The 227,140-nt window shown below is 63.1% G+C and carries 208 protein-coding genes, 1 tRNA gene and 6 pseudogenes (1 of these 215 cut by a window edge); 52 read left to right on the top strand and 163 right to left on the bottom strand.

The genetic code is table 11. The annotated features are described in order from the left end of the window. From rplX to rpsL, 17 genes are all read right to left on the bottom strand, one after another. On the bottom strand, nt 1-31 hold the 5' end (the start) of the coding sequence (gene rplX / locus AC066Y_RS11120; protein ID WP_173637157.1) for a 50S ribosomal protein L24. Its footprint begins 284 nt before the window's first position; 31 of the gene's 315 nt are visible here — the first part of the coding sequence; it begins with the start codon at nt 29-31; the stop codon falls past the left edge of the window. Then, nucleotides 31-399 (bottom strand): 50S ribosomal protein L14, encoded by a 369-nt coding sequence (gene rplN / locus AC066Y_RS11115; RefSeq protein ID WP_011473865.1) that lies wholly within the window; start codon nt 397-399, stop codon nt 31-33. Before rplN ends, rplX begins: the two co-directional genes overlap by 1 nt. Before the next feature lie 75 nt (nt 400-474). Beyond that, nucleotides 475-723 (bottom strand): 30S ribosomal protein S17, encoded by a 249-nt coding sequence (gene rpsQ / locus AC066Y_RS11110; protein ID WP_092114991.1) that lies wholly within the window; start codon nt 721-723, stop codon nt 475-477. A gap of 10 nt (nt 724-733) precedes the next feature. Continuing rightward, nucleotides 734-940, bottom strand: a complete 207-nt coding sequence (gene rpmC, locus AC066Y_RS11105; RefSeq protein ID WP_021081654.1) for a 50S ribosomal protein L29 — start codon at nt 938-940, stop codon at nt 734-736. Between the two features lie 5 nt (nt 941-945). Further along, entirely contained in the window at nt 946-1,359 is a 414-nt protein-coding gene (rplP, locus tag AC066Y_RS11100) for a 50S ribosomal protein L16 (RefSeq protein WP_016843752.1), read from the bottom strand. Between the two features lie 30 nt (nt 1,360-1,389). Further along, nucleotides 1,390-2,091, bottom strand: coding sequence for a 30S ribosomal protein S3 (rpsC, locus tag AC066Y_RS11095; protein WP_018272135.1), 702 nt, complete (start codon nt 2,089-2,091; stop codon nt 1,390-1,392). Between the two features lie 20 nt (nt 2,092-2,111). Further along, on the bottom strand, nt 2,112-2,498 hold the full coding sequence (gene rplV, locus AC066Y_RS11090; protein ID WP_018272136.1) for a 50S ribosomal protein L22: 387 nt from the start codon (nt 2,496-2,498) through the stop codon (nt 2,112-2,114). Between the two features lie 10 nt (nt 2,499-2,508). After that, complete coding sequence (rpsS, locus tag AC066Y_RS11085) at nt 2,509-2,787, bottom strand: 30S ribosomal protein S19 (RefSeq protein ID WP_018272137.1); 279 nt, start codon at nt 2,785-2,787, stop codon at nt 2,509-2,511. A 12-nt stretch (nt 2,788-2,799) separates the two neighbouring features. Next, the gene (gene rplB, locus AC066Y_RS11080; protein ID WP_021081655.1) at nt 2,800-3,633 is read right to left on the bottom strand and encodes a 50S ribosomal protein L2; all 834 of its coding nucleotides are present in this window, start codon (nt 3,631-3,633) and stop codon (nt 2,800-2,802) included. Between the two features lie 12 nt (nt 3,634-3,645). Continuing rightward, nucleotides 3,646-3,945, bottom strand: a complete 300-nt coding sequence (locus tag AC066Y_RS11075; RefSeq protein ID WP_478273900.1) for a 50S ribosomal protein L23 — start codon at nt 3,943-3,945, stop codon at nt 3,646-3,648. Continuing rightward, complete coding sequence (rplD, locus tag AC066Y_RS11070) at nt 3,942-4,562, bottom strand: 50S ribosomal protein L4 (RefSeq protein ID WP_173637158.1); 621 nt, start codon at nt 4,560-4,562, stop codon at nt 3,942-3,944. The genes AC066Y_RS11075 and rplD overlap by 4 nt, the downstream gene beginning before the upstream one ends. 1 nt (nt 4,563) lies before the next feature. Further along, nucleotides 4,564-5,283, bottom strand: coding sequence for a 50S ribosomal protein L3 (gene rplC / locus AC066Y_RS11065; protein WP_092114994.1), 720 nt, complete (start codon nt 5,281-5,283; stop codon nt 4,564-4,566). Between the two features lie 54 nt (nt 5,284-5,337). Continuing rightward, nucleotides 5,338-5,646 (bottom strand): 30S ribosomal protein S10, encoded by a 309-nt coding sequence (rpsJ, locus tag AC066Y_RS11060; RefSeq protein ID WP_002712302.1) that lies wholly within the window; start codon nt 5,644-5,646, stop codon nt 5,338-5,340. Between the two features lie 94 nt (nt 5,647-5,740). Then, on the bottom strand, nt 5,741-6,931 hold the full coding sequence (gene tuf / locus AC066Y_RS11055; RefSeq protein WP_478273899.1) for an elongation factor Tu: 1,191 nt from the start codon (nt 6,929-6,931) through the stop codon (nt 5,741-5,743). Nucleotides 6,932-6,970: 39 nt separating this feature from the next. After that, a complete protein-coding gene (gene fusA / locus AC066Y_RS11050) occupies nt 6,971-9,043 on the bottom strand; it encodes an elongation factor G (protein ID WP_173637160.1) in 2,073 nt (690 codons plus the stop codon). 30 nt (nt 9,044-9,073) lie between these two features. Continuing rightward, entirely contained in the window at nt 9,074-9,544 is a 471-nt protein-coding gene (rpsG, locus tag AC066Y_RS11045; RefSeq protein WP_021081660.1) for a 30S ribosomal protein S7, read from the bottom strand. Between the two features lie 15 nt (nt 9,545-9,559). Further along, complete coding sequence (gene rpsL, locus AC066Y_RS11040; protein ID WP_028168167.1) at nt 9,560-9,931, bottom strand: 30S ribosomal protein S12; 372 nt, start codon at nt 9,929-9,931, stop codon at nt 9,560-9,562. A gap of 700 nt (nt 9,932-10,631) precedes the next feature. On the opposite strand from rpsL, the gene AC066Y_RS11035 reads away from it, so the two are divergent. After that, the gene (locus AC066Y_RS11035; RefSeq protein WP_478273898.1) at nt 10,632-11,840 is read left to right on the top strand and encodes an FAD-dependent oxidoreductase; all 1,209 of its coding nucleotides are present in this window, start codon (nt 10,632-10,634) and stop codon (nt 11,838-11,840) included. A 111-nt stretch (nt 11,841-11,951) separates the two neighbouring features. Here AC066Y_RS11035 and AC066Y_RS11030 read toward each other — a convergent pair whose 3' ends face one another. The 13 genes from AC066Y_RS11030 to AC066Y_RS10970 all read right to left on the bottom strand — a co-directional run bounded on the left by AC066Y_RS11030 (nt 11,952) and on the right by AC066Y_RS10970 (nt 32,448). Next, a complete protein-coding gene (locus tag AC066Y_RS11030; RefSeq protein ID WP_478273897.1) occupies nt 11,952-13,982 on the bottom strand; it encodes an ABC transporter ATP-binding protein in 2,031 nt (676 codons plus the stop codon). A 229-nt stretch (nt 13,983-14,211) separates the two neighbouring features. Continuing rightward, nucleotides 14,212-16,272, bottom strand: a complete 2,061-nt coding sequence (locus AC066Y_RS11025) for an FAD-dependent oxidoreductase (RefSeq protein ID WP_478273896.1) — start codon at nt 16,270-16,272, stop codon at nt 14,212-14,214. A 181-nt stretch (nt 16,273-16,453) separates the two neighbouring features. Further along, nucleotides 16,454-20,656 (bottom strand): DNA-directed RNA polymerase subunit beta', encoded by a 4,203-nt coding sequence (rpoC, locus tag AC066Y_RS11020; protein WP_478273895.1) that lies wholly within the window; start codon nt 20,654-20,656, stop codon nt 16,454-16,456. A 127-nt stretch (nt 20,657-20,783) separates the two neighbouring features. Continuing rightward, a complete protein-coding gene (rpoB, locus tag AC066Y_RS11015; protein WP_176530639.1) occupies nt 20,784-24,902 on the bottom strand; it encodes a DNA-directed RNA polymerase subunit beta in 4,119 nt (1,372 codons plus the stop codon). 440 nt (nt 24,903-25,342) lie between these two features. Beyond that, entirely contained in the window at nt 25,343-25,720 is a 378-nt protein-coding gene (gene rplL / locus AC066Y_RS11010; protein ID WP_092115002.1) for a 50S ribosomal protein L7/L12, read from the bottom strand. A 54-nt stretch (nt 25,721-25,774) separates the two neighbouring features. Beyond that, nucleotides 25,775-26,293, bottom strand: a complete 519-nt coding sequence (gene rplJ / locus AC066Y_RS11005) for a 50S ribosomal protein L10 (RefSeq protein WP_092115003.1) — start codon at nt 26,291-26,293, stop codon at nt 25,775-25,777. A 579-nt stretch (nt 26,294-26,872) separates the two neighbouring features. Next, nucleotides 26,873-27,826, bottom strand: a complete 954-nt coding sequence (locus AC066Y_RS11000) for a 2-hydroxyacid dehydrogenase (RefSeq protein ID WP_478273894.1) — start codon at nt 27,824-27,826, stop codon at nt 26,873-26,875. Between the two features lie 213 nt (nt 27,827-28,039). Continuing rightward, nucleotides 28,040-28,732, bottom strand: a complete 693-nt coding sequence (rplA, locus tag AC066Y_RS10995; protein WP_029081784.1) for a 50S ribosomal protein L1 — start codon at nt 28,730-28,732, stop codon at nt 28,040-28,042. 6 nt (nt 28,733-28,738) lie between these two features. Beyond that, on the bottom strand, nt 28,739-29,167 hold the full coding sequence (gene rplK / locus AC066Y_RS10990) for a 50S ribosomal protein L11 (protein ID WP_066499365.1): 429 nt from the start codon (nt 29,165-29,167) through the stop codon (nt 28,739-28,741). Between the two features lie 130 nt (nt 29,168-29,297). Beyond that, entirely contained in the window at nt 29,298-29,831 is a 534-nt protein-coding gene (gene nusG / locus AC066Y_RS10985) for a transcription termination/antitermination protein NusG (protein WP_044538613.1), read from the bottom strand. Nucleotides 29,832-29,851: 20 nt separating this feature from the next. Next, complete coding sequence (gene secE / locus AC066Y_RS10980; RefSeq protein ID WP_478273893.1) at nt 29,852-30,043, bottom strand: preprotein translocase subunit SecE; 192 nt, start codon at nt 30,041-30,043, stop codon at nt 29,852-29,854. A 327-nt stretch (nt 30,044-30,370) separates the two neighbouring features. Beyond that, a complete protein-coding gene (locus AC066Y_RS10975; protein WP_478273892.1) occupies nt 30,371-31,702 on the bottom strand; it encodes an ATP-binding protein in 1,332 nt (443 codons plus the stop codon). Continuing rightward, nucleotides 31,702-32,448 (bottom strand): response regulator, encoded by a 747-nt coding sequence (locus tag AC066Y_RS10970; RefSeq protein WP_478273891.1) that lies wholly within the window; start codon nt 32,446-32,448, stop codon nt 31,702-31,704. The genes AC066Y_RS10975 and AC066Y_RS10970 overlap by 1 nt, the downstream gene beginning before the upstream one ends. Before the next feature lie 205 nt (nt 32,449-32,653). On the opposite strand from AC066Y_RS10970, the gene AC066Y_RS10965 reads away from it, so the two are divergent. Next, nucleotides 32,654-33,559, top strand: a complete 906-nt coding sequence (locus AC066Y_RS10965) for a DUF3313 domain-containing protein (protein WP_478273890.1) — start codon at nt 32,654-32,656, stop codon at nt 33,557-33,559. Between the two features lie 5 nt (nt 33,560-33,564). Here AC066Y_RS10965 and AC066Y_RS10960 read toward each other — a convergent pair whose 3' ends face one another. Next, nucleotides 33,565-35,178 (bottom strand): acyl-CoA synthetase, encoded by a 1,614-nt coding sequence (locus AC066Y_RS10960; protein WP_478273889.1) that lies wholly within the window; start codon nt 35,176-35,178, stop codon nt 33,565-33,567. Nucleotides 35,179-35,243: 65 nt separating this feature from the next. Then, nucleotides 35,244-36,008 (bottom strand): FadR/GntR family transcriptional regulator, encoded by a 765-nt coding sequence (locus AC066Y_RS10955; RefSeq protein WP_478273888.1) that lies wholly within the window; start codon nt 36,006-36,008, stop codon nt 35,244-35,246. Nucleotides 36,009-36,196: 188 nt separating this feature from the next. On the opposite strand from AC066Y_RS10955, the gene AC066Y_RS10950 reads away from it, so the two are divergent. After that, on the top strand, nt 36,197-37,402 hold the full coding sequence (locus AC066Y_RS10950) for an ABC transporter substrate-binding protein (protein WP_478273887.1): 1,206 nt from the start codon (nt 36,197-36,199) through the stop codon (nt 37,400-37,402). 64 nt (nt 37,403-37,466) lie between these two features. Here AC066Y_RS10950 and AC066Y_RS10945 read toward each other — a convergent pair. Continuing rightward, a tRNA-Trp gene (locus AC066Y_RS10945) sits at nt 37,467-37,542 on the bottom strand. Between the two features lie 180 nt (nt 37,543-37,722). Between AC066Y_RS10945 and AC066Y_RS10940 the strand changes: the two genes are divergently transcribed. Beyond that, the gene (locus AC066Y_RS10940; RefSeq protein ID WP_478273886.1) at nt 37,723-38,946 is read left to right on the top strand and encodes a serine hydrolase domain-containing protein; all 1,224 of its coding nucleotides are present in this window, start codon (nt 37,723-37,725) and stop codon (nt 38,944-38,946) included. 172 nt (nt 38,947-39,118) lie between these two features. On the opposite strand, the gene AC066Y_RS10935 is transcribed toward AC066Y_RS10940, so the two are convergent. Then, a complete protein-coding gene (locus AC066Y_RS10935; RefSeq protein ID WP_478273885.1) occupies nt 39,119-39,886 on the bottom strand; it encodes an SDR family NAD(P)-dependent oxidoreductase in 768 nt (255 codons plus the stop codon). Between the two features lie 76 nt (nt 39,887-39,962). After that, complete coding sequence (locus AC066Y_RS10930) at nt 39,963-40,670, bottom strand: histidine phosphatase family protein (protein WP_478273884.1); 708 nt, start codon at nt 40,668-40,670, stop codon at nt 39,963-39,965. A 140-nt stretch (nt 40,671-40,810) separates the two neighbouring features. Between AC066Y_RS10930 and AC066Y_RS10925 the strand changes: the two genes are divergently transcribed. The 3 genes from AC066Y_RS10925 (at nt 40,811) to lepB (ending at nt 44,046) form a co-directional block, all read left to right on the top strand. Next, on the top strand, nt 40,811-41,596 hold the full coding sequence (locus tag AC066Y_RS10925; protein ID WP_478273883.1) for an SDR family NAD(P)-dependent oxidoreductase: 786 nt from the start codon (nt 40,811-40,813) through the stop codon (nt 41,594-41,596). A gap of 482 nt (nt 41,597-42,078) precedes the next feature. Then, entirely contained in the window at nt 42,079-43,248 is a 1,170-nt protein-coding gene (gene argE / locus AC066Y_RS10920; protein ID WP_478273882.1) for an acetylornithine deacetylase, read from the top strand. Nucleotides 43,249-43,287: 39 nt separating this feature from the next. Continuing rightward, a complete protein-coding gene (gene lepB / locus AC066Y_RS10915; protein ID WP_478273881.1) occupies nt 43,288-44,046 on the top strand; it encodes a signal peptidase I in 759 nt (252 codons plus the stop codon). Between the two features lie 36 nt (nt 44,047-44,082). On the opposite strand, the gene AC066Y_RS10910 is transcribed toward lepB, so the two are convergent. The 3 genes from AC066Y_RS10910 to AC066Y_RS10900 form a co-directional block, all read right to left on the bottom strand. Next, nucleotides 44,083-44,997 (bottom strand): DMT family transporter, encoded by a 915-nt coding sequence (locus AC066Y_RS10910; RefSeq protein ID WP_478273880.1) that lies wholly within the window; start codon nt 44,995-44,997, stop codon nt 44,083-44,085. Between the two features lie 208 nt (nt 44,998-45,205). Continuing rightward, nucleotides 45,206-46,264 (bottom strand): phosphotransferase family protein, encoded by a 1,059-nt coding sequence (locus AC066Y_RS10905; RefSeq protein ID WP_478273879.1) that lies wholly within the window; start codon nt 46,262-46,264, stop codon nt 45,206-45,208. 135 nt (nt 46,265-46,399) lie between these two features. Continuing rightward, the gene (locus AC066Y_RS10900) at nt 46,400-47,632 is read right to left on the bottom strand and encodes an acyl-CoA dehydrogenase family protein (protein WP_456762452.1); all 1,233 of its coding nucleotides are present in this window, start codon (nt 47,630-47,632) and stop codon (nt 46,400-46,402) included. 296 nt (nt 47,633-47,928) lie between these two features. Between AC066Y_RS10900 and AC066Y_RS10895 the strand changes: the two genes are divergently transcribed. Continuing rightward, complete coding sequence (locus AC066Y_RS10895; protein WP_176530624.1) at nt 47,929-48,618, top strand: TetR/AcrR family transcriptional regulator; 690 nt, start codon at nt 47,929-47,931, stop codon at nt 48,616-48,618. 11 nt (nt 48,619-48,629) lie between these two features. On the opposite strand, the gene AC066Y_RS10890 is transcribed toward AC066Y_RS10895, so the two are convergent. Together AC066Y_RS10890 and AC066Y_RS10885 are read right to left on the bottom strand one after the other, a co-directional pair. Then, the gene (locus AC066Y_RS10890) at nt 48,630-49,025 is read right to left on the bottom strand and encodes a Rid family hydrolase (protein ID WP_478273878.1); all 396 of its coding nucleotides are present in this window, start codon (nt 49,023-49,025) and stop codon (nt 48,630-48,632) included. A gap of 241 nt (nt 49,026-49,266) precedes the next feature. After that, nucleotides 49,267-50,493 (bottom strand): CaiB/BaiF CoA transferase family protein, encoded by a 1,227-nt coding sequence (locus tag AC066Y_RS10885; RefSeq protein ID WP_478273877.1) that lies wholly within the window; start codon nt 50,491-50,493, stop codon nt 49,267-49,269. Between the two features lie 286 nt (nt 50,494-50,779). Here AC066Y_RS10885 and AC066Y_RS10880 point away from each other — a divergent pair, with 286 nt between their 5' ends. Beyond that, nucleotides 50,780-51,025 carry a hypothetical protein gene (locus tag AC066Y_RS10880; protein WP_478273876.1) on the top strand — a complete coding sequence of 82 codons (246 nt, stop codon included), beginning with the start codon at nt 50,780-50,782 and terminating at the stop codon, nt 51,023-51,025. A gap of 30 nt (nt 51,026-51,055) precedes the next feature. Here AC066Y_RS10880 and AC066Y_RS10875 read toward each other — a convergent pair whose 3' ends face one another. From AC066Y_RS10875 to nirB, 3 genes are read right to left on the bottom strand one after another with little or no spacing between them, the layout of a single operon-like run. Beyond that, complete coding sequence (locus tag AC066Y_RS10875; protein WP_478273875.1) at nt 51,056-53,719, bottom strand: nitrate reductase; 2,664 nt, start codon at nt 53,717-53,719, stop codon at nt 51,056-51,058. 21 nt (nt 53,720-53,740) lie between these two features. After that, a complete protein-coding gene (gene nirD, locus AC066Y_RS10870; protein WP_478273874.1) occupies nt 53,741-54,070 on the bottom strand; it encodes a nitrite reductase small subunit NirD in 330 nt (109 codons plus the stop codon). Beyond that, nucleotides 54,067-56,526, bottom strand: a complete 2,460-nt coding sequence (gene nirB, locus AC066Y_RS10865) for a nitrite reductase large subunit NirB (protein ID WP_478273873.1) — start codon at nt 56,524-56,526, stop codon at nt 54,067-54,069. Before nirB ends, nirD begins: the two co-directional genes overlap by 4 nt. Before the next feature lie 113 nt (nt 56,527-56,639). Between nirB and AC066Y_RS10860 the strand changes: the two genes are divergently transcribed. The 3 genes from AC066Y_RS10860 to AC066Y_RS10850 all read left to right on the top strand — a co-directional run bounded on the left by AC066Y_RS10860 (nt 56,640) and on the right by AC066Y_RS10850 (nt 60,159). Continuing rightward, nucleotides 56,640-56,840 carry a hypothetical protein gene (locus AC066Y_RS10860; protein ID WP_478273872.1) on the top strand — a complete coding sequence of 67 codons (201 nt, stop codon included), beginning with the start codon at nt 56,640-56,642 and terminating at the stop codon, nt 56,838-56,840. 321 nt (nt 56,841-57,161) lie between these two features. Then, nucleotides 57,162-58,421, top strand: coding sequence for an MFS transporter (locus tag AC066Y_RS10855; RefSeq protein WP_478273871.1), 1,260 nt, complete (start codon nt 57,162-57,164; stop codon nt 58,419-58,421). Nucleotides 58,422-58,455: 34 nt separating this feature from the next. Further along, nucleotides 58,456-60,159, top strand: coding sequence for a bifunctional protein-serine/threonine kinase/phosphatase (locus AC066Y_RS10850; protein ID WP_478273870.1), 1,704 nt, complete (start codon nt 58,456-58,458; stop codon nt 60,157-60,159). Between the two features lie 20 nt (nt 60,160-60,179). Here the strand turns inward: AC066Y_RS10850 and AC066Y_RS10845 are convergent, their stop codons facing one another. Then, nucleotides 60,180-61,955, bottom strand: a complete 1,776-nt coding sequence (locus tag AC066Y_RS10845; RefSeq protein WP_478273869.1) for an acyl-CoA dehydrogenase family protein — start codon at nt 61,953-61,955, stop codon at nt 60,180-60,182. Between the two features lie 309 nt (nt 61,956-62,264). Here AC066Y_RS10845 and AC066Y_RS10840 point away from each other — a divergent pair, with 309 nt between their 5' ends. Next, on the top strand, nt 62,265-63,203 hold the full coding sequence (locus AC066Y_RS10840; protein ID WP_456722538.1) for an IclR family transcriptional regulator: 939 nt from the start codon (nt 62,265-62,267) through the stop codon (nt 63,201-63,203). 43 nt (nt 63,204-63,246) lie between these two features. Here AC066Y_RS10840 and AC066Y_RS10835 read toward each other — a convergent pair whose 3' ends face one another. The 4 genes from AC066Y_RS10835 to AC066Y_RS10820 form a co-directional block, all read right to left on the bottom strand. Then, nucleotides 63,247-63,873 carry a hypothetical protein gene (locus tag AC066Y_RS10835; RefSeq protein ID WP_478273868.1) on the bottom strand — a complete coding sequence of 209 codons (627 nt, stop codon included), beginning with the start codon at nt 63,871-63,873 and terminating at the stop codon, nt 63,247-63,249. Beyond that, nucleotides 63,870-64,355, bottom strand: a complete 486-nt coding sequence (locus AC066Y_RS10830; RefSeq protein WP_478273867.1) for a c-type cytochrome — start codon at nt 64,353-64,355, stop codon at nt 63,870-63,872. Before AC066Y_RS10830 ends, AC066Y_RS10835 begins: the two co-directional genes overlap by 4 nt. A gap of 128 nt (nt 64,356-64,483) precedes the next feature. Continuing rightward, the gene (locus tag AC066Y_RS10825; RefSeq protein WP_478273866.1) at nt 64,484-66,256 is read right to left on the bottom strand and encodes a PQQ-dependent dehydrogenase, methanol/ethanol family; all 1,773 of its coding nucleotides are present in this window, start codon (nt 66,254-66,256) and stop codon (nt 64,484-64,486) included. Nucleotides 66,257-66,390: 134 nt separating this feature from the next. Then, nucleotides 66,391-66,876 (bottom strand): copper chaperone PCu(A)C, encoded by a 486-nt coding sequence (locus AC066Y_RS10820; RefSeq protein WP_478273865.1) that lies wholly within the window; start codon nt 66,874-66,876, stop codon nt 66,391-66,393. A 130-nt stretch (nt 66,877-67,006) separates the two neighbouring features. On the opposite strand from AC066Y_RS10820, the gene AC066Y_RS10815 reads away from it, so the two are divergent. Beyond that, a complete protein-coding gene (locus tag AC066Y_RS10815; protein ID WP_478273864.1) occupies nt 67,007-67,258 on the top strand; it encodes a hypothetical protein in 252 nt (83 codons plus the stop codon). 128 nt (nt 67,259-67,386) lie between these two features. Here AC066Y_RS10815 and AC066Y_RS10810 read toward each other — a convergent pair whose 3' ends face one another. From AC066Y_RS10810 to AC066Y_RS10800, 3 genes are all read right to left on the bottom strand, one after another. Continuing rightward, the gene (locus AC066Y_RS10810; RefSeq protein WP_478273863.1) at nt 67,387-67,569 is read right to left on the bottom strand and encodes a hypothetical protein; all 183 of its coding nucleotides are present in this window, start codon (nt 67,567-67,569) and stop codon (nt 67,387-67,389) included. 91 nt (nt 67,570-67,660) lie between these two features. Then, the gene (locus AC066Y_RS10805) at nt 67,661-68,116 is read right to left on the bottom strand and encodes a cupin domain-containing protein (protein WP_478273862.1); all 456 of its coding nucleotides are present in this window, start codon (nt 68,114-68,116) and stop codon (nt 67,661-67,663) included. 107 nt (nt 68,117-68,223) lie between these two features. Continuing rightward, the gene (locus tag AC066Y_RS10800) at nt 68,224-68,739 is read right to left on the bottom strand and encodes an N-acetyltransferase family protein (protein ID WP_478273861.1); all 516 of its coding nucleotides are present in this window, start codon (nt 68,737-68,739) and stop codon (nt 68,224-68,226) included. 197 nt (nt 68,740-68,936) lie between these two features. Here AC066Y_RS10800 and plsY point away from each other — a divergent pair, with 197 nt between their 5' ends. Beyond that, the gene (gene plsY / locus AC066Y_RS10795) at nt 68,937-69,623 is read left to right on the top strand and encodes a glycerol-3-phosphate 1-O-acyltransferase PlsY (RefSeq protein ID WP_478273860.1); all 687 of its coding nucleotides are present in this window, start codon (nt 68,937-68,939) and stop codon (nt 69,621-69,623) included. Between the two features lie 91 nt (nt 69,624-69,714). Here the strand turns inward: plsY and AC066Y_RS10790 are convergent, their stop codons facing one another. The 15 genes from AC066Y_RS10790 to AC066Y_RS10720 form a co-directional block, all read right to left on the bottom strand. Beyond that, nucleotides 69,715-70,542: a cysteine hydrolase family protein gene (locus tag AC066Y_RS10790; RefSeq protein ID WP_478273859.1), complete on the bottom strand. Its 828-nt coding sequence runs from the start codon at nt 70,540-70,542 to the stop codon at nt 69,715-69,717. Nucleotides 70,543-70,587: 45 nt separating this feature from the next. Beyond that, on the bottom strand, nt 70,588-71,511 hold the full coding sequence (locus AC066Y_RS10785) for an ABC transporter permease (RefSeq protein WP_478273858.1): 924 nt from the start codon (nt 71,509-71,511) through the stop codon (nt 70,588-70,590). Beyond that, on the bottom strand, nt 71,508-72,617 hold the full coding sequence (locus tag AC066Y_RS10780; protein WP_478273857.1) for an ABC transporter permease: 1,110 nt from the start codon (nt 72,615-72,617) through the stop codon (nt 71,508-71,510). The genes AC066Y_RS10785 and AC066Y_RS10780 overlap by 4 nt, the downstream gene beginning before the upstream one ends. Continuing rightward, nucleotides 72,610-74,163 (bottom strand): ABC transporter ATP-binding protein, encoded by a 1,554-nt coding sequence (locus AC066Y_RS10775; protein WP_478273856.1) that lies wholly within the window; start codon nt 74,161-74,163, stop codon nt 72,610-72,612. Before AC066Y_RS10775 ends, AC066Y_RS10780 begins: the two co-directional genes overlap by 8 nt. Before the next feature lie 2 nt (nt 74,164-74,165). After that, nucleotides 74,166-75,155, bottom strand: a complete 990-nt coding sequence (locus tag AC066Y_RS10770; protein WP_478273855.1) for a BMP family protein — start codon at nt 75,153-75,155, stop codon at nt 74,166-74,168. A gap of 102 nt (nt 75,156-75,257) precedes the next feature. Beyond that, complete coding sequence (locus AC066Y_RS10765; protein WP_478273854.1) at nt 75,258-76,703, bottom strand: YlbE family protein; 1,446 nt, start codon at nt 76,701-76,703, stop codon at nt 75,258-75,260. Next, nucleotides 76,703-78,301, bottom strand: coding sequence for an acyl-CoA synthetase FdrA (gene fdrA / locus AC066Y_RS10760; RefSeq protein WP_478273853.1), 1,599 nt, complete (start codon nt 78,299-78,301; stop codon nt 76,703-76,705). Before fdrA (AC066Y_RS10760) ends, AC066Y_RS10765 begins: the two co-directional genes overlap by 1 nt. Before the next feature lie 205 nt (nt 78,302-78,506). Next, nucleotides 78,507-79,466, bottom strand: a complete 960-nt coding sequence (gene arcC, locus AC066Y_RS10755; RefSeq protein WP_478273852.1) for a carbamate kinase — start codon at nt 79,464-79,466, stop codon at nt 78,507-78,509. Nucleotides 79,467-79,470: 4 nt separating this feature from the next. Next, on the bottom strand, nt 79,471-80,979 hold the full coding sequence (gene fdrA / locus AC066Y_RS10750; RefSeq protein WP_478273851.1) for an acyl-CoA synthetase FdrA: 1,509 nt from the start codon (nt 80,977-80,979) through the stop codon (nt 79,471-79,473). Then, nucleotides 80,976-82,226: a YlbE family protein gene (locus AC066Y_RS10745; protein ID WP_229165398.1), complete on the bottom strand. Its 1,251-nt coding sequence runs from the start codon at nt 82,224-82,226 to the stop codon at nt 80,976-80,978. Before AC066Y_RS10745 ends, fdrA (AC066Y_RS10750) begins: the two co-directional genes overlap by 4 nt. 10 nt (nt 82,227-82,236) lie before the next feature. Continuing rightward, the gene (locus tag AC066Y_RS10740) at nt 82,237-82,425 is read right to left on the bottom strand and encodes a hypothetical protein (RefSeq protein WP_050404632.1); all 189 of its coding nucleotides are present in this window, start codon (nt 82,423-82,425) and stop codon (nt 82,237-82,239) included. Nucleotides 82,426-82,630: 205 nt separating this feature from the next. Next, on the bottom strand, nt 82,631-83,563 hold the full coding sequence (locus AC066Y_RS10735) for an oxamate carbamoyltransferase subunit AllH family protein (protein WP_478273850.1): 933 nt from the start codon (nt 83,561-83,563) through the stop codon (nt 82,631-82,633). Nucleotides 83,564-83,578: 15 nt separating this feature from the next. Continuing rightward, a complete protein-coding gene (locus AC066Y_RS10730; protein WP_478273849.1) occupies nt 83,579-86,113 on the bottom strand; it encodes a branched-chain amino acid ABC transporter ATP-binding protein/permease in 2,535 nt (844 codons plus the stop codon). Next, nucleotides 86,110-86,985, bottom strand: coding sequence for a branched-chain amino acid ABC transporter permease (locus tag AC066Y_RS10725; protein WP_478273848.1), 876 nt, complete (start codon nt 86,983-86,985; stop codon nt 86,110-86,112). The genes AC066Y_RS10730 and AC066Y_RS10725 overlap by 4 nt, the downstream gene beginning before the upstream one ends. Before the next feature lie 40 nt (nt 86,986-87,025). Continuing rightward, entirely contained in the window at nt 87,026-88,228 is a 1,203-nt protein-coding gene (locus AC066Y_RS10720) for an ABC transporter substrate-binding protein (RefSeq protein WP_478273847.1), read from the bottom strand. Between the two features lie 142 nt (nt 88,229-88,370). On the opposite strand from AC066Y_RS10720, the gene AC066Y_RS10715 reads away from it, so the two are divergent. The 3 genes from AC066Y_RS10715 to AC066Y_RS10705 all read left to right on the top strand — a co-directional run bounded on the left by AC066Y_RS10715 (nt 88,371) and on the right by AC066Y_RS10705 (nt 91,472). Further along, nucleotides 88,371-89,354, top strand: coding sequence for a polysaccharide deacetylase family protein (locus tag AC066Y_RS10715; RefSeq protein WP_478273846.1), 984 nt, complete (start codon nt 88,371-88,373; stop codon nt 89,352-89,354). Between the two features lie 17 nt (nt 89,355-89,371). After that, nucleotides 89,372-90,592: an amidohydrolase family protein gene (locus AC066Y_RS10710; RefSeq protein ID WP_478273845.1), complete on the top strand. Its 1,221-nt coding sequence runs from the start codon at nt 89,372-89,374 to the stop codon at nt 90,590-90,592. Between the two features lie 142 nt (nt 90,593-90,734). Then, entirely contained in the window at nt 90,735-91,472 is a 738-nt protein-coding gene (locus tag AC066Y_RS10705; protein ID WP_478273844.1) for a TetR/AcrR family transcriptional regulator, read from the top strand. A gap of 52 nt (nt 91,473-91,524) precedes the next feature. On the opposite strand, the gene AC066Y_RS10700 is transcribed toward AC066Y_RS10705, so the two are convergent. The 5 genes from AC066Y_RS10700 to AC066Y_RS10680 all read right to left on the bottom strand — a co-directional run bounded on the left by AC066Y_RS10700 (nt 91,525) and on the right by AC066Y_RS10680 (nt 97,918). Then, on the bottom strand, nt 91,525-93,117 hold the full coding sequence (locus AC066Y_RS10700; protein WP_478273843.1) for a gamma-glutamyltransferase family protein: 1,593 nt from the start codon (nt 93,115-93,117) through the stop codon (nt 91,525-91,527). 151 nt (nt 93,118-93,268) lie between these two features. Next, nucleotides 93,269-94,156, bottom strand: coding sequence for a 2-hydroxy-3-oxopropionate reductase (locus AC066Y_RS10695; RefSeq protein ID WP_478273842.1), 888 nt, complete (start codon nt 94,154-94,156; stop codon nt 93,269-93,271). 123 nt (nt 94,157-94,279) lie between these two features. Continuing rightward, nucleotides 94,280-95,065 (bottom strand): hydroxypyruvate isomerase, encoded by a 786-nt coding sequence (gene hyi / locus AC066Y_RS10690; protein WP_478273841.1) that lies wholly within the window; start codon nt 95,063-95,065, stop codon nt 94,280-94,282. A gap of 38 nt (nt 95,066-95,103) precedes the next feature. Next, a complete protein-coding gene (gcl, locus tag AC066Y_RS10685) occupies nt 95,104-96,891 on the bottom strand; it encodes a glyoxylate carboligase (protein ID WP_478273840.1) in 1,788 nt (595 codons plus the stop codon). A gap of 184 nt (nt 96,892-97,075) precedes the next feature. Then, nucleotides 97,076-97,918 (bottom strand): IclR family transcriptional regulator, encoded by an 843-nt coding sequence (locus AC066Y_RS10680; RefSeq protein ID WP_478273991.1) that lies wholly within the window; start codon nt 97,916-97,918, stop codon nt 97,076-97,078. Between the two features lie 238 nt (nt 97,919-98,156). On the opposite strand from AC066Y_RS10680, the gene AC066Y_RS10675 reads away from it, so the two are divergent. From AC066Y_RS10675 to pyk, 6 genes are all read left to right on the top strand, one after another. Beyond that, nucleotides 98,157-98,570: a CBS domain-containing protein gene (locus tag AC066Y_RS10675; protein WP_478273839.1), complete on the top strand. Its 414-nt coding sequence runs from the start codon at nt 98,157-98,159 to the stop codon at nt 98,568-98,570. Nucleotides 98,571-98,655: 85 nt separating this feature from the next. After that, entirely contained in the window at nt 98,656-99,672 is a 1,017-nt protein-coding gene (locus tag AC066Y_RS10670) for a 2-dehydropantoate 2-reductase (protein WP_478273838.1), read from the top strand. A gap of 5 nt (nt 99,673-99,677) precedes the next feature. After that, nucleotides 99,678-100,460 (top strand): fumarylacetoacetate hydrolase family protein, encoded by a 783-nt coding sequence (locus AC066Y_RS10665; protein ID WP_478273837.1) that lies wholly within the window; start codon nt 99,678-99,680, stop codon nt 100,458-100,460. A gap of 65 nt (nt 100,461-100,525) precedes the next feature. Beyond that, on the top strand, nt 100,526-101,842 hold the full coding sequence (gene oxlT, locus AC066Y_RS10660; protein WP_478273836.1) for an oxalate/formate MFS antiporter: 1,317 nt from the start codon (nt 100,526-100,528) through the stop codon (nt 101,840-101,842). Next, on the top strand, nt 101,832-103,127 hold the full coding sequence (locus AC066Y_RS10655; RefSeq protein ID WP_478273835.1) for a glycerate kinase type-2 family protein: 1,296 nt from the start codon (nt 101,832-101,834) through the stop codon (nt 103,125-103,127). The genes oxlT and AC066Y_RS10655 overlap by 11 nt, the downstream gene beginning before the upstream one ends. A gap of 3 nt (nt 103,128-103,130) precedes the next feature. Further along, the gene (gene pyk, locus AC066Y_RS10650; protein ID WP_478273834.1) at nt 103,131-104,546 is read left to right on the top strand and encodes a pyruvate kinase; all 1,416 of its coding nucleotides are present in this window, start codon (nt 103,131-103,133) and stop codon (nt 104,544-104,546) included. 501 nt (nt 104,547-105,047) lie between these two features. Here pyk and AC066Y_RS10645 read toward each other — a convergent pair. Further along, the gene (locus AC066Y_RS10645; RefSeq protein ID WP_478273833.1) at nt 105,048-105,197 is read right to left on the bottom strand and encodes a hypothetical protein; all 150 of its coding nucleotides are present in this window, start codon (nt 105,195-105,197) and stop codon (nt 105,048-105,050) included. 743 nt (nt 105,198-105,940) lie between these two features. Between AC066Y_RS10645 and AC066Y_RS10640 the strand changes: the two genes are divergently transcribed. Next, nucleotides 105,941-106,780 carry a site-specific integrase gene (locus tag AC066Y_RS10640; RefSeq protein ID WP_478273832.1) on the top strand — a complete coding sequence of 280 codons (840 nt, stop codon included), beginning with the start codon at nt 105,941-105,943 and terminating at the stop codon, nt 106,778-106,780. Between the two features lie 99 nt (nt 106,781-106,879). Here AC066Y_RS10640 and AC066Y_RS10635 read toward each other — a convergent pair whose 3' ends face one another. From AC066Y_RS10635 to hydA, 6 genes are all read right to left on the bottom strand, one after another. Then, nucleotides 106,880-107,878 carry an ABC transporter ATP-binding protein gene (locus tag AC066Y_RS10635; RefSeq protein ID WP_478273831.1) on the bottom strand — a complete coding sequence of 333 codons (999 nt, stop codon included), beginning with the start codon at nt 107,876-107,878 and terminating at the stop codon, nt 106,880-106,882. Beyond that, nucleotides 107,875-108,864, bottom strand: coding sequence for an ABC transporter ATP-binding protein (locus tag AC066Y_RS10630; RefSeq protein ID WP_106325641.1), 990 nt, complete (start codon nt 108,862-108,864; stop codon nt 107,875-107,877). The genes AC066Y_RS10635 and AC066Y_RS10630 overlap by 4 nt, the downstream gene beginning before the upstream one ends. A 19-nt stretch (nt 108,865-108,883) precedes the next feature. Further along, nucleotides 108,884-109,807, bottom strand: a complete 924-nt coding sequence (locus tag AC066Y_RS10625; protein WP_106325643.1) for an ABC transporter permease — start codon at nt 109,805-109,807, stop codon at nt 108,884-108,886. Beyond that, nucleotides 109,804-110,745, bottom strand: a complete 942-nt coding sequence (locus AC066Y_RS10620; RefSeq protein ID WP_092124209.1) for an ABC transporter permease — start codon at nt 110,743-110,745, stop codon at nt 109,804-109,806. The genes AC066Y_RS10625 and AC066Y_RS10620 overlap by 4 nt, the downstream gene beginning before the upstream one ends. Nucleotides 110,746-110,765: 20 nt before the next feature. Then, nucleotides 110,766-112,370 (bottom strand): ABC transporter substrate-binding protein, encoded by a 1,605-nt coding sequence (locus AC066Y_RS10615; RefSeq protein WP_478273830.1) that lies wholly within the window; start codon nt 112,368-112,370, stop codon nt 110,766-110,768. Nucleotides 112,371-112,680: 310 nt separating this feature from the next. Next, nucleotides 112,681-114,150: a dihydropyrimidinase gene (hydA, locus tag AC066Y_RS10610; protein ID WP_478273829.1), complete on the bottom strand. Its 1,470-nt coding sequence runs from the start codon at nt 114,148-114,150 to the stop codon at nt 112,681-112,683. Nucleotides 114,151-114,305: 155 nt separating this feature from the next. On the opposite strand from hydA, the gene AC066Y_RS10605 reads away from it, so the two are divergent. After that, the gene (locus tag AC066Y_RS10605; protein ID WP_478273828.1) at nt 114,306-114,968 is read left to right on the top strand and encodes an aspartate/glutamate racemase family protein; all 663 of its coding nucleotides are present in this window, start codon (nt 114,306-114,308) and stop codon (nt 114,966-114,968) included. Nucleotides 114,969-115,017: 49 nt separating this feature from the next. Here AC066Y_RS10605 and AC066Y_RS10600 read toward each other — a convergent pair whose 3' ends face one another. Genes AC066Y_RS10600 through AC066Y_RS10590 form a run of 3 tightly spaced genes read right to left on the bottom strand, consistent with a single transcriptional unit; the run spans nt 115,018 to nt 117,357 of the window. Next, nucleotides 115,018-115,950, bottom strand: coding sequence for an N-carbamoyl-D-amino-acid hydrolase (locus AC066Y_RS10600; protein ID WP_478273827.1), 933 nt, complete (start codon nt 115,948-115,950; stop codon nt 115,018-115,020). A 52-nt stretch (nt 115,951-116,002) separates the two neighbouring features. Then, entirely contained in the window at nt 116,003-116,362 is a 360-nt protein-coding gene (locus AC066Y_RS10595; protein ID WP_478273826.1) for an amidohydrolase family protein, read from the bottom strand. Continuing rightward, nucleotides 116,359-117,357 (bottom strand): N-carbamoyl-D-amino-acid hydrolase, encoded by a 999-nt coding sequence (locus AC066Y_RS10590; protein ID WP_478273990.1) that lies wholly within the window; start codon nt 117,355-117,357, stop codon nt 116,359-116,361. Before AC066Y_RS10590 ends, AC066Y_RS10595 begins: the two co-directional genes overlap by 4 nt. A 150-nt stretch (nt 117,358-117,507) precedes the next feature. On the opposite strand from AC066Y_RS10590, the gene AC066Y_RS10585 reads away from it, so the two are divergent. Together AC066Y_RS10585 and AC066Y_RS10580 are read left to right on the top strand one after the other, a co-directional pair. After that, complete coding sequence (locus tag AC066Y_RS10585) at nt 117,508-118,422, top strand: LysR family transcriptional regulator (RefSeq protein WP_478273825.1); 915 nt, start codon at nt 117,508-117,510, stop codon at nt 118,420-118,422. 135 nt (nt 118,423-118,557) lie between these two features. Further along, entirely contained in the window at nt 118,558-119,055 is a 498-nt protein-coding gene (locus AC066Y_RS10580) for a deoxycytidylate deaminase (protein ID WP_478273824.1), read from the top strand. Between the two features lie 34 nt (nt 119,056-119,089). Here the strand turns inward: AC066Y_RS10580 and upp are convergent, their stop codons facing one another. The 3 genes from upp to AC066Y_RS10565 are packed head-to-tail and all read right to left on the bottom strand — an operon-like array spanning nt 119,090 to nt 122,234. Next, complete coding sequence (gene upp / locus AC066Y_RS10575; RefSeq protein WP_092124203.1) at nt 119,090-119,719, bottom strand: uracil phosphoribosyltransferase; 630 nt, start codon at nt 119,717-119,719, stop codon at nt 119,090-119,092. A 14-nt stretch (nt 119,720-119,733) separates the two neighbouring features. Next, nucleotides 119,734-120,978, bottom strand: a complete 1,245-nt coding sequence (locus AC066Y_RS10570; protein WP_478273823.1) for a URC4/urg3 family protein — start codon at nt 120,976-120,978, stop codon at nt 119,734-119,736. Nucleotides 120,979-120,986: 8 nt separating this feature from the next. Beyond that, complete coding sequence (locus tag AC066Y_RS10565; protein ID WP_478273822.1) at nt 120,987-122,234, bottom strand: GTP cyclohydrolase II; 1,248 nt, start codon at nt 122,232-122,234, stop codon at nt 120,987-120,989. Nucleotides 122,235-122,499: 265 nt separating this feature from the next. Here AC066Y_RS10565 and AC066Y_RS10560 point away from each other — a divergent pair. Further along, nucleotides 122,500-122,610, top strand: a pseudogene (locus AC066Y_RS10560) (uracil phosphoribosyltransferase); the annotation flags it as partial. Nucleotides 122,611-122,723: 113 nt separating this feature from the next. Here the strand turns inward: AC066Y_RS10560 and AC066Y_RS10555 are convergent. The 16 genes from AC066Y_RS10555 to AC066Y_RS10480 form a co-directional block, all read right to left on the bottom strand. After that, nucleotides 122,724-123,026 (bottom strand): DUF2274 domain-containing protein, encoded by a 303-nt coding sequence (locus AC066Y_RS10555; protein ID WP_143046845.1) that lies wholly within the window; start codon nt 123,024-123,026, stop codon nt 122,724-122,726. Nucleotides 123,027-123,029: 3 nt separating this feature from the next. Beyond that, entirely contained in the window at nt 123,030-124,307 is a 1,278-nt protein-coding gene (locus AC066Y_RS10550; RefSeq protein WP_478273821.1) for a TraB/TrbI/VirB10 family type IV secretion system protein, read from the bottom strand. After that, nucleotides 124,304-125,329 carry a P-type conjugative transfer protein TrbG gene (gene trbG, locus AC066Y_RS10545; protein ID WP_478273820.1) on the bottom strand — a complete coding sequence of 342 codons (1,026 nt, stop codon included), beginning with the start codon at nt 125,327-125,329 and terminating at the stop codon, nt 124,304-124,306. Before trbG ends, AC066Y_RS10550 begins: the two co-directional genes overlap by 4 nt. Then, nucleotides 125,326-126,030 (bottom strand): conjugal transfer protein TrbF, encoded by a 705-nt coding sequence (gene trbF, locus AC066Y_RS10540; RefSeq protein ID WP_478273819.1) that lies wholly within the window; start codon nt 126,028-126,030, stop codon nt 125,326-125,328. The genes trbG and trbF overlap by 4 nt, the downstream gene beginning before the upstream one ends. A 3-nt stretch (nt 126,031-126,033) precedes the next feature. After that, nucleotides 126,034-127,197 carry a P-type conjugative transfer protein TrbL gene (gene trbL / locus AC066Y_RS10535; protein ID WP_478273818.1) on the bottom strand — a complete coding sequence of 388 codons (1,164 nt, stop codon included), beginning with the start codon at nt 127,195-127,197 and terminating at the stop codon, nt 126,034-126,036. A gap of 11 nt (nt 127,198-127,208) precedes the next feature. Further along, nucleotides 127,209-127,961 carry a P-type conjugative transfer protein TrbJ gene (trbJ, locus tag AC066Y_RS10530; protein ID WP_478273817.1) on the bottom strand — a complete coding sequence of 251 codons (753 nt, stop codon included), beginning with the start codon at nt 127,959-127,961 and terminating at the stop codon, nt 127,209-127,211. A 27-nt stretch (nt 127,962-127,988) separates the two neighbouring features. Next, nucleotides 127,989-130,559 carry a conjugal transfer protein TrbE gene (trbE, locus tag AC066Y_RS10525; RefSeq protein WP_478273816.1) on the bottom strand — a complete coding sequence of 857 codons (2,571 nt, stop codon included), beginning with the start codon at nt 130,557-130,559 and terminating at the stop codon, nt 127,989-127,991. Further along, nucleotides 130,553-130,810: a VirB3 family type IV secretion system protein gene (locus AC066Y_RS10520; protein ID WP_246924998.1), complete on the bottom strand. Its 258-nt coding sequence runs from the start codon at nt 130,808-130,810 to the stop codon at nt 130,553-130,555. The genes trbE and AC066Y_RS10520 overlap by 7 nt, the downstream gene beginning before the upstream one ends. Beyond that, the gene (locus tag AC066Y_RS10515; RefSeq protein WP_478273989.1) at nt 130,810-131,106 is read right to left on the bottom strand and encodes a TrbC/VirB2 family type IV secretion system protein; all 297 of its coding nucleotides are present in this window, start codon (nt 131,104-131,106) and stop codon (nt 130,810-130,812) included. Before AC066Y_RS10515 ends, AC066Y_RS10520 begins: the two co-directional genes overlap by 1 nt. 90 nt (nt 131,107-131,196) lie before the next feature. After that, nucleotides 131,197-132,180 (bottom strand): P-type conjugative transfer ATPase TrbB, encoded by a 984-nt coding sequence (trbB, locus tag AC066Y_RS10510; RefSeq protein ID WP_478273815.1) that lies wholly within the window; start codon nt 132,178-132,180, stop codon nt 131,197-131,199. Continuing rightward, complete coding sequence (locus AC066Y_RS10505; RefSeq protein ID WP_478273814.1) at nt 132,173-132,724, bottom strand: CopG family transcriptional regulator; 552 nt, start codon at nt 132,722-132,724, stop codon at nt 132,173-132,175. The genes trbB and AC066Y_RS10505 overlap by 8 nt, the downstream gene beginning before the upstream one ends. A gap of 12 nt (nt 132,725-132,736) precedes the next feature. Continuing rightward, nucleotides 132,737-134,761: a conjugal transfer protein TraG gene (locus AC066Y_RS10500; RefSeq protein ID WP_478273813.1), complete on the bottom strand. Its 2,025-nt coding sequence runs from the start codon at nt 134,759-134,761 to the stop codon at nt 132,737-132,739. A 350-nt stretch (nt 134,762-135,111) separates the two neighbouring features. Continuing rightward, nucleotides 135,112-135,285 (bottom strand): hypothetical protein, encoded by a 174-nt coding sequence (locus tag AC066Y_RS10495; protein ID WP_478273812.1) that lies wholly within the window; start codon nt 135,283-135,285, stop codon nt 135,112-135,114. 81 nt (nt 135,286-135,366) lie between these two features. Next, nucleotides 135,367-136,506: a nucleotidyltransferase family protein gene (locus AC066Y_RS10490; protein ID WP_478273811.1), complete on the bottom strand. Its 1,140-nt coding sequence runs from the start codon at nt 136,504-136,506 to the stop codon at nt 135,367-135,369. Nucleotides 136,507-136,630: 124 nt separating this feature from the next. Next, nucleotides 136,631-138,859: a relaxase/mobilization nuclease RlxS gene (rlxS, locus tag AC066Y_RS10485; RefSeq protein ID WP_478273810.1), complete on the bottom strand. Its 2,229-nt coding sequence runs from the start codon at nt 138,857-138,859 to the stop codon at nt 136,631-136,633. Nucleotides 138,860-139,176: 317 nt separating this feature from the next. Beyond that, nucleotides 139,177-140,241, bottom strand: coding sequence for an IS110 family RNA-guided transposase (locus AC066Y_RS10480; protein ID WP_478273809.1), 1,065 nt, complete (start codon nt 140,239-140,241; stop codon nt 139,177-139,179). Nucleotides 140,242-140,697: 456 nt separating this feature from the next. On the opposite strand from AC066Y_RS10480, the pseudogene AC066Y_RS10475 reads away from it, so the two are divergent. Then, nucleotides 140,698-141,064: pseudogene (locus tag AC066Y_RS10475) on the top strand (IS66 family transposase); the annotation flags it as partial. Nucleotides 141,065-141,970: 906 nt separating this feature from the next. Here the strand turns inward: AC066Y_RS10475 and AC066Y_RS10470 are convergent. From AC066Y_RS10470 to AC066Y_RS10455, 4 genes are all read right to left on the bottom strand, one after another. Further along, on the bottom strand, nt 141,971-142,282 hold the full coding sequence (locus tag AC066Y_RS10470) for a DUF736 domain-containing protein (RefSeq protein WP_478273988.1): 312 nt from the start codon (nt 142,280-142,282) through the stop codon (nt 141,971-141,973). 671 nt (nt 142,283-142,953) lie between these two features. Next, complete coding sequence (locus AC066Y_RS10465) at nt 142,954-143,493, bottom strand: S26 family signal peptidase (RefSeq protein WP_478273808.1); 540 nt, start codon at nt 143,491-143,493, stop codon at nt 142,954-142,956. After that, nucleotides 143,483-143,701 (bottom strand): helix-turn-helix domain-containing protein, encoded by a 219-nt coding sequence (locus tag AC066Y_RS10460; protein WP_420970826.1) that lies wholly within the window; start codon nt 143,699-143,701, stop codon nt 143,483-143,485. Before AC066Y_RS10460 ends, AC066Y_RS10465 begins: the two co-directional genes overlap by 11 nt. A gap of 159 nt (nt 143,702-143,860) precedes the next feature. Continuing rightward, nucleotides 143,861-144,670 (bottom strand): DNA -binding domain-containing protein, encoded by an 810-nt coding sequence (locus tag AC066Y_RS10455; protein ID WP_478273987.1) that lies wholly within the window; start codon nt 144,668-144,670, stop codon nt 143,861-143,863. 302 nt (nt 144,671-144,972) lie between these two features. Here AC066Y_RS10455 and AC066Y_RS10450 point away from each other — a divergent pair, with 302 nt between their 5' ends. Beyond that, nucleotides 144,973-145,098, top strand: coding sequence for a hypothetical protein (locus tag AC066Y_RS10450; RefSeq protein WP_478273807.1), 126 nt, complete (start codon nt 144,973-144,975; stop codon nt 145,096-145,098). A 106-nt stretch (nt 145,099-145,204) separates the two neighbouring features. Here AC066Y_RS10450 and AC066Y_RS10445 read toward each other — a convergent pair whose 3' ends face one another. The 10 genes from AC066Y_RS10445 to AC066Y_RS10400 form a co-directional block, all read right to left on the bottom strand. After that, nucleotides 145,205-145,621 (bottom strand): thermonuclease family protein, encoded by a 417-nt coding sequence (locus AC066Y_RS10445; protein ID WP_478273986.1) that lies wholly within the window; start codon nt 145,619-145,621, stop codon nt 145,205-145,207. A gap of 23 nt (nt 145,622-145,644) precedes the next feature. Further along, nucleotides 145,645-145,905, bottom strand: a complete 261-nt coding sequence (locus AC066Y_RS10440; RefSeq protein ID WP_478273806.1) for a thermonuclease family protein — start codon at nt 145,903-145,905, stop codon at nt 145,645-145,647. A gap of 72 nt (nt 145,906-145,977) precedes the next feature. Then, nucleotides 145,978-146,124: a hypothetical protein gene (locus AC066Y_RS10435; RefSeq protein WP_478273805.1), complete on the bottom strand. Its 147-nt coding sequence runs from the start codon at nt 146,122-146,124 to the stop codon at nt 145,978-145,980. Nucleotides 146,125-146,486: 362 nt separating this feature from the next. Further along, complete coding sequence (locus AC066Y_RS10430) at nt 146,487-146,933, bottom strand: cysteine hydrolase family protein (RefSeq protein WP_478273804.1); 447 nt, start codon at nt 146,931-146,933, stop codon at nt 146,487-146,489. A 154-nt stretch (nt 146,934-147,087) separates the two neighbouring features. Next, nucleotides 147,088-147,726 (bottom strand): acyl-homoserine-lactone synthase, encoded by a 639-nt coding sequence (locus AC066Y_RS10425; protein ID WP_478273803.1) that lies wholly within the window; start codon nt 147,724-147,726, stop codon nt 147,088-147,090. A gap of 208 nt (nt 147,727-147,934) precedes the next feature. Next, entirely contained in the window at nt 147,935-148,657 is a 723-nt protein-coding gene (locus tag AC066Y_RS10420; RefSeq protein WP_478273802.1) for an autoinducer binding domain-containing protein, read from the bottom strand. A gap of 233 nt (nt 148,658-148,890) precedes the next feature. Then, nucleotides 148,891-150,534: a carbohydrate porin gene (locus AC066Y_RS10415; protein WP_478273801.1), complete on the bottom strand. Its 1,644-nt coding sequence runs from the start codon at nt 150,532-150,534 to the stop codon at nt 148,891-148,893. A 379-nt stretch (nt 150,535-150,913) separates the two neighbouring features. After that, complete coding sequence (locus AC066Y_RS10410) at nt 150,914-151,915, bottom strand: fumarylacetoacetate hydrolase family protein (protein WP_478273800.1); 1,002 nt, start codon at nt 151,913-151,915, stop codon at nt 150,914-150,916. Further along, nucleotides 151,912-152,442 carry a cupin domain-containing protein gene (locus tag AC066Y_RS10405; protein ID WP_478273799.1) on the bottom strand — a complete coding sequence of 177 codons (531 nt, stop codon included), beginning with the start codon at nt 152,440-152,442 and terminating at the stop codon, nt 151,912-151,914. Before AC066Y_RS10405 ends, AC066Y_RS10410 begins: the two co-directional genes overlap by 4 nt. A 278-nt stretch (nt 152,443-152,720) precedes the next feature. Continuing rightward, complete coding sequence (locus AC066Y_RS10400; protein ID WP_478273798.1) at nt 152,721-153,353, bottom strand: TetR/AcrR family transcriptional regulator; 633 nt, start codon at nt 153,351-153,353, stop codon at nt 152,721-152,723. Between the two features lie 126 nt (nt 153,354-153,479). On the opposite strand from AC066Y_RS10400, the gene AC066Y_RS10395 reads away from it, so the two are divergent. Both AC066Y_RS10395 and AC066Y_RS10390 read left to right on the top strand, forming a co-directional pair. Next, a complete protein-coding gene (locus AC066Y_RS10395) occupies nt 153,480-155,039 on the top strand; it encodes a class I adenylate-forming enzyme family protein (RefSeq protein WP_478273797.1) in 1,560 nt (519 codons plus the stop codon). Between the two features lie 11 nt (nt 155,040-155,050). Beyond that, complete coding sequence (locus AC066Y_RS10390; RefSeq protein ID WP_478273796.1) at nt 155,051-156,247, top strand: thiolase C-terminal domain-containing protein; 1,197 nt, start codon at nt 155,051-155,053, stop codon at nt 156,245-156,247. Nucleotides 156,248-156,630: 383 nt separating this feature from the next. Here AC066Y_RS10390 and AC066Y_RS10385 read toward each other — a convergent pair. The 4 genes and pseudogenes from AC066Y_RS10385 to AC066Y_RS10370 all read right to left on the bottom strand — a co-directional run. After that, a pseudogene (locus AC066Y_RS10385) lies at nt 156,631-157,290 on the bottom strand (DUF932 domain-containing protein); the annotation flags it as partial. A 214-nt stretch (nt 157,291-157,504) separates the two neighbouring features. Beyond that, nucleotides 157,505-157,966: a hypothetical protein gene (locus tag AC066Y_RS10380; protein ID WP_456762400.1), complete on the bottom strand. Its 462-nt coding sequence runs from the start codon at nt 157,964-157,966 to the stop codon at nt 157,505-157,507. A 193-nt stretch (nt 157,967-158,159) separates the two neighbouring features. Next, nucleotides 158,160-159,077, bottom strand: a complete 918-nt coding sequence (locus AC066Y_RS10375) for an SDR family NAD(P)-dependent oxidoreductase (RefSeq protein WP_478273795.1) — start codon at nt 159,075-159,077, stop codon at nt 158,160-158,162. A gap of 76 nt (nt 159,078-159,153) precedes the next feature. Beyond that, nucleotides 159,154-159,390, bottom strand: a complete 237-nt coding sequence (locus tag AC066Y_RS10370; protein WP_478273794.1) for a DUF2798 domain-containing protein — start codon at nt 159,388-159,390, stop codon at nt 159,154-159,156. 111 nt (nt 159,391-159,501) lie between these two features. Between AC066Y_RS10370 and AC066Y_RS10365 the strand changes: the two genes are divergently transcribed. Then, a complete protein-coding gene (locus AC066Y_RS10365) occupies nt 159,502-160,014 on the top strand; it encodes a TetR/AcrR family transcriptional regulator (protein ID WP_478273793.1) in 513 nt (170 codons plus the stop codon). Between the two features lie 135 nt (nt 160,015-160,149). On the opposite strand, the gene AC066Y_RS10360 is transcribed toward AC066Y_RS10365, so the two are convergent. From AC066Y_RS10360 to AC066Y_RS10350, 3 genes and pseudogenes are all read right to left on the bottom strand, one after another. Continuing rightward, on the bottom strand, nt 160,150-161,853 hold the full coding sequence (locus AC066Y_RS10360; protein ID WP_478273792.1) for an amidohydrolase: 1,704 nt from the start codon (nt 161,851-161,853) through the stop codon (nt 160,150-160,152). Nucleotides 161,854-162,191: 338 nt separating this feature from the next. Next, on the bottom strand, nt 162,192-163,280 hold the full coding sequence (locus AC066Y_RS10355; protein ID WP_478273791.1) for an ABC transporter substrate-binding protein: 1,089 nt from the start codon (nt 163,278-163,280) through the stop codon (nt 162,192-162,194). Nucleotides 163,281-163,299: 19 nt separating this feature from the next. Next, nucleotides 163,300-164,485 (bottom strand): annotated as a pseudogene (locus tag AC066Y_RS10350) (FAD binding domain-containing protein). Nucleotides 164,486-164,747: 262 nt separating this feature from the next. Between AC066Y_RS10350 and AC066Y_RS10345 the strand changes: the two are divergent. Further along, nucleotides 164,748-165,419 (top strand): TetR/AcrR family transcriptional regulator, encoded by a 672-nt coding sequence (locus AC066Y_RS10345; protein ID WP_478273985.1) that lies wholly within the window; start codon nt 164,748-164,750, stop codon nt 165,417-165,419. Nucleotides 165,420-165,521: 102 nt separating this feature from the next. On the opposite strand, the gene AC066Y_RS10340 is transcribed toward AC066Y_RS10345, so the two are convergent. From AC066Y_RS10340 to AC066Y_RS10325, 4 genes are read right to left on the bottom strand one after another with little or no spacing between them, the layout of a single operon-like run. Then, complete coding sequence (locus AC066Y_RS10340; RefSeq protein WP_478273790.1) at nt 165,522-167,750, bottom strand: xanthine dehydrogenase family protein molybdopterin-binding subunit; 2,229 nt, start codon at nt 167,748-167,750, stop codon at nt 165,522-165,524. After that, entirely contained in the window at nt 167,747-168,235 is a 489-nt protein-coding gene (locus tag AC066Y_RS10335) for a (2Fe-2S)-binding protein (protein ID WP_478273789.1), read from the bottom strand. Before AC066Y_RS10335 ends, AC066Y_RS10340 begins: the two co-directional genes overlap by 4 nt. A gap of 5 nt (nt 168,236-168,240) precedes the next feature. Next, nucleotides 168,241-169,581 (bottom strand): c-type cytochrome, encoded by a 1,341-nt coding sequence (locus AC066Y_RS10330; RefSeq protein WP_478273788.1) that lies wholly within the window; start codon nt 169,579-169,581, stop codon nt 168,241-168,243. A 30-nt stretch (nt 169,582-169,611) separates the two neighbouring features. After that, nucleotides 169,612-169,971: a hypothetical protein gene (locus tag AC066Y_RS10325; RefSeq protein WP_478273787.1), complete on the bottom strand. Its 360-nt coding sequence runs from the start codon at nt 169,969-169,971 to the stop codon at nt 169,612-169,614. On the opposite strand from AC066Y_RS10325, the gene AC066Y_RS10320 reads away from it, so the two are divergent. Further along, entirely contained in the window at nt 169,970-171,178 is a 1,209-nt protein-coding gene (locus AC066Y_RS10320) for an MFS transporter (RefSeq protein WP_478273786.1), read from the top strand. The genes AC066Y_RS10325 and AC066Y_RS10320 overlap by 2 nt on opposite strands. Nucleotides 171,179-171,288: 110 nt before the next feature. After that, nucleotides 171,289-172,413, top strand: coding sequence for an alkene reductase (locus AC066Y_RS10315; RefSeq protein ID WP_478273785.1), 1,125 nt, complete (start codon nt 171,289-171,291; stop codon nt 172,411-172,413). Nucleotides 172,414-172,446: 33 nt separating this feature from the next. Here the strand turns inward: AC066Y_RS10315 and AC066Y_RS10310 are convergent, their stop codons facing one another. Together AC066Y_RS10310 and AC066Y_RS10305 are read right to left on the bottom strand one after the other, a co-directional pair. Next, nucleotides 172,447-173,715, bottom strand: coding sequence for an adenylate/guanylate cyclase domain-containing protein (locus AC066Y_RS10310; protein WP_478273784.1), 1,269 nt, complete (start codon nt 173,713-173,715; stop codon nt 172,447-172,449). Nucleotide 173,716: 1 nt separating this feature from the next. Beyond that, on the bottom strand, nt 173,717-174,622 hold the full coding sequence (locus tag AC066Y_RS10305; RefSeq protein ID WP_478273783.1) for a LysR family transcriptional regulator: 906 nt from the start codon (nt 174,620-174,622) through the stop codon (nt 173,717-173,719). 125 nt (nt 174,623-174,747) lie between these two features. Between AC066Y_RS10305 and AC066Y_RS10300 the strand changes: the two genes are divergently transcribed. Together AC066Y_RS10300 and AC066Y_RS10295 are read left to right on the top strand one after the other, a co-directional pair. Next, complete coding sequence (locus tag AC066Y_RS10300; protein ID WP_478273984.1) at nt 174,748-175,686, top strand: ring-cleaving dioxygenase; 939 nt, start codon at nt 174,748-174,750, stop codon at nt 175,684-175,686. Further along, the gene (locus AC066Y_RS10295; RefSeq protein ID WP_478273782.1) at nt 175,683-176,318 is read left to right on the top strand and encodes an alpha/beta hydrolase; all 636 of its coding nucleotides are present in this window, start codon (nt 175,683-175,685) and stop codon (nt 176,316-176,318) included. The genes AC066Y_RS10300 and AC066Y_RS10295 overlap by 4 nt, the downstream gene beginning before the upstream one ends. A 140-nt stretch (nt 176,319-176,458) precedes the next feature. On the opposite strand, the gene AC066Y_RS10290 is transcribed toward AC066Y_RS10295, so the two are convergent. The 7 genes from AC066Y_RS10290 to AC066Y_RS10260 are packed head-to-tail and all read right to left on the bottom strand — an operon-like array spanning nt 176,459 to nt 182,820. Next, entirely contained in the window at nt 176,459-177,139 is a 681-nt protein-coding gene (locus tag AC066Y_RS10290) for a YoaK family protein (RefSeq protein WP_478273781.1), read from the bottom strand. A gap of 1 nt (nt 177,140) precedes the next feature. Further along, entirely contained in the window at nt 177,141-178,559 is a 1,419-nt protein-coding gene (locus tag AC066Y_RS10285; protein WP_478273780.1) for an alginate export family protein, read from the bottom strand. Between the two features lie 21 nt (nt 178,560-178,580). Continuing rightward, complete coding sequence (locus tag AC066Y_RS10280; RefSeq protein WP_478273779.1) at nt 178,581-179,501, bottom strand: glyoxalase; 921 nt, start codon at nt 179,499-179,501, stop codon at nt 178,581-178,583. A gap of 11 nt (nt 179,502-179,512) precedes the next feature. Beyond that, on the bottom strand, nt 179,513-179,965 hold the full coding sequence (locus AC066Y_RS10275) for a DoxX family protein (RefSeq protein ID WP_478273778.1): 453 nt from the start codon (nt 179,963-179,965) through the stop codon (nt 179,513-179,515). Nucleotide 179,966: 1 nt separating this feature from the next. After that, a complete protein-coding gene (locus AC066Y_RS10270) occupies nt 179,967-181,853 on the bottom strand; it encodes an amidohydrolase (RefSeq protein WP_478273777.1) in 1,887 nt (628 codons plus the stop codon). Further along, a complete protein-coding gene (locus AC066Y_RS10265; protein WP_478273776.1) occupies nt 181,850-182,140 on the bottom strand; it encodes a XapX domain-containing protein in 291 nt (96 codons plus the stop codon). The genes AC066Y_RS10270 and AC066Y_RS10265 overlap by 4 nt, the downstream gene beginning before the upstream one ends. A gap of 29 nt (nt 182,141-182,169) precedes the next feature. Next, the gene (locus AC066Y_RS10260) at nt 182,170-182,820 is read right to left on the bottom strand and encodes a hydrolase (RefSeq protein ID WP_478273775.1); all 651 of its coding nucleotides are present in this window, start codon (nt 182,818-182,820) and stop codon (nt 182,170-182,172) included. 110 nt (nt 182,821-182,930) lie between these two features. On the opposite strand from AC066Y_RS10260, the gene AC066Y_RS10255 reads away from it, so the two are divergent. Continuing rightward, nucleotides 182,931-183,950, top strand: a complete 1,020-nt coding sequence (locus tag AC066Y_RS10255) for an alpha/beta fold hydrolase (protein WP_478273774.1) — start codon at nt 182,931-182,933, stop codon at nt 183,948-183,950. 13 nt (nt 183,951-183,963) lie between these two features. After that, the gene (locus AC066Y_RS10250) at nt 183,964-184,596 is read left to right on the top strand and encodes a hydrolase (protein ID WP_478273773.1); all 633 of its coding nucleotides are present in this window, start codon (nt 183,964-183,966) and stop codon (nt 184,594-184,596) included. Nucleotides 184,597-184,613: 17 nt separating this feature from the next. Here AC066Y_RS10250 and AC066Y_RS10245 read toward each other — a convergent pair whose 3' ends face one another. After that, nucleotides 184,614-185,648, bottom strand: a complete 1,035-nt coding sequence (locus AC066Y_RS10245) for a helix-turn-helix domain-containing protein (RefSeq protein WP_478273772.1) — start codon at nt 185,646-185,648, stop codon at nt 184,614-184,616. Between the two features lie 148 nt (nt 185,649-185,796). Between AC066Y_RS10245 and AC066Y_RS10240 the strand changes: the two genes are divergently transcribed. Next, nucleotides 185,797-186,705 (top strand): LysR family transcriptional regulator, encoded by a 909-nt coding sequence (locus tag AC066Y_RS10240; RefSeq protein WP_478273771.1) that lies wholly within the window; start codon nt 185,797-185,799, stop codon nt 186,703-186,705. Nucleotides 186,706-186,753: 48 nt separating this feature from the next. On the opposite strand, the gene AC066Y_RS10235 is transcribed toward AC066Y_RS10240, so the two are convergent. Continuing rightward, on the bottom strand, nt 186,754-187,692 hold the full coding sequence (locus AC066Y_RS10235; protein WP_478273770.1) for a ring-cleaving dioxygenase: 939 nt from the start codon (nt 187,690-187,692) through the stop codon (nt 186,754-186,756). Nucleotides 187,693-187,978: 286 nt separating this feature from the next. Between AC066Y_RS10235 and AC066Y_RS10230 the strand changes: the two genes are divergently transcribed. The 3 genes from AC066Y_RS10230 (at nt 187,979) to AC066Y_RS10220 (ending at nt 191,638) form a co-directional block, all read left to right on the top strand. Continuing rightward, the gene (locus tag AC066Y_RS10230) at nt 187,979-188,842 is read left to right on the top strand and encodes an alpha/beta fold hydrolase (RefSeq protein WP_478273769.1); all 864 of its coding nucleotides are present in this window, start codon (nt 187,979-187,981) and stop codon (nt 188,840-188,842) included. 39 nt (nt 188,843-188,881) lie between these two features. Further along, on the top strand, nt 188,882-189,898 hold the full coding sequence (locus tag AC066Y_RS10225) for an MBL fold metallo-hydrolase (protein ID WP_478273768.1): 1,017 nt from the start codon (nt 188,882-188,884) through the stop codon (nt 189,896-189,898). Between the two features lie 81 nt (nt 189,899-189,979). Further along, nucleotides 189,980-191,638, top strand: a complete 1,659-nt coding sequence (locus tag AC066Y_RS10220) for an MFS transporter (RefSeq protein ID WP_478273983.1) — start codon at nt 189,980-189,982, stop codon at nt 191,636-191,638. Between the two features lie 1,246 nt (nt 191,639-192,884). Here the strand turns inward: AC066Y_RS10220 and AC066Y_RS10215 are convergent. From AC066Y_RS10215 to AC066Y_RS10180, 8 genes and pseudogenes are all read right to left on the bottom strand, one after another. Then, nucleotides 192,885-192,986: pseudogene (locus AC066Y_RS10215) on the bottom strand (3-hydroxybutyrate dehydrogenase); the annotation flags it as partial. A 64-nt stretch (nt 192,987-193,050) separates the two neighbouring features. Then, complete coding sequence (locus AC066Y_RS10210) at nt 193,051-193,842, bottom strand: acetoacetate decarboxylase (protein ID WP_478273767.1); 792 nt, start codon at nt 193,840-193,842, stop codon at nt 193,051-193,053. Nucleotides 193,843-193,881: 39 nt separating this feature from the next. Next, nucleotides 193,882-194,274 carry a DUF3734 domain-containing protein gene (locus AC066Y_RS10205; RefSeq protein WP_478273982.1) on the bottom strand — a complete coding sequence of 131 codons (393 nt, stop codon included), beginning with the start codon at nt 194,272-194,274 and terminating at the stop codon, nt 193,882-193,884. 147 nt (nt 194,275-194,421) lie between these two features. After that, nucleotides 194,422-195,032, bottom strand: a pseudogene (locus AC066Y_RS10200) (patatin-like phospholipase family protein); the annotation flags it as partial. Between the two features lie 815 nt (nt 195,033-195,847). After that, on the bottom strand, nt 195,848-199,000 hold the full coding sequence (locus tag AC066Y_RS10195) for an efflux RND transporter permease subunit (protein ID WP_478273766.1): 3,153 nt from the start codon (nt 198,998-199,000) through the stop codon (nt 195,848-195,850). Then, nucleotides 198,997-200,073, bottom strand: coding sequence for an efflux RND transporter periplasmic adaptor subunit (locus AC066Y_RS10190; protein ID WP_478273765.1), 1,077 nt, complete (start codon nt 200,071-200,073; stop codon nt 198,997-198,999). Before AC066Y_RS10190 ends, AC066Y_RS10195 begins: the two co-directional genes overlap by 4 nt. Then, a complete protein-coding gene (locus tag AC066Y_RS10185; RefSeq protein ID WP_478273764.1) occupies nt 200,070-201,203 on the bottom strand; it encodes an efflux RND transporter periplasmic adaptor subunit in 1,134 nt (377 codons plus the stop codon). The genes AC066Y_RS10190 and AC066Y_RS10185 overlap by 4 nt, the downstream gene beginning before the upstream one ends. Then, nucleotides 201,200-202,069, bottom strand: a complete 870-nt coding sequence (locus tag AC066Y_RS10180) for a sensor histidine kinase family protein (RefSeq protein WP_478273763.1) — start codon at nt 202,067-202,069, stop codon at nt 201,200-201,202. Before AC066Y_RS10180 ends, AC066Y_RS10185 begins: the two co-directional genes overlap by 4 nt. Before the next feature lie 194 nt (nt 202,070-202,263). On the opposite strand from AC066Y_RS10180, the gene AC066Y_RS10175 reads away from it, so the two are divergent. Beyond that, complete coding sequence (locus AC066Y_RS10175; protein WP_478273981.1) at nt 202,264-202,926, top strand: TetR/AcrR family transcriptional regulator; 663 nt, start codon at nt 202,264-202,266, stop codon at nt 202,924-202,926. Between the two features lie 20 nt (nt 202,927-202,946). Here AC066Y_RS10175 and AC066Y_RS10170 read toward each other — a convergent pair whose 3' ends face one another. Genes AC066Y_RS10170 through AC066Y_RS10160 form a run of 3 tightly spaced genes read right to left on the bottom strand, consistent with a single transcriptional unit; the run spans nt 202,947 to nt 204,392 of the window. Then, entirely contained in the window at nt 202,947-203,585 is a 639-nt protein-coding gene (locus AC066Y_RS10170) for a TetR/AcrR family transcriptional regulator (RefSeq protein WP_478273762.1), read from the bottom strand. A 23-nt stretch (nt 203,586-203,608) separates the two neighbouring features. Next, nucleotides 203,609-204,046 carry a hypothetical protein gene (locus AC066Y_RS10165; RefSeq protein ID WP_478273761.1) on the bottom strand — a complete coding sequence of 146 codons (438 nt, stop codon included), beginning with the start codon at nt 204,044-204,046 and terminating at the stop codon, nt 203,609-203,611. Between the two features lie 4 nt (nt 204,047-204,050). Then, nucleotides 204,051-204,392: a hypothetical protein gene (locus AC066Y_RS10160; RefSeq protein ID WP_478273760.1), complete on the bottom strand. Its 342-nt coding sequence runs from the start codon at nt 204,390-204,392 to the stop codon at nt 204,051-204,053. A 120-nt stretch (nt 204,393-204,512) separates the two neighbouring features. Here AC066Y_RS10160 and AC066Y_RS10155 point away from each other — a divergent pair, with 120 nt between their 5' ends. From AC066Y_RS10155 to AC066Y_RS10145, 3 genes are all read left to right on the top strand, one after another. Beyond that, a complete protein-coding gene (locus AC066Y_RS10155; protein WP_478273759.1) occupies nt 204,513-204,722 on the top strand; it encodes a hypothetical protein in 210 nt (69 codons plus the stop codon). A gap of 650 nt (nt 204,723-205,372) precedes the next feature. After that, on the top strand, nt 205,373-205,975 hold the full coding sequence (locus AC066Y_RS10150) for a PepSY domain-containing protein (RefSeq protein ID WP_478273758.1): 603 nt from the start codon (nt 205,373-205,375) through the stop codon (nt 205,973-205,975). Between the two features lie 927 nt (nt 205,976-206,902). Further along, entirely contained in the window at nt 206,903-207,025 is a 123-nt protein-coding gene (locus AC066Y_RS10145; RefSeq protein ID WP_456655184.1) for a hypothetical protein, read from the top strand. Between the two features lie 32 nt (nt 207,026-207,057). Here the strand turns inward: AC066Y_RS10145 and AC066Y_RS10140 are convergent, their stop codons facing one another. The 10 genes from AC066Y_RS10140 to AC066Y_RS10095 all read right to left on the bottom strand — a co-directional run bounded on the left by AC066Y_RS10140 (nt 207,058) and on the right by AC066Y_RS10095 (nt 216,612). Beyond that, nucleotides 207,058-208,056, bottom strand: coding sequence for a formate dehydrogenase subunit gamma (locus tag AC066Y_RS10140; protein WP_478273757.1), 999 nt, complete (start codon nt 208,054-208,056; stop codon nt 207,058-207,060). 32 nt (nt 208,057-208,088) lie between these two features. Beyond that, nucleotides 208,089-208,685: a formate dehydrogenase FDH3 subunit beta gene (gene fdh3B, locus AC066Y_RS10135; protein WP_207830490.1), complete on the bottom strand. Its 597-nt coding sequence runs from the start codon at nt 208,683-208,685 to the stop codon at nt 208,089-208,091. A gap of 13 nt (nt 208,686-208,698) precedes the next feature. After that, the gene (locus AC066Y_RS10130; protein ID WP_478273756.1) at nt 208,699-211,644 is read right to left on the bottom strand and encodes a formate dehydrogenase subunit alpha; all 2,946 of its coding nucleotides are present in this window, start codon (nt 211,642-211,644) and stop codon (nt 208,699-208,701) included. 11 nt (nt 211,645-211,655) lie between these two features. Continuing rightward, the gene (locus AC066Y_RS10125) at nt 211,656-211,865 is read right to left on the bottom strand and encodes a twin-arginine translocation signal domain-containing protein (RefSeq protein WP_207830496.1); all 210 of its coding nucleotides are present in this window, start codon (nt 211,863-211,865) and stop codon (nt 211,656-211,658) included. A gap of 27 nt (nt 211,866-211,892) precedes the next feature. Continuing rightward, on the bottom strand, nt 211,893-212,669 hold the full coding sequence (locus AC066Y_RS10120; protein ID WP_478273755.1) for a Cro/CI family transcriptional regulator: 777 nt from the start codon (nt 212,667-212,669) through the stop codon (nt 211,893-211,895). 119 nt (nt 212,670-212,788) lie between these two features. Further along, complete coding sequence (locus AC066Y_RS10115; protein WP_478273754.1) at nt 212,789-213,448, bottom strand: DUF3306 domain-containing protein; 660 nt, start codon at nt 213,446-213,448, stop codon at nt 212,789-212,791. Beyond that, nucleotides 213,445-213,960 (bottom strand): DUF3305 domain-containing protein, encoded by a 516-nt coding sequence (locus tag AC066Y_RS10110; RefSeq protein WP_478273753.1) that lies wholly within the window; start codon nt 213,958-213,960, stop codon nt 213,445-213,447. The genes AC066Y_RS10115 and AC066Y_RS10110 overlap by 4 nt, the downstream gene beginning before the upstream one ends. Further along, on the bottom strand, nt 213,957-214,964 hold the full coding sequence (locus tag AC066Y_RS10105) for a DUF6352 family protein (RefSeq protein WP_478273752.1): 1,008 nt from the start codon (nt 214,962-214,964) through the stop codon (nt 213,957-213,959). Before AC066Y_RS10105 ends, AC066Y_RS10110 begins: the two co-directional genes overlap by 4 nt. Continuing rightward, nucleotides 214,961-215,497: a DUF6505 family protein gene (locus tag AC066Y_RS10100; RefSeq protein WP_478273751.1), complete on the bottom strand. Its 537-nt coding sequence runs from the start codon at nt 215,495-215,497 to the stop codon at nt 214,961-214,963. The genes AC066Y_RS10105 and AC066Y_RS10100 overlap by 4 nt, the downstream gene beginning before the upstream one ends. After that, nucleotides 215,494-216,612 carry a biotin/lipoate--protein ligase family protein gene (locus AC066Y_RS10095; RefSeq protein WP_478273750.1) on the bottom strand — a complete coding sequence of 373 codons (1,119 nt, stop codon included), beginning with the start codon at nt 216,610-216,612 and terminating at the stop codon, nt 215,494-215,496. Before AC066Y_RS10095 ends, AC066Y_RS10100 begins: the two co-directional genes overlap by 4 nt. Nucleotides 216,613-216,661: 49 nt before the next feature. Here AC066Y_RS10095 and AC066Y_RS10090 point away from each other — a divergent pair, with 49 nt between their 5' ends. Both AC066Y_RS10090 and AC066Y_RS10085 read left to right on the top strand, forming a co-directional pair. Continuing rightward, complete coding sequence (locus AC066Y_RS10090; RefSeq protein ID WP_478273749.1) at nt 216,662-218,380, top strand: 4Fe-4S binding protein; 1,719 nt, start codon at nt 216,662-216,664, stop codon at nt 218,378-218,380. A gap of 21 nt (nt 218,381-218,401) precedes the next feature. Then, the gene (locus tag AC066Y_RS10085; protein WP_478273748.1) at nt 218,402-218,725 is read left to right on the top strand and encodes a hypothetical protein; all 324 of its coding nucleotides are present in this window, start codon (nt 218,402-218,404) and stop codon (nt 218,723-218,725) included. Between the two features lie 25 nt (nt 218,726-218,750). Here the strand turns inward: AC066Y_RS10085 and AC066Y_RS10080 are convergent, their stop codons facing one another. The 6 genes from AC066Y_RS10080 to AC066Y_RS10055 all read right to left on the bottom strand — a co-directional run bounded on the left by AC066Y_RS10080 (nt 218,751) and on the right by AC066Y_RS10055 (nt 225,177). Beyond that, nucleotides 218,751-220,043, bottom strand: a complete 1,293-nt coding sequence (locus AC066Y_RS10080) for a c-type cytochrome (RefSeq protein ID WP_478273980.1) — start codon at nt 220,041-220,043, stop codon at nt 218,751-218,753. Between the two features lie 543 nt (nt 220,044-220,586). Continuing rightward, nucleotides 220,587-220,799, bottom strand: a complete 213-nt coding sequence (locus AC066Y_RS10075; protein WP_478273747.1) for a hypothetical protein — start codon at nt 220,797-220,799, stop codon at nt 220,587-220,589. A gap of 288 nt (nt 220,800-221,087) precedes the next feature. Next, nucleotides 221,088-221,327 carry a hypothetical protein gene (locus tag AC066Y_RS10070; protein WP_478273746.1) on the bottom strand — a complete coding sequence of 80 codons (240 nt, stop codon included), beginning with the start codon at nt 221,325-221,327 and terminating at the stop codon, nt 221,088-221,090. 995 nt (nt 221,328-222,322) lie between these two features. Further along, nucleotides 222,323-223,099 (bottom strand): substrate-binding periplasmic protein, encoded by a 777-nt coding sequence (locus tag AC066Y_RS10065; protein ID WP_478273745.1) that lies wholly within the window; start codon nt 223,097-223,099, stop codon nt 222,323-222,325. After that, nucleotides 223,096-223,467, bottom strand: a complete 372-nt coding sequence (locus AC066Y_RS10060) for a c-type cytochrome (protein ID WP_478273744.1) — start codon at nt 223,465-223,467, stop codon at nt 223,096-223,098. The genes AC066Y_RS10065 and AC066Y_RS10060 overlap by 4 nt, the downstream gene beginning before the upstream one ends. Before the next feature lie 21 nt (nt 223,468-223,488). Continuing rightward, nucleotides 223,489-225,177, bottom strand: a complete 1,689-nt coding sequence (locus AC066Y_RS10055; RefSeq protein ID WP_478273979.1) for an outer membrane protein assembly factor BamB family protein — start codon at nt 225,175-225,177, stop codon at nt 223,489-223,491. A gap of 829 nt (nt 225,178-226,006) precedes the next feature. On the opposite strand from AC066Y_RS10055, the gene AC066Y_RS10050 reads away from it, so the two are divergent. Beyond that, complete coding sequence (locus AC066Y_RS10050) at nt 226,007-226,885, top strand: SMP-30/gluconolactonase/LRE family protein (protein ID WP_478273978.1); 879 nt, start codon at nt 226,007-226,009, stop codon at nt 226,883-226,885. Nucleotides 226,886-227,140 lie beyond the last annotated feature (255 nt).

Genomic DNA, 227,140 nt, shown 5'->3' with positions numbered 1-227,140 from the left:
CCTTGTCGCCCTTGCGGATCTTGGCAGCCATCACAGCACCTCCGGCGCAAGCGAAATGATCTTCATGTGGTTCTTGGCGCGCAGCTCGCGCGGCACCGGCCCGAAGATACGGGTGCCGACCGGCTCGGATTGATTGTTGATCAGCACGGCGGCGTTGCGGTCGAAGCGGATGACCGAACCGTCGGCGCGGCGGATGTCCTTGCGGACCCGGACCACGACGGCCTTCATCACGTCGCCCTTCTTCACCTTGCCACGCGGAATGGCTTCCTTGATCGACACAACGATAACGTCGCCCACGGTGGCATAGCGGCGCTTGGAACCTCCAAGAACCTTGATGCACATGACACGGCGTGCGCCTGAATTATCGGCCACGTCGAGGTTGGTCTGCATCTGAATCATTGATGCACCTCGTCCTCTTTCTGCGCTTTAGCGCGCCCAAAATTTCCCTGAATGTCTTCGGCCAGGCCGAAGTAATCAGGCCGTTTTCTTGTGTTCGCCCCGGACCACGGTCCAGCGCTTCAGCTTCGAGATCGGCTTCGATTCCTCGATCCAGACCATGTCGCCCGGCTTGAACTGATTGTCCTCGTCGTGCGCGTGGTAGTTCTTGGAACGGCGGATCGTCTTCTTGTAGATCGGGTGGGTGAAGCGGCGATCGACGCGCACCACCACGGTCTTGGCTTGCTTGTCGCTCACGACCACGCCCTGCAGAGTACGTTTCGGCATAGCTGGCCCCTTACTTCTTCTTCGCGCGCAGTTGCGCGGCGATGGTCTTGATACGAGCGATATCGCGGCGGGCTTCCCGCATCCGCGAGGTGTTCTCCAGCTGCCCGGTGGCGCGCTGGAAACGCAGGTTGAAGCGTTCCTTCTTCAGGTTCAGGACCGCGTCTTCCCGCTGGTCGTCGCTCATCGCGCGAATGTCTTCAACTTTCATCTCGGCCATGGCGATTACTCCGCAATGCGCGCAACGAAGCGCGTCTTGATCGGCAGCTTGGCGGCGGCGAGCGACAGCGCCTCCTTGGCGGTCTGCACCGGCACGCCGTCGATTTCGAACATCACGCGGCCCGGCTTGATCCGGACCACCCACAATTCCGGCGCACCCTTGCCGGAGCCCATGCGGACTTCGGCGGGCTTCTTCGACACCGGCACGTCCGGGAACACCCGGATCCAGACGCGGCCGGCGCGCTTCATGTGACGAGTCAGCGCGCGGCGGGCGGCTTCGATCTGACGGGCGGTGACGCGCTCAGGCTCCATCGCCTTCAGGCCGAACTGGCCGAACGCCAACGTCGCGCCAGAGGTCGCAACGCCGTGGATACGGCCCTTATGCGCCTTCCGGAACTTCGTCTTCTTAGGTTGCATCATGGCTTTAAGCCCTCAAATTCCTGCTTTGCCTCAAGCGGCGTCGCGGCGCGAACGCGGCGTGTTGTCGCCCTCGGCCATCTTCTTGTCCTGGGCCATCGGATCGTGCTCGAGGATCTCGCCCTTGAAGATCCAGACCTTGACGCCGCAGGTGCCGAAGGTCGTGAACGCGGTGGCAACGCCGTAGTCGACGTCGGCGCGCAGCGTGTGCAGCGGCACGCGACCTTCGCGATACCACTCCATGCGCGCGATTTCGGCGCCGCCGAGACGGCCCGAGCAGTTGATGCGGATGCCCTCGGCGCCGAGACGCATCGCCGACTGCACGGCGCGCTTCATGGCGCGGCGGAACGCAACGCGGCGCTCCAGCTGCTGGGCGATCGATTCAGCGACCAGGGTCGCGTCGAGCTCCGGCTTGCGGATTTCGACGATGTTGATCACGACGTCCGACGAGGTGATGTCGGCGACCTTCTTGCGCAGCTTGTCGATGTCGGCGCCCTTCTTGCCGATCACGACACCCGGACGGGCCGAGTGGATCGTCACGCGGCACTTCTTGTGCGGGCGCTCGATCACGATGCGGGCGACAGCCGCCTGCTTGAGCTCCTTGTGCAGGATCTCGCGGATCTTGACGTCCTCGTGCAGGAGCTTGCCGTATTCCTGCTTGCCGGCGAACCAACGGGAGTCCCAGGTCCGGTTGATGCCGAGACGCAGCCCGATTGGATTGATCTTTTGACCCATCGTCTTCTCCTGCGCCCTTCTTAGGCGCTTGCCTCGGCCTCGACCTGACGAACCACGATGGTCAGGTGCGAGAACGGTTTGAACACACGGCCCGAACGGCCACGGCCGCGCGGAGCAAAACGCTTCATCACGATGCCATTGCCGACATGCGCCTCGGCAACGACGAGATCGTCGACATCGAGGTCATGGTTGTTCTCGGCGTTCGCGATCGCCGATTCCAGGCACTTCTTGACGTCGACCGCGATCCGCTTGCGCGAGAACTGCAGGTCGGCAAGCGCAGCCGAAGCCTTGCGGCCGCGGATCAGCTGCGCCACCAGGTTGAGCTTCTGCGGGCTGACGCGCAGCATGCGGGCGACGGCCTTGGCCTCATTGTCCGCGAGGCTACGTTCGCGCTTTGGTTTGCTCATCGTCTATTCCTCAAGCCTTCTTGGCTTTCTTGTCGCCCGAGTGGCCGTGGAAGGTCCGGGTCGGCGAGAACTCGCCGAACTTGTGACCCACCATTTCCTCGTTGATCGCCACCGGCACATGCTTCTGGCCGTTGTAGACACCGAAGGTCAGGCCGACGAACTGCGGCAGGATGGTGGAGCGACGGCTCCAGATCTTGATGACGTCGTGACGGCCGGACGCGCGCGCGGCATCTGCCTTCTTGAGCAGAGAACCCTCGACGAACGGGCCTTTCCAGACTGAACGAACCATGTCCGGCGTTCCTTACTTCTTCCGCTTGTGGCGGCTGAGGAGAATGAATTTGTTGGTCGACTTGTTGGTGCGGGTCTTCTTGCCCTTGGTCGGCTTGCCCCACGGAGTAACCGGGTGACGACCGCCCGAGGTACGACCTTCACCACCGCCGTGCGGGTGATCGATCGGGTTCATGACGACGCCGCGGTTGTGCGGACGCCAGCCGAGCCAGCGGGTACGACCGGCCTTGCCGATCGAGATGTTCATGTGATCCGGGTTCGAGACCGCGCCGATCGTGCCGCGGCAACGGCCGTGCACGAGACGCTGCTCGCCCGAGTTCAGGCGGACGATGACGTAGTCCTGGTCGCGCCCGACGATCTGGGCATAGGTGCCGGCGGAGCGTGCCAGCTGGCCGCCCTTGCCGATCTTCAGCTCGATGTTGTGCACGATCGTGCCGACCGGCATGTTGCCGAGCGGCATGACGTTGCCCGGCTTCACGTCGACATAATTGCCGGCGACGACGGTGTCGCCCGCCGCCAGACGCTGCGGCGCCAGGATGTAGGCCAGCTCGCCGTCCTGATACTTGATCAGCGCGATGAACGCGGTGCGGTTCGGATCGTACTCCAGCCGCTCCACGACCGCCGGCATGTCCACCTTGTCGCGGCGGAAGTCGACGGTGCGGTAGGCCTTCTTGTGGCCGCCGCCGCGGAAACGCACGGTGATGCGACCGGTGTTGTTGCGACCGCCATTGCCGAGCTTGCCCTCGGTCAGGGTCTTCACCGGCTTGCCCTTGTAGAGCGCCGAACGATCGACCATGACCAGCTGGCGCTGGCCCGGCGTCGTGGGATTGTAGGTTTTCAATGCCATCGTCGTTGCGCCTTATAGTCCGGTAGTCACGTCGATGCGGTGGCCCTCTTCAAGGGTCACGATCGCGCGCTTGGAGTCCGACTGCGAGCCGAGATTGCCGCGGAACACCTTGGTCTTGCCCTTGCGAACGAGAGTGTTGACGCTCTTCACCTTGACGTCGAACAGCTTCTCGACCGCTTCCTTGATCTGCGGCTTGGTCGCCTTGCTGGCGACCTTGAACAGCACCTTGTTGTGCTCGGAGGCGAGCGTCGCCTTTTCCGTCACGACCGGCGAGATGATGACGTCGTAGTGGCGCGGATCGATGTTCTTCATTTGAAGCGCGCCTCCAGCGCATCAACCGCAGCCTTGGTCAGCACCAGCTTGTGGCGGCGGAGAATGTCGTAGACGTTGATGCCCTGGATCGGCAGCACGTCGATGTTCGGGATGTTGCGGGCCGCGGTCGCGAAACCGTTGTGCAACTCGGCACCGTCGATGATCAGCGCATTGGTCAGGCCGAGGCCCGAGAAGTGACCGAGCAGCGCCTTGGTCTTGGCGGCCTCGAGCTGCGCATTGTCGATCACGATCAGCCCGCCGTCCTTGGCCTTGGCCGACAGCGCATGCTTCAGCGCGAGCGCGCGCACCTTCTTCGGCAGGTCGGTCGCATGGGAGCGAACCACCGGACCGAACGCACGGCCACCGCCGCGGAACTGCGGCACGCGGGCCGAGCCGTGACGGGCGCCGCCGGTGCCCTTCTGCTTGTACATCTTCTTGCCGGTGCGCCAGACGTCGGCGCGGCCCTGGGCCTTGTGGGTGCCGGCCTGGCGCTTGTTGAGCTGCCACTGCACGCAACGCTGGATGATGTCCTTGCGCGGCTCGAGACCAAAGATCTCGTCCGACAGCTGAACCGAGCCGGCGTCCTTGCCTTCAAGGGTGGTGACTTTCAGTTCCATCTCACACGCCCTCCTTCTCGGCTACAGCCTCGGTAGCTTCACCGCCGGCGACCTTGAACTTGCCGGGCTTCGGGGCTTCCTTCGGCAGCGGCTTCTTGACGGCGTCGCGCACCGAGATCCAGCCGCCCTTGGAACCGGGAACGGCGCCTTCGACGAGGATCAGGCCGCGCTCGACGTCGGTCGAAACCACGCGCAGATTGAGCGTGGTGATGCGGTCGACGCCCATGTGACCGGGCATCTTCTTGTTCTTGAAGGTCTTGCCGGGGTCCTGACGGCCACCGGTCGAACCGATCGAGCGGTGCGAGACCGACACACCGTGGGTGGCGCGCAGACCGCCGAAATTCCAGCGCTTCATGCCGCCGGCGAAGCCCTTACCGATCGAGGTGCCAGTCACGTCGACAAACTGGCCGACCACGAAATGGTCCGCCTGGATTTCCGCGCCGACCGGGATCAGCGCGTCCTCGGACACGCGGAACTCGGCGACCTTGCGCTTCGGCTCGACTTTGGCGACCGCGAACTGGCCGCGTTCGGCCTTCGGCATGTACACCGTCTTGCGGGCGCCCGAGCCGAGCTGAAGAGCGACATAGCCGTTCTTCTCGGTCGTGCGGTGGCCCAGCACCTGGCAGTTGCCCAACTTCAGCACGGTCACAGGGATATGCTCGCCGGTCTCCGTAAAGACCCGCGTCATCCCGACCTTTTGTGCGATCACTCCGGAGCGCATCGGCGTGCTTCCTGTCTTTCTGTCCGCAAGCGGCGGACGTAAAAATCCAAAACCTTAGAGCTTGATCTCGACGTCGACACCGGCGGCCAGGTCGAGCTTCATCAGCGCATCGACGGTCTGCGGGGTCGGGTCGACAATGTCGAGGAGGCGCTTGTGAGTGCGCATCTCGAATTGCTCGCGGCTCTTCTTGTCAACGTGCGGCGAACGGTTGACGGTGAACTTCTCGATGCGGGTCGGCAGCGGAATCGGTCCGCGAACCTGCGCACCGGTGCGCTTCGCCGTGTTCACGATCTCACGGGTCGACGTATCGAGGATTCGATGGTCGAACGCCTTGAGACGGATGCGAATGTTTTGGCCGTTCATTGCCGTATCTCTTTCTTCGTCGCTCAATTAGCGAATAGCGAGTGGTGAGCGGCGGGTGGGCGAACCCACCCGCTGCAAACTGACTGATCCACCCTTACTCGATGATGGCGGCGACGACGCCGGCGCCGACGGTGCGGCCGCCTTCGCGGATCGCGAAGCGCAGCTTCTCTTCCATCGCGATCGGCACGATCAGGTGCACTTCCATCGCGATGTTGTCGCCCGGCATCACCATCTCGGTGCCTTCGGGCAGGTGCACGACACCGGTCACGTCGGTGGTGCGGAAGTAGAACTGCGGACGGTAGTTGGTGAAGAACGGGGTGTGACGACCGCCCTCTTCCTTGGTGAGGATGTAAGCCTCAGCCTTGAACTTGGTGTGCGGCTTGACCGAACCGGGCTTGCACAGCACCTGGCCGCGCTCGACTTCCTCGCGCTTGGTGCCGCGGAGCAGCGCACCGATGTTGTCGCCGGCCTGGCCCTGATCGAGCAGCTTGCGGAACATTTCGACGCCGGTGACGATGGTCTTCTGGGTGTCGCGGATACCGACGATTTCGATTTCCTCGCCGACCTTGATCACGCCGCGCTCGACACGGCCGGTGACGACGGTGCCGCGGCCCGAGATCGAGAACACGTCTTCAACCGGCATCAGGAACGGCTGGTCGATCGGACGCTCCGGCTGCGGGATGTATTCGTCGACATTGCGCATCAGCTCGAGGATAGCGTCGTGGCCGAGCGCCTTGTCCTTGTCTTCGAGGGCGGCGAGCGCCGAACCCTTGATGATCGGGATCTTGTCGCCCGGGAATTCGTACTTCGAGAGCAGCTCGCGGACCTCGAGCTCGACGAGCTCGAGCAGCTCCGGATCGTCGACCATGTCGCACTTGTTGAGGAACACGACCAGCGCGGGCACGCCGACCTGGCGGGCGAGCAGGATGTGCTCGCGGGTCTGCGGCATCGGGCCGTCAGCAGCCGACACGACCAGGATCGCGCCGTCCATCTGGGCGGCACCGGTGATCATGTTCTTCACGTAGTCGGCGTGGCCGGGGCAGTCGACGTGAGCGTAGTGGCGGTTCTTCGTCTCGTACTCGACGTGAGCGGTCGAGATCGTGATGCCGCGCGCCTTCTCTTCCGGCGCCTTGTCGATCTGGTCGTAGGCGGTGAACGTCGCGCCGCCGGTTTCTGCGAGCACCTTGGTGATCGCTGCGGTCAGCGAGGTCTTGCCATGGTCGACGTGACCGATGGTGCCGATGTTGCAGTGGGGCTTGTTACGTTCGAATTTAGCTTTGGCCATTTGACTCTCCGTTCAATCGTTGACTGCCATCAACGACAATCAGGCAAACTTCTTCTGGACTTCAGCCGACACGTTTGCCGGAGCTTCGGCGTAGTGATCGAACTGCATGGTGAAGGTCGCGCGACCCTGGCTCATCGAGCGCAGGTTGTTCACGTAACCGAACATGTTCATGAGCGGCACCATCGCATTGATGACGTTGGCGTTGCCACGCATGTCTTGGCCCTGGATCTGGCCGCGCCGGGAATTCAGGTCGCCGATGACCGAACCGGTGTAGTCTTCCGGGGTCACCACCTCGACCTTCATGATCGGCTCGAGCAGAACGGACTTGCCCTTCGTCAGCGCCTCGCGGAACGCAGCCCGCGATGCGATTTCGAACGCCAGCGCCGACGAGTCGACGTCGTGATACTTGCCGTCGACCAGCTGCACCTTGACGTCCACCACCGGGAAGCCGGCAACGACGCCGGAGCCCATCACGCTGTTGAGGCCCTTTTCGACGCCGGGGATGTATTCCTTCGGCACCGCACCACCGACGATCTTCGATTCGAACTCATAGCCCTTGCCGGGCTCGTTCGGCTCGACGACGATCGACACTTCGGCGAACTGACCGGTACCGCCGGTCTGCTTCTTGTGGGTGTACTTGACTTCAGCCTTCTTGGTCACGCGCTCGCGGAACGCCACCTGCGGCGCGCCGATGTTGGCATCGACCTTGTAGGTGCGCTTGAGAATGTCGACCTTGATGTCGAGATGCAGTTCGCCCATGCCCTTGAGGATGGTCTGGCCGGACTCCTGGTCGGTCGACACGCGGAACGACGGATCTTCCGCGGCGAGCTTGGCAAGCGCCACGCCGAGCTTTTCCTGGTCGGCCTTCGACTTCGGCTCGATCGCGATCTCGATCACCGGCTCCGGGAATTCCATCTTCTCGAGGATGACCGGCTTGTCGGGATCGCACAGCGTGTCACCGGTGCGCGCTTCCTTCAGGCCAGCCAGCGCGACGATGTCGCCGGCATAGGCTTCCTTAATGTCTTCGCGGTTGTTCGCATGCATCAGCAGCATGCGGCCGATACGCTCTTTCTTCTCGCGGGTCGAGTTCACCACGCCGGTACCCGACTGCAGGATGCCGGAATAAATGCGGCAGAAGGTGATGGTGCCGACGAAGGGGTCGTCCATGATCTTGAACGCGAGCAGAGCCAGCGGCTCCTTGTCGTCCGCATGACGCACGACTTCGTTGCCGTCCTCATCGGTGCCCTTGATCGCGGGCACGTCGATCGGCGACGGCAAATAGTCGACGACGGCGTCGAGCAGCGGCTGCACGCCCTTGTTCTTGAACGCGGAGCCGCACAGCACGGGATAGAAAGCGCCGGTCAGCACGGCCTTGCGGATCAGGCGCTTGAGGGTCGCCTCGTCCGGCTCCTTGCCGTCGAGGAAGGCAGCCAAAGCATCATCGTCGAGCTCGACGGCGGCTTCCACCATCTTCTCGCGATATTCCTTGGCCTGCTCGACCAGATCTTCCGGGATGTCGACATAGTCGAACTTGGCGCCGAGCGATTCATCGTTCCAGACGATGCCTTTCATCTTCACCAGGTCGACGAGACCCTTGAAGTTGTTCTCGGCACCGATCGGCAGCTGGATCGCGATCGGCTTGGCGCCGAGGCGGTCGACGATATCGGACAGGCACTTGAAGAAGTCGGCACCGGTCTTGTCCATCTTGTTGGCGAAGACGATGCGCGGAACCTTGTACTTGTCGCCCTGGCGCCAGACGGTCTCGGTCTGCGGCTCGACGCCCTGGTTGGAGTCGAGAACGCAAACGGCGCCGTCGAGCACGCGCAGCGAACGCTCGACTTCAATGGTGAAGTCGACGTGGCCGGGGGTGTCGATGATGTTCAGGCGCTTGCCGTTCCAGAACGCGGTGGTCGCGGCCGAAGTGATCGTGATGCCACGCTCCTGCTCCTGCTCCATCCAGTCCATCGTCGCGGCACCTTCGTGCACTTCGCCGATCTTGTGGCTCTTGCCAGTGTAATACAGGATGCGCTCGGTGGTCGTGGTCTTGCCGGCGTCGATATGCGCCATGATACCGAAGTTGCGGTAGTCCTCGATGGCATGTTGGCGGGGCATGAGACTGTTCCTTAAATTCCGTTGATCGCCTTACCAGCGATAGTGCGAGAAGGCGCGGTTGGCTTCCGCCATCCGGTGCACGTCTTCACGCTTCTTGACGGCGTTGCCGCGATTGTTCGAGGCATCGAGCAGCTCCGCCGACAGACGCTCGGTCATGGTCTTCTCGTTGCGCTCACGGGCAGCCGAGATCAGCCAGCGGATGCCGAGCGCCTGACGGCGCACCGAGCGGACTTCCACCGGCACCTGGTAGGTCGCGCCGCCGACGCGGCGGGAACGGACCTCGATGGTCGGCATCACGTTCTCGAGCGCCTGCTCGAACACGCCGAGCGGCGGCTGCTTGGTCTTGGCCTCGATCATGCCGAGCGCACCGTAGACGATGTTTTCGGCGACCGACTTCTTCCCGGCGTACATCACCGAGTTCATGAACTTCGTAATGATGATGTTCCCGAACTTCGGATCCGGAAGAACTTCACGCTTCTCAGCAGAATGGCGACGCGACATCTGATCGTTTCCCGCTTACTTCGGACGCTTCGCGCCGTACTTCGAACGACGCTGCTTACGGTTCTTGACGCCCTGGGTATCCAGCACGCCACGGAGGATGTGGTAGCGCACGCCGGGCAAGTCCTTGACGCGGCCGCCGCGGATCATGACCACCGAGTGCTCCTGCAGGTTATGGCCTTCACCCGGGATGTAGCCGATCACCTCGAAGCCGTTGGTCAGGCGCACCTTGGCGACCTTACGAAGCGCCGAGTTCGGCTTCTTCGGGGTCGTGGTGTAGACGCGCGTGCACACGCCGCGCTTCTGCGGCGACTGCTGCAGCGCCGGCACCTTCTTGCGCGACTTCTGCACTTCACGTGGTTTTGCGATCAGCTGGTTGATCGTCGGCATGCAGCCTTCACCCTTTAGTTCGCGCGAGAACCTTGAATGGCTCCGCAAATTTCTTCTCAGGACTAGCCGTCCCGTACGGCCCGCTCGACGCGGAACAAACACCCGCGCAAAGCGAAATCGCGCCAACCACTCATCGCTGAGCGGAAAGCGCATCGACGCCACAGAGGACCGCGATCCCGAACCGTTCAGCGTTCGCTGTCCGGTCCGCCACCGAGGTCATGCATCCGAATTCACTCTCAAGAGGACGTGCTCAAGAGAACCAAAATCGTCCTGGCATTGCCTAGCTATCATCGACAGCGTCTGAGCGGCATTCGTCGAGGTTGGTGCCCGTCCGGCGCCTGAAAAAGGGCCCTGGGGTGTTCCGTTCCGACGCTGGCGTAGCTCACCGCCTGTCGTTAAGTGAGCGCCTTGTATAATCGAGAGATAGTGAAGTCAAGCAAAACGACAAGCAAAGAAACGCCTCTGGCGCTTGCAGATTTCGCATTTCGCGGCGCTCGTCGGGCGTCGAAATATGACAGCGTCTGCGACTCCCCTCGCCCGAATCCGAATCTCCGGCACGCCAGCGGAATCATATTATATCCGGGTAGAATATGATTGGAAACAACTCTCCCCAACTTGGACCTGAAGGCGAATTTCGAAACTAAGCCTTTATTTGCCATTCTCGGCGCAAAAATTGCGGTCTACGGCCACGGAAAACGTCATGCGGTACACCGACATCGCGATCATCGGCGGAGGTCTTGCGGGCTCGACCGCGGCCGCCATGCTTGGCCGTGCCGGGATACCGACCGTCCTGATCGACCCTCATCAGGTCTATCCGTTCGACTTCCGCGTCGAAAAGATCGGCGGCGACCTCCAGCTCGCGCGATTCGTCCGGACCGGGATTGCCGAATCCGTGCTGCGTTCGGCGACGCTCGACGGCGAGAACTGGATCGCGCGATTCGGCCGTCTGCTCGACCGGCAGCCGAGCCGGCAATACGGCATCATGTACGACGCGCTGATCACGGCGATTCGGGCCGAGATCGCCGGGCCGGCGGAATTCATCCGCGACAAGGTCGTCAATGTCGCGACCAGCTCCGAGCGGCAGCGCTTGGTGCTTTCGGGCGGCGAGGAGATCTCGGCGCGCCTCGTGGTGCTCGCCAACGGCCTGAATGTCGGGCTGCGCCGGATGCTCGGCATCGAGCGGCTGGTGACCAGCTTCTGCCACTCGATCTCGATCGGCTTCGATTTCGTCCCCGTCGGCCGCCCCGCCTTCCCGTTCGCGGCCATGACCTACTTTTCGGAGCGGCCGAGCGACCGCATCCCTTACATCACGCTGTTTCCGGTCGGAAACCGGATGCGCGCCAACCTGTTCACCTACCGCCAGGCCGACGATCCGTGGCTGCGGGCGATGCGGCGCAATCCGGTCGAAACGCTCAACGCTGCGCTGCCGCGGCTGCGCCGGCTCACCGGTGAGTTCGACGTGGCCGGCGACATCAAGATCAGGCCCGCCGACGTCTATGTCAGCACCGGCTATCGGCAGGCCGGCGTCGTGCTGGTCGGCGACGCCTTCGCCAGCACCTGCCCCGTCACCGGCACCGGGACCGACAAGGTCTTCACCGACGTATCCCAGCTCTGCAACGTCCATATCCCGGCCTGGCTTGCGACCGACGGGATGGGCGAGGAGAAGATCACGGCGTTCTACGACGATCCGGTCAAGACGGAGTGCGACGCCTGGTCGAATGCCAAGGCATTCAACTTCCGCGAGGTGTCGATCGGCAGCGGGCCCTACTGGCAGGCCCAGCGCTGGGCGCGCTTCCTCGGCTATCTCGGCCGGGGCACGCTGCGCCGGCTGCACCGCCCGCAGGCAGCGTCAGCAGCACGGTCCGCCAATCACTTCCGGCAACGTCCGCACGCCGCCGACAGGGCGTAGAGGCGCGATCAGCAGGAGCGTTTTCGAGCGAAGTGGATACCGGTTCGCGTAAAGAGAACGCGTCAAAGAAGAATCTAGCGTCCGACCATTGCCGGCGACGCAGCGCGGGACTCACGCCTCGTCTTCGTCCTCATCCTCGTCATCTTCATCATCGTCCGCGTCGTCGTCATCCTCGTCATCAGCGTCGTGATGGACATGCCCCTGGTCGTCCCACAGCCTGCGGTAGACGCCATTCAGGGCCAGCAGTTCCTCGTGCGAGCCGCGTTCGATCGCCCTGCCGCCGGAGATCACGATGATCTCGTCCATCTCGACCACCGAGGCCAGTCGGTGCGTCGACCAGATCATGGTGCGCCCCTCGGCCACCTTGAGCAGCGTGCGGTTGATCGCCGCCTCCGTGGTCTGGTCGAGCGCCGAGGTCGCCTCGTCGAGCAGCAGCACGGACGGGTTGCGGATGATCGCGCGCGCGATCGCGATGCGCTGGCGCTGGCCGCCGGACAAGGTGTCGCCGCGCTCACCGACCGGCGTGTCGTAGCGCTGCGGCAGGCTCATGATGTAGCGATGGATCTCGGCCTTCCTGGCGGCGTCCTCGACCTCCGCGTCGGTGGCCCCCTCCTTGCCGAGCCGGATGTTCTCGCGGATCGACATGTTGAACAGCATGTTCTCCTGGAACACGACCGCCATGCTGGCCCGCAGCGACTCGCGCGTGACCCGGCGGATGTCGACGCCGTCGATGGCAACGCGGCCCTCGTCCGGCACGTAGAGCCGCAGGATCAGGTTGATCAGCGTGCTCTTGCCGGAGCCGCTGGGACCGACGATCGCAATGCTCTTGCCGGCATTGAGCTTGAGGCTGAGATTGTCGAGCACCGGCGTCTGCGCCCCCTCATACTGGAAGGTGACGCGGTCGAAGGAGATGTCGTTGGTGATGCGCGGCAGATCCGGCGCGCCGGGACGGTCGGCGCCGCGGGTCGGCTCGTCGAGCAGCTCCTGGATGTGCCGCACTGCCGCCGCAGACTGGATCGACACCGGGATGAAATGCATGAGATGGGCGATGTTGTACGACACCTCCCAGAATGCGCTCTCGAAGGTCACGAAGGTGCCGACCGTGATCTGCCCCTTGGTGGCGAGATAGGCGCCGATCGCCAGCACCACGAGGTGGAGCAGCAGCACCGAAATGGTGACGGTGCGCTCCACCATGGTGGACAGGAACATGGCTGAGGCGGCCTTGGCCCGGACGTCGCGGTTGCGCAGCGTGAACCAGCCGAGCGCCCGGCGCTGCAGGTTGAACGCCTTGACCACCGCCTGGGCAGCGACGTTCTCCTGCACCATGCCGAGCAGCGCAGCTTCGTTCTGCTTCTGCTCGTAATTGGCCAGCACCGCCTTCGGCGTCAGGATGCGCGGCCCGATCAGCGTGATCGGAAACACCAGCAAGGCGACCACGGCAAGCTGCCAGTTCAGGAACAGCATCAGGATGATGCCGGCGATCAGCTCGAGGCCCGGCAGCGCCGCGCTGTTGGCGAAGGTCTTGATCGAGCCCTCGAAGGCCGACAGATCGATCGAGAAACGCGACAGGATCTCGCCGCGCTTGGTGCGCGCGAAATAGGCCGATGGCAGGTTCTGGACGTGGTCGAAGATGCGGGTCCGGACGTCGGCGATGATGCCCGCACCGAGCCGCGCATCCCAGCGCTCGTACCAGACCGCGATGATCGAGGTGACGATGCCGGCGACCGCGAGCACGCCGAGGATCTTGTAAAGGGCCTGGAAATCCTCCTCGCCGAGCGCGTCGTCGATCAGGAATTTCAGGCTGAGCGGCATGATGACGTTGAACAACGTCTCGACCAGCACGCCGATGGCGACGAAGGCGAGCGGCTTCTTGTAGTTGGTCAGGATCGGCTTGACGAAGCCAAAGATCGTGGAGAGCGCGCCGGCGGCTTCCCTGGCGGTGAAGACGACGAGGTCCTCGTCATCATCGTCGTCGAGCTCGAACTCGTCGTCCTCGTCCTCATCATCATCGGCCGGCGCGGCGGGCTTGGCGGAGGCCGTTGCCGCAGGTGGACCGGCCGCGGCCGCGGGCTTTTTCTTCAGCGCGGGGTCGTCGGCCGCCGATCGATTCGGATCGTCTGATGCAGGAGGTCTTGGCGCCATGAAACCAACCGTTGCTCCACGGCCGGCATGACCGCAAATCGAAACCGCAGCGGCGAATGCTGCTGGTACAATCCTATGCGATCACAATGAATTCGGCAAAGCGTTTGGAACGGCGCGGTGCGCGGTCCCGTGGATTCGGGAATCACGGCACGGCCGCCGTCTGACAGTTGGTTGACGCAGGGCCGCTCGCCTTGCGCAAGACCGCGAGCGGTGCCGTCAGTCGCTGCCGCTAGTCGTCGTGATCCGCCTCGACCTTGTCGAAGAAGGAATAGCGCAGGCTGTCGGAGTCGGCGTACCACTGCCCCGGCCCCTTATTGGCGGCAAGCGTCAACGTCCACAGCGCATCGGTGCAGTCGCGGCGGTGCATCGACAGGTCGAAGCCGTTGCCGAAGAACAATTCCGACCATTCCCACCAGGTGCCGAGCTTCTTCACGCCGCGCAGCAGGTCGTAGCGATCGATCACCGCCGGCGCCATGTCCGAGGTCACCGACGCGAACACGACGCCGGTCTTGACCACGCGGTTGAGCTCGCGCACCCCGCGCACGACCTGCTTCTCGCCGAGATGGCACAGCGAGGTCTCGAACACGAAGTCGAACTCATGGTCCTTGAACGGCATGTCGGCGATCGAGCCGAGCTTGTTGTACTTCTTGAGCGCCTTCGGCGTCTTGCCGTGGATGTAGCGGTTGTTCTCGATACCCCAGGCATCGATGCCCCGCTCGCGCAGCGCGCCGACCAGCTCGCCGCTGGCGGAGCCGGCGACCAACAGCTTGTAGCCCTTCGCCCTGCCCCACACCGTCTTGATCAGGTCGGTCAGATAGGCCGGGTCGGTGAAGTTGCGCCAGACTTCGCTGTAGGGACCGGCGCCGCGATAATTCTCGAAATAGTTGCGGTCGATCTTGTCGGACAGCGCGCCTTCGTCCTGCGCGCGGGCGCGGCGCAGCCGCATCATCTCGGTGACGATGATGTCGGTTGCGGCATCGGAGGAATCGAGCAACCCGTTCAGCGTCGAATCGAACAGATAGTCGCCGACCACCACGATGCCGGGGTGCTGCTTCGGATCGGGACGGTGGTTGGTCATGACGTCGCGCACCGGCAGGCCGCCCGGCAGCGCATTGACCGACGACAGCCAGCGATGGGTCTTGCCCTCGAGGAAATGCGCACGGGCATCGCCGAGCGAGGCCGGCAGCGATTTCAGCGCGGCGTCGATCAGCTCCTCGTCGCTGAGATTGGCGAAGGCAAGCGCGTCGGAGCCGGCGATCAGCCAGTTCAGCACGCCGTGCTTGCCGACGTCGTGGCGCGCGCCCTCATTGTAGACGCAGCAGCCGCCGAACGCTTCCGACATGAACCAGGCGCCCGGGATCTTCTCGCCCCAGAACGGCTCGTCGAACAGGATCGAGACGCGCAGATAGTGCGCCGGACGATCGAAATAGGCGACGTGCTTGACCATCGACTTGCGCAGCTGCTCGCCGTCCCAGCGCATGGTCGCGAGCCAGGAATGCGGCAGGCAGACCAGCACGAGGTCGAAGTCGCGCGTCTCCGGCCCCTTGCCGTTCATCATGTTGAGCTGGTAGCGGCCGCTCGCGGTCTTGCCGACCTTGAGGACGCGATGGTTGAGCTGGATGTCGGCGCTGACCTCCGAGCGCAGGCAATCGATCAGCTGCTCGTTGCCGTTCTGGATCGAATACAGGCCGATATAGCCGTCGACATCCATGACGTAGTTCTTCAGCGCGTTGAGGCCGTTGGTGTTGTGGCTCTCGGTCGCGAGGTCGGAGCGCGCCATCACCTTGAAGAACCGCTTGGCGGTCACGTCCTCGACCTCTTCGTCGAGGATCTGCTCGGCGGTCTTGTAGGCCCACGGATGTTCGTTGTCGTGGGCGCCGACGCCCTCGTAATACTCGATCGGCGACACCAGCTCGCTGCAGCGCTTGCGGAACGCCTCGATCGCGGCCGCGGTCTTCGCGCCGTATTTGCGGCGCATGCCGGGAACGTCGGCCAGCAGTTCGCCGTCGAGATGCACCTGCTCGGCATCCATCGGGATCGTCTGCAGGCCGAAATGCTGGATCAGCTCGCGCAGCGGGTCGGGTCCCGTCATCGAGTAATCGTAGATCTCGGCGACGCCGGCCTCGTACATCGCCGGCGCGGTGTCGAATTTGCGCGTGACGATCTTGCCCCCGAGACGGTTCGACGCCTCGAAGATGGTGATGCGGCAGAGGTCGCCGAGTTTGCGCTTCAGATACCAGGCGCTCATCAGCCCCCCGGGGCCGCCGCCTACAATCGCCAAGTCCAGCATATCGATTCCGTCGTCTCCGGCATGAGCCAAACAGCCGGTCTAAGTCACCCTAGCAAAGGCACTTTTTTGCCTGAAGGGAAGATGAACAAACTGGGTCCCTGCACCGCAGCAAGGCAAGAAAGCAACAAAAAGGCCGGCAGAACGCCGGCCTTCTCGCTGACTACCGTAGTCTTGCGGATGCCTATTCCGCGGGCGGCAGCGCCAGCGGCTCCGCTTCCGGAGCCGTCGGCACGATCGCCGCCTGCTGCTTCTCGCGCTCGTCGAGGATCAGCTTGTCGCGCTTGACCGCGACTTCGCGAATCCGCGCCATCGAGGCGCCGGTGCCGGCCGGAATCAGGCGGCCGACAATGACGTTCTCCTTGAGGCCTTCGAGCGGGTCCACCTTGCCGTTGACGGCCGCTTCGGTGAGCACGCGCGTGGTCTCCTGGAACGACGCCGCCGAGAAGAAGGAGCGGGTCTGCAAGCTCGCCTTGGTGATGCCGAGCAGAACCGGCGTCCCCGTGGCGGGCTTCTTGCCCTCTTCCTTGGCCTTGGTGTTGAGCGCGTCGAACTCGATCTTGTCGACCTGCTCGCCCGAGATCATGTCGGTGTCGCCCTGATCGGTGACTTCGACCTTCTGCAGCATCTGACGGACAATCACCTCGATGTGTTTGTCGTTGATGAGCACGCCCTGCAACCGGTAGACCTCCTGGATTTCGTTGACCAGATAGGCAGCGAGTTCCTCGATGCCCTTGATCGCCAGGATGTCGTGCGGCGCCGGATTGCCTTCGACGATGAAATCGCCCTTTTCGACGATGTCGCCGTCCTGAAGGTGGATGTGCTTGCCCTTCGGGATCAGGTACTCGCGCGGCTCCTCGGTCTTGTCCAACGGCTCGATCGAGATGCGGCGCTTGTTCTTGTAGTCGCGACCGAAGCGGATCGTTCCCGCGGTCTCCGCGATGATCGCCGCATCCTTCGGCTTGCGAGCCTCGAACAGTTCCGCCACCCGCGGCAGACCGCCGGTGATGTCACGCGTCTTGGCGCTCTCGGTCGAGATACGCGCCAGGATGTCGCCGGGCATCACCTTCGCGCCGATGTCGACCGACAGAATGGCGTCGACCGACAGCATGTAGCGGGCATCGCCGCCACGCGCGAGCTTCATCACCTTGCCGTCCTTGCCCTTGACCACGATGGCCGGACGCAGGTCCGAACCGCCGCGCGTCGTGCGCCAGTCGATGACCACGCGCTTGGCGATACCGGTCGACTCGTCGAGCGTTTCCGAGATCGACTGGCCTTCGACCAGATCCTCGAAACCGATTGTGCCCTCGACTTCGGTGAGCACCGGGCGGGTATAGGGATCCCACTCCGCGATGCGCTGGCCGCGCTTGACCATGTCGCCTTCGTCGACGTGCATCTTCGAACCGTACTGAATACGGTGGGTTGCACGCTCGGTGCCGTCGGCATCGACGATCGCAACGACCATGTTGCGCACCATCGCGACCAGGTTGCCTTCGCTGTTGCGGGCGATCGCCTTGTTCCTGATCACGATCTTGCCGTCGAAGTTCGATTCGACGAACGACTGCTCGTTGAGCTGGGCGGCGCCGCCGATGTGGAACGTGCGCATCGTCAGCTGCGTGCCGGGTTCACCGATCGACTGTGCCGCGATGACGCCGACGGCCTCACCGTGGTTGACCGGGGTACCGCGGGCCAGATCGCGGCCGTAGCACTTGGCGCAGATGCCGTTGACCAGCTCGCAGGTCAGCGCCGAGCGGATCTTCACTTCCTGGATGCCGGCTTGCTGGATCGCGTCGACATGGGTCTCCTCCATCAACGTGTCGCGCTTGACGACAACCTCGTTGGTGGCGGGATCGCGCACGTCATCGCAGGCCGTACGGCCCAGGATGCGCGAGCCGAGCGAGGCAACGACCGTGCCGGCATCGACGATGGCGCGCATCTTGATGCCGAGCTTGGTGCCGCAATCGGTCTGCGTGATGATGCAGTCCTGCGCGACGTCGACCAGACGGCGGGTCAGGTAGCCGGAGTTCGCGGTCTTCAACGCGGTGTCCGCGAGGCCCTTGCGGGCGCCGTGGGTCGAGTTGAAGTACTCGAGCACCGACAGACCTTCCTTGAAGTTGGAAATGATCGGCGTCTCGATGATCTCGCCCGACGGCTTGGCCATCAGGCCGCGCATGCCGGCGAGCTGGCGCATCTGGGCCGGCGAACCACGCGCACCGGAGTGCGCCATCATGTAGATCGAGTTGATGTCGGCATCCGCGCCCGCCGCCGTCTTCTTGGTGGACGAGATCTCCTTCATCATCGCCTTGGCGACTTCTTCACCGGCCTTCGACCAGGCGTCGACGACCTTGTTGTACTTCTCGCCATGGGTGATCAGGCCGTCATTGTACTGCTGCTCGAAATCCTTCGCCAGCGTACGGGTCTGGTCCACGATCTTCCACTTCGACGCCGGCACGACCATGTCGTCCTTGCCGAACGAGATGCCCGCCTTGAAGGCGTTGTAGAAGCCGAGCGCCATGATGCGGTCGCAGAAGATCACCGTCTCCTTCTGACCGCAGTGACGGTAGACCTGGTCGATCACGCCGGAGATCTCGCGCTTGGTCATCAGCTTGTTGATGATGTCGTACGAGATCTTGGCGCTCTTCGGCAGCAGGTTGCCGAGCATGACGCGGCCGGCGGTGGTTTCGATCCACCGCTTGGACATCTTGCCTTCCTCGTCGAGGCCTTCCCACCGGTACTTGATCTTGGTGTGGAGGTGGATGACCTTCGAATGCAGGGCGTGCTCGAGTTCGGCCATGTCGCCGAAGATCTTGCCCTCGCCGGGCAGGCCTTCGCGCATGATCGAGACGTAGTAGAGGCCGAGCACGATGTCCTGCGACGGCACGATGATCGGCTGGCCGTTCGCCGGATGCAGGATGTTGTTGGTCGACATCATCAGGACGCGCGCTTCCAGCTGCGCTTCGAGCGACAGCGGAACGTGCACGGCCATCTGGTCGCCGTCGAAGTCGGCGTTGAAGGCGGCGCAGACCAGCGGATGCAGCTGGATCGCCTTGCCCTCGATCAGCACCGGCTCGAACGCCTGGATGCCCAACCTATGCAGCGTCGGCGCGCGGTTGAGCAGCACCGGATGCTCGCGAATCACCTCGTCGAGGATATCCCAGACCTCCGGACGCTCCTTCTCGACCAGCTTCTTGGCCTGCTTCACGGTGGTGGACAGACCCTTGGCGTCGAGCCGCGAGTAGATGAACGGCTTGAACAGCTCAAGCGCCATCTTCTTCGGCAGGCCGCACTGATGCAGGCGCAGCTCGGGACCGACCACGATCACCGAACGGCCCGAATAGTCGACGCGCTTGCCGAGCAGGTTCTGGCGGAACCGGCCCTGCTTGCCCTTCAGCATATCGGCGAGCGACTTCAGCGGACGCTTGTTGGCGCCAGTGATGACGCGGCCGCGGCGGCCGTTGTCGAACAGTGCGTCGACGGCCTCCTGCAGCATGCGCTTTTCGTTGCGGATGATGATGTCAGGCGCACGCAGCTCCATCAGCCGCTTCAAGCGGTTGTTGCGGTTGATGACGCGGCGATACAGGTCGTTGAGGTCGGAGGTCGCGAACCGGCCGCCGTCGAGCGGCACCAGCGGGCGCAGGTCCGGCGGAATCACCGGCACGACCGTCATGATCATCCATTCCGGCTTGTTGCCGGAGACGCGGAAGGCCTCGACGATCTTCAGACGCTTGGCGAGCTTCTTGTGCTTGATGTCGGAGTCGGTCTCCGCCATGTCGGCACGCAGCGTCGCCTCGAGCTTTTCGAGCTCGAGCCCCTTGAGCAGCTCGCGGATCGCCTCCGCGCCGATCATGGCCGTGAAGCTGTCCTGGCCGTACTCGTCCTGCGCCTTCAGATACTCGTCTTCCGACAGCAGCTGACGGTCCTTCAGCGCGGTCAGACCCGGCTCGAGAACGACGTAGTATTCAAAATAGAGGATCCGCTCGAGATCCTTCAGCGTCATGTCGAGCAAGAGGCCGATGCGCGACGGCAGCGACTTCAGGAACCAGATGTGGGCGACCGGCGCCGCCAGCTCGATATGGCCCATGCGCTCGCGCCGGACGCGCGACAGCGTCACCTCGACCGAGCACTTCTCGCAGATGATGCCCTTGTACTTCATCCGCTTGTACTTGCCGCACAAGCACTCGTAGTCCTTGATCGGCCCGAAAATACGCGCGCAGAACAGGCCGTCACGCTCCGGCTTGAAGGTGCGGTAGTTGATGGTCTCCGGCTTCTTGATCTCGCCGTAGGACCAGGACAGAATCTTCTCCGGAGACGCGATCGAAATCCGGATCTGGTCGAAGACCTGAGCCGGCGTCGTCGGATTGAAAAGATTCATAATCTCTTGATTCATGGTCTTCTCCTCGCGTGCCGATCGTCACCGGCAGCAAATTCGAAACTTTTATTCAACGCGCGCCCCACTCAACGTCCGGGCGGAGCGCGAAGGCCCGGCGCTTTCGCGCCGGGCGTAAATCAACGCGTTACTCGGCCGCTTCCGACGTCGGCGCCGGTCCCACCTTGGAATTGTGCAGGTCGACGTTGAGGCCGAGCGAGCGCATTTCCTTGACCAGCACGTTGAACGATTCCGGAATACCGGCCTCGAAGGTGTCGTCGCCGCGCACGATCGCCTCGTACACCTTGGTACGGCCGGCGACGTCGTCCGACTTCACGGTCAGCATTTCCTGCAGCGTGTAGGCGGCGCCGTAGGCTTCCAGCGCCCAGACCTCCATTTCGCCGAAGCGCTGGCCGCCGAACTGCGCCTTGCCGCCCAGCGGCTGCTGGGTGACGAGCGAGTACGGACCGATCGAACGCGCGTGGATCTTGTCGTCCACAAGATGGTGCAGCTTGAGCATGTAGATGTAGCCCATCGTCACCTTGCGATCGAACGCATCGCCGGTGCGGCCGTCATAGACGGTCGACTGGCCGGACGCGTCGAAGCCCGCGAGCTTCAGCATCTCCTCGATGTCGGCTTCCTTGGCGCCGTCGAACACCGGCGTTGCAATCGGCACGCCGTGGCTCAGATTGCGGCCGAGTTCGACCAGCTCGTTGTCGTTCAGCGACTTGATGGTTTCATCCTCGCCGTAGATCTTCTTCAGGGTCTCGCGCAGCGGCTTGAGATCCTGCTTCTGATAGTAGGCGTCGATGGTCTGGCCGATGCGCTTGCCGAGGCCGGCGCAGGCCCAACCGAGATGGGTCTCAAGGATCTGACCGACGTTCATGCGCGACGGCACGCCGAGCGGATTGAGCACGATGTCGGCGTGCGTACCGTCCTCGAGGAACGGCATGTCCTCGATCGGCACGATCTTCGACACCACGCCCTTGTTGCCGTGACGGCCGGCCATCTTGTCGCCGGGCTGGATCTTGCGCTTCACCGCGACGAAGACCTTGACCATCTTCATCACGCCGGGCGGCAGCTCATCGCCACGCTGCAGCTTCTCGACCTTGTCGAGGAAGCGCTGTTCGAGGCCCTTCTTCGACTCGTCGTACTGCTTCCGCATGGCCTCGATCTCGGCCATCAGCTTGTCGTTCGGCGAGGCGAACAGCCACCACTGCGACTTCGGATACTCGTCGAGCACCGCACGGGTGATCTTGGTATCCTTCTTGAAGCCCTTCGGACCGGCGATGCCCTGGCGGTTCTCCAGCAGCTCGGCGAGGCGGTTGTAGACGTTGCGGTCCAGAATCGCCTGCTCGTCGTCGCGGTCCTTGGCCAGACGCTCGATCTCTTCCCGCTCGATCGCCAGCGCACGCTCGTCCTTGTCGACGCCGTGGCGGTTGAACACGCGGACTTCCACGATGGTGCCCTGCACGCCCGGAGGCACGCGCAGCGAGGTGTCGCGGACGTCGGAGGCCTTCTCGCCGAAGATGGCGCGGAGCAGCTTCTCTTCCGGCGTCATCGGGCTCTCGCCCTTCGGCGTGATCTTGCCGACCAGGATGTCGCCGGCGCGGACTTCCGCACCGATGTAGACGATACCGGCTTCGTCGAGGTTCTTCAGCGCTTCTTCCGAAACGTTCGGAATGTCGCGGGTGATCTCCTCAGGACCGAGCTTGGTGTCGCGGGCCATCACCTCGAATTCCTCGATATGAATCGAGGTGAACACGTCGTCCTTCACGATCCGCTCGGAGAGCAGGATCGAGTCTTCGAAGTTGTAGCCGTTCCACGGCATGAACGCGACCAGCACGTTGCGGCCGAGCGCGAGCTCGCCGAGATCGGTCGACGGACCGTCAGCGATGATGTCGCCCTTCTTGACGATGTCGCCGACCTTCACCAGCGGACGCTGGTTGATGCAGGTCGACTGGTTGGAGCGCTGGTACTTCATCAGCCGGTAGATATCGACGCCCGACTTGGTCGGATCGAGATCCTCGGTGGCGCGGATCACGACGCGGGTGGCGTCGATCTGGTCGATCACGCCCGAGCGGCGCGCGGCAATTGCCGCGCCCGAGTCACGGGCGACCACGCCTTCCATGCCGGTGCCGACGAACGGCGCCTCGGCGCGAACCAGCGGCACCGCCTGGCGCTGCATGTTCGAGCCCATCAGAGCGCGGTTGGCGTCGTCGTTCTCGAGGAACGGGATCAGCGCCGCGGCGACCGAAACCAGCTGCTTCGGCGACACGTCCATGTAGTCGACCTTGTCCGGCGTCACCGGCAGCACTTCGCCGGCATGACGGCAGACCACGAGGTCGTCGGTGAAGCGGCCCTTGGCATCGAGCGGCACGTTGGCCTGCGCGACGCGGTAGCGGCCCTCTTCCATCGCCGACAGATAGACCACCTCGTCGGTGACCCGGCCGTCCTTGATCTTGCGATAGGGCGTCTCGACGAAGCCGTACTTGTTGACGCGCGCGAACGTCGCCAGCGAGTTGATCAGGCCGATGTTCGGACCTTCCGGCGTTTCGATCGGGCAGATACGGCCGTAATGCGTCGGATGCACGTCGCGGACTTCGAAGCCGGCCCGCTCGCGGGTCAGACCGCCCGGGCCAAGCGCCGAGAGGCGCCGCTTGTGGGTGATCTCCGACAGCGGGTTGGTCTGGTCCATGAACTGCGAGAGCTGCGAGGAACCGAAGAACTCGCGCACCGCGGCGGCCGCGGGCTTCGCGTTGATCAGGTCCTGCGGCATCACGGTGTCGATATCGACGCTCGACATGCGCTCCTTGATGGCACGTTCCATGCGGAGCAGGCCGATCCGGTACTGATTCTCCATCAGCTCGCCGACCGAACGCACCCGGCGGTTGCCGAGGTGGTCGATGTCGTCGATCTCGCCCTTGCCGTCGCGCAGGTCGACCAGCGTCTTGATGACCGCCAGGATGTCTTCCTTGCGCAGCGTGCGATGGGTGTCGGGGGCATCGAGCTCGAGGCGCATGTTCATCTTGACGCGGCCGACCGCGGAGAGGTCGTAGCGCTCGGCATCGAAGAACAGCGACTGGAACATCGCCTGCGCCGAATCCAGCGTCGGCGGCTCGCCCGGACGCATCACGCGGTAGATGTCGAACAGCGCGTCCTCACGCGTCAAGTTCTTGTCGGCCGACAGCGTGTTGCGGATGTAGGCGCCGACATTGACGTGGTCGATGTCGAGCAGCGGCAGGTCCTTGTAGCCCTGCTCGTTCAGCACCTTGAGCGACTTCTCGGTGATCTCCTCGCCGGCTTCGGCGTAGATCTCACCGGTCTTCGGGTTGACGAGGTCCTCGGCGAGATAGTTGCCGACGAGTTCATCATCCGACATCCGCAGGGCCTTGAGGCCCTTTTCCTGCATCTGACGCGCGCTGCGCACGGTCAGCTTCTTGCCGGCCTCGAGCACCACTTTGCCGGTGTCGGCGTCGATCAGGTCGTTGACGGTCGAATAGCCGCGGAAGCGGTTGGCATCGAACGGCACGCGCCATCCGTCCTTGGTCCGCTTGTAGGTGATCTTCTTGTAGAAGGTCGACAGGATCTGCTCGCCGTCGAGACCGAGCGCGTACATCAGCGAGGTCACGGGCAGCTTGCGGCGGCGGTCGATGCGCGCGAACACGATGTCCTTGGCGTCGAACTCAATGTCGAGCCAGGAACCACGGTACGGAATCACGCGCGCGGCAAACAACAGCTTGCCGGACGAATGGGTCTTGCCCTTGTCGTGGTCGAAGAACACGCCGGGCGAACGGTGCATTTGCGAGACGATGACGCGCTCGGTGCCGTTGACGACGAAGGTGCCGTTCATCGTCATGAGCGGGATATCGCCCATGTACACGTCCTGCTCCTTGATGTCCTTCACCGACTTGGCGCCGGTTTCCTCGTCGATATCGAACACGATGAGGCGCAGCGTCACCTTGAGCGGCGCAGCGAAGGTCATGCCGCGCTGGCGGCACTCGTCGACGTCATATTTCGGCTGTTCGAACTCGTAGCGGACGAACTCGAGCATCGAGGTGCCCGAGAAATCCGAGATCGGAAATACCGAGCGGAACACCGCCTGCAGGCCCTCGTCGAGGCGACCGCCGGCCGGCTCGTCAACCATCAGGAACTGGTCGTAGGATGCCTTCTGAACCTCGATGAGGTTCGGCATCTCGGCGACTTCCTTGATGTGACCGAAAAACTTGCGTACGCGTTTGCGACCGGTGAATGTCTGCTGCGCCATCGTGGCCTCTCATTTTCGTCGCCTTTGTGGGGCGAACCTTCCGGGACGCGATTGCCATCGCCCCCGGGTTGAATTTCGAATCGTCCCGAAGGAACGAAGCGCAAAGTCAGGAATTAAATCCCCGGCCCGGCCCCATCACCTCCAGAACGCAAAACGACGCGCGAGGCGCATCACTGCACCCGCTCGTCCAAACGCTCCGCTTTACGGACTGAAAAAGCCCGAAATCTGACTGTCTCCCAACGGCTTCCGCCGGGTGCCCTGCCGCCCCCGCCGCCTACCGTGTTTTTCTGCTGCCAACCCGATATGGGATGGCAATAAAGGAGATTCGAGGGTTAAGTCCACGGATCCCCACACTTTTTTGTGTCCGGCGCGCCACGCGACAACCTGTCGCACGCCGTTTGCAGGCCCGGGAGCGCGCTGCGGCGCTCCCGGATCGTGCATTACTTGAGCTCGACCTTGGCGCCAGCCTTCTCGAGCTGGGCCTTAATCTTCTCGGCTTCGTCCTTGTTGACGCCTTCCTTGACGGGCTTCGGAGCGCCTTCGACGAGGTCCTTGGCTTCCTTCAGGCCCAGGCCGGTGATGGCGCGGACTTCCTTGATGACTTCGATCTTCTTGTCGCCGGCGGCAGCCAGCACGACGGTGAAGTCGGTCTTCTCTTCAGCCGGAGCAGCGGCAGCGCCACCACCAGCCGGGCCGGCAACCGCGACGGCGGCAGCAGCGGAGACGCCCCACTTTTCTTCGAGGAGCTTGGCGAGTTCGGCGGCTTCGAGCACGGTGAGGCTCGAGAGGTCGTCGACGATTTTCTGCAAGTCAGCCATTGATCTGTTTCCTTAAACGTTTGGTTCGAACCAGGTTTTGAGATTAGCGAAGGGTCAGGCCGCTTCGCTCTTTGAGGCATGAGCCTGAATGACGCGTGCGAGCTTGGCCGCAGGCGCGTTCGACAGCTGAGCGAGCTTGGTCGCCGGCGCCACGATGAGGCCCACGATCTTGCCGCGCAGTTCGTCGAGCGACGGCAGTGAGGCAAGCGCCTTCACGCTGTCGACGTTCAGGACGGTTTTACCCATCGAGCCGCCAAGGATGACGAACTTTTCGTTCGCCTTGGCGAATTCGACGGCAACCTTTGGCGCCGCGACCGGATCGTTCGAAGTAGCGATCACAGTCGGCCCCTTCAGCAGGGAACCGATGGCAGCGACGTCAGTGCCTTCAAGAGCAATTTTGGCGAGACGGTTCTTCGAGACCTTCACCGACGCACCCGCCTGCTTCATCTGCATGCGCAGCTTCTGCATCTGGGCCACGGTGAGGCCGGAATAGTGAGCGACGATCGCAACGCTCGTGGCCTTGAAGGCCTCGTTGAGCTGTCCGACCGCCTCTTTTTTTGCCGCTCGTTCCACAGCAAGCTCTTTCCGGTTGGCGGCCTTTCCGCGAAGGCAGGACCGCCGGGTTGCACCCATCGTCCCGCCCTAAACCTGATCCGTTGGGCGCAAGACCCTTCGGACATGCCGGGCAAGACGACATCTAGAAGCCTGCCCTCCCAGAGCCTTGCGGCAATGGGCTGTCGAGGTTCGAACCAAACCAGCCTCCCAGCCGCGAACAGGCCGCGACGTGGAGCACAAAATCCGGTCTTCACCCGTCTATGCAGGCCATGCGATTAAGCCGTTGAAAACACAAAGTTCTCGCAGGCGCCTGCAGTCTCGGACAGGATCGGGCTATCGGCCGGAGCCGAACGCCCCGCTCTCATTCCGTTGGAGGCGACGGGTTTCCTTCCTTTCGAGCATCCTTGCGGGCATGCGGAAAGGAATGATCTCCTATCACCTCAGGTTTTCGGAATGCGAGCACGGACATGCCAGCAAGTGCCAGCACGCCCGGAAGCCGCTATGTAACCGGTCCCGCGCTACTTGCCAAGAGCAAATTTCAGACCAGTTTCACATTGCGGACGGGGAACCGGTTCCGAGGCCGGAACCGCCAGCCGCTCAGGCGCTCCTTACCTCAAACGGCAGCGGCGTACCCGTGAAGAACGCCTCGAGATTGGCGAGCACGCAGTCCTGCATCGCCACGTGCGATTCCAGGGTGTGGCCGCCGATATGCGGCGACAGCACAACGTTCGGCAGCGCCGTCAGTTCGTCCGGCGCGTGCGGCTCCTTGGCGAACACGTCGAGGCCGGCGCCGGCGATTGCGCCATCGGTCAGCGCTGCGACCAGCGCCTTCTGGTCGATGACGGAGCCGCGCGAGATATTGACCACGATCCCGCTGCTGCCGAGCCGGCGCAGGATGTCGGCATCGACGGAGTCGACCGTATCCGCGCCGGCGCGCACCGCGATCATCAGCACGCTGCACCAGTCGGCGAGCGCCTCGAGGCTCGGAAAGTGCTGATACGGCACGTCCTGCCGTGACCGGCTGAAATAACCGACCTCGGTCTCGAACGCCGCGACCCGCGCCGCGATCTTGCGGCCGATCTCGCCGAGACCATACACGCCGACCTTGCGGCCGCGCATGCCGGCCTGCGGCCGCATCATCGGCGACGGCTTTGCGGCGATCCAGTCGCCGCTGCGGACGTAATTATCGGCGACCGGCAGGCGGCGGGCCGCTGCCAACATCAGCGTCACCGCGATGTCGGCAACCGATGCGGCATTGGCGCCGGGGCTGTGGCCGACCGCAATGCCGCGCTTCGCGGCGGCGGCAAGATCGATCCCCTCATAGCCGGTGCCGTAGCAGATGATCGCGCCAAGCTTCGGCAGCATGTCCATGGCCTCGCCGCCGAGTGTCGTCCCACCCGATGTGATCATGGCCCGGATCTCGCCGAGCTCCGCCGCCGGAAACATCTCGGTCGGCGGCTTGCCCGCGGCATTCAGCAGTTCGTAGCGCTCGCCGAAGCGCACCAGCTCGTTTCTCGGAAAGCGCGAATAGACCAGCACCTTATCGGGCATTGTTGTTGTTTCCTGCGAGAGGCTTCACCTGGAGCCTTTTCCATTCCGATTTGAATCGGAACAAGGCTTTGGATTCTTGTCCTGCGATTGTTGTCCTGGCGCGTTTTCTTCACGCGAGCCGGTAGCCGCTTCGCGCGAAAACGCTCCGGCAAAACAAAAGGGCGGAACCGGTTGCCCGATCCCGCCCTGTCTATCTCGTCACGGCCAAAGACCTCAGCCGAGGATCGTGCCCGGCTCGACCTTCACGCCCGGGCCCATGGTGGAGGAAACCGCCACGCGCTGGATGTAGGTGCCCTTGGAACCCGCCGGCTTCGCCTTGGAGACCGCATCCGCGAGCGCCTTGACGTTCTCGACCAGCTTGTCCTCGGAGAACGAGGCCTTGCCGATGCCGGCCTGCACAATGCCGGCCTTCTCGACGCGGAACTCGACCGAGCCGCCCTTGGCGCCCTTGACGGCGTTGGTGACGTCCATGGTCACGGTGCCGATCTTCGGGTTCGGCATCATGCCGCGCGGACCGAGCACCTTACCGAGGCGGCCGACCAGCGGCATCATGTCGGGAGTGGCGATACAACGATCGAAGTCGATCGCACCGCCCTGCACCTTCTCGACCAGGTCTTCGGCACCGACGACGTCGGCACCGGCGGCCTTGGCTTCCTCAGCCTTGGCACCGCGCGCGAACACGCCGACGCGCAGCGTACGGCCGGTTCCGTTCGGCAGGTTCACGACGCCGCGGACCATCTGGTCGGCGTGGCGCGGGTCGACGCCGAGATTGATCGCGATCTCGATCGTCTCGTCGAACTTCGACTTGGCGCGCTCCTTGACCATCTTGATGGCGTCCGCGAGCGGATAGAGCTTCTCGCGATCGACGCCCTCGCGGGCCTTCTTCAAACGCTTTCCGATTGCCATGGCCCGTTACCCCGCAACTTCCAGACCCATCGAACGGGCAGAGCCCTCGACCATCTTCATGGCCGATTCGATGGTGTCGCAATTCAAGTCCTTCATCTTCTTCTCGGCGATCTCGCGCACCTGCGCCTTGGTCACCTGGCCGGCCTTGTCGCGGCCCGGCGCCTTCGAGCCGGACTGGATCTTGGCAGCCTGCTTGAGGAAGAACGACATCGGGGGCGTCTTCATCTCGAAGGTGAACGAACGATCGGCGTAGATCGTGATCACCACCGGGATTGGGGTATTCTTCTCTTCCTTCTGGGTCTGCGCGTTGAACGCCTTGCAGAACTCCATGATGTTGAGACCGCGCTGACCAAGCGCGGGGCCGATCGGGGGCGAAGGATTCGCCGCACCGGCCGGGACCTGAAGCTTCAGGTATCCGGTCACTTTCTTTGCCATTTATCACTCCTGTTGTGCCGGACGGTGCCGGCGGTTTCAGGTTCCGTGGTTCGGTTGAAGGGGCTGGCGACCGCCTCCTCCCTCCCACGGCCTCTCACTTGACGCGGGGCATATACCCCACGCCGTCCGGTCAGACCACCTTTTCGACCTGACCGAATTCCAGTTCCACGGGGGTCGCACGGCCGAAGATCGACACCGCGACCTTCACGCGCGAGCGCGCCTCGTCGATTTCTTCCACCACGCCGGAGAACGAGGCGAACGGGCCGTCGGCCACGCGCACGTTCTCGCCGATTTCGAACGACACCGACGCCTTCGGACGCTCCACGCCCTCCTGCACCTGGTGCAGGATCCGCATCGCCTCCGATTCGGAGATCGGCATCGGCTTGTTTTCAGCGCCCAGGAAGCCGGTCACCTTCGGGGTGTTCTTGATCAGATGGAACGCCTCGTCGGTCAGCTTCATCTTCACCAGCACATAGCCCGGGAAGAACTTGCGCTCGGCGTCGATCTTGCGGCCGCGGCGCACCTCGGTGACCTTCTCGGTCGGCACCAGCACCTGCTCGAACAGCTCTTCCAGCCCGCGCTGCTTGGCCTGCTCGCGGATCGATTCCGCGACCTTCTTCTCGAAGTTCGAATAGGCGTGAACGATGTACCAGCGCTTGTCCATCAATTGAGTTCCCATGCTCATCAGTGGATGCCCAGTATCAGGGTGATGAGGTAGCGGATGACCTGGTCCGAGGCGAAAAAGAAGATCGAGGCCAGCGCCACCATCACGAACACCATGATGGTGGTGATGGTGGTCTCGCGCCGCGTCGGCCAGGTGACCTTGGCGGTCTCCGAGCGCACTTCCTGCAGGAATTTGAACGGGCTGAAAGCCATCGTGAGATCCGCGTCCGTCTCCGGACGATTTGCAACGTTTCAAGGAATCCGAACAGCCGACCTTGCGGACCCAGCCCTCGTTTGGAAGGTTGAGCCGATAAACGAGCTCGAATGTTCGGGGAATTAGGCCGCGCCGGATATCCGCGATCAAAGCGGGCCGGCTGCGAGTGCCGGGTATCTACTGCGAGACCGGCCAAAGGTCAAGGTCGGCGGGGTGCGCCCCACCCGGAACCCCACTCGGGCAGACTGGAGCGGGGCCTCTCAAATCAAGGGCTTAGCCGGCGCCCGGCGATATCCCCGCTTGCTGCCGAGATAACCGTCGCTCGTCTAGGCCAGGGCGGGTTTTGGCGGCAGCAGCATCGATACAAGCAATCCACTCGGCTCCCGCAGCCTCAGTGCGATGCTGCCGCCATGACGTTGGGCAATATCCTGCGCAATCGACAGTCCCAGCCCGAAGCCGCCTTCCTGTCGTGCGTTGTCAGCCTTGAAGAAGGGCTCGAACACCCTGTCGTGCAGCGCCGGCGGGATGCCGGGACCATCGTCGGCCACCTCGATCTCGACGTGGTCGGCCTCCGTAAGGCGGAGCGTCACCACGACCAAGCTGCCGTGCTTGACCGCGTTCTCCACGATATTGGTGACGGCGCGCGACAGCGCACGAGGCCGACAGACATAGGGCAGTCGCGCCGGCCCGGAATAGGATACCGCATGGCCCGTGTCGGCAAAGTCCGAGCAGATCGTCTGCAGAAAGCTCGGCAGGTCGATACACGACATCGCCTCCGAGCGCGCATCGTCGCGAAGATACTCCAGCGTCTCGTTGATCATGCGCGTCATCTTGGCGATATCGGCCAGCATCGCCGTGCGCAGTGCATCTTCGCGTACCCGCTCGGAGCGCAACCTGAGCCGCGTCAGCGGCGTCCGCAGGTCATGACTGATGGCGGCCAGCATCCGCGTGCGGTCGTCGAGCAGCGCAGCGATACGGGTGCGCATGTCGTTCAGTGCGTCGGCAACCTTGGTGATTTCAAGCGGGCCGCGCCGGTGCAGCACCTCGGGAGCCCGCGGCGAGCGGCCGAACGACGTCGCGGCGCGCGCGACTTCGGCCAGCGGTGCGATTACCCAACGCACCGCATAGACCGATAGCAACAGCATCGAGATCAACACGATCGTCGCCATCGCGGCCGCCGGACGGAGCACAAAGGACCAAAAGCCGCCGGCGGTCGCGACGTCGGCCATCAGCGCGTGGCCGTCGTCGAGCTTCACGATCACCTGTGACGCCGAGCCTGCCGGATGACGCAATTCCTCCAGCAACTCGATTCCAGGCTCGGCCGCCAGTTGCCGAAACGCCCGCATGGACGGCCGCGTCTCTCCGATCGTCCGAGGCACGAGTTCGCTCAACGCGACGCGCCTGACATCGAGACCGCCGCGCCTCGCCGCGGCCAGCAGCCCATCCGCTTCGGTTGGCGTCGTCGTGGAGCGCAGAAGCTGTGCGACCTCCGCGATCCGCCCCGCAAGAAACTTCTGCGTGTCATTGACCGAGGGAGAATCGAACAAAAAAATGATGCCTGCCGCCGCGAGCGTGATGCCGATCAGTTCCGACAGCGCGACCAGGCTCATGATCTGCGCAGCAATGCTGCGCGGCATCAGCCGCTGCACCCACGCCATCATATCTGCTCGACCGCAGGCGTGAAGAGGTAGCCGCCGAGCCGCACCGTCTTGATCATCGAGCGGTCCTTTGGATCCGGCTCGATCTTCTGCCTGATGCGGCTGATATGGACGTCGACGCTGCGCTCGACCGACGCGATCAGGCCGCCGAAGGCCTGCTCGATCAGTTGCTCGCGCGACAGCACCTGGCCGGGATTGCGGCAGAAGGCCAGCAGCAGATCGAACTCGGCCCCGGTCAGCGTGATGCGGACGCCGGCGGGATCATGCAGTTCGCGGGTGGTCGGATTGATACGCCATCCGGCGAAGGTCAGAGGGCGCGGCCGGAAGCGTGATGCAGCGCCGCTCTCGACCCGGCGCAACAGCGCGCGGATGCGGGCCACCAGCTCCCGCGAATTGAACGGCTTGGTGACATAGTCGTCGGCGCCGAGCTCGAGGCCGAGGATACGGTCGATGTCCTCGCCGCGCGCTGTGACCATGATGATCGGAATCGAGGACGACATGCGCAGGCGCCGGCAGATGCTGAGCCCGTCCTCGCCCGGCAGCATCACGTCGAGCACGATGAGGTCGAAGCTCTCGTGCTTGAGCAGCGCATCCATCTCCGCGGCAGAGCCGACCAGCACCGGCCGAAAGCCGCTGTCCTCGAGCACCTCGGCCAGCATGCGCGCGATATCGGCATCGTCCTCGACGCAGAGGATGCGCGCGTTGGTGACGGGGAAAGCCACGAGGTCGTATTCCAGAATTTGCATCACGGCATTTTAGAGGCGTCTGCCGCGGATGCGCAGCGTGCAAATATTGCGTTTTGTTAAGCGTGCGCGGCCAAATGTGGCCCAAATAGGTCGCACGGTTTCGCGAGCTACATCTGACTTAATATCTCTTAATCCCGACCCGGGCAGCCCTGCTCTATCGTGACCTGCGATCGTTTGTGGGGTGAGCGATCGTTCGAGGGGTTACATGAAAGTGGAGTTTCGACCCGGCGCTGCTGCACACGCGCAGAGCACGGGACAGGCATGGCGTGATGGCCAGTACAACCGGTCATCCTCGCTTGCCGGAGCTGCCGTCGCGATGGCGTTGTTGTCGGGTTGCGCCAGCGCGCCATTGACCAGAGGCGGATCACTGGCCTCGTATGACAACCTGACGCAGTCCGACGGTCTGCTGGCGAAATCGCTGGTGCGGGTCAACAAGGACGACGTGCTTGCCGCGAAGACCGTACGGATCGTACCGACGACCTTCTCTCAGGCATCGCCGACGCTGTCGCAAGAGCAGCGAAGTCTGGTAGCCAACGCGATCAACCGCTCGCTCTGCATGGGCCTGAGCGAGCGGCTCCAGGTCGTCGGCTCCGATCAGCCCGCGGACCTGACCGCGCATGCGCTCGTCACCCAGGCGGCGCCGACCGACGAGGTCGCCGCGGGCGCCTCCAAGGTGGTTGGCATTCTGCCGACCGCGCTCGGGGCCGGCGTCCCGGTGCCGGTGCCGCGGTTGCCGATCGGACTCGGCAGCCTGACCGTCGAAGCGGAGGTGCGCGATCCGGCGAGCCGCCAGCAGGCGGCGATGGTCTGGGCCCGCGGCGCCAATTCGTTCACCAACTCGCCGATGGTCTCCAGCGCCGCCGACGCCTACGATCTAGCCTCCTCCTTCAGCGACGATTTCAGCAAGCTGGTTGTCACCGGCGCGACGCCGTTCGGCAAGCCGCCGCAGCTGCCGTCATTCGACAAGATCGGCGCCTCGCTCGGCGGCAAGCCGAAATACGCGGCCTGCGAGGCGTTCGGCCGCAATCCCGGCTTGATCGGTATGGCCGCAGGCAGGCTTGGCTTGCCGCCGGAATGGTCGGACAAGGCGCCGGCGACAACCGGCCAATAGCCGGTCTATCCAGCAAAGCTCTTCTGGACCGCCTGGTCGAGCGTGGCGCCGCCGACATAACGCTGCCGCAGCTCGCGCTTGAGCAGCTTGCCGCTCGGGTTCTTCGGCAGGCTCTCCACGAAGATGACCCGCTTCGGCACCTTGAAATGGGCCATCGACGCCGCGCAATGCTTGATGACGGCGTCGGCATCGAGGCTCTCTCCGGCCTTGACCACGACGATCGCGGTGACCGCCTCGATCCAGCGCGGATCAGGCAGCCCGACCACTGCAACCTCCGACACCGCGGGCAACCGGTAGATCATCTCCTCGACCTCGCGGCTCGCGACATTCTCGCCGCCGCTCTTGATCATGTCCTTCACGCGATCGACGACCGTGATGTAGCCGTCGGCATCGACGGTCGCGAGATCGCCGGAATGAAACCAGCCGCCGGCAAACGCCGCCGCCGTCTTGACCGGATCATTGTAGTAGCCGGACAAGAGATGCGGCGAGCGGTGCACGATCTCGCCGACCTCCCCGACCTCGACGTCGGTCATGTCCGGCTTGACCACCCGCGTCTCGACATTGATCGCGGGCTTGCCGGCCGAGCCCGCCTTCGGCAGCTGGTGCTCCGGCGCCAGCACGGTCGCCAGCGGCGCGATCTCGGTCTGGCCGTAGAAATTCCAGAATTTTACGTCGGGCAGCCGGCGCTGCAATTCGAGCAGCACTTCGACCGGCATGATCGAGGCGCCGTAGTAGCCCTTGCGCAGGGTCGACAGATCGGTGCGATCGAACGCGCCCGAGCGCAGCATCGCGATCCAGATCGTCGGCGGCGCGAAGAACGCATTGATCTTGTGGGCCGCGATCAGCGCCAGGACATTGTCGGGCACCGGCTTGCCGGTAATGAGACTGGTGGCGCCGAGATAGATCGCGGGCCCCAGGAAGACGTCGAGCTGTGCGCAGTGATACAGCGGCAGCGCGTGCAGCACGGTGTCGTCGGTCGCCATGCCGCCGTCGATGATGCAGCTCACATACTGCCACATCACCGCTTCATGGGTCAGGATCGCGCCTTTCGGCAGCGACTCCGTGCCGCTGGTATAGATGATCTGCGCGGGATCGCGGCTGTCGACCGCGGTATCCGGCGCCGACGCATCGCTGTGCAACAGGCTCTCGAAGGTCGTGATGCCGTCGGGCGCGGTGGCCGGATCCTCGCCGGGCAGCCAGATCAGGGTTTCGACCGCCGAGCCCTTGGCGGCCGCAGCGTGCGCGGTCTCCACGAAATCGGGGCCGACCGCGAGCAGCTTCGCGCCGGAATTGGCGAGGATGAAATTGATCTCGTCGGGATTGAGCATGAAATTGATGGGCACCAGGATCGCGCCGATCCGCGCCACCGCGAAGCGCAGCGCGGCGAAGCCGTGCGAGTTGCGCGACAGCACTGCAACGCGATCGCCCTTCGCAATGCCCAGCGCGAGCAAGCCGCGCCCCAGCCGATTGCAGATCGCATCCATCTCCGCGAAGGTCCAGCTCACCTCGCCGCAGATCAGCGCGGTCTTGTTGGGGTAGCGCTTGGCCGACCGGCGCAACAGATCGCCGATGCTGTGCTCGCGGGCGCGCCGGATGGTTGCTGCGATGTCTCCGCTCATGAAGTCCCTCCCGAATGTGCTTTTTTGTCGTTGTCTTGTCTTTGTCGCTCTCGGCCGTGCCGTCCCTATTGCCGGGCGGCGTAGGCGTGTTCCATATAGGTGTGCTCGACCGAGCGATCGAGCGAGGCGATCTTCTCGAAGCCGCGCCGCCAGTCCTGCAAATGCCGCCGGGTCCACAGCACGCCGGCCTCCTTGTCGCGCCGCGTGATCGCATCGAGGATGTGGCGATGCGCCTCGACGAGGCGCGCGCCGCCCTCCGGCACGCCGCCGACGATCATCTCGGTGGTCGGAAAGAACAGCTGCGCGGCAGGCTCGCGGGCGAGTTGCAACACGCGGTTCTGCGAGGCCTTAGCCATCAGCACGTGGAATTCCGCATCGAGCTCGGCGAGATCGGCGGGATTGCCGACCACAGCCGCGCTGCGCTCGAGATTGCCGGCGAGCTCGGCGATGTTCGCCTCGGTCGCGCGCTCCACCGCGCCCTCGACGCTCGCGACCTCCAGCGTCATCGACGTCTCGAACAATTCGCGGAACGTCACCTCATGCAGGATCAGCGCGCGCGACAGTCGCGTGGCCAGCTTGTTGTAGCGCGGCAGGCAGGCCTGCAGGCGGCGGCTGGAATCGCGGCGGATCAGCCCGCCCTCCTCGAGCACGCGAATGCCTTCGCGCACCGTCGAGCGGTTGACGCCGAACTGCGCGACCAGCTGCTGCTCGGTGCCGATCGGCTCGCCCGGCTTGATCCGGCCGTTGATGATCTCGCGTTCGATCGCGTCCGCGACCTTCTGGTAGGCCGGCGCGACATCGATGCGTCGGAACAGCGGCGCTGCGGACACCCTTAGCTCCCGATTGTCGTTTGTCGGACAAAGGATAGGGGAAGGCATCTACCGGGTCAAATCGGCTATTATTGGCCGGATTGTCGCACCCGGCCGGTACGAATTGACACCGGAACCGGGCAAATCTAGCTTTGTCGGACAAACCGATAAGAACAGACCGATAAGAACACCCTGGGAGGCGCATCACCATGAAATCCATCGTCACGAGTCTGTCCGCCGCCGGCCTGATCGCCGCCGTGCTGGCGGGGCCCGCGCTCGCGCAGCAGGCGCCGCTCAAGATCGGCGTGCTGACCGATTTCCAGTCGGTCTATTCGGACATCGGCGGCGCCGGGAACGTCGAGGCCACCAAGATGGCGATCGAGGAGTTCGGCGGCAGCATCTTCGGCAAGCCGATCGAGCTCGTCACCGCCGACGCCCTCAACAAGGCCGATGTCGCCGCCACCATCACCCGCAAATGGTACGAGGCCGAAGGCGTCGACATGATCATCGACATGCCGACCTCGGCGACCGCGCTCGCCGGCATGGAGATGTCGAAGCAGTTCGAGAAGATCATGATCGTGACGGACGCGGCGAGCTCCGACATCACCGGCAAATCCTGCTCGCCCTACACGCTGCATTGGACCTACGACACCTACGCCAACGCCCATACCGTCGGCAGCGCGATCGTGAAGAACGGCGGCGATAGCTGGTTCTTCATCACCGCCGACTACGTGTTCGGCCATTCGATCGAGCGCGACACCGGCGACGTGGTCCGCGCCGCCGGCGGCAAGGTGCTCGGCAGCGCCCGGCATCCGCTCAACACGCCGGACTTCTCGTCCTTCCTGCTGCAGGCGCAGTCGTCGAAGGCCAAGATCGTCGGCCTCGCCAATGGCGGCGGCGATACCATCAATGCGATCAAGCAGGCCGCCGAGTTCGGCATCGTCGCAGGCGGGCAGAATCTGGCCGGCATCGTGATGTTCATCTCGGACATCCACAGCCTCGGGCTGAAGCTCGCGCAGGGCCTGATCATCACCGAGGCCTACTACTGGGATCTCAACGACCGCACCCGCGCCTTCGGCAAGCGCTTCTTCGAGCGCATGAAGCGGATGCCGACCATGAACCAGGCCGCGACCTACAGCGCCACCCTGCACTACCTCAATGCGGTGAAGGCCGCCGGCACCAAGGACACCAAGCCGGTGCTGGCGAAAATGCGCGCGACCCCGGTGCGCGACGCCTTCACCGACAACGGCGTGGTGCGCGAGGACGGCCGCATGGTGCACTCGATGTTCCTGTTCGAGGTCAAGAGACCTGAGGAATCGAAGGCGCCGTGGGATTACTACAAGGTGCTCGCCGAGGTGCCCGGCGACCAGGCGTTCCGGCCGCTGAAGGACGGCGGCTGCCCGCTCATCAAGTGAGTGAATACGATCATGGCCGGGGTCCAGGACCTCGGCCAACACCTTCAAATGATTGGGTAAAAGCTGGCAGGAGTGGCAGGGCTCGAACCTGCGACCCCCGGTTTTGGAGACCGGTGCTCTACCAATTGAGCTACACTCCTGCAGGGAACCAGCGTCGCCGCCGGTTCGCGCCGTTTCAAGCACAGGGCATGGCCGGTTTGCAAGGGCGAAGCGGTGAAGCTTCTGTTCATTGCAAAACTTCTGCGCCAGACTTCGGCCATCACTCCAAGATCACCCCATGCAGGCGCTCCGCCGCAAGAATCAAGAACCCGGGAGAGACCATGAACGCCCAGACCGCCACCAAGCACGCCGCCGGCCAGATCACCCCTTCCCTCCCCCTCGCCAAACCCGAATCGATCGGACTGTCGGGCACGCGGCTGCAGGCACTGTCCGACACCTTCAGGCGCGAGGTCGACAAGGGAACCGCGCCCGGCTTCACGGTGCTGGTGGCGCGGCGCGGCCAGATCGGCTGGTTCGATGCGATTGGCCGGCAAGGCCCGACCGCCGCAGCCCCGATGACGCACGACACGATCTTCCGCATCTTCTCGATGACCAAGCCGATCGTCTCGGTCGGCATCATGATGCTGCTGGAGGACGGCCGCTTCCTGCTCAACGACCCCGTCGCAAAATTCATCCCCGAATTCGCCGAGACCAAGGTCGGCGTCGAGCACAACGGCAAGCTCGAGCTGGTCCCCGTCCAGCGGCAGATGACGATCCAGGACCTGCTGCGCCACACATCTGGCCTGACCTACGACCATACCGGCAACGGCCCGGTGCAGCAGCTCTACCAGCAGTCGCGGCTGCGTAGCCGCAAGATCACCAATGCCGAGCACGCCACCATGCTCGCCGGCATGCCGCTGATCTGCCAGCCCGGCGCCGAGTGGAACTACAGCCGCTCCACCGACATCCTCGGCCGCATCATCGAAGTCGTCAGCGGCCAGACGCTCGGCGCGTTCCTCACCGAGCGCATCCTCTCGCCGCTGCAAATGAACGAGACCGCCTTCCACACCCCGGAGGCCAATGCCGGACGGCTTGCCGAGGCCTTTGCCAACGATCCCTGGACCAACGAGAAGGTGCAGCTGTTCAACATGCTGGAGAAGCCGGCGATGGAATCCGGCGGCGGCGGACTGGTGTCGACCACGATGGACTATGCGCGCTTCGCGCAGATGCTGCTCAACGGCGGCACGCTCGACGGTGTCAGGATCATCGGCCGCAAGACGCTCGAATTCATGGCCTCCGACCACCTCGGCGCCGGCGTCAAGGTCCAGGGCACGCTGGTGTCGCCCGGCCACAGCTTCGGCCTCGGCTTTGCCGTGCGCATGCAGCAGGGCATCGCGCCGTTCTCAGGTTCGGTCGGCCAGTACTTCTGGAGCGGCATGGCCGGCACGTTCTTCTGGATCGATCCGAGCGAAGACCTGATCGCGGTCTTCATGATGCAGGGCCCGGGCCAGCGCGAATATACCCGCTCGCTGGTACGCAACGGCGTGTATGCGGCGGTGGAGTGAGGTTGGCGCGCCTTCCTCCCCATCCAACACTGTCATGCCCCGCGCAGGCGGGGCATCCAGTACGCCGCGGCCCATCGGCTCAATAATGACTGCCTCTGGAATACTGGATCACCCGCTTTCGCGGGTGATGACAGATGAACGTGTGGCGCGCTTTGCGCACCGACAGCGAGCCTCAGCTGATCGTTGCGCCGCCGTCGATCACGATGGTCTGGCCGGTCATGAAGTCACCGGCCCGCGAACCCATCATCACGGCCGCGCCGGCGATCTCGTCAGGCACGCCGATCCGCAGCAGCGGCGAGCGCGCGGTCGAGGCCTTCAGCGTGTCCGGATTGTCCCACAGCGCCTTGGCGAAATCAGTCTTGATCAGGCCCGGCGCGATGCAGTTCACGCGGATATTGTGCTTGCCATACTCGCAGGCGAGGTTGCGCGCGAGCTGCATGTCGGCGGCCTTCGAGATCGCGTAGGCGCCGAGCACGGTCGAGCCCTTGAGGCCGCCGATCGAGGACACGATGATGATGGAGCCGTCCTTGCGCTCGATCATCTGCGGCACCACCATCGAGATCAGCCAGTTGTTGGCGACGATGTTGTTGTCGAGGATCTTGCGGAACTGATCGTCGGAGATGCCGGCGAGCGGACCGTAATACGGGTTCGACGCCGCGTTGCAGACCAGCACGTCGATCTTGCCGAAGGCGCGATTGCTCTCGTCGACCAGATTTTGCAGGTTTTCCTTCGAGGAGATGTTGGCGGCGATCGCGACCGCGGTGCCCTTGCCGAACTTGCCGTTGATGTCGCCCGCGACCTGCTCGCAGACGTCGGCCTTGCGCGAGGAGATCACCACCTTGGCGCCGTGCTCGGCCATGCGCTCGGCAATGGCGAGCCCGATGCCGCGCGTCGAGCCGGTGATGACGGCGACTTTTCCCTTCATGTCGAACAAGGTCATGTTTCTCTCCCTGATGTAAGGCGTTTGAATTCTGCGGTTGAGCTTAGGCAGCGTTCCGGTGTTGCGATAGCAGCAATCACGCAAGCTTGCTCGCCGGCCGGACTTCAGGTCCGGACGGCTGATGCATCGCGGCGTGCCTGGGATCGGCGATCCAGGGCTGCTGGTTCACCATCGGCAGCCGCCAGGTCGACAGGCCGATGCCCGCGATGTGATCGAGCCGCGTCACCGAAACGTTGTCGATGTCGAACGACAGGCCCCGGTCCGGCTGGCCGCCGAGCGCAAGACCGACCGCGGCCCGGATCACGCCGCCATGGCCGACCGCGATGATGTTCTTGCCCGGCTCCGCGGCCGTGATCCGCACGATCGTGCGGCAGACCCGCGTATAGAGATCCATGAAGCTCTCGCCGCCGGGCGCGGGCTCGTTGACGTCGGCAAACCAGCTTCTGCCGGGTGGCTGGCGCGCGAGCAGTGCGGCCCGGTTCATGCCCTGCCACTCGCCGAGATGCTGTTCGGCGAAGTCGCGTTCCTGCGTCATGTTGGCCGGTTTCGGAAAACCTGCGGCCCAGATCGCTTCCGCGGTCTTGTGCGTGCGCTTCAGATTGCTCGAATACCAGACCGCATCGCGCGGCAGCATCTTGGCGACCGCCTCGAACACTTCGATGTCGCCGGTGTCGCAGTCGATATCCTCTTGTCCGTAGATGTTGCCGCCGTCGCTGCGCACCGGCGCGTGGCGAACCCACCACCACCGCGTCACCGTCACGTTAGGCTTGTCTGGATTGGACATCGGATGAGCCCTTCAATAGTGTCCCCCGTCGCTGTACGTCACACCGCACATCGTCTCAAGTGCTTCGGACGTTTGAAATTTTGTTTGAATTCCGTCGCGCGGCAGACGCGCCACGGACCATGTGAACAGGGAGAAAAACCATGGGCCGCCTCGAAGGCAAATCCGTCATCATCACCGGCGCTGGAAGCGGCATCGGCCGCGCCGCCTCGCTGCTGTTCACCAGGGAAGGCGCCAAGCTGATCGCGGTCGATCGCACCGAGGGCGTCAACGAGACCGCCAAGCTGGTGCGCGATGCCGGCGGCACGGTCGAAGCCGTCACCGCCGATGCCGGCTCGGAGAGCGACGTGAAGGCCTTCATCGACAAGGCGGTTTCGAAATACGGCAAGCTCGATGCGATCTGGGCCAATGCCGGCGTCAGCGGCGGCCTCGTGCCGCTCGCCGACCAGACCGTGGAGCACTGGCAGGAAGTGTTGCGCATCAATCTGATCGGGCCCTTCCTCGCGATCAAGCATTCGATCCCGCACATGACCAAGCAGGGCTCCGGCTCGATCATCTGCACCGCCTCTGTCGCAGGCCTGAAGGCCGGCGCCAGCGGACATCCCTATGGCGCGAGCAAGGCCGGCGTGATCAGCCTGGTGCAGACCACCGCCTACTCGCTCTCCGGCACCGGCGTGCGCATCAACGCGGTCTGCCCGGGCCTGATCGAGACCGGCATGACCAAGCCGGTGTTCGATCGCGCCAAGGAGCGCGGCACCCAGGACAAGATCGGCCAGCTCAATCCGCTGAAGCGTCCCGGCCAGCCGCACGAACTCGCGGCGATGGGATTGTTCCTGGCGAGCGACGAGGCGTCCTACGTCAACGGCCAGGCCATCCCGGTCGACGGCGGCCTCACCGCGTCGATGCCGTATACGGGCAAGCCGATCTAGCAACGGCATTCTCCGTTCGCGGCGCGAGTCTGCATGGTGCGATGACGGCGCCACATTCACCACCGTCGTCCCTGCGGCCCGGATGACTCCACATTCACGACCGTCGTCCCGGCGAAAGCCGGGACCCATAACCACAGGGTTGTGTTGTTGGAAACAAGCCGTGGCCCCAGCATCGCATAACAATTGCCATTTGGGGTAATGGGTCCTGGCTTTCGCCAGGACGACATCGAATTTGTTGCGACATCGAGAGTCAAACAATCGCATTCTCGCGACATGATCTGTCCGAGCTTTGCTCTTCGTTCCGCCCTCTCTCTTGAAGAGGGCGCAGGGAAAGCCGGGCGATGGAAGCGGACCCGCAATAACGTCCCGCAGCGGCCCGAATATTGCTTGGCCCCGGCAGGCAAACCAGCTGTTATACTTTGCTGGCAGGATCGCCGGTACATCAGCAATTCCTCGCGCACTCCCTCGCACACGAACAGGCAATGCAACATCAACGCCCCGACCGTATCCGCAAGCTATTGGCCGACCTCGTCGCGTTCGACACGATAAGCGACCGCAGCAACCTGCCCCTGATCGACTACATCGAGCGCTACCTTGCCTCGCTTGGCGTCAGCGGACAGCGCATCGTCGATGACACCGGACGGAAATCCTCGCTGTGGGTCACGGTCGGCCCCGAGGACAAACCCGGACTGGTTCTGTCGGGGCATACCGATGTCGTGCCGGTCGCGGGACAGGACTGGAGCCACAACCCGTTCGAGCTCGTCGAGCGTGACGGGCGGCTGTACGGCCGCGGCACCACCGACATGAAGGGCTTTGTCGCGGTCTGTCTCGCGATGGTTCCGGAAATGCTCGCGGCCGATCTGAAGACGCCGATCAATCTTGCGATCTCCTATGACGAGGAGATCGGTTGCGTCGGCGTGCGCCCGATGCTGCGCGACGTCGCACGCAAGCCGATCAAGCCGCTCGGCTGCTTCGTCGGCGAGCCGACGCAGATGCAGGTGACCATCGGGCACAAGGGCAAGCACGGCGTGCGCGCCACGTTCCGCGGGCTCGCCCGGCATTCCTCGATCGCGCCCGACGGCGTCAACGCCATCGAATACGCGGCCGACCTGATCACCGAAATCCGCCGCCGCGCCGCGCTGCTGGCCGCGGATGCCGAGCGAGACAGCCTCTACGACGTCCCGCACTCGACCCTGCTCACCAGCATCGTGCATGGCGGCGCCGCGCTGAACATCGTGCCTGACAGTTGCGTGGTGGAATTCGAATGCCGCGGCATCGGCATCACCGAGTCCCGGCAGGTGACGGACGCGATCATCGCCTGGGCCAAGGCCGAGATCGAGCCTGCCATGCGCAAGCGGCATCCGGAGTGTGGCATCGATTTCGAGGAGATCCTCGACTACCCCGCACTCGACACCGCAGCCGATGCGCCCATCGTCACGCTCGCCAAGCAGCTCGCCGGCCGCAACGACCACGCCAAGGTCGCGTTCGGCACCGAGGCCAGCCTGTTCGTCAGCATGGCCGATGTGCCGTCGGTGGTGGTCGGCCCCGGCTCGATCGCGCAGGCGCACACGCCGGACGAGTTCGTCGAGATGTCGCAGCTCGAGGCTTGCGGAGAATTCGTCGCGCGGCTGATCGCGCATTGCGCGAAGTGATACTCTGCTGCGCAAGGCGTGAAACAGGAACCCGCGACCATGTCGACCGAGAAAGAACGTCAGCAAGGCGGAGTGGCGGAAACCATCCGCGTGGCCGTGCAGGCGCTGCTCATCGCGCTTGTCATCCGCACCTTCCTGTTCCAGTCCTTCAACATTCCGTCGGAGTCGATGGAATCGACGTTGCTGGTCGGCGACTACCTTTTTCTCTCGAAATACAGCTACGGCTACACGCACTACTCCCTGCCCTTCTCGCCTCCGCTGTTCTCGGGCCGCATCTTCGGCTCCGAACCCAGGCCGGGCGACGTCGTGGTGTTCCGGCTGCCGAGCGACGACTCCGTTGATTTCATCAAGCGCGTGATCGGCCTGCCCGGCGATCGCATTCAAATGATCGACGGGCAGCTGTACATCAACGGCACCGCGGTCAAGCGCGAGCGGGTCGATGACTATGTCGATCGCGACGAGGGGCCGCGCCCGGTCCGCGTCAAGCGTTGGCACGAGACCCTGCCGAATGGGGTCAGCTACGACACGCTCGATCGCATCGAACGTTCCGAATACGACAACACGCCGGTCTACGTGGTGCCGCCGGGGCATTTCTTCGCGATGGGCGACAACCGCGACAACTCGGCCGACAGCCGCGTGCCGCCTGCGCGCGGCGGCGTCGGCTACGTGCCGTTCGAGAACCTCATCGGACAAGCCAAGGTGATCTTCTTCTCGATCGGCAACGAAGCACCGGCATGGCAAGTGTGGCGCTGGCCGTCGTCGGTGCGCTGGAAACGGCTATTCACCGGCATTCACTGATGTTCAGAGCGTAGGGCGGGTTAGGCCTACACAGCATCACAACCCGTCCGGCGGCAGGCCCGGCCCCGTCGCGGCCGGGCGGAGCTTGTCGCGCTTGCGCTCGCGGTAGAAGGCATAGAGGCCGGACGCCACGATGATCGCAGCGCCGGCGAGCATCTGAACATCGGGCCTGTGGCCGAAGGCGAAATAGCCGAGCAGCATCGCCCACAGCAGCGCGGAGTAACGGAACGGCGCCACCGCCGAGATGTCGCCCGTGCGCAGCGACACGATGATGCATTGATAGCCGATCAGGATCAGCACGGCGGCGAATGTGAGCAGGCCGAGGGCGTGGCCCGACGGCGGCTTCCAGCCGCCAAGCGGGACCAGAACGGCAGCGCCGGCCGTCGTCACCGTCACGGTGGTGAGCAGCGTGATGAACACGGTCGGCAGCTGTTTCGGGATGCGGCGGGTGGCGAGATCGCGCACCGCGCAGAAGCCGACCGACGCCAGCGCCAGAAGCGAGGCCTGGCTAAAGCCCTCTGCCCCCGGCCGCACGATGACCAGCACGCCGATGAAGCCAGCGGCTATCGCGAGCCAGCGCCGCCAGCCGACCGGCTCGCCGAACACCAGCGCCGCCCCTAACGTGATTACCAGCGGCAGCGCCTGGAAGATCGCCGACGCGTTGGCGAGCGGGATCTGCGAAATCGCCGAGAGATAGGTCAGCGTGCCGCCGATCTCGCCCATCACGCGCAGTCCGACCGGCCAGATCAGCAGTGCGCCAAAGCGGCGCAGCGCGTCACGATACCAGGCGAGTGCCGCGACCAGCACCATCGCGACCAGGCCGCGGACCAGCAGGATCTCGCCGATGTTGAGCTCCGCCGACACCGCCTTGGTGATGGCGTCGTTGGCCGTGAAGCTGGCCATGGCCGCAGCCATGAACAGGCTGCCGCGAAGATTCGAAGAAAGGGCCAAGGTGAAAGTGTCCGATCAGGACCGGGGCGGGCGTTGACCGGACTGACTTGCCAAAGCGGCGCAGCGAACTCAAGTCACAGATGGCTACAATGCGGAAACATGCAGACCACGCAGAAGCGGTTGCCCTTTGCCCCCTCGCCCCGCTCTTGCGGGGCGAGGTTAAGAGAAAAGCGGCGCGAGCCCTGAGGATCGCGCCGCGTTTCTCGGATCAGGTTGCGCCGGCCTTCTGTGCGTATTCCCAGGACGCCTGCGACAGCGGCACGGTGCGCTTGGCCGATTCGAGAGCCTTGGCATTCGCGGCGGTGCCGTCGCGGACCCGGCCCGCAATGCCCTGCGTGATGCCGGCGAGGCGGAACAGGTTGTAGGAGAAATACCAGTTCAGATCCGGCACAGCCATGCCGGTGACGTCGCAGTAGATCTGTGCGGCCTCGTCCTGGCTCGGAATGTTCAACGCCTTGAGGTCGGCATTGGCGAGGCCCGGCATGGTCCACTGCATCAACAGATAGGTGAAGTCGGCCATGGGATCGCCGAGCGTCGACAATTCCCAGTCGAGCACCGCCTGCACCCGCGGCTCGGTGGCGTGGAAGATCATGTTGTCGAGGCGATAGTCGCCGTGCACGACCGAGACGCGCTTCTGCTCCGGCACCGTCTTCGGCAGCCACTCCGCGAGCTTCTCGAATTCGGGAATGTGCTGCGTCTCGGAGGCGCGATACTGCTTGGTCCAGCGGTCGACCTGGCGCGCAAAATAATTGCCGGGCTTGCCGAAATCGCCGAGGCCGATCTTTTCGGGATCGAGCATGTGCAGCTTCGCCAGCGTCTCGATCTTGCTGGTGAAGATCTTGCGGCGCGCGTCGGGCTGCTGGCTCGGCAGCGTCGGATCCCAGAACACCCGCCCCTCCTCCATCGACATGACGTAGAAGGCCGAGCCGATCACCGCATCGTCGGTGCATAGCGCGTAGGCTTTCGCGACCGGAAAATTCTGCTTGCCGAGCGCCGCGATGACGCGGAACTCGCGATCCACCGCATGGGCCGACGGCAACAATTTACCGAACGGCCGGCGGCGCATCACATAGTTACGGCCGGGGGTTTCGAGCTTGTAGGTCGGGTTGGACTGGCCACCCTTGAACTGCAGGACCTTGAGCGGGCCCTGATAGCCCTCGACCTGTTCCTGCATCCAGGCCGCGAGGTTCGCCTCGTTGATACGATGGCGCTCCTCGACTTCCCTTGTGCCGGAAAATTCTTCGTCTTTCCTGACGCCGTCCGCCACGATGACGCTCCCTCAACTCATTTTTCTCGGCAGCACCGCCGGGCGCTGCCGCGATCAGGCTGGCACGCCAGCCTGATTTCTCTTTTTCATTCTGAGCACGATGTCAGCGCGAACACCATGCATTCCGCGTCATGCTCAGTGCGACGTGTTTGCATACTTCCGAAGTTCAAGTCTGGCAATGGCGCGATTGTGCACCTCGTCCGGACCGTCCGCCAGGCGAAGCGTGCGGATGTGGGCATAGGCCTTCGCGAGCCCGGCCTCGTCGGAGACGCCGCCGCCGCCATAGGCCTGGATCGCCTGGTCGATGATCTTCAGCGCCATGTTCGGAGCTGCGACCTTGATCATCGCGATCTCGGCCTGCGCGGTCTTGTTGCCGACCTTATCCATCATGTCGGCGGCCTTGAGGCACAACAGACGGTTCATCTCGATATCGGTGCGGGCCTCGCCGATGCGCTGCTCCCAGACCGAGTGCTCGATGATCTTCTTGCCGAACGCGGTGCGCGAGGCGAGCCGCTTCACCATCTTCTCCAGAGCTTCCTCGGCTTGGCCGATGGTGCGCATGCAGTGATGGATGCGGCCCGGGCCGAGACGGCCCTGCGCGATCTCGAAGCCGCGGCCCTCGCCGAGCAGGATATTCTCCTTCGGCACGCGGACGTTTTCGAGCAGCACCTGAGCGTGGCCGTGCGGTGCGTCGTCGAAGCCGAACACCGGCAGCATCTTCTCGACCTTGATGCCGGGGGTGTCGAGCGGCACCAGGATCTGCGACTGCTGCTGATGCTTGGCGGCGTTGAAGTCGGTCTTGCCCATCAGGATCGCGACCTTGCAACGGGGATCGCCGACGCCCGACGACCACCATTTGCGGCCGTTGATGACGTAGTGATCGCCGTCCTTCTCGATGCGGGTCTCGATGTTGGTGGCGTCAGAGGAAGCAACCGCCGGCTCGGTCATCAGGAAGGCGGAACGGATCTCGCCGTCCATCAGCGGGCGCAGCCATTTGCGCTTCTGCTCCTTGGTGCCGTAGCGGATGAACACTTCCATGTTGCCGGTATCGGGGGCGGAGCAATTGAACACTTCCGAGGCCCAGGAGATGCGGCCCATCTCTTCCGACAGCAGCGCGTATTCGAGGTTGCTCAATCCCGCGCCGTGGAATTCGTCATCCTCGTGCGAGGACGGCGGCATGAACATGTTCCAGAGGCCCTCGGCCTTCGCCTTCTTCTTCAGATCCTCAAGGATCGGGATCACCTTCCAGCGCGGGCCTTCGGCGTCCTGCTTGTCGTAGATCGGCACGGCGGGGCGGACATGCGTTTTCATGAAAGCCTGAACGCGCTCAAGCCATTCCTTCTGCCTGGCCGACATCGTGAAATCCATGGGACGCTCCTCGTTTCCTAGACTTGGGCTTTGGACCTGGACCGCGGACTGGGCCTTGAACTCGGGCCTTGAACTCGGGCCTTGGCGTTTGGGCAACATTGTTGACCCCGCCTCCGCGGCCCGCAAGGGCGTTCGCGGAAACGGCGGCGGTGGTGTGCCAGAACGCCACCCCGCGATCAGCGGATTGACATTTCCGGCTCTTCAAACGATAGTTTCATACAAATGTTTGAAATGCAACTCCCCGTCGTCTTCGTCATTCCCCGGCGCACCGCGGAATAACGGAAAGGCTCAAGACAATGGCCAGCGACCAGACCCGATCCGCCATTCTCGCCGCCGCCGAGCGGCTCTATGCCGACCGCGGCTTCGGCGACGTCACGCTGCGCGACATCGTCGCCGAGGCGAACGTCAACCTCGCGGCGGTGAACTATCATTTCGGCTCCAAGGACGAATTGATCGCGGAGCTGTTCGTCACCCGCAGCATCCAGACCAACCGCGAACGTCTCAATGAATTGAAGGCTGCGGAAGAGTCAGGCGGTGGACGCGCCTCGATCGAGGACATCATGCGCGCCCTCGTCGGCCCCACTTTGCGCGGCTGTCTCGGGCCCGATCGTGAGGGCTCGACCGCGGCGCGCTTCATGATCCGCGCCTCGATCGAATCGGTGCCGCCGATCCGCCGCATCAAGAACCGCGAGGTCGATCATTTGCGCAAATTCGCCGCGGCAATGCGCCGCGCGATGCCGGGCCGCGACGACACCGAGCTGTACTGGGGCCTGCACTTCGCGCTCGCGATGGCGCACCACACCATCCGCGAGAAGGAACGCCTGCTGCGGCTGTCGGAAGGCAAATGCGATCTCGACGACGTCCGCGCCATCATCGATCGCGTGGTCACGGTCTCGGTGATGGCGCTGACGATGGGCGACGTGCCGAGCAAGCCGGCGCTGCGGCCGGTCGTGGTGCACGGCCGGCTGACGCGCCAGGATTTGTAGGGTTTTCCGCGCTACACGATCGCGATGCAATCGATCTCGATGTCGAACGGCCCGGTCCATTCCGGGATGCAGACGAAGATCCGCGCCGGCAGATCATCCGCGAAATATCTCCGGTAGATCGCGTTGAAGGTCGCGAAGTGCTTTGCCGAGGTGCAGAAGATGTTGCACTTCATCACGTTGTCGAACGACGCGCCGGCCGCCTCCAGACACTGTTTGAGCTGCTCCATCACCAGTTCGCTCTGCCGCTCGATCGAGGCGCCGGCGGCGATCTCGCCGGTTGCCGGATCGAACGGCGGCAGGCCGGAGACGAAGATCATGTTGCCGGCGCGCGTGACTGCCGACGCCGGCGCCTTCCAGCGCTCCAGCCAGCTCGAGATCGGTTCGACGCGGACCACTTCCCGTTTCATGATTGGCACCTTCGATAGGGATCGATGGCGCCAATCTAGCGGGCTCGTGTCAATGATGATTCGATACAGGTCGAAGTGTTGTAGCCGACCAAACAGCCCTCTCCCCGTCATCCTGAGGAGCGCGAAGCGCGTCTCGAAGGATGCGCGGCCCGGCTGGTGGCCGATTCATCCTTCGAGGCTTGCTCCGCTCGCACCTCAGGATGACGGGAAGAGCGGACCGCCCGCGGCTCCGAAGTCAGTGTTACAGAATCCCCTGCGCCTTCAGCCCTTCGACCTTGGCGTCGTCATAGCCGATCGTCGCTAGCACGTCCTTGGTGTCGGCCCCTAGCAGCGGCGGGGCGCGGTAGTCGGTGATCGGGGTGCCCGAGAAGGTCAGCGCGTTGCGGATCAGCGACAGGTTGGGCTCGAAGGGGTGATCGACCTTCACCCGCATGCCGCGCGACTGCACATGCGGATCGTTGAACACCTGCTCGAAATTGTTGATCGGGCCGGACGGCACGCCCGCCTCCTCGAGCTTCTCCAGCCAGTAGGCGACTGGATGCTTCAGGAACAGGCCGGCGAAGATCGCCATGATCTCCTTGCCGTGCACGACGCGGTCGTTGTTCTTGACGAAGCGCTTGTCGTTGGCGAGCTCGGGCTCGCCGAGCACGGCGCAGGTGCGCTGGAACTGGCCGTCATTGCCGACCACCAGCATCAATTCGCCGTCGGTGCAGCGGAACACGCCGGCCGGCATGCCGCCATTGCCCCAGGTGCCGCGGCGCGGCGGCATGGTGCCGTTGACGAGATAGATCTGCAGCCAGTGCGACAGCGAGGCGATCACCGTGTCGAACAGGCAGACGTCAACATGCTGCCCTTCGCCGTTGTTGGCGTCGCGATGGTACAGCGCCGACAGAATTCCGATCGAGGTGTTCATGCCGGTCATGTAGTCGACGATCGAGGGGCCGACCTTCATCGGGCCCGCGCCGGGCTCGCCGTCGATATGGCCCGTCACGCTCATCAGGCCGCCCATCGCCTGCAGGATCGCGTCATAGCCGGCGCGCGTGGCGTAGGGGCCGGTCTGGCCGAAGCCGGTCACCGAGCAATAGATGATGCCGGGGTTGAGCTGCTTGATGGTGTCGTAGTCGAGGCCGTAGCGCTTGAGGTCGCCGACCTTGTAGTTCTCCATCATCACGTCGACCGACTTGGCGAGTTCGCGGATGATCGCCTGCCCTTCGGGCTTGGCGATGTTGACGGTGACGGACTTCTTGTTGCGGTTGGCGCAGAGGTAGAACGAGTTGTTGTTGTTCGCCTTGCCTTCGGGATCCCTGAGATAGGGCGGACCAAAGGCGCGGGCGTCGTCGCCGCCGCCGGGCCGCTCGATCTTGATCACCTCGGCGCCGAGATCCGCCAGCATCTGGGCCGACAGCGGGCCCGCGAGCACCCGCGTCAGGTCGAGAATCTTGATGCCCGAAAGTGGCAGAGCCGACATGAACGTTCCTCCGAAATCTTGCTAAATCTTGATTATCCGGCGCCGGACCGTGACTTGCCCGCTTCTTGCCCGTCTCCTGGGCGCGCCAGAGCTTGCCGATACACCATTTTGCTGCCGCGAGCACTGCATTGTCGGCATGAAGCTATCCCCGTGTGGCGCAGCGGCGGGGGTCCTTCGGGAACCCGCCGCGAGTATCGGGCCGATTGCCGCCACGCGAAATCGTGAAGTTGGCCGACACCGATTTGCCGCAGCACCAGCGGCATTTTACCGCGACGAGAAGGACATCATGCGGACGATCGCATCAGTCGGACTGCTGCTGACCCTGCTTGCGGCCGCAATGCCGCTGGCGGATGCGCGCGGCGGCCACGGCCATGACGGCGGCTTGCACGGCATGTATGCCGGCGGCGCCAGTCGCGGCGGCGGATTTGCCGCCGACAAGCGCCACGCCGACGACCCCTACACCAAGGCGGCCTCCGAAGAGGAGGACCGCCTGCTCAACAGCAAACTGAAGAGCATCTGCCGCGGCTGCTAGGCTTGGCTCACCGCGAGCGGATAGCTGGACTCAGGACGCGATCGCCTGTCGCGGCTGCGCCGTGGCGCCGATCAGCTTGCCGATCTCGGGCTTGCAGCCGCCGCAATTGGTGCCGGCCTTCAGGCAACGGCCGATCGCCTCGACGCTGCGCGCGCCCTTCCTGATCTCGGCGGTGATCTGGTGCCGTCCGACGCTGAAGCAGGAGCAGACGATCGGCCCGACATCCTCGCCGGCGCCGAACGGCCGCCCCGCCAGCAACGCCATCCGCGCATTGGCCGACAATTGTTGCTCCGCGAACAACCCGGCGAGCCAGGCCCGCGACGGCAGCGCGTGATCGGGCGCGATGAATACGCAGCCCTCGAGCCGGCCGTCGCGCACCGCCGCGTAGCGGAAACGGCCCGCGGCCGGATCGCGATAGGCGATCCATTCGATCTCGACGCCTTCGAGGCCGAGCTGCGCCCGCGCCCAGTCGCGCCAGCTCTCCGGGCGGACGTCGAGCGCAAGCTCCAGCCGCGTGCAATCGCCGGCCCTGCCGTAAACCCAATAGCCGGACGTCGGACGCTTGATCGCATCGCGGCTCAGGATGAAGGCGTGCCATTTCGGCGCATAGGGATCGGCCTTGACCGGCGTGTGCTTGGACTCCGGCTGGCCGGACAGCGGATCGACCGCCGGATTGACCAGCGCGTTGACGCGCCCCTCGCCGGCGAACTCCTCGTTCCAATGCATCGGCACGAACACGCAGCCGCGGCGCTGGTCGGCGCTAACCACGACGCGCGCGATCATCTCGCCCCAGCCGGAGGTCAGCCGCACCAGTCCCTCGTTCTGCAAGCCGGCCTGCCGCGCATCCTCGGGGTGGAATTCGGCATAGGGCTCGAAGATGTGCGACAGCAGCCGGCCGGTTTTCCCGGTCCGGGTCATGGTGTGCCACTGGTCGCGGACGCGGCCGGTGTTGAGCACCAACGGAAAGTCGCGGCTGGTCGCATGCCGCGCCGCGCGCGGCGCGACCGGCACGAAGCGCGCCTTGCGGTCGGGCGTGAAGAACTTCTGGCTCTCGAACATCCGCGGCGTGCCGGCCGGATGGTCCGATGTGACCGGCCACTGCACCGGCGCCAGCGCGTCGTAGGCGCCGTCATCGAGCGCAGCCAGCGCCGAGATGTCAAAATCGCGCTGGCCATTATTCTCAAAGCCCGACAATTCGGCGTGCTCGCGGAACACCTCCGCCACCGAGGCGTAGTCGAAGCCCGGATATCCCATGCGGACAGCGACGTCGCAGATGATCCGCCAGTCGGCGCGCGCTTCGCCCGGCGCTGACAGGAACGGCCGCTGCCGCGAGATCCGGCGCTCGGAATTGGTGACGGTGCCGTCCTTCTCGCCCCACGCCAACGCCGGCAGCAGCACGTTGGCATGCCGCGTGGTGTCGGTGTCGCGCATGCAATCCGTCACCACGACGAGCTCGCAGGCCTCGAGCGCGGCGCGCGCGCGGTCGGCATCGGGCAGGCTCACCACCGGATTGGTGGAGATGATCCATACCGCCTTGATGCGGCCGTCGGCGATCGCATCGAACATGTCGACCGCCTTCAGCCCGCCCTTCTCCGCAATCACAGGCGCGCACCAGAACCGCTGCACCAGCTCGCGATGCGCCGGGTTCTCGATCTCCATATGCGCGGCAAGCTGGTTGGCGAGCCCGCCGACCTCGCGGCCGCCCATCGCGTTGGGCTGCCCGGTCAGCGAGAACGGCCCCATGCCGGGACGGCCGATACGTCCGGTCAACAGATGGCAATTGATGATGGCGTTGACCTTGTCGACGCCGCTCGACGACTGGTTGATGCCCTGCGAATACAGCGTGACGACGCGCTCGGTCTTCGTAAACCAGTCGAAGAACAGGCCGACCGCGCCCTCGGTCAGGCCACAGGTCGCAGCGGTCTGCGCCAGGGTCAGGCCAGCCACCTGCTTGAGGGCGTCGACGATTCCTGTCGTGCAATTGCCGACAAAGCCGCGATCGACCGCGCTGCTGCCGGCGAGGAACGCGAACAGCCCGTTGAACAGCACGGAGTCGCTGCCCGAGCGCAGCGGCAGATGCAGATCGGCGCCCTCGCAGGTCGCAGTGCGGCGCGGATCGATCACCACGATCTTGCACGCCGGGTTCTTCTCCTTTGCCGCCAGCATGCGCTGATGCAGGATCGGATGGCACCACGCCGCGTTGGAGCCGACCAGCACCAGCAGGTCGGCCTGCTCGAGATCCTCGTAACAGCCTGGCACGGTGTCGCTGCCGAAGGCACGCTTGTGCCCCGCGACGCTGGACGCCATGCACAGCCGCGAATTGGTGTCGATATTGGCGGTGCCGACAAAGCCCTTGGCGAGCTTGTTGATGACGTAATAGTCCTCGGTCAGGAGCTGGCCGGAGACGTAGAACGCGACCGCGTCGGGCCCGTGCTCGCGAATAACGCGACTGAAGCCATCGGCGACACGATCGAGCGCGTCATCCCAGCCCGCCGGCGCGCCGTCGACGACAGGCGCGAGCAGACGCCCGTCGAGATCGATGGTCTCGGCGAGCGCCGAGCCCTTACTGCAGAGCCGGCCGAAATTGGCCGGATGCTGCTTGTCTCCCTCGACCCGAACGGCGCCCGCCGCGTCCCTCGACGCGATGACGCCACAGCCGACACCGCAATAGGGACACGTGGTCTTGACGGACATGGCTGGCCGATCCTTGCCCGCTCAGCTCACCGCGGCCGCCTGCCGCACCGACAGCCAGACAACGCCGTTCTCGACCTTGGCCAGATGAGTATGCGTGCAGCCTTCGTCGGGCGCGACCGCCTGCCCGCTGGCCAGCTCGATGACGAAATTATGCAGCGGACAGGTCACGCGCTTGTTGTGCACGATGCCCTGCGACAGCGGCCCGCCCTTGTGCGGGCAGCGGTCGTCGAGCGCGAACACCTCGTCGCTCTCGGTCCGGAACACCGCGATGTTGCCGCTTGGCGTGCGCACCACGCGCGAGCCGAGCCGCGGAATGTCGTCGAGCGCGCCGATTTCGATCCAGCTGGTCATGCGAGCTCCAATTCGGCGAGAGGCGCGAACTCGTTGCGGTCAACGCCGCGGCTGGCGCGCTCGGCCCACGGATCGGTCTGCGCGAACTGCTGCGAATGGGCAAAGCGGGCGAACAGCGCCTTGCGGTTCGTGAGGTCGTCGACCACCCGCTTCCTGATCTGCTCGAGACCGACGCGGTCGCACCATTTGTACATGCGCTCGAGATACCAGCCCTCCTCGCGGTAAAGCTGGGTCAGCGCCACGATCACCTCGAGCGTCTCGTCCTCGGTCTCGACCTTGGTCAGGAACTCGGTGCCCTTGATGTGCAAGCCCGCGGCGCCGGCGAAATGGATCTCGTAGCCGGAATCGACGCAGACCACGCCGACGTCCTTGCAGGTCGCCTCCGCGCAGTTGCGCGGGCAGCCCGAGACGCCGAGCTTGACCTTGGCCGGCGTCCAGGAGCCCCACATGAACTTCTCGAGCTTGACGCCGAGACCGGTAGAGTCCTGGGTGCCGAAGCGGCACCATTCGGAGCCGACGCAGGTCTTCACCGTGCGCAGGCCCTTGGCATAGGCATGGCCCGACACCATGCCGGCGTCGTTGAGATCGGCCCACACCGCCGGAAGGTCTTCCTTCTTGACGCCGAGCAGGTCGATGCGCTGGCCGCCGGTGACCTTCACCGTCGGGATGTTGAACTTCTCGGCAACGTCGGCGATGGCGCGCAACTCGCTCGGCGTGGTGACGCCACCCCACATCCGCGGCACCACCGAATAGGTGCCGTCCTTCTGGATGTTGGCGTGGACGCGCTCGTTGATGAAGCGCGACTGCTGGTCGTCGCGATACTCGCCGGGCCAGGTCGCGAGCAGGTAGTAGTTGAGCGCCGGACGGCAGGAATGGCAGCCGTTGAGCGTCTTCCACTCCATGAAGCGCATGACGGCGGGAATCGTCTTGAGCTGCTGCTCGACGATGACGCGACGAACGTCGTCATGGCTGTGATCGGTGCATTTGCACAGCGGCTTGACCTTCGGCGCCGCCGAATAGTCGCCGCCGAGCGTGAACGCCAGCACCTGCTCGACGAGGCCGGTGCAGGAGCCGCAGGACGATGAGGCCTTGGTATGGGCGCGGACGTCGTCGAGCGTGAACAGCTTCTTCTCGGAGATCGCCTTGACGATTGCGCCCTTGCAGACGCCGTTGCAGCCGCAGATCTCGGTCTCGTCGCTCATCGCGGCAACCGAGTTCTGGCCGCTGACGCCGCCCTCGCCGAGATTGGCGGCGCCGAACACCAGCCGCTCGCGCATGTGCGAGACGTCGGTGCCGTCGCGCAGATGCTGGAAGTACCAGGGGCCGTCGATGGTGTCGCCATAGAGCACGGCGCCGACGATCTTCTTGTCCTTCAGGATGATGCGCTTGTAGACGCCGCGATTGGCGTCCTGCAGCACGATCTCCTCCTTGTCCGGCCCCGGCGCGAAGTCGCCGGCCGAGAACAGGTCGATGCCGGTGACCTTCAGCTTGGTCGAGGTGACCGAGCCGTCATAGGTGGCAAAGCCCTTCATCGCGAGGTGGTTGGCGCAGACCTTGGCCTGGTCGAACAGCGGCGCGACGAGACCATAGGTCTGGCGGCGGTGCTGCACGCATTCGCCGACCGCGTAGATGCGGCCGTCATAGGTCTGCATGGTGTCGGAGACGACGACGCCGCGTTCGCAGTATAGCCCGGCCTTCTTGGCGAGCTCGAAATTCGGGCGGATGCCGACCGCCATCACCACGAGATCGGCCGGCAGCTCGGTGCCGTCGCCGAAGCGCACGCCGGTGACGCGGTCCTCGCCCAGGATCGCCTGGGTCTGTGCCGGCATCTTGAACACCATGCCGCGCTCTTCCAGCGACTTGCGCAGCAGCCCGCCGGCCACCGGATCGAGCTGGCGCTCCATCAGGGTGTCGAGCAGATGCACCACCGTGACGTTCATGCCGCGCTTCATCAGCCCGTTGGCGGCTTCGAGGCCCAATAGGCCGCCGCCGATCACGACCGCGTTGCGATAGTCGGTCGAGGCCTTGATCATGCGGTCGACATCATAGATGTCGCGGAAGCCGATCACGCCCGGCAGCTCCTTGCCCGGCAGCGGCAGCATGATCGGATTTGAGCCCGTCGCGATCAGCAACCGGTCATAGGGAACGCGCTCGCCTGCCTCGGTGACGACTTCGCAGGTGCGGCGATCGATCATGCTGATCGTCTCACCCTTGCGCAGCGTGATGTTGTTGTCCTCATACCAGTCGACGGTATTGAGCATGATGTCGTCGACGGTCTTCTCGCCGGCGAGCACCGGCGACAGCAGGATGCGGTTGTAATTGCCGTACGGCTCGGAGCCGAACACCGTGATGTCGTAGAGATCGGGGGCGCGCTCGAGCAGCGCCTCGACCGTGCGGATGCCGGCCATCCCGTTGCCGATCACCACGAGCTTCTGCCTGGTCACTTTGTCGAGCATGGTCTGCCTTTCAATTCCGACGGCGCTGCGCAGCGACGCGATGTGCGTCGTTGATGGGCACCGATAAAGGTTGGAGTTGTAGGAAGCCCAGCCGCGGGCGCAGACCGTCTTCGATGACGACCGATGTTCCGTTGTCGGTTGATATTCAAAACGCGTGCCAACCCGGCGCGAACGAATCTCAATGCAAAATCAACAGGTTTTCCGCGATCTCGAATGTGCCCGATGACGCGCCGCGCGGCCGGCTGGCCGAATTTTTAGCCACGGCGATGATCTCTTGTGCAGCACAGCATCGCCGGCCGCAACGGCAATCGTGAACCCGCCATTGATACGCCATCGCGCGCTTGTGGCGCGTCGCACAAGAAAGCATCAGCGTGCGCGTTTGCACGGCGGCGCTTGCCGCTAGCCACGCCAATCCCGATCGCCGGACTCGGTTCGCGATCTCGCGGCAACGTCTTGCGACTGCAAGGCAAAGCGACGCGATCGATTCGATGGCACGCAAATTGCTGACCTGAACTTTTGACGGAGTGCGTCTCAACGACGAGCGCGCACCCGCATTCACCCACATTCGATTTATCTGCGCCCGAGAGAGCCGCACGTGTGCGGCCGTCTCCGCCGCATCACCGCGAGACGTTGCGATGAAGCTAGCTGAGTTCAAGAAGGCAGGTCACTGGCCGACCCTGCTCGCCGCGTTCCTGTACTTCGACATCAGTTTCATGGCGTGGGTCGCGCTCGGACCGCTGATCGTCTACATCGCGCGCGACATGAACCTGGCCGTGAACGAGAAGTTCACCCTGGTCGCCATTCCCGTTCTCGCCGGCGCGCTGTTGCGCGTGCCGATGGGCATTCTCGCCGACATCATCGGCGCCAAGCGCACCGGCATCATCGCCCAGCTCGTCGTGATCGCCGCGACCGCGTCGGTGTGGCACTTCGGGCTGACCAGCAAGCTCGCGATCGAGCTGTTCGGGCTTGCGCTGGGCGTTGGCGGCGCCTCGTTCGCGGTCGCCCTGCCGCAGGCGAGCCGCTGGTATCCGCCGCAATATCAGGGCGTGGTCATGGGCATCGCCGGCGCCGGCAATATGGGCGTCGTGCTCGATACCCTGCTCGCGCCGAGCATTGCCGAACATTGGGGCTGGCAGGCCGTGTTCGGCTGCCTCTTGATTCCGATGCTGATGGTGCTCGCCTATTACGCCGTCGCGGCCAAGGACGCGCCGGGCGAGCGCAAGAAGATCTCGCTGAAGGCCTACGGCGCGCTGCTGAAGGATTCCGACAGCCGCTGGTTCATGTTCTTCTACTTCATCACCTTCGGCGGCTTCGTCGGCCTCGCCAACGCGCTGCCACTCTATTTCACCGTGCAGTATCACGTCTCGGGCGTCGCGGCGGGCATGCTGGTCGCGCTGATCGTCGCGTTCGGTTCGGGATTCCGCCCCGTGGGCGGCATGATTGCCGACCGCATCGGCGGCATTCGTTCGCTGTCGATCCTGTTCGGCGGCGTCGTCGCGGCCTATCTCGTGATCGCCTTCATGCCGGAGGGCCCGACGGCGCCGGCTGCGGGCGGCTGGGCGTTGACCGAGCTGCCGCGCATCGCCTGGATCTCGGTGCTGCTGTTCTCGATCGGCGTGCTGGCGCTCGGCATGGGCAATGGCGCGGTGTTCCAGCTGATCCCGCTGCGCTTCCGCCACGAGATCGGCCTGATGACCGGGCTTGTCGGCTGCGCCGGCGGCATCGGCGGCTTCTTCCTCGCCCAGATGCTCGGCTTCGCCAAGGGCATGACCGGCGGTTTCGGCGCCGGCTTCCTGTTCTTCGGCGCGCTGGCGTTGCTTGGCTTCATCGGACTTGCGATGGTCAAGGTCCGCTGGCGCACCACCTGGGGCGCGGTGTCGGGAGCGCGCGTCTGACCGCTCGCTCCCCCGGGGAGAGGATAGCTCGGACGTGGCGAATGGCGCGCAACCGGATTTGGGCGTTCGCGTCGGCTTCGCCAGCGAGACCGGCAAGCGCGCCGCGAATGAGGACTATGTCGCGACCTGCCTCGGCCAGCCGGGCTCAGTGCACCGCGACGTCGTGGCCGCGGTCGCCGACGGCGTCGGCGGCCACAAGGGCGGACGCGAGGCCGCGGAGGTCGCGGTCCGCAGCTTCATCGACGCCTATTATTCGCTGCCCGAGACGCTCGGCGTGCGCCGCCGCGCCGCGCGGGCGCTGGAAGCCGCCAACAGCTGGATCTACGGTCAGGGCCGCGTCGATGCCGCGCGCAGCGGCATGGCGTGCGCGTTCTCCTCGATCATCCTGTCGCGACGGCAATGCCATGTGATCCATATCGGCGACACCCGCGCCTACCGCCTGAGCGACGGACGGCTGGAGCGCTTGACGCAGGACCATATCGCCGGCCGCGGCGACCTCGCCCACATGCTCAACCGCGCCATCGGTTTCGAGGAGTTCGCCCGCTTCGACTATACCTCGGTCGGGCTGCGGCAGCATGACCGTCTCGCGATCTGCAGCGACGGGGTTCACGGCGCCCTCTCCGATTCCCGCCTCCAGCAACTGCTGGAGGAACGCACGCCGCCGGACGAATCGGCGCACAGCATCGTCGATGCCGCGCTCGCGGCCGGCAGCAGCGACAACACGACCGCGCTGGTGCTGGACGTCGTCGACCTGCCGCCGGCGGATCGCGACGATCTCACCCACGCGATCGCGACACTGCCGATCCTCGACTTGCCGGAGAGCGGCGACACGATCGACGATTTCGCGCTCCACGACGTGCTGTCCGACGGGCGCTACAGCCGCCTGTTCAAGGCGACCGACAAGCGCGCCGGCCGCGAGGTCGTGCTGAAGTTTCCGCATCCGCGGGTCGCCAGCGAAGGTTCCTACCGCCTCGCCTTCGTGCGCGAGGCCTGGGTCGCCGCGCGCGTCCGCAGCCTCTGGATCGGCGAAATCATCGAGCTGCCGGCGGAGCGGCAGACCAGGCTCTATTCGGCAATGCCGCTCTACGAGGGCGAAACGCTGGAGCAGCGGCTTGGCCGCGCGCCGCGGCTGTCGCTCACCGAAGGCATCGCGATCGCAACCAAGCTCGTGCGCGCGGTCACGGCGCTGCACCGCGCCGGCATCATCCATCGCGACATCAAGCCCGACAATGTGATCCTGCTGAAGGACGGCGGATTGCGCCTCGTCGACCTCGGCGTCGCGCGCGTGCCGCTGCTGGAAGACTTTCCCGCCGAGGATATTCCGGGCACCGCGAGCTACATGGCGCCTGAACTGTTCGGCGGCAAGGCCGGGGATGAGGCCTCCGACCTGTTCGCGCTCGGTGTCACCGTCTACCGCATGTTCACCGCGAACTATCCGTTCGGCGAGATCGAGCCGTTCTCGCGGCCACGCTTCGGCAAACCGGCGCCGCTGTCACGCTACCGGCCGGACCTGCCGGCCTGGCTCGATGCCGTGATCGGCAAGGCGCTCAGCGTCGAGCCCGCGCAACGCTTCGGCGACGCCATCGAGTTCGCGCACGAGCTGGAAAACGGCGCCACCTGGGCCGGCCCCGCGGTCACGACCCGCAAATCGCTGCACGACCGCGATCCCGTGACCTTCTGGAAGGTGCTGTGCGCCATCCTGGCCCTGATCATCGTGGTGCTACTGGCGCGGCACTGATCCGCGCCAAGCCCCGCCGATCAGGCAACCAGCAACGCCGCCGCCCGTGCGAGCGGAACCGCTTCATCCCCGAGCACCAGCGCGATGGCGTCGCGCTCCCACGCGTCGTCGGCCGGGGCCAGTGGATCCTTCGTTGACAGGCGATGCTCGAGCACGAAGCGCGACAGCAACAGCCGCCGCGTATCGACCTCCGGCTGGGATCCTTCCCATGCGAGCATGATCGCCGAGGTGGCATGGTAGAGCGCGCTGGCGGCAAGCCGCGCCGCATGCTCCGAGCCGGGATCAGCCGCCACCCGCTCTGCAAAGGCAATCGCCCGGTGGAGCGCAACGCGTAGGCGCTCGCGGAACGGCTCGGGCAACACCTTCGCCTCGTCGAGGCGCGCCTGAAGGACAGCGGGAAGCGCCCGGTGCGCGCCGCTCTTGCCGACGGCGCGCGAAATGATGTCGAGCGCGTTGATGTTGCTGGTTCCCTCCCAGAGCACGCCGACATGAGCATCGCGCACCAGCCGCGGCTGCACCCATTCCTCGATATAGCCGTTGCCGCCGCGCACCTCCATCGCACCGGTAGCGACCGGAATGTTGTCGCGGCAGGCGCGGTACTTCAACAGCGGTGTCAGGATGCGCAGCAGGTCCCTCGCCTGCGCCGAACCGGCATTGGCATCGTCCATCGCGCGCGCGGCCACCAGCATCATCGACAGCGCCTGCTCGGTCGGCACGATCAGCTTCATCAGCTGACGGCGCAGCAGCGGGAAATCCATGACGCGCCGGCCAAACGCCGCGCGCGACGAGGCGCTGACGACAGCCTCGTTGACGCAGCGCCGCATCATCGCGGCGGCACGCACCCCGTGCGACAGGCGCGAGAGGTTGACCTGCTCCATCATCTGCTTGAGGCCCTGCGCCGGATCACCGACCAGATAGGCGACCGCGTTGTCGAGCCGGATCTCGCCCGACGCCATCGACTTGGTGCCGAGCTTGTCCTTGAGACGGACGATCCGGTAGCTGTTGCGCCGGCCGTCCTTGAGGCGGCGCGGCAGCGCGAACAGTGCGAGCCCCCTGGTGCCATCGGGCGCCCCTTCCGGCCGCGCCAGCATCAGCGCGACGTCGGCATCGGCGTGCGAGCAGAACCATTTGTCGCCGGTCAGACGCCAGACGTCGCCATCCCGGCGCGCAACGGTCTCGACCGCGCCGACATCGGAGCCGCCGGCGCGCTCGGTCATGAACTGGGTGCCCTTCCACAGCGTCGCCATGTCGTCCGACAGCATCTTCGGCAGCAGATAGGCCTTGAGCTCGTCCGAGCCGAACTTGCGGATCAGGTGCGTCGACGTGTCGGTGACACTGATCGGGCACATCAGCCCGAACTCGGACTGCACGAACAGATACTGAAACACATACTTGGCCACGGCCGGCAGCGGCCGGTCCATGCCGAACACGCCGGCGCGATGGCTCATGGCGTGAAACTGGAAATCGCCGAAGGCGATCGCCTCCATCTCGCGGTATGCCGGGTGATAATCGATCCAGTCCTCGTCGCGGCCGTAGGCGTCCCTCGGATTGAGCACCGGCGCATGCTTGTCGGCAATCCGCGCCAGCCGGTCGAGCCTGCCGCCCGCCAGTTCGCCGAGACGCTTGAAGTGCGGCTCCAGGCGCTCGCGATCCTCGCGCGACAAATAGAGCCCCACAAGGCCGCGAAGTCCGCGATCGAGATCATAGAAATTGAGGCCTGCGCAATCATGCGAGATATGACGGGCCGGATCGGCGGCATCGTTGGAGCTGCGAAGGTCGCGCGCGCTCATCTGCATCGGGGCTCTCCTTGTTCGGGATGACGTCGCAGCAGCCGTGCCGGTGCGCGGGATGTCATCGCTCGGTGTTCACACTTCGCCTGCAACATCGGGAACGATCGCGGCGATGTCCATCGGCGGAGCAGCTTGCGGGAATAATTTCAGATACGTGGAAGAAATGCCGGCCGTGCGCGGATCGTACGTCCGGTCATGCTGCACCGCGGACGCTTGACCTTCACTGGTTTCGCTGCACATTCGACAGCAGAAGGCGACAATGAATGTTGCAGCGCACCAGGCTTGCGCTGCGTTCAAGGACACCGGCGGCCAGAGATGAAGGGAGTTCGCTCCGATACCCAGCCCCCGTCCCGGCGGGGCCGCAGGCGCATCGTCGCCGACCGCGTGCGCACGCAACCGGACGATCCCGCGGCCATGGTGATCGAGGCCAACCGGCATGACGAGTTGTTTCGCGCCGCCGACGGCAGCCCCGATCCGTCAATCGTCAAGTCGGCGCATCGCGTGCTCCGCATCTTCGAGTATTTTGCCGAGATCGAGCGGCCAGCGGCCATGACCGAGATCGCGCGCCGGCTGAACTATCCGCCGTCGAGCACGTCGGCACTGCTGAAGAGCCTCGTCGAACTCGGCTATCTCGACCATGACCGGCAGGCGCGCACCTACCGGCCGACGGTCCGCATCGCCCTGCTCGGCGGCTGGCTCACGAGCGAAAGGCTGCCGGGCGTCACGCTCGATGCGATCACGCGCGAGCTGCACGAGGCGACGCGGCTGACCACCTTCGTGGTGGCGCGCAACCAGCTCTACAGCCAGTATATCCGCGTGCTGCAGGGCACGACGCCAGTGCGCTATTATCTCGAGCCCGGCGCGCGGCGGCTCCTGACCCACTCGACGCCGGGCCGGGTGTTTCTCAGCCTGATGAACGACGAGGATGCGCGGCGGATCGTGCAGCGGATCAACGCCGAGGAAGCGCCGTCATCCGCGGTCCGCTTCGGCGATATCCAGCATGCGCTGGCGACAATCCGCCGCCAGGGCTTCGCCTATACGCGCGACATGGGAACTCCCGGCCTGAGCGCAATTGCAATGCGACTGACCGAGGCCGACCAGACGCCCCCGCTGGTCATCACTGTCGCCGGCCCGAGCTCGATCGTCTCGGCGGAAGGCAAGGCGATCATCGGCAAGATGCGCGAGCTGGTCGAACGGCAGTCGCCCGGCCTGCTGCCGCAGATCGACCTCGACGCAGCGCCGATCGAGACCTGAGATCGGGCGGGCTACGCGGCGCAAACGCGCCCAATCGATGTTCCTACGACCCCGCGCGGCGGATCGTGATCCGGGTCTCGTCGGTCATGTCCTTGAGCTCCTTGTTCGGCTCACGATAGAGGTGACGCTCGATCTGGACGATCCGGCCATCGGCGGTCTTGCTGCACGTCTCGTCGACGAATACGCCACCGACCTCCTGCTTGTCGGCGCCCGGCTTCGCCTCCGAGCAGCTCCAGCCGTCTTCGCCGTAGCGTGACTTCGCCTGTAGGCCGAGCAGGAACGCCTTCTTGCGCAGATAGAGCCGCGCCTTGGGATCGGTCTCGATCGTCAGCGCCGCGATCCTGGCGTCCTTGTCGATCATGACGGTCAGGATCGCCGGATGGCCGCCCACCATGGTGCCTTCCCGCGCGGTCTCGCGGTCATACTCGAAGCGGATGCTGCGCAGCTGGTCCGGCCCGGCCGGGCAAGCCGCCCACTGCGCCCATTCCGCCAAACGGTGCGTCTTCTCACCGACGCAGGTCAGGTTGATGTATCCCGCGTCGGGAACGCTGCTGATCGCCATGCCGACATTGATGTCGCGCAGGTCTCCTGCGGTCGCCATCGCCGGCACGGCCGCGGCGATTGACGCGGCGAAGACCAACCCGCGGATTGCCGATCTCTGCTTGCTCATGGCTTTGCCTTCTCGCTCTGGTCGGACGACGCGGCGGCGTGGCCGGCCTCCTTGTAGATATTGCAGACACGCGAACCGTCGCCGAAGAAGGCAATGCATTCGTCATAGTTCGGCTCACCCTTGCCCTTGACGTGGGCGAGCACGTAGTCCGCGACCGCCTCGATCTCGTTCGGCCGCAGGAACACATTCGCCTCGGGCGGCATGCGATCCGCGACATCCTGCCGGGTCATCTCGTAGCATTTCGTGGTGTCATAGGAGCCGCGCACGAAGAACGGCATGCCGGTGCCCGGCCGTCCGCAGGTCACGGTCTCGATGATCTGCTCGCGGGTCAGCTCGGTCTTGCGCAGCGACAGCGCATCGCCACCATAGCCGCCGCCGCCATTGCCGTGCCATTTGTGACAGCCGACGCAATTGCCGCGCTTGAACACCGCCTTGCCCGCATCGGTCGGATCACTCGCGGACTGCGCGTGCGCTATACCCATAGATCCCATCACCAGCGCGCAGCCTAGCCACGCGCCAACCAGCCATGTTTGCTTCATTTTGTTTTGTTTCTTCTCTCGGCCAGACCGACGCGGGAGGCTTCGACGTGAAGCCTCCCGCGCTTGCGATGTCAGAGCGCGAACACGTAGAGCATCGAGCCCGGCTGCATCCGCTTCAGCTCGGGCGTGGCATCGATGAACCACTTGTCCCAGGCACCGCCGAGGCCGACCAGGATCGCGACATACTGCTTGCCGTCCACCGAGAACGTCATCGGGGGCGCATTGACGCCACCGCCGGTGTTGAACTGCCAGAGCTGCTGCAGCGATTTCGCGTCGTAGGCGATCACCTCGCCGGACGGCTGTCCGGAGAACACGAGGTCGGGCGTCGCCAGGATGCCGCCGAGGTTCGGGAATTGCGTCTCCGCCTTCCCTGCCACCTTGCCGGTGGTGACGTCGATCGCAGTGACGCTGCCGGTAATCTTGACGTTCTGGCTCGGCCCGCCACCGGTGAAGAACTCGCGCGCCTTGACCTTGTCCGGCGTCATCTCCTCGACCTTGATGTGGTTGCAGCTCTCGATGACGGGAATGTACCAGAGCTTCAGGTTCGGATTGTAGGCGGTCGGCGGCCAGTTCTTGCCGCCCATGTTGCCGGGGCAGATATCCGTCTCCTTGTTGGTCCGGCTCGGCGTCACCGACGCATTGTACTTCTGCACGCCCTGCTTCGGATCATACTCCACCGGCTTGCCGGACTCGGGATCGAGACCCTTGGTCCAGGTCACCTTCTTGACGAAGGGCAGACCCCAGACGAACTTGCCGGTGTTGCGATCGACCGCATAGGCAAAGCCGTTGCGATCGGCCTCGAGCGCGAGCTTCAGCGTCGTGTTGTTCGGACCGGGGACGTCGACCAGCACGTTCTCCGCCACGCTGTCATAGTCGTAGGGATCGTTCGGCGTGTGCTGGTAGTGCCACTTGATCTTGCCGGTGTCGGCATCCAGACCGAGCGACGAGTCGGTGTAGAGGTTGTCGCCGGGCCGGTATTCGTTGTCCCAGTCCGGTCCGGGATTGCCGACGCCCCAGACGATGGTGTTGGTCGACGGGTCGTAGCTGCCGGTGACCCAAGTCGATCCGCCACCGCTCGCCTTGGCGTTCTTGTCGTCCTTCCAGGTTTCGGAACCGGGCTCGTCCTTGCCCGGGATGGTGTGGGTGCGCCAGACTTCCTTCTGGCTCTTCAGGTCGGTCGCGGCGACCCAGCCGCGAATGCCGTATTCGGCGCCAGCGACGCCCGTGATTGCCATGCCCTTGACGATCAACGGCGCGCCGGTGATCACCTCACCCTTGTCGGGATCGGCGACCTGACGCTGCCAGGCGACCTGCCCGGTCTCCTTGTTGGTCGCGATCAGGCGGCCGTCGAGCGTGTGCGAGATCACGAGGTTGTCCCACAGCGCGACGCCGCGGTTGTCGACGCCGCAGCAGGCGACCGCGCCGGCCCAGTCGTGGTCGGTCTTGGGATCCATCTTCCAGAGCAGCACGCCTTTGCCGCCGTGCGCGTCGATCTTGTAGACCGAGCCCCAGCCGTCGGTGACGTACATGAATCCGTTCTCGACGATCGGAGTTCCCTCCAGGCCGCCGTGCCCCCAGATTCCGCCGCCCTCGACGCCGCCGAGATGCATGGTCCAGGCGACCTTCAGGTTCTTGACGTTGTCCTTGTTGATATCCGCCAGCGACGAGAAGCGGGTCGCCGAATAGTTCTTGTGGTGGTGCAGCCAGTTGCCTGCTTCCTTGTCAGCATTGAGCAGGCGCTCCTGGTTGACATCGTCGGCGAGCGCGAACGAGCCCGCGAAGGTCGCGGCGGATGCTACTGCCGCCGCGAGCATGTGCGATTTAACCCAATTCAACCTTGTCATGAGTTCATTTCCTCCGGATCCAGCGTTCTTCATTGATCGAACCGCCCGTCATACACGGGCAGTTGCGCGAGAAGCCTTGCGTCCCGGCGCGTGATTCTTCACACCCGCCGCCTTCTTTGGTCACGTGTCTTGGGTCACTTCTGGACCCGCACCTCCGTCTCGATGGTTCCAGCTTTCTGAAAAACGATCGCGCATTTGAAGGTCTCGCCCGGCGCGAGCGCCTGACGCAACTGCAGCAGCATGACGTGATAGCCCTCGCGCTTCAGCTCGAGCGTCGCCTTGGCCGGGACTGGTATATTGGATATCGAGCGCATGGCGGGCGCGCCTTCGCCGCGATCGACGATGTGGCGCTCGGAAAAATTCGCGACCGGGCAGCGGACACGGAGCAGCGCGTCGGCGCTGTCGGCCTCGTTCTTGATCGTCATCGTCAAGGGAAGGTCTCCGCCTTCTTTGTCCGCAGCCGGTACGCGCGCATCCACAATCTGCAAGGATTCGTTCGCGACGGCGTGATGCACCACTCCGAACGTGCTGATCAGGCAGAATAATGGCAACGCGATCCATGATCTGCACTTCACGGTCCTGCACGCAACGGCGCAATGCAACCCCCGCTCGAACGACATCAAGTTTTCTCCCGACATGATTTTTGCAGCATTGTTTCATGCTTCGTCGCGCGCGACCAGCAATTGAGGATCGGGAACCCAACATCAATGCGATTTCGGTACGCATAGCCGTCATGCTAACTTTTTGTGCATGAGTGATCTCGATACACTTCCACCAGAACAGCGCGATGCAGCGCATGCTGCGCTGCGTGAGGTGATCGGCAGGACAACGGCCGACGCCGTGACGCCGATCTCAGGCGGCGCCACGTCGGCGCGATTATTTCGGATCGATGCAGGCGGCAGGAATTATTTGCTACGACTCGAGGGACCGCCGAGCCCGCTGCGCAATCTATATCAATATGGTTCACTGCGCATCGCGCCGCGACTCTATTACGTCGAATAGACGTCGCGCGTCGGCTGCCGCTGGATAAAATCCATCACCGCGAGCGCCTTTGCCAGCGCCGCCGCCGAAGCTGCTTGCGAGCGGCCGCTGTCGCCGACCACGCCCAGATCACGGTCGCGGAGCGCAGCTCACTGCGGCACCGGATGCAGCCGCGCCAGTTGATCAAGCGACAACCCGGCTTCACGATCGCTCAAGGGAAAGCGAACAATGACGTCCTGGCGCGCAAGTTGGCCCCACAGCGCGTCCGACGACCATTTCTGCGGCTCGGGTCCGCGCGGACCGTCAATCCAGATGAAATACCATTCCGCCATAGGCCGCGACCAAAGCTCCCTCTCCGGAAGATTGGTCCTTCGCCGGCCAATCCGCAACGCCGGATTTTCGCGCCGGCCTGCAGTTCTGGACCTATTCGTAGGGCCGGCCGTCCTTGTGCAGAAAGCGGCCGTTGGAGCTCGGGCTCATCATATCGATGTCGGAACAGGTGATGACGTCGGCAGGCGAGCGTGAGCCGACCTCGAGATAGGTCGCCGTCATCTGCGACCGGTTGATCATGTGGTGTCCGTTGCCGGAATTCTTCGGGAACGCCGCGCAATCGCCGGCGCGCAGCACTGTCTCGCCGCCGTCCTCGATCAGCACCACCTCGCCAGCAAGCACATAGACGAACTCATCCTCGTCCGAATGCCAATGGCGCTGGCTCGACCAGTTGCCGGGCGGCAGCCGCATCAGATTGACGCCGAAATCGGCGAGCCCGCCGGCGTCGCCGAGACGCTGCCGGATTCGTTCCGCGCACGGTGCGGTGAATTCGGCCGGATAGCCGGACCCCTTGCGTTCCGGCACTTTTGTCAGATCGATCTTCGGCATGGCAGCGTCCCCGGGGCGATGACAGCAAACGAATGCGTGGCCCTAAGCGTGGATGTGCGGCTACCGCAACGAGCCGCCGGAATTGTGACACTCCACCTTGCGCGACATCAGGCGCTGCCGACCAAGTCCTTTGCCATCAGGATGTCATCGTAGTAGCGGCCGTCGATCTTCAGGGCATGCCTCTCCAGCCCGTACTCGACAAAGCCGGCGCGCCGGTAGAGCCCGCAGGCAGGCTCGTTACCCTTCACCACAGCGAGCTGCACCAGCTCGACCGATTGCGCGGCGAGCTCGAGCGCGGCATCGACCAGAAGCCGGCCGACACCGGCGCGTCGCGCCTGCTGTCGCACATACATCCCGACCAGCATGCCCTTATGTTGCCGTTTCAGCCCTTCCGCCGCGATGAAGCCAACGATGCCGGCGAGTTCACCATCGCGAAACGCCCCAAGTATCGCCGCCCCGTGCGCGAGCCTCTCCGCGAACCATTCGACCGGATGCACGCTCTCCGTCTCATACGCACTGCCGAACGCCTCCGGACTGAAGCGCAGCGCCTCGAGACGGATGCCGCGATAAAGCGCGGCGTCCGCAGGCAAGAGGCGGCGAATCTCGATTGATTGCGTCGTCATTCCGTGTCCTGTCTCCGTCGCGGCAGCACCGCCGCTCGATCGGCATGTCGATCGCGGTATCTATCGCAAGGCCAGCCTATTCCAAAGGGGATTGGAGCGGGCAAGGGAATCGCCCCTCGCATCCACGATATCGGCCGTCGCATGGCGGTAGACTCCGGATGACGCTTGCCTGACACTGGCGCATCGAGGAGAAGCTTATGGTTTTCTGGATTGCGTGTGCGGCTGGATTGGCGACAGCTTACCTTCTCGGTTCAATACCCGCGGGCTATCTCGCCGGGAAACTGCTCAAGGGCATCGACATCCGGGAGCACGGCTCCAGGTCCACCGGAGCCACAAACGTCTTGCGTACCCTGGGCAAGTGGCCCGCGTTGGCGGTCCTGCTGGTCGATGTGCTGAAGGGCGCCGGCGCGATCGCGTTTGCCCGCTGGTTCTATCCCTGGCTCGGAACATTGCCGACCGTCACGCCACCGACCGCGAGCGATCTGCAAGCCTTGCTGCCTTGGGCGGTCTGCCTGGCCGGACTTGCGGTATTGCTGGGCCACAGCCGTTCGATCTGGTTGAATTTTACCGGTGGCAAATCCGCCGCGACGGGACTCGGCGTGTTGCTGGCGCTGTCCTGGCCGGTCGGTTTAGGCGCCGCCGCGGCCTTTGGCGTTGTGCTGGCCATCTCCCGGATTGTGTCGCTCGGTTCGATGCTGGCGGCGCTCACTACGATCGCGCTGGTCTGCGGCCTAGAGCAGCCATTGCCATATCGGCTGCTGGTCATCGCAGGTGGCCTTTACGTGATCACGCGCCATCGTGCCAACATTCAGCGGCTGCTGGCCGGGACCGAGCCGCGCCTGGGATCAGGCGGACGAGAATCGCAAGCGGCGTCACAAGGCTAGTGTGTGCACTCGGAGGCGGCCGACGTCGCAAGCAGCGGCCCGCCACAGGTCGTGTCGCGCCGCTGCAGTACCGGCAGCGTGCCCAAGTCCGTCACGCCGTCGGATGTGCTCCCGAAACGGCCTCGATGACGTTTGACGAATGCGTAACAAAGCCGAAGCATTTCTTGACGTTGAAGAGAGTTGCTTCAACGCAGTAGCCCGGCGAGGTCGTTGCGCAGCAGTCCTCGACCAGGAGGCAACCGTAGCCCAGGAAGTTCGCGTCGGTGAGCGAATGCAGCACGCATTGATCGGTGTTGACGCCGGCAAACAGGATCGTCTTGGTTCCGAGATTGCGCAGAATGCTGTCCAGCGGCGTGTCCCAGAAGCCGCTGATCCGGTATTTGTCGACGTGAATGTCCTCGGGCTCCTGCTTCAATTCATCGACCACAGCCGCGGCCCAACTGTCCTTCTGCAGCACACGCGCGCCACTGCCCGGCAACGGCTCGCCAAGACCGATGCCGACGCCCTTCGGCTTGTAAAGATGGAGCTGGTTGGGCGCCATGTTCTTCAGATCGGGCCGATTGCCCCAGTTCAGCCAGATGACGTGCACGCCGGCCTTCCGCAACACCGGGAGAAGCTTCTGCAGCGGCTCGATCGGCGCCCGATCCGGCGTGTGGTCGAGGCCGAGATGGTCGACCCATCCCCCCTTCGCGCAGAAGTCGTTCTGCATGTCGACGACGATGAGAACAGTGCGATGCAGATCGACCGTCACGGTCTGAGGCTGCGCATCGATCGTGACCGCCCTGGGCAGCGGCGGCGCCATCGCCATGTTGACGTTGTTGTCGTCAACCAGCCATTTGTAGCCGGGAGCAGACCCAAGGGGATTGGCGGTGCCGGGCTCTGTGGATTCCGCGGCCTTTGCTAGCGTGGAACTCGTCATCGGATTGTCCTCCCTTGCCTACGTTTTCTTGAAGTCTGTTACGGATCAGCCGCCGCGTTCGAACGGAATGGTCAGGGCCGAGGGCTGTCTGCTCTTGCCGACGAAGCCCGCGATAGCGACCAGCGCCAGCAAATATGGCAGCAGCAACAGGAGCGCGACCGGGACATCGAGCTGCAGCGCCGGCACCAGGAATTGCAGCGCGGTCGCGAAGCCGAACAGCAGGCACGCCGCCAGCGTGTACCAGGGATTCCAGCCGCCGAAGATCACGGCCGTAATCGCAAGATAGCCCGCGCCCTTGGTCATGTTCTCGGTGAACGTATTGCTGTCCGCAACCGACATGAACGCGCCGCCGAGGCCGGCCAGGATGCCGGCGTAGAGCACGCCGAGATAGCGCGTCCTGGCGACGCTGATGCCGGCCTTGTCCGCAGCGCGCGGATCCTCGCCGACCGCCCGCACCGCCAGCCCGAACGACGTGTACTTCAGGATCAACCACGTCACGACAACCATCAGGACGCTGACATAGGCAAGGCCGGTCTGGTTCGCCAATGCCGGCCCGATTACCGGGATATGAGCGAGCCACGGCAGATTGAGCTGCGCGAAGCCGGGAATCGGATCGCGCGATAGCGGCCCGAAGATCTCACGGTAGAGAAACGTGGTTGTTCCCAGCGCCAGGATGTTGAACCCGATCCCCACCACCAACTGATTTGCGCGCAATGTCACGCTCAGCACGGCCTGGACCGCGGCAACCGCCATCGCGACCAAGACGCCGGCCGCCACGCCGAGAAGCGGCGAGCCGGTCGCCCACGATGCCAGCGCCGCCGTAAAAGCGGACATCAGCATCATGCCATCGAGGCTGAGATTGAGCACGCCGGCGCGCTCGCTCAGCATCTCGCCGGTTGCGGCGAAGATGATCGGAACAGCAAGACGGAGTCCGGAACCGATGAACACGGCCATTTGTTCGTCAATCATCGGGTCACCTTTCGGTTGGTGAGGATTGCGGAGCCTGCAATAACAATGACGATCAGGCCCTGGCAGATCAGGACGACGGCGGACGGGACATGCGCCGAGATTTCCATGTTGATGGATCCCGATCGCAGGAAGCCGAACAGCAGCGCACCGATCACCACGCCGACGGCCGAGCCGCGCGACAACAGGCCGACGACCAGGCCGTCAAATCCGTAACCCGACGAGAAATCGCTCGTCAGATAGAACTGCTGGCCGAGGATCATGATCGCGCCGCCGAGACCGCCCAGACCGCCGGAGACCGTCATGGCCAGGATCACGTAGAAGCTCGTCCGCATGCCGGCGCGGCGAGAGGCCACAGCATTCAAGCCGACGGCGCGCAGCCGCAGGCCGAGCGTGCTGTGCTTGAGCACCAGCCACACCACAACGACGGCGATCGCCGCGATCAGCAGACCGATATGGAGCGGAGATCCGTTGTCCGGGAACAGCAGCGGCAGCTTGGTCGTGTCAGGAATCTCCGCCGATTCCGGCAGCGACGACACGTCGCTGATCGGCTTGCGCAGCAGGTGAAAGGATTCGACCGACCAATACACGAGCGGCAACGCAATGAAGCTCAACAGCAATGTGCTGATGACCTCGTTGGTGCCGCGCGCCGCCTTGAGGAAGCCGGCCAGGCCGCCCCAAACCGCTCCGGCGATGGTTCCCACAGCGAGCGGCACGATGAACGCCAGTCCCAACGGCAGGTCGCCGGCGCCATGCAGGGCCGCTGCCGTCGCAAACATCCCGCCCATCGCGATCTGCCCCTCGCCTCCCACATTGGTCAGGTTGGCACGGCTGGCGAAGATGAAGCCGAGCCCGACCAGTGCGAGGCTGATGGCGCGATTGATCGAAGCACCGATGTTGAAATCGCTTGCCGCCATGCCGTCCCAAAAGGCTTCGATCGCCTCGAGGACGGATGCACCGGTGGCGGCGATGATGAGCAGGCCGATCCCGAGCGCGATGATGGTCGACACCACCGGAACCAGAACCTGCAACGGCACGAGCTCGAGCCTCGCGCCCTTTGCGACCCGCGCAAGCTTCGGATTCTTCATAACCATGGCCAACCTAGACATGCGCGTGCCCCGACATCATCGCTCCGATCGCCTCGCGGCTGAACGACCCGGCCGCGAGTTCGCCAACCAGCTTTCCGCGGTAGATCACCGCAATCCGATCCGACACCGCCATCAGCTCCTCGAGCTCGCTCGAGATCAAAAGCACCCCGAGGCCGTCATCGCGCGCGGCACGGATCCGATTGTAGACCGCCTCGATCGCACCGACGTCGAGGCCGCGCGTCGGCTGCGCGGCGAGCAGGAACACCAGCGGATCGAGCGACAGCTCACGCGCGAGCACCGCCTTCTGCTGATTGCCGCCGGAGAGGCTCGCCATCGAGACGTCCGGGCTGCTCGCCCGCACGTCGAAGTCGCGCATCATCGCCTCCGCCGCCTTGCGGCGCGCCGACTTGTCGAGCAGGCCGAAGCGGCTGAATCTTCCGATCGCGCCGAGAAACAGGTTCTCGGCCACCGACAATTCCTTGATGCAGGCCACCGCGTGCCGATCCTCGGGCACGATGCCGACACCCGCATCCGCAATCTCCTGCGGCGTGCAACCGGCGACCTGTGTCCCGCCGACCACGATCGCGCCGGCGCTTGGCGAGGCGAGCCCGGCAAGGATCAGTCCGAGCTCGGTCTGGCCGTTGCCCTCGACGCCCGCGATCCCGACGATCTCGCCGGTGCCGACCGTGAGGCTCAGGCCATCGAGCCGCGGCACCCCATGCGGGTCGCGATACACGAGGTCCGAGATCTGCAGCACCGCCTCACCCGGCGACACCGGACCGGCCGCGTCTGCGGGTTTCGCCTGCGTCTTGTCCTCGATGTCGACAGCGGCGGCGAGCACCGACCCTACCGACTGAACGTCGCGGCCGACCATCGAGCGCACCAGCGACCGGATGTCGGCACCGTCCATCGCGACGGTCTCGATGATCCGGCCCTGTCGCAGCACCGTCGTGCGGTCGGCCACGCGGCTGATTTCGCCGAGCTTGTGCGTCACCAGGATCACGGACTTGCCGCGCAGCGCCACCTGGCGGCAGATCGCCAACAGCGCGTCGATTTCGTCCGGCTGCAGAACGGCCGTCGGTTCGTCGAGCACGAGCAGCTGCGGATCGCCGAGCAGGCACTTGATGATCTCGACCCGCTGCCGCTCTCCGACCGAAAGTTCGTCGATCCGCGCCTCGGGATCGATTTCGAGGCCGTATTCCGCCGCGAGCTGCTCCATCCGCACGATGATGTCCTGCGGCTTCAGCACCGCGCTGGCGCGGCCGAGCATCAGGTTCTCGGCCACGGTCATGTTGGGCACCAGGCTGAAATGCTGATGCACCATCACGACGCCGCGCTGCAGTGCCTCCGCCGGGCCGCGCGGATCGAACGGCTCTCCGCCCAGCGTCATCGTGCCGCCATCTGGCCGGTGCACCCCGAACACCAGGTTGCACAATGTCGATTTGCCGGCGCCGTTCTCGCCAAGCAGGCAATGCACCTCGCCGCGCTCGATCAGCAGCGATATGTCGTCGAGCGCGGTGAAAGCCCCGAAGCGCTTGGTCAAGCCAGACAGTTCGAGAAGAGCCACGGTCAACCCACCTTGACTTTGATCTTGCTCGACAGCAGGTCGTCCCTGAGCTCCTTGATCTTGGCCTGGATCTCAGGCGTTGCGCCGGCGCAGATCTCGATGTCGGCCGAACGTGGCCCCATCGCGAGGCCGAACTGCTTGTACTCCGGGTGCCACGTTCCGGCGACGGCCTGGTCGATGGCATATTCGACCATGAAGCCGATGCCGCTGACCGTGTAGGCGATGTAGAGCGGATTGTTGTCGGAGCAGTAGTTGGTATAGCTCCCGATCATCCTGGTGCCCTTCTCGCGCGCCGCCTGCTCCATTCCGCGCACGCCGAGATTGAGAATGTTATAGTGGACGTCAGCCCCCTGCGCGACCGCGGCAAGGGTCGCTTCCTTCGCCTTGGCGACGTCGTCAAAGTCGCCGGTGTAGGTCACGAAGCATTTGGTGTCCGGCTTGACGTGCTTGGCGCCGTTCGCGAATTCCGTTCCGGTGTTGACGATCGCCGGTATTTCAAGCCCGCCGGCGTAGCTCACCGCGCCGTTCTTCGACATCATCGCGGCGACCGCGCCGGCAATGAAGCCGATCTGGGCCTGCAGCACGTCGTATTGCGCGACGTTTTCGGTCGGTTGTCCGGTCGGGCCGACGATGGAGAACTTCACCTTCGGGAATCGTTTGGCGACCTTGAGCACCGATGCCTGGGTCTGCCCCGCGGCGCCGATCACCATGTCGTTCTTGCTCGCGAGCGTGACGAGCGCCTGCTCCATGTCAGCGAACTTGACGTTCTCGATCGACGTGATCACGACCTTGTTGCCGTGGCGTTGCTCGGCCGCCTTCATGCCGTTATATGCCGACTCCATCCAGCCATGGTCGGCCCGCGACCCTGGAATGAGAATGCCGATGCGCAGCGGCTTCGCAGCATCGTCGGCGAAGGCGAGCCGGCCTGATGAACCGATCCAGGCTGCCGAGAGCAGGCCTGCTTGCAGAAATGCACGACGGGTACCGTTCATGTGTTTCCTCCTGTTCGTTCCCGGTGTTGCCGCAATCTTTGTTGCGGCATTTTTTGCATCGACGGCGCGACTGCCGCCGTCATTTTCAGTCTCGAAGCAACGTCATCTCGTGGCCATCGTCGCCAGCGCGTCGACGGCGTCGACGAAGCATTTCATCGGAGCCTGCACGACGCCGGCGCCGATGATCCCCATACCCGGCTCCTTGTGCGCCGTTGCGGTGTTGATGACCGGCCGCATGCTTTCGTCCACGACCTTGCGGATGTCGATGCCGACCGGAGCTCCGATGAAGTCGAGCATCGGCAGAGTGAAGCCGGGATTGCGGCCGATCGTGACGTGCGCCATCTCGCGCGAATAGCGCAGCGCGTCCTGCGGCGTGCCGCCGACGAACTGCACCATCGCCGGAGCCGCCGCCATCGCGAACGCGCCAAGCCCCGCAGTCTCGGTGATCGCACTGTCGCCGATGTCGGGATTGGCATCGGCCTCGCTGAAGCCTGGCAGGAACAGGCCGACGGGGATGTCGGCCGGACCGACAAACCATTGCCCGTTCAGCCCGCTGACGCGGACGCCGACATTCACCCCATTGCGCGCCATTGCGGTGACGATGCTGCTGAACGGCACGCCGTGCGCGGCATCCATGGTCGCCTTGCATGCCGCCATCGACAGGCTGAGGAAGAACATGTCGTCCGCCCCGATCGTCCGCAGCGTCTCGTGAACCAGATCGCGCGAGATCGAGGACTTGAGCAGCGATTCCGTGACGGCGCGATACAGCAGCAGGGTCGCCGCCGTGTTGCGGTTGTGGACGTCGTCGCCCATGTGCAGCGACTGCGACATCAGCGGCTTCAACGGCAATCCACCGTCGACGCCAGCGACCGCGGCCTTCAGACATGGCGCCAATACATTCTCGATGAGCTTGAGGCCTTCGATCACCTCGGGCGCGAACGCGCCGAACCGCAGCGTCTTGGCGCCGCCGGATTCCATCATCGGTGCATAGGCGCGATTGCCGGTGATCTGGTTCAGCACCACGAACAGCGGCATCGAGGGTGAGATGATCCCGGTCATCGGCCCGACCGCGCCGAATTCATGGCACGGTGCGAAGCGGATGCCGCCTGCCGCGACGAGCTGCTCGGCCTCTTGCTGGGTCGTCGCCCATTTCTCGTAGAGGATTGCGCCGACGACCGCCCCCTTCATCGGGCCGCACATATCGTTCCAGGCGATCGGCGGGCCGGCATGGAGCAGCGTCCGGCCCATGTCCGGCCAGACTTCGGATGCGTGCGCCGCGACGTCGACCCATACCGGCTGTGCGGTCAGGATGCGCTCGAGCACCTCCGCATTGGCGCGATCAATCCGCGATCCGAGGCAGTCCGCATCGCTGGCATCGCCAACCAGCTGCGCAAGATTCCAGGCGACCTCGGGACTTCCGTCGCCGACCGGCTGCCACTGCAGACGCACCAGCGGGGCTCCGCTGCTCTCGACACCGCGATCGAGGCCGGAGGCGCCGAGGCTGATGACAGATGTCTTGTTCCGGAGCGCGGAAGGGACTGCGTTCATCATCGTTCTCCACCTTGCATCGCACGGCGCCCTGTGGCGTTGTCGTCCACGGCCATGCGGCTCGCGATGGCTTGCGCGGCGCGGGCCGCGCCCGTGCTGCTGCCGACAATCTCCGCGCCGGCGTCCGCCAACATGGCTTTCTGGGTCTCATAGGGCTGCGGATCTGAATCCGTGCCGCAGACGAAGCAGACCACGGGAAGCTCCCGCCCCTGCGCTCGCGCCGCGGCCTTCCCCCGCCGGATCGCCGGAGCCAGGATCTCCGCCGGATTGGGGTGGCTGCCGTAACCGAGCACGACGTCCAGGACGATGCAGGCAACGGTCGGATCGTCCGCTTCCTTGAGCAGCCGTTCGATCCGCACGCCATAGTCGATCATCGGATGTGGACGCCCCACCGTGAATTCGTCGCTGCCGAGATCGATCGCCGTGTGCCCGTGGCTCACTTCCACGTCGGCCAGACGATCTGCGCCGGCAAGCGGCGCGTTCGACCGGGCACGAATGCCCGCCGCCCGCCAGATGGTCTGGGCTTCCGAGCAAAACGTTCCGCCGGAGTAGAGACCGCGCAGGTAGCGCTGCGAGGGTGCCAGCGACGCACAGACCCTTGTTGCCAACTGTTCGATCGCACCTTCGTTACGCTCGGGCCGGCCGGGCGCCGCAAGCGCGACGGCCTGCCGCGCCGTCTCCTCGAGCGACGCCGTGCGGTGAACATTGCCGGCGGATGCAGCCGGCTCGCCGCCGAGGAAGCAGATCACGACCGGCTTTCCAATCGCGCTGGCGCGCTCGATCACCCGCTTCTGCACGTCGGGCGCGGGAGGTTTGGAGACGATGGCGACAACTTTGGTCTGCGCGTCGGCGGCGAGCAGCTCCAGGCCCTGCAACATGGTGATGCCGCCGACCTCGCTGGAAACGTCGTGGCTGCCGGTGCCGATCGCCTGCGAGATGCCCTGGCCATGACGATGGATCTGGCACATCACCTCCTGCAAACCCGTTCCCGACGCGCCAACGAGCCCGATCGCGCCGCGCCGAACGACGTTGGCAAATCCAAGCGGCACGCCATTGATGATGGCCGTGCCGCAATCCGGTCCCATCACCAGCAGGCCCTTCTGCGCCGCAACGCGCTTGATGGCCTGCTCCTGTTCGATCGGCACATTGTCGCTGAACAGCAGCACGTTCAGGCCCTGGCGCAGGGCCTTCAGGGCTTCCGCGGCGGCATAGGGGCCGGGCACCGAGATCAATGCGAGGTCGGCATGATCGGCAATCGCGACGCCGCCGGAAATCGAGCGCGGCGGCGCTTCCGCCGCGGCTTCAGTCGATCCGCCCTTCGGCTCTTCACCGGCGATCAGGGAGTGAATCTCCCGCTCGGCGGCTGCGAGCTTTTCGGGCGCATCGTCCGCCACGACGATCATGATATCGCCCGGCTTGGCGCTCTCGAGCGCCGGACTCATCAGCCCGGCCTGCTGCAGGAACTCCTTGTTGCTGCGCGTTCCCATCAGCAGCGTGACTCGCTGCACGCCGGTCCGCGCGACCGTGACCTGCGAAATCCGCATCAACGACACGGAATCCTTGTACAGGTTCGCCTTTATGCTGGATTGAATGGCCATTGCCTTGTCGTTCCCTTGAATCCCGCAGGCTGCTTGTTTGTCTTGTATGTGTGAGCTTGAGCCAGCGGCCAGCTCGATCGCCTGATCAGATTGAGGCGCAGATGCGCCCCAACTGCTTCAACTCGATGAGCGCGGGCCATCTTGCTCGACGCTCGAATGCAGATTGGCGCGGGCGAATGTCCCGCCGACGCGCCAATCCCGGTGGTTACTGAACGACGTGCGTCCCCGTCTCGCCCCGCAGCGCAGCCATGGCGCAATCGAGGTGACTGATGATCGCGCGCTTGCCGCCGCCCTCGAGAAACCGGATCGCCGCATCGACCTTGGGTCCCATGCTTCCCGGAGGAAAATGTCCTTCGCGGTGATAGGCCTTGATCTCCTCGAGGCTGACCTGGTCCAGTTCCTTCTTGTTCGGCTTGCCGAAATTCACCGCAACGCGCGGGACCGCGGTCAGGATCAGCAACTCCTCGATGCCCAGCACATTGGCGATATGAGCGGATGTCAGATCCTTGTCGATGACGGCCGGCACGCCGGTGCGCACGCCCTTTGCATCACGAACCACGGGAACGCCGCCGCCGCCGCCCGCAATGACGATTGTTCCCCGCTTGACCAATGCATCGACCAACGAGATGTCGCAAACATGCTTGGGCTTCGGCGACGGGACGACATGACGCCAGCCGCGCCCTGAATCCTCACGCATCGCCCAATTGAGCTCGGCGCTGATCTTCGTCGCCTCGTCCTCGGAGAAGAACGGTCCGACGAACTTCGTCGGATTCTTGAACGCGGGATCGTCCTTGTCCACCTCGACCTGGGTCAGCAGGCTTGCCACATGTCGCTGGTTGCCTTGCTCGCGCAGGGCATTCTCGATCGCCTGCATCAGGAGATAGCCGATACCGCCCTGGCTGTGCGCAACGCAGATGTCCATGTCCATCGGCGGGATTCGGCTCATCGTCAGCATCTGGCGCATCATGATCTTGCCGACGACCGGGCCGTTGCCATGCGTGATGACCAGCTCATTGTCGAGTTGCGCAAGCGGCAGCAGCGCTTCCGCAGTGATCCGCGCGACGGACTTCTGCTCCTGGGAAGTGCCCCTGATATCCTCGGGGTGAACCGCATTGCCACCGATCGCGACCACCAGGCGACGCGGCACGTCATTGAGTGTACGCATTTCTTTATCTCCCGGCATTCTGGACGATGGCAACCGCAAGCTCGCACGCCTGCGCGTTCGACGGCGCAACGAGGATTCCGGCCTGCTCCAGTTTCCTGACCTGCGCGGAGCGCCCTTGCGGATCCTGCTCCGTGCCGACGACGGACGCGATCAACGCCGGCGCATCTTGCCCGCGATCGGCGACGATATTCGTCAGATGCTCGGCGGGATCGGCATGCGCGCCATAGCCGAGCACAAGGTCGAGCAGGACCACCGAAAGATCGCGGTTCTTGAGCGCAGCACGCAGCGCATCGTCGCGCACTGAGGGGTCGATCATCGGGTGCGGCCGGCCACGGGTGTATTCGTCGTCGCCGAGGTCGATCAGCCGATCCCGTCCGGCGTTCGGCTCGACGCCGAGCTTGACCACGCCGGGGATAGCGGCGTTCGACGCCACCTTCCGACCTGCCGCAGCGAGGATCACCTGGGCTTCGGCACACAGCGTTCCGCCGGCGAACAAGCCCTCGATCCCGCCTCGGCCGCTGCGCGGAAGCCGTGATGCGACCGCGCTCGCGTCGAAGCCTGGGGCGATCTTCTTGTCTCCCAGTGCCAGCTCCGCGGCGCCCTTCAGCGTCGGCGAGAAGCGGGCGTTCGGCGGCAGCTCGATCTCCGAAGCACCGATGAAGCACACAGTGTACGACTTCCTGCTTCTGCCGATCCACTCAAGGACGGATCTGGCGACATCGGGATGCGGCGGCTTCGAGATCAGTACCACATGATCGGTTTCCGGATCGGACTCGAAGGCATCGATCGCCATCAGCGTGGTGATGCCGCCGATATCCTTCTTCAGATCGCGCCCGCCGACCCCGATGGCGTGGGAGATCCCCGCGCCCGCTTCCGAGATCAGGCACGAGACCTCCTGCGTTCCGGTCCCCGATGCGCCGATGATGCCGATCCTGCCGCGCCTGATCTTGTTGGCGAACGCCAGCGGCGCGCCGCCGATCACGGCCGTTCCGCAATCCGGCCCCATCATCAGGAGGCCGGCCGCCCGCGCCTGCTGCTTGAGCGACAATTCGTCCTCGAGGGACACGTTGTCGCTGAACATCAGGACATGCAGGCCGCGATTGAGCGCCTTGCGGGCCTCGGCGGCGGCGAACTCGCCGGGAACGGAGATCAGCGCAAGATTGATCTCCGGCCTGACCTTCACCGCGGCGGCGATCGAGTGCGGCCGCCAGGCAGCCTGCGTCTCGCCCTGGGTCTTCGGCTTGTCGAGCGACTTGATCGCATTGTCGAGGGCTTCGCGGGCAGCGGGCTCCGACTCGGCCTTGACCGCGATCACGAGGTCATTGCCCTTCACGGCAGTGCCCTCCTCCAGCAGCCCCGCATTGCGCATGATCGCAGCGTTCGACGGAGTTCCCATCATCAACGCCGCCTCGATCACGCCGGGCGAGCCGGCCACCTCGCGCGACAGCCGCATCAGCGCGACCGAGTCGAGATAGAATCCCTTGCGGACCTCGTTCAGGACAACGACGTTCATGACACACCCAAATCCTTGGCAATCGCGACGATCGCCTGCTGGAAGCACGCCAACGGCGCCTTGACCACGCCGGCGCCGACCTGGCCGATGCCGGGCTCGCGATGCGCGATGCCGGTGTTGATGACGGGCACCACGCCGGAATCGACGACCAGGCGGATATCAATGCCGGTCGGCACGCCCGCGAAGTCCATTGCGGCGATGGTCCATTCCGGATTTTGCGCTACCGTGATCTCGCCCATCGAGCGGGTGAAGTTGCCGGCCTCGGACGGCGCGCCGGCCCCGACGAAGCCTGCGACGGCGGGCGCCGCCGCCATCGCAAATCCGCCCAGACCGATCGTCTCGACGATGGCGGAATCACCCATGTCCGGATTGGCGTCCTTCTCGGAATAGCCGGCAAAGTACAGCCCTTCCGGCATTTCGACCGGCGCGGTGAACCACTGTTCGCCGAGCCCGCTGACGCGGATCCCGAAATCGGTGCCGTTGCGGCACATGGTGGTGACGATGGTCGAGCCCCGAATGCCGTTGGCGGGATCGGTGATCGCCTTGCCCATCGCCATCGCGATGTTGAGGAAGAACTGATCGTTCTGTCCGATGAACGCGAGACATTCGGCGAGAACGGCATTGTCGGTTGAGGTCCGCGCCATCCAGGGCGCGATCTCGCGAAGGAAGACGCTCGAGCAGGCCAGATTGCGCTGATGGAGTTCGTCGCCCATCGACAAGCCCCGCGCGACGATCGATTTCAGGTCGATGCCGCCGGCGGCACGGATCGCCTTGCCGAGCGTCGGCCCGAACACGTCCCGCAGCCAGGCGAGCCGCTTCAGCACGCTGGCGTCGTTGCCGCCGAAGCGCATCACCTTGCCGAGCCCCTCGTTGATCGCGCAATAGGCGCGGTTGGCGAAGCGCGCGTTCTCGACCACGAACAGCGGCATCGACATCGTCGTCATGCCGGTCATCGGGCCGACTGCGCCGAAGTGGTGGTTCGGGTGAAATTCGATTTCGCCGTTGGCGGCGAGCTTGGTCGCGGTCGGCAGATCCTGCGCCCATCCCTCGAACACGATGGCGCCCGCGACCGCGCCGCGCATCGGGCCGCACATCCTGTCCCAGGAGATCGGCGGGCCGGCGTGGAGGATCATCCGTTCGCGCAGGCCCGGGATCAATTCGCGGGCGGGAACGATGTCGATCAGCCGCGGCTCCCCTTCGAGGATCCGGGCGAGCGCCTGCTGGTTTGCGTCTTCGATCAGCTTCATCGGTGCGCCCTCACACACCGAGCTTCGCGAGCAGAGCCGCCATCTGCGGATCTCCGCCCGCCGACGGCTTCCAGTCGACGTGAACGACGTCGATGCCGCAGTCGCGGAGGTCCTTCACGAACCCCTCAAGCCCGACATTCACGACTTCGACCTTGCGCGCCAGCAATTGCTGATACTGCGGCCTATCCTGATCCGTCATCGTCTCCGCCCTAACCAAGTTCGTTTTCGTTGTATCGAGATAATAAGAAAACACTTACTTCGTCAAGACCGGATTCTCGAAGAATGCGAATTTCCATACCCGCGCAAACAGCGGACCGGTCGAAGCGCAATGGCGCCTTAAAAAAGGAGCTCCGAACTTCGTTCGGAGCAGTCTGGGAGAACTCGAAATCTGAGCTGCAACGGCCTCACTCGCGCAGGGCGTGGCGCAGCACGACCAGACTGCCGGCGAATGCATCCAGTCCGGATGAATGCCCGATCGCGGTGAGGGCCGTGAGGGCGCGATGAAATCCGGCGGCCTCGCCGCTCATTGTTGCATGGATGGCAGCGTGCAGTGCCGCCGCCCCGTAGCCCAGCGCCGCCGCGCGCAGATGGATTCGGCTGATGTCGTTGGTGCCGTTGAGCAGAGCGCGGCAATGGTCCCACAATGCATCGCGACATTCGATGCGTCCGAGCGCTGCCAGCGCGATCAGCGCACCGCCGATCAGATCGTCGCCGGACGGCGTGAGCCCCGGCCCGAGACCGACCAGGCTGGCAAGCCCGGACTCTCGATCCGCATCGTCATCCGGGTCTGCGAGGATTTGCTCCAATGCAGCGAGGCCGGGCATGGCAGCCCGAACCAGCGCAGAGCCGTCGCCCGGAGCATGTCCGGACCCGACCACGGCGAGGCCCTCCGAAGTCAGATCACCGCCCCACACCTCATCGACCGCATCAAGGCCGCGTCGCAGGCTGGCCGTAGACCAGTGTGGTACAGCGGGCGGTGCCCAGACCGACCGCGCGGCCAGATTCGCGAGCGGCGTCGCTCCGATCCACAGAATGGAGTCCGCGACCCGCACCGGATCGCCGACCGCCAATCCCGGCCATCGGAAGTCGCCGACCACGTGCAATGGACCCGATCCGATGCCGATCCGTCCAACGCAGATCCAGATCCCGTCGATCACGGCGTAGAACGAACGTTCGAACACGGCGACGACCTGGCCCGCGGCGCGATCGCGAAGCGCCCTGTCGGCGAGGAGCCCCACCTCCACATCGGCACAGACCGTCGCTGCGGGACGCCGTTCGTCCGGCGCGCCCGCGCGACCCGACTGCCTTCCGTCCGTTTCGCGGCCTTCGACCAACATCCGCCCTCGCCTCCCTCAGCGTGCCTGTGCCGCGAGCCGTTGCGGCGCGCCGGCCTGGGCCTCGCCGCCCAAATAGGCCGCCTCGAGCAGCGGATCCTCGGCGATGACGTCGGCGGCCCCGCTCTTCAGGATCGCACCGGTCTCCAAAAGATAGGCCCGGTCGGCCAGCGCGAGCGCGTGGCCTGCCATCTGATCGACCACGATGATGGTCATGCCCTCGCTGCGCAGCCGCTCAAAGGACGCAAACAGCTCAACGACCACGAGCGGCGCCAATCCGAGCGACGGCTCGTCCAGCATGAAGATCTTCGGCCCGGTCAGAAGTCCGCGCGCCACCGCGAGCATCTGCTGCTCGCCACCGGACAAGAGGCCGGCGCGCTGGTCGATGCGCTCCTTCAGCCGCGGGAAGCGCACGAACATCGCTTCGATCTCGGCATCGAGGTCTATTCCCTTGCGCGCATAGGCGCCGAGCTGCAGGTTCTGCTTCACTGTCAGCTCCGGAAACACCTGCCGCCCTTCCGGCACCAGCACGACGCCATGGCGGGCACGAACATGTGCGGGCATCCTGTCGATGCGCGTCTCGGCGAGCCGCACTTCACCCGTGGAGCGCGGCGGTTCGAGACCGGCGATCGACCGCATCAGGGTGGTCTTGCCGGCGCCGTTCGCGCCGAGCACGGCGACCGCCTCGCCGGGAGCGACCACCAGATCGATCCCGTTCAAGGCCCGCGACAGGCCATAGAACGAATCGAGCGTCTTGACCTCGAGTGCGGTGCCTTGCCGCGCCGGCCGCGGCGCGCGGCTCTTCTCACCGGGCGTCGCGTCGCCGAGATAGGCCTTGCGGACCAGCGGATCGTTGCGGATCGCCGCCGCATCGCCGATCGCGATGCGCTTGCCGCCGTCCAGCACGACGATGAGATCGCTCAGCGACATGATCATCGGCATGTCGTGCTCGACGATGATGACGGCGATCCCGAGATCGGCGATCCGGCGCAACAGCGCGGTCAGGCGCTGCTTGTCGCCCTTGGAGAGGCCAGCCGCGGGCTCGTCGAGCAGCAGGATGCGGGGCCGCAATGCGAGCGCGCGCGCGATCTCGACCAGCCGCTTCTCGCCATGGGACAGCGAATCCGCAAGACGATCGACATCGCCGTCGACACCGGCAAAGCGCAGCAGGAACCGGGCGAAACCCTCGGTCTCCGCGTTGCGCAGCGCGGAGACAACGCCGCCGAGACGGCCGACCCGATCGGCCAGCAGGATGTTTTCCAGGATCGTGAGCGAGCCGAACAGCTGCGTGGTCTGGAACGTGCGCGCCACGCCGACCCGCGCCAGCAAATGCGACGTCATGCCGGTGACATCGCGATCGCCGAGCTTCACCGTCCCCGCCTGCGGCCGGTAGAAGCCGCAGAGCAGATTGAGCGCGCTGGTCTTGCCGGCACCGTTGGGACCGATGATGCTGGTGACGGCACCGGGCGCCGCCTTGAACGATACGCCCTGGACCGCGCGCACGCCGCCGAACGAGATCGAGAGATCCGTCACGTCGAGCCCCGCCGCATTGTGGGTCTTGAGGATCGCCGCATCGGTTTCCGCCGCCGCGATCGCGGGCTCGGCCACCGGCTTGCGCGCCGGCAGGACTTTTGCCGCGAGTTGCTCCGCGAGACCAACGATGCCGGAGGGCGCGGCGCGCAGCACGACGAACAGCAGCACGCCGAAGGCCAGCAGGCGATACTCGGCGAGATCCGACAACACTTCCGGCAGCAGCACCACCAGCGCTGCGCCGATCACCGGGCCGAGCACCGAGCCGGCGCCGCCGACCATCACGGCGAACAACAGCAGCACCGATTGCAGGAACGGGAACGAGCTCGGGCTGATATAGCCCTGCAGCGGTGCGAACAGCGCGCCGGCCAGCGCCATCGCGGCCGCCGAAATCACGAAGGCCACGGCGCGGACCTGCACCAGATCGATGCCGAGCGAACGCGTCGCGACCTCGGTATCGCGGGCGGCCCGCATGGCATAGCCCCAGCCGCTGCGCTTCAGCCGCTCGAACAGGATGAGGCCGGCAAACACCAGCACGACGCCGGCAATGGCAAGCGAACGCTCGGACAGCGTATAGCCGAACACGCTCGGCGGCGCGCTCAGCATCAGGCCGTTGCCGCCGCCGGTGAGATCGCGCCACTCGATCGTGACGTGCTCGACGATGAAACCAAAGGCAATCGTCACCATCGCCAGATACGGCCCGCGCACGCGCAGCGCCGGCATCGCGAGCAGCCCGCCGACGATGCTGACCAGCACGATGGCCCCCGCCGTCGCGGCGAGGTAGGGCCAGCCAGCCTTCTCCATCAGCAGCACGGTGGTGTACGCACCGATCGCCATGAAGCCGATATGGCCGAGCGAGATCTGGCCCGCGAGGCCGAGCAGGACGTTGAGGCCGATGCAGCCGATCGCCGTCAGCGAAATCGTCGCGATCAGGAACACCGAATAGCTGTCCGCGACCGCGGCATAGCCGATGGCAATGGCGAACGCCGCGAACGCGACGAGAAGGGAGGCGCGCGAGGTCATACCTTCTTAACTCCGGCTCGGCCGAGCAGCCCGTGCGGCATGACGACGAGGATGACGATGACGGAAGCGAACGTGATGATCTGGGTGTAGACCGACCCGAGATAGTTGGTCGCGAACACCTCGATCAGGCCAAGGCACAACCCGGCCAGCATGACGCCCCAGGCGCTGGCGAGGCCGCCGATGATCGCGGCGGCGAACGCCTTGATGCCGAACAGCGTGCCCATTTCGGACGAAACGTTGAACAGCGGCGCGATCAGCAGTGCGGCGACGCCCGCCAGCATGGCCGACACTGCGTAGCTTGCGGCAATTGCGCCGCTGACATTGATGCCCATCAGCCGTGCGGCATTGGGATTCTGCACCACCGCAAGCATCGCGACGCCATGCCGCGTGCGGCGGGTGATCAGGTGCAGCGCCAGCGCAAGCAACAAGCCGACCACCGGGATCAGGAGCTGCAGCGGGTAGACCCCTGCCCCCTCCACGATCTGGATCGGCTTGGCCGCGAACGTCGACGGGAAGCTGCGCGGCTCCTTGCCGAACACGAACAGCATCACATTGTCGACGATGATGCCGACCGCAACGGTCGCCATCAGCCAGTTGTCCGACCCGCGCAGCACGAACGGACGAACCGCGAAGCGTTCAATCAGAACGCCGTAAACCGCGCAGACCAGCAGCACCGCGGGGATGCCGATCGCGGCCGGCCAGCCCCACACGATGAGGAAGAAGTATCCGGCAACGGCTCCCAGGGTCATCGAGCTGCCCTGCGAGAAGTTGACCGTGCCGGATACGGCGTACGTGACGTGAAAGCCAAGCGCGAGCAGACCGTACATGCTCCCCAGCGCCATTCCGGTTATTATCGCCGAAAGAAACGACATCGATGATCACCCCGATCTGCTTGCTGGACGACCGCTGCCGTCAGTTCTTGAACGGCAGGATGTGGTTGTCTTCGAAGTGGGCCCAGATGTAGTCCTGCGCCGTCAGCGCATCGTGCTTGTCCTGGGCGAACGGCTTTTCATAGGTCTTGATCAGGCCTTCCAGCCGGTCGATTCCGTAGAAGCCGTCACGAATGGCGGTCGGATCAGTGCTGCCGGCCTTCTGAATCGCGCCGGCGATCACCAGCACGCTGTCATAGGCATTGGCGAAGCCGACCGCGGGCGTCACGTCCGCCGGGCCCTTGATGTCCGGATACTTCGCCTGCAGCTCGGCGAGCACGCGCTTGCCGACCGGCGAGAGGTTGCCGAAGAAGCTGTAGGTCTGGACGAAGACGACGCTCTCGGCGCTCGGCCCGGCGAGCTCGGTGAAGCGGCCGCCGGCCGGCCCCCAATGCGACACGATCGGCGGCGCCCAGCCCATCCGGTCGAGCGATTTCACGACCTGCGAGGACGGACCGACATTGCCGACCAGGAACAGGGAGTCGGCGCCCGCCTGCTTGAGCCGGGACAATTGCGCGACCACGTCGACATCGTTCGCCTCGAACTTCTCGATACCCGCCGGTTCGATCCCTGCCGCCTTCAGCGCCGCGCGCAGGCCGTGCTCGTTCGATTCGCCCCAGGGATTGTTGACCAGGATGAGGCCCGGCTTCTTGGCTGCGAAGGTCTTGCCGGCGAACGCGACGATCGCCTTGTCGACCTCGTCGTCCATCGCCGAGACGCGGAATACATAGTTGGACGCGGCGCCGTTCTGCGTGATGTTGGTTCCGGCCGCCCATGGCACCACGAACGGCATCTTGACGTTGTTGACGAACGGCACGATCGCAAGCTGGACCGGCGTATCGAGACCGCCGAGCAGCACCGCGACCTTCTCACGCTGGATCAGTTCGCGCGCGGCGGTCAGCCCCTTCGCGGGATTGCTTTCATCGTCACGGCGCACCAGCTCCAGCGGACGGCCGAGCACGCCCCCTTTCGCGTTGATCTCCTCGATCGCGATCGTGGCGCCGCGGGTCAACGCTTCGCCGGCGCGCGCCGACTGCCCCGACAGCGCCGTGACCAGGCCGATCTTGATCGGCTCGGCGGCCTGCGCCCGCTCCGCAAGCGGCACACAGCCGATGAGAATGGCGAGCGCGCCCTGCAAGACAACGCGGCGGCACAACCCGGTAATGGGGGTACAAGCGTAGCTCATTTCTGCAATTCCTCCCGCTCCGACGGCTCCCCAGCCGCCTCTGGTCCGCTGCCGCCGTCTCCGCGGCCTTGACGGAAGTAAAAACTTTCTTCACAAATTGACGAATGTCAAGCGGCTGATCGCGCGCCGAATGGAGATTGCAATGCAACGGGAGACTGGAGCGGAACCGGAGCGGGCCACCTCACCTGGCGTTCTCGGCGGTGCAACATCCGCGCAAGCGGCGGATCCAGCGCGGGGTCTCCGCTCTCATGACCGCTATCGCTACAGCGCGATCACGCGCCGCCCCGACTTCGTGTGGCCACACGGAAAGCGGCTCGCGGTTTACATCGCGCTCAACCTCGAGCATTTCGCTTTCGGCGATGGACTCGGCGCCGAACTCTGTCCGGGCGGTCCGCATCCGGACGTCCTCAACTACGCCTGGCGCGACTATGGCAACCGGGTCGGCGTCTGGCGGCTCATCGATCTGTTCGACGAGCTGAAACTGCCCATCTCCGTGCTCGTGAACAGCAGCATCTATCACTACTGCCCGGAAGTCATGGACGCATTTCGCGCGCGCGGCGACGAGGTCGTCGGCCACGGACGGACCAATTCCGAACGTCAGGGCGTGCTCTCACCTGCCGAGGAGCAGCAACTGATCAAGGAGGCGACGGATGTCATCGCGCGTGCCGAGGGACGACGGCCGCTCGGCTGGCTCGGTCCGTGGATCTCGCAATCCGCGGTAACGCCGGACCTTCTCGCCGAAGCGGGCTACCAATATCTGCTCGACTGGTGCATGGACGACCAGCCGGTGTGGTTCGCGACGAGGGCTGGCGGGCGGATCCTGTCCGTGCCCTATCCACAGGAACTGAACGACATCCCCTCGATTGTCGGGCGCAAGGACAGCGGCGAACAGTTTGCGACCATGATCACGGACACATTCGAGGAAATGCTTACGCAATCCGCCAAGCAGTCGCTGGTGATGGGCATCGCGCTGCATCCATACCTGGTCGGCCAGCCGCACCGGCTGCGGCCGCTGCGACGCGCCCTGCAGGCGATCGTCGCAAGGCGCGAAGACATCTGGATCACCACCGCCGGTGAGATCGCGGCATTTTCGCGCGCCCTGCCCGACGGCATCGTCCCGACATGAGAAACTGGAGACCCAAATTGACTGCCATCGACACACTCTTTCAGAACGCGCGGCTCACCGACGGCCAGCTGGTCGAAATCGCCGTCCGCGGCGGCAAGATCGTGGCGATCGCGGCGTCCCCGCAAAGCTACGGCGCAGTCGGCGAAAGGCGCGACCTTGGCCGACGCTTGGTGCTCCCCGGCATGGTCGAAGGTCACATCCACCTCGACAAATGCTTCATCGGCGACGACTGGAAGCCGCATCGGCCCTGCACCGCGGGCTTCAGCGTGCGCGAGCGCGTCAAATTCGAGAAGGAAGCGCTCGCCGGCGCCAAGCCGATCGCGGTTCGGGCCGCGGCCCTGATCGACCTTTGCGTCTCGCAGGGCACCACTCACATGCGCAGCCATGTGGATGTCGACGCCGAGGTCGGCCTGCGACATTTCGAACCGATCTCCGCCGCGCGGGAGGCGCACCGGGAGAAGCTTTCGATCCAGATCGTCGCATTTCCCCAGAGCGGCATCCTGACATCGCCCGGAACGGCCAAATTGCTCGAGGAAGCCGTTCGCGCCGGCGCCGATCTGGTCGGCGGGCTTGATCCCGCAGGCCATGATGGTGACGTCGCCGGGCATCTCGACGTCGTCTTCGGGATCGCCGAACGGCATGGCGTCGGCATCGATATTCATCTGCATGACGGCGGCCTGCAGGGCATCTCGGAGATCGAGGAGATCGCGCGACGCACCAAGGCATCGGACCTTGGCGGCAAGGTCACGATCAGTCATGCCTATGCGCTCGGCGAAGTGGCTGTTGACGTGGCTCAACGTACCGCGCAGCAACTTGCCGAGGCCGGCGTCGCCATTCTCACCAACGCCCCGGGCTCGCGCACATTTCCGCCCGTGTTGCTGCTTCGCGACGCCGGTGTCACCGTGTTCTCCGGCAACGACAACATCCGCGATTCCTGGTGGCCCTACGGCGACGGCGACCTGCTCGAACGCGCAATGATGGTCGGCTATCGCTCCGGCTTCAACACGGACGATCAATTGGCCGCGGCCTTTGACATGGTGACGACCAACGCAGCGCGCGCGCTTGGCCTCAAGGACTACGGCCTCACCGTCGGCGGGACGGCGGATTTCGTCGTGCTGGACGCCCGGCATGTCCAGGAAGCCGTGGTCGCTCGTCCCAAGCCACGCGATGTCTACAAGGCTGGCCGGCTCGTCGCGCACGCCGGCGCGATGGTGGCAGCCGGCGCCCGGAAGCAGTGAACATGGAGGAATCGCACTTGACGAACAGTCGCAATGCCGATCTCAATCCCAGCTGCTTGCGCCGGGAACCGGTCCGCCGCCCGATGTGGCCTGATGCGGACGTGCCCTGCGTGAATACCCGAGCCCAGGCAAGGTTGACGCCGTGACAGAGACGACAGCACCGACCAGCCCCGCCCGCACCACCACACGCGGAAAGCGGCCTCGCGACTCCGCGCTCACCAAGGAAGCGATCCTGCGCGCCGCGACCTTCGAGTTCTGTCACAATGGCCTCGGCGGCGCACGTGTCGAGGCCATTGCGCAGCGCGCCAAGGCCAACATGCGCCTGCTCTACGCCTATTTCGGCGACAAGAACGGGCTCTACATAGCCGTCCTCGAGGACGTCTACACCGAAATTCGCGCCGCCGAACAGCGGCTGAAACTGGATGATCTCGAGCCGATCGCCGCAATGAGCGGGTTGATCGATTTCACGTTCACGTTCTTCGGGCAGCACCAGAACTACATCGCCCTGATCAACACCGAGAACCTTCAACGCGGACGCAATATGCGCAAGTCGCGCAAGATTGCCGAGCTCACTTTGCCCCTGGTTGCAAGCATCAAAAGCATTCTGCGGCGCGGCGTGGCGGCGGGCCTGTTTCGCGATGACGTCGATCCCATCCAGCTCTATGTCTCAATCACCGCGATGAGCTATTTCCACGTTTCCAACCGGTACACATTGTCGGCGATGTTCGACAAGGATCTCGGCGCGTCGGACTGGCTTGAGCGGCGCCGCGAGCATGCGCAGGACATGATCTTGACCTGGCTGACGGCCCCTGTCGGGGATCGCAAGGACAAGTCGGCAGGATCGAAGGCGACGGCGCGCCTCGGCAAGCCGTCCCGCTAGCGGGGCAAGCCGCACGACGCAATATCGTGCGGATCGAGAGCAGCGATGCCCCTCAGCGGGTCGCAACGACGCCGTCGCTGCGTGGATCGCTGGCTCCTTCCATCAAGCCGTCCGGATGCCAGACGATCGCGCCGGCGTGTCCCATGAACTCCTCGAACGGACCGGTCACCTGGATGTCGTGGCCGAGCGCGCGGAGCTGTTCGATGATCGCGGGATCGAAGCGGGACTCGATCTTCAGATTGTTGTTCTCCTCGCCCCAGGTGCGACCGAGCAGCCAGCGCGGCGCCGTAATCGCGGACTGCAGCTCCTGGCCGTGCATGGCGTAGCGGGAGAAGATGGCGGCCTGGGTCTGCGGCTGCCCCTCTCCGCCCATCGTGCCGAAAGATATCAGCCGCCCGTCGCCGAGTTCGGCCATCGCCGGCTGGATCGTGTGGAATGGCAGGCGTCCCGGATCCAACCGATTGGTATCGGTCTCGTTTAGGCTGAAGCTCGTTCCGCGATTTTGCCAGGTGACTCCGCTCTCGGGGAGGATGACGCCCGAACCAAATTCCCAGTAGACGCTTTGAATGAAGCTGACGCTGAGTCCGCTGCGATCGGTCGCAGCGAGCCACACCGTATCGCCCTGCTTGGACGGATCGGGCCACGGCGCGGCGCGGCGGTCGGATACCGTTTCGTGAAGCCCGGCGAGCGACTCCTCGGACAGGAATTCAGCGGCCGGTCGGCTCATGTAGTCGGGATCGGTCACATGGCCGTTGCGGATACGAAACGCAGCTTTCGTGCATTCGACGAGCCTGTGCAGATGATCGACGCCATCGGCTTCGCCAGCGATGCGCCGGGCATAAAGTGCCAGGATCAGGAGCGAGGCCAGCCCCTGCGTCGGCGGAGGCATGTTGAAGACCTTGTGTCCGGACACCTCGACCGACAGCGGCGTCACCAGCGCTGCCTGATGCCGCTCCAGATCAGCGAGCCGCAGCGGGCTCCCCACCCGCTCGAGGTCGGCCGCCATCGAACGCGCCAGTTCGCCGCGATAGAAATCAGACAGCCCGGCCTCGGCCAGACGCCGCAGCGTCGCGGCGACACGCGGCTGCCGCAGCCGCGCACCGAGCGCGAGCGGGGTGCCTTGCGGCAGATAAACCTCGGCATAGCCGGGTACACCTTCGAGCTCATGCCGCTTCTTGCGGATGTTCTCGTGCAGCGTGCTGGTGACGGCCACGCCCTCCTCGGCATGCCGGATTGCGGGCTCGAGCAGCCGCGCCATCGGCAGCCGACCGTCATGACGATCGCGGCTGAGCTCATAGGCCTTCCGCCAGCCGTCGACGGTCCCGGCGACGGTCAGCGCGGCCAGCGGGCCGCGGCCGGGAATGCTGCTGCAGCCACGCTCGCGATACCAGTCGCGATCCGCCGCCATCGCGGCGCGTCCGCAAGCCTGAATCCCGACCGGCATCGAACCGGCGCGGCCGACCAGCCAGAAGCTGTCGCCGCCGAGGCCGTTCATATGCGGATAGACCACGGCAATCGTCGCGGCCGCGGCGATCATCGCCTCAATCGCATTGCCGCCTTCCGACAGGACCGCGAGTCCCGCCTGCGCCGCCAGGTGGTGCGGCGCGGTCACCATGCCGCCATAGCTTCGTTTTGTTTGCAACATCAGCCGTATCTCCCAACCACGGTATGTAATAATATTTTTACTTACCGTGTCAAGGAGCCAAAGATCGCTCTTTGGGATGCGGGTGCCGGGCCGTCGCGATCGTCACCGGGGCTCGCCATTGAAGTTCGGCACCGTGACCATTGCATGAAGCTCAGGCAGCCGCCACCTCGTGACCCGCCATGACTTCCAGCGCCCGCAGAATTGCGGAATGGTCCCAGGCCTTGCCGCCGAGGGCGGTACAGGCGTTGAACAGCTGCTGAGCTGCCGCGGTGCCCGGCAGCGACAATCCGAGCGCCCGTGCGCCCTCCAGCGCGAGGTTGAGATCCTTCTGATGCAGCTCGATGCGAAAGCCCGGATCGAAATTGCGCTTCAGCATGCGCTCGCCGTGCACTTCGAGGATCCGGGACGAGGCAAAGCCGCCCATCAACGCCTGGCGCACCAGCGCAGGATCGGCGCCCGCCTTGGACGCGAACAACAGGGCCTCGCTCACCGCCTCGATGGTCAGCGCCACGATGATCTGGTTCGCAACCTTGGTGGTCTGGCCGTCGCCATTGCCGCCGACATGCGTGACATTCTTCCCCATTGCGTCGAACAGGGGCTTCATCGCGTTGAACGCCCGCTCCCGCCCGCCGACCATGATGGTCAGGCTCGCCGCCTTTGCACCCACCTCGCCGCCGGAAACCGGTGCGTCGAGATAATCGGCTCCGAGCGCATCGATCTTCCGTGCGAACTCCTTCGTCGCCAGCGGCGAGATCGAGCTCATATCGACCACGATCATGCCTTTGGAGACGCCCTCCGCGACACCGCCCTGACCGAACAGCACAGCTTCCACATGCGGCGTATCCGGCACCATGATGATCACGGCGTCTGCTTCCTGCGCCACTTGCCTCGCGGACTCGCAAGCGATGCCGCCGGCCGCAATCAGCTCTTGCGAAATGGGTGCGACGTCGTGCAGGAACAGGCGATAGCCGGCAGCCAGGAGGTGGCTCGCCATCGGACGTCCCATGGTGCCGAGCCCGATGAATCCTATGTCTTTCATTTGTCGTCGCTCCTGTCAGCCGGATTGGATGTTCTCCTGCGAAGCGGATACCGTTCGCGTGGAGAAAACGCGTCAAAGCAAAAATCCAGAGTTCCATTCCGATTCAATCGAAATGGGAGAACTCTAGGTCACGAAGGTCTGCGCGGCGTGCCAGGCAAGGCTCTCGAGCGTGGTCGTCCGCGGCTTGTATTCGCATCCGATCCAGCCGCGATATCCGATGCTGTCGAGATGCTTGAACAAATAGGGATAGTTGATCTCGCCGGTGCCCGGCTCGTTACGGCCAGGATTGTCGGCGAGCTGGACATGCGCGATCCGGCCGAAATGCTTTTGCAGGGTCCGCGCCAGATCACCTTCCATGATCTGCATGTGATAGATGTCGTACTGGATGAACAAATTGGATGAGCCCACGTCGGAGATGAGCTGCACCGCCTGTTCCGTCCCACTCAGGAAGAAGCCGGGAATATCGAGCGTGTTGATCGGTTCGATCAGGAGCTTGATGCCATGCTGGCCGAGCGCGCCGGCGGCGAAGCGCAGATTCGACACCAGGACCTCGCGCAGCTCTGCTGCATCAGCACCGGCGGGAGCGATGCCGACCAGGCAGTTCAGCTGCCGGCAATCCAGCGCCTTCGCGTAGTCGATCGCGCGCAACACGCCGTCGCGAAATTCATCGACCCGATTGCGCAGGATCGCAATGCCCCGCTCGCCGGCAGCCCAATTGCCGGCCGGAAGATTGTGCAGCACCTGGGTCAGCCCGCAGCGCGCCAGTTCCTCCCGCAACGCGCCCTTTTCGAAGTCATAGGGAAAAAGATACTCGACTGCGTTGAAGCCCGCGGCCTTGGCGGCTGCGAACCGATCGAGGAACGGCAGCTCGTTGAAGAGCATGGTGAGGTTGGCGGCAAATTGAGGCACGGGTGGAATCTCCGCTTGGAGCAGCGCTAATGATGTCGTCAGGCCGGCAACAGCGTGCCGGATCGTTGTGCGCTCGGCACGTCATCGAGCGGAAGATCGAGCACCTCCTCGAATTCGACGATGTTGTCGATCTCCGTTCCCATCGCGATATTGGTGACCCGTTCGAGAATGAACTCCACCACCACGGGCACGCGATACTTGGCCATCAACTCGCGCGCGGTCGCGAACGCGGCCTGTGCTTCGTTCGGATCCGTCACGCGGATCGCCTTGCAGCCGAGCCCCTCTGCGACGGTCACGTGGTCGACACCGTAGGCGCCGATCTCGGGTGCGTTGATGTTCTCGAACGAGAGCTGGACGTGATAGTCCATGTCGAAGCCGCGCTGCGCCTGCCGGATCAGCCCGAGATATGAATTGTTCACGACGACGTGGATGTAGGGCAGATTGAACTGCGCCCCGACCGCGAGCTCCTCGATCAGGAACTGGAAGTCGTAATCACCCGACAGCGCGACGATGTCGCGGTCGGGATCGGCGACGCGCACGCCGAGCGCGGCGGGCAACGTCCAGCCGAGCGGACCGGCCTGCCCGGCGTTGATCCAGTTGCGCGGCTGATAGACGTTGAGGAACTGGGCACCCGCGATCTGCGACAATCCGATCACCGTCACGTAGCAGGTGTCGCGGCCGAACGCCTTGTTCATCTCTTCGTAGACGCGCTGCGGCTTGATCGGGATGTTGTCGAAATGGCTCTTGCGCAGCATCGAGCGCTTGCGGTCGCGACAGGCCGCGGGCCAGGCCTGCCGATCGCGCAGCTTGCCGGACTTCCGCCACTCCCGGGCGACGGTCACGAACATTTCCAGCGCGGCCTTCGCATCCGACACGATGCCGAGGTCCGGATTGAAAACCCGTCCGATCTGTGTCGGCTCGATGTCGACATGGACGAATTTGCGCCCCTTGGTGTAGGTCTCGATCGAGCCGGTATGCCGGTTGGCCCAGCGGTTTCCGATGCCGAGCACGAAATCGGATTCGAGCATCGTGGCGTTGGCGTAGCGATGGCTGGTCTGCAAGCCGACCATGCCGGCCATCAGCGCGTGATCGTCCGGAATGGCGCCCCACGCCATCAGCGTCGGGACCACGGGAACGTTGACCGCTTCGGCGAAGGCGACCAGGAGCTCGGATGCATCGGCGTTGATCACGCCTCCGCCGGCCACGATCAGCGGCCGCTCGGCGGCGTTGAGCATGTCGAGCGCCTTCTCGATCTGCTTGCGCGTCGCCGCAGGCTTGTAGACCGGCAGCGGCGAATAGGTCTCGTCGTCGAACTCGATCTCGGCCAGCTGCACGTCGAGGGGAAGATCGATCAGCACCGGTCCCGGCCGCCCCGACCGCATGACATGGAAAGCCTGGCTGAGCACGCGCGGCACCAGCGCCGGCTCGCGCACGGTGACGGCCCATTTCGTCACCGGCTTTGCGATCGCCTCGATGTCGACGGCCTGGAAATCTTCCTTGTAGAGCCGCGCCCGCGGCGCCTGACCGGTGATGCAGAGGATCGGAATCGAATCCGCGATCGCCGAATAGAGGCCGGTGATCATGTCGGTTCCGGCGGGGCCCGATGTGCCGATGCAAACGCCGATATTGCCTGCTTTCGCCCTGGTATAGCCTTCCGCCATATGCGAGGCGCCTTCGACGTGGCGCGCCAGAATGTGCCGGATCGAGCCGTTGCGCTTCAGCGCGGAGTAAAGCGGGTTGATCGCGGCGCCGGGAACACCGAACGCGCAGGTGATCCCCTCGCGTTCGAGAATGCGCACTGCTGCATCCACTGCTCGCATTTTCATCTGATGATCCCGCTTCGCTATGAGTTGGCCAGAGCATGATCATCAGGCCCGCGATCATCGATCTCAACGCAAACGATTGGATTTTCCGCGCTATGGCAACGCTTGCGATTTCTTGCATGTCTCCAAGTGATTAGCGCCTGCGAAAGAATGGAAACCGGCAAGGGCGAGAACAGCCGCAGGGCTGCTACGGTTGGGTGCGGCTGCTGCCGCGAAGCTCTGCGGAGAGCTCGGCTGCGATCTGGTGCACGATGGCGCCGATCTCCGGCAAGCGCTCATCGGTCAGCCGATCCGCCATCCCCGACACTGAAACCGCGGCGGACGGCTCGCTGCAATCGTTGAAGACGACTGCGGCGACGCAGCGCAGGCCGAGCCGCGCCTCTTCATCGTCCACCGCATAGCCCTGGCGTCGCACGGTCTCCAATTCCCTGAACAACTCGCCCGGTCGAATGATAGACTTCTCCGTCAGGCGCGGCATGCCGCGACGGCGGATGATCGCGTTGATGTCAGCATCGGAATACGCGGCCAGCACCGCCTTCCCCACGCCCGAAGCAATCAGCGCCACGCGTCCGCCGACCTTGGTCAGCGAACGCATGATCTCCCGGCTTTCGATGCGGGATACGACGATGATGGAATCATCGTCGACGACTGCAAGATTGGCGGTTTCCCTGGTCTGGTCCCGCAGCTTGCGCAGATAGGGCAATGCCCGTGCGGAAAAATTGCGACGGCGCATGAAGGTCGAGCCGACCACGAAGCTTTGCGCGCCGATGTGCCACTTCGACTCCTCGCGGTCGAACTGCACAAACCTGCGATTCTCCAGCGTCGTCAGCAGCCGGTGAGCCGTCGACGGCGGCAAGCCGATGCGGATCGCAAGATCGGTCAGCCGATAGCCTTCGTCATCCTCTGCAAGCGCTTCCATGATTTGCAGCGCGCGATCGACCGATTGAACGCCGCCGTCTCGCGGGTCCTGATCCGGTTGCGCGCGAAAACCGGGATCGGACGGCTTGCGCCGGATCGGCTCTCTTTTCATCACGACCTGCCCCTAACCGGTTGCGGTTCAGAACGAAATTGCTCGCCGATAACGAGTGTCACGATTGGCATATGGCATACCAAAAGATCCTCGAGTCAGGGTAGCAGAATTCGAGGATAGGTCAGTATTTTTGCCATTCCTCTTGCGGAACACGTCGATTCTTTTATTTGACTTCTGGGATAATGTATACCACGTTTGTTTCTTAACGACCCAATTCTGCAACCGGGAGGACCATGCCATGTATGTCGGGGACATCCTTCGCACCAACAGTGCGCACGTGGTGACGATCGGCTCGAGCGAAACCGTGAGCATTGCGGCGAACCTGATGTACGCGAGCAATGTCGGCGCACTGGTGGTCAGGAACGCCTCGCGCAGCGTCGACGCCGCCGTGGTCGGCATGTTCAGCGAGCGCGATGTGGTCGCTGTGATCGCCGAGCGCGGCACGGGTGGCCTCGCCGCGAAAGTCGCGCAGTTCATTTCGCCGCGGCCGCTGGTGTCCTGCACTTCGCAGGATGCGCTCACCGATGTCGAGCATCTGATGGTCCGTCACGACATCCGCCATATCCCCGTCATCGACAACGGCCGGCTCGTCAGCGTCGTGAGCATGCGGGACATCGGCTTGGCCCTGGAAGAAGCTGCCTGCGCGGCCTGACGGATTTTCCCGAGGCCATTGCCACGCAATTCGGTTCGAGCCGTTGCGGCTCATGCTGTGTCCCTACTCTGCTCGCGAGGATTTCATGAAGGTCTGCATCTACGGCGCCGGTGCCATCGGCGGCTATCTCGGTGTCGAATTGATGCGCGCTGGCGCCGATGTCAGCCTGGTCGCGCGGGGCGCGCATCTCGCCGCGATGCGGCAGAATGGCTTGAAACTCCTGATCGGCGACGAGGAGCGCGTGGTACACCCTCGCTGTACCGATAATCCCGCCGAACTCGGCGAACAGGATTTCGTCATCATCTGCCTCAAGGCGCATTCGATCACCGGCGTCATCGAACCGATGCGCCCCTTGCTGGGTGAGCGGACCCGCATCGTCACCGCCGTCAACGGCATTCCCTATTGGTATTTCTACAAGCACGGCGGACGGCACGAGGGATCGGCGCTCGAGAGCATCGATCCCGGCGGACGGCAGTGGAACGAGCTCGACCCCGCGCGCGCCATCGGCTGCGTGGTCTATCCCGCCACCGAAATCGAAGCGCCCGGCGTGATCCGCCACGTCTACGGCAACAACTTTCCGTTGGGCGAACCCTCCGGCGAGATCACACCGGACGTCGAGCGCCTTTCCTCCCTGTTCGGCGCAGCGGGCATGAAGGCGCCGGTCCTCGATCGCATCCGCGACGAGATCTGGCTCAAGCTGTGGGGCAATGTCTGCTTCAACCCGATCAGCGCCCTCACCCACGCGACCCTCGACGTGATCTGCACCAATCCCGGCACGCGCGCGCTGTCCAGGGCGATCATGCTGGAGGCCCAGGCGATCGCGGAAAGCCTCGGCGTCAAGTTTCGGGTCGATGTCGAACGCCGCATCGAGGGCGCACGCAAGGTCGGCGCGCACAAGACCTCGATGCTGCAGGATCTCGAGCGCGGACGTCCCGTCGAGATCGATCCGCTGATCACCGTGGTGCAGGAGATGGGCCGGATGACGGGGATTGCGACGCCTGCCCTCGACGCGGTGCTCGCGCTGGTCGCGCAGCGCACCAGACTGGCAGGCCTCTATGACGGGGCGGCCGGCGTCGAAGCCCAATCGCTTGCGGTGGCGTGATCGCGATGGCCAATGTGACGCGCTGGGTCCGCTTCCGCCACCATGCCGAAATCGGCTTCGGGCAACTCACCCCGTCCGGCATCTCCGTCCATACAGGCGAGATGTTCGGCGACACACGACCGACCGGACAGACGCTGGCGCTTGACGATGTCGAGCTGCTCGCGCCAACCGAGCCGAGCAAGATCATCGCGCTCTGGAACAATTTCCACGCGCTGGCGGAGAAGCTGAAATCACCTGAGCCCGCCGAACCGCTCTACCTGTTGAAAGCGCAGACCAGCGTGACCGCGCCTGGCGCCGTCATCACGCGCCCCCCGGGCTACGACGGCAAGACAACCTACGAAGGCGAGCTCGGCATCGTCATCGGCAAGAGCTGCACGGCCATAGCCCCTGAACAGGCCGACGCCTTCATCTTCGGTTACACCTGCACCAATGACGTCACCGCCGCCGACATTCTCAATCGCGATCCGACCTTCCCGCAATGGGCGCGGGCCAAGGGCTTCGACGGATATGGCCCCTTCGGTCCCGTGATTGCCTCGGGCCTCGACCCCGCACGCCTTGTCGTGCGCACCATCCTCAACGGGGTGGAGCGCCAGAACTATCCGATCGCGGACATGATCTTCAGCGCGCAGGCGCTGGTCAGCAAGATCTCACACGACATGACGCTGTTGCCCGGCGACCTGATCTGCTGCGGGACATCGATCGGCGTCGGGGTGATGAAGGAGCCCGTCAATACGATCACCGTCGCGATCGACGGAATCGGCGAGTTGACCAACGAATTTCGTCAGTAGGCGGCGGCAGGACGACAGCCCGACGCGGCCGGACCAAACGACCAACACCGATTTTGGGAGCGCACATGATCTCCAGCACGAAAGCGGCATCGTCGCCCGGCGGCTTCCGCTGGCTCCAGCTCGCGATCGGCATCGTCTGCATGGCGATGATCGCCAACTTGCAATACGGGTGGACGCTGTTCGTTGATCCGATCGACGCGAAGTTTCACTGGGGCCGTCCCGCCATCCAGCTCGCCTTCACAATCTTCGTGATGACCGAGACATGGCTGGTGCCGGTGGAGGCCTGGTTCGTGGACAAATACGGCCCGCGCATCGTCATCATGTTCGGCGGGCTGATGATCGGATTGGCCTGGGTGCTGAACTCATACGCCTCTTCTCTCATCATGCTCTACACAGCAGCTATTGTCGCGGGCATCGGCGCCGGCGCCGTGTACGGCACTTGCGTTGGCAACGCGCTGAAGTGGTTTCCGGACCGGCGCGGCCTGGCCGCGGGCGCGACCGCTGCAGGCTTTGGCGCCGGCGCAGCCCTCACCGTCGTGCCGATCGCCAACATGATTGCCGCGAGCGGCTACCAAAGCACCTTCCTGACGTTTGGAATCGGGCAAGGCCTCATCGTTCTGCTGCTGGCCTGGTTCGTCCGCCCGCCGCATGGCGTCGAGGCCCCGAGGAAAAAGCAGCTCAATCTGCCGCAGAGCGCAATCGACTACACGCCGCCCCAGGTCCTGCGCACGCCGATCTTCTGGGTCATGTACCTGGTATTCGTCATGGTTGCTTCCGGCGGGTTGATGACCGCCGCGCAAATCGGACCGATCGCCCACGACTTCAAGATCGCGGATACGCCAGTCACCCTGGCGGGCTTCCAGATGGCGGCGCTGACCTTTGCCATCTCGCTCGATCGTGTCTTCGACGGTTTCGGCCGTCCGTTCTTCGGCTGGGTCTCCGACACGATCGGCCGCGAGCACACGATGTTCATTGCGTTCGCGACTGCGGCGCTGATGTTGCTGACGCTGTCCACCTACGGCCACATTCCGGTTGTTTTCGTGCTGGCCACGGCGGTATATTTCGGCGTCTTCGGCGAAATCTACAGCCTGTTTCCGGCGACGTCAGGCGACACGTTCGGCGCCAAATACGCAACCACCAACAACGGCATGCTCTACACGGCGAAGGGCACTGCGGCGCTGCTCGTACCGCTTGCGAGCATCATCTCCTCGCAGCTCGGCTGGCAGGCTGTGTTCATCGTCGCGGTTGCGCTCAATGCGACCGCAGCTCTCACGGCCTTGCTGGTGATCAAGCCAATGCGGCGCGCCTTCATTCTCGGCAGTGAGACGACAAAGGCCGCGATCGCGCCTGCACCTGGCCGGAGCGCGGCGATTGAACACTGATTGGACGGACTTGCGGGCTCGGACGGCGCTCCGGAAGATCTTCGATGTTGCCATCGCCAGCTGCGATCCAAGGCTAACCATCGCGCGCGCCCTGCCGGCAAAGCCGAAGGGCAGATGCATCGTCGTCGGCGCCGGCAAGGCTTCGGCCGCGATGGCGGCAGGCCTCGACGCGGCCTGGCCTGATGTCGACCTTTCAGGTGTCGTGGTGACGCGCAACGGTCATTCGGTCCCCGCGGGCCGCGTCGAAGTGCTCGAGGCGTCTCACCCCGTGCCGGACGACTCGAGCAAGGCCGCCGCCCTTCGCATGCTCAGCGCCGTTCAGGGACTTTCAGCTGACGATCTCGTCATCGCCCTGATGTCCGGCGGAGGCTCGGCCCTGATGACCCTTCCCGCATCCCCGATGACCCTCGCCGACAAGCAGGCGGTCAACCATACCCTGCTTGCAAGCGGCGCAACAATTGCCGAGATGAACGTCGTCCGCAAACATCTGTCCGCGATCAAGGGCGGACGGCTGGCGCTCGCCGCCCGCCCCGCCCACGTCACGACCCTCGTGATATCGGATATCCCCGGCGACGATCCCGCGGCGATCGGCTCCGGTCCGTCGCTGCCGGACAGCAGCACAAAGGCCGATGCGCAGGAAATCGTTCGCCGCTTTGCGATAGACCTGCCGGATGCGGCGCGGCTTGTCCTCAAGCAAGCCGACGAGACCCCAAAACCCGGCGAGATCGAGGCCGATGTCCGCGTTCTTGCCGCGCCGTTCCACGCGCTCGATGCTGCGGCCAGGGCCGCGCGGGATGAAGGCCTGACCCCGATCATCCTTGGAGACGCGATCGAAGGCGAGGCGCGCGAACTCGGAACCGTCATGGCGGGCATCGCCCGCTCGGTCGCAAGCCATGCGCAGCCCGGCCCTGCCCCCGCCGTGCTACTCTCCGGCGGAGAGACGACAGTGACGATCGGACGCGGGCCGGCGGGGCGCGGCGGCCGCAACACCGAATTCCTGCTCGGGCTTGTCATCGCCCTGTCCGGTACGTCCGATATTTGGGCGATTGCGGGAGACAGCGATGGTATTGATGGAACGGAAGATGCGGCTGGAGCTTTGATCAGTCCGGATATGCTGCGGCGCGCAGCCGCCAATCGCCTCGACGCACGGGCCTATCTGGCAGCCCATGACAGCTACACGTTCTTCGACCGCCTTGGAGACCTCGTGCGCACCGGCCCAACGCTTACCAATGTCAACGATATCCGTGCCGTGCTGATTGCGGCCGGCAAGCCAGCAATGAGGTGACCCATGCGTCGTCATCGACGGGCCAAGATCGTCGCAACCGTCGGCCCCGCCAGCAGTTCCCCCGAAATGCTCAAGGCACTGCTGCTGGCCGGCGTCGATACGTTCCGACTGAACTTCAGCCACGGAACCCAGAGCGACCACGCGAGCATCCATGCCGCGATCCGAAGGCTGGAACAGGAAGTCAGCCGGCCGATCGGCATTCTGATGGATCTCCAGGGTCCCAAGATCCGCGTCGGCACCTTGCGCGATGGCAAGATTATCGTGGCGGCCGGCGAGACCATCCGGTTCGTGCTGTCCGGATCGGACGGCGACCGGTCCTCGATTCCGCTTCCACATCGGGAAATCTTTGCCGCCGTGGCCCCCGGCCACGACCTTCTGATCGACGACGGCAGGGTCCGGGTTCGCGTCATCGGGCTTGGTGACGATTTCATCGAAGCCGGGGTGATCGTCGGTGGCACGATCTCGAACCACAAGGGCGTCAATCTGCCGGGGACGGTGCTCGATCTTTCGCCGCTCACCGCCAAGGACCGCCTCGATCTGGAGTTCGGCCTGAACCTCGGCGTGGACTGGGTCGCCTTGTCGTTCGTGCAGAAGCCCTCCGACATCATCGAGGCGAGAAGCCTGGTCGGCGACCGCGCCGGCCTGATGGCCAAGATCGAGAAGCCGGCAGCACTCGAGCGGATCGACGACATCATCCAGCTGTGCGACGCCATCATGGTTGCGCGGGGTGATCTCGGCGTCGAAATTCCACATGAGGACGTGCCCGGGCGCCAGAAGGAGCTGGTGCGAGCTTGCCGTCTCGCGGTGAAGCCCGTGATCGTCGCCACGCAGATGCTGGACTCCATGGTCGCCGCGCCGACACCGACGCGCGCGGAAGTCTCCGACGTTGCGACAGCGATCTATGACGGCGCAGACGCCGTGATGCTGTCGGCGGAATCCGCGACGGGCCATTATCCGCGCGAGGCCGTCGAGATGATGGATCGCATCATCCGCAGCACAGAGCAGCACAAGATGTACCGCTCGATCGTCGAGGCGACCCAGCCCGGCGAAGAGCAGACGCCGCCGCATGCCGTTGCAACGGCCGCCGCCGACCTCGCCTCCGTCATTCACGCCGCAGCCATCGTGGCCTACACGTCGAGCGGCACCACGGCCGCACGCGTCGCGCGCAAGCGACCGAGCCTGCCGATCCTCGCCATCACCCCAAGCCGCGAAGTGTCGCGCCGCTTGTGCCTGCTCTGGGGCGCGCACAGCGTTCTCTCCGACGACGTTCAGAGCTACGAGGAGATGGTCGAGCGCGCGACGGCTCTCGCGCATGCAGAGCAGTTTGCATCAAGCCGGGACCTGCTGGTCGTCGTCGCCGGCATTCCCTTTGGGCAGGCGGGAAGCACCAACAACCTGCGAGTCGTTTCGCTCCCCTGACAGAGTCATCCGTCAGCATCGCGGTCCCAAACACCCCGCGCATCCGGCCCCTCGGGATTTCTCGGGCTCGTTGCGCCGGCCGCCCGAGTCTCAAGGCATGGCGCCAAACCAGATCACGAGCGCGAATATCACCAACAAGGCGACGGTGATGATCGCTTCGCTCGTGGGCATCCGCTTCATGGGCCGCCTCCGCGTGCGGGAACGGGATGCTGCGCCGGGGCGGAGGTTCACATCAGCACCAACACCGCCCGCTTAAAATACATGCGGACGGCGTCGGCTCTAGCCCCAGGAAGGAAATACAAAATCCCGGTAGCAATTACGTCTACACATCTAGGCAGAAGGTTCACGTGACGATCGGCACCCTCCAAAGGGAGTAGGATCGCCGACCGCGATGGACGCCATTGACGCCCATCCCTGGCACCCTCGGCCGCATGACGATCTCACCACGAGCATGGGTCACGCAGGTGTGGCGCCGGCAGCACCTGTCGCTTGACGCCGCCCTTAGCCCCACGACCCGTCCGGCCCAAGCGGCAAAGTCGGATGGTCGCGGTTGTTCTCGTCGGGCTTGACCCTGAAACCCTGTCGAAACGCGAACCAGATAAAGCCACCCAGTGCGACCACACAGATCGGCGCGAGAATCCAGTCGGGCATGTCGTGGTCCTCCAGTCTGCCGACAATTGGTCGCCGCTATCTTGGGCCGAGTTCAATACGGATGCCCCGCGCCGTTGCAGCGCGCCCCCTGCAGCGCTCGGCGTGATCCTACCGGCACGAGGAAGCGCCGCGCCGCATGAACAAGAGCGCCGATTTTTTCCAAAGGTGCAGCTGCACCTTTGTCCCAATGGAGTCGAGGCAGCGCCGCAAGTGATTGAAAACATTGGAGCGGGTGAAGGGAATCGAACCCTCGTATTCAGCTTGGAAGTCTCCGAATTTCGGTCGCGCCTTCAACAGGCATTCCTACAATTTACAGCCTTTTTGCTTGTTGAGATACCTACAGAATTTGCTCTTGTCGGAATGATGTTCGAGTTGGCTGTCTACTGGCGGCAAGGTACTCGGACTCGGACTGCCCCCTTACCTCGACAGCCACCGCACCTCAGTTTCGATTTCAGAAGTGAGCGCTCGACCTAGTTCGACGCTCGATCGATTTTCTGCGCGGTCGCGCCGCTTCGAAAATTCCGTCCAATGACAACCAACGTCATCTAACGTGGGTCAGTCCAGTCCATCATCGGAGCCACAGAAAAGAGATAGTGTTGCGATTTCAATTATTTACCCTATGCTTTCAATGGGATGAAACACGAACGTGTGCACTCCAAACTAGCCGAAATTGCACACGTTTGTACCCGTTTTGGCCTCTCAGTGCACACATAGCGCACACGAATTGGGAAGTGCACACGGCCATGGCGAGCTTCACTCAGTTGCCCTCTGGGAACTGGCGCGTCCAGGTCCGCCGCAAGAACCGCTACGTGTCAGAGACCTTCCGTCGACGCAAGGACGGTGAACACTGGGCGCCCGACATGGAGCGCAATATCGATCACCGCGGATCACCAAAACCGAAGGCTGCTGCACAGGCTCGAACGTTCGGCGACATTATCGATCTTCATGTCGAAGATATGCACGAAGTCGGCCGCCCTCCCCGCCGCTCCAAGGGCGCCGTCTTGGAGGCGCTGAAAGATTCCTTGGGAGCAGTGAAATTGCCCCAGCTCAATCGTGAGCGACTGATCGAATTCGGTCGGAAGCGCGCGAAGCAAGGTGCCGGACCGGCCACACTTGCAATCGACTTCTCATTCATCAGAACTGTTGCCACTCATGCTGCCGCGGTACACGGCATTGAGGTCTCGGCCGAAGAGGTTCGACTAGCGCGCTTCGCAATGAAGCATTTTGGACTTGTCGGCAATTCGGAGGAGCGAGACCGGCGACCAACCAGAGATGAACTTGATGAGCTCGTCGAATACTTCGAGACCAATCGTCGGCAGTTCATCCCTATGGGCCGCATCGTTCGATACGCTGTGGCGACAACGATGCGGCAGGAAGAGATTTGCCGGCCCGACTGGCCTGAAGTCGATATGCAAAAGCGGCTGCTGATCATTCGCGATCGCAAGGATCCTCGGGCCAAGGATGGCAACGATCAGAAGGTCCCGCTTCTCAATCTGACCGGCTACGATGCGTGGGAGATCATGCTTCAGCAGCGCATCATCACTCGTGGCTGGGGGCGTGTATTCCCTCACAACCACCGTTGAATCGGGGAGGCGCCAAACATCTCCTCCGATGCTCGCTGGTAGTGGCATGCGCATGCATTGTCCGCCAGGCCGACCGTTGCATCGCGGCGCCCACATCGTTCATCCGGCGGAGCCTGGCGCCTCCGGAAGCGCTTCGAGATGGCATGCCACCCACTGACCGTCTCCGGCCGACCGAAGCGGCGGCTCCTCTGCCTTGCAGCGGTCGAAGACGAACGGGCACCTGGTGTTGAAGCGACAACCCTTCGGCGGATTGATCGGACTCGGCACGTCGCCCTTCAGGATGATCGGGTTTCGCGCGGCGCCAGGCTCCGGCACCGGCACCGCCGAGAGCAAGGCCTTGGTGTAGGGATGCCCCGCTGCGGTAAAGATCTTCCGCCTTGGCGCCATCTCGACGATCCTGCCGAGATACATCACAGCGACACGGTGCGTCATGTGCTCGACGATCGCCAGATCGTGGCTGATAAAGAGCAACGCGAGACCGAATTGCTGTTGAAGGTCCTGCAGCAGATTGACGATCTGGGCCTTGACGGAGACGTCGAGCGCCGACACCGCCTCGTCGCAGACGATCAGGTCGGGCTCCGCCGCAAGCGCGCGGGCGATCCCGATACGCTGGCGCTGACCGCCCGAGAATTCGTGGGGCCGCCGGTTCAGCGCGTCGCGCGGCAGGCGCACGGTGTCCATCAGCGCCGCAACGCGCATCTCGAGGTCGGCGGAAGACTTGGCGAGACCGAAATTGCGGATCGGCTCGGCCAGGATATCGCGCACGCGCATCCGCGGATTGAGGCTGGAGAACGGATCCTGGAACACCACCTGAACACGGCGGCGCATGGCGCGCAGCCCGCCGGGTGAAAGATCGTCGATGCGCTGGCCATCGAGCACCACCTGGCCCGAGGTGATGTCGAACAGTCGCAGGATCGCCCGGCCGACCGTCGATTTTCCGCAGCCGGATTCGCCGACGAGCGACAGGGTCTCGCCACGGTCGACCTCGAAGGACACGCCATCGACGGCATAGACCGAGCCGGACCTGCGGCCGAACAGGCCGCTGCGAAGCGGGAAATGCTTCTTGAGATCGTTGACCTGGAGCAGCGGGGCGCTCATGCCGCAGCAGCTTCCTTGGCAGCGTAATGGCACGCGGCGATATGGCCGGGGCCTTTTACTTCGAGACCCGGCGCGACCTGCCGGCAAAGATCGGTCGCGAGCGCACACCGCCCGGCAAAGGCGCAGCCCTCGATGGCCTTCTTGAGGCTGGGGACTTGCCCGGGAATCTCGGTGAGCCGTCGCGCCGCGCCGGTCAGGGAAGAGCCGAGCTTGGGTACCGCACCGAGCAGGCCCTGCGTATACGGATGGCGGGGGGAGCGGAACAGCCTGGCCACCGGCGCTTCCTCGACCTTGCGGCCGGCATACATCACCATGACGCGTTCGGCGATCTCGGCAACCACGCCGAGATCATGAGTGATCAGGACGATCGCCGCCCCGACCCGGCGCTTGAGGTCCAGCATCAACTGCAGGATCTGCGCCTGGATCGTGACGTCCAGCGCTGTGGTCGGCTCATCGGCGATCAGGAGCTTTGGGTTACAGGCCAGTGCCATCGCGATCATCACGCGCTGGCGCATGCCCCCGGACAGTTGATGCGGATATTCGCGCACACGCCGCGCCGGCTCCGGGATGCCGACCAGATTCAACATCTCGACGGCGCGCACCTCTGCAGCCTGCTTGTCCAGGCCCTGATGCATCCGCAATGTCTCGCCGATCTGGCGACCGACGGTCAGCACCGGATTGAGGCTCGACATCGGTTCCTGGAAGATCATCGAGACGTCGTTGCCGCGGACGGCGCGCATCTCGCGCTCGGAGAGTTGCAGCAAGTCCCTGCCCTGGAAACGAACCGCGCCCGCGATCCTGCCCGGCGGCTCGGGTATCAGCCGCATCAGCGACATCGAGGTGACCGACTTGCCGCAGCCGGATTCGCCGACGATCGCCAGTGTCTCACCTTCGTCGACCTGGAAGGACACGCCGTCGACCGCCCGGTTGATCCCGTCGGGCGTCCGGAAATGGGTCTGCAGATTCTCGACTTCGAGCAATGCCATCGGATCAAACCTCGACTTCCTACAGGCTTTTCGCCATGCGTGGATCGAGCGCGTCACGCAGGCCGTCGCCGAGCAGGTTGACGGCAAGCACGGTGACGGACAGGAACGCGGCAGGAAAGAATACGATGAAAGGCTTGACCTGCCACAGCGCCCTGCCCTCGGCCATGATATTGCCCCAGGACGGAATGGTCGGCGGCGTACCTGCGCCGATGAAGGAGAGGATCGACTCGACGATCATGGCGCTGGCGCAGATATAGGTGGCCTGGACCAACATCGGCGCCAGCGTGTTGGGCAGGATGTGACGCATGATGATCATCGGCGTTCGCGTGCCGGAGGCCGTGGCAGCGTCCACGTAAGGCTGCTCGCGCAACGACAGCACAACGCCGCGCACGAGCCGCGTCACGCGCGGGATCTCGGCGACCGTGATCGCCAGGATGACGTTGCCGACGCTGCCACGTGTCAACGCCATCAACGCAACCGCGAGCAGGATCGGCGGTATCGACATCAACCCGTCGATGAACCGCATCAAGATCCCATCTGCCCAACGCACGAAGCCCGAGACGAGGCCGACCGCAAGACCGGCAAGCGAAGCCAGCACCGCCACCGAAAGTCCGACGGTGAGCGAGACCCGCGTCCCGTAGAGCACGCGTGAATAGATATCGCGGCCCAGCATGTCGGTGCCGAACCAGAAGTCGGCCGATGGCGCGCGTGTACGCTTGGCGGGTGCGAGCGCGGTCGGGTCGACAGTCCCGAGATAAGGCGCGAAGATCGCAACCAGGACCAGGCAGAGCAGCAATGCGCCGCCGATCGCAACCGTCGGATGACTGCGGAGGAAGCCGAGCACGCCGCGCCGGATTTTCACCGGCCGCAGCAGATCAGGCAGTTGCGGCGCGATGACGAGGCCCGGAGGCAGGGTTACAGTGCGGGTGGTGGATACGGTCAATAGCGGATCCTCGGGTCGACCAGGGTGTAGATGACGTCGACCATTAGGTTGATCAGCACATAGAGGAAGCTGAACACCAACACGATGCCCTGGATGACCGGGTAGTCGCGGCGCAGGATCGCGTCGATCGTCAGTCGGCCAAGGCCCGGGATCGCGAACACGCTTTCGGTCACCACGGCGCCGCCGATCAGCAGGGCGATGCCAATACCAATCACCGTCACGATCGGAACCGCGGCGTTCTTCAGTGCATGAACGAACAGGATGTCGCGCATCCCAAGGCCCTTGGCGCGAGCCGTGCGGATATAATCCTGCTGCAACACTTCGAGCATGGAAGCGCGCGTGATGCGCGCGATCAGCGCGATGTAGATATCGCCGAGCGCAACCGCCGGCAGGATCAGGTTCTGCAGCCACGGCCAGACGCCTTCGGCGATCGGCGTATAGCCCTGCACCGGGAGCCATTCGAGCTTGAGCGCGAACACGTAGGCCAGGACGTATCCGATCACGAAGACAGGAAGCGAAAAGGCGAACACGGCGAATGCCATGATGCTGCGGTCGATCCAGCTTCCCGCCTTCCACGCCGCCACGACGCCGAGTGGCACGGCGATCAGAACTGTCAGGGAGAGCGCAATCGCCATCAGAGAGAGTGTCGGCTCGATACGCTGCGCGATCAGCGTCGAGACCGGCAGGCTGGTGAAGATCGAGGTGCCAAGATCGCCGTGCAGGATGTGCCAGAGCCATGACCCGAACTGCACCAGAAACGGCCGGTCGAGGCCGAGGCTCTGGCGTATCCGTTCAACGTCGGCGGGGCTGGCCTGATCGCCGGCGATCACGACTGCGGGATCGCCCGGTGCAATGTAGAGCAGACTGAAGACGAACAGCGCGACGATTGCCATCACCGGCAACGTCGCGACAATGCGCCGCAGGATATACGAGACCATGTCGGTTCACCGTACCGTCGTCATGCGGTCTTCGACACGCCCCAGAAGAACGGCAGCGGCCCCTTCGCGATGCCGGAGATGGTCTTGCGCCATGCCGTGTAACCCAGGAAGAAGCCGGTCGGCGCATAGACCACGTCCTCGAGTGCCGCCTTGTTGAGGTGATTGATCGCCGCCTTCTCTTCATCGAGATTCTTGGCCTCGAACCACGCCACGACATCCTTCTCCACGGCATCGCTCGAAGGCCAGCCGAACCACGCCTTGTCGCCATTGGCGCGAATGGCGTTGTAGGGCGCGGGGTTGATGCAGTCGGCACCGGCGTGCCAGGTGTGGAACATCTGCCAGCCACCCTGCCCCGGAGGCGTCTTCTGGGCTCGGCGCGATCCGACCGTGCCCCAGTCGGTCGCGACGAAATCCACATTCATGCCGAGCTTCTTCAGCAAATCCGCGGTGACGTCGCCCTGCGCCTTGGTGATCGGCTGGTCCTGTGCCACGAGGCAGGTGACCAGCTGGCCCGAATAGCCGCTCTCCGCCAGCAGCTTCTTGGCCGCGTCGAAATCGCGCTTGCCTTTGAGGATCTCGCCGCCCGCCTCCGAATAAAGCGGCGTGCCCGGCGTGAAGAAGCCGGGGAGCGGCTTCCAGAGCGAGGTGTCATCTCCAACCAGCGCCCGCATGTAGTCTTCCTGGCTCATCGCCATCAGTACCGCACGCCGCGCCCTGACGTCGTTGAACGGCGGGTAAAGGTGGTTCATCCTGAAAGAACCGACGTTGCCGAGCGGATCGGCGATGTCGACGTTAATGTTGCGGTTGCTCTTGAGTACCGGCACGAGATCGGTGATCGGGCTTTCCCACCAATCGACCTCGCCGTTCTGCAATGCGGCCGCTGCCGTGGCGGGATCCGGGATCACCACCCATTCCAGGCGGTCGATCAGAATCTGCTTGCCGCCAGCGAGCCAGGACGATTTTTCCTGCCGCGGCACATAGTCGGTGAATTTCTCGAACACCGCCTTGGCGCCGGGGACCCACTCGGCCTTCGCGAACTTCATCGGCCCCGAACCGACATAGTCGGTGATCTGCTTGAACGGGTCGGTCTGCGCAATGCGCTCAGGCATGATGAAGGCAATCGGCGTATTGTTCTTGCCCAGCGCGTAGAGCAGCTTCGGATAGGGCTGCTTCAGCACCAATTTGAAAGTCTTGTCGTCGACGGCAATCAACTCCTGCTGGAGCGCCTTGATCATCAGTCCCATCGGATCGCGGGCCGACCACCGCGTGAGGCTTGCGATCACGTCCTTGCTGCGCACAGGCTCGCCGTCGTGGAACTTGAGCCCCGACCGCAGACGAAAGGTCCAGGTCAAGCCATCATCGGTGACTTCCTCGGACTCGACCATCTGACGCTGCGGCTGCAATGTCGCGTCGACGCCATAGAGGGTGTCCCACACCAGCGCGGCGGCGTTGCGCACCACATACTGGGTCCCCCAGATCGGATCGAAATTCGCAAGATTGGCCTGCGGCACGAAGCGCAAGGTGCGCGCCGCTGCGCCTTGGGAAAGGGCCGGCATCGAAAGGCCGCCTGTCGCCGCGAGGCTGCCTGCCCCGGCCAATCCTTTCAACAAAGTCCTGCGATCCATGAAACTCTCCCAAACGTCGGTTGTTGTGGCGACTCCGCCCGTTTCATCGGTGGAGGTTTGGCACAAGGCGAGGTGACAAAGGCGGTCGAACCGGTGATGCAGATCAATTTGCGTGCAAATGGTATGCCAGCATGGTCCGGCGGCACCGGGGGGGAGCGGCAACTTTCGGGCGCGCGCATTTTCAATGCGATCACGCGGATTTGCGATCCCCTATCAGGTGCTTACCGACAATCTCGACATCGTTGTGTTGTCGATCATGACGTTGTCCGGACGCGCTGACGCTCACCCCGGACACGTCACCGCAAGTGGCTTACAGAAGCCTTGCACCGAAATTCAGCTCCGGATCCATGTCCGGCATCAGCCGTCCGGTTGGCTTCGCTGCCTCGCCGCCGCCACGCGCAAGGAAACGGCCGGAGCCCGCTTCGACAGAACGCTTGCCGTCGGACACGATCACACGCCCGCGCGAAAGCACGGTGACCGGCCAGCCGCGCAGCTTGCGGCCGGTGAAGGACGTGTAGCCGGCGAGATCATGCATCATGGCGTCGCTCAGCGTGACCTCACGCTGCGGATCCCAGATCCCGATATCCGCATCGGCCCCGACTGCAATCGAGCCCTTCCGCGGATGCAGATTGTAGATCTTAGCCGGTGCAGTCGCGGTCAAATCGACGAATTTTTCAAGCCCCAGACGGCCTTGGGAGACCATCGCGTCGAACAGCAATGGCAAACGCACTTCCAGCCCCGGCAAGCCATTCGCGATCTGCTTGAAGTTGGGATTGGGGCCAGCGCGCAGCTTGCCGGTTTCGTCGAACCGATACGGTGCGTGGTCGGACGAAACCGTCTGCAAATCTCCGAGCGCGAGCGCCCGCCACAACGCCTCTTGATCGGTCGCGCGACGTGGTGGAGGGCTGCACATCCACTTCGCGCCTTCCACGCCTGGTTTGTCGAGATCGGCGGCGGTGAGAAAGAGATATTGCGGGCAGGTTTCCGCGAATACTTTCAGCCCCTGGCCGCGCGCATCGCGGATCACCCTAGCGCCTTCCGCCGTCGACACGTGAAAGATCATGATCGGCTGGTCGATCAGGGCCGCCATGCCGATCAGGCGATTGAACGCCTCCGCTTCAGAGACGCGCGCATGGCTGATGGCGTGGTATTTCGGATCAGTGTAGCCGCGCGCGAGCAGCCGTTTCACCATCCAGGAGATAATCCCGTGATTCTCGGCATGAGCGCACAACATCGCGCCGCCCTCACGCGCCGCCAGCAGGATATCCAGCAGCGGTTCATCCTCGATCTTCAGCCGGTCGTAGGTCATGAAGATCTTGATCGAACCATGCCCCTGCTTGACCAGACGAGGCAAATCCGTTTCCAGCGTCTCCCTGGTCGGATCAGCAATGATCATGTGAAAGGCATAATCGATGACGGCGCCCTTTCTGGCGAGCGCGTGATACTCCTCGAGCACCTGGGGCAGCTTCATGCCAACGTGCTGGGCCGCGAACGGGATCACGGTGGTGGTGCCGCCGAAGGCCGCCGAGACGGTCGCGCTCTCGAACGTGTCGGCGTTGACGATGCCCGCGGCCGAAAGCTGCTCGATGTGGGCGTGGCTGTCGACACCGCCCGGCAGAACCAGCTTGCCGCGCGCGTCGATCTCGCGCCGCCCGCCCGCCAGCCGGTGACCGATCGCAGCAATCGTTTCACCGGAAATCGCGACATCGGCCTCGAACACATCGCTCGCAGTCGCGACGCGTCCGCCGCGAATGACGAGATCATACGTGAATTCAGTCATCACAAACTCCCGGGTCCTGGCTCTTACGCCCTTCGAAGAACGCACAGATCGCGCGGGCCGCGCATCGCTGATGGCACGTCGATTGCCTCTGCTGTAATCTCGCCATAGCGCTGCCTCACGTTGCCGCGCGAAGCATCATCCCGCAGGAAACCACGATGTCCCGGCCACGCATCCTCGTGATCAATCCCAATTCCAACCAACTCGTCACCCAGGGCTTCGAGGACGCCTTGAAGCCGCTTGGCTTTGAGGGCGGCCCCGAAATCATCTGCACGACGCTGGCCGAAGGTCCTTACGGAATCGAGAGCCAGGCCGATGCCGACAGTGTCACGATGCCGCTGCGCCGGCTGGTGGAGAGCGACAACAGCTCGGCGGCCTTCGTCATTGCCTGCTACAGCGATCCTGGTCTGCATGTCTGCCGTGAAGCAACCGACCGGCCCATCTTCGGCATCGCCGAGTGCGGCGTGCTGACGGCGCTGGCGCGCGCCGATTCGTTCGGCGTCATCGCGATCGCGCAGCGCTCGATCCGCCGTCATATGCGCTATCTCCGGCAGATGGGCCTGATGGATCGCCTGTCCGGGGAACGACCGCTCAACATGAGCGTGGCGGAGACCGCATCGGGTGAAGGAACGCTGGCGAGGATGATCGAGGTCGGTCGCGCTATGAAGGACGAAGATGGCGCCGGAGCCATCGTGATGGGCTGCGCCGGCATGGCGCGTCACCGCCGAGCGCTGGAACAGGCCCTCAGGATTCCCGTGATCGATCCGACACAGGCCGCCGTGACGATGGCGTTGGGCACGGTGCAGTTCGCCCATCACTGATTCCAATCGTTCTTGACACCTGCGAGCCACGGCGTCCGGGTTTCGGACATCAGTTTTCCGGAGGCGGTTGTGCGCCGGTACGGCTGGTGATCAGGCCGTAATGCTCGATGCGACGATGCTGCGCGAAGTTGAAGATCGTGTCCTTGCCGAAGGCGGTGGCGTCCAGATCGCAGGGGTGAACCAGCAATTCGTCCTCTTCGGTGCCGGCTTCGGCCACAATCTCGCCGTCGGGATTGACGATCAGGGTGCCACCGATCAAGGGATGACCATCCTCGACGCCGGCCTTGGCGACACACACGACCCATGTCGAGTTCTGGTAGGCACCGGCCTGCACCGAGAGCCGGTTGTGGAACAACCGCTTCGCCGGGCCCTCCTCGCTCTTCTCGGCGTTCACCGAGGGCGTGTTGTAGCCAATCATCACCATCTCGACGCCTTGCAGGCCCATCACGCGATAGGTCTCCGGCCAGCGCCGGTCGTTGCAGATCGCCATGCCAAGGATGCCGCCAAGCGCACGCCAGACATTGAAGCCAAGATCCCCCGGTTCGAAGTAGCGTTTCTCAAGATGCTGGAATGCGCGTTCGGTATCGAATTCCGAATGACCGGGCAGATGAACCTTGCGGTACTTGCCGACGATGCGGGCGGATTTGTCGGTCAGGATGCTGGTGTTGAAATGGTGGCCGTCCGGTGTCAATTCGGCGTAGCCGAAGTTCATCGCAATCTGGTGTTTTGCCGCGCGCTCGAACAGCAGCCTGGTCGCCGCATTGGGCATGTCGCGCTCAAACCAGCGGTCGACCTCGGATTGGTCCGTCATGTACCAGCGCGGAAAGAACGTGGTGAGCGTCAGCTCCGGATAGACGATCAGATCGGCGTCCCGAGCCTTGGCTTGATCCATCAGCGCGATCATGCGCCCGACGACCGCCTCGCGGCTGTCTGCCTTCTGGATCGGTCCCATCTGGGCAGCGGCAACATTGATGACACGCATGAGCTTTTCCCGATTACCTTACCTGGTGTTGCGTTTGAGCATCGCCGATCCGTCATCCATCGAAGGCTGCCTGCGCTTCCGGCAGATCCCAGATCCTGCCGATCGCCGCGGTCCCGGCCGAAATGATTGTCGCCTCGTCGCCGGCGACATAGCGGCCGACATCGATCAGCACGCGCCCATCAACGACGATCTGGTCGATAGAGGCGCGGTTCGCCAACGCGATCAGGCCGCGACGCGGATCGAACAGCGGCTGCAGATGCGGATGCGTCAGGTCGACCACGGTGAGGTCGGCGGTTGCCCCCGGCGCGATCGCTCCGAGGTCCGGCCGCCTGATCAGCGCAGCGGCGGTTGCGGTCACCACTTCGATCAGATCGGGCGCATTCGCCACGTCGGCACTGACGGAGCTACTCATCGGGATCGGCGCTCGGCCTCCTGGTTCCGAAGATTCGTTGCCACCGCATCGAGCCCGGCCGGCTCGACAACACCGGCACGCTCGGTGATGACGGCGTACTGCTCGGGCCGCCGATGGGCGGCAAAGTTGAACATCTTGTCCTTGCCCTGCCGGCAGAGGTCGAGATCAAGGTCGGCAACGACGACCTCATCTCCCAACGTCGCCGCTTCGGCGACGATGCGGCCGTTCGGATCGACGATGCAGGAGCCGCCGATCAGTCCGGAGCCGTCCTCGTCGCCCGCCTTGGCGACGGCGATCGCCCAGGTCGCGTTCATGTAGGCGTTGGCCTGCGTCACCAGCGTTGAATGGAAGGTGCGCAGCGCGGCATCTTCCGCGACGCCGCCATTGGGGTCATAGGCTGCCGAATTGTAGCCGACGCAGACCAGTTCAACCCCCTGCAAGCCAAGGACGCGCCAGGATTCGGGCCAGCGGCGATCGTTGCAGATCATCATACCCATGATCGCGTGACACCAATCCGGTCCTGCGCGAAAGGCAGGAAATCCCAGGTCGCCATACGAGAAATAGCGCTTTTCAAGCTGCTGGAAGCGTGCGTCGGCGCGCGGCTCGACCGAACCCGGCAGATGCACCTTGCGATAGCGGCCGAGAATCCCTCCGTCGCGATCGACCAGTATCGAGCAGTTGTAGCGTTGGCGGTCGGCAGTCTGTTCGGCGTAGCCGATATAAAATCCGACGCGGAGCGCGCGGGCGCGATCGAACAGGCGCTGCACGGCCGGATTGGGCATGCTGCACTCGAAATACTGATCCAGCTCATCGCCTTCGAGGTACCATCGCGGGAAAAACGTGGTGAAGGCCAGTTCAGGAAACACGACCAGGCCCGCGCCGCGCGCGGCAGCCGTCTCCAGAAGCTCCAGCATCCGGCCAAGCGTGCGCTCTCGAGGATCCGCTTTTTGCGTCGGCCCCATCTGGGCGGCAGCAGCGCGAAGTATGCGGACCAATATTGCCTCCAAACTGTGCGGATTGCCAATGCACGAGGCGATGCTCCGCTCCATCAGCATTCCGCCGCGCCGCCCATTACGTGAAAACGGCCTGCTAATTGCAATCACCCGTGCTATGATATTTCGGGCGAGACAATAACCGGCAGTTATATGAACCTTCGCCAGTTGGAGATTTTGCGAGCGGTCATCCGGCACCGGACCACGGTCGCGGCGGCGGACGAACTGGCGCTGTCTCAACCGGCGATCAGCAATGCGCTCAAGGCAATGGAAGCGCAGGCCGGCTTTGCCCTGTTCGAACGTGTCAACAACCGGCTATTCCCGACATCAGAGGCGATGGCGCTTTACAAGGAAAGCGAAGCGATCTTTGCGCTTCACGCCAAGCTTGAAAACCGCGTGCGCGATTTGCGGGAAAGTCGTTCGGGGCTGTTGTCGATCGTGGCGACGCCCCCCTTGGCCTATAGCATCATTCCTCCCGCGCTTTCGGACTTCCTGCAACAGCGGCGGCAGACGCGGGTCTTCTTTGACGTGCGTCGCTATGAAGGAATCATCGAAGGCGTGACGAGCCGGGTCGCCGAACTGGGCTTCGTGCTCGGCCTGTCGCATCATCCCGGCATCGCGCATGAGGTGGTCCACACCGGCGAAATGGTCTGTGTCCTGCCGCCGAAGCATCCACTGGCCGAACATCCCGTCATATCCGCCTCCGATCTTGTCGGCCTGCCCTTCATCGGGCTGGAGCGCGGAACGCGACTGGGCGAAGCGGTACGCGAGAGCTTTGCCCGGGCCGGTGCGCCGTTTCAGCCGACGGTGGAGGTGCGATACTGCAACACTGCCTGTGTGCTCGCGGCCGCCGGCGTCGGCGCTGCCGTCGTCGATCCATTCTCGCCGCGCCAAGCCGGCAGCCACGACCTCGTTGTCAGGCCCTTCACGCCCAGAACACCGGCCGTAGCCCACATGCTTTGGTCGGAGGCAGAACCCCTGTCGCGCCTGGCCAAGGCGTTCCTAGACGAAGTGCGAAAGGCAAGCCGTGTTCTCGGTCCGACCAGCCCGTACGCAAGTTCGGAATGATGCCGGAGGCTCTAGTGCTTTGTTTGACGCGTTTTCTTCACGCGGACCGGTCGCCACTTCGCTAGAAAACGCCCTGGAAATCCGGCTATTGACGGCTTTTCGCACCTATTTGATGCTGGGTACACGATAACGAGGTTGGACGAATTGCGAGATAGAAAATGGGATGAGCGGTTCATGCTTCTGGCGCATCATTTGGCGCGTTGGAGCATTGAAAAGGGACGCCGCGTGGGCGCCGTCGTGGTCGGACCCGACAACGAAATACGCTCGACTGGGTATAACGGCTTGCCTCGCGGGGTCAACGATGCGGTGAACGAGCGACACTCCCGCATCACGGGCGCAAAATACATCTGGAGCTGCCATGCCGAGCAGAATGCTATTTTCAATGCGGCACGCATTGGGATAGCGCTCAAGGGCTGCACGATCTACGTGCCCTGGTTTCCCTGCGTGGAATGCACGAAGGCGATTATTCAATCGGGCATATCGGAGGTCGTTGGTTATGAACCTGACCAACCCAATTCGAATTGGGCTCAGGATTTTGCGATCGCCGCCACGATGCTGAAGGAAGCAAACGTCGTGGTGCGGTTCATACCAAGGCTCGCAGAGCTTCCGGATGTATCCGAAGAAGACGATTGATCGCGCAGCCTTCCAATCAGGTCGCCAGGCTCGACTATCGCGTACCGTAGGCACGGTCACCGGCATCGCCGAGGCCCGGCAGGATGAAGGCGTTCTCGTCCAACCCTTCGTCGATCGCCGCGAGCCAGATCGGAACATCCGGGTGGATGCCGCGCATGCGCTCGACCCCTTCGGGAGCGGCGATCAGACTGACCAGCCGGACTTCATTGGCACCGCGCTCCTTGAGCCGATCCACCGCCGCGACAGACAGATTGGCTGTCGCCAGCACCGGGGAAATCACGATCACTAATCTCTCGTGCAGATCGCTCGGCGCTTTGAAGAAATACTCCACGGCCACGAATGTTTCGGGTTCGCGATAAAGGCCGATATGGGCGACGCGCGCAGTCGGCACGAGGTCGAGCATGCCCTCCGCAAAAGTCACGCCGGCACGCAGCACCGGCGCAAACACGAGCTTTTTGCCCGAGATCTCCGGCGATTTCATTTTCGCGAGCGGCGTCTCGATATCGACATCGGCCAGCGGCAGATCGCGGGTCACCTCGTAACAGAGCAGCATCCCGATCTCCTTGAGGAGTTCGCGAAACGACTTGGTCGAGGTGTCCTTCTTGCGCAACAGTGTCAGCTTGTGCTGCACCAGCGGATGGCTAACGATCGTGACGCCTTCCATGCCGAGTCTCCGCCCTAAAATACCGTGCCGTCGCTGATAACCTTGATTGGAGGCGATGCGTCGGCGCGGCGTTGACGCGCCAGCCGTCGGCCCGCGGCCCAGGTTCCACCTTCGAGGATTTTCGCCAGCGGCAGAGCGGCTGCATCGAGCCCGAGGCGTCGGCGCACATTGTCCGCGACGCAGTCGAGCAATGCCACCGTCAGCCCCCGCCACTCCACGACAAGCGGTGAAGCGACGTCATGCTCCCGGAGCGCTGCACCATCGTCGCGGAATGTCAGCACGCCATTGTCGACGAAGAGACCGCCGTTGCGATACTCGGCAAGCCCGGTCAGCCCGTCGATGTCGGTCACAGCAATTCCGGCATTCTGCAGCGGCTCGATCAGCGAGTAGGCCAGCCATTGCGAGAGCTTGTGCAACGGCATCAGGTGGCTGGTCGCATCCCCGGTCGCCAGCATCGGATGCTTCCAGCAATCACCGAGTGCGATGCCGCCGAGCGTCAGCCGCGACGGCCAGATCGGCCCGAGCTCCCTGAGCAGTTTCGACAATATCGTGGCGGCCGGGAGCCTGCGATCGTCGGCCAGCGATGCCAGCCGGTCGAACAGCCCGCCGGGCCGCGGCGTATCGAAGCGTCCGAATACGGCCGGATTGGAGGCCACCAGCCGGCCGAGGCTGCGCAACAAATTCACCCGGCCGTCGATGCCGACCAGCGGATTGGCACCCGACACCTGCATGCCGTTCACGAGGTCTGTCACGGATAAATTCGCCAGCACGTCAGCATCGGCTCGAAGCGGCTGTCGCGGATCCAACGAGAACGCGCCAGCGGCGAACATCGCAAGGCTGGCCAGTCCCAATCCCTCCGAACGGCCAATGGCCGATCCGGTCACCGGGTCGCAGTACCGCCATGACGGCCCGGCACCGGCGTCCAGAAACACGCTGACCATCGCCAGATCGAATTCGGCGCGAGCCCGTGCCGCGCGATCCGGCCATGCGACCTGGTTGGCCAGGCCCGCCCAGCGATCGACGCCATTGGTGGAGAAATGCCGCCAGCGCGAATGAAACGGCACCGCCAGCGAGGGATACGCCGCTCGCGTGGTCTGCACCACCAGTTCGGCCGTCGAATCCATGCGGTCGAGGTGGACGCGGAAGTTCGGCAGCTGATCCTCAAGGCCGATGGCAAGCAGCCGGTGCGCGCGCTCCCGCACCGCCGCGGCATTGAGCAATGACAAGGCCGCCGCTGTCTCGGACATCACGGAGGACATGGCCGCGCTCAATATCTATCGAGCGACCGGCCGACGAAGTCGCGCTGGGTGGGCTCCTCCGGCGAGTAGTACCCGGCAGCCTTCTTCGCAACGATTTCGACCTGGGCGTCCGCCGGCACCAGATCGTCGGGGATCGGTACGCGTTCGACGATGTCGATGCCCTGACTCACCAGCGCGTCATACTTCATGTCGCTCATGGAGACGAAGCGGTCGATGCGTTTCAGTCCGAGCCAGTGCACGACATCCGGCATCAGCTGCTGGAATCGCGCATCCTGTACGCCTGCGACGCATTCGGTGCGCTCAAAATACTGCGCGGCGGCATCGCCACCTTCCTGCCGCTTGCGCGCATTGTAAACCAGGAATTTGGTGACCTCGCCGAGGGCGCGGCCTTCCTTGCGGTTGTAGATGATGATGCCGAGCCCGCCGGTCTGCCCGGCGCGCACGCACTCCTCGATGCCGTGCAGCAGGTATGGGCGGCATGTGCAGATGTCCGAGCCGAACACGTCGGAGCCGTTGCACTCGTCATGCACGCGGCAGGTGATGCTGGTGCGATGGTCCGGCAGTTTGGCGACATCGCCGAACAGATAGGCCGTCGTACCGCCGATCGGCGGTAGAAACACATGGAGGTCGGGCCGTGTCACCAGTTCCGGAAACATGCCGGCCGTCTGCTCGAACAGCTGTCGGCGCAGATTGCTTTCCGTCGTGGCGAAGCGCGCCGCAATTCCCGGGAGATACCAGACCGGGTCGATCGCGATCTTGACGACGGAGACGCTTCCCCCCTCGTGAACGACAGCGCCGTCGCGCTTGAGCCGTCCGGCCGATATCGCGGCCTGCAATTCGGGCAAATCGAGGCGGGCGCGGGTGATCGCGATGCTCGGACGGATATCGACGCCCTCGGCAATCTCTTTCGAGAACGCCTCTGCAGCCAGGTGTCCCCACGGATCGAGCGAGACGATCCGGTTTGGATCGGTCCATTGCGGGAATGGCCCAATCGTGGCGGCAGGTTGCGTGTTGGTCAGGTCCGGCCGCCGGATCGGATCGAGCGCGCCCGACGAGACCGCCAGCGCGCGATAGATCGAATAGGAGCCGCTATGGGTGCCGATAACATTGCGCTGCTGGGGGCGCGAAACCGTCCCGATCACTGGGCCGCGTTCACGTGCCGTCGCCGCTCCCCAATGAATCGGGAATTCAATCTTCGCACCCGGCGCCGGATGCGACGTAATCCGAATATGATCAGTTCGATTAGAACGAGTCATCACGCACCACGAGATGTCGACGGCCGGCCGGGCGGACAAGCCCGGTTGCCGGCAATCGAAGGATTCTTCAGTATGGCCGAATTGCGGCTGAACACAACGGCCGTTTCGAACGGTCGTGGGGCATTAACCGTAGGGTTTACAACGCGATCATGACCCGTGGAGCCGTGACCGCCTCCTGTTTGCGCGCCGGTGAACGAAGTGGCGGTCGCGGCATGGGGCACGCTCCTTGCAACATCGCACGTGCTACCCCGGAAGAGGCGATCTCATGACCAAGCAAAGCGTGAACCTCGTCAACCATCCCCTAGTCTAGCACACGCTCTCGCTGATGCGCGACAAAGATCGCTCCACCAAGGGGTTTCGCGAGCTGCTGAACGAAGACAGCTTCAAAGCTAACAATTGAAAGATTTGATCCACCTGTCCCTGACGAGGCGGCTTGCGCGCGCTCGTGTCAAGCGCAGGAGGAGAATATTTGCAATATGCCGGGGTCGCCTAATCTTTACGCGAACTCTCCCCGCCGAGATCCTGACCTTTGCGGGTCCGGTGAACTTGGGGAGTACGGGGAGCGGCGTCAGGCGTATCCTTCACGCCACCTGCTCGGCACGCTCGCCTGAAATCCGCGTCGCCATCGAGAAACGCCTCCAGCATGAACGGAATCAGCTCACCCACTTCCTCCTTGATACCGTAGGTTTCGGCGTAGAAGTCAGCGTACTTTCGCAGCCTCTGTGCGAGACCTGGCGTAAGCACAACATTCATCTTCACCGGCGTCCGATCGGGCAGCTTCGCAAGCTTCATCCCTCACCTGCCCTTCGCCGCTGTCTGAACGTCGTGGTACGGCTTCAGCACCAGATCCTTCGAAACAATCACCCGCAACGGCCAGCCCGGCCGCACCGTGATCGTCGGCTGCACGTCGAGCTCGCGCTCGACCAGGCGCTGGCCGGCTCGATTGGTCGTTTGCTGGGTGCTTTCCCGCAGCGCTTTCACGAGGTCGCTCTCGTCGTTTCCAATCGATAGCTGTGTCCCCACTCCGATCAGGGTCGCCAGGGCAACGCCCTTGAGCAATTGCCAGGTATGGAAGTCCACCTGATCCTCGAGCCCGGCGTAGCCCGCAACGTCAGTGGCCGGAAGATTCTCGATCACGATCGAATTGCCGTTCGGCAGTACGAGCCGTGTCCAGATGACTAGCGCTCGCTTCTGACCAAAAGCGACGACACTGTCGTACTTCCCCACGATTCTCGTCCCTTGCGGGATCAGAAGATGCTCACCCGTTACCGTATCGTAGACGTTCTCGGTAACCTGGCCGATAGTCGCCCCAGGCAAGTCCGAATTCAGTCCAGTGACGAGGCTTGCTGGGATGATCGATCCCGCCATGACGGCATAGGTGGATGGCGCCGGTTTGAGCGCATGGGGATTGGTGGTCTCCGTGTCGGCTTTCGCTCCGACGAAGGCCACCTTTCGCGCCTGCGACGAGGGAATGATCTCGCTGGAGCGGTCGACCATCGCCTGCGTGGCCTTTGCAAGTTCCGCAGCAGACGGTCCCGTATCGGACATTGAGGGCCGGAACGCGGATGGAGAAGCCGCCGGCGCTTCGGCCGTAGCCGCCTGCTTGCGCTTATCCTGCTTCTCCGACAGGCGGACGAACAAGCCCGACTCTTTCGCCTGTTGAGCGACCCGTGTTTGGCGGATCCGCTCGGCCCTTTCGGCGTCCTCCTCCGGGTTGGTCCGGAAGCCCGTGTCCGACGCGACGCCAGCCTTCTTCTCGTTCTCCGCAAAAGCCCGGCCAATGTCCCCAGGCGACGGCGGTCCAAGCCGCGGTGTCGATGGCGGCAACTCCTCATAGGACTTTGGCAGCTTGCCCAAGCCCTCGGCGGTCTGCTTGCGGTCGGTATTATAGAGCTCCGTCCGCTCCGACGGCTTGAAGGAGTGCGGTCGGAGCGCAATCAGTATTGCCCCGCCAACGAACAGCGCCGCAACGGCGCAGCCGATCATGAGGGCGCGCCTGTTGAGGCGCCGAACGGGCCGCGGACGCGCTCGCAGTTCCAGCGGCTCCGGACCCTGATCCAATCCTGTCGTCATGAGGCGCTCCCGGTGCTGAAGACCTGCGACACCGGTCGCGCGTCGATGCGAATGATCCGGACGATGCGCTGTGGATCCTCGCCAAGGCGAAGCTCGGCGGCACCGAACATCCGATCGACGATATAGTAGGAGCCGCGGACCCGGTAGTTGACGAGGTTCGGTCGGCCGTCGGCTCCGGCGACGAACAAGGGCGGTGCCTCCCCCTGCGACAGGCCGGACGGCATCTGGATATAGACCTTACGGCCGTCGTCGAAGGCGCGCACCGGACGCCACGGGGGATCATCTCCTTCAATCCGATAGCGGAAGTTCAGGCTGTCGAGCCGGACGCCGCGGTCGGCGACCCGCTCCTCGCTTTCCTGGGCGACGGCGTTCTGCTTGTGGAGCGCAACGAGCGTATCGGTCGGATACGTCCACGAGATGGACGCCATGTATGTCTGCTTGGTCGAGACCAGCTCAAGGTGATAGGCGCGCCGATCGGTCAGGACCACGAGGTTGGTCTGAATATCCGGAAGCGTCGGCTTGACTAGAATATGCACCCGCCGGGCGCTTCCCTGCCCGCTCGAGGTATCACCGACCACCCAGCGAACTGTGTCGCCGGTGGAGACGTCGATCAGTTCCTCGCCTTGTTGAAGCGCGATGGTCGAGACCTTCTCTGGGCTGGCATAGAGCCGGTAGAGCGCACCTTCCGTCCAGGGGTAGACCTGGATGGCGTTAATATATCCGGCGCGCGTCGGCTCCATCCGTGCCGCCTTGTTGGCCTTGGCGATCGCTTGCTCGGGCGGCAGCTTTTCTTCCTTGGCGGCCTTAGTCGGAAAGGGCTTCAACTGGCCGGGCAAAGGGAGGACCTTGGGGGTTTCGACGACTTGTACTGGCGCCGGCGGATCGGTCTCTGGAAGCGCCTTCTCGAAGGTCATCTCATCGTAGGGCGCTTCGAGATTGAGCTTGGTGGCGCAGCCGCCAAGCCCAAGCGACAAAGCAAGGACGCTGGCCGACGCGAGCTTGGTGAGGGCTTTGGAATTCATTTGGCATCTCCAATGAGGTCGCGCGACCAGTTGAGGGAATGGACATAGAGGCCGAGGGGGTTCTTCCGCAGGGTTTCGGCATCCGCGGGCGGCTTGAGAACCGTGGTGACGAGACCGGTGAAGCGCTCTGTCTTTGCGATCGAGCCGTTCTCGTAGGTGTTCTCTTTCCAGCGGATCTCGAAGCTGTCGCCCGACGCACGCACCACGGACGTGACTTCGGCGGTCACCGTCTTGGAGCCGATCTTTGTGAATGGATCAGCTTCCCGCGCGTAGTCGTTCAAGGCCTGCGCACCACGGTCCGTGACGAAGTCGTAGGCACGCAGCCAGTTCGCCCGGACGATGACCGGGTCGATCGACAGCGAGCGGACGTTCTCAATGAACCGCGCGAGGAAATGCGCGATCTGCGCGTCCGACGGCTGGTAGGACTCGAGCGCCGGCCCGACTGCTCGGACTTCACCGAGCCGATCGACCTCGACCACGTAGGGGGTAACGCTCGACCGGGCGATCTGGGTAAAGATCGTCAATCCGAGGACGCCGGACAGGCCGATGGCCGCCAGCGCTGCCAGCCGCCAGTTGCTGGCCTGCACACGGGCAGAGCCTAGCCGCTCGTCCCAGACTTGGGCTGCCTTCTGATATGGCGTGACCGGCTCCGGCGTCTCGCCATAGCGGACGGACGCACGCTGAAAGGGGTGACCAGCCATATCTTACTCCTCCCCCAGCTTCGGACCCGAAGAATGCCCGCCTTTGTCCCCCTCCTTGAGGGTGTGAGCAGCGACCTGAGCCGCTTCCCTCGCGTGTCCCCGTCCCGACGAGGCCGGCGCACGACCCGCGCCTGAGGCCGCCGCTCCGTTCGTTGCGCCGCCGGTGCTCGCGCTCGAGAGCTGATCCACGGTTGCGGCCCGGGCTGACGTGCCCGCCACCGAGGACGCACCGGTGAGCGATGCTGCGGAGCGAACCGCAGTCATTGAACCACCCGCCGCAAGACGTAGCCCACCCGCGGCCGCCGCTCCGCCGCCGATCACGACAGCCGCCGCACCCGCCACCGTTCCCGCGGCTGCGCCGGCGCCCAGCTGGGGTGCACCCGAGACCAGGCCCGCCGCGATTCCAGGGCCAAAGATGCCAAGGCCAAACAGCGAAAGGGCCGCAAGCAGCAAGCTCATGGCCGAGACGATATCGACTGGCCGGGTCAGCGTGCTTGCGAGCTGACCGAAGATGGTCGAGCCGATGCCGATGATGATCGCAAGTACCATCACCTTCACCCCTGAAGCGACGACGTTGCCAAGGGTCTTTTCCGCCAGGAACGCGGTCTTGCCCCACAGCGCGAACGGCACGAGAATGAAGCTTGCGAGCGTCGTCAGCTTGAATTCAATCAGCGTGACGAAGAGCTGCACAGAGAGGACGAAGAAGGCGAGCACGATCAGGATCCAGCAGAACAGCAGGATCAGGATCGTCGGCAGGTTGGTCAGGACATCAAGGCCGGAGAATTGGCCGGTCTCCTCCAGGAGAGGATGAGCGGCCGCAAACCCGGCGGCGGCGACAAAGCCTGGCCGCGCCAGGTCGGCCGCACTTAAGGTCCCGCCCGAGGCCTTCAGCCCAATGCTGGAGAACGACGCAAAGACAATGTCGGCGAGGCTCTTGAAGTTACCGATGATAAACGCGAAGGCGCCGACATAGAGCACCTTCTTGGCAAGCGTGACCATGATATGGTCGTCCGCGCGCATGCTCCAGGCAAGCCCGGCAAGCGTCAGGTCGATGCCGATCAACGTTGAACTCAGGAATGAGACGTCGCCAGACAGAAGACCAAATCCGGAGTCGATGTAGCGCGAGAAGGTCTCGGTAAAGCGGTCAATGACGGAGAGATCAGCCATGGCGCCCTCACCTACCTGCCGCCGGTGTAGGCATGGCCATCGCCGATGAAGCGATTAAAGCGCTCCTTCGCGGCGGCCGACGACGCCTGCTGTTCAGCGGCACGCAAGGTGTCCGCGCGCGCCTGGGTTGCCAGTAGTGCCTGGGTCTGCAACGACTGCTTGATCTGAAGGCCGAGCAGTTCGTTACCGGACTGTTGAGCCTGCAGCGAGCCGACCGCTGCGGACGAATTCGCCATCAGGGTTCGAAGCGTCTGGCCATCCTGGTCCAAAGAACTGACGATAGCCGACTGAATGGTGAGCGACTGCTTCAACCCATCGTAACTGTTGTCCCAACGCGATGTCGCGTCCTGCACCATCCTGTCGGAAGACAAGGCTGCTGCATATTGGCGGGGATACAGGCGTTCAAAATCCTGCTGGGTCTTCTGAACATCGAATGAGAGGTTCTTCGCCTGAGCAATCAGGCCGTTCATCTGATTGATCGTCGACGTGAGCTGACCGACGACGCTTGTGGGCAGGCTCGCGAGGTGCTTGGCTTGATTGAGTAGCGACTGCGCCTGATTTTCGAGGCTTCTGACTTGATTGTTGATCTGTTCAAGCGCACGCGCGGCGGTCAGGAGATTCTGACTGTAGTTCGTGGGATCGAAGACGATATCGAACGCGCCGAGCCGTCGAGATCCATTCACCGCGATGACGAACGAGAGTATCGTCGTTATGATAACTCTTGAGGTTGTACCCATAAGCGCGCGGCCGATACGTTCGAGCATGGAAGACTCCAGGGACTGAGGTTGAGGTCAGGCCCCGCGGGCCTGTTCAAAGGTGCTGATGAGGTTAGCGGCCCAGTTCAGACCGCGTTCGGCGAGGTAACGCTCGGCGAAATGGTGAGACCCGGTGCGGGCGAGGACGGCGTCAATGGCGCGCTGATCCTCTGGTGAGGAAGCCCCGACGAGCGCGAGCGCGACCGGTCCAAGGCCCAGCTCAAACAGACGGTTTCCGGCGCGGGACTGCAGATAATAGTCGCGCTTGGAGAATGCTTCCGCGATCAGGCGAACCTGCGTGTCATTCAAGCCGAACCGGCGATAGGTCTCGGTCTGGGTCGGCTCCAGCGCCCGGGGGTTCGGCAGGAATATCCGGCTTGGACAGGATTCGATGATCGCAGGCGCAATCTGGCTGTCGGCGATATCGGCGAGTGACTGGGTCGCGAAAATGACGGCCACGTTCTTCTTGCGTAGCGTCTTCAGCCATTCACGAATGCGGCTCGCGAACAGCGGATCGTCCAGAAACACCCAGGCCTCATCCAGCACCAGCAGCGTGGGCCGGCCATCAAAGCGCTCTTCAAGGGTGTGGAACAGATAGGTCAGAACGGGCGCCACAAGGCCAGGCAACGCCATCAGTTCTTCCATCTCGAAGGTGAGCACGTCTGCGCCCGAAAGACGGTCAGCGTCCGCGTCCAGGAAACGGCCGTACGGTCCTTCCAGCGTGTAGGGCTGCAGCGCCTGCCGCAGCGTATCGCGGGCAAGTAGCGCCACGAGGCCGGTCATCGTTCGCTGCGAGACGGGTGCAGATCCGAGGCTCCTGAGCGCCGACCAGAGCGTCTCCTTGACCTCGGGCGTTACGGTCACGCGCTCATGGGCGAGCACGCCGCAGAGCCAGTCGAGCGCCCAGAGTCTCGCGCCCTCCTCCGCGACATCCTTGAGCGGCTGAAAGGCGATACCGCCCTTGGCGCCCAGCTCGTACCAGGCCCCCGACAACGCGAGCGTAGTGACCCGTGCCGAGCGGCCCTTGTCAAACGTGATCAGTTGCGCGTTCGGATAGCGGCGAAATTGAAGGGCGAGCATCGCAAGCAGGACCGACTTGCCCGCGCCGGTCGGACCGACGATGATCGTGTGCCCGACATCTCCGGCGTGGAGAGACAACCTGAACGGGGTCGCGCCCTTGGTCTTGGCGATCAGAAGCGGCGGGCCATCAAGGTGCTCGCACCGCTCAGGTCCGGCCCATACCGCCGACAATGGGCACATGTGGGCCAGGTTCAGCGTGTGAACGATAGGCTGGCGGATATTGGCATATGCCTGCCCAGGCAGGCTGCCGAGCCAGGCTTCCACAGCATTGACGCTCTCGCGAATGGCCGTGAAGCCCCGGCTATTGATCACCCGCTCGACCGCGCGGATCTTCTCATCGGCTTGATGCGAGTCCTCGTCACTGACGGTGACGGTCGTGGTGATATAGCCGAAGGCAACCAGATCATCGCCAAGCTCGGAGAGCGCCGCGTCGGCGTCGAGCGCCTTGTTGCTGGCATCAGTGTCCAGCAGTGCCGCCTGCTCGTTGAACATGACCTCTTTGAGGATCGCTGCCAGCGACTTCCGCTTGGCAAACCATTGCCGTCGATAGCGCGACAGCGTTGCGTTTGCCTGCGTGCGGTCGAGCGGAATGAATCGCGTCGCCCAGCGGTAGGCAACGCCGAGCCGGTTCAGTTCATCGAGCAGGCCCGGAAAAGTGACGTGCGGAAACCCAAGAACGGTCAGTACGCGCAGATGGCTCCGTCCGATCGCGGGGGACAATCCGCCAGTCAGCGGCTCATCGCTCAGGAAGCAATCGAGATAGGCCGGAATCTTGGGAACGCTGACCGGATGGCGCTTGGTCGAGACGCAGCTATGAAGATAAGTCAGCGTCTCCGCATCGTTCAGAGGCCAGATCTCGGGCAAGACCGACGAGAGCAGATCGATCGCCCGGTCGGTTTCCTGGACGTACCGCTGAAGACGATCGCGATAGCCTTTCTCGTCGCTGTCAAATCTCTGCTGGCCGTCAATCTCGCCGTCCTGGATGCCGCCTTGCGCAGAACTCTTACTCGATTGGTCGCGACGAGTAGGTTTCCCCTTTCCCGCGATGCTATGCCCATCCTTGGAGCGCTCGAGAAATAGACCTTCGAGGCGCGAGACCGTTTCGGCTGGCGGTAGATACATCAAGGTCAGATGCAACACACTTTCAAAATGCTGCCCGTCGGGGCGCGACGGATCCTCCCACGCCACCCCAGCGGCGCCGGAGAACGCGGCCCGCCGCTCTTCATCCACCAGCCAGGACACCGGATCGGGAAATTCCGACCGCGGATATTCGCCAGTCGGAATGCGCGTGGCATCAAAGAAGAGAGCCCAGCCTGAGCCAAAACGCTTCAAGACATTGTTGACACGGGACGTGACGCTCATCAGCTCGGCCTCGGTCGCACTGTCGAGGTCCGGCCCGCGGTAGCGTATCGTCCGCTGGAAGCTGCCATCCTTGTTCAGGATGACGCCAGGAGCAACCAGGCATGCCCATGGCAGCCAATCCGCTAGCCGATAGGCATTGCCGCGGAATTCTCTCAAGTTCAGCATGCGAGCCGCCCCTTGTGCTTGGTATGACGGATAGCGACTTCGACGAAGGCCGGGTCGCGCTTGGCGAGCCAAACGGCCGCGCTGTGGCCAATGACCCAGAGCACGAGGCCTGCGAGCCAAAGGCGCAGACCGAGTGCCAGCACGGCGGAGAGTGTCCCGATCAGGATGGCGGCGGCACGTGGGGCGCCGCCGATCAGAATGGGCTCGGTCAACGAGCGGTGGAGCACGAGTTCAAAACCTTCCGCGCGCATCAGATCAGGGCTCCGCCACCGAACGAGAAAAACGACAGGAAGAAAGAGCTGGCGGCGAATGCGATCGAGAGGCCGAACACGACCTGGACCATCTTGCGGAAGCCGCCGGAGGTATCGCCGAAGGCCAGTGATATGCCGGTTACCGTGATGATGATGACGGCGACGATTTTGGCGACGGGTCCCTGCACGGATTCCAGGACACGCTCGAGCGGAGCCTCCCACGGCATGCCAGAGCCTGCGGCGTGCGCTGCCGGGACGCTGAGAAGCATGCAGGCTGAGGCCGCGCCGAGCTCCATCAAGGGAAGCCCGCGGATCGAGCAGAAGCTCCGCAGGCCCGAACGCACACATAGATGCAGTCGAATGGACATGTTGCACTCTCCTTGGGGTTAAGGACGGTGGGAGGTGTTTGGAAGTCCGGGCGGGGTCTCGAGCAGGTAGTCGCCTGACGGATCGAGGCCTTTGAGCTCGGCCACGGTCTCGATGCGGCGTGCGGGACCCCGTCCCTTGATGAAGACGATCAGGTCGATTGCCTCGGCTATGAGCCGGCGCGGCACGGTTGCGACCGCCTCCTGGATGAGTTGTTCGATCCGGTAGAGCGCAGCGCGTGCCGAGTTGGCATGGACCGTGGCAATTCCGCCGGGATGGCCTGTGTTCCAGGCCTTCAGCATGTCGAGGGCTTCGGCGCCTCTGACCTCGCCGACGACGATGCGATCTGGGCGCAAGCGCAGCGTGGACCGCACAAGATCGGCAAGGCTCGCCACGCCCGGCTTGGTCCGAAGCGTCACGGCGTCCTTCGCATCGCAGCGCAGCTCGCGGGTGTCCTCGATGATGACCACCCGCTCTTCGAGACCGGCAATCTCCGCAAGGAGAGCATTGGCGAGCGTCGTCTTGCCCGACCCGGTGCCGCCGGCGATCAGGATGCTGCGCGCCTCGGTGACGGCGGCGGTCAGCACCTTCGCCATCAGCGGCGAGGCAATCTGGGCCTTGACGTAGTCGGACAGGCGGAACGTGGTCGTTGCGGGTTTGCGGATCGCAAAGCACGGCGCGAGCGAGACCGGTGGCAGGACCCCTTCGAAGCGTTCGCCGGTTTCGGGAAGCTCTGCCGAGACGATGGGAGACGAACCGCTCGCTTCCGCCCGCACGTGGCTGGCAACAAGCCGGATGATCCGCTCCGACTCCTGCGGCGTCAGGACGACGCCGGTGTCAGCGCGGCCCGTCCCATGTCGGTCAAGCCAAAGCCTTCCATCGGGATTGACCATGACCTCGACGACATCAGGCTCTTCCAAAGCCAGGGCGATCGCTGGTCCCATCGCGGTCCGCAGCATCCCGCGGCGTCGTTCACGGGTCTCTGGCGAGAGAAGATCAGACATTGCCGACCTCCTCTCGCCCTGCCGGAGAATGCTCCGGCGGCTCACCCGTCGCGCCCTGCGCGCGGGACCCAGTATCGCTGTGTTGGGCAGCGCCCAGAGGGGCGCCCTCCTCGACGTTCCGCATGAAGAGATCCGGCTTCGAGGCGCTGACGCGGTCCATGACGTCGGCGACAAGGCGGCCGCCGGAGGCGACGCGCTTGCCGACCTGCGCGACAAACATCTCGAACCGCTCACGTCCCAGCGCTCGCGCCGCATCCTGGTCTTGCGATGGCAATGGCGGGGTGATGGTCAGGTAGTAGCGGATGAAGAGCGCAATGGTCTCCGCCAGGACACTCACGTCGCGGTCGGCCCGTTCCAGTTGCCGGCTCATCCGGTCCAGCCTTCGGATCAGCGCCGCATCGCCGCTTGCGTCCCGCTCAGGATTGAGAAAGCGATCAAGCGCAGCGTCCACGATCGCTGACTTATTGGTTCCCGGCCGCTTGGCCGCGAGTTCGAGCCGTTGCGCCACGCTATCGCTGACGTAGGCCGACAGTTTCGGTTTCATCGGAAATGCTCTTCAGAATGAGGGGAGAAGATCGTCATCGTCGCGGGTGACGGCATGGGCTCGGCGTACGGCGCCGGACGCGCCTGCGGATTGCTGCATCTGGTTGTGGTCGGCGGCGACGTCAGACTCGTCGTCAAGCAATCGCTCCTCGATGGCGCGAGCGTCGTTTACGGCCGGTGCCGCCTCATCGAACAACGGCAATTGTTGCTTGAGACCGCCCTCTTCGCCGCCTGTCTGCATGAGCTCGCGATATGGCAGGGTCGCAAGGCGAAGGTCGGTGGAGCGCACCTGACCGCTCCAATTGTCAGGGCGTGCCGCAGGCCGGTCGGGATACTCGTCGCCCGTCAAGGACGGCGGCCTGCGCAGGCGCCTGACGAAGTTTGCGTCATCATAGTGCCGCAGCTTGATTGCCCGGACCGGTGCAAGGCCGGACACCAGCACGATGGCCTGGTCGGGCGGCAACTGCATCACTTCGCCTGGCGTCAGCAAAGGACGCGCCGTCTCCTGACGGCTGACCATGACATGGCCAAGCCACGGAGCCAGCCGATGGCCCGCATAGTTGCGCTGGGCCCGCAGTTCTGTCGCGGTGCCGAGGGCGTCCGATATCCGCTTTGCGGTGCGCTCGTCATTGGCGGCGAACGCGATGCGGACGTGGCAATTGTCTAGAATCGCGTTGTTCTCGCCATAGGCCTTTGCGATCTGGTTGAGCGACTGGGCGATCAGATAGGCGCGGATGCCGTAGCCGGCCATGAAGGCGAGCGTACTTTCGAAGAAGTCGAGCCGGCCGAGCGCAGGAAATTCATCCAGCATCATCAGGAGCTGGCGCAGTTTGCGGTCACCCTTGGTGTTGAGCGTCTCTGTCAGCCGTCGACCAATCTGGTTCAGGATCAACCTGATCAGCGGCTTGGTCCGGCTGATGTCCGACGGCGGAACGACGAGGTACAGCGTGACTGGCTTGCCGGCACTGACGAGGTCGGCGATGCGCCAGTCGCAGCTTTCGGTGTTTCGGCTGACGACGGGATCGCGGTAGAGGCCGAGAAAGCTCACGGCGGTCGACAGAACGCCGGAGCGTTCGTTTTCGGACTTGTTGAGCAGCTCGCGTGCGGTCGCGGCGACGACGGGGTGCACTTTCGGCTCCGCCTCGGTGCCGAGGTGATTGGTCGCCAGCATGATCCTGAGCGTCTTCTCAAAGGACTGCGCAGGGTCGGCCAGGATCTCGGTGACGCGGGTGAGCGTCTTCTTCTCTTCCGCATAGAGAACGTGAAGAATGACGCCGACCAGCAGCGAGTGACTGGTCTTTTCCCAATGGGTTCGACGTTCCAGCGCACCTTCGGGGTCGACCAGGATGTCGGCGATGTTCTGGACGTCGCGGACCTCGGCCGCCCCTTTGCGCACCTCGAGCAACGGATTATAGCGGGCGCTCCGCGAATCCGTGGGATTGAACAGGAGGCAATGCGAGAAGATCGAACGCCAACCGGAGGTCAATTCCCAGTTTTCGCCCTTGATGTCGTGCACCACCGCCGACGACGTCCACGAGAGCAATGTGGGCAAGACCAGCCCTACGCCCTTGCCCGACCGGGTCGGCGCAAAGCACATGACGTGCTCCGGTCCGTCGTGGCGCAGATAGTTGTTCTCGAGGCGCCCCAGGAAAACGCCCTTGGATGCGAACAGGCCGGCAGCCTTGATTTCCTTTGGGGTCGCCCACCGAGCCGAACCGTAAGTGGTCACCAATTGGCTTTGGCGCGCGCGCCACACCGAATTGACGATCGCAAACAGCGCGCCCGCGATCCCGCCGCCGGCCGCGATGGCTCCGCCCTCCTGGAAGATCTCGGGCGCATAGGCTTCAAAGGCGAACCACCATTCGAACAACCGCCAGGGAAGATAGACGCGATAGCCGACGATCAGAAACCAGGGCTCACCCAAGCGCTGCTGATAGCCGAGAGCCGCAGCGGTCCATTGCGTGGCGCCCCAGGTCGAGACCACGACGATGCCGAGCACGACGGCGATCTGACCGACATAGATTTTTGCTGGAAACATCCGCCTGCCCCACTCACTCACCCCACGTGAACGGCGGGATCAAAACGGCGAATGCGGCGAGCCTTCAATCGAAATAAAAAGTCGCGCCGTCAGCGAGCGCGAGATTCATCAGGTCTAATCAGGCGTCGGCCTTGAAGATCAAGATCAGTGCAGCGTCATCGAACGCCTCAACAGCGCGTGAACGTTTGGCGTAAATAGCATCTCGTTGCCATGTCACCCACTGAACCTTGGCGATTGGCGCTCAACACCGTAGCGACCATGCGCGAGTCGGTGCGGCCACGAAGCCCCACGATGTGGTTCTGCAAGACTGAGCTGGATCTAATTGTATTCATCGCGAAGTGTCGAATGGGTCAGTGATCAACATGCCGTTTGGCAAGCAAAAGCCAGCAAGGCGCGGACAGTCCGATCACTGCCACCATCATATTGCGCCAGACGCGGTGCCGAGCATGATCGGTGACGTCGACGTGATCGGCATGCCGATATCGGCTCTTCATCGGCAGCACTTGAGTGACAGAGGCGATCATGTTGACGCCGCGCCTGTGCTGCTGGTCGAGGTGACGTTAAAGGCGGAAACGCGAGGCAGAACTTGGCCTGCCCGTCACATGTCATTTTGGCGGAGGAGCCGGCTTGTCGGCGGACTTGTCTACCAAATCGTAATTAGCTGGATCGGATCCGAACTCGGATACACCCTTCGCAAATTCGGTTCGGAGCAACGACTGGAAGTCATCGTCGTAGGTTGCAATGCTGGTGCGGATCGCAGCTCTCCACTGGTCACCACGAGCCCATGCCTCCATGAAGACGGAGGCAAGATCAGCGTGCTGCCGGTTCTCGATCATTGCTTCAATGATCGATCTGGCTTGAAGTCGATCCTTCGCGCTCTTGGCCGTCCCGTCGCGGTCTTGCTTCCGGCGGGATCCGACGATCAGCTTGTGGATGGCATATCGCTCTGGAGATGGAATGAGAGCCGGCACGCCTGCACCGTGCAGCAGCACGGCACGGATGGGCTCGTAAATCAGGTAATCGAGAAAGCGCAGCGGAAATGCCGCCGCACCACCGAGCGCCGGCATCGGAACTGGCTTGCCTGCTTGATCATCGGACCACTGGTTCGGCGTCAGGAATTCCACCTTGAAGTTGTCCCTCGACACGAACTGGGTGAAGACCCTGCCGTCGGCCTGGCTCGGAACCTCGCGAAAAGTCGGATCGACATGTCGAAGTACCTCCAGGATCGGAGGCATGGAATCTTTGATCGCGACCGAGATTTCATGGAATTGCGCAAAATCGGCGTCGCCAGTCTGCATGGCGACCGCATCAAGGCGTCGGCCGAGCACGGCGGAGTAACATTGGTAGGCCACTGTTCCCACGAGGACCCCCCTCATGCGGAAAAAGCCAGCCTTGGCCAGTTGCTCCACGACTTGGCCAACCATGGGTAAGGGGCGCGGCAGATAGGCCTCGCGGGTCAGCGTGGAAACAAGGCGGCGACGTCCCTTCAGGTCGGCCTTCAGATCTTTGAATGCCTCGACCCGCTTGGTGATTTCAGGATCGTCCACTGGACCGACGTAGCGACGATCCTGGCCGCCCCCCTCTGGCTTGGGTGTGTCGAAGTACCAGTATTTCTTGTCCTTGACCTCGACAGCCACGAATCTTCCATTCGAGGAAAATTCTGAGGTGAAGCTCTCATCGAGGCTACGCTGGGCCAATTCCGAATATAGCGTTTGATAGGTGATATCGAGGCGGGCGGAGGTCATGCCGGGAACCCCAGTTATACTATTTTAGCGAAAATAGTATAACCAATTCAGCGCAGGGGCAAGCCCGTTATACTATTTCGGCAAAAATAGTATAACTCCCATATTTATCAGTAGTTTATACGTTCTAAAGGCCCAATCCGCGCTTCATGCCGATCGACCAGGAAATCCCCTCCCCGCCGACCTGGCCGGTGACCAATTGCCCGCGGACCTGCTCCAGCACCGGACGCCACGGCACCAGTACGAATTCATAAGACCGCTCGATCAGGGCGAACCGTCCGCTGTTCAGCGCCAGCATGCGCCGGTAGACACCCTCGATCTTGTCGCCGGCTCTGACGTCGACATGTTCAAGGCCGGTGCGCGCGGATATGTCGGCCGCAGTCCTTGCCAGCTCGCGCGCCTCAAGCGTCTCGAGCATGTTCCTGGCAAAACGCATCTGACCGCCTTCCACTCGCGCCAACCCCTGCTCGATCAGCCATTGTCGTCTGGCTCGCAAGGCCGTCTCGACCTCCGCACCAAAGCCGGTCGATGCGAGTTCATTGGGCTCCTTGCTAACGAGCCTGCGATCGAGCCAGGTTGCGCCCACCGCCTGCGGCAGATCCTCCAGCCTCTGCCACGACAGCACCGCGATCCGGACCGAAGCGCGCGATTGCTGGAGTTGTTCGTATCGAAGCGCCCGGTCCAGATAATCCCGCCCCACGCTCCAACCGCCATCGGCAAGACGGCTTACCATCCCCTCGCGCCGCATCGCCTCCAGACGACGGATGTGGGTTCTGACAAATTCGCCTGATGCTTGCGGATCGAATTCTCGATGCGCATGGTCGCTGTAGATGCCTCCATGGTGGGCGGCGATCTCTGCAATCGTGCGATCGATTGCGCGCGGCTCAGCGACGCGCGACCGGAGCTCCAGAATCGTGTTCCGGACAGGCGGTTCTTCGTTGGCACGAAGGATACCAAGCTCCGCATAGTGCGTCCGCCCGTCCACCCCATCGATCACGACATAGCGGCGCTCCGTCAGCTCATCGGCAAAGCCCTCGCCAATGACCCGACCGACCAGACGACGATCGCTTCGTTCCGGATCGAAGATTGCGTAGTTGCCGGCCGCCCGCGTAAATCCTGCCGCGGCCATCTCGCGGTGCATGGTCTTGATGATGTCACCGCGTTCCCCCATGCGCCTGAGCTTTGGCTCGAGCTCAGGGTCGATCCGCCAGCGCCCCGGCTCACCCTCTTCTGCCAACCCCATCCGCTCCAGGGTTCGCAGCCGTCCGATTCGCGCCGTTTGCCAGGCGGGCTCCTGTCCAGACAGCGTACCCAACTCAAGAGCTCCTCCGGCAGCATCTCGCAGAATGCTCCGGTCGAGCCGCGTCAGCCGTTCGGCTGTGATCTCCTGCTGAAGCTTACATGCGACCTCGATTTCCGTTTCCGGGCCGAGCTCTCGCGTGATGAGCTCCGCCGCCCGCGAGCGAAAGCCATGAGCGATATAGTCGCGCGCGATGACGAGATCGTTTCCTTCGCCGTCCTTGCCGCGCAGGACGATGTGGGTATGGGGATGGCCTGTATTGAAATGATCGGCAGCGACCCAGTCGAGCCTGGTGCCGAGGTCCTGCTCCATCTGCCGCATGAGGTCGCGGACGAAGGGTTTCAGGTTCGCCAGCTCCGCGCTGTCCTCAGGCGCAACGATAAACCGGAACTGGTGGCGATCGCTGGCGCTGCGCTCCGTGAAGGACTTTCCGTCGGCGCGGTCATTGCTGGCGTCGTATAGCTCCCCCGGCTCGCTCTCGCGGGTGACACCGTCGCGCTGGACGTATCGCAAGTGAGCTCGTACGGCACCTAGGTCGCCGGACTTGATCCGCACGATCCGCGCCTTGACCACGACACGGCGTTGGCCCTGGCTTCGTCCGCGATCGGCCAGCACCGCACCTTGCGCGCCGCCGCGGCCGATGCGGCCGCCGCTGAACGGCGAGGCCGTCCGCGCACTGGGGCCAGCCTTGGCTGCCTCCTGCCGGACGCGTCGAAGATAGCTGGACGCCTTCCTCGCCCGGCGGTTGCCGATCCGTCCAAGCTTCACTTCGAATTCGTCGTCGATCTCTCGCATGGCCCGCGTCCGGCGTTTGGCGAAGACGCCGATATGTGAAGCCGACGAGCGCTCGCCAAGACGCAGATGCAATTGCCCAAGTTCGGCATTGCGTTGGGCCGAACCTGGCGACAGCGAAGATCCGGAGAGCGCTAAATCTTGGATGTGCAGACAACGGCTTGGGCGCTCCGTAGCGCCAGTGCTTTTATCTTGCCTTCCTAATCGGGCGTTCAAAGTCAAGCCACACCTACGCTTTTCTTCGCCTTTCTGCACTTCAGCCATGACAGACTCCTTGCAACAACAACACGCGCACCTCTCCAAAACCGCGACCGCGGCTTGCATTCACCAGGCGGGGTCCATGCGTTCCTTCGCGTTCAGCACATCGGCCGTCGCATGCTCTTCATCAGGTTCGTAAACAGGGCTGTCCAAGCAGTCTGGCGCTCTCATCACGAAAATGGCAGCAGGCAAGAGATAGCGGACATTCCCTGTTTCGCGGCCCCGCCAGGGGACGCTCACCGCGCGCGCGGATCTCTAATGGTTGCTCCTTCTCAACATGCCGGCTGCAACACCAGCGCTAATCTTTTGCGTCCCCGCAGCAATTACTGCGCAGGCTTCAAACGCAATCTTTGTGTGACCTTGGCGCCGAACCCAACGTGGAAGTCGGTCTGATTAACCCACATCCTATGCAGGATGCTCGCAAGCTTGCGTGCGACCGCGACAATCGCGCACAGCATGCTCGACCGTTTGGCGATCCGCAGGCCCCACGCCCGCAAGGCCGACCATTTCCTGACCCGCAGCAGCAGGCTTGCCGCCGCCTCGCCGAGCGCCTCGCGAACCGCGACGTCGCCCTGTTTGGTAATTCGGCCCTCGTAGTCGATGGACGTTCCAGACTGGTGTCGTCTTGGCGTCAGGCCAAAATGGGCGCCTACTGTCCGAGATCGTGCAAACCGAAGAGGGTCATCAACACCAACCTTGAACGAAAGGGCGGCAACGGGACCGACGCCAGGTACGGTCATCAACCGACGACAGATCGCGTCATGCTGGACGACCTGCAGGAGCACCTTATGCAATCGTTCGTAACCCACGAAGATCGCTCGGCGTACGTCCAACATGGCCTCAATCATCATGGAAAATACCGGATCGCTGTGCTCGATGAGCTCGCGGACCCGCGCTTCGTATCCCCCGCGGCCGACCGCTCCAACCATCAGACCGTATGCCCTCAGCGTGCCACGAATGTGGTTTTCAAGATCGATCAGCTTACGCTTGAGGAGCTTCCTGTTGGCTAGCAGAGGGCGCATTTTCTGCATCTCGATGTTCTTGACATGGACGGCGCGGTACCAGCCCAACCGCATCATCTGCGCGATGCCGCGCGCATCGTTTCGGTCAGTTTTGTTGCGCATCGTCGATAGCGAAACGCGCATATGGCGCGCTTCCACGACAATGATTGGAAGCCCGGCTGCCTGTAGTTCGCGATACAGCCAGATACCTAGCGATGACGCCTCGACCCCCACCCTATCGAGGCGATCCGCGTAGTCCTCCAACGCGGAGCGGATCGCCTCTGGCTCAGTGTTGACCTTCACTTCGCGGACCGTGAGACCCTCGCTATCCACGATACAAACGCTGGTTTCTTCAAGGCCAACGTCCAATCCAACGTACAGTTTCATCGGAGCTCTCCCTTATGGCAACGACTTTCCAAGTCGTTGCACCAGGCTCCGGATTCGGCCACGACCGTCTTATCCCCGTGCACCGGTATCTCGAGGCCCGATTTGAAGAGCCCTCTTAATCAGTCGTCTCGTGCGCTTCATCTCACCCATTCTCGCTTCCTCTCTCTGCTGTGACAAGGTCCTCGCATCGACGCCACGAAGCCTCGCCGACCACGAGAGTCCCGGTGCGCCGTGCACTCTTGCGCGCTCGTCGACGGGCGTAAATTCGCTGCGACAAGGCAGCCGATAACCGTCGCGGCGCATCTTTCCATCGGTCTGACGGAGCATCATCACAGGCACTATCGCGTGGTCCAGTCGCCCTTTGAGGGGCGTGGCCACACGCAAGATAACGTGCGTTCCGTCGTCGTGGATCTGCACCAGGTCTCGTCCGCCGCGGCGGAGCTCCGTGTTCATAGCTGGCTCGAAACGCAGCTCTCTCGCGTACCTAGCAGCAGCACGCTTGATGAAGCGATCCGGTACGCACTCAGGCGGTGGGAAGGTCTGACGCGCTTCCTGCAAGATGGCCGCATTGAACTCGACACAAATCCGGTGGAACGTGCGATCAGGCCCGTGGCGCTCGGCCGCAAGAACCACCTCTTCGCCGGCAGCGATGGCGGCGGACATCGCTGGGCAGTCGCCTGCTCGCTCATCGAGACCTGCAAGCTCAACGACGTCGAACCCTACGCCTACCTGCCTGACGTATTGCAGCGTAGTCGACGGACATCCCGTGAGCCGTCTCGAGGAACTGCTGCCGTGGAACTGGAAATCCGCAGAGCCCCTGTGATTTGAACCTGCGCCGCACGGATCTGCCAGCTTGCCCGTCATGCCAACGGCCACGGGCATCAGCTGCACTAGCCAAATATAGCGCGAAATGCCATCCTGGAGGCACTGGCGGCCGTGAAGGGCCATACGGGCGACAACGCCCGAACAATATCGAGGCTATCAAATGGTCACTAAACGAACTCAACCAAAGTTGTTCGAACGTCGTGGGAACGCACGTATCATAGACCGCAGTGATATCTCTCACTTCGTCGGCAAATGCGAGCTGTGCGGAAAGAAGGATGAGCTTCGGCCTTACGGCCCAAACCACGAAAATATCTGCTTCGAGTGCGGCATGAAAAATAAGGAATTGGCGAAGAAGCGGTTCACCGACATGCTGGATGGTACCGGGCACTAAGGGCCGAATGACGGACATCGCAAACGCGGCCGCGTGGAGAGGCCTCGCCTATTGCAGGAGCTCCCCGAGTCGGCTGTTTGCCGCTCAAGACCGCCAAGCTCATCAAGGCCCGACGTCATGTGCAGCCCCCTGACGCATACCGCCTTAAGCCCTAGCGGCTCTTGCTTTGCTCAAAATGCCACTTGGCCGAGGGAGCAAATGACACGAGGGGTTGCGTTTCATCGATCGGACGAACAGCAGTTCGGGCTCGGGGGCCCTTCCTGCTCGTGCTGTAGCAGGATCGCTCGAACTGCCGAAGCAGCATGCGCAGCGATCGAAAATTGGAGTCCAACGCGATGCGAAATTCCGGCAGATCAGTCCAAGACGCCGCCCCAAGATCCGTCCGGCTGATCGCATTTTGGCCGGCGGCGAACCTCGCCTCAACGGAAAGAGGCCCTTCGGCTCTCCTCCAGGCCGGCGCGACGAACAAAAAAAGCCCCGCCTCGGAGGAGGCGGGGCTGATGGTTCGCCAAATCAGTCGCCGTTGCGGCGGGACCAGATCAGGCTGAATCCCTCGTCGCCTTCGACCTTCACCAGGGAGGCATAGATCGGGGCCGGGAAGCTCGGATCGTCGAGCTTGACCGAGAGATATTCGCGCTCGCTGCCGCGGGCGGTCTTCTTCCAGGCGGCGCCGAACTCGGTTGCGCCTGCGAAGATGCGGTAGTCCGGGGCCTTGTCGTTGTCCTTCTCGGATGCGACGAGCTTAGCCTTAATGTTCAGCGTCAGCGTCTTGATCGAGCCGGTGTAGCCGTTGTCGGAAGCGGTGAAAGTGCCGATGGTTGCCATGTTCATCTCCGTCTGTTTTGCTCGGGCCGCGCCCATCGCAGCCTCGATGGCGATCCCTTGCCCGGGGAGCGATCGGCCCGCAGCCACAAGGCCCGCAGCGCCAGCGGAGGACGGCGATAAGCCCGCTTTTTTGTCTTTCGCGAGGAATGCCGCCGCTCGGCGGCAGGGGAAAAAAGCAGGCGCAGCCGTTGCGGGAAGGCGATCGAGGCCCTTGCCGTCCCCCCGGGGCTTGATCAGCCCAATCGAGGTCGCGTTGGACGCGAGCCCATGACGGAACTGACCAGAACTAGCGTGGCGTCCGGCTCCGGCGCAGCACACGGAGACACGGCGGAAACCGATCCGGCAAAATGCCGGCATCTGCACATCAAAGTGTGCACTCGATGCGCGCCATCATGACTCGACGAGACGCCTGGCCTGATTTGCCTTGCTTCGCAACAAGACGCGCAACACGGCCAGCCCGGCCGCAGCAAACGGCCTGAGTCGGACGGATCGGCCCCTGATCGGAGGAAAAGGCTTGCATCAGGAGAAGCGACTTTGCATCGATCGAGCCGGCGCCGTGCGCCACCGAACGGGCGGCCCGGTCTGCACAAGCGCCCGCTGACCGAGAGCGCGCCACAGGACATTGGAAGGCGCGCGCCCATTGCCGGCGCGCGTCCATCGTCCACCGCCATTCAGATAGCCGGATTCCAAGTCCAGAGCGGATGCGCGACGCCCAGAATATCGCAGCGCAGGACCGGCCCGAAATACCTGGAATCGAACGAGAGAGGATGCGGCTGCAGCAGAAAATACTCCCCGTCGACGAGCCGCATGCAGCCCTCCCAGGACGGCAATGGCCGGCCTGCGTGGTCCTTCTCCTGGACTTCGGCAATGACCTTTCCGCCCATCGAAATCGCGTCCGTCGGGTCCTTTGTGCGGCAGACCTCATCGCCTCGGACCGCCACCACCTGCTTGAGCAGCGGCACCGCCGGCGGCGCGATCTCGTGCGCGACGATCAGGAGCTCGACCGAAGGCGGCGGCCTCAGCACCGCGAGATCCCCCCTCACGGGCAGGCGCTGCTCGAGATAGTAGAAGCCGAGCGGCGCGCTGCCGGACGCGTTGTAGATCAGGCACGGCGCCCGGTCGGCAAAGGCAATGAAAAGCGTGACGATGCCGCCGCACGTCGTTGCGAGGATCGTGTTTCTCTTGAGGCGACGGCGTGGATCAATCCGCATCGGAGGTCGACCTCCGCTTGCTGGCTTGGGAGAATTCCACGAGGTCCTCGATGTGATAGCGGACGTAGCGGCCGTGCTTCCGGTAGGCGGGCCCGCGCCCTTGCACGCGCATTTTCTCCAGCGTGTTCTTGGTGAGCCTGAGCCAGGCGGCCGCCTCCGTCGTATTCAGGAACGGCTTGTCAGGCTGCTTGTCTTCGATTTTCGTCATGTTGTCCGGCACTCCTTCTCGCGAGAGCCCGCGCAAAGGCACGGGATGCGAGGAGAAGCGTCGTCAGATCGCAGCGGGAATCCGAGTGGCGAAGATCAACCGGGGCGGTTTGCCACCCCGCGCGGGAAGGTAACGTCCAGCGAGAGACAAGCCACCTGCTCAGCCGAGCAGATCGCGGTATCCGCCCCTCATCAGCTCGGTGCCCTTGGCAACCAGCCGCCGTGTCCGGTCTTTCAGAAACTGGCTCGGTCCCTGCCATTCGTCGGCGACCATCTGCGCGCCGAAGATCGTGATCGCGATCTGCCGATAGGTCTTGCCGCTGAGGCTTTCGTCGAGCGCGAGCAGCGCCTGGCGAAGCCGCTCGTCGCCGCCCAACGAAGCGGTTTCGGGCGGCGGCGTCTCGCTCGCCATGAAGCGCTGCAGGCGCTTCATGAGTTCGATCTGGGCCGCAAGCTCCGACAGGCTTTCGAGTTCGAATACCGGTCGGAACCTGCCGGTGAGAACCGGAAGGCCATGGAGCTCGACCGCGACATGAACACCCCCGCCCTTCATCAGCACGAGCGGCACGCCGTCAGCGTCGATCACCGCATGGCGCTCCACCTTGAAGTCGGCGAGCACATTCGTTGGTTCCTCGCCGCCCTGGCGCGGCGGCAATGCCCTCAGCCGCACCACGCGTTTCAACGCACGCGCATGCCACAACACCGGCGCCTGGCGCGCGGCGAGCGCAGGATCCGCGAAGGCCAGCAGACCCCATTTTTCGGCGTGCGGGAACCGGCGGGGCAGCCGCAACAACCGCGTGCCATCGGTCAGCGTGAGACATGGAAGATGCTTCGGAACGCAGCATCGCCAGTCTGCGGCATAGTCGGCGTTACGCCTCAGGAACTCCCACGCCCAGTCGGCCGCGTCGAAGCGGGCCCGACCAGAAGCCACTTCGCCGCCCCCGCACCGAGCTCGCTTGTGATGCGACATGTTCAAGAGGGTCCACCACGCCTTGAGGTTGCGCTTATGATCGTTCCCACCGATTGCGGCAAGAGGACGGCCCCCTTGCCTCGACCAGCCAAACGCAAGGCACGCTTGAGCAGCCATTGAGCGGCCGACGAATCCGCAAGCTGTCGTCGGCGACCGATCACGGCATCGGCGCGTCCGCAGAGCCAGAGCGAAGCGCACCGCATCGCTGATCAGTCCGCGACGCTCAAGGCAACGCGTTAACCCGACGTGGTATCAATCTTGCAAGTTTCATATTAGCTTGATGGTGCGCGCACCGGTTCACGGTGTGTGCACATTCGTCGAGCCAACCAAACCACGAGGACGACATGGCCAAGAAAGCGAAGAAGGCGAAGAAGACGGCGAAGGCGACCAAGAAGGTCGCCAAGAAGACCAAAAAGATGAAGAAGTAAGCGCGGTTTTCCGCGCTCACGCCGCCGCGGCATCGCCAATTGCGCCGATCATGGCGTGGTGAGACCGGACGCATCGCAAGATGCCCTTCCGAGGCCGCGGCGACGATCAGGCCGGCCCCATGTGCACACGGCTCGAGCAGCCTCTGAATTGATGCACATGGGTCCGGTTTCTTATGATCCGGTCATCCGGACTCTTCCTGCGGCAGCGACCTCGCGCAGCCGCCCCGCTTTTCTGCCTCTGCCGGCTGCGCGCTATCGCCCCCCGGCCGCCCCTTCGACGGAGCAGGCGTTCGGCCGGCCTCCATCGCCGATGCATTGACGGTAGCGCCAGGGCACGACGAATCGTCCGCTCCACATGCCGCTTTGCTTGCCGCGCGCCTCGGCTTCGGCCGACGTAGTCACCCTTGCTGTAGCGCGGCCAGTCGATCGCAAAGCCGCCGCGCACCAGCCAGTCGGCAAGATCAACCTTGCCGACGCTGCAGACTGCCACCGACCGCCCGTACCGATCGCGGTCGACCTCCACACAGGCCACGGCCTGCCTCCCGATCAACGCGCCCAATACGTTTGCGGCCACTTGCCCGCAGCGATAATGGCCCCCCGCCGGTCACGGCAGAGCTGGTCGTGCTCCGGCGCGTCGATCCCGTAGAGACGCACGCGTGTGCCATGGATTTCGATGGTATCGCCATCAATCACGCTCGCTTGCCCGGCGACGTCGCCGGCGCGCGCCCGATCGACCGGTGTCGCGACGATGACGAGCAATGCGAAGGCGCGGCTTGCAAGTTGCCTTGGCCTCGAAACCCGGTTCAACCTCGCTCCGGCAGGGTCTGCCCTGACGCGATCTTCTCGGATGGCCGGTTTTCCACATGTCCCCGCCGCGGCCTACGGCCCACCAACCGTCAGCGAGGAAACAACCTGCACCAGCATCACGAGCATCGCGGTCAGCGTCGCGCCCCCGACCACAAACTGCGCAACGCACCGCTTCACCATGGCGCTGCCGTCAACAAAGATGCTGAATGCATTTGGCATGGGCCGGCTCCGTCCAGTTCCTTCCGTGGATCGAGCCGGACTCATAGTCTGAGTCGCTGCGCGGGCGCCGCAAGCTTATTTCTCGCGGCGTTAGGGTTTGATTCACGACTCGGGGACTCCCGCCGAACGACTGCGGTGGGGGCCTACCGAAGTCGAATCGGCAGGCTCAGTCGCCAATAAGCAAATGCTTAGCGCCCTCCCAGCAGCTGGGAGCATGCAGGCTCTTCGCGGGACGTGATCGGGCACGCTCAGCTCTTCGCCGCGGCCGCGATGGGATCTAGGTCGAGAGGTTGGGAACGGGTGCGACCGTTTTGATCAAGTCGCGTGTCAATCACGCCATCTGTGATCGGACGCGCTCAGGATCACTCGCTTTCCGGACTGTCCAGAAGCTGCCGCACTTTCCCTATTGCGCTCGGACAATGAAGGCAAGCCGCCCATTCAAACATGGTCTGGCGAATCGTCGTCGTCAGAATTCCGTGCAGCGCCAGGCGACCAAGAACAACCAGCCGCTCGCGCTCCCGGCGGATGAGGGAAAGATCCGCAAGCACTCGCACGTCGTAACCGAGCCTTGTACCCTCGAGCGCGGCGATGAGCACGTCCTCTTCCAGCCACGCTCCCGCAACAAAGAGCACGTTCGTAGCTGTGGATGTCAGGCTCGCAATGAAGCTGTCATTACGCCAGAGGTCCAGAGGATCAGCCCCGGGTACCGTGGCAAGACCCGGAAACTGGCTGACCCACGACGGTTCGTGCTCACCGACGACGTCGGCCGCGACCCCAAAAACCTCGAACACCGCCGGCAGGAGCGCCATGCTCTGCCGCCGGCTATCAGCGCATTCGATCGACGCTGTCCCGGGCTTGCTAAGCCCGGAATTGATCAGGACCAGACGACTTTGCCGTGGATCTGCCAGCATCGCTTCGATTTGAGAATGGACCGGATCGCCGATAGATGACGGAAAGCCGTAGTCAGGCGGCCGCGAGAGGCAGGGGCCCTTCCCGAAGCACGGGGCCTTCGACGGCTGCATGTCGGTACATCGCGGCTAGCGCAGCATCGGAATTCCGCAGGAAACCCGCTAGCGCCATGGTTTGGCCGATTCGCTGCGCGGGTGCGATCCGCTCCAGCGGCCATCCGGCGCGCCTGAGAATGCGCTCCATGCGCACGTCGGTGACGGTTGCGATCGCATCCGCTCGGGCCGCTCGCATGCCCTCGATCATGGCCGCAAACAGCAAGAACGTCGTGCGATTGAGCCCGCCCGCCGCCGGCTCCGAAGCGCGGGTGGTATCGACGCAAAACCGCGAGCTTTCGAGAATCTGCTCGTTCCGCGGTGCCGGCTGGCCTCCGAGCAGACACGGAAACGTATCCGACAACATGGTGGGCCCCGTGGTCGGCAGCAGCCGAACGGATGCCACGACGTCCCGGCTCTCGGTCGCAATCAGCAGATAGGTCGGGTTAAGGGCGTCATAGACGTCGATCTCGAACTCGCCCGATACGGAAACTGTCCAATCGAGACGATCCTTGAACACGCGCCGGCGCAGGCGAAACATTGCGGCAAGCAGATCGAGATGATGCCCGAACTGATGATGGCGGAGAACGACGACTTGCATGGTGACCTCCTGTTGAGAACAGGATTCACAAAGCCAGAGGCGGACGGATCGCGCGCCTGTCGAATCTTGCAGGTCTAACGCCGATACAGGCGAAGCTAGATCTACCCCTATCAAGAATAGGCCAATTTCAGCAATCGAAGATGCCCTTCCTCAAGTGAGGAGGAGGCCTGCTTCATTGTGGGTCGCGATCCCAACGCTCGCGGCGAAGTCAGGGTAATAATCCCCGGCGCAGCGCTTCACCCACGCATTGGGCGATCGTTGCGGCGTCCAGCTTGCGCCGGGCGTTCTCCAGATGGAACACCACCGTACGGGGTGAAATCTGAACGAGGACGGCGATATCCGCGACGGTCTTGCCCCGTGCGACCCAGGCAAGACATTGACGCTCGCGCTGGGTAAGCGTGGCGCTCCCCCGCGTGGGCATTCGCAGGCGTACGGCTGCGTGGGCATGAAAGTAGAGCCCGACAAGGTAAACGGCAGTCTCAGAACCCGCGACAAGCCGGCTCGTTGAGGCGGCGGGTTCGTCGGTCGCCATGGTGAACGCCGCCATCTGTCCGTAACCGCCTCTAATCGGGACGGTGACGCCAGACCTGATCCCGAACGTCATCGCCTCATCGAAGAAGCTGCGCTGTTGCTTTGTTCCGGCGGGTTTGGATGCACCGTCACCCCAGCAGAACATTTCATTTTCAGAACGAGCCCGGCGCACGACGGGATCGAGTCTCTGATAACCAAGTTCGAAGTATCGCCCGGTCCACGCCTTCGGATAGGAGGAGACAAGCATCGGTGCTTGGTTGGTGATCTGCAGATAAGCGAACCATCGGAATCCCAGCCGCAAGGTCACGCGTCGCGCGACCTTTTCGAACCCCTGCTCGTCGTCTACCGTCCAGATGGCATCGACGAACTCCTGAAATAACCGATCCACCGCTGTCATCATTGAGTCACCGGCCCGGTCAGGTCACCAGCTGAGACACGAGACACGCCACCGGTAGGCAGCAAGCGGCCTTGGCTACCGGGCAACGCCGGCCGCTAAGAGATCGCGCTCACTCGACTCCACGACAGGACTGCCTCAACAGTTCCCGCCCCGGCTTGGCCACACAGTGCCGACATTCTCCATCGATTGGATCCCGAGATCTCGCGATCCAGTCGATGGCCTCTAGAGATGCGCTGCTACATGTTTATGAGCAGAGAAGCGAGAAAGTTTAGAGAGGGCCCCTCGGTCTTGAAGTACGCGAGACTTGGATGGTCCGTGTAGCCCAACCCGATCGTCCCCCAGAGCCCGGGCATCAGATGCGCGGTGTATGTCGCCGTGACCGAATTGGAGGTTCGAGCAGCAAAGGCTCCGGTAAGGCTTGAGAGCTGATTGGTGGCGTCCGCCAGATAGTGGCTTACGACGTTTCGAGCCATGACAACCGAGAGTATGTCCGTTGGGTGGTTATCCAATGGTCCGATCCAATACGCTCGGCCCTCATAGTATTGAGAGATGCCCGTCGTCTCGGGCGGCGCGTACATGACCGACATGCCCGCATAGATGCCGCGGTGCGCCGTCAGAGGTGACGACGGATCCTGTTGCCACAGCTGTCCGTCGGCAAGAAACGTTACACCGAAATTGCCCGCGTGTGTTGCAAACGGATTGGCAGGAAGATGCGAAAAGTCACGGAATGTGGAGCTATTGTAGAGGACGTCGAACCGGAGCCAGGCTTGTGGATTTCCCGGACTCGCCGGCCGCTTGTAGCCGAACTCGTCGATCAAGAGCTCGCCGGTTCCTATTGGCCCGTTCCAGTTGAACCCTGAAGGGTTCGTGAGTGTTTCGTCAAACACTACATTACCGGTGACACTGTTGATCGGAAGGCTTCGCTGCACCGCAGCCTGATTGTAGATCGTGTCGGTGATGTGCCACGTTGTTCTGAAGCTTGGGGTCGGCAAAATCGATAGGCCCAGTTGCACCGGGATCGAGCCGCTCGGACCAAACGTATTGGCGAGATTCGACCCAACGAAGGTCCCGATGAACTCCGTCGTGTTGGTGACGTAGCCGAACTTGATCTCCAGCCTCTTGTCGAGGAGCGTCTGATACCAGGCCAGCTGATAGAGCTGGAGAACATTGGGAATGTATCCAACATCGTTGCCAGTGCTGTACTGTCCAGCCACCATCAGTTGCCCGTCCGGCACACCCCAACGGCTCAGATCGTAGGTCAGCCAAGCGATGGTCTCGTTGATGTAACTTGGGCGTTGACCGAAATAGGTCTGATTGCCGGCACACAATGCGCCGGTTACCTGGGAATAACGTGAGACGCAGGGCGGAAAGTAGCCTGGGACCTGGCGCGGCGTATTCAGCATATTCGATTCAAAGATGGCCAGATTGTAGGTCTGCAGGCCAAAACCTGCCGACGCCAATGCCGAACGCCAGCCGCCTTCGTCACGCAGAAGAGAATCGCTATAGGAGGGGAATGGGATGTTCCAGCCCTTTACCCCGTAGCGCTTGTTCAACTCATTCAACCGCTCGCGTTCCGTTGCTGAATCAACTAGCTTCGGATTGGATCCCTTGGCAATCGGCGCATTGTCCTGCCGCGATACGGCATGGTCTGCCCCTCTCATCCTTTGAGCGGTTGCAACCTTCCTTTGCTTTTGGGTGACCGATGCGACGGGCTTTGCATCTGCCTCGATGGGCTGCGCTCGAGCAGCCGCTTCACCGATGACAAGCAATGCCAAGCCAAGGCCGGCCGAGCCAATAAGTCTCCTCCGAAGCTGGCGGAAACCGTTTCCGGCAATCGTCCGGGCTCCTCGAATGCTGAGGACGACGTGGTTTCGATGCATTTTCTCCTCCCTTTGATGATGTTTTTCGTTCCAACCGTTTCGAAGCAGTCATTGCCCGGATATCACCAGGCTGGTTGCCTTCCCCCCGCAGCAGACAAACGAACACCCTTCCTCGCCGTCGGAATCACCGTCGGAGAGCTGATCGTTTTGTCTTGCTGATTAGTCGCGGCGTCCCGTACAGCGCCTGCGGCTTCGCCGGCAATCGCGACGCACCGCAGCTCTACTCGTGCTTTGGAGCCCGCCTGGATCGCAAGATCGAGCGGACGTGCCTACATTAAATCGATGTGCCGCGGGCCCGGGGCCCCATCATGGAGTTCGCCGTTCCCTCGCTGATCAATCCCGTCGATTTCGCCTCCCCTCACCTGCCTCATGTCCCCGCTCAGGGGCGCCGCGAACGATCGGACTGACCGTCTGACATTCGCACGCGGTTGCGCAGCACTCCGATGCCCTCGACCTCGAGCTCGACAACGTCTCCGTCCTTGAGCGAGCGGCCGTGGTCGACTGCGCTGCCCCCGAGAACCGTGCCTGAAGCAAAAATGTCGCCAGGGTAGATCGTGCGCGAGCGGCTCATCTCCACGATCGCCTGTTCAAACGTGAAGCGCATATTCCGCGAGGACCGATTGGTCCATTCCTCGCCGTTGACGCGCGCGATCATCCGCACGTCGGATAAGTTACGAAATTCATCGGGAGTGGCGATGCACGGCCCAAGCGTCTTGGCCCCGTCGAAATCCTTCCCGCCGGCAGGTCCGATCCCCATCTCCATGTGGACCAGTTGCTCATCTCGGGCGCTCCAATCGTTAAAGATCGTGTAGCCGAAGATGTGGTCCGCCGCCGCTTCGAGCGGAATGTCCTTGCCGCGATTTCCGATAACCACAGCCCATTCCAGTTCGAAATCAGCGATCTTTGAATAGGCTGGCCAATGAATGTCCTCATCATGGCCTGACACGGACAGGGGATCGACCGTATAATAGGTCAGGCGCTTGAGCAGCAGATCAAACCGTAGCCGTTTGGCTACAGCGAGTTGCGCTGCGGCCTGTTCTGAACCAGCGGCAGCCTCCACCTCAAGCTGGTGCTTGCGCTCATAGAACCGTTCGACATGCTCGGTAAAGAGGTTGCAGTCGCGCATGCGAACCGGTTTCGGCAACGGAGCTAACAGGTGCGCTTCGGCCGACGGCACAATGGCCGATCGCGGCGGATCGCTGACGATATCTTCTGCGAGCCGGAGCGCTTCAGGGCCCGCCTCAATCATGTCCTGCATTGACTGAAACCACCGGCCCTCTGGGTCTGTTTTGGTCAGCGCCGTCAGGTCGACAATACGATCATCAGACAAGAAAGCTCCGACTGCTTGGGTGCCCCGGGCACTGAAGGTGACAAGCCTCATGTTGGGCTCCTTCCGTCGACGAGGACTCCGACAAGGACGCAATCGTCAGGGCCATCGTTGCGCCACCCATGCATGCCGCCGTTTTGCACGACTACGTCGCCGGCTTCGAGAAGAACATCCTGTCCTTCGGTCAGCATCCACACACGGCCCGAGGCCACCATGAAATAGTTAAGAGTATCGGTCTTGTGCATCGAGCTGTGCTTCGCGGTCGCCAGTTGTTCCGAGGACGGCACGTGCACGCTCTGAATTGCGCGATGCATCGCCTCCACGTCCGCGGCTGACTGCCGCTCCGCGTTGGGCCTCATGCGGACGATGCGGAAAATGGTGCCCCCGTCCGGCGGCTCGTGCCGCATCGGTACCCCAATCGTGGGATCCAGCGAGGAAGAAAGGTCGGCTGGCGTCTCGCGCGTGATCCAGAGATCGCGGGCAAACACGTTGAAGCCAAGTTGGGGCAACGTTGAAAGATCGTCGATGGTCAGCACATCTGACCTTCCGTCCCGATCATTTCCGACAATGAAGCGTCGCATGCAATCTCCTCTGTTGTTGGCAAGACGCCTGAAGGGAGATGTCCGCGCAGTTGACCGAAATGACGACGCGTCGTCCGGCTTGCATCATTCCGCCTCCCTATCAGCGCCAGCTTGTTGCGCCAGGCCGCTTGGTACGATTATTGTTAATTTCGTACCACTATGCTTGTCAAGTAGCCCGCGCAAGTTTTGCGGAGAGGCGTGCGGCCGCGATGCGCTCGGAAGCCGTTGAGTCGGTACCCGCCGCTTCTATTTGCCGCCTTTGGCTTGATATATCGAAGCTAGCGCTTCCTTGGCGTCTCGCACCGCGGCGCCGCGTTGTCGCGCTTGAACAGGCCCTGGAAGAGCAGATCCGGAAGCTCGGCGAAGGCCTCGCTCATGGTGAGTCCCGCCGCAGCAAGGACCTCCGGTTGATTGATGAGTCTCGCCGCGGCGAAATAAACCTCGGCGGCCAGATGAGCGTGCAGCGGCTGGAAATGCCCTTTACGGATACCGTCTTCAATGAGATCGCGCAGCACCGCGACCCGCTCGCGTTGATGCTCTTCAAGCATCCGCCGGGCGGGCTCAAAGGCTCGCAATTCCTCATTAAACTGCTGGGTCGCTCGGGAGCTCTCGCTCACGCCAGGCTGCAGATAAGCAAGGATACGAGTCTGCGGATCTTCATTCTCGAGAGCAGCGCGCATGCCGCGTCGGCGAATCCGATCAAGCAGCCGCCGCAAGACCACCAAAAACAGCTCGGGCTTGTTGGGGGCAATTTCGTACAGGGAGCGCTTTGAACAGCGCAGTCGCGCGCACAGATCGGCAACGGTCGGCGTCTGAAAGCCCTCGGTAAGGAAAATTTCCTCGAGATCATCGAGGATCTTCTCGTGGCGCCGGTGCTGTCGGTCCTCGCTCCGGCGCGGACTTGGGCTCATTTTCGTCTCTCCTCAGCGTGGTCTCCCGATATAGCGCGATATTCCGCGATCGACCCAGGGCTAAGTTGACAAGCTCGATCTGGTACCAATATATCACTAATCGTACCATTCTCGAAGCGAGGCCCCATGCGGATCATCGATCACTTCGATCAGGGCGTTGCCTACTACCCCGACGCCGTTGCCTTCCACGATCTCGCCAGCGGCGAAATCCTGACCTATCGAGAGGCTGCTCGTCGCGTACAGCTGATCGCCGCTGCAATTCGAGGGCATGGATTTGGCGAAGGCGCCAAGATAGGTATCCTGGCGCCCAATAGCAGCACCGCGTTCGTGACCCTGATCGGACTGATGCGCGCCGAAGCAATTTGGCTCCCGCTTAACCCCCGCAACCCTGCAGCCGTTAACGCTGACCTGCTGCGGCGCTTCGATGGTGAGCTGCTGTTCTTCAGCCAGGCTCATGAAGAAGACGCGCAACGCATCCTTCCGGAGGCCCCTGAGCTGCGCGGCGCAGTCTGCCTCGATGCCGACAGCGTCCTGGGTCCCTCGCTCGAGACTTGGACGAGCCAGAACCATACTGGCGTCATCAGCGGCGAATATACGGCGGATGACCTGCTCGCGATCTTCCCAACCGGCGGAACAACGGGCCGGCCGAAGGGGGTGATGGTCACTCACGGCAACATCGCGGCGATGTTCAGAAATTTCATGAGCCACTTCGGTTACTACGACGATGCGCGGCATCTTGTGGTGGCTCCAATGACGCATTCGGCCGGCATTCTCGGCTGTCTTCATTTTAGTCGGGGTGGATGCAACGTCATCATGGCAAAGGCCGATCCCGGTGCCATTCTCGAGGCGATTCAGGAGCACCGCATCACCCATCTCTTCCTGCCGCCGACGGTTCTCTACATGGTGCTGGCTCATCCCGAGTTTGGCCGGCACGACTATAGATCGCTCCGTCATCTGCTTGTGGCAGCGGCGCCCTCCTCGCTGGAGAAGCTGAAGGAGGCCCTAAGAGTCTTCGGACCGGTGTTGTCCGAAACCTTCGGTCAGGCCGAATGTCCGGCCGCGATCTGCCTCAAAGCGCCATGGGACTATCTCAACGCCAAAGGTGAAATCGACTTCAAGCGCCTGCATAGCGTCGGACGCCCCGGCGTGTGGAATAAGGTCTCCATTCTCAACGACGACGGAGCAGAACTGCCCCGCGGTAGACCCGGAGAAATCTGTGTGCGCGGGCCTCTCGTTACGCCCGGTTACTACAAGGACGCGGAGTCGACTGCCTCCATCCGCCGGTTTGGCTGGCATCACACCGGCGATATCGGGATGATGGACGAGCATGGCTACATCACGATTGTCGACCGCAAGAAGGACATGATCATTTCGGGGGGCTTCAACATCTTCCCCAATGAAATCGAGCAGATTCTGGCCAGCCACCCGGCCGTCCAGGAATGCTCGGTCATCGGGATCCCCGACGACAAGTGGGGCGAGGCCGTCAAGGCTGTGGTTCAGCTTAAGCCTGCGGCAAGAGCGACAGAAGCGGAGCTGATCACCTTGGTCAAACAAGCCCTCGGTGGTGTCAAGGCGCCCAAGAGCGTGGATTCTGTCGATGATCTGCCGCGCAGCGCGGTTGGGAAGGTCCTCAAGACTGAGCTGAGGGCAGCCTATTGGCACGGGCACGCACGTGCAGTGAATTGAGGTGGAGCAGCATGACTGACGTCCTGATCGCCGGGGTTGGTATGATCCCCTTCGCCAAGCCCGGTCAAAATCAAAGTTACGATCTTATGGGTGCTGGAGCCGTGCGCGCCGGACTGGACGATGCCGGTATCGTGTACGCCGATGTTCACCGGGCCTATGCGGGTTACGTGTACGGCGACAGTTGCGCTGGCCAAGCCGCGCTCGGTCACCTGGGCGCAACAGGAATCCCGATCATCAACGTGAACAACAACTGTGCCAGCGGCTCGACCGCATTTGCGCTTGCAGTCGATGCGGTTCGCAATCAGCCGGACGCATGCATCCTTGCCCTGGGGTTCGAGCAAATGGCTCCCGGCGCGTTAGACATCGTATTCGGCGATCGACCCAATCCAATTGGCCCGCACCTCGCCCGTGTGGCGGAAATCATGGAGCTGACCGTCGATGACCGCGCCAAACCCCCGGCGATCCAGCTCTTTGGTTGTCAGATCGAGTTGCTGCAGCAACGTTGCGGCGTCGGCGATCGAGCCTTGGCCAAGATTGCGGTTAAGGCTCGCCGTCACGCCGCAGCCAACCCCTACGCGTTGTTTCGAACGCCGTTGCAGGAAGATGCAGTTTTGGCGAGCCCTTTGCTCTTTCGAGGCCTCCGCAAGCTGTTCGCTTGCCCGCCGAGCTGTGGAGCGGCAGCGGCACTCCTGTGCGGGCCCAGGTTCGCAGCGCGGCACGGGTTGCGAGCGAGTGTGCGCGTGATCGGATCTGGATGGACAAGCGATCGCAGCGAACATTTTGCAGGTGATCCACTGGACATTATGTTCCGGGCACTCGGTCGAGACGCTGCAGATAAGGCCTATGAGAATGCCGGGGTTGGGCCGGGGGACATTGACGTCGTCGAGCTGCACGACTGTTTCACCAGCAACGAGGCACTGATGTATTCAGCTCTCGGCTTTTGCTCCGAAAGCGAGATTGAGCGATTCATCCTCGAAGGCCGTGGCAGCTATGGAGGAGACATAGTCGTGAATCCGTCCGGCGGCCTGTTGTCGAAGGGCCATCCGCTCGGGGCTACAGGACTAGCCCAGATCGCGGAGCTCACGTGGCAACTTCGCGGCATCGCCGGTCGACGCCAGGTCGAAGGTGCTCGCACCGGACTGCAACAAAACGCCGGCTTGGGCAGCGCCGGTTTGGTGCACATCCTGCAAAATTGTTCGCAGGTGTGAGCTGCATAGCTAACTCATCGTCATGCGTGGCCGACATCGCGGAACTCAGCGCATCAGGCTTGAGACAATAAGCCTCCTCTGTTTTCCAAACATTGAGATTGACGCAGACCGCGTCGCGGCGCGAGGGATCGCGGTGTCGGGCGGCGGATCTCCTCAAGCGCCCTTCGTCGACGGTTGAGAGAGACATGCGCCGCGGTTGATAGATGACCCCCGGTCTAAATGGTGTGACACTGTTTGAGCCGCGAGCGGGCCGGAGGGCCCGGCGAGCGCCGGACGCGGAGACGCGTCATCGTCACCGATCCGGCTAGCCGGATCGGCGACGATGCAACGGGATTGACTTGAAACGGCCGCGCAGCCGGGTACTGATTGCGCAGCTCATGCCGTCAGATTGCGCGTTCCATCAACCACTTTGCCTTGCCTTCCAGTTCAAGCCGCGCATCCTGATGCGTCTCGCCGCGAGCAATGGCGGTAATGCCCTGCACGAAATCAAAAATACTTTCCGGCTTGCGATTTTCCTCGCCCAGGACAGTCTTGATGATTTCCGATGTTACGGATCTCGAAAACCCGGCTCTGCGTAGAAAGCTCTCCCGGTCTTCGTCAGTGCGAGCAACGATCCGCTCCCGGGCAGCCTTGATCCCTGCGACGAACGGCGCGGGCGACGAATTGGCAAAGTTTGACAGCGCGGGCGCCGCTTCATGCGCAAAGCGTTGCGCGGCGAATTTTGAATGTCGGATCGTGATTTCCTCGAAGTTCTCCACGCCCCAGAGATTGCGATTCATGCAGACGGCTCTGAGGTAGAAGCTCGCAATTCCAAGCCTCTTGCTGCCGACCTCGCTGTTCCAGCAGTAGAAGCCTCGAAAGTACATGTCCGGCGATCCATCACGCAAGCGTCCCGCCTCGATTGGATTCGTGTCGTCGACCAGAAACAGAAATACGTCGCGGTCGCTGGCATAGAGCGTGGTCGTGTCCTTAGTCACGTCCACAAGGGGATTATGGGTCATGGTCGACCAATCCAACACGCCCGGCACCTTCCATCGCGTGTCGAGGTGCCATGCGGGCTGCCGTCGGAAGCTCCATTCCAGACGATTTCTGAGAATACTCAAATTGGAAGTTCGGCGGATCGGCTGTGCCATTCGCTGCGACGTCGGGAATCGCTGTCGCTCCGATTCTGCTGGTCCGCACTGCTAAAGTGAGCGAACGGCGAGTGTGAGATCGCCTCCTGGCCCTGTATGCGACACAGCCGCCGGCATCTCAGAACTATTGTACCTTGAAAAGGAATGGGCTGACTGAAACGAGCGGCCTTCCATCGGGCGTTTGCTTCACTCTAAATTCTATTTCTTTTTCTGCGCTCGTGTCCAAAACGGAAACAGACAGTATCCCAATGCAAGTGACTTCTCGCGTCGCTTTGTCCTCTGACTTCACAAGTATCGTGGCATCCAGGCTGTAGACAGCGCTTTTCTTTGCACCTTCCAAAATCGCCGACTTTTCAGTTTCCGATTTCGCAGCGTTCATCATTGCGTCAAGCGAGCTCGAGTATTTGAGTGTGAAGGTCACCAGCTTGTTATTTTGATCGTCCGAAAACACCTTGAGTACCGAACTGCGAGCATCCAAAGAACGACACGCTTGGCCCGCCATTTGGTCCGCTTCTCCACAGCCGCTCAAAAAGAGCAGCAGAACGAAGCGTGCCAGAAGCGCCTGCCCTTCCCTAATAGGTCTCATTCGACTGCCCGCGTCGGCTTGCCCCGATACGCTTTGCGCAAGACCGGCGACAGAGCGTGGCCGCGGGCAGTTTATGACGCTGGAGTTTCGGGCGGCCGGGCCATTGCACAGCCTCCATCCAGAGCGGACCATGGCGCCTCAACAGTCGGATTCCGTTTTTGGTATATACCGAGAGTCAAAGCGCCGATCCATACTATTTGAATTCGGCGGCATGGAGCTTCACGAAATCGCGCGTGCTTACGGGGGCTTCACCGGTGAGCTTGTACATGGTGTCCGTCATGCGGTCGTAACGCCCCTGCCTGTTCAACTCGGTCATGGCCGAGAGATGGTTGACGACGTGCTCCGGAAAGCCTGCCCGCCGAAGGCCTTCGCTCCACGCAGCCCGCGGGACGTCGCGATATCGGATGGTTCTGCCGAGCGCCTCCGAGAAGGCACGCGCATGTTGGTTCAGATCGGCGGATTCCGGCCCGGTCAGGTCGTAGACCTGTCCAATATGCGGCGTGGGATCGTCGAGGATCGCCGCGACCGCGCGCGCTACATCGACCGCCGAGATTGGCGAGGTCCTGCCGTCGCCCATCGGAAGCGCCAACTCGTCAGAGGCCCGCACGCTCGCAGCGGCGAGCATCAGAAAGAAGCCCTCGAGGAAGACCGTCGGCCGCACTGTGATGATCGGCAATCCCGACCAGGACAGGGCCTGCTCCGCCAGCCAATGCAGCCTGTGCTGCGGGCTGTCGGTGGTCTCGGTGATGCTCATCTGCGAGACCGTCATCTGCGACATATTCACAAAGGCTTCGACACCGTGGTGGCGAGCGACCGCGGCGGTGTTGATCGTCGCTTCCAGGTATGCCGCCGAGACAGACATTCCGAAATAGATGCGCCGACAACCTTCGATGGCGCGGTGCATCGAGGCGAGATCCGTCAGGTCGGCCTGTACGACCTCGGCGCCGAGCTGCCGCAAGGCCTCGGCGCGCTTGTCTTCGCGGCGAACTAAGGCGCGCACCTTATGCCCTCTGGTCAGAAGGAACCGGGTAAGATTGCGACCGATGCCGCCGACCGTGCCGGCTGCGCCAGTCACGAGAATCGGGCTGTCGTGCTTCTGTTTCGTCGCCATTTCTCAGGCTCCTCGCTTGTTTCGAAGAAGTGGATTGACGGCCCCGCTTTTCGCCAGAGCCTTCGGCTTCCGCCGCTCAACGCGGCGGCATTCCGGCCTGCCGCATGACGAAGCGCTGGATTCGAGGGATGACGATCACCAGCATCGGCACGATCACGACATAGCTCGTTACCGCGGCCCGCAGCCAGCGCGCGGCGAAATCGGGCTGAAAGCCGTAGTTCATGGCAAGACCGACGAACGACATGCTGGTCGAGGTGATGAGGCCGGTGATCATGGAAATCGCCGGTCCGATCAATTTCGGGGGAAGGACCATTTGCTTGCTCCTGGAAACGGGTCTATTAATTAGACGACGTATAACTTTTACGGTGTAAAAGCAATAGGGCCGATGCCGCGAACCGCCGATCCGGAGTTACCTCACAGAATCTTGAAGGCCGCCGACGCCCTTTGGCAGTCGGGTGGCGAGGAGGCCGTGACGATCCGCGGCGTGGCGGCCGAAGCGGGCACGACGACGCCGACGGTCTATAGCTACTACGCCGACCGGGAGGCCCTGCTAACGGCATTGCGCGCGCTCGCCTTTCAGCGCTTCTCAGCCTACCTCGCGAAATCGCGCGACTTCCGCGACGCCTGCGTGAGACATCTTGAGTTCGGCACCAGCCATCCCCGCGACTATGAATTGCTTTACGGGCGCGGCTGGATGGAGCGCGTCACAACGGATGCGCAGGGCAGCGAGATCGCACGATACACCAGCCATCTGGTGCGCGCCGGCGTCGATGAAAGAAGAGCCGCGCACGTGGCCTATCCGGTCATGATGATGCTGCACGGCGTGGTAATGCATCGGCTGTTGAACAAGAAGCCGAGTCCGCTCGGCCGCACGATCGCCGCAGCCTGTCTCGAGGCCTGCATGACGCTGCTCGACATCGCGCGGCAGGGTAAATAAGCGCGACGGTTCAGGAACACACCCCCGTCGCCAGAGCCCGCTCCCCGCACTGCCGTCCTCCGACCCAAGCGTCCGGCGCCGGCGAACGCTGGCGAGGTCGACATTGCATGCTTCGGCGTTCATCTCCTCTCTGGGTCAGCGTTGAAAGACGAGCTTGCCTCCGACCAGCGTGATGTCCGCCTTGATGTCTTTGATCTGCTCTTCCGGAATGGCCATGTAGTCCGCGGAAAGGACCGTGAGGTCTGCAAGCTTGCCCGGCTGTATCGTACCCTTGCGTGCTTCGTCGAACGTGTAGCGCGAAGCTGCCGACGTGTAGAGACGGAGCGCCTGTTCGCGACTGATAGCTTCCGCGGCGCCGTACACGCTTCCATTGGGATCTTTCCGCGTCACCATGATGTACATGTTGAGGAACGGGTTGATCGGGTTGACGGGGAAGTCGGTTCCGGCGCCGAGGCTGTCCAGCCCCATTTTTTCGATCAAGGTCTTGGTCGGCACGGCGCGATCGGCGGTCGGCCGTCCCAGGAAGCGCTCGACGGTCGCGGCCTTATCCCACATGAAGACGTTCTGGAAATCGACCCTGACACCCAGCTTGCGAGCGCGCTCCATCTGCTCGGGCCTGATCAGACTCGCGTGAATGAGAACGAAACGACGGTCCCGGATGGACCGTTCCTTGTCGGCAGCTTCGAAAGCATCGAGCACCTGGTCGATACCGAGATCGCCGACGACGTGCACGCCTACACGCCAACCGTAGCGATTGCAGATCGAGACGAGTTGCATGAGCCGTTCGGGCGTTTGCTGGGCGATGCCATGGTAGTTATCGTGCGAGTCCGGATAGACATCGCGCATTAGCGCCGTCTTCAGGGTCATGCCGCCATCGTAGAAGATCTTGATGCCGGCGAACTTGACCCAGTCGTCGCCGAAGCCTGACGAAGCTCCGTTGCCCGACATGATCGCCTCCCAAGCGGTCAGCTCGGCGGGCGGCTCGGGTCTGAACATCAATCCCGTCCGCAACGTCGCTTGTCCGGACGCGGCGATCTTCTGCACTGTGCGGACGTCGCGCGCTTCCGTGGCGCCTTCGACCGCGCTCGTGATCCCGAAACTGTTCAGTGCCCCCTCCGCGAGCGCGAACTGCCTGATTTCGTCGTCTTCGGTCCACGGCGGAACAGCCTTCTCGACCCGGTCGATCGCCGTCTCGACGAGGACGCCGGTCAGTTCACCGGCGGCGTCGCGCTCGAAGGAACCGCCGCTCGGGTTCGCGGTGGTCTTGTCGACCCCTGCCTTTTGCAGGGCCATTGTGTTCGCCATAGAGAAATGACCGACGGTCCGCAGATAGACCGGATTGTCCGGGGCGACGCGGTCGATCTCCTGCCTCGTTAGATACCGTTTCTCGGCGAGTTGCGACGGCGGATGCCACGCGCCGCCCACAATCCAGTCGCCCGGCTTCTTCTTGGCCACGAACATCTTGATCGCCTCGAGCGCTTCGGCGACCGTCTTCGCGCGGCTCATGTTGACGACATAGTCGGCGAGACCGGCCGCCTTGTAGTGAGCGTGAGTATCGATGAGGCCGGGAATCACGGTCTTGCCGGACACGTCGAGCACTTGCGTGCGCGCTCCGGCGAGTGCCCGGATGGATGCGCTGCTACCGGTCGCGAGAATTTTTCCGTCCCGAACGGCGATCGCCTCGGTCACGCTGGATCGTTCGTCGAGGGTCAGAACTTTTCCGTTGACGAGGACGAGATCGGGCGAGCTGACATCTCCTTGCTGAGCAGCAGCGGGCGCTGCGCCCGCGAATAGAATTCCTGTACCGAGCATCGCGAGCGCCGCCGACCTGCAGACCATTCCAACCTCCCGATCGTTGTGTTCAATAGACGAACATCTTCCCTTTTCTCGATAATACCCCGCCTGGCGAAGCGGTCCACCGATTCAGGGTCGTTCACGCCGCGATCGTTGCGGCCCATCAACGACGACGATCGAACCGGTCGAGAATGGATTGCAGGCGAGAAAGAGGACCGCGTTCGCGATGTCCAATGACTCGCCCAAGGTTCGGCTGCTTTGGCACGAACGCGTCGAGGACGAGCCTTGGCAGGAATGGCTTCACGAGTGCTCCGGCGCGCCACCGGAGAGCTCAGGCACGGCCGCTAGCGGCCGGCCCCGCTTCGCCACACTATCGGCGGCCCTCATTGCGCGGCCGTGGTACCGGACATCGGAACCCAGCGCTCGCCGTCGAAACGCTGCGGGCGCAGCGACGTGATCAGGCGATAATCATCCGGGCTGGTGTTGACGGTGATGCCCGGGATCAGGCCCGGCAGCGCCACGTTCTTCAGTGCAGTGGCCTGCTTCATGATGTTCTGCCGGGACAGATCGTTACCGCAGGCCTCGATGACCTTGGTCATGAGAACAGCGACGTTCCATCCGGTGAAGTTGAGCTGATCCTCGATATCGCCCTCGGGATAATACTTCCTCATGAAAGCCAGCCACTCCAGATAGGCGGGATCGTTGGCCCATTCGGGATCGCCGACCGACTTGGTCGGCGTCGCAGAGATCGCTCCCTTGGCGTTGTCGAGCCCGGCCGGTTTGAGGATCGTCGGCACGAAGTTGCTGCCGATCGGCAGGAACTGCTGCGCGCGCCAGCCGAACTCGCCCGCTTTGCGGATCGCCTGCGAGGTAAATTTTCCGGTCGACGCATTGAGGAAGACGTTGGCGTTGGTGCTCGCCAGCGCCACGATCTGCGAATCGACTGCGGGCGACGTGACTTCGTAAGGCGACGTCGCGACAATCTCGGCCTTGGGATCGAGCCGGGCCAGTTCGGCCTTGAAGCTGCGAAGATATTCGCGTCCGTAGTCGTCGTTCTGGTACAACACGGCGACGCGCGCACCGGGCGTGTGCTCTGCCACCAACCGCGCGTAGATCGCAGCCTCAGTGCTGAACAGCGTCATGCCCGAGATCGTATAGGGACTGGTCTTCGGATCGGCAAAGCGCTCGCTGGCCGCGAACACGAACAGCTGAGGGATCTTCTTGGCGTTGAGATATTTCTGCACCGCGGCGTTCTGCGCCGTTCCCATGCTGCCGAAGATCGCAACCGCCTCGTCATTCTCGATCAGCCTGCGCGTCTGTTCCACCGCCTTCGGCGGGCTGTAGCCACCATCGAGGGAGATCAGCTTGACCTTGTGGCCATTGATGCCGCCACGATCGTTGATCATCTGGAAAAAGCGGGTCTGCACCTTGCCGACGGCGCTCAGGGCCGACGCCGGCCCACTATACGGCATGGTCTGTCCGAGAACCAGTTCAGTATCGGCCGACGGCGGTCTCCGCCATCACTGCCACTGCCTCGGGACTGCGATGCTGCTCCGCCATCGCCCGTTCTTCGGCAGTGGCGATCTGTGCCTGCATGTATGCGCCGAGATCGCGGGCACGACGGACGATTGCGGCTCCAAACGAAAGCCGCATCGAATCGAATTTGGCGAGCGCTGCGGGCAAATCGCCCGGATGCGCGCGCAGCGCATCAGCCAGCGCAGCCGCGTCGGCCGCGGCCTTCGTCACTCCCATTCCGACGTGGGGTCTGGCCACGAACGCAGCGTCGCCCAGGATCACCGTTCGGGATCCAAGCGCCATACGTGGCGTCTCGAGATCCAGAATGGCCTGGATGAATGGCTGAGATGTGCGGCGAACGACCTCGGCAAATTGCGGCGCAAGCAATCGTTCCGCATCCCGACGCATCGAGGTGATCACCTCGGATCGAATCCTCGGCGGCGGAATCGACAATTCGTGCCGAACGCCGTCGACGTCCGTCAGAAGATCTGCCAAGCCATGGTCGGCATCGGCGGGACGATACCAAACAAAATTGAAGCGGCGCTCGCCGACATCCATCTCTTCATTGGCGCCAGCGACGGGATAACCGAGCATTTGCTCCCCGGGAGGGAGGCTGAAGGCGAACCAATCGCACAATTCTGCGCGCGTCCGGGGCGATAGGTCCCGCTCATTGACGAGGCCACGCCAGGCGACGTCCCGCGTACGCAGGGCGGACATTGGCCGCAAGCTGTGCCCTGACGCACGAAAATATGCCATCCGCGCCGATCAGCAGATCTCCCAAGGCCTTCGAGCCATCGGAGAAACGCGCCGCCACGTGGTCGCCAAGCTCCACGACGTCCACGAGGTTCTTGCCGTGATGATAGTGTTCGGCCGGGAGCGCTTTCTTCAGAAGACCGTAGAGGTGTCCCCACGAAGTAAGAACCTGCCGTAGCCCAAGCTCGCCGGCGATACGGCCGCTCCGGTCCAACACGCGCCGCCCAGGAACGACGACTCCAACGGCGGCAGCTTCAGTATCTATGCCGGCCCTGCCCAGTACCTCGAACAACTCACGATGGGTTACTATGCCCGCGCCGCGGCCTGCCAGTTCGGCGCCGATACGCTCATAGACATCGACGTTCCAGCCTTCCCGCCGCAACAGCAACGCAGCGAACAGTCCAGCCATGGACCCTCCAACCACGAGCGCTTTCGGCCGCGACTCGCGCCTCCAACGATGGTCGCTCAAGAGCGGCCTCCCTTCTGTTGTTGGTGGTGTAGCGCTTTGTGAAAGCGCTATTTATCGTTTGATCAATTATCGATCTGTCATTGACGCAAGTCAACGGCTATTTATCATTTGATAAACAAATGTGATGGCCGCGGTCTTGATCGGCCGCGGCAGCAAATCGGTGTATGAAGTCACTGACAACACTCAAACTGACGAATCAGGTGTGAAGCAGCCAAGCAGAGCGCGTTTCCGAACGCCGACCCGAGAACAGCAGAGGCTGGACCCGACCGAGCGGGAAGCCATTATCGCGCGAGAGGCCGTCTCGTTTTTCGCCGAGTACGGGTTCGAGGGGCAGACCCGCGAACTCGCAAAGCGACTGCGCATTACCCAGCCCCTGCTCTATCGCTACTTTCCGAGCAAGGAGGCTCTTATCGAGCGGGTCTATCAGGACGTTTTCGTCGAACGCTGGAAGCCAGCTTGGGAGAAAGTCATCACTGATCGCTCGGTCCCCCTGAAGGCGCGGCTGGTCCATTTCTATCGCGAATACGCCGAAGCCATCCTCACCTACGAGTGGATCCGCCTGTTCATGTTCGCGGGCCTGAAGGATCTCGGATTGAATGCTCGCTATCTCAAAATGCTGCGCGAGCGCGCCTTCGAGAAGGTGATCGAGGAGATCAGGCTCGAGTATGGGCGCCCCTCAATTAGCGAATTCCCGATTACCGTTCTCGAAATCGAGATGGTGTGGGGCCTGCATGCGGCGATCTTCTATCTCGGAGTGCGTCAATTCATCTACTCGATGCCCCTCGAAACAGATGTCAATTCGATCATCGACGCAAAGATAGCGACGTTCCTGAATGGCGTTCGCTCCGTTCTGCCGGCGAAAGCACCAGTCTAGGCTCGGTAGGCACGTCTGCCGCCTTCGAAGAGCAATTGGGGTGCCGTGGCTGTATTGGTGGGCCGTACATCGACGACGCCAAATCTCCAACCATCCTTCCGGTTAGACTGCAATCGCTCTCTTGATGCGGGCCGCGGTGAATGGAAGGTCATACATCCGAACGCCGATCGCATCCCTGATCGCATTGGCAATCGCGGCTCCCGCAGGCCCTTGCGCGGCCTCAGCAACACCATAGAAGGCATCGCCCGGACGATCTATCAGATGGACTTCAACCGAGACGGGAACGCTGTCAAACCGCATGATCGGATAGGCCGACCAATCCACCGATGTGACACGGGTGCGATCGAACGTCACCTGTTCGCAAAGCGTCCAGCTGATCGACTGCAAAATGCCGCCTTCAATCTGGTTGCGGATCCCATCCGGGTTCACGACCTGCCCGGTGTCCACCGCCGCAACGACGCGACCAATGCGAACGACACCACTCTGGCGTGGAATCTCGATCTCGACGGCCACGGCACACCAGGCCTCGAGATTCTTGTAGCGTGCAAAGCCAAACCCGAATCCGGCGCTCTGCGAACGCTTGACACGCGCGGCCCAGCCGAAACGCGATGCCGCAGTTTCGATGACCTCACGCGCACGCGGATCTTCGGTATGCCGAAGCCGAAACGCGACGGGATCCTGACCCGATCGCACCGCCAATTCGTCGATAACGCTCTCGATCGAAAGGATGTTGAGATATCCACCCAGAGAGCGCATGGAGGATCCGCGCAAGGGCATGTCGGGGAGGAAATGGCTGATCACCTTTGAGTTCGGGATCGCGTAGAGCGGAACTGCATTTCGATCGCCGCCGCCCTCTGGCTGGGCCAGCACGACGGGCGGCGCGGGCGGGAAGGCGTCGGATTTCAGTCGAGCAGCGATCAGCGTCCCCGGGGGGCCTGGCCGCATCATATGCGACTGGCTCCAGACTTCGTGGTGCCAGTCCGCAATGGTGCCGTCTGCTCCGACCGTCGCCTTGAGCTTGACCACCATGCCCGGCCCGAATGGATCCCACGCATGCTCTTGCTCGCGCATCAGCTGGACCCTGACCGGCCGACCGGGCATCGCAAGGGCGAGCATCGCCGCGTCGGCCGCCGCGTCGTCCGCTCCGTTGTGGCCATAGCAGCCAGCGCCTTCTGAATGGATGCAGCGCACGCTCTCGGCGGGCATCCGCAACATGCCGGCAATCGCATCGCGAAGGAAAAATACGCCTTGCGTATGGGTCCAAACAGTGAGCTTTCCGTCCTGAAATTGCGCAATCGCGCAGGACGGCCCGATCGAGCCGTGCGTAAGATAGGGTCTGCTGAAGGTCCCTTCGACCAGGATTCCCGGCTTGCCCGGATTTCCCGTATCGTGAATCGTCGTGTCGTGCGAAGGCAGATTCATGAGAGCGGTCGGCAAGTCCGCGGCGTCCGGCAGTTCCTCTCGTTCGATCCATGTCGTCGTGGCCGCGAGCGTTCGCATTCCCTGCACTGCAGCCCACTCGCGTTCCGCAAGCACGCCGAGGAAGTTGCCGTCCCGGACGACCTTGACGATCCCGCTCATCCGCTCGGCACGCGCGACGTCGCAGTCCCGCAACGTGGCGCCGTAACTCGGCGGGCGAACGACACGACCGTGCAATATTCCCTCGGGGCGCAGATCTTGGAGGTAGGCTGCTCCACCCGTCACCTTGGCAGGAATATCGACCCTCGGCACCGGTCGGTTCATCACGGTGAAGTCTGCCGGCGAGGTCAACCGCGAGGTGTGCTTCGCGTCGACCGCCAACAGTTGATCGCGAACCAATTCGCCGTAGCCCAAGCGCACGCGGTTAGGGGCGAATACCTCGCCGTCGCGGACCTGCAGCGAGGTGGCGGCCACCCCGAGCCTGCGGGCGGCCTCATCGACGAGTATCTCGCGCGCCTGCGCCGCCGCATGCCGAATTGCGGTGCCGGAGTCCTGCATCGAGTGGCTGGCGGCCGTGTAGCCTTCGTTGGGCGTCCGCGCGGTGTCGGCCGTGATCAGCGATAGCCGATCGAGCGGCAACTTGAGCTCCTCTGCCGCGACCTGAAGAAGCGCGGTCTTGAGGCCTTGTCCAAGTTCGGCCTTTCCGGTGAGGATCGTAGCGGCACCCGACGCGTCAACGCGAATCCAGGCGTCGATACTCGGAGTGTCGTCGAGGCTTCCTGGCAAACCGTGCTTCGAGGGTTTTCCACCCGTGCCGGTTTCGGTCTGTGCATGCGCCGCAGAAAGCCGGAAGGCGACGATAAGCGCACCGGCGCCCGCCAATACGCTGCGCCGAGAGACAGCAGGCGTCATCGTCCCGTCCTCGCGTCAGCTGTGTTCGACCGCATCTCTTCCGCGGCACGTCGAACCGCACGCAAGATACGCATGTGCGTTCCGCACCGGCAGAGATGAGGCTGCAGTTCCGCTTTGATCGATTCGTCGGTGGCATGCGGATCGCAATTCAGCAGTGCCTGGGCGCGCATCATCATGCCGGGAATACAGTAGCCGCACTGTGCGGCCTGCTCGGCGATGAACGCACGCTGCATCGGGCCAGGCGCATCCTCGCTCCCGAGTCCTTCGAGTGTCGTGATCGTCCGTCCCTCCAACACCATCACCGGCGTTATGCAGGAGAAGATGGCCTTGCCATCGACGATGACGGTGCAAGCTCCACATTGGCCGAGCCCACAGCCGTACTTTGCGGCATTCAGGCCGAGTTCGTTCCTGAGAACGTAGAGCAGCGGAGTATCCGGGTCCGCCTTGATGGATCGCCTCTCGCCGTTCACGGTCAGCATTGTCATGTACTTCACCGAACCTTTTGATCTTTGCTCTCTGGTGCGATTTCACGATCACCCCTCGCTTCCGTGATCGCTTTGGCCAACCCGTTCCACTGCCGCTTTCCGGCAAACCGGCGACGCAGATAGTCGGCGAGATCCGAGATCTGCCGGTCGCCAAGGACGGCGCCGAAACCGGGCATGATCGGACGCGCGGAAGCGCCGGCGGCGGCTGGTATTCCCTGCACCACCAAATTAATCAGATTGGCAGGTGTCTCGTCCGCAACTGCGGTGGAGAGTTCGAGTCTCGAGCCACCTAACGGCAAGGGTCTGTCGCCTTCGTGGCACGACGCGCAGACGGCGGCGTAGATCGCACCGCCCGGCTCGGATGGGATAGAGGGCGTCGCCGCCTGAGCGCCGGCGGCCTGCGGCAGGCGGCCCGGACCAGAAGGGACTGTCTCCACATCCTGCTTTCCTTCGCCTTGGTCGAGAGAGGCAAGATAGTGTGCTATCGCTGCGACGTCCGCGGGATCGACCTGAGACAGGTTGTCGACCACATTCGCCATAGGCCCCTGCGCGGTCCCGTGCAGCGGGTGTGAGCCTTGCGCGAGATATTCTGTGAGGGCAGCCTCATCCCATAAAACGGGCGATTGCGAGCTTCGACCAAGCGCATAGGCGCGCCAACCTTCGGCTTCGCCTCCTTTGAAACTGGCCGATGTCTTTTCCGCACCCAACAGATTGCGGGGAGAATGACAGGCACCACAATGCCCGAGCCCGTCGACCAGATACTTTCCCCTATTCCATTTCTCGTCCTTCGAGGGGTCAGCGACGAAGCGCACCTGACGCAGGAAGAGAAGTTTCCAGCCGGCCAGCGTCAGGCGGACGTTGAGAGGAAACGGAAGTTCGTTCGGTGGCGCCGACGACTTGACCGGATCGATCGACATGAAGAAGGCGTACAGCGCCTTCGCATCGTCATTCGACACGCGCGTGAAATGATCGTACGGAAAGGCAGGATAAAGGTGGCGGCCTTCGCGATCCACGCCGGAGCGCAGAGCGCGAATGAACGCCTGCTCCGACCATCCTCCGATGCCCGTTTCCGGATCGGGTGTGATGTTGGTGGAGTAGATCGTTCCGAAGGGCGTCGGCATCGCAAGCCCCCCAGCGTATGGGACCCCGCCGGTGGCAGTATGACACGTGGCACAATCTCCGAGCAGAGCAAGGTTCGCTCCGCGACGCACCACGGCACGATCCGGCTCGCCGAGCGACCGCGGATCGACGAGAGGCATCGGCGTTTCCCAAGCATAAAGAACTGCCGCCGTCGCGCCAATCGCCGCGATAGCAAGCAATGCGAGCAGAACAGACCTGAGCTTCATCGCCCTTCCCTCGTGGGTGCGAACGCCATATCAGGCTAGCCCGGTCGCGATCTTTTCAGCTTCATGCGCGACTTGCACAATCTCCCGATCACGGCTCGACGAACCAATCCAAAGCGTGCGCACCGAGTCCAATACGGCCGCGCGTCCGCAGCATAAGGATCGAACGAAAACTCTCCTCTCCCAAAGCAAGCATGCGGCCAGGGCGGCGATCACGGCGATCTCCAACACCGTCGCTAAACATGCCGACGCAGCCATCGGCACATAGGAGCCATCCATTTTTGACGATCCCTTGCTATTTATCGATTGATAATTAACTGGCGATCTGTCCGAGATCAAGAGCCGGCACGCCGAACCAGGACGGCGCGCCGACGAACGAAGGATTGCAGCCATGTCGACATCAACGATCGCGACGGACCAGCAGGCGCCCGAACTCACCCGTGCGCGCACGTTCGCAATGGCGGTTTGCGCCGGGATTGCGGTCGCAAACATCTACTACAATCAGCCTCTGCTCGGCCTGATCGAGGCGAACTATCCGAACTCCTCGGCAATCGGCCTCATCCCCACGGCCACACAATTCGGCTACGCCGCCGGCCTGCTTTTCCTCGTGCCCTTGGGGGACCTTGTCGAAAGGCGTCGCCTCATCACCGCGCAATTCGTTGTTCTGGCGGCGGCTCTCGCCTTCGCCGCGGTCGCTCCGTCGACGCCCGCATTGATCACAGCGTCGCTTATGCTGGGCGTGGCGGCCACCGTCGCCCAACAGATCGTCCCGTTCGCCGCGACGCTTGCCGATGACCGGACCAGAGGCGCCGCCGTCGGAACTGTCGTCAGCGGAATCCTGGGCGGCATTCTCCTCAGCCGCACGATAGCCGGTTTCGTCGGTTCGCACTTCGGATGGCGCGAGATGTTCTGGCTCGGTGCGCCCTTGGCGCTCGGCGCCGCCGCGCTGGTTCGTTCGATCCTGCCGCGTCACCATGCGACGCAAAGGATCGGGTACGCTGCCGCGTTGCGTTCGCTCATCCACCTGCTTGTCGAGGAGCCGGCGCTGCGGTTGGCCGCCGCAACGCAAGCGATGCTGTTTGCCTCGTTCATCGCCTTCTGGACCGTCCTGTCTCTCCATCTTCAAGAACCCACATTCGGACTCGGACCGGAGATCGCCGGCCTTTTCGGCGTCATCGGAGCGTCAGGCATCCTCGCTGCGCCTCTCGCCGGTCGGGTAGCCGACAAGCGGGGTCCTCACATGGTGATTGCGATCGCTGCCGCGATCTCGCTTTCCTCATGGGTCGTGTTCGCGGGCTGGAACGCTGTCGCAGGATTGGTCGTCGGGGTAGTGTTGCTCGACATGGGCGTGAACGCAGCCCTCGTTTCAAATCAGCACCTGATTTTCGCGCTCCGCCCGGAGGCTCGCAGCCGGCTGAACACCGTCTTCATGACGGCAATGTTCATCGGCGGATCGCTCGGATCCCTCGGGGCAAGCTGGGCCTATGCGCATTTGTCTTGGCTAGGCGTCTGCGCCTACGGGGCGGCACTTGCGATGGCGGGCCTGTTCCTGCAGCTACCCACGATTTCGTCCCGAACCAATGGGGCCTCACGTCACTGAGGCGACGGCACTATTTGGCGATCGCAGGGACTGATCGGATCGTCAGGATTCTCCAGCGCCGGCTAGCTCTATCCACTGGCACCAGATCCCAAGCTTGAAGGAGTGTGAACATGGCGGGTCTTTTTGATCAGATGACGCTGGGTGATCTCGATCTCGCGAACAGGATAGTCATGGCCCCGATGACGCGGTCGCGCGCCGACCAGCGCGGCGTCATCAATCCCACCGCGTCTGAATACTACGGAGCGCGGGCGAGAGCCGGCCTCATCGTGAGCGAGGGCATCAACGTGGGACCGATGTCGTGCGCCTTCGATCGGACACCCGGTCTCTGGACCGATGATCAGACCGAGGGATGGAAAGCCATCGTGGATCGGATCCACGAAAAAAGGGGACGCATCGTCGCGCAGCTCTGGCACGCCGGACGGGCAAGCGCGCGTGGCCTATTGTCGGACAAACAACCGCTGTCTCCGTCGGGCGTGAATGACGATCTAGATCGGTTGCAGGTATGGGCGCTGCTCGCCAACGGCGCATACGTGCGGATCGCCGCCACGCCGTCGCGTGCGATGTCGCTTGCGGAGATCCAAGGCGTCGTGAACGAATTCAGACTTGCGGCCGCCAACGCCGTTCGCGCAGGGTTCGACGGCGTGGAGATCCACGGCGCCAACGGCTATCTCATCCACCAGTTTCTGTCTCCAACCATCAATCTGCGAACCGACGATTATGGCGGCAGCGCCGAAGGACGGTCCAGGTTGCTTCTGGAAATCGTCTCGGCAATTGCCGGTGTCATGCCGCGTTCGCGGATAGGACTGCGGCTCTCGCCGTTCGCGGACTACAACAGCACTCGAGACCCGAAGCCGGAAGATACGTATGGGCAACTCGCGCCTCGGCTGCAGACTGCGGGGCTCGCATATCTGCACCTTGCGGACACCAACGCCTGGACCGGCGCATCCGAATACGAAAAGATGCTTTCGATCTTCCGCGGACGCTATCGCGGACCACTTATCGTCAATGCCGGGATCACTCCCGAGCACGCCGACAAAATCGTCAGTGCCGGCGAGGCGGACGCCGTCGCCTTCGGCCGCCTCTTTCTCGCCAATCCGGACCTTCCGGCGCGGATCCGAGCGGGCGGCCCCTACAACTCCCCGAAACCGTTCGGGATATACGGCGGTTCGGATTCCGGCTATCTCGACTATTCGCTGCTCGAGACAGTCAACAGAGAGGCCGCTGCGCGAGCTTAATACGGGTTGAACGGCAGAGGTCGACGACAGTCGTCATCCTGCGAGTCCGTACACGGACATCCGGGCGGACACTCCTCGCAACTGGTGTTCACCAAGATGCTCGACGCCTTGAGAGAGATGCCGGGCGACGGCTTCCGTCATGAGCAGGTCCCGGCCTATCGTCTTGGTGAGGGCTTCCACGCGGCAGGCCTCGTTGACGGCGGGGCCGATGACGGTGAAGTCCAGGCGATCAGGAGCGCCGATGTTGCCGAAGAAAACCTCACCTTCGTGAAGGACGATGCCAGCCCGGAGCACCGGACTGTCCTCGGCGACGGACGCCACCCGGATTTTCCGATTGGAACCTTCTAGTCTGACGATCGCCTCTTTCGCCGCCGACACGGCCGCGCACGACGCTTCGGCGACGCCTACCGTCACCGGAAAGACGGCGAGCATGCCGTCGCCGATGAACTTCAGAATTTCGCCGCCGTGGGCGTGCACGGCGCTCACCATTGCTTCGAAGTAGGCGTTAAGCAGCACCAACATGTCGGTCGGGGCCAGAACGTCCGACATATTCGTGAAATTTCTCAGATCCGAGACCCAAATCACCGCGCGGATCGAGTCTCCTGCGCCGCGCTTGATGGCGCCTTCCAACACTTTGGCAGCGGCGCCGTAACCAAGATAGGCTCCCAACGCGTTCTCGGAGATCTTCAACTCACTGTGCCGCTGCACGTGCAAGGCGAATAGCTTGAAGAGACGACTCAAGGAACTGATCTCCGCCTCGTCGAAGCCGCCGGCCACTTTCGTCGCGATGGTGATCACGTTGCGCGTATCCAGGCCCGATAGGGGAATCGCCACGTAATCGGTCAAGCCGGCGGCCGCGAGCTCGGACATGATCGGAAATTCCGCCTGTGCCGGCGCGTCGTTGGGCGCTCGCCGTATCGTCTCACCGGTCTCGACGATCCGCTGCAGCGGGTTGAGCCTGTAGGCATCGGAATCGATTGTCGCGTCAGCGACCCGCACCTCGTCGCAGAAGCCATCGTCAGCGTTCCAGACCCACGCGAACCCCACAAGCTGAGGATGGAGCGTGCCGATGTGTAGGGTAAGTCGATCGACCGACGAGCCGGCGGCCTTCATCCGACGGATCAGCTTGACCAGGAGATCGATCATCTGCCGCTCGGCCGAAGCCTCTTCCAACAGCCACGCTTCGATCTCGGCGAAGGTGCCGATGCTGCCGGCGGCGACCGCAATGGGGCCTACCCGACGCACGAACGTGACCGACGGAGGATAGGATCGAGGTGACGGAACGGGATTCTCGGAAGCCATTTCAATTCCCTCGTGCATCGACTTCGCGCCCGAAGCGTTCGACGAGGAAGTCGATGAAGAGCCGGACCTTCACCGACAGGTGCCTGGTCGGCGGATAGATCGCATACAGCGCAAGCGGCGGCGCCCAAAAGTCTTTCAAAATCGCCTTCAATTGCCCCCTCTGCAGTGCCTCTCCGGCGATGAACGCGGGTATCAACGCAACGCCCCTTCCCTTGACGGCGACGTCGCGCAGCACCTCCGCGTTGTTGACGCACAGCGACCAGGCGGGCTGGATCCAGTGCTCCCCGTCCGCACCGCTGAGCTTCCACTGATTGCCGGTGAGAAGGAAGCCGTAAGTCAGGGAGACATGATCGCGGAGATCTTGCGGATGACGTGGCGTACCGTGCCGCTTGAGATAGTCCGGCGAAGCGCAGATCACTCTCGGCATCGGCGTGATCTTCCGCGCGATCAAACTCGACGATTCGAGCTCGGCGATCCGGAGCGTCACATCGAAGCCATCCTGGACCGGATCGACGAGGTCGTCGCTTAGCACGAGTTGAAGCTGCATCTCCGGGTACTTGATCATGAAGTCGGCGAGCGCCGGCCCCAGCCTGATCGTGCCGAAGGACATCGGCGCATTGATACGCAGAAGGCCACGCGGCGTAGACTGCAAATGCGTAACCGCCTGATCGGCAGCATCGAGCTCCGAGAGGATCGTCAGCGCCCGCTCGAAATAGAGCTGGCCGTTCTCGTTTGGGCTCGCGTGTCTGGTCGTCCGGTTGAGAAGCTGCACGCCGAGGCTCTCCTCCAGCTCCGCGACATACTTGCTAATGGCTGACCTGGACAGGCGCAGCTGGCGGCCCGCTTCGGAGAAGCTGCCGGTTTCCACCACCTTCACGAAGGCCTTAAGGCTGGCCACCTTGTCCATCGTTTGACCCCGATTGTCGCCAATTTGTAGACAGTGGCGTCATGAAAGCATGGATTGTTCTCAGATTAAAGCCGTCCGATATGTGGTGGGAGGGCCAAGCGGCTCTTTCGAACCCGGAGGGCAAGATGTCAGGCATTCATCACGTCACCGCTATAGCAGGCGACCCGCAGAAAAATTTCGGCTTCTACACGCGGGATCTCGGCCTGCGCTTCGTCAAGAAGACGGTCAATTTCGACGATCCGGCCACCTACCATTTCTATTACGGGGACGAGGCCGGCCGGCCGGGCACGATCCTCACTTTCTTCCCGTGGGAGGGAGCTCCGGAGGGCCGTCGCGGAGTCGGCGAAACCCATCAGACGACTTTCCGCGTCCCCCAGCGCGCGCTGGGTTACTGGACGCAGCGCTTCCTTGAGAAGGGCATCAAATTCGAGGCGCTCGAAAAGCGCTTCGGCGAGTCCGTGCTCGCCTTTTCCGATCCGGACGGTATGGCGCTTGCTCTGGTCGGCATTGCAGGTGCCGAGGACGAACCGGCATGGAGCAACGGTGACGTGCCGGTAGAGCGCGCGATCCGCGGCTTCCAGGGCGTCACCCTCCTGCTCGACGATGCGACCAGGACCGCGAAGGTCCTCACCGACGTATTCGGGTTTCGCGAGACAGCTCGCGAGGGCTCCGTAATCCGGTTCAAGGCGCCCGGCGACGCGCAGGGAAACGTGGTCGATATCTATGAGGCGAAAGGTTTTCTGCGCGGCAGACAGGGCCGCGGCTCGGTGCACCACATCGCATTCCGGGCAAAGGACGACGCCGAACAGGGAAACATGGCCGAGAAGCTGGTCAGCAATCATGGATTGCATCCCACCGAACAAAAGGACCGCAGCTACTTCCGATCGATCTACTTCCGCGAGCCGGGCGGCGTCCTGTTCGAGGTCGCAACGGACATTCCGGGATTCGCCGTGGACGAACCGGTCGAAACGCTCGGTCGCGATCTGAAACTGCCGAGTTTCCTTGAGCCGCACCGCAAGGAAATCGAGGGCGTTCTGCCCGAGCTTCAAGGAGCCGCATCATGACCGCAAAGTCTCAGTTCACCCATCGCTTCGAACCTGGCGATCGGACGGGCACCCCGCCCCTGCTGCTGCTTCACGGCACGGGCGGCGACGAGAACGATCTGCTCCCGCTCGGCCACATGATCTCGCCGGGCTCTCCGCTCCTGTCGCCTCGCGGCCGCGTTCTCGAGAACGGGATGCCTCGCTTCTTTCGCCGCCTCGCGGAGGGCGTCTTCGACGAGGAAGATGTCCGCCATCGCGCGCTCGAACTCGGGGACTTCGTTCAGGATGCTCGGGAGTGCTACGGGATCGACGCGCCGCTCGCCGTCGGCTATTCGAACGGCGCCAACATCGCCGCAGCGCTTCTGCTGATGAATCCGAGAGCGCTCTCCGGCGCGATCCTGATGCGCGCCATGGTCCCGCTGACGGATCCTCCGGATGCGGATCTCGGCCGAAAGCCGGTTTTGATCCTGTCCGGACGGCAGGATCCCATCGTTCCGGCCGACAATGCAGATGCGCTGGCCGCGATGCTGTCGACGGCGGGAGCCACAGTCGACCATCAAATCCTCTCCACAGGTCATCAGCTTTCGCAGGCCGACGTCGCGCTCGCCCGTGCGTGGTTGGCTGAAGCGAAGCAGCATGCGACGGCCTGCTGACAATCGATCTCGGACGACCACCGCTGCTCTCCGGTCGACTTCCTGTTCGGACAGGTCATTTGGCAGTCCGCCGACCGGGGCGCATGCCCATCGAAGATCATTGGCTGTCACCATTGTGTCGCCGCCCCATTCCCCCGGCGTCAATTCCGCTCCGCGGAGGCCAAGAACACGGCCGGCGACGCGATCAGCGGTGGAAGCACGAAACACCACGTCCCGAACTTCGCGTAGAGACATGCGCCGGCGGCGCATCCCAACGCGAAGGCCGCCACGCTCGCCGCCATTTTGCCCAGCCGCGGCCTGGCGACGGTCAATACCGAGGCTGGCGCGCCGCGCAAGACGTCGGCAACATCGATCATGATCTGGGTGGTCGTGCCCGTCATCAGGGTGCTCGGCGGCTCCGTACCCATGTGGATGCGGTGCGCCGCATTCTGAATGGCCATGGCGGCGACCAGGATCATCCCGGTCAAGATCGCCTGCCAGCTATCGCCCTGGAGGGACGGTCCGAACCGAACGGCACAAGCGGCGCCTACCGCCAGCAGCAGCACCTTGATGGCCAGCATCGAGCGAAAGATGGGCAACCCGATTGCGGGGAGAAGGAAGCTGAAGATCCGTGTAGTGATAATGACCAGGCAAAAGACCGGAAGCGCGAGAAGCTTCGCAAGTGCACCTGAAGTGCCAAGCACCATGGCTGCTCCGAAGGTGACGAAATTGCCGGTGACGTGCGCGGTGAACAGCCCCTGGAGCGCCAGGAAGCCGGCGGTATCCACGAAGCCGGCGTTGAAGCTCATCAGAAGTGGAAGCAGAAGTATTTGCCGTGGCATCTTACCAACCGTACTGAAGCTGGACACCCAGATAGTTGCTGGTGTGACCACCAGCGCGAAGGATCGTGTCGCCGACGTCGAAATGCACCGCCTCGACCGCACCCGTGAGGTGCTCGTTGAACGCGTAGTCGACGCGCAACTGGCCGTAGGCGCCGGTCCAATTGCTGCCCTTTCCGGCGGTGCCGGCCACGGGCACATTGGGCTGGACGTAGATGGCGTCGGCCGTCGATTCGCGCCACTGCAGGCCGATGGCCCCCATCACCTTCAACTTGCTCGCCGGACTGACGGTGATGGACGGCTTGAAATGGACCAGGTTCACGTAGCCCGTGTAGCCGGCGAGCGTGAAATAGTAGCCGTTCGGGAAGAGCGGATTGAACGTCCCCACCGTGCCGTCTCCAGGATGATGGTCTCCGGAGGCAGCATCGAACTGGATGCCGAGCCGAGGCTGCCAAGGCGCGCTTGCAAAAGTGTAGCCGGTCCGTGCACCTACGGCCCAGGCGCGAATATCCGCCGTGGCCACCTGGCCAACCTGGCCCATGGCCTCAAGATCCCAATCGATTTGCTGCGCGTTGCCCGCGAAGCGCACATCGAAGACGTGCCGGTGTTCGTCGCCGAACGCGTCGAGATACTTGGCATTGTTCCGTTCGTACAGCGAGTAGTAGGCCGACAGCTCCTTGTCGCCGAGCACCTTGCGTTCGACCCTCAACGTGCTGAAGCGGAAGCTGTCATTCGACGTGTCGTCGAACGGACGACCATCGAAATATTGGACCGGTCGGCTGACGAAGCCAATGAAACGCCACAGACCGCTCTCCCAGTCGGCCCAGAGCGCGTCGAAGGACTGCCTTACGTTGGGGCCGTCCCGCGACGATACGAAGCGCTGCAGGTCGAAGGCGAAGTCCTGCCGGCCCGCGCGAGCCTTCAGGGTACCTTCAGCGAACGTGTTGACGTACTCGACGAAGGCGAGGCGCAGGTCGAGCCGATCCTGGTCGACTGGAGAGATGATTTGCTTGCCGAAGGCGCGATCGTCCTCCAGCTCGATGAACGCACGCCAGTTTTCGTTGAAGTGGATGTCCGCGTGAACCTGCAGCCGCTGCAGGAGGTAGTTTTCCGATGGCGTTCCGCCGGTTCCGAAGCCCGCCGCGTCGTTGCTCTCGAAACGCTCGCGCAACGTCGCACCCAGGGAGATGTAGCTCTTCGGGTCGGTGGCCCAAAGCGGGATGTACTTGAGGCCGTCGAACGGTTCGGTGCGCAGCTTCGGATCGGCAAGAACAGACCAATCCTCGGCCCAGCGGTTTGCCTGGATCGCCGGTCTGGTCGCGACCGTCGCGGCGTCATCCGCCCGCGCCGGAGCGGGGCCTGCGGCGAAGGCCGCAAGCGCCATGATTGTCCAGAAACTCCGCAAATCGCGCCTAGTCGCCATCGGCCGACGTCACCTCATTCCTCAGCGCGATGCGCTCTTCGGCCCGAGCGAGTGAATCTCGGCGACGTACCCACCCGGAAACATGACGAGCGCCGTCGAGCGACCTTCCGACGCATAGGGGTCGACGAGAACGGTAGCGCCTGCATCCTTCGCCTTGCCGATCGTCGCAGGAAGGTCGGCCACCTCATAACCGGTGGTCTCTCGTCCGTAGGGATAAGGCAAATGACCGTCCGTGACCATCACCACCATCTTGCCGAACGCGGATTCGATCCGGATGCGCCTGTAGGTCGCGTCCGGCCTGCCGATCTCTACACCCGGCGCCTTCGCGTCGTCGGTAATGATCTTGCCACGGGAGAACGCGAGGAAGCCCCGTGTGAAAGCGGAGGCGCGATCGGGCGAGACGTAGACGCGGTTTTCCGGAATGCGCTCGAAGGCGGCGTAGTCCGGTTTCGTCGTGTGCCAATAGATCTGCAGGTTGACGCCGCCGGGCCACTGGATGACGGCATCACGACCGATCGGATCCGGGAAGGTCGACACGATCACGTCGGCGCCCGCAGCCCGCGCGGACTTGATCGCTTCGTCGATGTCCGTGACGAGATAGCCATTGCGCTCGGCGCCGAACGGATACGGGATCGGCGTCTTGAAGCCGAACAGCGAGACGGTGCCGACGGGCGTCTGGAGCAGTTGCGACGTGGTGCTGCTCGGCGTCGGCGTCACAGTCGCGACCACCTGTTTGGTGCTCTTGCCGCCGAAGGTCGCTAGGAAGCTTGCCACAAACTTGTCCACGTCCTCGGGCGCCACGTAGACATGAGTCGTGTCGTATTGGGGAGCGACGGCGACCCCGGCCTCCCTCGACTTTGTTGCGTCCTTTGCGACGACCGGCGTAGTCGCCGTGATAGCCGCCGCGAGCGCAAGCAGAACGAATATTCTGGTCGATTTCATCGAGAAACTCCTTAGGTAGCTTGAGTTCGCGCAGCGGGCTTCGGGCGGAACGGAGCCCCGTCGGAAGCAATCGATACAACGACGAGGCCCGCAATCAACCCGAGATGTTCGAAGAAAGCATTCGTGGCCATGAATTTCTCATGGCCACCCATCGTCCAGAACGCGTTGGCGGTGAGCATCGCGACGAAGGTCAGAACGCCGAGCCCACCGGCTCCTAGCCACACGAAACGATTGACAACGACGAGCAGAGAACCACCGAGTTCGATCACGATGGCGGCGGCCGCCCACAACCATCCCGGGTGGAGGCCGAAATGCTCCTGCTCGGCCATGGCGCCCGCGAAGTCGAGCAGTTTGGTAGAGCCGCCGAGGATATAGGCGGACACCAGCGCCATCCTTGCCGCGTGCCACAGCAGCGGCCAGCGCAGGATCGCGGAGACCCAGGCGGGTGATGCTGCGGACGGCATGTCAGACCGCCCAGCACGCGCAGCCGAGGGCGCCCCAGAAGCTCCGCAAGTCGGAAACCGGCAGACGGCTTGACCAGGCCGCCGCATGGTCGTGCCCATGCACGCCGCACGAATTGGCGCAGCCACACGCCTGCATCGCTCGCATGGCCAGGGTATTTTCCTTCGCCTTGGCGCCTTCGTCGGCCCAGGCTGCATAGCCGCCGAAGCGACGCACCGGCGACCAATCCGGCATGGCCGGCGGCGGCGCGCCGGTCTCCAGCCTCGAGAAATCACCGGCGCCGAACACGATCTTCCCGCCGACCATGGTCAGCAACGACGTCGTATCGGCAATTTCGGCCTCGCTGCAGGAGAAGTAGTCGCGATCCGGCACGACCAGGTCGGCGAGCTGACCGACCTGAATGCGCCCCTTGTTCCCCTCCTCGTTTGAGAACCAGGTCACGTTCTCGGTCCACATGCGCAAGGCGGTCTCGCGATCAAGACAATTGCGCTGCGGCGTGATCCGCAGTCCGCCGACGGTACGGCCGGTGACCAGCCACGACAACGAGACCCACGGATTGTAGGACGCCACACGGGTAGCGTCGGTACCGGCTGATATCTTGACGCCCCTGTCGAGGATCTTCTTGACCGGTGGCGTCGCCTCGGCGGCACCCGCCCCGTATCGTTCCACGAAATATTCGCCCTGGTAGGCCATCCGGTGCTGCACCGCGATGCCGCCGCCGAGCGCCGCGATCCGGTCGATCGACTGGTCGGAGATCGTCTCGGCGTGATCGAAGAACCAGTGCAGTCCTTCCAGGGGCATGTCCTGGTTCACCTTCTCGAACACGTCGAGGGCTCGCGAGATTGTCTCGTCGTAGGTCGCATGCAGCCGCCACGGCCACTTGTTCTGGGCGAGGACCCGAACGACTTCCTCGAGTTCACCCTCCATCTCGGACGGCATGTCGGGACGCGCGACGCGGAAATCCTCGAAATCAGCCGCCGAGAACACCAGCATTTCGCCGGCCCCGTTATGCCGGAAATAGTCGTCGCCCTGCTTGTACTTCGAGGTCTTCGTCCAGTTCAGGAAGTCGTCCTTCTCGCCCTTGGGCTTCTGGGTAAAGAGGTTGTAGGCGAGCCGGATGGTCAGGTGCCCTTCGTCGCTCAGCTTCTGGATGACCGCGTAGTCCTCGGGATAGTTCTGGAATCCACCGCCGGCATCGATCGCGCCGGTCACGCCGAGCCGGTTCAATTCCCGCATGAAGTGACGCGTCGAGTTGACCTGATACTCGAACGGCAGCTTCGGTCCCTTGGCGAGCGTCGCGTAGAGAATATTGGCATTCGGCTTGGCGAGCAGCAGCCCCGTGGGGTTGCCTTTCGCATCGCGCGTGATCTCGCCGCCCGGCGGCTCCGGGGTATCCTTGGTATAGCCCACAGCGCGGAGCGCCGCGCCGTTCAGGATCGCCCGATCGTAGAGGTGCAGCAGGAAGATCGGCGTATCCGGAGCGACGGCGTTGAGCTCTTCGATCGTCGGGAGCCGCTTCTCCGCGAACTGATGCTCGGTGAATCCACCAATCACTCTCACCCATTGCGGCGGCGGCGTGATCGCCACCTGCCGCTTCAACATGTCCATGGCGTCGGCGAGCGAACGCACGCCGTCCCATCGCAGCTCCATGTTGAAGTTCAGGCCGCCGCGGATGATGTGCAGGTGGTTGTCGATCAGACCGGGCAACACGCGGCGCCCCTTCAGATCGACGATCTTGGTGTCCGGCCCGGCGAGCTTCATCACCTCCTGATCGTGTCCGACTGCGACGAACCGGCCCGCGGCGATCGCGACGGCCGAAGCCGTGGGATTCGATCGGTCGAGGGTCGTGAACAAACCACGATGCAGGATGACGTCCGGTGTCGTGCTCATGAGTGTTTCTCCAGACCTTCGAGCGAAGAGACGCTCTTGGATGAGTCGTTCTGACGTCCGGGAAGCATCCCGAACATGTGCGGAGCGCATTTGGCCTGTCGCCACGCGGACGCGAGCCCCTGCCCGGACATCAGTTGCCGGGCGACGGGCACGATCTGCTCGCCGGCCAAGATGCCGAGAAGGCCCACCAGGGCCACCAGCGGCGGGGCCGGCGATCGCACGTTCAAGAGGCTGTAGATGACGCCGACCAGAAGGCCGGCGCCAAGTGACAGGAGGTAGATCTTCATCGCACCACTCCCGACAAGACCAATGACGGTCAGGCCGCCTTCGTGCCGCCCTCGGACGCATGCTCCCCGAGCGCCCATTTGGAGAAGCGGATTTGAATTCCATACGGCGAATGCGCGCGCTGGATGTCCATCATTCCTTCGTAAGTCTCGCTGCGCGCCCAGTCCTGCTGGAGTTCGTAGGCGTACTGGGAAGACGTGATCGGCACTGCGCCCGCTTGGATTGCACGTTCCATGGCGCGGTTATGTGCCTCGAGCGAGAGATCGCCGCAGGCATCGGCGGCGATGTAGATTTCGTAACCTTCCCGAAGCATGTCCAACGTCGGGAAGATTACGCACGCTTCGGTCCAAAGACCCGCCAACACGAATTTCTTGCGGCCGGTGGCGGCCACCGCCTTTCGGAAATTGGCATCGAGCCACGAATTCATGGACGTACGATCAATGACGTCGTGTTCCGGGAATAGCGAGGTCACTTCGGGCATGAACGGCCCGGAGAAAGAGTCTCTGGCTACCGTCGTAAGGACGGTCGGAATCTTGAAGAGCTTGGCCGCCTTCGCGAGAATCTGGACGTTGTTGACGGTGACCAAACGATCATGCGACTGGACGCCTTGAAACATCGCCGGCTGGTAGTCGATCAGTGCGATGGCGGAATTGTCCGGGGTGAGCATATCGAGTTTCGACATCAGATGGTCTCCTGGCAATCGGCGTGGGCCGGTCGTGCGAATGGGGATGGTGAAGCGGAGCCATCGTGAACCCTGAGTGCCGGCCAACGCTTGGACGATTTCGTCGCGGCTTGGACTTCGGCCCGACGATTCATCCGGTGCGACGAATTGCCGAGCGTCCCCCTCGGTCCGCCGGTCTGCGATCGCCAGCATGTCCAAAGCGCGCACAGATTGTGCAAGCCAGCACGCGCTCCATCCGCGACGTTGTGGGCAGGAACCGGAAGACCGCGCAGAATGACGTCCTGGTTCCGACAACCTCGTCACAGGAGCGAACGATGGCCTTGCTTAAATTGCGGGACGGCACCGAGCTTTATTACAAGGACTGGGGAAGCGGAAAGCCGATCCTGTTCAGCCATGGCTGGCCGCTCAGCGCGGACATGTGGGACGCGCAGATGCTGTTTTTCGCGGAGCACGGCTACCGAACCGTCGCATTCGACCGCAGAGGTTTTGGCCGGTCGAGCCAACCCTGGACGGGCTACGATTACGACACATTCGCTGATGACATCGCCGATCTCGTCAAGCATCTCGACCTGAAGCAGGTGACGCTCGTCGGATTCTCCATGGGCGGCGGCGACATCGCGCGCTACGTGGCGCGCCACGGAACGTCGCGGGTCGCCAAGTTCGTTCTGCTCAGTGCCGTAACCCCTCTCTTCGTCAAGACCGCGGATCACGACGGCGTCGACAAGTCGGTGTTCGACGGCATCAAGGCCGGACTGGTCAAGGACCGCCCACAATTCCTCGACGACTTCAGTCCCCTCTTCTACGGCACGAACCACGGCATGAAGGTATCGCAGGGTGTGTTCAAGCAGACCTTGCAGATCGCGCTTCAGGCGTCGATCAAGGCGACCATCGATTGCGTCACCGCCTTTTCGGAAACCGACTTTCGGCCCGACATGGCCAAGATCGACGTGCCGACACTGGTGATCCATGGTGAGGACGATCAGGTCGTACCGCTTCCCCATACGGGCAAGCTGGCTGCCGAGATGATCAAGGGCGCCAAGTTGAAGACGTATCCGGGCGCGCCGCACGCGACGGCGACGACGCATGCCGACCAGGTCAATGCCGACCTGCTCGCGTTCCTGAAAGCCTAGCCGGAGAATATCGATGGCCCCGAACCCACTTCACCTGCTCGAGCCGAAGGACTGCGCACTGCTTCTGGTCGACCAACAGGCCGGCCTGGCGTTCGGTGTGGGTTCGATCGACCGGCAGGTTCTCATGAACAACGTCGTCGCGCTCGCCAAGACTGCGACGGTGTTCGGCCTGCCGATCGTCGCCTCGACCTCAGCGACAAAAGTGTACAGCGGGCCGCTGATGCCGGCGGTCAAGGCGGCGTTGCCCGGCGTCGAGCCGGTCGACCGGCGCAGCATGAACGTGTGGGAGGACGACAGGGCGCGTGAGGCCGTCCTCGCCACCGGTCGAAGCCGCTTGATCGTTTCGGGCATCCTCACCGAGGCCTGCGTGACCTTCGCCGTGATTTCGGCGCTCTCGGCCGGCTTGGAAGTCTACGTCGTCGGCGACGCCTGCGGAGGGCTCACGACCGCAAGCCACGAATTGGCTCTCGGACGGATGCAGGCTGCCGGTGCCCGCCTCACATCCTGGATCCAGGTCCTGCTCGAGATGCAACGCGACTGGACGAGGCACGAAACATACGATGGCGCACGTGCCATCGTGGAATCTCATGCTGGAGGATACGGGATCGGCTTGGCCTACGCCCGCGACATGATCCGTCCCCTCTAAGAGAGGTCGCGTTCCAGTCAGCCCTCGGAGCGGGCCCTTCGCCACGCCCCAGGGCTGGTGCCGACGCAGCGGGAGAATACCCTGGTGAAGTAGCTCTGGTCGCCGAAACCGCAGATGAGCGCGATGTCGGCGAGCGGAAGCTTCGTGGTCAGCATCAGCCGCTTGGCCTCGTCGATGCGAAGCTGGGACAGGAATTCGTGCGGAGCGACGCCCGTGCTGCGTCGGAACGACCTCGCAAAGTGGCTCGGCGTCAACTTGCATTCCGCGGCGACGTCAGCAATCGCCAGATTGCTGGCGAGGCGCGTCCGCATGATCTCCTTGGCCCGTCGCTCTTGCCACGGTGCGAGCCCTCCGCCTGAGACCCCGTCGCTCGGCCGCATGCCGCCGTAGGTTTGTGCGAAGTGGGCCAGCAGACTCAGCCCGATCTGGTCGATAAAGAGCTGATTGGTTGTCGGATCCTGCTCCACTGCGCTGAGCAGAACGCTCGACAGCGTCGACAGGAAGGGGTCACGCTGATCCCTGCTCCATTTGAGCGTTGAAACCGGCCTGGCTCCATGCTCCCGAGCGAACTCGTCCAGAGCCCTCCGTGGAACATAATATTGAAGAGCGTCGAACGGTCCCTTGAACTCGCATTGCGGGTTGTCGCGAAGATCGATCACACTGACCGTCCCCGCGCCGAAAGTGCCCGAATAGGTCGGTCGTCCGGCGAGCCAGCAGGAGTGCCTCTCGAGATCGCCGAGCTGGTGCAGGATGCTGAAAGCCGGTTCGGAAGGAATCGCCGCGGTCCGTTCACGAACGAAGCGGGAGCAGGTCAGGCGGGTCACTGCGAGCGCCAACTGTCCTTCGCGATTGATCCGCAACAGACAATCGCCCTCCATTCCGAGGTGCTGACTGAGGCGACGCCCATAGAAGCCGTCAGACGCGATACCAGACTCTTCCATCATTGGCGTCCAATCGATCCGTCTTTGGATATGCTGCCGATCACGGGGCGCTCGAAGAATGCCGCGTCTATCGAACGGGCGTAGATAGTCCAGTTCCTCGCCGTCGTTCAAGTTGCCGATCCGCATAGCTACCGGCAAGCAGCACACGTGAGAAGTCAGCAAAAGGAAACGTTAAGGCAGGATACGTGACGGAAACCGGCCTTGATAATCCCCCCAAGTTCCACATTATCTGTGAAACGACTTCACAGATTGGCAAACAATGGATAATCGAATCGGAGAAATGCAGGTCTTCCTCCGGGTGGTAGATGCTGGAAGCTATTCGGAAGCCGCCCGACGGCTCTTGATGACGCCGTCCACCGTCAGCAAGCTAATCGCAAGAATGGAGGCAAGGCTCGGCGTCAGACTGTTCGAGCGTTCGACGCGCCGGCTGGCGCTAACGTCAGAGGGTCATATATATTATGATAAAAGCCTCGCACTACTGGCCGAGCTCGATGGCATTGAACGGGATATTTCTCAAGGTGCGGGGCTGGCAGGCGGGACGATCCGTGTCAATTGCACGGTTGCCTTCGGTATCCTCGGCCTCGAACCCCTGCTTCCCGCTTTCTGGGAAGCCCATCCCGACATAGTGGTCGACCTCTCGCTCTCGGACGAGATCATCGATCTGTACCTCGACCGAACCGATGTCGCCATCCGCGTCGGCCCCTTACAGGACTCCGCGATGATCGCCCGACGCATCGGGGTCGTCAAAAGAAGGATCGTCGCGTCTCCCGGCTACCTCGACCGCTTGGGCGAACCAAAAAGGATCCAGGATCTTTCCCGTCACCGCTGCTTGGGTTTCAATTTCCGACGCTCCGCACCGGTTTGGCCTCTGAAGGAAAGCGGCCGAATCGTCGATCGGGCGGTCGACGGTCCGCTGGTCGCGAACAACGCGCAAACCTTGCGGCGAATGGCAATTGCAGGTGTCGGCCTTGCCCGGCTCGCCGACTATCACGTCCGAGACGATATCGCGGCTGGCCGTCTGGTCGAAGTCCTCGAGGGCACGGTAGGCGACGATGAGCAGATTCACGCGCTCTATCACGGAGGGCCTCGCCTACCCTTTCGCGTAAGAGCATTTCTCGACTTCGTCTGCCCTCGCCTCACCGATTTTATCGAAGGAAAGGCAACTTAGGCCGGCGCCGAGCCCGCCTTCCTTGGGCAAACAAGGCCGTGGCATCCATCAATCGAGCGGGGGCAGAATTGCCTGCAACTCGACACGACGTTCTTCCAGAAATGCCGGCAGTTGCAATTTTTCGCCCAGCTGCTCCCGCCTCTCGTCGACAGTAAATCCCGGACCATCGGTCGCAATCTCGAAAAGGACGCCACAGGGCGCTCGAAAGCCGACCGCGTTCAGGTAGGTTCGCTCGATGGGATCGCTCACTACGATGCCGTACGTCGACCGAAGTTTCTCGACCATCTGCGACCGGTCATCGAGATCCCTCGATCGGAAGGCGACGTGCCGGATGGTGCCACCGCCGAGGCGCCCCCGCGAAGACTTGCCGATCATGCGCAGCGTGATCGTGCCGCCCGGGCCCTCATGAGCAAGGAAGCGCATGGTCCCATCCTTCTGAGAGACCAGTTGGAAATCGAATACCTTCTGGAGGATGTCGATGGTCGCATCCTCCTCGCGGACGTTCAACGTAACACCATGAAGGCCGCGCAGCGTGCGATCGGCCATTGAGTTTTGGCCCGCTTGCCCCGACTTTGCTTCCCACGTCTCAACCAACGACAACGCAGTACCGTCGGGATCCGCGAAACAGAGCATGCGCTCCCTGAAGGGCGACACTTCCATTCGACTGGATATACCGGAGGATTCGAGCCGATCTGCCCACCAATCGAGCGAATTCGGCGCGACGCGGAATGCGGCCTGCACAACCTCGCCGGCACCGGTCATCCCTGGTGTCACGCAATTCCAGGCGAGCGTACTTATCACGGCGCCCGGATTCCCGAAGTCGTCGCCGTAGTACACGTGATAACTGCCGGGGTCGTCGTAGCAGACGGTCTTCTTGACACGCTTGAGCCCGAGTACACCCACATAGAAGTCGGCGGCGCGGCGTACGTCGCTGATGATCGTCGTAACGTGATGGAGTCCCCGTGCGTTCACGTAGTGGCTGTCCAATGCGGAGGCCTGAGGCGGTCCGTTCGGCCTGTGATATTCACGTAACGGGTCCTCCCTTTGGCTCCAGTTACCGGTCGTTTCGGCTACGTAATCCCGAACATCACCGCCGAGTCTTGGACTTTCTCCCGGTAACGAAACCGCCGTCAGGGCAAAATTCGGTACGACGGCCGGCGTTTTCGCTGCTTCTGCGACGCAATTGTACAAAGCGTCGTCAAAGCCTGCAATCAGTCCCGACCGACTTCACGAAGGATGGCGCTCGAAACCTTGTGACCGGGGCGCGAGATCGGTGACCACCATTCGTCGAGCCGCATGCCGGGCAAACGGCATCCGCCAATTCTATCTGGAGGCCGGGGCCGGCCCCCCAATCGTCCTGCTACATGGCTTCCCGGAGACCAGTTTCGCCTGGCGTTTCCAGATTCCCGTTCTTTCCGCTCACTATAGGGTGATAGCGCCGGATTTGCGCGGATACGGCGAGACCGACAAGCCCTCGAAAGGCTACGACAAGAGGACGATGGCCAACGACATCGTCGAGCTCTTGAAGACGCTCGGCGTGGGGCGTGTCGCATTGGTGGGGCACGATCGCGGCGCGCGGGTCGCGACCCGTTTCGTCAAGGATCACCCCGAACTGGTCGACCGCCTCGTCGTCATGGACAACGTTCCGACCCGCATCGTCGCTCGCGAGTTGAACGCCAAGATCGCCCGCGAATACTGGTTCTTCATGTTCCACCAGATCCCCGACTTGCCGGAGGCATTGATCGCGGGACGAGAGGGCATCTGGCTCCGCCACTTCTTCTCCGAATGGTGTCACGACCCGATGACGATCTCCGGCGAAGCGTTCGAGACGTACGTCAAGGCCTACAGCGCGCCTGGCGCCGTGCGAGGCGCGATGTCGGACTATCGCGCCAGCGCCGAAGACGTCGCTCAGGATATCGAGGACGCGGAGCAGAAGATCCAATGTCCCGTACTTTCACTTTGGGGAGAGGATTTCGGGGCCGTCGGCCGCCTGTTCGACATGAAGGCGATCTGGAGCGAGATGGCGGAGAATCTCACCGTGGCTCCGATCGAACGCTGCGGCCATCTCCCGCAAGAAGAACAGCCGGAAGCGGTCAACAGACTCCTTCTCGATTTCCTGAATGGCTGGAATGGCTAAAGCCGCCGATGACTGTCCCCCGAAGATGAGGAGACGAAAATGAAGCCGATCCGCACCATCGCGCTGTTGGGGTTCGTATTCCTGTTGTCGCATGAGCAGGCTCATGCCGGTGCGCCGCAGGTCCGCACCCAGGCACCGGGCTTCTACCGAATGATGCTTGGTCAGGTGGAAATAACAGCTTTGCTCGACGGCACGCATCCTTTCCCGGTCCACGAAGTAATGACAAGGAACGAGACGATACCGGGCGGAGACCGGAAAGCCGTGAAGCTCGCGGAGAATCATCCCGGCAAAGCGGAGGCTCTCCTTGCAGCGTCCGGTCTCTCCGCTCCCGTGGAGGGCTCGATCAACGCCTTCCTGGTGAACACCGGAGAGAAACTCATCCTGATTGACAGCGGCGCCGGCAGTCTCTACGGCGCATGCTGCGGACACCTGCTGGAAAACCTTCAAGCAGCCGGATACAAGCCGGAGCAAATCGACGAAATCTATCTGACGCATCTTCATGCAGATCACATCGGTGGCATCGCTCCTCAAGGAAAGCCGGCGTTTCCCAATGCGATTGTCAGGGTCAACCAGAAGGACCTCGACTACTGGCTCAACGCCAAGAACGAAGGCGACGCTCCCAAATTCCTTAAGCCGATGTTCGAGGGAGATCGTGCTTCGTTGAAGCCCTATATGGAATCGGGCCGGCTGAAGCCCCTCTCGGAAGGCCAGGACCTTTCACCGGGGATCCGTGCGGTTCCTACGCCCGGGCACACGCCAGGCCACACGTCGTACGAAATCTCGAGTGAGGGAAAGACACTTTTGGTGTGGGGCGATCTCGTTCACGTCGCCCCGATCCAGTTTCCTGACCCCGCCGTCACGGTGACTTACGATAGCGACCCGTTGGCCGCAGAGGCCGAACGCACTGCGATCTTCGCTCAAGCCGCCCGAACGTCGACCTGGATCGCTGCGGCTCATATTGCATTTCCTGGAATCGGGCACATCCGCTCGATCGATGGCCGGTTCGAATGGTTGCCTACGAACTATACTACTGTACTCGAGCCAACGCGTGACTGACGCGCTGCGCGGGTTTCTCGAGCATTTTGGGCGGGCCGCCGCTGGCCTTTTTTGGAAATCTCGATCGATTGAATGACCAAGATGCCCCCATCCAACGAAAAGCCCGATCCATCATCCGCAATGCGCAACGCTTCTCCATGGATCGCGTTTCGGCATACGACGTTTACGGTCGTGTGGACCGCGACCGTCGTCGCCAACGTCGGCACCTGGATGTACAACGCTGCATCCGGATGGCTCATGACCAGCCTCGATGCCGATCCGCTCACCGTCTCCCTGGTTCAGGTTGCGAGCAGCCTTCCGATGTTTCTGTTCGCGCTACCGGCCGGCGCACTTGCGGATACCGTCGACAAGCGCCGTTTTCTGATCGGTTGTGAGATCGTCCTCACGATCGTGGCGGCAGCAAGTGCGGTGCTCGTCGGGCTTAACCTCGTCACTCCGCCCATCCTGTTGCTGTTCACGTTCCTGCTCGGCGCAGGCGCGGCATTTACCGCGCCCGCATGGCAGTCGGTCGTCCCGCAACTCGTCCCGAAGGGGGATCTAGCGGCGGCCATCGCCAGCAACGGCGTCGGCGTCAACATCAGCAGGGCTATCGGGCCGGCGCTAGGTGGGGTGGTCATCGGCGGATTGGGCATCGCGGCGCCATTCTGGATCAACGCGCTGAGCAATTTCGCCGTGATCGGAGCACTGCTTTGGTGGCGCCCGGCGTCCTCGCAAGGCAGCGCCCTGCCGCCGGAACGCCTCGCCGGCGCCATGGTGGTCGGCTTTCGCCATGCGCGATTCAATCCGCGGCTCCGTGCGACACTCGTTAGGGCGGCGGCGTTCTTCTTCTTCGCGAGCGCCTATTGGGCGTTGCTCCCGCTCGTCGCGCGCAATCAGATCGCGGGCGGTCCGGAACTCTACGGCATTCTGCTCGGGGCGATCGGGGTCGGCGCCGTTGTCGGTGCGTTCATGTTACCCTGGATGAAGGCGACCTTCGGGCCCAACCGGCTGGTTGCGGCCGGCACGGCCGGCACCGCGCTTAGTCTGATCCTCCTGGGCACCGCGCGTTACTCGGAGATCGGACTTGCGGCATGCCTGATCGCAGGCATCTCATGGATCGCCGTCCTCGCGACTGTCAACGTCTCAGTTCAGGTCTCGTTGCCGGATTGGGTGCGGGGCCGCGGATTGGCTATTTTCGTCACCGTCTTCTTTGGAGCGATGACTGCCGGCAGCGCACTTTGGGGTCAGCTTGCCTCAGGACTGGGTTTGCCCACAGCGCATTTCCTCGCCGCCGCAGGCGCCATCGCCGGTGTCGCGCTCACCTGGCGCTGGAAGCTTCAAACAGATGCAGGAATTGATCTTGCGCCCTCGATGCATTGGCCGGCACCCGTCTTAGCGATCGACGCAGACGCCGACCGGGGGCCGGTCCTGGTTACGGTCGAGTACCGCATCGCTCCAGAGCGTCGTGAAGCCTTCCTCGCCTATATCAGAGCTTTGGAACAACAACGAAGGCGCGACGGCGCTTACTCATGGGACGTGTTCGAGGATGCCGCCGAGAGCGGACGCTTTCTGGAGACGTTTATGGTCGCTTCATGGCTCGAGCACCTCCGGCAACACGAGCGCGTGACCATTGCCGACAGGGCCGTTCAGGCTGCCATCCACGAGTTCGGCGCCGCGACCGAGCCCAGAGTTACCCACTTCATCGCCGCCAAATTTCGGCAAGTCGGGCTAAGCACCTCGGTGCTATCATCGAGCGAATGAAATCGTGGAAACTCGTAGTCTCGCGTACAGCTCGTTGTCGATAGTAGCGGGGAATCGCTAGCGCGTTTCCCACGGCAACCTGCGACATCGTGTTTGATCGATGCATCCTTCGGCCAGACCTTCGCACCTTAGGACCCGCGACAGCCCGCAGCGATTGACCGGCCGACAAGCGGCTCCAACCTTACGAAGTCAGGGTCTGATCGGCGACGACAAGCTGGAACCGGCGCTTCAAGCCCGCGGTCGTTTTCGATCACGACCAGCTGTCCGGAGCTAGCTCTCGACTGAAGCGCCTTACCGCGGATGCGCGCTCTGGCGGCAAAGAAATGAGCGGCACTGAGCCTATGTCTGCCGTTGCACGTATGCGGATAAACTTCGAAGCGCCCCTCGAAAGAGACTATCATAGCATTACCGATTTGGAGGGGCGCGATTCGGTGAACGGTCACGATGCCTCCTGGTTCGCCTTGTACTCGGAAGCAGCGCGAACGAACTGCCAAGTGCTTCGATAGTCCGTGCTCCAGCAAGCTCCGAGGTGCCTGCCGTGCGCAACAGCGCGCGATCGCGCGCAAAATAGTCTTGGATCGCAGGTTGGCGTAGAAAATCGCACAAATGGCGGAGAGAGTGGGAGTCAACAGCATGTTGCTGAATTCCAATGCCAGCCGGTCACCGTCAGACTTGCAGCACGCAGCGGTGCTGTAAGAGACCAGCCCATGCTCAGGTCAATCGACCACTCACAACGACTTGGCTGCAGGTTTGGCGGGTCTCCCAAAACATCCAATCAGTGGTGATCCCTGCCTTCTCCGCCCCCTCACTCTCAGGACCGTTCGCCCTTCTCTGGCGCCAGACTTCATTAGATTTTTCTTGATCTCCCGGTGCACACGTCGTGCACACGCCACCTTCTAACTTGTTGAAAAACTCGAACTCTCGCTCCAGTCCATCATGGGCTAGTTTGGGGTAACCTAAGGAAGTGTCGTCGAACGAGGTCGAACGGCGACGCTAGTTGGTACGGCGTGAGGACGTCGCACCCGTCGCTTTTTCAAGGAGCTAAATCCGGTGATCGCGTCCTAATAGTTTCGTTGTGCGGTCCAATATCCCGAGCAGCGCCCACCTCCTGCGTGGCCGCTCCAGGTCCCGCGGCCGGTGTCTTGCGTCAGCTTTCCCGAGCCGGATGCATATTTGTCGTGGACCGTCACCGACGCGCGAACCGCACCCGATCTTCCGACATGGCCGCTGAACTTCACCAGATTGGGATGATGCTGGCTCGGGCGCCCGCAAAGGCCCGCGCATACGCGGGACCGATGCCGCTGGTCGAGCCGGTCACAACTGCGACTTTACCTTTCAAGACACTGATTGCTTTTCCTTGTTGATCTGTGACCGCAGGTTGCTTGGCGTGCGCGGCCAACTGCAGCCGTCCGTCATGTGACCAGAGTTCTCTCGTAGCTCCGGAGCGGCCGCCGGACCGGCTGTTGCAGATAGTCATGAACGACCTTGCCCAGCCCCAGCGTAAGGTCTGCGCGGATGTGAATCGCGGACACGACCTCGAGGACCGGCAAATCGGCCACCGGAGCCAGCGCGTGAGGCATCAAGGAGAGCGCAGCGGGTCCGGTCCACGCCCCTTTCAAGACAAGTTGCTCAAGGTGATATTCGACCAGCTCGCAGATCCGCAGACTGCCGTCGACGTGCGGAATAATCTTGAGAAGAAAGTTCGGCTCCTGGAGAGCGGCCTTGACTTGCGCCGGGTCGGCTTCGCGGTGCTTGTATCCCATCGTCCCGGTTGCTACCCGCAACGGTCCGTAATCCAGGGTGCCGATCAGCGCATCGATCTCGGTCCGCAACGTCGGCTGGCCGAGCTTTTTCGGAAAGCCCCAGAGCTCCCGGCCGCCCGCGATCGGCCCCTCATCGTTCAGGAACATGCAGTGGGTGTAGCCGCCCTTGCGACCGCAGAACGACACCGGGATGACCTGGCCACTCTCGGTGTAGTCGCCAAAACCATTGGAATCCGGCATCCGGATGAACTCGTATTTGACCAGCGCTTCGCGTTCATCAAATTCGAGCGGAGCCGGAACGACCGATCGCAGCTTCGCCGGATCGGTGCGATAGGTGATAATCAGGTATTCGCGATCGACGAAGCGATATGGTCCCGGCGGATAGGCCGGATTGGTGAGCGGCATTGCAAATGCGCGGCTCACCACTTCATTCTCGTGCATTCAATTTCTCCTGTGACTGGGAATAACCGGTTGGCTGGCCTATTCGCGACCATCCTGCTCAAGATCGAAGGTGGAGACGCCGTCCGCACTGGTCGGGCGGGCCAGCACCTCGGGATGACGGAGGGTGCGCAACGCATCGTGATATCCGGCGCGCCAATGGTCCTGCATCGAGAGGCGGGAGAACTCGTAATCCTTGGAGTGGCCTTCGTAGCCCCGCGCACGATAGATCAGGTGGACGAGGCTGTGCACGTTGTGAGAGGCAGCACTCCTGAGTAGCCTGACGTCTTCTTGCTCGCGCAGATCTTCAGGCAGCCTGCTCAAGAGAGCCGCCAGCTCTCGTTGCAACCGGTGCAGGCTCTTGAACTGGTCTGTGCTCGCCCGCGTGCGGCTCGAATACTGAATCTCCTTTTGACGCGTGACGACGTCGGCCATATTGCGCGGGATCTGGCCGCGCGCGCTCCAGAGATCGACCTGAAACACAAGCGTGTCCTGACGGGCGCCACACTCGATCACCCACTGCAAAGGCGTGTTGGATACGAGGCCGCCATCCCAATAGTGTTCGCCATCGATTTCGACCGCCGGAAAGCCCGGCGGCAGCGCCCCACTCGCCAGGATGTGCTCGGGCCGAATCGTATGCGTAGCCGTGTCGAAATAGACCAAATTGCCGGTTCTCACATTGACGGCCCTGCGCTGAACCGCGTCAGGCCGGCGTTGATACGATCGAAATCGACAAGGCGCTCGAGTGTCGTCTTGAGCGCGCTCGTGTCGTAGATGCTCGTGGCGGCAAGCGTTCCACCCGCTTGCAGCCATGGCGCCAGTGGCCGCGCAGAAAAGAATCCGCTCGCGCCAAACATCGCCGCAAAGCTCGCATTCACCTGATTGAGAAAATTGCGGGTGTGATCGCTATTCATCAGATCGGTGAACGGCGTGTCCAGCGTCACCTGCGTCCAGAACTCGCGAAGGCGGTCAGCACGGGAATTGGGAGGATTGCCCGCGATGATTGCAGCATTGATCGCTCCAATCGAAATGCCGGCAATCCAATCCGGATGGATGTCGGCTTCCGCCAGGGCCTCGTAGACGCCTCCCTGGTAAGCGCCCAGAGCGCCGCCGCCTTGCAATAGCAACGCGATGCAATCGAATGGCAGACGCCGGTCGGCGGTCGCGAGGTGTGGTCGAGGCTGAAAGTTCATGGTTCGTGTGCTCTTGGTATGCGGTTGCTCAAGCCCGCCCTCTGTCCGGATCGCGGTCGTCGAAGGCATCCGACTTAACAAAATATACCGTTTAGTTTATTTACTAGTCAAGCCACGCGCGTTCACAAGCTCGTGCTGCAGCTGATTGAGACCCACATGCGCCCGCCCCAGTGTCGACTGTCCCAACCAGCTCGACACGATGGCGCAATGCCAAGGTCCGTTTCGACGTCACGCAGCAGGGATTAACAACCGATCTCCGTCAAGGTCAGCCCCGAGTTCGTGATTGTCAGTTGCAAATCAGAACGCGTCGCTGGCGTCCGTAGGCGTAGTGGCAATCGCTATCGGAATAACTGCCATTGTTCGAGCTGCCATAGGCATAGCCTGCAGAGCCTCCAGCGATGTAGGCTGCACCGTAGCCGTATCGCCGCCCGCCATAGCCATTGCTGAAGCTTCCGGAACGGCTGTAGCTGACCGATGCAGAGCGAGCCTGGACCGAGCCTGCAACCGCGGGTCCGTCACCACCGCCGGCGGGGACCCCGCCAAGCGCCCTTAGATCGCCGCGAGGACCAGCGCCGGCGCCCAACCGAGGAGCCGGACCGCCAAGGCCGGCGTGGGCCGCACGGCCGGGCCCCATAGGAGGTGGACTTATGAATGCCGGAGGACCGCCGACCGCGATCGGCGGAGGGCTGCCCGGCCCCATTGGAGGCGGACCGGGGAATTGTGCAAACACCTCAGTCGGTGCCCACGAAATCGTTGCGAGCGCTACGCTGACGGACAGCGTCAAGAGTGCCTTCCCGGACATGATAGTCTCCGTTTCAGATTTGCGTTTCAAGGACCGGCACCTGCGCGGACGGCGCAAGAGTCGGGGTCGACGAATGAGTCTCGGGCGTCGGGTCAACCGTCTCAGACATTGGCCGGCCATCGTCTTGGACTGGGTAGATCCGGAACCACGCCACATAGAGCGCCGGCAGGAACAAGAGCGTTAGCATCGTGCCGACGATGATGCCGCCCATCATCGCGTAGGCCATCGGGCCCCAGAAAATCTCGCGCGCGATCGGAATCAGCGCGAGACTCGCGGCCGCCGCCGTCAGCAGGATCGGACGCATGCGATGCTCGGTCGCTTCCACAACAGCATCCCAGGCCGGATGCCCCTCCTTCCTTAGATCCTCGATCTGCACGATCAGGATCACCGAGTTTCGGACCAGGATGCCGATCAGCGCGAGCACACCCAGGATGGCAACGAAGCCGAGAGGTGCCCCGCTCGGCAGCAGGGCCATGACGACGCCGATCACGGCAAGCGGTGCGACCGCGAACACCAGGAACAAGCGGTGGAAGCTCTGCAACTGAATCATGAGGACGGTAGCCATGACGAACAGCATCAGCGGAACGACGGCCACGATCGGCGACTGGCTCTTGGCACTCTCCTCGACGGCGCCGCCGATTGCCACCGAATAACCCGCCGGCAGTGCTTTACTGAACTCCGCCACCCTCGGTGCCAACTGATCCATGATTGTCTTCGGCTGGACGTTGGTGACGATACCGGCCTTCAGCGTGATCGTGGGAATCCGCGCGCGACGCCAGATGGTCGGCTGCTCGATTTCGTATCGCAGATTGGCCACGGCCCCGAGCGGCACCGATTGTCCGCCCTGTCCGGTCAACTGCAGATCGCGGAGCGTATCGATCGAGCCGCGCTCGACTGCGGTCGCGCGTCCCGTGACATTGACGAGATAGATGCTGTCGCGAACTTGTGTGATCTGGGTGCCCTCGAGCACCGAGTTCACGGCGGTGGCGATGTCTTCCGACGTCACGCCGAGCTGACGGGCCTTGTCCTGGAGCACGTCGACCTTGACGACCCGCGCAGGCTCCATCCAGTCGAACACGACGTTGCCGAGGTCGGGGTTGCTCCGGACGATGCCGGCGAGTTGCTGCGAGAGATCCCTGACCTTCGCGACGTCAGGTCCGCTCACGCGATATTGCACCGGACGCCCCACGGGCGGGCCAACCTCGAGCAACTTGACGCAGGTGTCGGTACCTGGAAACGTCTTCCTCAGATATTCCTCGAATTGCGCCTTGACGAGGTCGCGCGCCTTTATGCCGCCCTTGGTCACGACGACCTGCTGGCCAAACCAGGCATTGGCCGTCTGCACGTCGAACGACAGCACAAACCGCGGCGCGCCTGTGCCGACATAGGTCGACCAATGCTCCACGGAGCCATTGCCCTCCAGCTGTTCGCGCTCGAAGCGCGCCATCTGCGCATTGGTTTCGGCGATCGAAGCGTTCTGAGGGAGATTCCAGTCAATCACCAGTTCGCTTCGGTCCGACGAGGGAAAGAACTGCTGCTGCACGAAACTCATGCCGAACAACGCGACGAAGAACGCTGCAACCGTCACGCCCACCGTGATCCAGCGGTGATGCATGCAGACGAGCAGCAGACGGGAGAATATCTGCGCCAGCCGGCCCTTCGCCTCATGATGGCCCTTCATCTTAGCCGGCAGGATGCTGACGCCGAGCAGCGGGGTGAACAGCACCGCGACGACCCACGACACAATCAGGGAGACCGCAATCACCACGAACAGGGTGAAGGTGAACTCGCCGGCATTGCTGCTGTTCAGCCCGATCGGGATGAAGCCCGCGACCGTAACCAGCGTGCCCGTCAGCATGGGAAAGGCGGTCGACGTATAGACGTGGGTTGCCGCCTTTTCGAGGGGATCGCCGACCTCCAGCCGGGCCACCATCATTTCGACGGCAATCATGGCATCATCGACCAGAAGGCCGAGCGCGATGATCAATGCGCCAAGCGAAATTCTCTGCAATGAAATGCCGGCATAGGCCATCACTACAAAAGTAATGGCGAGAACCAGCGGGATCGCAATTGCGACGACAAGCCCGGCGCGCATGCCCAAGCTGAGAAAGCTGATGGCGAGAACGATGACCACGGCCTCGAACAGCGCCTCAGTGAAGCCCGATACCGCATGCTCGACGACGACAGGCTGATCGGCGACCAGGTGAACGCCGACGCCGATCGGCAGGTCGGCAATGACCTTTGACATCTCCTCTTTGAGCGCCTCTCCGAAGTGAAGCAGGTTTGCCCCAGACTTCATGCCGATGGCTAGTCCGATTGCGGGCTGGCCGTTGTACCTGAAGAGGGTCTTCGCCGGATCGGCATACCCGCGCGTGATGCTCGCGACGTCGGTCAGCGGAAAGAAGCGGTCGTTGATCCGGAGATTGACAGCGTTCAGGCTTGCCTCCGACGTGAACCGACCGTTCACCCGCACACTGATCCGCTCGGGCCCGTCCTGGAACACGCCCGACGGCGCGACCGCGTTCTGTCCCTGCAAGGAGGCCATGATCGAGTGGACGTCGAGGCCAAGGGCGGCGACCTTCCGGGTCGAGAATTCGAGGTAAATCACCTCGTCCTGCGTTCCCAGAATGTCGACCTTGCCCACATCCGGCACGGTCAACACCTTGGCGCGGATGCCTTCGACCTCATCGCGGAGCTGACGCTGGGTCAAGCCGTCGCTGGTGAAGGCATAGATGTTGCCAAACACGTCGCCGAAGCGATCGTTGAAGCCCGGCCCGATCACGCCTTGCGGGAATTCGCCCTTGATATCCGCGATCATGTTGCGGACGCGGACCCAGGTCGGCTTGACGTCAGCCGCCTTTGTCGTGTCGCGCAGATAGACGAACACAGTGGTCTGGCCCGCGACCGTCACGCTCTTGGTGTAGTCGAGCGACTCCAGCTCCTCGAGCTTCTTTTCGATCCGGTCGGTGACCTGGCGGGTCATCTCTTCGGGCGAGGCGCCCGGCCACTGTGCCTGGATCACCATGGTCTTGATGGTGAAGTCGGGATCTTCCTGACGACCGAGCTGAAGATAGGCAAAGAGGCCTGCTGCCATGAAGGCGATCATGAAATACCAGACGAGCGAACGGTGGCGGAGCGCCCAGTCGGAAAGGTTGAACGACGTCATGGGTTCTGATCCTGTTCGATACGGACGTGTTGTCCTGGCTTGAGGCTGTGGATTCCGGCGGTCACGATGCGCGCACCGGGATAAAGCCCATCGGCGACGCGGGCACCTGCGGGGTCCCCGGCGAGATCGACCTTGTGCAGCGAGACGGTGCTCGACGGCTGATCGACAACCCAGACGAAGTTCGCGCCACCTTTGGCGAGCACCGCCGAGGCGGGGACACGCAATGTCGGACTTTGCGTTTTGTCTAGCGTCGCGGTGACGGTCGTGCCCAATCGGAAGCTTTCGGGCGGATTGTTCAGGGCGATGCGGACTCGCCGCAGGCGCGTCACAGGGTCTGCCTGCGGGGCGATCTCGCGAACCTTGCCTTCGACCCGGGCGGCGGGGAGCAACTGCAAGGCGACGGTGAACGGCAAGCCGATTTCAAGCGGCACCGGGAAATCCTCTCCGATATCGACCACCGCCTCCCGGATGTCGGGCCTCGCAACCGTCACGACATTTTGGCCAGGAGAGACCACCTGCCCGACTTCTGCGCCCACCGCAGTGACGACGCCGGAGAAATCGGCCTTGAGCTGGGCATAACCCCGTTGCTCTATGGCCTTGATCAAGTTCGCCTGTGCGTGCGCGACCGACGCGGCGGCACCGGCTCGCGCCTGCTCGGCGTTGTCCAGTGTCTGCTTTGTAGTGGCGTCGGTTGTGATGAGGGTTCGCTGCCGCTGCTCCGTCGCCTTGGCAGTCGCCAGCAGCGCTTCGGCCTTGGTGAGCTCAGCCTTCGCCGAGCGCACCGCAAGCTCCAGAGCCATGGAATCGATGACACCGATCGTTTGTCCTTCGCTGACGAGGGCGCCAACAGAGACGGGACGCCCGGTCAGACGTCCCAGGACGCGGAACGCGAGATTGGTCTTGTACCGCGGCTCGACAACGCCAACGGCGACGACGCCGTCCGGGCGGTTCGGCTCGAGGACCGTCGACAACACGGGTCGCACAGGCTCGGGCGCTTTCGCGTCCTGCTGACATCCAGCCAGCGCGAGCGCTGATACAAACGTGCCGGCTGCAATCATGGCGCCCCTCTTCATGACGGGTCTCCCTCATATGTGACGGCCTGGCCATTGCTCAGCAGCTTGCCGCCATCGATCACGACGCGCTCGCCCGGCTTGAGTCCCGCCTTGATCAGCACTTCACGGGCTTCATAACCGCCGATCGTCACCGGCTTGAGCGCAGCTGTTTTCGTCACCGGATCGACGGTCCAAACCGCGGGCTTCGATCCGGCCGCCGCCAATGCGCTCCAGGGCAACGCGATCTGCTGCTGGGCTTTCGCTTTGACAGTTCCCACAACGGCGCTTCCAAGCGTCATCGCTGCCGGCGGATCCTGGATGGCAACCTTGACGCGGATGGTCGCGCTCTTCGCGTCAATCGCGGGTGAGACCTCCCTGACATGCCCCCTCGCCGCCACACCTGCGTCGGAGACAAGCGCCAGCGACACGCGCCTTTCGTCGAGATCGCCAAACAAGAGAGATTCGTAGATATCGAACACGGCATCCCGTTCGCCGTCCTGCGCCAGCGAGAAAACGGGTTGCGCGGCCTGGACGACCTGGCCGACTTCCAAATTGCGCGCGGTGACGACGCCTGCCGCTTCGGCGCGCAGCGCCGTATACCCAAGGGCCTCTTTCGACGTTCCGAGTTCGGCTTTTGCTGCTTCAAGCGCACCTTCTGCGGTTCGCAACCCTTCCTGCGCCTGATCGTAGACCGTCCGCGTGGTAAAACCGCTTGCGATCAGCGCATTTTGCCGTTCGAAAGTTACCTTGGCTACGCGCAGCTGAGATTCCGCGGCCAGCACCGCCGCGGTCGCGGCATCGACGTCGGCCTGCTGCTCGGAGGGATCGAGTACCGCCAGGATCTCACCAGCCTCGACGTGCGCGCCGACGTCAACATAGCGCGCGAGCACACGTCCGCTGATGCGGAATGAGAGGTTAGCCTGGAAACGGGCCTGGATTTCGCCGGTCAGCGTGACGGAGGCTTGCCGGTCGCGCGGCTGCACGATCTCCGTGCGCACCATCGCAGCGTGCGTGACGGGAGCGGCGGAATGATCATTGCAACCACTCAACGCAATTCCAACAAGCGCGACGACCAGGCCACCGGGCCCCCTCAGCTTGCATTTGCGGGCAGCTTGATCGATTTCGCTGTGGTTCGTAGCGTGATGGGTCATAGCAGGTCCATGCGGTGGCGGGGTGACATCAGCGCGCCCAGCACATCCGCCGCTGGACGGGCAGAAACGGGTTGGGCTCCGTGAGCCGGATTCGGATCCGGTCGGGTCGCAATGGGGCGGCTCTCCCGATCGTGGCAGCTCGCTCCTGTGCAAGTCGCCGAGGCATCGGGCGGGCTGACGTTTGGCCGGCGAGGCGATCGCATGATGCGACGTTTCGCCATCGCCCCGTTCGCCTGCCGCTCACGCGCTGACAGCGGAAACGAGAGAACGACGGACGTGAATTCGTCACCAAAGCCATGCTCGACACGGCCGCCGAGACCTCTGGCAAGATCATTGCTGAGCCGCAGTCCGCGCCTCGCAGCGCTCCGTGACGATCGCGATCCATTGTCCAGGACGACGCAGTTCACCAGCGCACCGATTCGTGTCAGCTTGATCTTGATTTCCCCGGTCCGCGCCTCGAAGCTCGCATGCGTCGCTGCGTTGGTGACGAGCGTGTGGACGATCAATCCGAGCTGCCGGCATCGCTCGGGTTGGAGCGGAAGAGATTCGGTTGCGAGTGCCAGCCGGATGTTCATCCGATCCAGCAACGAACGGCGCACGGCGCAGCTCATCATGCGAATGTTGGTCGCGGCGTCGATCAGCGCCTTGCCCTTGGGCACTGCCAGCGTCTGTTGCACATCGGCATAACCCTGCAGCAACTCGACGACGTCGCTGAGGGCGCGCTTGGCCTCCGCGTCCTCGACCCGGACGGCCGCGGCCGAGACCAGGTTGATTGCCGAGGCGAGCCCACCATCGATCCGGTGATTCAATTCGCGCAGCAGGATGCCCTGCTGCACTATTGGCGAACCCGGGCTGCATATACTCACGACGGTCTCCTCAGTTGCGCCGAACAGGCGGCGGTCGAACGCGCCTGTGGCGATCGACCGGTCATCCGGATCAGTCGGCGCAGGCACTGACGATCTAATTATACTATACCGTATATTTTCTTTTCATTGCATTTCCTGCCGGCACGTGTCAAGTGGAATCCAGACACGCAAAAACTCGTGGTGAGGAGATCCTGATGGCAAAGAACAAAAGCCCGAAACGCGGCAGGCCGCCCAAGAACCTGGCCGGCGACGTCCAGGCACGGATTCTCGATGCAGCCCAGCAGCTCTTTCTCGAGAAAGGCTTTCGGAGCGCCAGTATCGACGACATCTCCGAGTTGGCCCCTGCGAGCAAACCGACCATCTATGCCCACTTCCCCGGCAAGGAGGCGCTGTTCGTGGCTGTGGTGGCGCGGACCATCAACGGATTGACCGATTTCGAGGGGTTCACGCCGGCAGGCCGCACCATCCAGGAAAAGCTCGCCAATCTCGGCATCGAGATCGTGGAGAGATTTGTCGAGGACACGTTGGACCTCACGCGCGCAACGATCGCCGAGGCGCGCCGATTTCCCGAGTTGAGCCGGAATGTTCACGATGCGGCGCGCGACCGCGCGGCTGGAGCAGTTTCGCAGCTCTTGAACGAGGCGACGCAGAGGGTCGCGCGCTCAGCCAAAGGCCCCTTCAGCGCAAAGCGGAGCGTTGCGACCGCTCAAATGTTCATGGATCTCATTCTGCTTCCGATGCTGATGAGATCTCTGATGGGTGAGGAACTGAAAGATCTCAAAAAAGAGCTGCCGACGTTCCTGCACGAGCGGGTCAATTTCTTTCTCGCGGCTTGCGAGGCGGACTGGAGACCGTGAACCAGCCGAAGGCCCTGCAGCTATCCTTGCGCCACGACTTTGGGACGGATATCGGCGGCCAGGCCGATCGGCCGCCCCCACGGTCCATGACGCATGGCGCCGGCGCAGAAATCCATCATCTCGTCGAATGTGGGCAGAACGGCAGCCGCATTGATCCGCGACGGATTGAGATAGCCCTCCATTGCTTCAAGCAGGCAACAGGCCATTGCCATTGCACATCCCGGTCGTAGCTCGCCGCTCGCCTGTCCGGCAGCGATGGTCGCGCGCACAAGCCCCCGGATCTGGTCTGCGTGAGACAGGGCGACTGCCCAGTTCTCGCGTACCGCCGCGGCGACCAATTCGTGTTGCTTGGTGTCGTGCTCCAGCCGATGTTGGTGCAGCTGCGAGATCGTCCTCAAAGCAGCCGTCAGGCGCTCGAGAGCGGAGTCGCCGCGAGCCGCAAGCGTTGCAGCCGCGGACACGCGATCGAGCTGATCCGCCACGACCGTCTCTTCGATCGCCTGCCTTGAAGGAAAAAAGCGGTAAACGTTTGCGGGCGACATCGACGCCCCGCGAGCGATATCGGCGACGGTGGTCTTCCTGAAACCGATCTCGCGGTGCAATCGCATCGCTGCTTGGACGATCCGCCGACGAATGCACGACAATTCGACTTCGCGCATCCGCTCTTGCATCGCTTGCGACCTCAGTGAGATGCGATCGAATGCAATTCACGCCGGCAGGTTTCGCCGAAGTGACGCAAGGGATCCATCTCCTTCATGAGCTCTGGCAAATCGACCAGTTCGGGGTTCGGCGAAAGGTAGGTTTCGACGATCAGGCGACCTGCCCGCTCAGCGGCTTGAACCACCTCATCGCTAGAAAGAATCCTCATCCGCCCGATAAGCGCGTACAGCTTGACCAGTTGCGGAATCTCGGATCTGTCGCTGACGAGTGCCTCGGCGTAGAGACGAGAGGCTTCCTCGATGAAACTCCTATAAAGCCGCTCGCGCTTGGCGATCGACCGGGAATCATGGCGCTCGCGAAGCTTGCGGCGCCGGGTCACCCATCCTGTCACGATCGTGGAGATCGCTCCGAAAGCCGAGCCCCCGAACGCGGCAAAGGCGGGCGCATAAATCGTGTTCATGCGATCAGTCCTCATCTCTCGCGCTGCGGCGGGGCGCCGCAATAGTCCTGACCGCGCCAGTTTCCGCAGCGCGGTCGAAGACGGCCCTGCAAGCATCGCTCAGCGCTGACTCTTTTTGCCGGAGACAGGCCTCTACGTTCGTGGCGTCGGGGATGTAGCTAAGGCACAGCCGGAAGGCGTCAGGCGCGCATGCTGCCCTCTGTTCAGGAGTGCCGCGGTTCTCCTCCGCGACGGCAGTCCCGTTGCCGAACATCGCCGCCAGCATGACTACTAATGTGTACTTGAACATACAAAATCCCTTCTTCTGCCGAGGCATCGCGCTTTCGAACGGGGAACGCAGCGTCATGCTCCGATTCCCTGCCCGTCGAACTGTCTGAACACGAGCTTGTGAGTCTTCGCTCTTGACACACCCTGCGGCCCGGGATGTATATGAACTATACGGTTTAGTATATTTATTGAGCAGAGAATGTCAACCCTCTTGTGGTCGTTCGCAAAGGAAAATCCGTGGCCGGGGCTTGCGCTCGCATCCCTGAACCTGGTCGTGGCCCTGTCCCTCGTGGCCCTGAGTCTGCTGCTGGGCGTTACGATAGCGTTGCTTGCCGAGCTGCAAGCATTCGCCGGCGAGCGGTCCTGCATCGCGCCGAAAGGACTTCAGCACGGGACCCGGGCGCTGTGAGCAGAACATCCGTCTTGTCAATGCGTGCGCGCAGCTCAGTCGATACTCAAGCTCCCGTGTGGGGTTACTTTATGTGGGTCGGCGGAGCGTTGCTCGTGCTGCTCTTTGCAGCCAATTCCCTGCTGCCGGCGCCCGCGCCAAACACGCTCATCAAATCGTACTCCACGCTTCCGCCGATCCGGATCGGCTCCGAGCTGAAGGGACCGGAAGCAGTTATCATCGATACCAGCCAGCCCGGTTTCCCGCCCATTCTCCCGGATAGCAAGACTGCAGTCCCCTCGCCGCTCACCTTGGCCGATGCCGCACGACAGGCGCCCGCGTCAATATCCGAGCAAGCCGATGCGAGTGACGGTAGCCCCGCAATCCCGCCCCAGGTCCGTGAAACGTTTGCGCAGTTAGATCCGGGGGTTTCTGATCAAGCCGACTTAAGCACGAGGGCAGTCGGGCTTGCCTTGGAACCACGTCGCAATTTCGCACAGACTCGGTCCGGGAAGCGGCGGCGACCTGGTCGGCATTCGAGTTTCGATACCACACTCGAACGGTGCGCTTCGCAGAGCCAAGGTTCGTGTCGATAGGCCCGTCGTGGACCCTCGCACACCCATAAGACCACCGATCAGTTTTTCACGGATAGCCACGGGATTTACCTCATCATGTCGAAGAAGCGAATGTTAGCGATTATCGTTTTGTCCGCCACGTATGCTGCTACGGGCGCGAGAGCCAACGTCACCCACTCACCTTTGAACGCCGCAAATAGGGGCGTAGCCGCCCAAGGCGATGCCGATGAGGCGGCGATACGTCGCCTGATCGAGCAATTTCGCACGATAAAAATACCACTCAGCCAGGCGGTAGCGATCGCCGAGCATTTACATGACGGTTCGAGGACCGCGGATGTCAGCCTTGAGATCTCCGGTCCGGCCATTTATCGCGTGCGAACGGTAGGCAATGAGAGACTTTGGGAAAATGTCATAGATGCGAATACCGGAAGCGTGACAGAGAAGGAAGTTTCGTCATCGCTGAGGGAGCTCGACCGAGATCATCTTGGCAATATCATTGCCCTGAAGTCAGTGGGGCAAGAGCTGTCGGACGCCGTGCGCATCGCCGAGAAAGCTACAGAGGGAAGCGCTCTAGCCGGAGGTCTGATAAAGCAGGATGGCAAACTCAACTTCGTGGTCATCATCGCCAGTGGTGACCGCTTGAAGGAGGTCACGCTCGAACCGCCCAGAGTCGGTAAGCAAGGCGCAACTCCCCGCTAGGCGACGCAGGTCTAAACCGATGGGCCAGATCGCTGTTACCACGACCTGATGTTTCAGAGATCAGAAGAACTCGCCTTTGCCTCGGTCGCAGGTGACGGCCCTGCTTTCGTCCATCCATCGCGTCGAGCCGACGTCCACACCACGCCTCCGACCGGCTGCTCACAGTTGCGGACAATAGATTTTTCTTGACCTCCCGGTGCACACGTCGTGCACACGCCGCCCTCCATCTATTTGAAAAACTTGAACTCTAGATCCAATCCATCATGGGCGCACAACTAAATTTCCATTTATTTTCAGTCACTTATGTATCTCAGCGGTCCGGTCCTGGATAGGACATACACAGAATTCTGCGAAAAAACAGGGGAAATCCGCAAAAGAAACAAGTGGTGCGCTTCTTAGGCCGGTGAGTTGGTACAAATTTGGCTCATGCGCTCGGGCAGGACGTATCAATGAATGCATGTATCAAAATCGGGACTCGCTGAAGATCGAAGACGCGGGCCTCCAATATTGCGTTAGGATGCTAACTTTCAACATGAAGTAGAGGCGGCATGTTTCCCGATTCCACCCTCATCCGAGCGTTCGACAACCCCAAGAAGGCGTATGCCTGGGGACCCTCGAGATAGGTTGATCGCGGGATTCCCTTCCGCATTGCTGCCAGAGAGATTGGTCGCGCCGGCGCACCACAGCGCTTGGTACAGTTCTGGTACATGAAGAACCGTGTCCCTACGCAACACGCTGACATGATTCAGGAAACGCGCTCGTTTGTCCTGTCCATCATAGGCAAGTTTGAGCTAGCTCAAGCAATCGAAATCCAACGAGCCTGTTTCTTGCCGAAGGGAATGCGCCGGGGGTCGACGGCGGCGCGGCTGTCCGTGACGATCCACTTTGTGTAATCTCGCTGCACTCGACCTCTTTGGGAGGATTGCCATGAGAGCCTTCCTGCTCGCCTGCGTGGCCGCTGTCGTCGTGGCGGGATTCGGCGCCGCGGTCCTTGACCGCGTACAAGAGCCGGTCGCAGAGGCCTTTGCAACGACGGCCGTGCGGCTTTAGCGATCTCGCCCCCGGGGCAGGCGGCGTTGCTCCTACTCTGCCGCCGTGGCGGCCGGCTTCGAGCGCGCATTGGCTGCGGCGCGCGTCTCCTCCTCCAGCCACAGGCTGTGGTGCTCCTTCGCCCAATTGACATCCACGATGCCACTGCCCATCGCCTCGAAGGCGCCCTGCATGCCGATGGTGCCGATGTAGATGTGGGCCAGCATCACCGCGACGAACAACACCGCCACAATCGCGTGGACCACCGCGGCCATTTGCATTCCTTCGATGCCGGACAGGTAGAACGGGAACATCAGCTCATATCCGGTGATCGCAACGGCAGCGCCGCCGATCACGACGATCCAGTAGACCGCCTTCTGCCCGGCGTTGAAGCGATAGGCCGGCGGATGATCGTGCCCCACGATACCGCCGCCGCGCTTGATCCACTCGACATCGACCTTGTTCGGGATATTGCCGCCAAGCCACATCAGGAAGATCAGCACCACCCCGATGGTGAACGGGAAACTCAGATAGTTATGCGCGTATTTCGCCCATTGCGACCATTCGGAGAATGCTTCGTGGCCGATCAACGGCAACAACAGCGGACGGCCGAAGGTGACGTTCAGTCCGGAGATTGCCAGAATGATGAAGCAGGTCGCAGTCATCCAGTGCACGAAGCGCTCAAAGGCGCCGAAGCGCACGATCGTACGCCCAGACCTTCCGTCCTGAAGCCGGACCGTGCCGCGGATGAGATAGAAGGCGACGAGCGCCACGAGCATGCCAAGAATGGCAACTCCGCCGATCCAGCGCAGGGTGACGTTGCGAAATTCCCGCCACTCGCGCCCCGCCGGCTGCTCCAGCACGCCTGACCGCTGATCGGGAATGCTGACGCGTCCCTGGATCCGGTTGAACTCCTGCAGAAGCTGTTGCTCCTTCACCGCGCTAGCGGTCGGGTTGACCTGCTGGGCGATGGACGGCACCGACGCCGTTATCATCAACGCAAGCGCCCATGCGCCCAGTGCGAGACGGATGTATTTTGCAAGAGACGCCATGAACTCCTCCCGGTATAGGCGCGACCCCGCTTTCAGGATTCGATCGTCTCGCGATAGGCGGTTTTCCAACCCCAGGCGCCCGAGCCGTAGCCGCGCTTCACCACACGTTCCCTGTAGATCTGAGCGATGATCTCGCCATCACCGGCGAGCAACGATTTCGTGGAGCACATCTCGGCACAGAGCGGCAATTTCCCCTCGGCGAGGCGATTGGCCCCATACTTCTCGTACTCCTCCTTGCTGCCGTCGGCCTCGGGGCCGCCGGCGCAGAACGTGCACTTGTCCATCTTGCCGCGGGAGCCGAAATTGCCGATCTTCGGGTATTGCGGCGCGCCGAACGGACACGCGTAGAAGCAATAGCCACAGCCGATGCACAGATCCTTGGAATGAAGTACGACGCCATCGGCGGTGGTGTAGAAGCAGTTCACCGGGCAGACGGCCGCGCAGGGCGCATCGGTGCAGTGCATGCAGGCCATGGAGATCGATCGCTCTCCGGGCTTGCCGTCGTTGATTGTGACGACGCGGCGCCGGTTGATGCCCCAGGGCACCTCATGCTCATTCTTGCAGGCGGTGACGCAGGCATTGCACTCGATACAGCGGTCGGCGTCGCAGAGGAATTTCATCCGAGCCATGTGCGTTGCTCCTCTAGGCTGCGACGATCTGGCAAAGGGTAACCTTGGTCTCCTGCATATTGGTCGCAGGATCATAGCCGTAGGTCGTGATCGTATTGGCGCTTTCGCCAAGCACGATCGGATCGGTCCCCTTCGGGTAATTGCCGCGAAGGTCCTTGCCCGCGAGCCAACCACCGAAGTGGAAGGGCATCCAGGCAACGCCCTTCCCGACCCGTTCGGTCACCAGCGCCTTCATTCTGGCACGCGAGTTGTTTTCAGCACCGCTCACCCAGACCCAGCCGCCATCCTTGATGCCGCGATCGGCGGCATCGGCAGGGCTGATCTCGATGAACATGTCCTGCTGGAGTTCGGCGAGCCACGGATTGGTTCGCGTCTCTTCGCCGCCGCCCTCGTATTCGACGAGGCGGCCCGAGGAGAGGATGAGCGGGAATTGCTTGGCAATCCCCTTCTCCACCGCGGCCTTCTGCACGGAGAACCCGATGTTGGGCATGCGGAACTGCTTGGCATCGGGAAGCGTCGGATATTTGGCGACCAGATCAACGCGCGGCGTGTAGATCGGCTCGCGGTGAACCGGAATCGGATCCGGCAAGCCGAACGCGTTCATGCGCGCCTTGCCGTTGCCATAAGGCACGCAGCCGTGCATCAGCGCGACGCGCTGAATGCCGCCCGAAAGGTCGAGCGACCACGACACCGCGTCCGGAGTGGCCGGATTGATCCTGTTGATCGTGGCCATCTCCGCCTCCGTCAGATCCTTGTCCCAGCCGAGCTTCTTCAGGCTCGCCAGCGTGAATTCCGGATAGCCGTCCTTGATTTCCGAATCCTTCGAATAGGACCCGTCGGCGAGCAGGCTGACCTTCCGTGTCGTGCCGTCGGCCAGCTTCTCCTCGCGTTCGATGCCAAAGCGCGGCCGGAACGTTCCGCCGCCATCCATCACGCCGAGATTTGTGTTGTAGAGAAGCGGCGTGCCCGGATGCCTGACCTGCGGCGAGCCCCAGCACGGCCAAGGCAGGCCGTAATAGTCGCCGCCGACTTCCGGGTCGTCCTTCGGAGCCCGCATCGTCAGCATGTCGAACTTCGCCTGGTTCTTCATATGGGCCTTGAGACGCTCGGGCGATTGCCCGCAATAACCGGTCGACCAGCTGCCGCGATTCATTTCGCGCAGGATGTCCTCGGCCTCGGGCAGATTGTTCTCGACTTTGATGTTCTTGAACATCTTGTCGGCAAAGCCGAACTTCTTTGCCAGCAGATAGGTGATCTCGAGGTCGTCCTTGGATTCGAAGATCGGCTTCACGATCTGCTCGCCCCACTGCAGCGAGCGGTTCGAGGCGACACGGGACCCCTTGCACTCGAATTGGGTGGCGACCGGGAGAAGGTAGAGACCGTCCTTGCGCCCGGCCTCCACCGCGAGCGAGGTCCAGGTGGTCGGATGCGGGTCGGCGATGACAAGCAGGTCGAGCGCCTTCAGACCCTTCAGGGATTCCGGAATGCGGGTGATGCTGTTAGACGCGTGTCCCTGCACGAACACCGCCCGCACATTGTCTTTCTGGGCGACCTGGTCTTTCGGCAGCGTCACCGCCTCGAACCAGCGCGTTAGCGGGATGCCGGGCGCTTCCATGATCTGCTTGGAGTCGAAGCGCGACTTCAGGAAGTCATAGTCGACCTCCCAAACGCGCGACCAGTGCTTCCACGCGCCCTCGGCGAGCCCGTAGTAGAACGGCAGCGTGACGATATCGAGTCCGACGTCGGTTGCTCCCTGAACGTTGTCATGGCCGCGGAAGATGTTGGCGCCCATGCCCGGACCGCCAACATTTCCGGTCATCAGGAGCAGGATGCAACTCGCCCGCACGTTGGCGGTGCCGACCGTCTTCTGAGTCTGCCCCATGGCCCAGATCAGCGTCGACGGCTTTTCCGTTGCGAACATCTTCGCGACACGCTTGAGCTGTTCACCGGGAATGCCGGTAACGCGCTCGACCTCCTCCGGATTCCATTTTTCGACCTCCTTGCGAAGATCGTCGAAACCATAGACGCGCTGCCGGATGAATTCCTTGTCCTCCCAGCCGTTCTGCAGGATGTGCCACATCATACCGTAGAGCACCGGAATGTCGGTGCCTGGCCGCATGCGGACATACTCAGTCGCGTGCGCCGCGGTTCGCGTCAGGCGCGGGTCGATGACGATAAAGTTGGCCTTTTGCAGCTCCTTGCCCTCGAGCAGGTGCTGCAACGACACCGGATGCGCCTCGGCCGGATTGCCGCCCATGATCATCTGGGTCTTGGCATTGCGGATGTCGTTGAAGCTGTTGGTCATCGCGCCGTAACCCCAGGTGTTCGCCACACCGGTGACGGTCGTCGAATGGCAGATGCGCGCCTGATGGTCGGTGTTGTTGGTGCCCCAGAACGCGCCAAGCTTGCGGAATAGGTAGGAACCCTCGTTGGTCATCTTGGCCGATCCGAGCCAATAGACGGAATCGGGACCCGACTTCTCGCGCACGTCCAGGAGCTTGTCGCCGATCTCATTGATCGCGGCCTCCCAGGAGACCCGGGTCCACTGCCCGCCCACCAGCTTCATCGGATAGCGCAGCCGCCGCTCGCTGTGCACGAGTTCGCGCACCGAGGCGCCCTTGGCACAATGCGATCCGCGATTGATCGGGGAATCCCAGGTCGGCTCCTGGCCGATCCATACATCGTTCAGCACTTCAGCGGTCACGGTGCATCCAACCGAGCAATGCGTACAGATGCTCTTGCGCGCCGTCACTCCCGCGGTCAGCGGCCCGGCGGCGGCAGCCTCCGCCTCGCGAACGCCACCGAGGGGCAGCGTGTTGAGCGCAGCGAGCGCACCGCCGGCCAGACCGGACCGACGCAGGAACGTGCGGCGGTCGAGGCCGCCGGTTTGCCCGGACAGGAGGGCCGCGACGGATCCATGTCGGTCGGAATCGGAACGCTGTGTTCTCCTGATCAGCATGGCCGCCTCCCTCACCGTGGATAGCGATTGACGCGATAGTACGCCTTCACGTGGTCGGTTTCCTTGTAGCGGGCCTTGCGCTTCTCAGCTTCGGTCTCGCTGTCGGCTTGCGCCGGCGCGATTAAGGGGGTTGCCAGCGCGGCGCCTGCACCAACCGTGCCGATTCCGACCTTGCGAAGGAAGTCGCGGCGGCCTGCCGTCATTTTCTTCTCATCGCTCATTGCACCTCTCCTGGACCGGGCAGCCGGTCAATTGGCGAACTTGAAGGCCTCTGTTTCAATCTCCAAAAACACGCATCCCAGCGTCCCGACCGCTCGATAGAACTTGGCGCGTTCGGCCTTCGCCATGTCAGCGAACAAACGTCCGATCCAGCGCGAAACATGCTTTTCGAAGAAAGCGCGCTGTGCTGCGACCGACGCCGGGAAACGACCAGCCACAAGGCCCGCCATGATCTCGCATAGCGTCGCCGCATGGTCCTCGGGTTCCGGATTGCTCTCCACCCGCTCGATGCCAAGCGCGGCCAGATCGTCACGAAGCCGCGACAGCGGGCGCTCATTGAGGAAGCCGGTCAGATAGTAGGACGCGTAGGGCAGCAGCTCGCCGCGCCCAACGCCAACGAACAGGTCAAAATATTCGCGCTCGACCTCGGTTGCGACCGCGATCGAAGCGGCCTCCGCAAGAGCGGAGTGGGCGCGACCAAGCGGCGTCACATCGCCGTTCAGTCGCGCGATCTGCTCGAGGAAGTCTTGCGACGGCGCCGACGACAGCAGGGTCGCAAGCAGTGCGTATTCCTGCGCGCGTCCGGCTTCGATCGGATCGAGCATGTCCGATATCGCAAGCTCGCTATAGAGATCGGGACGAAGAATTTTTCGCGAGATGCCCGTTGCGATTTCGACAGCGATCACGCGTTGCGCAGGCACCCGGTTCCAGTTCGACACCGAGGGCTGGGCAATACCGATTTTCCGGGCTAGCTGGGCTACACCGCCCGCAGCATCGATGGCACTTTCAAGGCCCGCATCGCGCACGCCGCCCTCCCATCCTCGGGGCCAAGCGCTTGATTGCGTTTGCTTAACAAAGACTATTCGGGAGCTGGGAAGCGGTCAATCGATGCGCATAGCCTACGGCTATAGCATTTGGTCGCAGCCTATCGGGGTAGCGCGCCACCATGTGCGCGCCGCCGAACGGCAGTCTCGTCGCCCGGGCCTAGCAGTTGCGGTGCAGCAGAGCTTGAGGGCAATTCTACGGTTGCGGACTCATCGGACAGCGGGAGATCCGGGCGCGCCTTTAGCGGATTTGATGCTTGCGCCAAATCGTCGACCGCAGCGACGGCCGGTCGCGTGGCGTCTTCGACAGCCCCTTCGATCGGGTTGGTCGCGTTCTCGGCGGCCTGCACGAGGTCCCCGACAACACGGCGGACGAGTGCGTCAACCTGCTCGGCCGAATAGTCCAGCGGACCGAAGCCAGGCATGGCGGTCGGGTCGTTGAAGTCCCAGGCGTTTTCCGCCAGCCCCGTGAAATCGCGAATGGCAGGATCGGCGCTCCAGGCGCGGCGAAGCGCGGCACGGCTCAATTCCTGAGGAATGCCCTTGCGAAGGAAGGCCGAGACGTCGGTCGCGGCATCAATCGATTCAATCGACGGCAGGCTCGACAAGTCCAACTCGGTCGGACAGGGCTCCGCCACGTCAGGGCCGGCCGCCGCCGGCGGATTCGCCTCGGCGGGTTGTTCGGGCCTTGGTTCGGCGTGGCCGTCCCTCGCGGCCTGCTTGCGTCGCGACCAGCGCGCCAGAAAGTCGTCTTCGCTCATTCGTGCTCACCTTCATGGCGCCGTTGCGCCAGCGCTTCCGGATCGGCGCGGCTCCGCTCGCGCTTGAAGAACTCCTTCTCGACGTGGTGCTCGGCGATGAAATCTTCAATCGCCTGGCGCAGCACCTCAGGCATCGGCACCGCTTCGACGAGATTGGCACCGGCCCCCGTGAACGCTTCCCCTTCGGCGGGATCGGCCGTGACCGCGGAAAGGAGGTAGGACGAGGCTTTCTCGGCAGGGCTCAACACGATCCAGATGCTTGGCGCGCCGGAGGTGAGATTGTCGCGGTAGCGATCGGTTTCCGAGCGGTAGAGATCGACTGTCGCACTGCCGGCGTAAAACAGCGTCACTCCATCCTGCTCGCGGATCACCGTCCACGGCGTCATCTCCGGCTCGTCCGGCAGCACCCCGACGCCGCGCCAGACGACGTCGATCCACGGAGAATCCGCTCTGCGGCGCTCGACGACGACGCCGACGGAGATACGGACCAGCGGCTCGACGACGGGGCTCACGTCACGGCCTCCAGATGCTCGATTGGCAACCCCGTTAGCAAGTTCTGGGGTTTCATCCGGACGACCTGATCGGACGTCATTGCGAGGATCAGATAGGCCGGCATGCGCCCCGCGGCGTCAACGATCAGGCCGGGATCCGCAAAGCTCAGCCGAAACAGCGCCAGCACGCGCCCCGCGGTGCGGTCGTCGAGGGATTCACCCTGCCAAAGCCGGTCACCGATGCGGGTCGCCTCGGAATCCAGGCCCACATACCAGGTTAGTTCCGCGTTGCGCAGTTCGGCCAGCGGCTCGATCGTCACAGCGATCCCGAGCAGATGCAAGATCCAGCGCCGCATCGCGCCGGCCAGCGCGACCTGCCCCCGCCCTCGGCCGGTCAGATCAAGCGCCATATCGAACTGGTCACTGCGTTGCCAATAGCCGTCGGCGTTCTCCTCGCTGAGAACGTCGAGTTGGGTGTCGTTCGTCGCGCCCAGCATGGACATCAGCGACAGCACCGGCGTCGGGCTACGCCCGCCAAGGATTTCATCGTCGCCCACGAGCAGCAAATGCTCGTGCGGCAGGACCCGCTGCGGCCGGAAGAACAACTCGGCCGCGCGCAGCTGAAACGGATCCTCGCAGCGATCAAGCGCATTGCGCAGGATCACATGCACCAACTGGTTCATGAACAGCGGCGGCAGATTGACTGAGCCTGAACGAACCGTCGCGAGATAGGCCGCCTCCAGCGTCGGATGGCGCAGCAGGAGGTCACGAAATGCCAGCACGAACTGCCAGTTTTCCTGCGCGTCGGCATCGCCGATCGCGGCCACCTCCGCGTCTCCGACCGGGAGGCGCGGATCGGCCAGCAATTGCCGGTGCAAGCGACGCTCGACCGCGCACGCGTTATCCGGCGGCATCAGCTCGGGGCGCGCGAAATACGCCTTCAGGTATTCATCGGTGACAACGAGCGCGCCGCTCGCATTGCGGTCGAGCAGATGGTGGCCGCAGGCGATCCAGAAATCCTTCATTTCTCTGGCTCCTTGGTCATCTCGGCAAGATTAAGATCGCCGCCTCGTTCGACGTCATCCTCCACTTCCATGAACGAGAACGCCTTGCCGTGCCTCTGCCCCTCGCGCAGCCGCAAGCTTCGGAAGGACTCGCGAACCTCGCCATCGCGCACCGAGCGGTGGACTGCAATCAGCGTGCTAACCGGATGGGCACAGAGCGATTGCGCAAAGGCAACCTCCTCTTCTGCCGCCCCGCGCGCGGTTGCAAGATCCGGCGCACCGAACCGTTCGACCAGCCGCTTCGCAAGGAGTTCCACCAGCGCGCGGCGATCGTCGGCGGTCGCTGGAACGATCTGCGTCAGCGTCGACCAACCCCAGGATTGCACTCCGAGAAAACCGCCGCGGAACGCGGAACGCTCCTTACCGTCCAGTTGCGTCAAATCTCGATCAAAGAAGCGGAACGCGCCCGGCACCGCCCATTCGCCGGGCTCCGCCGGCACGTCGAATACGAACGTGTCGGACGGATCGAGCGCAACGGTGCGCAAGAGCTTCACAGGCGCGGCCCTCCGAGCTTCGGATCGAGCCACGAGGACGATCGGAGGGATTTCCTCAAATCGCGCCGCTCGGTTCGATCTGCTCCGACCCGGCGCACCAGAAGATCGCCGTTGTCAGCGATCGCGCGAGAGGTCTGCGGTTCGTCCGTCAGCCGGTTCAGGAATTCACGGGCGACTGCGTCAAAACCGTCGACTTGCCAGGTTTCGGTCGCGAGCATCAGATGCCGCGCAAAGCTTTCAGTGATCTGAACCGCGCCGGCCTCGCCAAAGCCCTCCTGGTCGAGCGCCGAAGCGAGTGGGTGGACGGCCGCGTCCGCCTCGGTCATCGCAACCGTCCGGATCATGGCACCGAACACCAACCAACGCGGCGGCTCATCCTCTTTCGCAGACGATGGCCAGCCAAGCCGGCCACCACCGACGAGCCCGCCGTCGACACGGACCGCATCCGGCCAGTCGATGGCGACCTGCTTGTTCGGCGGTGCGTAGGCGCGCAAGGCATCGGTCAATGCCACCATGGCGGCATAGAAGGCGCGGCGCGCGGTGCACAAGGGCTCGCCGGGTTCGAGTACGACGGCGAACTCAGCAAGATCGAAGCGCCCCACATAGGTCAGTGTACCTGCCCCGCTTTCCTCCGCGATGCCGATGGCATGGGCGAAGGCATCGCGCGTCTCGCGCAGCCTCACCAGCGTGAACGGCGGAGGCAGGTCAACGGGCTCCAAGATCGATGAGCACGTGCGGACGGTCGGCGACAGACGGACCTCCAGCTTCCATTTCTTCCCGTGGGATAATAGCTTATCCGAGCAAAGGGGACGGCGCGAGTCCGCCCCTCGTTCTCCGACCGCTTTGGGAGGTGAATAGGCGCATATGCCGGATTCGCCGAAGACGATCCTGATCTGCTCGTGCGAAGACACGATGTGTCTCGACACCGCAACGATCAAGCGAGGATGTCGCAACAGCGAGATCGCCGAATTCCGACAGCTGTGTCGAGCCGAGCTGGATCGGTTTCGCGATGCAGCGAAGGTCGCGGCGCCAATGATCATTTGCTGCACCCAGGAGGCGCCGCTGTTTGCCGATGCGATGGAGGGCCGCTCGGAAAGAACGGAGTTCGTCAACATCCGGGAGACCGCAGGGTGGTCCCTGGCAGGACGACAGGCGGGGCCGAAAATGGCAGGGCTGCTCGCTGCAGCGTCCGAGCCCGCGCCGCCCTACCCGTTTGTCACCTTGTCGAGCGAGGGCGTGATCCTGATCTATGGCCGCGACGACGTCGCGGTTGAAGCGGGCCAACTGCTGGCAGATCACCTCGACGTAACGGTCATGATCACGAGGCCAGCGCAGATTGCACCGCCGGCGACAACGTCGTTCCCGATCGTCAGGGGAACGATTCGCAACGCCAAGGGACATTTGGGCGCCTTCGAGCTTGTGATCGACGACTATGCCGCGCCTCGCCCCTCCTCGCGCGACACGCTGCTGTTCGAGGGGCCGCGCAACGGCCTGACGTCGCGCTGCGACCTCGTCCTGGATCTTTCCGGCGGGACGCCGCTATTTCCCGCGCATGACCTGCGCGAAGGCTATCTCCGCGCCGACCCGGGCGATCCGCCCGCGATGCTGCGCGCGGTACTCAAGGCGCGCGATCTCGTCGGCAGCTTCGACAAGCCGCAATACGTCAACTTCACCGCAGAGCTCTGCGTGCATTCGCGGTCGAAGCTGACCGGTTGTCATCGCTGCCTTGATCTTTGCCCGTCCGGGGCGATCACGCCGGATGGCGATCACGTCAGGATCAATGCGGAGGTCTGCGCCGGATGCGGCCAATGCGCCGCCGCCTGTCCGACCGGCGCGGCAACCTATGCCCTGCCGCCGGCCGACGCGCTGTTGCACAAATTGCGTGCGATGCTTTTGTCCTATCACGCGGCCGGCGGCGCCAATGCCGTCGTGCTGTTTCACGATGGCCAGCACGGCACTGCGCTGATCGATGCGCTCGCCCGTCATGGCGACGGGCTTCCGGCCAGCGTGCTGCCGCTCGCGGTGAACGAGGTGACGCAGGTTGGACTCGAGGCCGTCGTCGCTTCCTTCACCTATGCTGCGGCCGGGATACGCTTCCTGCTTCGCGCAAAGCCGCGGCATGACGTCGCCGGCCTCTTCAAGACGATCGCGATGGCCGATGCGATTATCTCCGGACTTGGGTTGAAAGGATGTAGGGTCGAAGCAATCGAAACCGACGATCCCGACGCACTCGGCAAGGCGCTCTGGTCAATCGAGCCGGCGCCGACCGTCGAGCATCCCGCGAGCTTCCGGTCCGTCGGCAAACAGCGCGAGTTGCTTCGCCTCGCGCTTCACGAGTTGCACCGCCTGGCGCCTTCGCCGGTCGACGTCATCGCGCTGCCTGAAGGCGCACCACTCGGCGCGATCAGCGTCAATGTGGAGGGATGCACCTTATGTCTGTCGTGCGTATCGGTTTGCCCGACCGGTGCACTGCGCGACGATCCCGAACGTCCTGTGCTCAAATTCGTCGAAGATGCCTGCGTGCAATGCGGATTGTGCCAGAGCACCTGCCCGGAAAAGGTGATCACGCTCAGACCGCAGATCGACTTCCGTGCCGCCAGGGCTCCCGCGACGATCATCAAGGAGGAAGAGCCGGCGCTTTGCATCCGCTGCAGCAAGCCGTTTGGCGTGAAGAGCACGATTGAGAAGATCGCAGCGAAACTCGAGGGCCGGCACTGGATGTATCCCGCCGGCGACAAGCGGCTCGATACGGTCCGAATGTGCGCGGATTGCCGCGTGATCACCATGAGCGAGCAGCAGTTCGACCCGTTTGCCGGCGTGCCACAACGCGCGGCGCCTCGCACGACAGACGATTATCTGCGCGAACGGGAAACCAAAAACTAGAACCAATTGGGACCAGCACATTTGGGAAGGCGCACCATGTCTCATCTCACCAAAGCTCATTTTGCGTTCATTGCCGTTGGAGTTGCCCTTGGCGCAGCGATGATCCCGGCGCCCGTCGAAGCCGCGCGCCTGTCGAACGCCGACAAGGTCGCCCTGAAACAGGCGATCGTTGCCTGCAAGGCGGAGGCGAAGGGCAGGAAGGTCAAATGGCTCGCGCGCCGGAAATACGTGAACAATTGCGTCTCCGAGGCCCTGAAGCAACATCCAAACGTCGACATTGTTCGCTTGATCAAGGAGCATCCAAACCTAACGAACCTCCCGGTAGAGAAATGGCCCGGCTTCTAACCACATAAAGCTGCGTAACGGCCCGCTATCGTCGCCTCAACGTCGCACGCCCCAGGAAATCCGTGAGCGCCTTGCGGTCCTCGACCGACCCGATCCGCTGCTCCGGCATTTTTGTACCCGGCGTATAGGTATTCGGACCGAGCTCGAAGAGCCTTGCCACCGTTTCGGGAGCCCAGACGATATCCATTTTCGTCAGCGCGTCGGAGAAGCGATATCCCGGCAACGACGCAATCCTGCGACCATACAAGCCATCGAGCGTGGGGCCGGCGCGCTGCGGCTCCTCCGCGGACAGCGTGTGACACGCAACACACGCCTTAAATACCTCGGCGCCACGATCTCCGGCATAGGCTGCCAGGGGATCGCTTTGCGCAGCCTGTGGCGACGAGCCGACGGGATCGCCCGTCTGCGCGTTCCAGCGCCGGATCTTGCCGTCCGCGCCGCCCGTCAGCAACGTTGCAGTGTCGGGCAGGAATGCCACCGCCCAAACCGGCGCTCCCTGAGTGGCGAGCGATTGCACGATGCTCCGCGCCTTCCGGTCGATGACGGAAATTCTTCCGCCAATTTCCGATGCCGCGATCAACGTGCCGTCCGTGGACATCGCCAACGCGACGATCGGGGTCGACCCGGCTAGAATCTCGCCGGTCTCATGCCCGCTCGGCGTCAGAAACCGTACTTTTCCGTCGCCTCCGCCCGTTATGATCTCGCCGTCGGGCGCGACTGCCACGGCGTTGAGAGGCGACGGAAGCAGGGCGACATCCGGCGTTGCCGCCACCATCGGCCAGATCCTCAACTCGCGGTCGTAACCGACGCTGACCAGCGATCGTCCGTCCGCAGCAAAGGCAACTCCGTTCACGTTCTGCGTATGCCCTTTCAGTATCTGCGACGGGCCGCCGATGAGTGACCAGACGCCAACCGTATGGTCCCACGATGCCGTAGCGAGCTTGGTTCCGTCCGGCGAGACGGCGAGCGAAACGATTGGCGCGTGATGACCCTCGAAGACCTGATCCGGCTGCTCCCGTCCGGGTGTCCAGATCGCGATCAGCGCGTCGGCTCCGGCTGTCGCCATTCGTCCATCTTTCAGGAACGCGACCGCATTCACGGCATCGGAGTGAAAGCGAAGGGCTTGCTCCGCGGATTCGGTCTTGAGTGACCATCGAATTGCTGATGTATCGAAGCCGCCTGACAGAGCACTGTTGCCATCGCTCGAGATCGCGATCGCCCGAACGGGCCCGCCATGACCCGCGAGTTGACCTTGCGCCGGCGTTGAATCAAATGCCCATAGGGCGGCAACGACGCACAGATTTGAGAGCCAATTCATCGGCGGCTTCACGGGTCGGCTCCGGCACGTCGCCGTTGCCTTGCAGGATAGCATGCACGCGCTTGACCCGGGTCAACGACGAGGGCCGTGGTTGGGTTTCCATGCTGCGCCGCAGGATTGGAACGGCCTCCGCTACTCAATGCCGCAATGGCGTCTGATCGGCTTGAACCGAGGGTCGTCGGCTCCTATGCTGACCCCGAAGCGTCAAGGATGACGGCATGCAAATACGATCCAAAACGTATCTGCATTTCATTTCGCTGTGGCGATCACTTCGCAATTCGATTTCGCCACACGATGGCGACGTGCCCCGTGAGACGTCACCATCGCTCATTTTCGTCGCAGTCGTGCTGACGCCTCTCTTGGCCATCTTGGAGGTTGATCTTCATCGAGGTGAGTTGGAATCGCTTGGCCTGCTCCGAAACCACGATTCTCCTCCAGCCGCCTTCCTAGGCCCGTAGCGTTCGTCGCCCGGCCAGGTTTCCACCTGGCGCGCGCCTCAGCGTTGATCCTGGCTGCGGGTCGCTTCGGCCGACAGGTGGTCGTCTAGCGCGTCGTCTCTCTCGGAAAGACCAGGGACCGGTCGTCAAAGTCCTCGGCCGGCAACTTGGCTGCGCTGCGAGCGCCTTGCAGTTCTTGCATCGAACCGCTTGCCAAATCGGCCCGACCGACCGCCGAGACCGAGTGTGATCGCGGGATACCGAGCACTGCGGTAAGAAGCGCAAAAGCGGTGATGACGGCTACCATCAGACCCTTCATGCGAAATCTCCGTTCGGTTGGAGCTGTCCCCGAAGAAGTTTTGCAGAGATCTGATTAGTGCTGACCGCAGCGTCGCGATGTGAACCGCCTCACATGCCCTTGAAATTTTCCCGGAAGCGCCTTTCGGGTTCCGCACGGTTAAAGTCGACGGCAAATGGCCTCGGACGCCAGGACGCGGTCGACAAGAACGATGCTCAAATTGCCGGCGCCTTACACGGCCCGGTTCATGCGCGACTTCAGAGCCGGCACCGTTGGGAGTGCCGGCTCTGACATGCACATGCCCGTTGATTACGCCGGAAACGGTCCGGATGGGCCACCCGTCGGAAAGGTAGGTTTGGTGCTCGTCGGAAGCCATGGACCACGGCCGATCGTCGGAGAAACATAGATGATCCCTCCATGACCGTCGGAAACCGGAATTCCGAAGCAACCGCCGGTCACGGATTCACATTCCTCATCGGACAGCGGACGGACCGTCTGATGCTGATACTGGTATGCACTCATCGCAATCTCCATCATCTCGATCGGCATCTCAGATTCCTTGTCAACCGTTCGAGACAGGAAAGCTGTTCGGTTCCACTCAACCATACGCCCGGCTCGTGGGCTGGCAACTCGTTCCTTCTCAGCGTTCTTCACCGATGTGTTGAACGGCACCTCCTCCCCCGGGTCTGGGGCAGTTCAAATTAATACGGAGGACAAGTCATGAGGACCGCGTTGCTCACAGCGACCGCGCTGGTCGCCTTGTCGTCTCTGGTCGTCGCGCAAAATCAGATCGACGCCACAGAGGCAACCCCCAAAGCGAAGCCAATCAATCCCAACACCGTTGATCCCCGCAAAGGCCAAGGACGGCCTGCACTATGATGTGCTTTGCCGAGTATCGTCAGCGGGTATATGCATCACGGAACCGCCAACATATCCGCCATATAGGCCAAGAACCTGACTCAACTATCCGCACCTAGATGGCAGAGGCCGCCTCAGCTGGCGCTCTTTCTTTTACAATATCGCTTATTGGCCCATCGCGTCAGTTGGCGCACTGCAGCGACATTTCCGGAGTCGATGGTAGACCGGAAGTCACCGACCAAAGGGAACCGACGAGATTGACCGTGCGCCCCGAGGGCGCGAACTCCCAGTCTCACCCGGATAATTGTCGATTGGTCCGGAAGCTGGCAGGCGGCTCGGCCGGGTAACTGGCTGGGTCGGAGCCCTGCGACAAAGGGGCCTTGGTCTGCTGAGCGATCCGAATGGGCCGTAACAAAGTGAAGCCCGGGCAGGCCTCGAAAGTTCTAATGCGGATGCCGACCCTCCGGTCATTTGGGGAAGGCCGCACATGTGGGGAAGCAATCGACACGCTCAAATAAGAATCTCCAGCTGAGTGGCACTGGCTACGACTTCTGCCATTCCAACCTGCCCCGCACGCTTGCCACTGGATTCAAGGCGGTTGAGCATCATATCCATGACGTGCTCAACGTCTTCACGTGCACGTTGCCTTGTCCGTTGCTCCGCCAGTTCTTGCCCCGGGAGCTCGCTCATTTTGGCGACTGCAATTCGACGTTGTAATGCGCGTAGATCCGCGCGAGGGTGCCGTTGGCGAGCAATGCTTCAAGGGCTGCGTCGAGTCCCTGCCTGAGCTGCTCGTCTGGGCTGATCATCCCAACAGCGACATTCCAGTTCAGGTCGGGATCGTCCTCGAAAGCAGGAATACGGCGCACGTGCGCATCGGGATGAACTTGGTTGAACCAACCAACTGCAGCGGGCGTAACCGCCGCGGCGTCGATCTCGTTCTTAGCAAGCGCGTCCATGATTTCATCCTCGAAGACAAACGGTGAGGTTTGGACGCCTCGCTTACTGAGTGTCATGGAGGCGATCGAGCCGACCTGTACCCCGACACGCTGGCCCGGCCTCAAATCTGCGAGTGAGGCTGCGCTGGAGTTTGCACCGACCGCCAACGCGACACCACTGCGCTGATAGGGTCGCGACATGCGCAACCCCACCTCCGCCAACGCCGCCCGATCCGCGATCGCATCAAGGACGATGTCGCACTCGGCGCGGCGGTACTGAAAGCTAGTGACGACCCACCGTTGTTCCAGCGAGACCCCGAGCTGGTTTGCCAACGCCTTGGCGATTTCGACCTGAAATCCAGGATTGGCATCGCGCCTGCTGGCAAACGGTAGTGCGTTTGGGTGCGCGCAAAGCGTCAGGGCGCCGCGCTCAAGAATTGCCTCCAGCGAGCGCGCTGAAGCAGCAGTCGCGCCGAACAGCATCAGCAAGATCACCAGAGTGATACGTCGCATCTCGGGCTTCACTCCTCGATGCTCCGGATATAGGCCAATATTGCCATGATCTGGCTCTCTGAAAAAGCGCCTCCAAACGCAGGCATCGCGCCGGGCTTACCCTTCTTGATCCGCTCCACGATAAACTCGTCGCTGCGTGTCGTGCCCGCGAGCTTCGGCCCTTTGCCGGCGGCGCGGCCGCCGTTTTCGTGACAGAAGCCACACGAGGTGGCGAACATCGTCCCGCCCTCGATGTCGCTCTCCTTCGCCGATTGATCCTGATGGGGAGCCTGGCTCTGCTGTGCGTGGAGGTCGCGCGACGATGACAGCGCAATGCCAGCGATGAGAGTAATCGACTTCAACATGGGCATCTGGACTGCAGAGGCAGGGCGCGACCACACCCTGCCTCTTCCCACCATTAATTATTGCTGCAACGTAAAGACAACGAGCGCACCGGCATCCTTCGGCATGCTCGTATAAGGTTCGCCGAAGAGAGCTGGGAATTCGTCCGCCACCATGCCGCCCCATCCAGCCGGTACCGCGATGTATTGTTTGCCGCCGGCGCTGTAGCTGATGATGCCGCCATTGTGGCCGACGCCATTGTAATGCGACCACAGCTCCTGGCCGGTCTCCGCATTGTAGGCGCGCAACACACCGCGCGAGTCCGGTACGAACACTAGATTGCCGGCTGTTGCAAGCACACTCGCAAGCGGCGGCTCGTCGAAATTGACCTCCCATTTCTTGGCGCCGGTCACGGGATCACGAGCATCAAGATGTCCACGCGCCGGTCCGTCCGGCGGCGGAACGAGCTTGAAATTCGCACCGATATTGAGCTGCGCCATCGGCTCGGTGATTGGCGTGGTCTTCACTACGTCCACATCCATGCACCATTCCTGCGCGATCTTGTACCACAGGCCGGTCTTCGGGCTGTAGGCGCCTGCGTTCCAGCTCACGCCGCCGGCGATTGCCGGACAGAGTGGCTCGCTTGCTTTGCCAAGTGAAAGATCGCGCCGACCGATCAGCTCGCCTGTCTTGGGGTCGATGTCCTTGACGAAGTTGATGTTCTTCGCGATCCGCCAGACGTTCTGCACCTTCGCATCGGCGCGATCGTAGACGAAGACGAATCCGCCCTTGTTCGGATGCACGACGAGCTTGCGGCCGTCGCGGTCGATCATCAGGAACTCCCCGACCGCCGAGTCGAAGTCCCATGCGTCGTGTGGCAGCTCCTGGTGGTAGAACTTCAGTTTGCCGGTATCGGGATCAAGCGCGATGACTGATGTCGTGTAGAGGTTGGTGCCTGGCCGTGGCCCGCTTTTCTGCCAGTCCGCGCCCGACCAGTCGTAAAGCGGTGCCGGGTTCGCTGTTCCCCACCAGATGGTGTTGGTTTCAGGATCGTAGGTGCCCGGCATCCATGCGCCTCCGCCGCCGGTACGCCAGGATTCGTTGCCCCAGCTCGCCTTGGCTTCCTCGGTGCCGGCGACCGTGAGGAATTCCCATTTCTTCTTGCCCGTCTTGATATCGACGCCGAAAAGCGGACCGCGCGAAGTCCACTCGCCGCCCTGGCTGCCGATGATGACGGTGTCTCTCACCACCAGCGGCGCGCCCGTGAAGCCGACGGTGAGCTTCTTGGAATCGACGAGGTGCGTGTTCCACACCTCCTTGCCGGTTTTCATGTCGAGCCCAATCAGATGCCCGTCGACGGTACCGACGAAAACCTTGCCATCGCCAAGCGCGACGCCGCGATTGTATGGCGAGTGCGTCTGCATCGACACGAGCTCCTCGTCGAGCTGCGGGAAGTACGACCAGATCATCTTGCCGGTCGCACCGTCGAGTGCGTAGACGCGACTGTAGGAGCCCGAATAATACAGCACGCCGTCAGCGACGAGCGGCATCGTCTGCAGGCCGCGCGTTGAGCGGCCGGGCATATGGATCCACGCGACTTCAAGGTTCTTCACGTTGTTCGCGTTGATCTGATCAAGTCCGCTGTAGTGATACGATTTGTAGCCGCCGTGATAGGTCAGCCAATCGCTTGGGTTCTGCTCGGCCGCCTCGATGCGAGCGGGATTGATCTCTGACGGCGCGATGGCCCAAGCCAGTGGTGCAACAGCCATCGCGGCCAGTGCGGCAACACAGGTAAGGTGCCTTGTACTGACGGTCATTGTTTTCCCTCCCTTATTGTATCGCGGGAACTACATCCAACATGGAGTCTGCTGCGGCAAGCTGCCTCATCCGTACAGCTCGACTCCTGACCTCGGCGAGGGGTTTAGACACCAGACGGTGATCGCTGCGGCCGAGTGGATTGCGTTCAGCAGCGCCGTAGCATCACGATGAATTCAATGCTCAAAGTAGTACAAGCGCAAGCGACGTGTTTTGGCAGCCACACTGTCCCAATACCCATGTGAGCCGACACATCGCCATCGCCGGGGTACCGGAACGATGCGCGGCCACCCCGACGAGGTGACTCGGATGCGCAGCTCAATAAGGCGCTGAAGTTCGGATCGCGAAGCGGTTCGTGGTCAACGGCGAGGCCGTGGTGTGCGCAGACTGCGATGAAGCGCTGAAGATCAACGCATTGGTGATGTCGCCGGGCCTTCTGTGGCCGAACCGCCCGCTTTATGCCGGATTGTGGTATAGTTTCCTTCCAACAAAAAATGGGAGGAAACCGTGGCAAGTGCAATGACCTCTCCTCACAAGCAAATCCTCAACCGCCGCAACATCGTCAAAGGCGCTGCGGCGCTGGCCGCGACGGCGGTGAGCCTCAAAGCGGCCTCTGCGGCGACCGTGACGCCGTTGGGCCAAACGGGCGCTCCAACAACGGCGAGCGAGCCGTTACCGTTGGGGCCGCTGCCCGGCGGCCGCTATCCGGACTCCCATCTGGAATCTGCCAAGAAGGGGCCACCATCGTTCGGGCCCCCCGATTTCCCAGCCTTCGCCGGCACTATGGCGGTTGAGCGCGTCGCAACCGGGTTCCGCTGGGCCGAGGGCCCGGTCTACTTCGCGGCCGGGCGTTACGTGTTGTTCAGCGACATTCCCAACAACCGCATCATGCGCTTCTGCGAGGACGATGGTCACGTCAGCGTCTATCGCCAGCCTTCGATGAACTCGAATGGCAACACCATTGATCGGGAAGGACGCCTGATCACCTGCGAGCATAGCGGCCGACGGGTCACACGAACCGAACTGGACGGATCGACCACGATTATCGCCGAAAAGTATAACGGCAAGAGGCTGAACTCGCCGAACGACGCGGTTGTCACGTCCGATGGCGCGATCTGGTTCACCGATCCCGTCTACGGCATCGGTGGCTACTATGAGGGCATCAAGGCCGAGCCCGAGCAAGAAAAGCACAACGTCTATCGTGTTGATCCCAAATCGGGGGACGTCAAGGTCATCGTCGATGACTTCGTGGAGCCCAACGGCATTGCACTCTCGCCCGACGAGAAGAAACTGTATGTGATCGATACCGGCTTCACGGACGGGCCGAACAACCCATCGCATATTCGCGCGTTTGACCTTGATGTCGCTGCCGGGAAGGCGTCGAACAGCAAGGTCTTTGCCGACATGCCCAAGCCCAGCATTACCGACGGGGTACGCACTGACACCGATGGGCGTGTTTGGTGCTCAGTGGGTTGGGGCGATCCGAACGAGGACGGCGTGCGTTGCTATACTCCCGCCGGCGAACTGCTCGGCAAGATCCATATACCCGAAACTGTCGCCAATCTGTGCTTCGGCGGTCAGCAACGAAACCGGCTTTACATCTGCGGCTCGACGTCGCTCTATGCCGTCTACACCAGTGTGCAGGGTTCTATGAAGCCGTAGGGCCCGTGATAACCCGATCATTCTTAGAAAGAGAGCCGCGCCCTGAGCGGCTCTTAGGTCTTGCGTAGGTCTTGCGCCGTCCGGATCCCAGGCATGTTCGAGAGGCATTAACTGCAATGACCGCGAATTAGCCCGTCTTATTCGTCAGAGGCGCCTGAGAGGCTGGCGAGCGTGGTGTAAAGCGCTGATGCGGCGTAGGATTCGGTTGCAAAGCCAACCCCATCACCTTCAGCCGCGAACACCACGCCCGCCATG

The organism is Bradyrhizobium sp. USDA3010 (assembly GCF_056429065.1).
Note: the sequence above shows the minus strand (reverse complement) of the source record. Positions and strands in the feature narration are given on the sequence as shown.

Excerpts from the sequence above, each read along its gene's own strand:
- rplN (WP_011473865.1), bottom strand. The coding sequence starts at position 399 with ATGATTCAGATGCAGACCAACCTCGACGTGGCCGATAATTCAGGCGCA.
- rpsQ (WP_092114991.1), bottom strand. The coding sequence starts at position 723 with ATGCCGAAACGTACTCTGCAGGGCGTGGTCGTGAGCGACAAGCAAGCC.
- rpmC (WP_021081654.1), bottom strand. The coding sequence starts at position 940 with ATGGCCGAGATGAAAGTTGAAGACATTCGCGCGATGAGCGACGACCAG.
- rplP (WP_016843752.1), bottom strand. The coding sequence starts at position 1,359 with ATGATGCAACCTAAGAAGACGAAGTTCCGGAAGGCGCATAAGGGCCGT.
- rpsC (WP_018272135.1), bottom strand. The coding sequence starts at position 2,091 with ATGGGTCAAAAGATCAATCCAATCGGGCTGCGTCTCGGCATCAACCGG.
- rplV (WP_018272136.1), bottom strand. The coding sequence starts at position 2,498 with ATGAGCAAACCAAAGCGCGAACGTAGCCTCGCGGACAATGAGGCCAAG.
- rpsS (WP_018272137.1), bottom strand. The coding sequence starts at position 2,787 with ATGGTTCGTTCAGTCTGGAAAGGCCCGTTCGTCGAGGGTTCTCTGCTC.
- rplB (WP_021081655.1), bottom strand. The coding sequence starts at position 3,633 with ATGGCATTGAAAACCTACAATCCCACGACGCCGGGCCAGCGCCAGCTG.
- AC066Y_RS11075 (WP_478273900.1), bottom strand. The coding sequence starts at position 3,945 with ATGAAGAACATCGATCCGCGCCACTACGACGTCATCATCTCGCCGGTC.
- rplD (WP_173637158.1), bottom strand. The coding sequence starts at position 4,562 with ATGGAACTGAAAGTCACCACCCTTGAAGGCAAGGACGCCGGCTCGGTT.
- rplC (WP_092114994.1), bottom strand. The coding sequence starts at position 5,283 with ATGCGCTCCGGAGTGATCGCACAAAAGGTCGGGATGACGCGGGTCTTT.
- rpsJ (WP_002712302.1), bottom strand. The coding sequence starts at position 5,646 with ATGAACGGCCAAAACATTCGCATCCGTCTCAAGGCGTTCGACCATCGA.
- tuf (WP_478273899.1), bottom strand. The coding sequence starts at position 6,931 with ATGGCCAAAGCTAAATTCGAACGTAACAAGCCCCACTGCAACATCGGC.
- fusA (WP_173637160.1), bottom strand. The coding sequence starts at position 9,043 with ATGCCCCGCCAACATGCCATCGAGGACTACCGCAACTTCGGTATCATG.
- rpsG (WP_021081660.1), bottom strand. The coding sequence starts at position 9,544 with ATGTCGCGTCGCCATTCTGCTGAGAAGCGTGAAGTTCTTCCGGATCCG.
- rpsL (WP_028168167.1), bottom strand. The coding sequence starts at position 9,931 with ATGCCGACGATCAACCAGCTGATCGCAAAACCACGTGAAGTGCAGAAG.
- AC066Y_RS11035 (WP_478273898.1), top strand. The coding sequence starts at position 10,632 with ATGCGGTACACCGACATCGCGATCATCGGCGGAGGTCTTGCGGGCTCG.
- AC066Y_RS11030 (WP_478273897.1), bottom strand. The coding sequence starts at position 13,982 with ATGGCGCCAAGACCTCCTGCATCAGACGATCCGAATCGATCGGCGGCC.
- AC066Y_RS11025 (WP_478273896.1), bottom strand. The coding sequence starts at position 16,272 with ATGCTGGACTTGGCGATTGTAGGCGGCGGCCCCGGGGGGCTGATGAGC.
- rpoC (WP_478273895.1), bottom strand. The coding sequence starts at position 20,656 with ATGAATCAAGAGATTATGAATCTTTTCAATCCGACGACGCCGGCTCAG.
- rpoB (WP_176530639.1), bottom strand. The coding sequence starts at position 24,902 with ATGGCGCAGCAGACATTCACCGGTCGCAAACGCGTACGCAAGTTTTTC.
- rplL (WP_092115002.1), bottom strand. The coding sequence starts at position 25,720 with ATGGCTGACTTGCAGAAAATCGTCGACGACCTCTCGAGCCTCACCGTG.
- AC066Y_RS11000 (WP_478273894.1), bottom strand. The coding sequence starts at position 27,826 with ATGCCCGATAAGGTGCTGGTCTATTCGCGCTTTCCGAGAAACGAGCTG.
- rplA (WP_029081784.1), bottom strand. The coding sequence starts at position 28,732 with ATGGCAATCGGAAAGCGTTTGAAGAAGGCCCGCGAGGGCGTCGATCGC.
- rplK (WP_066499365.1), bottom strand. The coding sequence starts at position 29,167 with ATGGCAAAGAAAGTGACCGGATACCTGAAGCTTCAGGTCCCGGCCGGT.
- nusG (WP_044538613.1), bottom strand. The coding sequence starts at position 29,831 with ATGGACAAGCGCTGGTACATCGTTCACGCCTATTCGAACTTCGAGAAG.
- secE (WP_478273893.1), bottom strand. The coding sequence starts at position 30,043 with ATGGCTTTCAGCCCGTTCAAATTCCTGCAGGAAGTGCGCTCGGAGACC.
- AC066Y_RS10975 (WP_478273892.1), bottom strand. The coding sequence starts at position 31,702 with ATGGCGTGGGTGCAGCGGCTGATGCCGCGCAGCATTGCTGCGCAGATC.
- AC066Y_RS10970 (WP_478273891.1), bottom strand. The coding sequence starts at position 32,448 with ATGCAAATTCTGGAATACGACCTCGTGGCTTTCCCCGTCACCAACGCG.
- AC066Y_RS10965 (WP_478273890.1), top strand. The coding sequence starts at position 32,654 with ATGAAAGTGGAGTTTCGACCCGGCGCTGCTGCACACGCGCAGAGCACG.
- AC066Y_RS10960 (WP_478273889.1), bottom strand. The coding sequence starts at position 35,178 with ATGAGCGGAGACATCGCAGCAACCATCCGGCGCGCCCGCGAGCACAGC.
- AC066Y_RS10950 (WP_478273887.1), top strand. The coding sequence starts at position 36,197 with ATGAAATCCATCGTCACGAGTCTGTCCGCCGCCGGCCTGATCGCCGCC.
- AC066Y_RS10940 (WP_478273886.1), top strand. The coding sequence starts at position 37,723 with ATGAACGCCCAGACCGCCACCAAGCACGCCGCCGGCCAGATCACCCCT.
- AC066Y_RS10935 (WP_478273885.1), bottom strand. The coding sequence starts at position 39,886 with ATGACCTTGTTCGACATGAAGGGAAAAGTCGCCGTCATCACCGGCTCG.
- AC066Y_RS10930 (WP_478273884.1), bottom strand. The coding sequence starts at position 40,670 with ATGTCCAATCCAGACAAGCCTAACGTGACGGTGACGCGGTGGTGGTGG.
- AC066Y_RS10925 (WP_478273883.1), top strand. The coding sequence starts at position 40,811 with ATGGGCCGCCTCGAAGGCAAATCCGTCATCATCACCGGCGCTGGAAGC.
- argE (WP_478273882.1), top strand. The coding sequence starts at position 42,079 with ATGCAACATCAACGCCCCGACCGTATCCGCAAGCTATTGGCCGACCTC.
- lepB (WP_478273881.1), top strand. The coding sequence starts at position 43,288 with ATGTCGACCGAGAAAGAACGTCAGCAAGGCGGAGTGGCGGAAACCATC.
- AC066Y_RS10900 (WP_456762452.1), bottom strand. The coding sequence starts at position 47,632 with ATGGATTTCACGATGTCGGCCAGGCAGAAGGAATGGCTTGAGCGCGTT.
- AC066Y_RS10895 (WP_176530624.1), top strand. The coding sequence starts at position 47,929 with ATGGCCAGCGACCAGACCCGATCCGCCATTCTCGCCGCCGCCGAGCGG.
- AC066Y_RS10890 (WP_478273878.1), bottom strand. The coding sequence starts at position 49,025 with ATGAAACGGGAAGTGGTCCGCGTCGAACCGATCTCGAGCTGGCTGGAG.
- AC066Y_RS10885 (WP_478273877.1), bottom strand. The coding sequence starts at position 50,493 with ATGTCGGCTCTGCCACTTTCGGGCATCAAGATTCTCGACCTGACGCGG.
- AC066Y_RS10880 (WP_478273876.1), top strand. The coding sequence starts at position 50,780 with ATGCGGACGATCGCATCAGTCGGACTGCTGCTGACCCTGCTTGCGGCC.
- AC066Y_RS10875 (WP_478273875.1), bottom strand. The coding sequence starts at position 53,719 with ATGTCCGTCAAGACCACGTGTCCCTATTGCGGTGTCGGCTGTGGCGTC.
- nirD (WP_478273874.1), bottom strand. The coding sequence starts at position 54,070 with ATGACCAGCTGGATCGAAATCGGCGCGCTCGACGACATTCCGCGGCTC.
- nirB (WP_478273873.1), bottom strand. The coding sequence starts at position 56,526 with ATGCTCGACAAAGTGACCAGGCAGAAGCTCGTGGTGATCGGCAACGGG.
- AC066Y_RS10860 (WP_478273872.1), top strand. The coding sequence starts at position 56,640 with ATGACGACCGATGTTCCGTTGTCGGTTGATATTCAAAACGCGTGCCAA.
- AC066Y_RS10855 (WP_478273871.1), top strand. The coding sequence starts at position 57,162 with ATGAAGCTAGCTGAGTTCAAGAAGGCAGGTCACTGGCCGACCCTGCTC.
- AC066Y_RS10845 (WP_478273869.1), bottom strand. The coding sequence starts at position 61,955 with ATGCAGATGAGCGCGCGCGACCTTCGCAGCTCCAACGATGCCGCCGAT.
- AC066Y_RS10840 (WP_456722538.1), top strand. The coding sequence starts at position 62,265 with ATGAAGGGAGTTCGCTCCGATACCCAGCCCCCGTCCCGGCGGGGCCGC.
- AC066Y_RS10835 (WP_478273868.1), bottom strand. The coding sequence starts at position 63,873 with ATGAGCAAGCAGAGATCGGCAATCCGCGGGTTGGTCTTCGCCGCGTCA.
- AC066Y_RS10830 (WP_478273867.1), bottom strand. The coding sequence starts at position 64,355 with ATGGGTATAGCGCACGCGCAGTCCGCGAGTGATCCGACCGATGCGGGC.
- AC066Y_RS10825 (WP_478273866.1), bottom strand. The coding sequence starts at position 66,256 with ATGACAAGGTTGAATTGGGTTAAATCGCACATGCTCGCGGCGGCAGTA.
- AC066Y_RS10820 (WP_478273865.1), bottom strand. The coding sequence starts at position 66,876 with ATGTCGTTCGAGCGGGGGTTGCATTGCGCCGTTGCGTGCAGGACCGTG.
- AC066Y_RS10815 (WP_478273864.1), top strand. The coding sequence starts at position 67,007 with ATGAGTGATCTCGATACACTTCCACCAGAACAGCGCGATGCAGCGCAT.
- AC066Y_RS10810 (WP_478273863.1), bottom strand. The coding sequence starts at position 67,569 with ATGGCGGAATGGTATTTCATCTGGATTGACGGTCCGCGCGGACCCGAG.
- AC066Y_RS10805 (WP_478273862.1), bottom strand. The coding sequence starts at position 68,116 with ATGCCGAAGATCGATCTGACAAAAGTGCCGGAACGCAAGGGGTCCGGC.
- AC066Y_RS10800 (WP_478273861.1), bottom strand. The coding sequence starts at position 68,739 with ATGACGACGCAATCAATCGAGATTCGCCGCCTCTTGCCTGCGGACGCC.
- plsY (WP_478273860.1), top strand. The coding sequence starts at position 68,937 with ATGGTTTTCTGGATTGCGTGTGCGGCTGGATTGGCGACAGCTTACCTT.
- AC066Y_RS10790 (WP_478273859.1), bottom strand. The coding sequence starts at position 70,542 with ATGACGAGTTCCACGCTAGCAAAGGCCGCGGAATCCACAGAGCCCGGC.
- AC066Y_RS10785 (WP_478273858.1), bottom strand. The coding sequence starts at position 71,511 with ATGATTGACGAACAAATGGCCGTGTTCATCGGTTCCGGACTCCGTCTT.
- AC066Y_RS10780 (WP_478273857.1), bottom strand. The coding sequence starts at position 72,617 with ATGTCTAGGTTGGCCATGGTTATGAAGAATCCGAAGCTTGCGCGGGTC.
- AC066Y_RS10770 (WP_478273855.1), bottom strand. The coding sequence starts at position 75,155 with ATGAACGGTACCCGTCGTGCATTTCTGCAAGCAGGCCTGCTCTCGGCA.
- AC066Y_RS10765 (WP_478273854.1), bottom strand. The coding sequence starts at position 76,703 with ATGAACGCAGTCCCTTCCGCGCTCCGGAACAAGACATCTGTCATCAGC.
- fdrA (WP_478273853.1), bottom strand. The coding sequence starts at position 78,301 with ATGGCCATTCAATCCAGCATAAAGGCGAACCTGTACAAGGATTCCGTG.
- arcC (WP_478273852.1), bottom strand. The coding sequence starts at position 79,466 with ATGCGTACACTCAATGACGTGCCGCGTCGCCTGGTGGTCGCGATCGGT.
- fdrA (WP_478273851.1), bottom strand. The coding sequence starts at position 80,979 with ATGAACGTCGTTGTCCTGAACGAGGTCCGCAAGGGATTCTATCTCGAC.
- AC066Y_RS10745 (WP_229165398.1), bottom strand. The coding sequence starts at position 82,226 with ATGAAGCTGATCGAAGACGCAAACCAGCAGGCGCTCGCCCGGATCCTC.
- AC066Y_RS10740 (WP_050404632.1), bottom strand. The coding sequence starts at position 82,425 with ATGACGGATCAGGATAGGCCGCAGTATCAGCAATTGCTGGCGCGCAAG.
- AC066Y_RS10735 (WP_478273850.1), bottom strand. The coding sequence starts at position 83,563 with ATGTTGGTCGAAGGCCGCGAAACGGACGGAAGGCAGTCGGGTCGCGCG.
- AC066Y_RS10730 (WP_478273849.1), bottom strand. The coding sequence starts at position 86,113 with ATGACCTCGCGCGCCTCCCTTCTCGTCGCGTTCGCGGCGTTCGCCATT.
- AC066Y_RS10725 (WP_478273848.1), bottom strand. The coding sequence starts at position 86,985 with ATGTCGTTTCTTTCGGCGATAATAACCGGAATGGCGCTGGGGAGCATG.
- AC066Y_RS10720 (WP_478273847.1), bottom strand. The coding sequence starts at position 88,228 with ATGAGCTACGCTTGTACCCCCATTACCGGGTTGTGCCGCCGCGTTGTC.
- AC066Y_RS10715 (WP_478273846.1), top strand. The coding sequence starts at position 88,371 with ATGCAACGGGAGACTGGAGCGGAACCGGAGCGGGCCACCTCACCTGGC.
- AC066Y_RS10700 (WP_478273843.1), bottom strand. The coding sequence starts at position 93,117 with ATGTTGCAAACAAAACGAAGCTATGGCGGCATGGTGACCGCGCCGCAC.
- AC066Y_RS10695 (WP_478273842.1), bottom strand. The coding sequence starts at position 94,156 with ATGAAAGACATAGGATTCATCGGGCTCGGCACCATGGGACGTCCGATG.
- gcl (WP_478273840.1), bottom strand. The coding sequence starts at position 96,891 with ATGAAAATGCGAGCAGTGGATGCAGCAGTGCGCATTCTCGAACGCGAG.
- AC066Y_RS10680 (WP_478273991.1), bottom strand. The coding sequence starts at position 97,918 with ATGAAAAGAGAGCCGATCCGGCGCAAGCCGTCCGATCCCGGTTTTCGC.
- AC066Y_RS10675 (WP_478273839.1), top strand. The coding sequence starts at position 98,157 with ATGTATGTCGGGGACATCCTTCGCACCAACAGTGCGCACGTGGTGACG.
- AC066Y_RS10670 (WP_478273838.1), top strand. The coding sequence starts at position 98,656 with ATGAAGGTCTGCATCTACGGCGCCGGTGCCATCGGCGGCTATCTCGGT.
- AC066Y_RS10665 (WP_478273837.1), top strand. The coding sequence starts at position 99,678 with ATGGCCAATGTGACGCGCTGGGTCCGCTTCCGCCACCATGCCGAAATC.
- oxlT (WP_478273836.1), top strand. The coding sequence starts at position 100,526 with ATGATCTCCAGCACGAAAGCGGCATCGTCGCCCGGCGGCTTCCGCTGG.
- pyk (WP_478273834.1), top strand. The coding sequence starts at position 103,131 with ATGCGTCGTCATCGACGGGCCAAGATCGTCGCAACCGTCGGCCCCGCC.
- AC066Y_RS10645 (WP_478273833.1), bottom strand. The coding sequence starts at position 105,197 with ATGCCCGACTGGATTCTCGCGCCGATCTGTGTGGTCGCACTGGGTGGC.
- AC066Y_RS10640 (WP_478273832.1), top strand. The coding sequence starts at position 105,941 with ATGGCGAGCTTCACTCAGTTGCCCTCTGGGAACTGGCGCGTCCAGGTC.
- AC066Y_RS10635 (WP_478273831.1), bottom strand. The coding sequence starts at position 107,878 with ATGAGCGCCCCGCTGCTCCAGGTCAACGATCTCAAGAAGCATTTCCCG.
- AC066Y_RS10630 (WP_106325641.1), bottom strand. The coding sequence starts at position 108,864 with ATGGCATTGCTCGAAGTCGAGAATCTGCAGACCCATTTCCGGACGCCC.
- AC066Y_RS10620 (WP_092124209.1), bottom strand. The coding sequence starts at position 110,745 with ATGGTCTCGTATATCCTGCGGCGCATTGTCGCGACGTTGCCGGTGATG.
- AC066Y_RS10615 (WP_478273830.1), bottom strand. The coding sequence starts at position 112,370 with ATGGATCGCAGGACTTTGTTGAAAGGATTGGCCGGGGCAGGCAGCCTC.
- hydA (WP_478273829.1), bottom strand. The coding sequence starts at position 114,150 with ATGACTGAATTCACGTATGATCTCGTCATTCGCGGCGGACGCGTCGCG.
- AC066Y_RS10605 (WP_478273828.1), top strand. The coding sequence starts at position 114,306 with ATGTCCCGGCCACGCATCCTCGTGATCAATCCCAATTCCAACCAACTC.
- AC066Y_RS10600 (WP_478273827.1), bottom strand. The coding sequence starts at position 115,950 with ATGCGTGTCATCAATGTTGCCGCTGCCCAGATGGGACCGATCCAGAAG.
- AC066Y_RS10595 (WP_478273826.1), bottom strand. The coding sequence starts at position 116,362 with ATGAGTAGCTCCGTCAGTGCCGACGTGGCGAATGCGCCCGATCTGATC.
- AC066Y_RS10585 (WP_478273825.1), top strand. The coding sequence starts at position 117,508 with ATGAACCTTCGCCAGTTGGAGATTTTGCGAGCGGTCATCCGGCACCGG.
- upp (WP_092124203.1), bottom strand. The coding sequence starts at position 119,719 with ATGGAAGGCGTCACGATCGTTAGCCATCCGCTGGTGCAGCACAAGCTG.
- AC066Y_RS10570 (WP_478273823.1), bottom strand. The coding sequence starts at position 120,978 with ATGTCCTCCGTGATGTCCGAGACAGCGGCGGCCTTGTCATTGCTCAAT.
- AC066Y_RS10565 (WP_478273822.1), bottom strand. The coding sequence starts at position 122,234 with ATGACTCGTTCTAATCGAACTGATCATATTCGGATTACGTCGCATCCG.
- AC066Y_RS10555 (WP_143046845.1), bottom strand. The coding sequence starts at position 123,026 with ATGAAGCTTGCGAAGCTGCCCGATCGGACGCCGGTGAAGATGAATGTT.
- AC066Y_RS10550 (WP_478273821.1), bottom strand. The coding sequence starts at position 124,307 with ATGACGACAGGATTGGATCAGGGTCCGGAGCCGCTGGAACTGCGAGCG.
- trbG (WP_478273820.1), bottom strand. The coding sequence starts at position 125,329 with ATGAATTCCAAAGCCCTCACCAAGCTCGCGTCGGCCAGCGTCCTTGCT.
- trbF (WP_478273819.1), bottom strand. The coding sequence starts at position 126,030 with ATGGCTGGTCACCCCTTTCAGCGTGCGTCCGTCCGCTATGGCGAGACG.
- trbL (WP_478273818.1), bottom strand. The coding sequence starts at position 127,197 with ATGGCTGATCTCTCCGTCATTGACCGCTTTACCGAGACCTTCTCGCGC.
- trbJ (WP_478273817.1), bottom strand. The coding sequence starts at position 127,961 with ATGCTCGAACGTATCGGCCGCGCGCTTATGGGTACAACCTCAAGAGTT.
- trbE (WP_478273816.1), bottom strand. The coding sequence starts at position 130,559 with ATGCTGAACTTGAGAGAATTCCGCGGCAATGCCTATCGGCTAGCGGAT.
- AC066Y_RS10520 (WP_246924998.1), bottom strand. The coding sequence starts at position 130,810 with ATGCGCGCGGAAGGTTTTGAACTCGTGCTCCACCGCTCGTTGACCGAG.
- AC066Y_RS10515 (WP_478273989.1), bottom strand. The coding sequence starts at position 131,106 with ATGGAGCTCGGCGCGGCCTCAGCCTGCATGCTTCTCAGCGTCCCGGCA.
- trbB (WP_478273815.1), bottom strand. The coding sequence starts at position 132,180 with ATGTCTGATCTTCTCTCGCCAGAGACCCGTGAACGACGCCGCGGGATG.
- AC066Y_RS10505 (WP_478273814.1), bottom strand. The coding sequence starts at position 132,724 with ATGAAACCGAAACTGTCGGCCTACGTCAGCGATAGCGTGGCGCAACGG.
- AC066Y_RS10500 (WP_478273813.1), bottom strand. The coding sequence starts at position 134,761 with ATGTTTCCAGCAAAAATCTATGTCGGTCAGATCGCCGTCGTGCTCGGC.
- AC066Y_RS10495 (WP_478273812.1), bottom strand. The coding sequence starts at position 135,285 with ATGATCGCCTCTGTCACTCAAGTGCTGCCGATGAAGAGCCGATATCGG.
- AC066Y_RS10490 (WP_478273811.1), bottom strand. The coding sequence starts at position 136,506 with ATGACCTCCGCCCGCCTCGATATCACCTATCAAACGCTATATTCGGAA.
- rlxS (WP_478273810.1), bottom strand. The coding sequence starts at position 138,859 with ATGGCTGAAGTGCAGAAAGGCGAAGAAAAGCGTAGGTGTGGCTTGACT.
- AC066Y_RS10480 (WP_478273809.1), bottom strand. The coding sequence starts at position 140,241 with ATGAAACTGTACGTTGGATTGGACGTTGGCCTTGAAGAAACCAGCGTT.
- AC066Y_RS10470 (WP_478273988.1), bottom strand. The coding sequence starts at position 142,282 with ATGGCAACCATCGGCACTTTCACCGCTTCCGACAACGGCTACACCGGC.
- AC066Y_RS10465 (WP_478273808.1), bottom strand. The coding sequence starts at position 143,493 with ATGCGGATTGATCCACGCCGTCGCCTCAAGAGAAACACGATCCTCGCA.
- AC066Y_RS10460 (WP_420970826.1), bottom strand. The coding sequence starts at position 143,701 with ATGACGAAAATCGAAGACAAGCAGCCTGACAAGCCGTTCCTGAATACG.
- AC066Y_RS10455 (WP_478273987.1), bottom strand. The coding sequence starts at position 144,670 with ATGTCGCATCACAAGCGAGCTCGGTGCGGGGGCGGCGAAGTGGCTTCT.
- AC066Y_RS10435 (WP_478273805.1), bottom strand. The coding sequence starts at position 146,124 with ATGCCAAATGCATTCAGCATCTTTGTTGACGGCAGCGCCATGGTGAAG.
- AC066Y_RS10430 (WP_478273804.1), bottom strand. The coding sequence starts at position 146,933 with ATGGCGCTCCTGCCGGCGGTGTTCGAGGTTTTTGGGGTCGCGGCCGAC.
- AC066Y_RS10425 (WP_478273803.1), bottom strand. The coding sequence starts at position 147,726 with ATGCAAGTCGTCGTTCTCCGCCATCATCAGTTCGGGCATCATCTCGAT.
- AC066Y_RS10420 (WP_478273802.1), bottom strand. The coding sequence starts at position 148,657 with ATGATGACAGCGGTGGATCGGTTATTTCAGGAGTTCGTCGATGCCATC.
- AC066Y_RS10415 (WP_478273801.1), bottom strand. The coding sequence starts at position 150,534 with ATGCATCGAAACCACGTCGTCCTCAGCATTCGAGGAGCCCGGACGATT.
- AC066Y_RS10410 (WP_478273800.1), bottom strand. The coding sequence starts at position 151,915 with ATGAGGCTTGTCACCTTCAGTGCCCGGGGCACCCAAGCAGTCGGAGCT.
- AC066Y_RS10405 (WP_478273799.1), bottom strand. The coding sequence starts at position 152,442 with ATGCGACGCTTCATTGTCGGAAATGATCGGGACGGAAGGTCAGATGTG.
- AC066Y_RS10400 (WP_478273798.1), bottom strand. The coding sequence starts at position 153,353 with ATGAGCCCAAGTCCGCGCCGGAGCGAGGACCGACAGCACCGGCGCCAC.
- AC066Y_RS10395 (WP_478273797.1), top strand. The coding sequence starts at position 153,480 with ATGCGGATCATCGATCACTTCGATCAGGGCGTTGCCTACTACCCCGAC.
- AC066Y_RS10390 (WP_478273796.1), top strand. The coding sequence starts at position 155,051 with ATGACTGACGTCCTGATCGCCGGGGTTGGTATGATCCCCTTCGCCAAG.
- AC066Y_RS10380 (WP_456762400.1), bottom strand. The coding sequence starts at position 157,966 with ATGAGACCTATTAGGGAAGGGCAGGCGCTTCTGGCACGCTTCGTTCTG.
- AC066Y_RS10375 (WP_478273795.1), bottom strand. The coding sequence starts at position 159,077 with ATGGCGACGAAACAGAAGCACGACAGCCCGATTCTCGTGACTGGCGCA.
- AC066Y_RS10370 (WP_478273794.1), bottom strand. The coding sequence starts at position 159,390 with ATGGTCCTTCCCCCGAAATTGATCGGACCGGCGATTTCCATGATCACC.
- AC066Y_RS10360 (WP_478273792.1), bottom strand. The coding sequence starts at position 161,853 with ATGGTCTGCAGGTCGGCGGCGCTCGCGATGCTCGGTACAGGAATTCTA.
- AC066Y_RS10355 (WP_478273791.1), bottom strand. The coding sequence starts at position 163,280 with ATGCCGTATAGTGGGCCGGCGTCGGCCCTGAGCGCCGTCGGCAAGGTG.
- AC066Y_RS10340 (WP_478273790.1), bottom strand. The coding sequence starts at position 167,750 with ATGACGCCTGCTGTCTCTCGGCGCAGCGTATTGGCGGGCGCCGGTGCG.
- AC066Y_RS10335 (WP_478273789.1), bottom strand. The coding sequence starts at position 168,235 with ATGACAATGCTGACCGTGAACGGCGAGAGGCGATCCATCAAGGCGGAC.
- AC066Y_RS10330 (WP_478273788.1), bottom strand. The coding sequence starts at position 169,581 with ATGAAGCTCAGGTCTGTTCTGCTCGCATTGCTTGCTATCGCGGCGATT.
- AC066Y_RS10320 (WP_478273786.1), top strand. The coding sequence starts at position 169,970 with ATGTCGACATCAACGATCGCGACGGACCAGCAGGCGCCCGAACTCACC.
- AC066Y_RS10325 (WP_478273787.1), bottom strand. The coding sequence starts at position 169,971 with ATGGCTGCAATCCTTCGTTCGTCGGCGCGCCGTCCTGGTTCGGCGTGC.
- AC066Y_RS10315 (WP_478273785.1), top strand. The coding sequence starts at position 171,289 with ATGGCGGGTCTTTTTGATCAGATGACGCTGGGTGATCTCGATCTCGCG.
- AC066Y_RS10310 (WP_478273784.1), bottom strand. The coding sequence starts at position 173,715 with ATGGCTTCCGAGAATCCCGTTCCGTCACCTCGATCCTATCCTCCGTCG.
- AC066Y_RS10305 (WP_478273783.1), bottom strand. The coding sequence starts at position 174,622 with ATGGACAAGGTGGCCAGCCTTAAGGCCTTCGTGAAGGTGGTGGAAACC.
- AC066Y_RS10300 (WP_478273984.1), top strand. The coding sequence starts at position 174,748 with ATGTCAGGCATTCATCACGTCACCGCTATAGCAGGCGACCCGCAGAAA.
- AC066Y_RS10295 (WP_478273782.1), top strand. The coding sequence starts at position 175,683 with ATGACCGCAAAGTCTCAGTTCACCCATCGCTTCGAACCTGGCGATCGG.
- AC066Y_RS10290 (WP_478273781.1), bottom strand. The coding sequence starts at position 177,139 with ATGCCACGGCAAATACTTCTGCTTCCACTTCTGATGAGCTTCAACGCC.
- AC066Y_RS10285 (WP_478273780.1), bottom strand. The coding sequence starts at position 178,559 with ATGGCGACTAGGCGCGATTTGCGGAGTTTCTGGACAATCATGGCGCTT.
- AC066Y_RS10280 (WP_478273779.1), bottom strand. The coding sequence starts at position 179,501 with ATGAAATCGACCAGAATATTCGTTCTGCTTGCGCTCGCGGCGGCTATC.
- AC066Y_RS10275 (WP_478273778.1), bottom strand. The coding sequence starts at position 179,965 with ATGCCGTCCGCAGCATCACCCGCCTGGGTCTCCGCGATCCTGCGCTGG.
- AC066Y_RS10270 (WP_478273777.1), bottom strand. The coding sequence starts at position 181,853 with ATGAGCACGACACCGGACGTCATCCTGCATCGTGGTTTGTTCACGACC.
- AC066Y_RS10265 (WP_478273776.1), bottom strand. The coding sequence starts at position 182,140 with ATGAAGATCTACCTCCTGTCACTTGGCGCCGGCCTTCTGGTCGGCGTC.
- AC066Y_RS10260 (WP_478273775.1), bottom strand. The coding sequence starts at position 182,820 with ATGTCGAAACTCGATATGCTCACCCCGGACAATTCCGCCATCGCACTG.
- AC066Y_RS10250 (WP_478273773.1), top strand. The coding sequence starts at position 183,964 with ATGGCCCCGAACCCACTTCACCTGCTCGAGCCGAAGGACTGCGCACTG.
- AC066Y_RS10240 (WP_478273771.1), top strand. The coding sequence starts at position 185,797 with ATGGATAATCGAATCGGAGAAATGCAGGTCTTCCTCCGGGTGGTAGAT.
- AC066Y_RS10225 (WP_478273768.1), top strand. The coding sequence starts at position 188,882 with ATGAAGCCGATCCGCACCATCGCGCTGTTGGGGTTCGTATTCCTGTTG.
- AC066Y_RS10220 (WP_478273983.1), top strand. The coding sequence starts at position 189,980 with ATGCCCCCATCCAACGAAAAGCCCGATCCATCATCCGCAATGCGCAAC.
- AC066Y_RS10210 (WP_478273767.1), bottom strand. The coding sequence starts at position 193,842 with ATGCACGAGAATGAAGTGGTGAGCCGCGCATTTGCAATGCCGCTCACC.
- AC066Y_RS10205 (WP_478273982.1), bottom strand. The coding sequence starts at position 194,274 with ATGGCCGACGTCGTCACGCGTCAAAAGGAGATTCAGTATTCGAGCCGC.
- AC066Y_RS10195 (WP_478273766.1), bottom strand. The coding sequence starts at position 199,000 with ATGACGTCGTTCAACCTTTCCGACTGGGCGCTCCGCCACCGTTCGCTC.
- AC066Y_RS10190 (WP_478273765.1), bottom strand. The coding sequence starts at position 200,073 with ATGAAGAGGGGCGCCATGATTGCAGCCGGCACGTTTGTATCAGCGCTC.
- AC066Y_RS10185 (WP_478273764.1), bottom strand. The coding sequence starts at position 201,203 with ATGACCCATCACGCTACGAACCACAGCGAAATCGATCAAGCTGCCCGC.
- AC066Y_RS10175 (WP_478273981.1), top strand. The coding sequence starts at position 202,264 with ATGGCAAAGAACAAAAGCCCGAAACGCGGCAGGCCGCCCAAGAACCTG.
- AC066Y_RS10170 (WP_478273762.1), bottom strand. The coding sequence starts at position 203,585 with ATGCGCGAAGTCGAATTGTCGTGCATTCGTCGGCGGATCGTCCAAGCA.
- AC066Y_RS10165 (WP_478273761.1), bottom strand. The coding sequence starts at position 204,046 with ATGAACACGATTTATGCGCCCGCCTTTGCCGCGTTCGGGGGCTCGGCT.
- AC066Y_RS10160 (WP_478273760.1), bottom strand. The coding sequence starts at position 204,392 with ATGACGCTGCGTTCCCCGTTCGAAAGCGCGATGCCTCGGCAGAAGAAG.
- AC066Y_RS10155 (WP_478273759.1), top strand. The coding sequence starts at position 204,513 with ATGTCAACCCTCTTGTGGTCGTTCGCAAAGGAAAATCCGTGGCCGGGG.
- AC066Y_RS10150 (WP_478273758.1), top strand. The coding sequence starts at position 205,373 with ATGTCGAAGAAGCGAATGTTAGCGATTATCGTTTTGTCCGCCACGTAT.
- AC066Y_RS10145 (WP_456655184.1), top strand. The coding sequence starts at position 206,903 with ATGAGAGCCTTCCTGCTCGCCTGCGTGGCCGCTGTCGTCGTGGCGGGA.
- AC066Y_RS10140 (WP_478273757.1), bottom strand. The coding sequence starts at position 208,056 with ATGGCGTCTCTTGCAAAATACATCCGTCTCGCACTGGGCGCATGGGCG.
- fdh3B (WP_207830490.1), bottom strand. The coding sequence starts at position 208,685 with ATGGCTCGGATGAAATTCCTCTGCGACGCCGACCGCTGTATCGAGTGC.
- AC066Y_RS10130 (WP_478273756.1), bottom strand. The coding sequence starts at position 211,644 with ATGCTGATCAGGAGAACACAGCGTTCCGATTCCGACCGACATGGATCC.
- AC066Y_RS10125 (WP_207830496.1), bottom strand. The coding sequence starts at position 211,865 with ATGAGCGATGAGAAGAAAATGACGGCAGGCCGCCGCGACTTCCTTCGC.
- AC066Y_RS10115 (WP_478273754.1), bottom strand. The coding sequence starts at position 213,448 with ATGAGCGAAGACGACTTTCTGGCGCGCTGGTCGCGACGCAAGCAGGCC.
- AC066Y_RS10105 (WP_478273752.1), bottom strand. The coding sequence starts at position 214,964 with ATGAAGGATTTCTGGATCGCCTGCGGCCACCATCTGCTCGACCGCAAT.
- AC066Y_RS10095 (WP_478273750.1), bottom strand. The coding sequence starts at position 216,612 with ATGTTGACGAACTCCGTTCTTTCCGAGCGGCCCTCCATCGCATCGGCA.
- AC066Y_RS10090 (WP_478273749.1), top strand. The coding sequence starts at position 216,662 with ATGGCAGGGCTGCTCGCTGCAGCGTCCGAGCCCGCGCCGCCCTACCCG.
- AC066Y_RS10080 (WP_478273980.1), bottom strand. The coding sequence starts at position 220,043 with ATGAATTGGCTCTCAAATCTGTGCGTCGTTGCCGCCCTATGGGCATTT.
- AC066Y_RS10075 (WP_478273747.1), bottom strand. The coding sequence starts at position 220,799 with ATGAAGGGTCTGATGGTAGCCGTCATCACCGCTTTTGCGCTTCTTACC.
- AC066Y_RS10070 (WP_478273746.1), bottom strand. The coding sequence starts at position 221,327 with ATGCCGATCGAGATGATGGAGATTGCGATGAGTGCATACCAGTATCAG.
- AC066Y_RS10055 (WP_478273979.1), bottom strand. The coding sequence starts at position 225,177 with ATGGCTGTTGCACCACTGGCTTGGGCCATCGCGCCGTCAGAGATCAAT.
- AC066Y_RS10050 (WP_478273978.1), top strand. The coding sequence starts at position 226,007 with ATGGCGGTTGAGCGCGTCGCAACCGGGTTCCGCTGGGCCGAGGGCCCG.